The sequence below is a fragment of the Geomonas sp. Red32 genome (assembly GCF_023652955.1).
In the GTDB taxonomy this organism is placed as follows: Bacteria; Desulfobacterota; Desulfuromonadia; order Geobacterales; family Geobacteraceae; genus Geomonas.
On the sequence record NZ_JAKLOY010000001.1, the window covers coordinates 745,809 to 976,494 of the forward strand.

At 63.6% G+C, this 230,686-nt stretch carries 182 protein-coding genes, 1 tRNA gene, 1 pseudogene and 4 riboswitches (2 of these 188 only partly in view); of the genes and pseudogenes, 89 read left to right on the top strand and 95 right to left on the bottom strand.

Annotated features, from left to right (window positions below):
• The 10 genes from L4X63_RS03280 to L4X63_RS03325 form a co-directional block, all read right to left on the bottom strand.
• Window positions 1-835, bottom strand: the 5' portion of a protein-coding gene (locus L4X63_RS03280; protein ID WP_250677158.1) for a cytochrome c biogenesis ResB family protein. Its footprint begins 500 nt before the window's first position; only the first 835 of its 1,335 coding nucleotides appear in the window; its start codon is at window positions 833-835; its stop codon lies beyond the left edge, outside the window.
• A gap of 73 nt (window positions 836-908) precedes the next feature.
• Window positions 909-2,258, bottom strand: a complete 1,350-nt coding sequence (locus L4X63_RS03285) for a phospholipid carrier-dependent glycosyltransferase (RefSeq protein ID WP_250677159.1) — start codon at window positions 2,256-2,258, stop codon at window positions 909-911.
• On the bottom strand, window positions 2,255-3,016 hold the full coding sequence (locus tag L4X63_RS03290) for a hypothetical protein (RefSeq protein WP_250677160.1): 762 nt from the start codon (window positions 3,014-3,016) through the stop codon (window positions 2,255-2,257). The genes L4X63_RS03285 and L4X63_RS03290 overlap by 4 nt, the downstream gene beginning before the upstream one ends.
• Before the next feature lie 46 nt (window positions 3,017-3,062).
• Complete coding sequence (locus L4X63_RS03295; protein ID WP_250677161.1) at window positions 3,063-3,416, bottom strand: hypothetical protein; 354 nt, start codon at window positions 3,414-3,416, stop codon at window positions 3,063-3,065.
• Window positions 3,417-3,652: 236 nt separating this feature from the next.
• Window positions 3,653-5,227, bottom strand: a complete 1,575-nt coding sequence (locus tag L4X63_RS03300) for a tetratricopeptide repeat protein (RefSeq protein ID WP_250677162.1) — start codon at window positions 5,225-5,227, stop codon at window positions 3,653-3,655.
• 187 nt (window positions 5,228-5,414) lie between these two features.
• Window positions 5,415-10,238: a choice-of-anchor Z repeating domain-containing protein gene (locus tag L4X63_RS03305; RefSeq protein ID WP_250677163.1), complete on the bottom strand. Its 4,824-nt coding sequence runs from the start codon at window positions 10,236-10,238 to the stop codon at window positions 5,415-5,417.
• 64 nt (window positions 10,239-10,302) lie between these two features.
• Window positions 10,303-14,040: a CxxxxCH/CxxCH domain c-type cytochrome gene (locus L4X63_RS03310; RefSeq protein WP_250677164.1), complete on the bottom strand. Its 3,738-nt coding sequence runs from the start codon at window positions 14,038-14,040 to the stop codon at window positions 10,303-10,305.
• A gap of 416 nt (window positions 14,041-14,456) precedes the next feature.
• A complete protein-coding gene (locus L4X63_RS03315; RefSeq protein WP_250677165.1) occupies window positions 14,457-15,902 on the bottom strand; it encodes a heavy metal sensor histidine kinase in 1,446 nt (481 codons plus the stop codon).
• The gene (locus tag L4X63_RS03320) at window positions 15,886-16,572 is read right to left on the bottom strand and encodes a response regulator (RefSeq protein WP_250677166.1); all 687 of its coding nucleotides are present in this window, start codon (window positions 16,570-16,572) and stop codon (window positions 15,886-15,888) included. Before L4X63_RS03320 ends, L4X63_RS03315 begins: the two co-directional genes overlap by 17 nt.
• 350 nt (window positions 16,573-16,922) lie before the next feature.
• Complete coding sequence (locus tag L4X63_RS03325; RefSeq protein WP_250677167.1) at window positions 16,923-17,972, bottom strand: GspE/PulE/PilB domain-containing protein; 1,050 nt, start codon at window positions 17,970-17,972, stop codon at window positions 16,923-16,925.
• Window positions 17,973-18,276: 304 nt separating this feature from the next.
• Between L4X63_RS03325 and L4X63_RS03330 the strand changes: the two genes are divergently transcribed.
• The 5 genes from L4X63_RS03330 to L4X63_RS03350 all read left to right on the top strand — a co-directional run bounded on the left by L4X63_RS03330 (window position 18,277) and on the right by L4X63_RS03350 (window position 21,020).
• Complete coding sequence (locus L4X63_RS03330) at window positions 18,277-18,522, top strand: AtpZ/AtpI family protein (RefSeq protein WP_250677168.1); 246 nt, start codon at window positions 18,277-18,279, stop codon at window positions 18,520-18,522.
• Window positions 18,491-18,880, top strand: coding sequence for an ATP synthase subunit I (locus L4X63_RS03335; RefSeq protein WP_250677169.1), 390 nt, complete (start codon window positions 18,491-18,493; stop codon window positions 18,878-18,880). The genes L4X63_RS03330 and L4X63_RS03335 overlap by 32 nt, the downstream gene beginning before the upstream one ends.
• 4 nt (window positions 18,881-18,884) lie before the next feature.
• Window positions 18,885-19,574: a F0F1 ATP synthase subunit A gene (gene atpB / locus L4X63_RS03340; protein ID WP_250677170.1), complete on the top strand. Its 690-nt coding sequence runs from the start codon at window positions 18,885-18,887 to the stop codon at window positions 19,572-19,574.
• A 68-nt stretch (window positions 19,575-19,642) separates the two neighbouring features.
• Window positions 19,643-19,927, top strand: a complete 285-nt coding sequence (gene atpE, locus L4X63_RS03345; RefSeq protein ID WP_250677171.1) for an ATP synthase F0 subunit C — start codon at window positions 19,643-19,645, stop codon at window positions 19,925-19,927.
• A gap of 379 nt (window positions 19,928-20,306) precedes the next feature.
• Window positions 20,307-21,020, top strand: coding sequence for a phosphatase (locus L4X63_RS03350; protein ID WP_250677172.1), 714 nt, complete (start codon window positions 20,307-20,309; stop codon window positions 21,018-21,020).
• A 184-nt stretch (window positions 21,021-21,204) separates the two neighbouring features.
• Here the strand turns inward: L4X63_RS03350 and L4X63_RS03355 are convergent, their stop codons facing one another.
• Together L4X63_RS03355 and L4X63_RS03360 are read right to left on the bottom strand one after the other, a co-directional pair.
• The gene (locus L4X63_RS03355; protein ID WP_250677173.1) at window positions 21,205-22,125 is read right to left on the bottom strand and encodes a DMT family transporter; all 921 of its coding nucleotides are present in this window, start codon (window positions 22,123-22,125) and stop codon (window positions 21,205-21,207) included.
• A 5-nt stretch (window positions 22,126-22,130) separates the two neighbouring features.
• Window positions 22,131-23,711: a peptide chain release factor 3 gene (locus tag L4X63_RS03360; protein ID WP_250677174.1), complete on the bottom strand. Its 1,581-nt coding sequence runs from the start codon at window positions 23,709-23,711 to the stop codon at window positions 22,131-22,133.
• A 131-nt stretch (window positions 23,712-23,842) separates the two neighbouring features.
• On the opposite strand from L4X63_RS03360, the gene L4X63_RS03365 reads away from it, so the two are divergent.
• The 3 genes from L4X63_RS03365 (at window position 23,843) to L4X63_RS03375 (ending at window position 25,930) form a co-directional block, all read left to right on the top strand.
• A complete protein-coding gene (locus tag L4X63_RS03365; protein WP_250677175.1) occupies window positions 23,843-24,553 on the top strand; it encodes a PilZ domain-containing protein in 711 nt (236 codons plus the stop codon).
• A gap of 2 nt (window positions 24,554-24,555) precedes the next feature.
• The gene (locus L4X63_RS03370) at window positions 24,556-25,332 is read left to right on the top strand and encodes a TatD family hydrolase (RefSeq protein ID WP_250677176.1); all 777 of its coding nucleotides are present in this window, start codon (window positions 24,556-24,558) and stop codon (window positions 25,330-25,332) included.
• A 100-nt stretch (window positions 25,333-25,432) separates the two neighbouring features.
• Window positions 25,433-25,930 (top strand): ferritin-like domain-containing protein, encoded by a 498-nt coding sequence (locus L4X63_RS03375; RefSeq protein ID WP_250677177.1) that lies wholly within the window; start codon window positions 25,433-25,435, stop codon window positions 25,928-25,930.
• A 134-nt stretch (window positions 25,931-26,064) separates the two neighbouring features.
• Here the strand turns inward: L4X63_RS03375 and L4X63_RS03380 are convergent, their stop codons facing one another.
• Both L4X63_RS03380 and L4X63_RS03385 read right to left on the bottom strand, forming a co-directional pair.
• The gene (locus L4X63_RS03380) at window positions 26,065-26,826 is read right to left on the bottom strand and encodes a transglycosylase SLT domain-containing protein (protein WP_250677178.1); all 762 of its coding nucleotides are present in this window, start codon (window positions 26,824-26,826) and stop codon (window positions 26,065-26,067) included.
• 15 nt (window positions 26,827-26,841) lie between these two features.
• Complete coding sequence (locus L4X63_RS03385; RefSeq protein WP_250677179.1) at window positions 26,842-28,242, bottom strand: sigma-54-dependent transcriptional regulator; 1,401 nt, start codon at window positions 28,240-28,242, stop codon at window positions 26,842-26,844.
• Between the two features lie 338 nt (window positions 28,243-28,580).
• On the opposite strand from L4X63_RS03385, the gene L4X63_RS03390 reads away from it, so the two are divergent.
• From L4X63_RS03390 to L4X63_RS03410, 5 genes are read left to right on the top strand one after another with little or no spacing between them, the layout of a single operon-like run.
• Window positions 28,581-29,078, top strand: a complete 498-nt coding sequence (locus L4X63_RS03390) for a chemotaxis protein CheW (protein WP_250677180.1) — start codon at window positions 28,581-28,583, stop codon at window positions 29,076-29,078.
• Window positions 29,079-29,120: 42 nt separating this feature from the next.
• Window positions 29,121-30,986: a chemotaxis protein CheA gene (locus L4X63_RS03395; RefSeq protein ID WP_250677181.1), complete on the top strand. Its 1,866-nt coding sequence runs from the start codon at window positions 29,121-29,123 to the stop codon at window positions 30,984-30,986.
• A 10-nt stretch (window positions 30,987-30,996) separates the two neighbouring features.
• Window positions 30,997-31,869, top strand: a complete 873-nt coding sequence (locus tag L4X63_RS03400; RefSeq protein WP_250677182.1) for a CheR family methyltransferase — start codon at window positions 30,997-30,999, stop codon at window positions 31,867-31,869.
• Between the two features lie 10 nt (window positions 31,870-31,879).
• On the top strand, window positions 31,880-32,779 hold the full coding sequence (locus tag L4X63_RS03405; RefSeq protein WP_250677183.1) for an HDOD domain-containing protein: 900 nt from the start codon (window positions 31,880-31,882) through the stop codon (window positions 32,777-32,779).
• Window positions 32,780-32,785: 6 nt separating this feature from the next.
• Window positions 32,786-33,856 (top strand): protein-glutamate methylesterase/protein-glutamine glutaminase, encoded by a 1,071-nt coding sequence (locus L4X63_RS03410; protein ID WP_250677184.1) that lies wholly within the window; start codon window positions 32,786-32,788, stop codon window positions 33,854-33,856.
• A 117-nt stretch (window positions 33,857-33,973) separates the two neighbouring features.
• On the opposite strand, the gene L4X63_RS03415 is transcribed toward L4X63_RS03410, so the two are convergent.
• The 13 genes from L4X63_RS03415 to L4X63_RS03475 form a co-directional block, all read right to left on the bottom strand.
• The gene (locus L4X63_RS03415; protein WP_250677185.1) at window positions 33,974-34,270 is read right to left on the bottom strand and encodes a hypothetical protein; all 297 of its coding nucleotides are present in this window, start codon (window positions 34,268-34,270) and stop codon (window positions 33,974-33,976) included.
• Window positions 34,267-35,229 (bottom strand): DMT family transporter, encoded by a 963-nt coding sequence (locus L4X63_RS03420; protein ID WP_350339167.1) that lies wholly within the window; start codon window positions 35,227-35,229, stop codon window positions 34,267-34,269. Before L4X63_RS03420 ends, L4X63_RS03415 begins: the two co-directional genes overlap by 4 nt.
• A 21-nt stretch (window positions 35,230-35,250) precedes the next feature.
• Window positions 35,251-36,273 carry a retropepsin-like aspartic protease family protein gene (locus tag L4X63_RS03425; RefSeq protein WP_250677186.1) on the bottom strand — a complete coding sequence of 341 codons (1,023 nt, stop codon included), beginning with the start codon at window positions 36,271-36,273 and terminating at the stop codon, window positions 35,251-35,253.
• Window positions 36,274-36,345: 72 nt separating this feature from the next.
• Window positions 36,346-37,743 (bottom strand): MATE family efflux transporter, encoded by a 1,398-nt coding sequence (locus tag L4X63_RS03430; RefSeq protein ID WP_250677187.1) that lies wholly within the window; start codon window positions 37,741-37,743, stop codon window positions 36,346-36,348.
• A 158-nt stretch (window positions 37,744-37,901) separates the two neighbouring features.
• Window positions 37,902-38,315: a F0F1 ATP synthase subunit epsilon gene (locus L4X63_RS03435; RefSeq protein WP_250677188.1), complete on the bottom strand. Its 414-nt coding sequence runs from the start codon at window positions 38,313-38,315 to the stop codon at window positions 37,902-37,904.
• Between the two features lie 72 nt (window positions 38,316-38,387).
• A complete protein-coding gene (gene atpD / locus L4X63_RS03440; protein WP_250677189.1) occupies window positions 38,388-39,797 on the bottom strand; it encodes a F0F1 ATP synthase subunit beta in 1,410 nt (469 codons plus the stop codon).
• Between the two features lie 48 nt (window positions 39,798-39,845).
• The gene (gene atpG, locus L4X63_RS03445) at window positions 39,846-40,709 is read right to left on the bottom strand and encodes an ATP synthase F1 subunit gamma (RefSeq protein ID WP_250677190.1); all 864 of its coding nucleotides are present in this window, start codon (window positions 40,707-40,709) and stop codon (window positions 39,846-39,848) included.
• A gap of 18 nt (window positions 40,710-40,727) precedes the next feature.
• Window positions 40,728-42,236: a F0F1 ATP synthase subunit alpha gene (atpA, locus tag L4X63_RS03450; RefSeq protein WP_250677191.1), complete on the bottom strand. Its 1,509-nt coding sequence runs from the start codon at window positions 42,234-42,236 to the stop codon at window positions 40,728-40,730.
• A gap of 9 nt (window positions 42,237-42,245) precedes the next feature.
• Window positions 42,246-42,788 carry an ATP synthase F1 subunit delta gene (gene atpH, locus L4X63_RS03455; protein WP_250677192.1) on the bottom strand — a complete coding sequence of 181 codons (543 nt, stop codon included), beginning with the start codon at window positions 42,786-42,788 and terminating at the stop codon, window positions 42,246-42,248.
• Window positions 42,785-43,411 (bottom strand): F0F1 ATP synthase subunit B, encoded by a 627-nt coding sequence (locus tag L4X63_RS03460; RefSeq protein ID WP_250677193.1) that lies wholly within the window; start codon window positions 43,409-43,411, stop codon window positions 42,785-42,787. Before L4X63_RS03460 ends, atpH begins: the two co-directional genes overlap by 4 nt.
• A 2-nt stretch (window positions 43,412-43,413) precedes the next feature.
• Window positions 43,414-43,839: a F0F1 ATP synthase subunit B family protein gene (locus L4X63_RS03465; RefSeq protein WP_250677194.1), complete on the bottom strand. Its 426-nt coding sequence runs from the start codon at window positions 43,837-43,839 to the stop codon at window positions 43,414-43,416.
• A gap of 269 nt (window positions 43,840-44,108) precedes the next feature.
• Window positions 44,109-44,954, bottom strand: a complete 846-nt coding sequence (locus L4X63_RS03470; protein ID WP_250677195.1) for a ParB/RepB/Spo0J family partition protein — start codon at window positions 44,952-44,954, stop codon at window positions 44,109-44,111.
• Window positions 44,944-45,720 (bottom strand): ParA family protein, encoded by a 777-nt coding sequence (locus L4X63_RS03475; RefSeq protein ID WP_250677196.1) that lies wholly within the window; start codon window positions 45,718-45,720, stop codon window positions 44,944-44,946. Before L4X63_RS03475 ends, L4X63_RS03470 begins: the two co-directional genes overlap by 11 nt.
• A gap of 248 nt (window positions 45,721-45,968) precedes the next feature.
• Here L4X63_RS03475 and L4X63_RS03480 point away from each other — a divergent pair, with 248 nt between their 5' ends.
• The 4 genes from L4X63_RS03480 to uvrC all read left to right on the top strand — a co-directional run bounded on the left by L4X63_RS03480 (window position 45,969) and on the right by uvrC (window position 50,375).
• A complete protein-coding gene (locus L4X63_RS03480) occupies window positions 45,969-46,223 on the top strand; it encodes a cytochrome c3 family protein (protein WP_250677197.1) in 255 nt (84 codons plus the stop codon).
• A gap of 176 nt (window positions 46,224-46,399) precedes the next feature.
• Window positions 46,400-47,599 (top strand): c-type heme family protein, encoded by a 1,200-nt coding sequence (locus L4X63_RS03485; RefSeq protein WP_250677198.1) that lies wholly within the window; start codon window positions 46,400-46,402, stop codon window positions 47,597-47,599.
• Window positions 47,600-47,825: 226 nt separating this feature from the next.
• Window positions 47,826-48,326, top strand: a complete 501-nt coding sequence (locus L4X63_RS03490; RefSeq protein ID WP_250677199.1) for an RNA recognition motif domain-containing protein — start codon at window positions 47,826-47,828, stop codon at window positions 48,324-48,326.
• Window positions 48,327-48,539: 213 nt separating this feature from the next.
• The gene (gene uvrC / locus L4X63_RS03495) at window positions 48,540-50,375 is read left to right on the top strand and encodes an excinuclease ABC subunit UvrC (RefSeq protein WP_250677200.1); all 1,836 of its coding nucleotides are present in this window, start codon (window positions 48,540-48,542) and stop codon (window positions 50,373-50,375) included.
• Window positions 50,376-50,566: 191 nt separating this feature from the next.
• Here the strand turns inward: uvrC and L4X63_RS03500 are convergent, their stop codons facing one another.
• The 3 genes from L4X63_RS03500 to L4X63_RS03510 all read right to left on the bottom strand — a co-directional run bounded on the left by L4X63_RS03500 (window position 50,567) and on the right by L4X63_RS03510 (window position 53,250).
• Window positions 50,567-51,154, bottom strand: coding sequence for a GTP-binding protein (locus tag L4X63_RS03500; protein ID WP_250677201.1), 588 nt, complete (start codon window positions 51,152-51,154; stop codon window positions 50,567-50,569).
• 88 nt (window positions 51,155-51,242) lie between these two features.
• On the bottom strand, window positions 51,243-51,734 hold the full coding sequence (locus L4X63_RS03505) for a roadblock/LC7 domain-containing protein (RefSeq protein ID WP_250677202.1): 492 nt from the start codon (window positions 51,732-51,734) through the stop codon (window positions 51,243-51,245).
• Between the two features lie 106 nt (window positions 51,735-51,840).
• On the bottom strand, window positions 51,841-53,250 hold the full coding sequence (locus L4X63_RS03510; RefSeq protein ID WP_250677203.1) for a phosphoglucomutase/phosphomannomutase family protein: 1,410 nt from the start codon (window positions 53,248-53,250) through the stop codon (window positions 51,841-51,843).
• A 160-nt stretch (window positions 53,251-53,410) separates the two neighbouring features.
• On the opposite strand from L4X63_RS03510, the gene L4X63_RS03515 reads away from it, so the two are divergent.
• Entirely contained in the window at window positions 53,411-53,980 is a 570-nt protein-coding gene (locus L4X63_RS03515) for a peptidylprolyl isomerase (RefSeq protein WP_250677204.1), read from the top strand.
• 281 nt (window positions 53,981-54,261) lie between these two features.
• Here the strand turns inward: L4X63_RS03515 and L4X63_RS03520 are convergent, their stop codons facing one another.
• The 14 genes from L4X63_RS03520 to L4X63_RS03585 form a co-directional block, all read right to left on the bottom strand.
• Window positions 54,262-54,945 carry a cytochrome c biogenesis protein ResB gene (locus tag L4X63_RS03520; RefSeq protein ID WP_250677205.1) on the bottom strand — a complete coding sequence of 228 codons (684 nt, stop codon included), beginning with the start codon at window positions 54,943-54,945 and terminating at the stop codon, window positions 54,262-54,264.
• A 12-nt stretch (window positions 54,946-54,957) separates the two neighbouring features.
• Window positions 54,958-55,674 carry a cytochrome c biogenesis protein gene (locus L4X63_RS03525; RefSeq protein ID WP_250677206.1) on the bottom strand — a complete coding sequence of 239 codons (717 nt, stop codon included), beginning with the start codon at window positions 55,672-55,674 and terminating at the stop codon, window positions 54,958-54,960.
• Between the two features lie 136 nt (window positions 55,675-55,810).
• Window positions 55,811-56,317 (bottom strand): peptide deformylase, encoded by a 507-nt coding sequence (gene def / locus L4X63_RS03530; protein ID WP_250677207.1) that lies wholly within the window; start codon window positions 56,315-56,317, stop codon window positions 55,811-55,813.
• Window position 56,318: 1 nt separating this feature from the next.
• The gene (locus L4X63_RS03535; RefSeq protein WP_250677208.1) at window positions 56,319-56,888 is read right to left on the bottom strand and encodes a glycine cleavage system transcriptional repressor; all 570 of its coding nucleotides are present in this window, start codon (window positions 56,886-56,888) and stop codon (window positions 56,319-56,321) included.
• 18 nt (window positions 56,889-56,906) lie between these two features.
• Window positions 56,907-59,249, bottom strand: a complete 2,343-nt coding sequence (locus L4X63_RS03540) for a DNA translocase FtsK (protein ID WP_250677209.1) — start codon at window positions 59,247-59,249, stop codon at window positions 56,907-56,909.
• Between the two features lie 67 nt (window positions 59,250-59,316).
• Entirely contained in the window at window positions 59,317-59,682 is a 366-nt protein-coding gene (locus L4X63_RS03545) for an endonuclease domain-containing protein (protein WP_250677210.1), read from the bottom strand.
• Between the two features lie 127 nt (window positions 59,683-59,809).
• Window positions 59,810-61,495 carry a ribonuclease J gene (locus L4X63_RS03550; protein WP_250677211.1) on the bottom strand — a complete coding sequence of 562 codons (1,686 nt, stop codon included), beginning with the start codon at window positions 61,493-61,495 and terminating at the stop codon, window positions 59,810-59,812.
• Window positions 61,496-61,607: 112 nt separating this feature from the next.
• Window positions 61,608-62,018, bottom strand: coding sequence for a hypothetical protein (locus tag L4X63_RS03555; RefSeq protein WP_250677212.1), 411 nt, complete (start codon window positions 62,016-62,018; stop codon window positions 61,608-61,610).
• Window positions 62,019-62,040: 22 nt separating this feature from the next.
• Complete coding sequence (locus L4X63_RS03560; RefSeq protein WP_250677213.1) at window positions 62,041-62,223, bottom strand: hypothetical protein; 183 nt, start codon at window positions 62,221-62,223, stop codon at window positions 62,041-62,043.
• Window positions 62,224-62,227: 4 nt separating this feature from the next.
• Window positions 62,228-62,920: a lysophospholipid acyltransferase family protein gene (locus L4X63_RS03565; RefSeq protein ID WP_250677214.1), complete on the bottom strand. Its 693-nt coding sequence runs from the start codon at window positions 62,918-62,920 to the stop codon at window positions 62,228-62,230.
• A 186-nt stretch (window positions 62,921-63,106) separates the two neighbouring features.
• Window positions 63,107-65,332, bottom strand: coding sequence for a methyl-accepting chemotaxis protein (locus L4X63_RS03570; RefSeq protein WP_250677215.1), 2,226 nt, complete (start codon window positions 65,330-65,332; stop codon window positions 63,107-63,109).
• Window positions 65,333-65,683: 351 nt separating this feature from the next.
• On the bottom strand, window positions 65,684-66,982 hold the full coding sequence (locus tag L4X63_RS03575) for a dicarboxylate/amino acid:cation symporter (protein ID WP_250677216.1): 1,299 nt from the start codon (window positions 66,980-66,982) through the stop codon (window positions 65,684-65,686).
• 571 nt (window positions 66,983-67,553) lie between these two features.
• The gene (locus L4X63_RS03580; protein WP_250677217.1) at window positions 67,554-68,969 is read right to left on the bottom strand and encodes a sigma-54-dependent transcriptional regulator; all 1,416 of its coding nucleotides are present in this window, start codon (window positions 68,967-68,969) and stop codon (window positions 67,554-67,556) included.
• Window positions 68,969-70,708 carry a transporter substrate-binding domain-containing protein gene (locus L4X63_RS03585; RefSeq protein WP_250677218.1) on the bottom strand — a complete coding sequence of 580 codons (1,740 nt, stop codon included), beginning with the start codon at window positions 70,706-70,708 and terminating at the stop codon, window positions 68,969-68,971. The genes L4X63_RS03580 and L4X63_RS03585 overlap by 1 nt, the downstream gene beginning before the upstream one ends.
• A 577-nt stretch (window positions 70,709-71,285) precedes the next feature.
• Between L4X63_RS03585 and L4X63_RS03590 the strand changes: the two genes are divergently transcribed.
• From L4X63_RS03590 to L4X63_RS03610, 5 genes are all read left to right on the top strand, one after another.
• Window positions 71,286-72,014 carry a DUF3793 family protein gene (locus L4X63_RS03590; protein WP_250677219.1) on the top strand — a complete coding sequence of 243 codons (729 nt, stop codon included), beginning with the start codon at window positions 71,286-71,288 and terminating at the stop codon, window positions 72,012-72,014.
• Window positions 72,015-72,083: 69 nt separating this feature from the next.
• Window positions 72,084-72,329 (top strand): FeoA family protein, encoded by a 246-nt coding sequence (locus tag L4X63_RS03595; protein ID WP_250677220.1) that lies wholly within the window; start codon window positions 72,084-72,086, stop codon window positions 72,327-72,329.
• Window positions 72,326-72,556 carry a FeoA family protein gene (locus tag L4X63_RS03600; protein ID WP_502799892.1) on the top strand — a complete coding sequence of 77 codons (231 nt, stop codon included), beginning with the start codon at window positions 72,326-72,328 and terminating at the stop codon, window positions 72,554-72,556. Before L4X63_RS03595 ends, L4X63_RS03600 begins: the two co-directional genes overlap by 4 nt.
• Window positions 72,553-74,790, top strand: a complete 2,238-nt coding sequence (feoB, locus tag L4X63_RS03605; RefSeq protein WP_502799893.1) for a ferrous iron transport protein B — start codon at window positions 72,553-72,555, stop codon at window positions 74,788-74,790. Before L4X63_RS03600 ends, feoB begins: the two co-directional genes overlap by 4 nt.
• 1 nt (window position 74,791) lies before the next feature.
• Window positions 74,792-74,923 carry a FeoB-associated Cys-rich membrane protein gene (locus tag L4X63_RS03610; RefSeq protein WP_250677221.1) on the top strand — a complete coding sequence of 44 codons (132 nt, stop codon included), beginning with the start codon at window positions 74,792-74,794 and terminating at the stop codon, window positions 74,921-74,923.
• Window positions 74,924-75,099: 176 nt separating this feature from the next.
• On the opposite strand, the gene L4X63_RS03615 is transcribed toward L4X63_RS03610, so the two are convergent.
• The 7 genes from L4X63_RS03615 to L4X63_RS03645 form a co-directional block, all read right to left on the bottom strand.
• Window positions 75,100-75,789 (bottom strand): amino acid ABC transporter permease, encoded by a 690-nt coding sequence (locus L4X63_RS03615; protein WP_250677222.1) that lies wholly within the window; start codon window positions 75,787-75,789, stop codon window positions 75,100-75,102.
• Window positions 75,790-75,837: 48 nt separating this feature from the next.
• Window positions 75,838-76,542: an amino acid ABC transporter permease gene (locus L4X63_RS03620; protein ID WP_250677223.1), complete on the bottom strand. Its 705-nt coding sequence runs from the start codon at window positions 76,540-76,542 to the stop codon at window positions 75,838-75,840.
• Window positions 76,543-76,628: 86 nt separating this feature from the next.
• Complete coding sequence (locus tag L4X63_RS03625) at window positions 76,629-77,444, bottom strand: ABC transporter substrate-binding protein (protein ID WP_250677224.1); 816 nt, start codon at window positions 77,442-77,444, stop codon at window positions 76,629-76,631.
• Between the two features lie 54 nt (window positions 77,445-77,498).
• A complete protein-coding gene (locus L4X63_RS03630; protein WP_250677225.1) occupies window positions 77,499-78,233 on the bottom strand; it encodes an amino acid ABC transporter ATP-binding protein in 735 nt (244 codons plus the stop codon).
• 51 nt (window positions 78,234-78,284) lie between these two features.
• A complete protein-coding gene (locus tag L4X63_RS03635; protein ID WP_250677226.1) occupies window positions 78,285-81,293 on the bottom strand; it encodes an NAD-glutamate dehydrogenase domain-containing protein in 3,009 nt (1,002 codons plus the stop codon).
• Window positions 81,294-81,541: 248 nt separating this feature from the next.
• On the bottom strand, window positions 81,542-82,951 hold the full coding sequence (locus L4X63_RS03640; protein ID WP_250677227.1) for a sigma-54-dependent transcriptional regulator: 1,410 nt from the start codon (window positions 82,949-82,951) through the stop codon (window positions 81,542-81,544).
• Between the two features lie 26 nt (window positions 82,952-82,977).
• On the bottom strand, window positions 82,978-84,783 hold the full coding sequence (locus L4X63_RS03645) for a transporter substrate-binding domain-containing protein (RefSeq protein ID WP_250677228.1): 1,806 nt from the start codon (window positions 84,781-84,783) through the stop codon (window positions 82,978-82,980).
• Between the two features lie 279 nt (window positions 84,784-85,062).
• Here L4X63_RS03645 and L4X63_RS03650 point away from each other — a divergent pair, with 279 nt between their 5' ends.
• The 7 genes from L4X63_RS03650 (at window position 85,063) to L4X63_RS03680 (ending at window position 94,588) form a co-directional block, all read left to right on the top strand.
• Window positions 85,063-85,512: a single-stranded DNA-binding protein gene (locus L4X63_RS03650; RefSeq protein ID WP_250677229.1), complete on the top strand. Its 450-nt coding sequence runs from the start codon at window positions 85,063-85,065 to the stop codon at window positions 85,510-85,512.
• A gap of 96 nt (window positions 85,513-85,608) precedes the next feature.
• On the top strand, window positions 85,609-87,264 hold the full coding sequence (locus L4X63_RS03655; protein ID WP_250677230.1) for a fatty acid--CoA ligase: 1,656 nt from the start codon (window positions 85,609-85,611) through the stop codon (window positions 87,262-87,264).
• Between the two features lie 285 nt (window positions 87,265-87,549).
• A complete protein-coding gene (locus tag L4X63_RS03660; protein WP_250677231.1) occupies window positions 87,550-87,963 on the top strand; it encodes a thioesterase family protein in 414 nt (137 codons plus the stop codon).
• Window positions 87,964-88,573: 610 nt separating this feature from the next.
• Window positions 88,574-89,227, top strand: coding sequence for a hypothetical protein (locus L4X63_RS03665; RefSeq protein WP_250677232.1), 654 nt, complete (start codon window positions 88,574-88,576; stop codon window positions 89,225-89,227).
• Between the two features lie 338 nt (window positions 89,228-89,565).
• A complete protein-coding gene (locus L4X63_RS03670) occupies window positions 89,566-90,639 on the top strand; it encodes an HlyD family secretion protein (RefSeq protein ID WP_250677233.1) in 1,074 nt (357 codons plus the stop codon).
• 41 nt (window positions 90,640-90,680) lie between these two features.
• Complete coding sequence (gene rbbA / locus L4X63_RS03675; protein WP_502799894.1) at window positions 90,681-93,464, top strand: ribosome-associated ATPase/putative transporter RbbA; 2,784 nt, start codon at window positions 90,681-90,683, stop codon at window positions 93,462-93,464.
• Window positions 93,465-93,466: 2 nt separating this feature from the next.
• Window positions 93,467-94,588, top strand: coding sequence for an ABC transporter permease (locus L4X63_RS03680; protein WP_250677235.1), 1,122 nt, complete (start codon window positions 93,467-93,469; stop codon window positions 94,586-94,588).
• Between the two features lie 80 nt (window positions 94,589-94,668).
• Here L4X63_RS03680 and L4X63_RS03685 read toward each other — a convergent pair whose 3' ends face one another.
• The 7 genes from L4X63_RS03685 to L4X63_RS03715 all read right to left on the bottom strand — a co-directional run bounded on the left by L4X63_RS03685 (window position 94,669) and on the right by L4X63_RS03715 (window position 103,934).
• A complete protein-coding gene (locus L4X63_RS03685; RefSeq protein WP_250677236.1) occupies window positions 94,669-95,157 on the bottom strand; it encodes an arsinothricin resistance N-acetyltransferase ArsN1 family B in 489 nt (162 codons plus the stop codon).
• Between the two features lie 160 nt (window positions 95,158-95,317).
• A complete protein-coding gene (locus L4X63_RS03690; RefSeq protein WP_250677237.1) occupies window positions 95,318-96,700 on the bottom strand; it encodes a NarK family nitrate/nitrite MFS transporter in 1,383 nt (460 codons plus the stop codon).
• Between the two features lie 23 nt (window positions 96,701-96,723).
• Window positions 96,724-97,389 carry a respiratory nitrate reductase subunit gamma gene (locus L4X63_RS03695; RefSeq protein ID WP_250677238.1) on the bottom strand — a complete coding sequence of 222 codons (666 nt, stop codon included), beginning with the start codon at window positions 97,387-97,389 and terminating at the stop codon, window positions 96,724-96,726.
• Window positions 97,386-98,051, bottom strand: coding sequence for a nitrate reductase molybdenum cofactor assembly chaperone (locus L4X63_RS03700; RefSeq protein WP_250677239.1), 666 nt, complete (start codon window positions 98,049-98,051; stop codon window positions 97,386-97,388). Before L4X63_RS03700 ends, L4X63_RS03695 begins: the two co-directional genes overlap by 4 nt.
• Window positions 98,044-99,528 (bottom strand): nitrate reductase subunit beta, encoded by a 1,485-nt coding sequence (narH, locus tag L4X63_RS03705; protein ID WP_284694450.1) that lies wholly within the window; start codon window positions 99,526-99,528, stop codon window positions 98,044-98,046. The genes L4X63_RS03700 and narH overlap by 8 nt, the downstream gene beginning before the upstream one ends.
• Window positions 99,529-99,531: 3 nt before the next feature.
• Window positions 99,532-103,119, bottom strand: coding sequence for a nitrate reductase subunit alpha (locus L4X63_RS03710; RefSeq protein WP_250677240.1), 3,588 nt, complete (start codon window positions 103,117-103,119; stop codon window positions 99,532-99,534).
• Window positions 103,119-103,934: a c-type cytochrome gene (locus L4X63_RS03715; RefSeq protein ID WP_250677241.1), complete on the bottom strand. Its 816-nt coding sequence runs from the start codon at window positions 103,932-103,934 to the stop codon at window positions 103,119-103,121. Before L4X63_RS03715 ends, L4X63_RS03710 begins: the two co-directional genes overlap by 1 nt.
• Window positions 103,935-104,242: 308 nt before the next feature.
• Here L4X63_RS03715 and L4X63_RS03720 point away from each other — a divergent pair, with 308 nt between their 5' ends.
• Window positions 104,243-104,830, top strand: coding sequence for a L,D-transpeptidase family protein (locus L4X63_RS03720; RefSeq protein WP_250677242.1), 588 nt, complete (start codon window positions 104,243-104,245; stop codon window positions 104,828-104,830).
• Window positions 104,831-104,945: 115 nt separating this feature from the next.
• Here the strand turns inward: L4X63_RS03720 and L4X63_RS03725 are convergent, their stop codons facing one another.
• Together L4X63_RS03725 and L4X63_RS03730 are read right to left on the bottom strand one after the other, a co-directional pair.
• A complete protein-coding gene (locus L4X63_RS03725; protein WP_250677243.1) occupies window positions 104,946-106,007 on the bottom strand; it encodes an NAD(P)-dependent alcohol dehydrogenase in 1,062 nt (353 codons plus the stop codon).
• A gap of 303 nt (window positions 106,008-106,310) precedes the next feature.
• Complete coding sequence (locus L4X63_RS03730; protein ID WP_250677244.1) at window positions 106,311-106,997, bottom strand: PEP-CTERM sorting domain-containing protein; 687 nt, start codon at window positions 106,995-106,997, stop codon at window positions 106,311-106,313.
• A 333-nt stretch (window positions 106,998-107,330) separates the two neighbouring features.
• On the opposite strand from L4X63_RS03730, the gene L4X63_RS03735 reads away from it, so the two are divergent.
• From L4X63_RS03735 to L4X63_RS03760, 7 genes are all read left to right on the top strand, one after another.
• A complete protein-coding gene (locus L4X63_RS03735; protein ID WP_250677245.1) occupies window positions 107,331-108,020 on the top strand; it encodes an MgtC/SapB family protein in 690 nt (229 codons plus the stop codon).
• Between the two features lie 206 nt (window positions 108,021-108,226).
• Window positions 108,227-109,501: a B12-binding domain-containing radical SAM protein gene (locus L4X63_RS03740; protein ID WP_250677246.1), complete on the top strand. Its 1,275-nt coding sequence runs from the start codon at window positions 108,227-108,229 to the stop codon at window positions 109,499-109,501.
• A gap of 197 nt (window positions 109,502-109,698) precedes the next feature.
• A complete protein-coding gene (locus tag L4X63_RS03745) occupies window positions 109,699-110,556 on the top strand; it encodes an undecaprenyl-diphosphate phosphatase (protein WP_250677247.1) in 858 nt (285 codons plus the stop codon).
• Window positions 110,557-110,901: 345 nt separating this feature from the next.
• Complete coding sequence (locus L4X63_RS03750) at window positions 110,902-111,288, top strand: hypothetical protein (RefSeq protein ID WP_250677248.1); 387 nt, start codon at window positions 110,902-110,904, stop codon at window positions 111,286-111,288.
• A 175-nt stretch (window positions 111,289-111,463) separates the two neighbouring features.
• The gene (locus L4X63_RS23575; protein ID WP_284694451.1) at window positions 111,464-111,715 is read left to right on the top strand and encodes a GSU3128 family (seleno)protein; all 252 of its coding nucleotides are present in this window, start codon (window positions 111,464-111,466) and stop codon (window positions 111,713-111,715) included.
• Window positions 111,716-111,815: 100 nt separating this feature from the next.
• Window positions 111,816-113,090 (top strand): MATE family efflux transporter, encoded by a 1,275-nt coding sequence (locus tag L4X63_RS03755; protein WP_250677249.1) that lies wholly within the window; start codon window positions 111,816-111,818, stop codon window positions 113,088-113,090.
• 2 nt (window positions 113,091-113,092) lie between these two features.
• On the top strand, window positions 113,093-114,214 hold the full coding sequence (locus L4X63_RS03760) for a chemotaxis protein CheR (protein ID WP_250677250.1): 1,122 nt from the start codon (window positions 113,093-113,095) through the stop codon (window positions 114,212-114,214).
• Between the two features lie 21 nt (window positions 114,215-114,235).
• Here the strand turns inward: L4X63_RS03760 and L4X63_RS03765 are convergent, their stop codons facing one another.
• Window positions 114,236-115,216, bottom strand: coding sequence for a 3-oxoacyl-ACP synthase III family protein (locus L4X63_RS03765; RefSeq protein ID WP_250677251.1), 981 nt, complete (start codon window positions 115,214-115,216; stop codon window positions 114,236-114,238).
• 75 nt (window positions 115,217-115,291) lie between these two features.
• Entirely contained in the window at window positions 115,292-115,603 is a 312-nt protein-coding gene (locus L4X63_RS03770) for a hypothetical protein (RefSeq protein ID WP_250677252.1), read from the bottom strand.
• 250 nt (window positions 115,604-115,853) lie between these two features.
• Between L4X63_RS03770 and L4X63_RS03775 the strand changes: the two genes are divergently transcribed.
• On the top strand, window positions 115,854-116,438 hold the full coding sequence (locus tag L4X63_RS03775) for a HEAT repeat domain-containing protein (protein WP_250677253.1): 585 nt from the start codon (window positions 115,854-115,856) through the stop codon (window positions 116,436-116,438).
• On the opposite strand, the gene L4X63_RS03780 is transcribed toward L4X63_RS03775, so the two are convergent.
• Together L4X63_RS03780 and L4X63_RS03785 are read right to left on the bottom strand one after the other, a co-directional pair.
• Window positions 116,435-117,751, bottom strand: coding sequence for an HD-GYP domain-containing protein (locus tag L4X63_RS03780; RefSeq protein ID WP_250677254.1), 1,317 nt, complete (start codon window positions 117,749-117,751; stop codon window positions 116,435-116,437). The two genes, L4X63_RS03775 and L4X63_RS03780, sit on opposite strands and share 4 nt — an antisense overlap.
• The gene (locus tag L4X63_RS03785; protein ID WP_250677255.1) at window positions 117,744-119,354 is read right to left on the bottom strand and encodes a HEAT repeat domain-containing protein; all 1,611 of its coding nucleotides are present in this window, start codon (window positions 119,352-119,354) and stop codon (window positions 117,744-117,746) included. The genes L4X63_RS03780 and L4X63_RS03785 overlap by 8 nt, the downstream gene beginning before the upstream one ends.
• Window positions 119,355-119,501: 147 nt before the next feature.
• On the opposite strand from L4X63_RS03785, the gene radA reads away from it, so the two are divergent.
• From radA to hgcB, 9 genes are all read left to right on the top strand, one after another.
• Entirely contained in the window at window positions 119,502-120,854 is a 1,353-nt protein-coding gene (gene radA, locus L4X63_RS03790) for a DNA repair protein RadA (RefSeq protein ID WP_250677256.1), read from the top strand.
• 96 nt (window positions 120,855-120,950) lie between these two features.
• Window positions 120,951-121,307 carry an RNA polymerase-binding protein DksA gene (gene dksA / locus L4X63_RS03795; protein ID WP_250677257.1) on the top strand — a complete coding sequence of 119 codons (357 nt, stop codon included), beginning with the start codon at window positions 120,951-120,953 and terminating at the stop codon, window positions 121,305-121,307.
• 37 nt (window positions 121,308-121,344) lie between these two features.
• On the top strand, window positions 121,345-123,642 hold the full coding sequence (locus L4X63_RS03800) for an ATP-binding protein (RefSeq protein WP_250677258.1): 2,298 nt from the start codon (window positions 121,345-121,347) through the stop codon (window positions 123,640-123,642).
• Window positions 123,643-123,734: 92 nt separating this feature from the next.
• Window positions 123,735-123,810: transfer RNA gene (locus L4X63_RS03805), tRNA-Ala, on the top strand.
• Window positions 123,811-124,320: 510 nt separating this feature from the next.
• Window positions 124,321-124,659 (top strand): ArsR/SmtB family transcription factor, encoded by a 339-nt coding sequence (locus L4X63_RS03810; protein ID WP_250677259.1) that lies wholly within the window; start codon window positions 124,321-124,323, stop codon window positions 124,657-124,659.
• Between the two features lie 54 nt (window positions 124,660-124,713).
• Window positions 124,714-125,133, top strand: a complete 420-nt coding sequence (locus L4X63_RS03815) for an arsenate reductase ArsC (protein WP_250677260.1) — start codon at window positions 124,714-124,716, stop codon at window positions 125,131-125,133.
• Window positions 125,130-126,209 (top strand): ACR3 family arsenite efflux transporter, encoded by a 1,080-nt coding sequence (arsB, locus tag L4X63_RS03820; RefSeq protein ID WP_350339161.1) that lies wholly within the window; start codon window positions 125,130-125,132, stop codon window positions 126,207-126,209. The genes L4X63_RS03815 and arsB overlap by 4 nt, the downstream gene beginning before the upstream one ends.
• The gene (hgcA, locus tag L4X63_RS03825; protein WP_284694452.1) at window positions 126,206-127,345 is read left to right on the top strand and encodes a mercury methylation corrinoid protein HgcA; all 1,140 of its coding nucleotides are present in this window, start codon (window positions 126,206-126,208) and stop codon (window positions 127,343-127,345) included. The genes arsB and hgcA overlap by 4 nt, the downstream gene beginning before the upstream one ends.
• A gap of 10 nt (window positions 127,346-127,355) precedes the next feature.
• Window positions 127,356-127,640, top strand: a complete 285-nt coding sequence (gene hgcB, locus L4X63_RS03830) for a mercury methylation ferredoxin HgcB (RefSeq protein WP_250677262.1) — start codon at window positions 127,356-127,358, stop codon at window positions 127,638-127,640.
• A gap of 3 nt (window positions 127,641-127,643) precedes the next feature.
• Here hgcB and L4X63_RS03835 read toward each other — a convergent pair whose 3' ends face one another.
• Complete coding sequence (locus L4X63_RS03835; RefSeq protein WP_250677263.1) at window positions 127,644-127,847, bottom strand: hypothetical protein; 204 nt, start codon at window positions 127,845-127,847, stop codon at window positions 127,644-127,646.
• A gap of 332 nt (window positions 127,848-128,179) precedes the next feature.
• On the opposite strand from L4X63_RS03835, the gene L4X63_RS03840 reads away from it, so the two are divergent.
• The 4 genes from L4X63_RS03840 (at window position 128,180) to L4X63_RS03855 (ending at window position 139,632) form a co-directional block, all read left to right on the top strand.
• A complete protein-coding gene (locus L4X63_RS03840; RefSeq protein ID WP_284694453.1) occupies window positions 128,180-133,033 on the top strand; it encodes a chemotaxis protein CheB in 4,854 nt (1,617 codons plus the stop codon).
• Window positions 133,030-135,999, top strand: a complete 2,970-nt coding sequence (locus L4X63_RS03845; protein ID WP_250677265.1) for an ATP-binding protein — start codon at window positions 133,030-133,032, stop codon at window positions 135,997-135,999. Before L4X63_RS03840 ends, L4X63_RS03845 begins: the two co-directional genes overlap by 4 nt.
• A gap of 40 nt (window positions 136,000-136,039) precedes the next feature.
• On the top strand, window positions 136,040-136,777 hold the full coding sequence (locus tag L4X63_RS03850) for an alpha/beta hydrolase family protein (protein WP_250677266.1): 738 nt from the start codon (window positions 136,040-136,042) through the stop codon (window positions 136,775-136,777).
• Window positions 136,778-137,040: 263 nt separating this feature from the next.
• Complete coding sequence (locus L4X63_RS03855) at window positions 137,041-139,632, top strand: hybrid sensor histidine kinase/response regulator (protein WP_250677267.1); 2,592 nt, start codon at window positions 137,041-137,043, stop codon at window positions 139,630-139,632.
• A gap of 96 nt (window positions 139,633-139,728) precedes the next feature.
• Here L4X63_RS03855 and L4X63_RS03860 read toward each other — a convergent pair whose 3' ends face one another.
• The 4 genes from L4X63_RS03860 to L4X63_RS03875 all read right to left on the bottom strand — a co-directional run bounded on the left by L4X63_RS03860 (window position 139,729) and on the right by L4X63_RS03875 (window position 145,551).
• Window positions 139,729-141,828 carry a PAS domain-containing hybrid sensor histidine kinase/response regulator gene (locus L4X63_RS03860; RefSeq protein WP_250677268.1) on the bottom strand — a complete coding sequence of 700 codons (2,100 nt, stop codon included), beginning with the start codon at window positions 141,826-141,828 and terminating at the stop codon, window positions 139,729-139,731.
• A gap of 259 nt (window positions 141,829-142,087) precedes the next feature.
• Entirely contained in the window at window positions 142,088-144,361 is a 2,274-nt protein-coding gene (locus L4X63_RS03865; RefSeq protein ID WP_250677269.1) for a response regulator, read from the bottom strand.
• Complete coding sequence (locus L4X63_RS03870; protein ID WP_250677270.1) at window positions 144,351-145,226, bottom strand: HDOD domain-containing protein; 876 nt, start codon at window positions 145,224-145,226, stop codon at window positions 144,351-144,353. The genes L4X63_RS03865 and L4X63_RS03870 overlap by 11 nt, the downstream gene beginning before the upstream one ends.
• On the bottom strand, window positions 145,216-145,551 hold the full coding sequence (locus tag L4X63_RS03875; RefSeq protein ID WP_250677271.1) for a hypothetical protein: 336 nt from the start codon (window positions 145,549-145,551) through the stop codon (window positions 145,216-145,218). The genes L4X63_RS03870 and L4X63_RS03875 overlap by 11 nt, the downstream gene beginning before the upstream one ends.
• 303 nt (window positions 145,552-145,854) lie before the next feature.
• On the opposite strand from L4X63_RS03875, the gene L4X63_RS03880 reads away from it, so the two are divergent.
• From L4X63_RS03880 to L4X63_RS03905, 6 genes are all read left to right on the top strand, one after another.
• Window positions 145,855-146,643, top strand: a complete 789-nt coding sequence (locus L4X63_RS03880; RefSeq protein ID WP_250677272.1) for a substrate-binding periplasmic protein — start codon at window positions 145,855-145,857, stop codon at window positions 146,641-146,643.
• 25 nt (window positions 146,644-146,668) lie between these two features.
• The gene (locus tag L4X63_RS03885) at window positions 146,669-148,909 is read left to right on the top strand and encodes a hybrid sensor histidine kinase/response regulator (protein WP_250677273.1); all 2,241 of its coding nucleotides are present in this window, start codon (window positions 146,669-146,671) and stop codon (window positions 148,907-148,909) included.
• 270 nt (window positions 148,910-149,179) lie between these two features.
• The gene (locus tag L4X63_RS03890; protein WP_250677274.1) at window positions 149,180-149,704 is read left to right on the top strand and encodes an HPP family protein; all 525 of its coding nucleotides are present in this window, start codon (window positions 149,180-149,182) and stop codon (window positions 149,702-149,704) included.
• Window positions 149,705-149,889: 185 nt separating this feature from the next.
• Window positions 149,890-153,606 carry a pyruvate:ferredoxin (flavodoxin) oxidoreductase gene (gene nifJ / locus L4X63_RS03895; RefSeq protein WP_250677275.1) on the top strand — a complete coding sequence of 1,239 codons (3,717 nt, stop codon included), beginning with the start codon at window positions 149,890-149,892 and terminating at the stop codon, window positions 153,604-153,606.
• A gap of 518 nt (window positions 153,607-154,124) precedes the next feature.
• Window positions 154,125-154,201, top strand: a riboswitch (cyclic di-GMP riboswitch).
• A 135-nt stretch (window positions 154,202-154,336) separates the two neighbouring features.
• Window positions 154,337-154,412: riboswitch (cyclic di-GMP riboswitch) on the top strand.
• A 63-nt stretch (window positions 154,413-154,475) separates the two neighbouring features.
• Window positions 154,476-155,678, top strand: coding sequence for an RCC1 domain-containing protein (locus L4X63_RS03900; protein ID WP_250677276.1), 1,203 nt, complete (start codon window positions 154,476-154,478; stop codon window positions 155,676-155,678).
• 145 nt (window positions 155,679-155,823) lie between these two features.
• Window positions 155,824-156,099 (top strand): cytochrome c7, encoded by a 276-nt coding sequence (locus tag L4X63_RS03905; protein WP_250677277.1) that lies wholly within the window; start codon window positions 155,824-155,826, stop codon window positions 156,097-156,099.
• Window positions 156,100-156,218: 119 nt separating this feature from the next.
• On the opposite strand, the gene L4X63_RS03910 is transcribed toward L4X63_RS03905, so the two are convergent.
• Both L4X63_RS03910 and L4X63_RS03915 read right to left on the bottom strand, forming a co-directional pair.
• Window positions 156,219-156,689, bottom strand: coding sequence for a cytochrome C (locus L4X63_RS03910; protein ID WP_250677278.1), 471 nt, complete (start codon window positions 156,687-156,689; stop codon window positions 156,219-156,221).
• Window positions 156,686-157,990 carry a hypothetical protein gene (locus tag L4X63_RS03915; protein WP_250677279.1) on the bottom strand — a complete coding sequence of 435 codons (1,305 nt, stop codon included), beginning with the start codon at window positions 157,988-157,990 and terminating at the stop codon, window positions 156,686-156,688. The genes L4X63_RS03910 and L4X63_RS03915 overlap by 4 nt, the downstream gene beginning before the upstream one ends.
• A 440-nt stretch (window positions 157,991-158,430) precedes the next feature.
• Here L4X63_RS03915 and L4X63_RS03920 point away from each other — a divergent pair, with 440 nt between their 5' ends.
• The 8 genes from L4X63_RS03920 to L4X63_RS03955 all read left to right on the top strand — a co-directional run bounded on the left by L4X63_RS03920 (window position 158,431) and on the right by L4X63_RS03955 (window position 176,234).
• Window positions 158,431-159,717, top strand: coding sequence for a CxxxxCH/CxxCH domain c-type cytochrome (locus L4X63_RS03920; protein WP_250677280.1), 1,287 nt, complete (start codon window positions 158,431-158,433; stop codon window positions 159,715-159,717).
• 181 nt (window positions 159,718-159,898) lie between these two features.
• Window positions 159,899-159,973, top strand: a riboswitch (cyclic di-GMP riboswitch).
• Between the two features lie 131 nt (window positions 159,974-160,104).
• A riboswitch (cyclic di-GMP riboswitch) is annotated at window positions 160,105-160,179 on the top strand.
• A gap of 103 nt (window positions 160,180-160,282) precedes the next feature.
• Window positions 160,283-163,024, top strand: coding sequence for an Ig-like domain-containing protein (locus L4X63_RS03925; protein ID WP_250677281.1), 2,742 nt, complete (start codon window positions 160,283-160,285; stop codon window positions 163,022-163,024).
• Between the two features lie 187 nt (window positions 163,025-163,211).
• Window positions 163,212-164,420 carry a hypothetical protein gene (locus L4X63_RS03930; RefSeq protein ID WP_250677282.1) on the top strand — a complete coding sequence of 403 codons (1,209 nt, stop codon included), beginning with the start codon at window positions 163,212-163,214 and terminating at the stop codon, window positions 164,418-164,420.
• 215 nt (window positions 164,421-164,635) lie between these two features.
• Window positions 164,636-167,665: a cytochrome c3 family protein gene (locus L4X63_RS03935; protein ID WP_250677283.1), complete on the top strand. Its 3,030-nt coding sequence runs from the start codon at window positions 164,636-164,638 to the stop codon at window positions 167,663-167,665.
• A 98-nt stretch (window positions 167,666-167,763) separates the two neighbouring features.
• A complete protein-coding gene (locus tag L4X63_RS23580; RefSeq protein ID WP_284694454.1) occupies window positions 167,764-170,382 on the top strand; it encodes a CxxxxCH/CxxCH domain c-type cytochrome in 2,619 nt (872 codons plus the stop codon).
• Between the two features lie 148 nt (window positions 170,383-170,530).
• A complete protein-coding gene (locus tag L4X63_RS03945) occupies window positions 170,531-174,364 on the top strand; it encodes a CxxxxCH/CxxCH domain c-type cytochrome (protein ID WP_250677284.1) in 3,834 nt (1,277 codons plus the stop codon).
• Between the two features lie 169 nt (window positions 174,365-174,533).
• Entirely contained in the window at window positions 174,534-175,232 is a 699-nt protein-coding gene (locus L4X63_RS03950) for a pirin family protein (RefSeq protein WP_250677285.1), read from the top strand.
• A 135-nt stretch (window positions 175,233-175,367) separates the two neighbouring features.
• Window positions 175,368-176,234 carry a response regulator gene (locus tag L4X63_RS03955; protein ID WP_250677286.1) on the top strand — a complete coding sequence of 289 codons (867 nt, stop codon included), beginning with the start codon at window positions 175,368-175,370 and terminating at the stop codon, window positions 176,232-176,234.
• A 179-nt stretch (window positions 176,235-176,413) separates the two neighbouring features.
• Here L4X63_RS03955 and L4X63_RS03960 read toward each other — a convergent pair whose 3' ends face one another.
• From L4X63_RS03960 to L4X63_RS03985, 6 genes are all read right to left on the bottom strand, one after another.
• Complete coding sequence (locus tag L4X63_RS03960) at window positions 176,414-176,617, bottom strand: hypothetical protein (RefSeq protein ID WP_250677287.1); 204 nt, start codon at window positions 176,615-176,617, stop codon at window positions 176,414-176,416.
• 178 nt (window positions 176,618-176,795) lie between these two features.
• Complete coding sequence (locus L4X63_RS03965) at window positions 176,796-177,305, bottom strand: hemerythrin domain-containing protein (protein ID WP_250677288.1); 510 nt, start codon at window positions 177,303-177,305, stop codon at window positions 176,796-176,798.
• 34 nt (window positions 177,306-177,339) lie between these two features.
• Window positions 177,340-177,918: a general stress protein gene (locus L4X63_RS03970; protein WP_250677289.1), complete on the bottom strand. Its 579-nt coding sequence runs from the start codon at window positions 177,916-177,918 to the stop codon at window positions 177,340-177,342.
• A 35-nt stretch (window positions 177,919-177,953) separates the two neighbouring features.
• Entirely contained in the window at window positions 177,954-178,136 is a 183-nt protein-coding gene (locus L4X63_RS03975; protein WP_250677290.1) for a DUF6496 domain-containing protein, read from the bottom strand.
• Between the two features lie 68 nt (window positions 178,137-178,204).
• Window positions 178,205-178,357, bottom strand: coding sequence for a DUF3309 family protein (locus L4X63_RS03980; protein ID WP_250677291.1), 153 nt, complete (start codon window positions 178,355-178,357; stop codon window positions 178,205-178,207).
• A gap of 113 nt (window positions 178,358-178,470) precedes the next feature.
• Window positions 178,471-180,093 (bottom strand): AsmA family protein, encoded by a 1,623-nt coding sequence (locus tag L4X63_RS03985; protein ID WP_250677292.1) that lies wholly within the window; start codon window positions 180,091-180,093, stop codon window positions 178,471-178,473.
• A 276-nt stretch (window positions 180,094-180,369) separates the two neighbouring features.
• Here L4X63_RS03985 and ku point away from each other — a divergent pair, with 276 nt between their 5' ends.
• The 5 genes and pseudogenes from ku to L4X63_RS04010 all read left to right on the top strand — a co-directional run bounded on the left by ku (window position 180,370) and on the right by L4X63_RS04010 (window position 184,243).
• A complete protein-coding gene (gene ku / locus L4X63_RS03990) occupies window positions 180,370-181,149 on the top strand; it encodes a non-homologous end joining protein Ku (RefSeq protein WP_250677293.1) in 780 nt (259 codons plus the stop codon).
• Window positions 181,150-181,392: 243 nt separating this feature from the next.
• Entirely contained in the window at window positions 181,393-182,127 is a 735-nt protein-coding gene (locus L4X63_RS03995; protein WP_250677294.1) for an SRPBCC family protein, read from the top strand.
• A 57-nt stretch (window positions 182,128-182,184) separates the two neighbouring features.
• Window positions 182,185-183,375: a zinc-dependent alcohol dehydrogenase gene (locus tag L4X63_RS04000; RefSeq protein WP_250677295.1), complete on the top strand. Its 1,191-nt coding sequence runs from the start codon at window positions 182,185-182,187 to the stop codon at window positions 183,373-183,375.
• A gap of 196 nt (window positions 183,376-183,571) precedes the next feature.
• A pseudogene (locus tag L4X63_RS23840) lies at window positions 183,572-183,703 on the top strand (SDR family oxidoreductase); the annotation flags it as partial.
• A 189-nt stretch (window positions 183,704-183,892) separates the two neighbouring features.
• The gene (locus tag L4X63_RS04010; RefSeq protein WP_250677296.1) at window positions 183,893-184,243 is read left to right on the top strand and encodes an SDR family NAD(P)-dependent oxidoreductase; all 351 of its coding nucleotides are present in this window, start codon (window positions 183,893-183,895) and stop codon (window positions 184,241-184,243) included.
• 141 nt (window positions 184,244-184,384) lie between these two features.
• Here L4X63_RS04010 and L4X63_RS04015 read toward each other — a convergent pair whose 3' ends face one another.
• Entirely contained in the window at window positions 184,385-185,551 is a 1,167-nt protein-coding gene (locus tag L4X63_RS04015; protein WP_250677880.1) for an OmpA family protein, read from the bottom strand.
• A 461-nt stretch (window positions 185,552-186,012) separates the two neighbouring features.
• Here L4X63_RS04015 and L4X63_RS04020 point away from each other — a divergent pair, with 461 nt between their 5' ends.
• Complete coding sequence (locus tag L4X63_RS04020) at window positions 186,013-186,951, top strand: YihY/virulence factor BrkB family protein (protein WP_284694455.1); 939 nt, start codon at window positions 186,013-186,015, stop codon at window positions 186,949-186,951.
• Window position 186,952: 1 nt separating this feature from the next.
• Here the strand turns inward: L4X63_RS04020 and L4X63_RS04025 are convergent, their stop codons facing one another.
• The 6 genes from L4X63_RS04025 to treZ all read right to left on the bottom strand — a co-directional run bounded on the left by L4X63_RS04025 (window position 186,953) and on the right by treZ (window position 200,317).
• Entirely contained in the window at window positions 186,953-187,468 is a 516-nt protein-coding gene (locus L4X63_RS04025; protein WP_250677298.1) for a CHRD domain-containing protein, read from the bottom strand.
• A 44-nt stretch (window positions 187,469-187,512) separates the two neighbouring features.
• The gene (gene treS, locus L4X63_RS04030; RefSeq protein WP_250677299.1) at window positions 187,513-190,851 is read right to left on the bottom strand and encodes a maltose alpha-D-glucosyltransferase; all 3,339 of its coding nucleotides are present in this window, start codon (window positions 190,849-190,851) and stop codon (window positions 187,513-187,515) included.
• Between the two features lie 145 nt (window positions 190,852-190,996).
• On the bottom strand, window positions 190,997-192,970 hold the full coding sequence (locus tag L4X63_RS04035) for an alpha-1,4-glucan--maltose-1-phosphate maltosyltransferase (RefSeq protein ID WP_250677300.1): 1,974 nt from the start codon (window positions 192,968-192,970) through the stop codon (window positions 190,997-190,999).
• 19 nt (window positions 192,971-192,989) lie between these two features.
• Window positions 192,990-195,980 carry a malto-oligosyltrehalose synthase gene (locus tag L4X63_RS04040; RefSeq protein ID WP_250677301.1) on the bottom strand — a complete coding sequence of 997 codons (2,991 nt, stop codon included), beginning with the start codon at window positions 195,978-195,980 and terminating at the stop codon, window positions 192,990-192,992.
• 10 nt (window positions 195,981-195,990) lie between these two features.
• A complete protein-coding gene (locus L4X63_RS04045; RefSeq protein ID WP_250677302.1) occupies window positions 195,991-198,438 on the bottom strand; it encodes a DUF3536 domain-containing protein in 2,448 nt (815 codons plus the stop codon).
• A gap of 1 nt (window position 198,439) precedes the next feature.
• Window positions 198,440-200,317 (bottom strand): malto-oligosyltrehalose trehalohydrolase, encoded by a 1,878-nt coding sequence (treZ, locus tag L4X63_RS04050; protein WP_250677303.1) that lies wholly within the window; start codon window positions 200,315-200,317, stop codon window positions 198,440-198,442.
• Between the two features lie 144 nt (window positions 200,318-200,461).
• On the opposite strand from treZ, the gene L4X63_RS04055 reads away from it, so the two are divergent.
• Complete coding sequence (locus L4X63_RS04055; protein WP_250677304.1) at window positions 200,462-201,427, top strand: cation diffusion facilitator family transporter; 966 nt, start codon at window positions 200,462-200,464, stop codon at window positions 201,425-201,427.
• A gap of 90 nt (window positions 201,428-201,517) precedes the next feature.
• On the opposite strand, the gene L4X63_RS04060 is transcribed toward L4X63_RS04055, so the two are convergent.
• The 3 genes from L4X63_RS04060 to L4X63_RS04070 form a co-directional block, all read right to left on the bottom strand.
• A complete protein-coding gene (locus L4X63_RS04060) occupies window positions 201,518-201,961 on the bottom strand; it encodes a DUF2383 domain-containing protein (RefSeq protein ID WP_250677305.1) in 444 nt (147 codons plus the stop codon).
• A 112-nt stretch (window positions 201,962-202,073) separates the two neighbouring features.
• The gene (locus L4X63_RS04065; protein ID WP_250677306.1) at window positions 202,074-202,238 is read right to left on the bottom strand and encodes a hypothetical protein; all 165 of its coding nucleotides are present in this window, start codon (window positions 202,236-202,238) and stop codon (window positions 202,074-202,076) included.
• Window positions 202,239-202,309: 71 nt separating this feature from the next.
• Window positions 202,310-202,489, bottom strand: a complete 180-nt coding sequence (locus tag L4X63_RS04070) for an SAP domain-containing protein (protein ID WP_250677307.1) — start codon at window positions 202,487-202,489, stop codon at window positions 202,310-202,312.
• A gap of 228 nt (window positions 202,490-202,717) precedes the next feature.
• Between L4X63_RS04070 and ligD the strand changes: the two genes are divergently transcribed.
• The 3 genes from ligD to L4X63_RS04085 all read left to right on the top strand — a co-directional run bounded on the left by ligD (window position 202,718) and on the right by L4X63_RS04085 (window position 206,283).
• Window positions 202,718-205,366, top strand: a complete 2,649-nt coding sequence (gene ligD / locus L4X63_RS04075) for a DNA ligase D (protein WP_250677308.1) — start codon at window positions 202,718-202,720, stop codon at window positions 205,364-205,366.
• A 76-nt stretch (window positions 205,367-205,442) separates the two neighbouring features.
• On the top strand, window positions 205,443-205,619 hold the full coding sequence (locus L4X63_RS04080; RefSeq protein ID WP_250677309.1) for a DUF1328 domain-containing protein: 177 nt from the start codon (window positions 205,443-205,445) through the stop codon (window positions 205,617-205,619).
• Between the two features lie 184 nt (window positions 205,620-205,803).
• Entirely contained in the window at window positions 205,804-206,283 is a 480-nt protein-coding gene (locus L4X63_RS04085) for a hypothetical protein (protein WP_250677310.1), read from the top strand.
• A 139-nt stretch (window positions 206,284-206,422) separates the two neighbouring features.
• On the opposite strand, the gene L4X63_RS04090 is transcribed toward L4X63_RS04085, so the two are convergent.
• Window positions 206,423-206,629, bottom strand: a complete 207-nt coding sequence (locus tag L4X63_RS04090) for a MerR family transcriptional regulator (RefSeq protein WP_250677311.1) — start codon at window positions 206,627-206,629, stop codon at window positions 206,423-206,425.
• 187 nt (window positions 206,630-206,816) lie between these two features.
• Between L4X63_RS04090 and L4X63_RS04095 the strand changes: the two genes are divergently transcribed.
• Window positions 206,817-207,317 carry an FKBP-type peptidyl-prolyl cis-trans isomerase gene (locus tag L4X63_RS04095; RefSeq protein ID WP_250677312.1) on the top strand — a complete coding sequence of 167 codons (501 nt, stop codon included), beginning with the start codon at window positions 206,817-206,819 and terminating at the stop codon, window positions 207,315-207,317.
• 244 nt (window positions 207,318-207,561) lie between these two features.
• Window positions 207,562-208,485, top strand: coding sequence for a tRNA dihydrouridine synthase (locus L4X63_RS04100; protein ID WP_250677313.1), 924 nt, complete (start codon window positions 207,562-207,564; stop codon window positions 208,483-208,485).
• 71 nt (window positions 208,486-208,556) lie between these two features.
• On the opposite strand, the gene L4X63_RS04105 is transcribed toward L4X63_RS04100, so the two are convergent.
• The gene (locus tag L4X63_RS04105) at window positions 208,557-209,804 is read right to left on the bottom strand and encodes an MFS transporter (RefSeq protein ID WP_250677314.1); all 1,248 of its coding nucleotides are present in this window, start codon (window positions 209,802-209,804) and stop codon (window positions 208,557-208,559) included.
• A 240-nt stretch (window positions 209,805-210,044) separates the two neighbouring features.
• Between L4X63_RS04105 and L4X63_RS04110 the strand changes: the two genes are divergently transcribed.
• On the top strand, window positions 210,045-211,085 hold the full coding sequence (locus L4X63_RS04110; protein ID WP_250677315.1) for a GMP reductase: 1,041 nt from the start codon (window positions 210,045-210,047) through the stop codon (window positions 211,083-211,085).
• A 152-nt stretch (window positions 211,086-211,237) separates the two neighbouring features.
• Here L4X63_RS04110 and ovoA read toward each other — a convergent pair whose 3' ends face one another.
• Window positions 211,238-213,340 (bottom strand): 5-histidylcysteine sulfoxide synthase, encoded by a 2,103-nt coding sequence (ovoA, locus tag L4X63_RS04115; RefSeq protein WP_250677316.1) that lies wholly within the window; start codon window positions 213,338-213,340, stop codon window positions 211,238-211,240.
• 310 nt (window positions 213,341-213,650) lie between these two features.
• Window positions 213,651-213,830 carry a hypothetical protein gene (locus L4X63_RS04120; RefSeq protein ID WP_250677317.1) on the bottom strand — a complete coding sequence of 60 codons (180 nt, stop codon included), beginning with the start codon at window positions 213,828-213,830 and terminating at the stop codon, window positions 213,651-213,653.
• Window positions 213,831-214,061: 231 nt separating this feature from the next.
• Here L4X63_RS04120 and tdh point away from each other — a divergent pair, with 231 nt between their 5' ends.
• The 4 genes from tdh (at window position 214,062) to L4X63_RS04140 (ending at window position 218,525) form a co-directional block, all read left to right on the top strand.
• Complete coding sequence (tdh, locus tag L4X63_RS04125) at window positions 214,062-215,105, top strand: L-threonine 3-dehydrogenase (RefSeq protein WP_250677318.1); 1,044 nt, start codon at window positions 214,062-214,064, stop codon at window positions 215,103-215,105.
• Window positions 215,106-215,157: 52 nt separating this feature from the next.
• Window positions 215,158-216,348, top strand: a complete 1,191-nt coding sequence (locus L4X63_RS04130; protein ID WP_250677319.1) for a glycine C-acetyltransferase — start codon at window positions 215,158-215,160, stop codon at window positions 216,346-216,348.
• 147 nt (window positions 216,349-216,495) lie between these two features.
• Window positions 216,496-216,720, top strand: coding sequence for a hypothetical protein (locus L4X63_RS04135; RefSeq protein WP_250677320.1), 225 nt, complete (start codon window positions 216,496-216,498; stop codon window positions 216,718-216,720).
• 248 nt (window positions 216,721-216,968) lie between these two features.
• Window positions 216,969-218,525: a bacteriohemerythrin gene (locus L4X63_RS04140; protein WP_250677321.1), complete on the top strand. Its 1,557-nt coding sequence runs from the start codon at window positions 216,969-216,971 to the stop codon at window positions 218,523-218,525.
• 166 nt (window positions 218,526-218,691) lie between these two features.
• On the opposite strand, the gene L4X63_RS04145 is transcribed toward L4X63_RS04140, so the two are convergent.
• Complete coding sequence (locus L4X63_RS04145; RefSeq protein WP_250677322.1) at window positions 218,692-219,411, bottom strand: C1 family peptidase; 720 nt, start codon at window positions 219,409-219,411, stop codon at window positions 218,692-218,694.
• A gap of 246 nt (window positions 219,412-219,657) precedes the next feature.
• Between L4X63_RS04145 and hemH the strand changes: the two genes are divergently transcribed.
• Genes hemH through L4X63_RS04165 form a run of 4 tightly spaced genes read left to right on the top strand, consistent with a single transcriptional unit; the run spans window position 219,658 to window position 223,594 of the window.
• On the top strand, window positions 219,658-220,614 hold the full coding sequence (hemH, locus tag L4X63_RS04150) for a ferrochelatase (RefSeq protein WP_250677323.1): 957 nt from the start codon (window positions 219,658-219,660) through the stop codon (window positions 220,612-220,614).
• Window positions 220,611-220,790 carry a hypothetical protein gene (locus L4X63_RS04155; RefSeq protein ID WP_250677324.1) on the top strand — a complete coding sequence of 60 codons (180 nt, stop codon included), beginning with the start codon at window positions 220,611-220,613 and terminating at the stop codon, window positions 220,788-220,790. The genes hemH and L4X63_RS04155 overlap by 4 nt, the downstream gene beginning before the upstream one ends.
• Window positions 220,791-220,806: 16 nt before the next feature.
• Window positions 220,807-221,625 carry an AAA family ATPase gene (locus L4X63_RS04160; RefSeq protein ID WP_250677325.1) on the top strand — a complete coding sequence of 273 codons (819 nt, stop codon included), beginning with the start codon at window positions 220,807-220,809 and terminating at the stop codon, window positions 221,623-221,625.
• A 19-nt stretch (window positions 221,626-221,644) separates the two neighbouring features.
• Window positions 221,645-223,594 carry a TraB/GumN family protein gene (locus L4X63_RS04165; RefSeq protein WP_250677326.1) on the top strand — a complete coding sequence of 650 codons (1,950 nt, stop codon included), beginning with the start codon at window positions 221,645-221,647 and terminating at the stop codon, window positions 223,592-223,594.
• A 7-nt stretch (window positions 223,595-223,601) separates the two neighbouring features.
• Here L4X63_RS04165 and selB read toward each other — a convergent pair whose 3' ends face one another.
• The 3 genes from selB to L4X63_RS04180 form a co-directional block, all read right to left on the bottom strand.
• Window positions 223,602-225,512, bottom strand: a complete 1,911-nt coding sequence (gene selB / locus L4X63_RS04170) for a selenocysteine-specific translation elongation factor (protein WP_250677327.1) — start codon at window positions 225,510-225,512, stop codon at window positions 223,602-223,604.
• Window positions 225,513-225,518: 6 nt separating this feature from the next.
• Window positions 225,519-227,375, bottom strand: coding sequence for an ABC transporter ATP-binding protein (locus L4X63_RS04175; RefSeq protein ID WP_250677328.1), 1,857 nt, complete (start codon window positions 227,373-227,375; stop codon window positions 225,519-225,521).
• Between the two features lie 147 nt (window positions 227,376-227,522).
• Window positions 227,523-229,232, bottom strand: a complete 1,710-nt coding sequence (locus tag L4X63_RS04180; RefSeq protein ID WP_250677329.1) for an ABC transporter ATP-binding protein — start codon at window positions 229,230-229,232, stop codon at window positions 227,523-227,525.
• Window positions 229,233-229,856: 624 nt separating this feature from the next.
• Between L4X63_RS04180 and L4X63_RS04185 the strand changes: the two genes are divergently transcribed.
• Window positions 229,857-230,441: a 4Fe-4S dicluster domain-containing protein gene (locus L4X63_RS04185; RefSeq protein ID WP_250677330.1), complete on the top strand. Its 585-nt coding sequence runs from the start codon at window positions 229,857-229,859 to the stop codon at window positions 230,439-230,441.
• Window positions 230,438-230,686 carry the start of a CoB--CoM heterodisulfide reductase iron-sulfur subunit B family protein gene (locus L4X63_RS04190; protein WP_250677331.1) on the top strand. Its footprint extends 639 nt past the window's final position, so 249 of the gene's 888 nt are visible here — the first part of the coding sequence; its start codon is at window positions 230,438-230,440; the stop codon falls past the right edge of the window. The genes L4X63_RS04185 and L4X63_RS04190 overlap by 4 nt, the downstream gene beginning before the upstream one ends.

Consider the following 230,686-nt stretch of genomic DNA (forward strand, 5'->3'; position numbering starts at 1 on the left):
AGAGCCCCCCCTGCGGAGAGATGATCTCGAGGTCGAAGGTTCTCCCGAACACGGTCCCCTGGTAGACCAGGAAGGGGCCGTAGTGGGACTTGTCGCTGGTGGCCACCGCCACCCGTTCGGGGGGATCGGAGGGGCGCCGGCTGAAGGCGAGCTCGGAGGCGAGGGTCGCCAGCCGGTCGTTGGGCCAGAAAGCGGGCTCCAGCTTGGCCAGGGTCACCGCCGCGGGGAGCTCCTGCCTGAACTGCAGGGCGCCCAGCACCTCGCTGGCGGTCTCCGGCGTGAAGGCGGTTTTCTCGCCGCCGACCAAGCGGATGAAGACACGGTGCTGGGTCACCACGTAGACCAGGGAGAAGAGCACCACGATCACGAGCCCAAGGTGGAGGAGGAAGTTCCCCCAGTACCCGAGCCGGTACTTCACGAAGCGATGGACGGGTCCGCTGCTGGCGGTGAGCCGGTATCCCCCCTTCTCCAGGACTTCGGCGACCGCCGCCAAGGGGGCCTCGACCGCCGGGCCATCGGGAACGGCATCGGCACGGGGAGGACGCCGGGCGGCTCCCCGCACCGCCGCGAGCTGGTTCCAGGTCGATACCATGAGCGAGAGGGAGAAGAGGGCGACCACCACCAGGAACCAGCTGCTCCCCACCACGTTGTCGATCCCGAGCCACTCCACCACGCTCCGGAGCTGCCCGGGGAGGGCGGCCACCCAGCCGGGGACCTTCCCGCCGCTGGTGCCGCGCTGGGGGACCAGCAGGGCCACCAGGAGCGCCGCCGTGATCAGCGACAAAAGCGCGATCACGGTCGAGCGGGAGGTGAGTTTTTTGGCTAATGCGTTCATCTATCCTTCCGGTTGGTGCCGATCTTCGGTTGCAGGTCCCTCCCCCTTCAAAGGGGAGGGAAAGTATTGGGAGCTATTTGGTGCCGTGACTGCCGCCGGCGGGGGGAGCTACCCCCGAGCCTCGCTCTTTGAGCTGGGTCAGGTAGCGGTCCACCGTGTATTTCCTCAGACCCGGAATCGCTTTCCCCTTCCCCACCGCCAAAAGGTAGAGGGGGGCCGCCACCAGGACCACCAGGGCCAGGTATCCCGCCAGCAGGGCTTTCCCCCGCGCACTCCCCGCGGTGAGGGAGACCATCCACCAGGCAACCGCGATCAGCGCGTACGGGAGGACCGACAGCGAGGTGTTCATCCAGATCGGACGGGTGGAGAGCGCCAGGGGGAGATAGGAGACCAGAAAGATCCCGGTGAGGTAGAGGGTCCCCTCGTCGCGGGTGCGAATCCCCCGGATGAGGAGGGCCGCCACCGCGGGGAGCACCAGGAACCAGACCAGGGGGTTGGCGTACCCCAAAACGACCGTGATGGCGGCCTCTTCCGGATCGGCAGGGGCGCCGGGACGTTCCAGGAGGTCCATGTTGACGAAGGGATCGACGAAGACCGAAGGCGCCACGAACCAGCGCCAGGCGCGGTGGTCATGGTCGTCCCACGGCTTGGGACGGTAGCCGGTGTGCTGTGAGGTCTCCAGGAACATGCTCCGCTGCAGCTCCCCCCACTCGGAAAGCGAATACCCCCGTCCTAACCAGGGGAGAAAGGTCAGGAGATACACCAAAGCGGGGAGCACCACGAGGAGCACCGACAGCCGGAAGTATCCCCCGAGCGGCGAGCCACCCTCCCGCCGCCGCTCCCTCAGGTGGGCAACGGCCAAAAGGACGAGCGTGGCGAAGAGCGGGAACGCGACGCTCCACTTGGAGGCGAGCCCCAGCCCGAAGAAGGCGCCGGCCGCCACCAGCCAGAGATGGTTCCCCGACTCCCGGAACCTGAGGGCAAGGTAGATCCCGGCCAGCGGGAAGAAGGCGAGGTAGATGTCGTTGATCCCCTGCCGGGAGAAATCCACCACCAGGGCGTCGATCGCCCAGAGGAAGGCCGCCACCAGGGCCACCGTCCGCTGCTTCGACAGGCGGAAGGCGATCATCCCCACGAGCGGCGTGCAGAGGGTCCCCATGAGGACGCTCACCCCCTTGGCGCCCACAACCCCGGTTCCGAAGAGGCGCAGGGCCCAGTAAACGAGGATGTTCCGCAGGCAGGGGTGGTTCCACATGGTGGGGCCGAGCTGCCCGGACTCCATGTAGTTGATGGCCGAGATGGCGACGCTGAAGTCGTCGCCGGAGACCGGCTGGCTCCCGAGCTGCACGGTGTTAAGCAGGAGCGACAGCAGGGTCAGGAGGGAAAGCCCCAAGGCGAGCGGGAAGGTGCCGTAGCGTCTCATGGCGTTCCTCCCATCGTTTTGTCCCCTCCCCCCTGGAAACCGGCCAGACGGGCAAACCTCTCCAGGCGCTCGGCCTCGCGTGCGGTAGCCGTCCCACCCTCCTCGCGGCAGAGGATCACCAGGTCGCTGCGGACACCGGCCGCCGACAGCTGGCGGTAGAGGGTGTCGGGATCGCCCTTGACGAAGTAGGAGGCGCCGACGTAGAGGAGCACCGGCTCGGAAGGGGGCGCGAGAAGCGACGCGGTGGTGAACCAGCGGGGATACCCCTCGCGCGGCAGGTAGACCCCGCGGCTGTCCACCCGGCCATCCTTGGAGGTGCGGGCGGCTTCCCGCTGGCGGGCCAGTTCCTCCTCGGGGAGGACCGCCACGATGCCGCGGGCGATGCCGTCCAGCGCGGCGACGTAGAGGAAGGTGGTGGAATCGAGTGCCTCGGCCTCGAAGCGGCGGGCGGTGTTGTAGAGCCTCAGCGGGTAATCCCGGTACAGCTCCTCGGAGAGCCGCTCACCCGGGACGAAGCTCGGCCAGCGGCCGGATACGTAGAGGACCAGGCGCCCCCGGCATCGCGCATCCTTCCAGACCGCCACCGCCTCTTCGGGGCGGCCGGTCAGCCGGATAGCCGCCTGCGGAGAGCCGAGCGGTCCATAGGCTCCCCAGCTGCGGCGCGACTTTCCGTAGCGGTCGAGGGCGAAAAGGGCTGACACGGCGAGAAGGAGAAGAATGATGGTGGCGATGAGGCTGGATCTGCTCGAAAGGGACATCGTTTCCTTGCCGGTGGGGAAGCGGGAGGGTTCCCCACCCTCCCGGTCACCGCTTGTTGAGGATCTGGTTCCAGGAAGGGACCTCCTTGCGGTCCTCCCCGGTGGCGTCGATGGCGGTGATCATCCAGCTGCCGTTGCGGTTCTCCAACTGGTACTGGACCTGGTAGAGGTAGTTCTTCACCTCCTGTTTCATCTTGCCGCTCTGGAAATCGACGAAGGCGAAGTCCCAGATCTCGCGGGTGGTCACCCGGGCCTTCGAGGGGGTGGAGATGCCGGTCTCGACGAAGGTGATCTTCTTGAGCTCGGAGACCATCCGGGTCTTCCCCTCCCCAAGGGCGGCCATGTGGTAGTAAACCTTCTGGGCCTGTTCGGGATCGGCCACTTCCTGGAGCCGGGTCACGTCTCCCTTCTTGTATCCCTCGCTGAGCAGTTGGTTGTACCGGACGATCTGGTCATGGACCGCAGTGGCGGGGTCAGCCGCACTCTGAGCGGGGCGCGATGCCGGTGCAGGCTGTTTCTCCGTGCCGGTACCCTTGCACCCTGAGAGAGTACCAAGAGCGGCTGTAAGTATAACAAGAATTGCTGTAACTGTTCTTTTCATCACAATATTCTTTACCACAATTGGCTCCTGCAAAACTAGTTCTGTTTTGTTCCCCGCAAGGCAGCGGCGAGGCCCGCGGCGTACTCCTGCTCGGGCCGAGGTGCGAGCTCGATCGCCCGCCTGTAGTCGGAGGCCGCCTCGGGAAAGCGCCCGAGCTGCAGGTAGGCGTTCCCCCTCAGGCCGTAGATGCGGTGGATGTTCCTGAACCCCTTGGCGCGGGCGATCTCCAAGGAGGTGGTCAGGTCGGGGAGCGCCTTGGCGTAGGCCCCCTCGTTCACGTACTGCTGCCCCCGCTCGAAATAGGCCCGCCCGGACTCGTTGGGGGCGACCTCGACGACCCGGCTCCAGAGGGTCTCGGTGGAGCGCCAGAAGCCGATCTGCCGCCAGGTGACCGCCCCCTGCGCGACCAGGGCCAGCGCGGCCAGCCCGGCCAGGAGGTTGCGTACCCCCCTCCCCTCGCAAAGTGCCACTCCCCGGGTGATCGCCACCGAAGAGGCCGCCACCGGCCCGAGCAGGGGAAGGTAGGTGAAGCGGTCGGCCATCGCCTGGGGACCCGACTGGGAGAAGCCGAGCACCGGGAAAAGGGTCGCCAGGAAGAACAGCCATGCCGCGGAAAAGAGCCTCGCCCGCCCGGCCGCCCACCCCCAGCCGGCCGCCGCGGTGAGGGAAACCACCAGCAAGAGCGGGAGGAGATAGGCGGGGTCCGCCGACGAGATGGTGTTCCCCGGGTGGACGTGGAAGGGGATCAGCCGGGAGGGCCAAGCCAGTTTCCACAGGTAATAGGCGCCAGCCCGCCCCGCCACCAGCACGCGGGTCAGCGGGGAGGCGAATTCAAAGGACTGCATGGTCCCCGCCTGGGCGGCCACGGTCAGCACCCCTACCGCGAGGCTCGCGAGGAAGAAGGGGATCTTTTCGACGAGCGCAGCTGCCACCTTCCCCTTGCCGAGCCGGTCGAGCGGGTACCGGTCCAAGAGGAGCAGGACCAGGGGGAGGGTGACCGTCATCGACTTGGCCATGAGCGACAGGACGAAGAGGATGAAACTCCCCCAGTACCGGCGGTCGCCATACCAGCGGCGCCCGCTCCCGTCCCCCCCGGCGTACCTCAGGTAGCAGAGGAGCGAGGCCAGGGCGAAGAAACCGTTGAGGACGTCCTTACGTTCGGTGACCCACGCCACGGACTCGACGTGGAGCGGGGCCACCGCAAACCAGGCACCGGCCAGCATCCCCACCGCCAGCGGCGAGACCTCCCTCCCCGCCCCCGAGGCCCGGGCGGCCTCCACCAGACGCACCGCCAGCTGGGCGGCGAGGGCCGAGTTGGCTGCGTGGAAAAGGACGTTGGTGAGGTGGTAGCCGAGCGGGTTGAGCCCCCAGAGCGCATGGTCGAGGGCCAGCGAGAGCCAGGTCAGGGGGATCCAGAGCTCGGCGTGGAAAGAGAGGAAGGCGAACCGGAGAAGCCCGCTCCCCCCCTGGGCGATCCCCGGGTTATTGACCACGTAGAAGTAGTCGTCCAGGTTGACGAAGCCGTTGCCCAGCGCAGGGAGGTAGAGAAGGAGGGTCCCGAGGACGATGGCGGCCAGGCCGAGAGGGAGCTTTCGATCGTGGTTGTTCATCCGCTTCCGGGGCCGGGTCGCTGTCTTCCGGCCAGTGTTACGTCCAAGAGTAAGGCCGGGCCGCTATTCGCCGGCCGGGCTGTCATCAAGAAAACAGGTCCGGTCGCTTTCCGCGGCCTGCCGTTAAAGAGCAAGGCCGGGGAGGATATCCCCCCCGGCCATTTTCGCTCGAGGTTGCCGACGCCTGCTACCAGGCGTCGGTACCGCCGGAGTGCTCGGTGGTGCTGGAGCACTTGAAGTTGCCGCTCGGGCTGCCGGCGCCTTTGCCGGTGATGGTCGTCAAAGTGACCGAGTCGGCAGCACCGGAGGCCTTGTACCGGGCCGGCGCGTTGGCGGTCTTCAGCAGACGCGGGATCTTCCCGCCATGCGGAACGCGGAGGTGGCAGTTGACGCAGGCCGGGATGTTGGCGTTGTTGTAGTGGGTGCCGGTGGTAACCCCGCTCGCGGTATGGAACGGGTTGGTACCGGTCACCTGGTGGCAGTTGAGGCAGAAGAGACCGTCCTTGGTCCCGGCGCCGGTGTTGTAGGACGCCAGCCGGAAATAGGTGCCGGTGGAAGCGCCGTTACTGGCCGCCGAGGTGTACGGCCACGCCTTGTTGGTTCCGGCCAGCATCCACTTGACCGAGGAGCCGTGCGGCCCTTTGGAGGCGGTGGAATCGGTTGCGTGGCAGTCGGAGCAGGTCATTACCATCCCCGGGGTCCATCCCCCCTGCAGCCTGGTGGAGAGGAGCTGGCTGGCAGCGGCCAGCGGGGTCCCGACCGGGTGGCGGGAGGAGTTGTTCGGGTTGAACTCCAGGGCCAGGTTGGTGAGCGAGCCGGAACCGGTGTAGCCGGAGTTGTTCACCGCCGGGCTCGTGCCGGTGCCGGTCGCGCCGTGGCACTTGAAGCAGACCTGGTACTCGGCGGTCACCTGGTTGGAGGCGAGGGAGGTCGAGGCGGAGGCGCCCCCCCAGGAAGTGATCGACCAGGACATGTCGATGCCGGTGGCGTTGGAGATGTTGTTGGCTACCGCAGGGGAACCGGCGATATGGGATCCGGCCCTCAGGGAGTGGAGGCTGTCGGTGGCGTTACTCTCGTCGCCGTGGCAGTCGAAGCACCTGGGGGTCACATGTTTGTAGGCGAGGCGGAACTCGCCGGAGATGTTCTTGAACGACTTGTTCGGATCGGTCGAGGTCGACTTGTGGCAGGTGAAGCAGTAGTTGTTCGGGTTGGTCACGTCGAACGCCTTGTCCTGGAGGACGTGGTTCTGTCCGGAGGCGTGGCCGTTGTACCGCGGATTGGTGGTGCTTCCGTCGATGCCCTTGGAGTTCCCGTGGCAGTTGAAGCACTGCATCTTGGTGGCGTGGGCGCCGTTGGACGCCGGCCAGTACTGGTTGATGTTGGTCGGCGCCTTGTAGTCGCCCGAGGCGGTGAAGGGAGCCAAGGCGAGGACGCCCATGCCGGTGGCGCCGTCGGCGTCGTGGCAGGAGAGGCAGGCCCCGGCGGTGGCGGCGGCGGTGGCGCTGGTGCCGTCGTAGACCACCGAAGCGCCGGTGTCGGCGTTCTTCAGAGCCACACTCACGCCGTCGGAGAAGTCCTGGTGGCGGGTGGCGTCATGGCAGGCGGTGCAGGTCTTGGAGCTCAGGTCGGCCAGATTGCCGTGACCGGACATGTTGGTGAAGAAGTCGCCGCCGTTGCCAACCACCTGGCGGCGGTAGCCGCCTGCCCCCTGCGGAGTGCTGTGGCAGGTCTTGCAGGAGGGGATGAAGCCCTCGTCGTGGCTGTGGCAGACGGTGCAGTCGGTGGTGCCGTTGTGGCTGGCCGACGGGTTGTTGTACCGGTGGTGGCCGGTCCTCGAGTGGCAGGCCTCGCAGACGTTGGTGGAGACCGCGTGGGCACTGTCGTTACCGAGATCGGTGGAGGGGTTCAGGTAATTGACCACCAGCGCATTGGAGCCGGAGGAGCTCCAGTTCTCCAGGGACGGGGTGGTGATGGTTTCGGCGACCATCTTGATGTTGCCCGTGTTCTTGTTGTGGCAGGTGACGCAGGTGAAGGCGCCGTACTTGCCCCCCTCGATCCCCCACCCCTGGGCCCACTTGGTGGAGTAGGTGTTCTGGCTGTTGTGGATCAGCTTGTTGGCCCGGGTCGGCTGGGTCACCGAAATCGGGTTGGTCCCCACGACGCCGTCGGGATCGCTGTAGGTGACCTGGATGTAGTAGAGCTTGCCGGTGCCGTTGGCGCCGCCGGCCAGATTGCTGAGGGTGGCGGAGTAGAACCCGCTCCCCTTGAGGGCGGTGATGCTCCCCAGTTCGAGGCTCGGGGTGGCGCCGTAGGCGATGGTGCAGGAGCCGTCGTTGTCCCCGTCGCCCGTGTAGGAGATCACCATCGAGATGGAGTTGGTGGTGATCTGGGTGAAGGAGACGGCGCCGGAAACCGTCCTCGCGTTGAGAACGGTGGAGAGCGATCCGCCGGTGATCTTGCCGCCGTCGGGGTTGGTGATGGTCAGGGTCTGGGCTCCGACCGCCGCGCTGAGACCGGCGCTCACGTTGGCGGTGAGCTGGGTGGCGCTCACGTAGGTGACCGAGTTGAGGGTGATCCCGCTGCCGTTCAGCTGCACCGTGGCGCCGTTTTGGAAGTTGGTGCCGTTGATGGTGACGTCGACGTTCTGGTCGCCCTGGTGGACGGAGGCCGGGGAAAGCGAGGCGATGCCCGGGCCGGCGGTCACGGCGAGGATGCCGGTGCCGGTGCCCGAGTAGCTTCCGACGGTGACGGTGACGTCACGGCTGCCGACGGTAGCGGCCGGGGAGACGGTGAGGTTGACCGTGAGGTGGTTGGCATCGACGTAGGTCACCCCGTTGACGGTGACGCCGGTCCCGGACACCGCCACGGTGGCAGCCGCGGTGAAGCCCTGACCGGTGATGCTGACGCTGGTGGTCTCCCCTTGGGCGACCGCCTGGTCGGCGGAAAAGACGGCGACCGGGGTGACGGTGAAGACCGAGTTGACGCTGCGGGTGCCGCCGTCGGGGTTGGTGATGGCCACCGATCCGGCGCCGGAAGTCGCGTTGGACGCGATGCTGATGTTGGCCTTCACCTGGGTGGCGCTCAGGTAGGTGGTACTGTTCACGGTGATGCCGGTGTTGGCGAAGGTGGCCACCGCGCCGGTCTGGAAGTTGGAGCCGGTCAGGGTCACGTCGAGGCCGGTCACTCCGGCGTAACCGCTGGCGGGGGATGCGCTCAGCGAGCTCCCGGGACGCGAGGTGAAGGTGATGCCGCTAGTGAGGGTCGCCGCCTGGGTGTCGGGGTTGGTGACCGTCACGTTGGTGGTTCCGCTCGCCGAGGTGCTGACCGTCAGGGTGACGTTGAGGGTCGTGGAGTTGACGAAGGTGGTGGACACCGCGCTGATGCTCCCGCTGCTGAAGGATACCGCGGAGCCGCTCACGAAGTTGGTCCCGCTGACGGTGATGGTCTTGGCGGTCGCGCCCTGGCCGAGGGTGGTGGTCGACAGCCCGGTGATCGTCGGGGCCACGGCCGGGTCCACCACGGTGAAGAGGTTAGCGGCGCTGACGTTAACGCCGCGGTCGGGGTTGGTGACCTGGATCTTCCCGGCACCGAGGGTCGCGTTGGCGGCGACGGTCACGTTGGCGGTGAGCGAGGTGGCGCTCGTGTAGGTGGTGCTGTTGACGGCGATGCCGCTGCCGGTGAAGGTGGCAGCCGCGCCGTTTTGGAAGCCGGTACCGGTGATGACGACGTTGCCGGTCCAGCCGAGCGCGCCAGAGGCCGGGGCGGCTGCGGTGACGGTCGGGGCCGCGGTGACCGTAAGGGCGCCGTTCGAGGTCGAGAACGAGCCGTCCGAGCTGTTGGTGACGGTCAGGTTGGCGGCGCCCACGGTGGCGCCCTGGCTGACGCTCACGGTGGCGGTCAGGTGGGTGGCGTCGACGTAGGTGGTGGCGATGGTGACCCCGGCATTGCTGCAGGAAAGGGTCGAGGTCGCGTTGAAGTTGGTTCCGGTGACGGCGATGGCGACGTTGCTCGCCCCCTGTCCGATGGAGGAGGGGGTCACGCTGGCGATGGCCGGGGCACTGGCGCTTATCACCGAGAAGATGCTGGCGCTGCCGTTGGTGGTGTCCGGGTTGGTGACGGTGACGGTGCGGGCGCCGAGGGTGGCCGCCGGATCGATGGTGACGTTGGCGGTCAGCGAGGTCGCCGAGTTGTAGGTGGTCGAGTTGACGGTGACACCGGCGCCGAAGCTGGAGGTCGCCCCGCTCACGAAGCCGTTGCCGGTAATGCCGACGTTGAGGGTCTGGCCGGGGTTCCCGGTGGCAGGGGAAGCGGAAGCTACCGACGGGCCTGCGCTCGCCTCGGTGACCGTGAAGGCGGAGTAGACGCTCGAGCTGTACCGTGCATAGAGGTTGGCGGTGTTGCCGGAGGTGCCGTAGGCGACCACCACGATCTTCACCCGGTGGCCGGCGGCGATGGTCTTCTGGGTTGCCCCGGCGAGGCTCAGGGTGACGTTGCTCGCCGTGGAGCTGTTCTGGGTCGCGGTCCCGGAGGTCCAGAGGAGTACCTGGTTACCTGCGCCACCGGCCGGATCGTAGTCGTACAGGTACGCCTTCCAGGTTTCCGTGCTCTGGCTGGAGTTGCGGGCAACTGCCAGCTGGAGGGCGGGGCTGGTGAGGTTCTGGGGGGTGGCGTAGGCGGGGCCGTAGATCGTGCCGATGGTCGTCTCGGCCGAGCCGGAGGCGAGCGTGTTGGAGCCGATGTTGCTCGCCCTGGTGGCCGGGGTGGTGGTGATCATGGAGAACTTCCCGGTGCCGTTCGAGCTGGAGGCCGTGTTGGTCGACCCGTCGGCGCCCAGGCTTACCGCGCTGCTGTCCAGGTTGAAGTTGTAGATGGTGGTGGCCGCCCCGGCGAAGATCGGTTTGTACAACCCCTCGTAGGCGAATACGCTCAAGAGCAGGGTGAAGATCGTGATCAGCCCGATCCTGGCACTCCAGCCCATCCCTCTGATCTGTCTTGCTAATACCTTTGCCATGGCTTTCCTCTTTATTCCGAATTGATTCTCAAGTAAGCGTTTCGTTCCCGGCCTTACTCTTTACCTAGAGAGCGGAGTGGCAGTCGACGCAGGAGAGCGCGCCGCCATTCCATTTCGGGGTGCCGCCGTTATGGCAGGCGATGTTCGAGCAGCTCTTGTCGCCGCTGTTGAAGATCCCGGCGTTGAGCGGGAGCTTCCCGACGTCGTAGGAGGTGACCCCGGTCTTGTAGCTGCCGTTGTTCCTGGTCCAGATGGCCGAGTAGCTGCTGAAGGCGGAAGGCCGTACCTGCGCCTTGGACACCAGGGTCACCGCCTTGAGGGCGATGTCCACCGTCCCGTTGAGGTGCATCCCCTTGTCGAGGATCGGGGTACCCTTGGCCGGGGAGCCGACCCCCGTGTGGCACGAGGTGCAGGCGGGGTGGTTGTCGTTGGCGTTGTTGGTGACCGAGGCGCTGTGGCAAAGGTCGCAGTTGATGGTGGTCGACTGGTTCGGGTCGCCGTGGCCGGCCGCGGTGCCGGGCTGGCCGGCGGCCGGGAGGAGTGCCCCGGTGCCGTCGAAGATCTGCTTGTAGTGGACCCCGACCACGTGGGCCTGGTGGGCCCCGGTGGCCGGCGAGTTGCCGTGGCACATCGCGCAGCGGTCACCGGTGTAGAGCTCCGGATGGTACCAGTCCGGCGAGACGGTGTAGAAGAGCGAGCCGCCCGCGCCGCCGTTGGAGTGGCAGTAGGCGGCCGAGCAGGTCACGCTCACCCCGGGGGTACCGGCGATGCCGGAGCCGGTATTCCCCACCCCGGAGACCACCACGGAGGGGCTGTTCTTGCTCTTCAAGGAGCCGTCGCTGGACGGGATGAGCGAGACGGTGACCCTGCCGTCCAGGTGGCTCGCCACGTCGGTCGGGTGGCACAGGCCGCAGCCGAACCGGTACTCGCTGGCGGTGGAGTTGTTGGCGGTCGAGCCGTAGACGGTGGGGGCCGCGATCCCGATGTGGGCGGCATGGGAGCCGCTCAGGGAGGCGAGCGGGTGGCAGAAGTCGCAACCGGAGGTGTTGGCGGTATTCCACACCGGGCTCTGGTAGCTCCCCTTACCGTTGGAGTGGCAGTAGACCCCCGAGCAGTTCGGGGCGTAGTAGGTCCCGCCGTTGGCCAGCACCAGGTCGGTGCGGCCGTTCAGGTGGAGCCCCCCGCCCGCCACCAGCGCGGTGGCGGATGCCGCGGTGGCGCTGTGGCAGTCGGCGCAGGTGATGGTGCGCATGGTCGTGTTCAGGTGGGCGGTGTGGCTGCCGGTGGTGTTGCTGTGGCAGCTCGTACAGGCGCTCTTGTTCTGGAACGCGGTGACGGCATTTGCGTCGGCCCGCTGGATCAGCCCCTGGTCGACCAGGGCGTTCAGGGCGGAGTCGATCGAGCCGGTCAGCTGGCCGTTGTAGAGGACGTCGATGGAGTCGATCGCGAGCCTCTTCGCGTAGGCCTGGTTGTGGGCGAAGGCCCCCGGGTCGGCGGCCAGGTACTTGTAGTTGAAGGCCGCCCCCATCGCGTTGGCCCCGGCCTGGCCGGAGCCCCAGCTGGTGGCAGAGAAGTACGGGTAGTTGGGCGAATAGGTGAAGCCCTTGTACTGCAGCATCGCCTTCAGCACGTTGAGGGCGTTGTTGAGGGCGGACTGGTCGGCGGCCAGCCCTACCACGGTCAGGTTATTGCCGTGGCAGGATGCGCAGACCCCGGCGGCGATGCCGCTCACGTTGCCGTTGGCGTCCAGGGTGGCGGCCTGGTAGCTGTGCTTCTCCGGGGAGGTCATGTGGCAGGCCACGCAGGGGCCGCTGGTGCCGGTCCCCTTCAGGTCGTCCATGCCGGCCAGCCGGTGCGAGTTGGAGGAGTAGAAGCTGTAGCTCCCCCCGGGGAAGTGGTAGCCCCCGTTACCCTGCACGGTGGCGCCCGCCGCCAGGTAGTGCGGAGCGATGAACGGGAGGCTGGTGAAATCGGCGGTCCCGGCCTTGGCCTGGATGCTCGCCCCGTTGTTGCGGCCGCTGTGGCAGCTTACGCAGAGGTTGGAGGTGGCCATGTCGTGGTTGAGCGAGGGATCCACATCGAAAGGAGCCACCGGCTTGCGGACCCGGACCACGCCGTTGCCGACGTCGCTGTGGCAGGCCTTGCAGGTGATGACCTCCTTGGTCGGATCGCCCGCCTGGCCCCAGGCCTTGGTGACCTTGCCCGAGGAGAAGGCCACGAAGCCGGTGGTGGTGTGGCACTTCACGCAGCCGTCCTTCGTCTTGAAGTCGTAGGCATTGAAGGGGGCGTCGGCGGTGGCGGCGTGCCCGCTGCCGGCCCACTGGCCACGCACGGTCGCGTTACCGGGGACGTCCACGTGGCAGTCCATGCAGGTCGCCTTGGCGGTCACGTAGGAGGCCTGGGCGGTGGTGCTGTTGTAGAAGTGCGCCGAGGTGGCCCCGGCGACGCTCGCCGCCGTGGAGTGCGGATTGTGGCAGGCGAGGCAGGGGGAGCTTCCCATCGGGAAGGGGTGATTGACCACGATACCGGTGGTGGCGTGGCAGTCGGCGCACAGGGTCGGCGACAGGCCGGGGTTGTGGACCCCCTGCTTGTGACAGGTCGTGCAGACGAAGCCGTTGGCCTTGTGGGGCGAGGCTTCGAAGTCGCTCCCGATCGCCGGCGCATGGCAGCGGACGCAGTAGTAATCGCCGACGGTACCCGCCTTGGCGGCGGTGACCTTGAAGGTGGTGGCGCTCACCGACTCGCGGACGATCGGGCCGGGCATGGTGGTGTGGCAGACCACGCAGTCGATCTGGTTCTGCCGGTGAAGGGAGGCGAGCCAGAGCGAGGGGACCTGCTGGACGGTCTGGCTGGCGGTGAGATGGCAGGTCAGGGCGCAGGAGCTCAGCACCTCGTTGGTGGAGTCCCTGCCGAACTCGGCCGAGACCGTGATCAGGCTGCTGGTGTCGTTGGAGATGATGATCTTGACCGGGCCGCGGAAGGGGGCCGTCTGGTTGCCGCGGCCGTCCTGCATCACCACCGAGGTGGTCGGGTTGGCGCCGGTCACGGTGACCTTGGTTACCAGGTTGTTGGTCCCGGTCGGGGTGACGGTCATGCCGGCCATCCCGCCGTAGGCGACGTTGACCGGGGAGGGGGTGATGGTGCCGCCGGTCACGCTCGCGGCCTGGATGGACATGAGGTTCCTGCTGTAGGTGGCAATTACCAGGAAGATCTTCCCGCTGGCGGAGGCGGGGTCGACGGTGAAGCTCGAGTCGGCGTCCAGGGTCACCTTGACGCCGTTGAGGGTGACCGTCTTGATGCTGTAGCCCGCCACCGGGGTCACCTTAACGGTCACCGGGGTGGTGTCGGTGTAGTTCTTCATGACCACCTTGCCGGCGGTGGCCAGCACGACCGGTGCCTCGGCCCCGCGGGTGGTGGTGATGTTCCCCCCCACGTTGCCGTTCTCGGTCTGCAGCTGCCAGGTCTTGGCGGAAGCGCCGGAGAGGCTGCGGGTCGCGAAGGTGGCCTCGAGCGACTGGGTCTCCGTCGAGCTCGGGCCGTTCTTGTAGAAGTCGACCACCATCGGGAGGGTGGGATCGGGGATGGAGACCGGTGCCCCGTTCCTGGTGACCGCCATGATCTTGTGGGTGGCGTCCGGGGCCACCACCACGCTCACCGCCCCCATGGTGGTGAAGTTGGTGTACCGGATGGAGCCGTACCCCGAGAGCGGGATGCCGTTACGGACGGTGACCGTCCCCCCTGCGTTGACGGTTTTCGTTCTGACATAGTATGTCGAGTACGCCCAGGCATAGAGGGCCGACATACAGATCAGACACAGCAGAGCCACTAAACTTTTCTTGAGCATAATACCCACCCCTTTGACATAACCTCATGCTGATATTGCTAGCCATTGCAGCGTTCCGAGAACGGGAAAGATCGGCCCTGTTCTGCAAAATATGCGCCAGTCATTTGGCGGAACGGCCGGCCAAGAAGCCGCGGGGCGGGAGGAAACGGGAGAGATGGCAATGTGGTTACGGGGCTTTACACGGTACGCGGGGGAGTGCGGTAAGAGAAGGGATGAAGAAAGGTGAGAAAAACAAGCGTCCGGCGCCTCTCCGTTTACGGAAGCGGGAATGGCCGCCGCCACCATTCCGCGCTGGTGCGGTAACCCTCCGCTAAAACGCACTTTATTGCGCAACGGGGAGGCAATGGGACGTTAACGAATCGGCATTAGGTAGATTAGAAAACTGTCAGTTTTCCATTTTCGGCGGGGGGAAAGGAGAGGGTCACCCGGGTTCCCACCCCCGGCTCGCTTTCGATCTCGACGCTCCCCAGGTGCATCTGCATGATCGCCTTTACGATGGCCAGGCCGAGGCCGGTCCCCTCCCGCACCTTCTCGTGGTCGTTTTGCACCCGGTAGAAGCGGTCGAAGATGTGGGGAAGGTGGACGGGGTCGATGCCGCAGCCGGTGTCGGCTATGGTGATCTCGGTGGTCGACTGCGGCCCCTGCCGGACGGAGACCGAGACGCTGCCCCCCGCGGGGGTGTGGGCCAGGGAGTTGCGGATCAGGTTGCTGAGGGCGCGGCGGATGAGGGTCTGGTCGGCAAGGATGGTCGCATTACCGCTGGTGGTGAGCTCGATCCCCGCCTCCTCGGCGGCGTCCAGGTAGTAGTCGAAGAGGTTCTCGATCTCGCTGGCGGCTTCGAGGGGCTGCAGGAAGAGGTCCTGCTTCTCGATGTCGGCCCGGGCCAGGAAGAGCATCCGGTCGATGATGGAGGAGAGCCGGCCGAACTCCTCCAGGCTCGCGGTCAGCGCCGCACGGTACTCCTCGGCGCTCCGCTCGCGGGAAAGGGCGATGTCGGCGGCCATCATGAGGGTGTTGATGGGGGTGCGCAGCTCGTGGGCCAGGTTACCCGAGTAGTGGGAAAGCCGGGCGAAGGACTCCTCCAGGCGGGCCAGCATGCTGTTGAAGGATTCGGCCAGCGAGACCAGCTCCACCGGGAGCGTGGAGTGATCGATCCTCGTGTGGAGCTCGCGCTTGGTGATGCTCAGGGCGGTCTGGGAGATGTCCTCCAGCGGCTTGAGCCCAAGCCAGACGATGAAATGGGAGCAGATGAAGGCGAAGAGAAGCCCCCACCCGATGAAGGCGATCATGGAGTAGCGGAGGGTGACACCCATGGTCCGCTGCTCGCGGGCGGTCACCCCGACCTGCAGCACCCCTCCCTTCCCGGTCAGCTGGTTCTCCTCGAGAGGGATCACCGCGAGCTGGAAGTAGTCGCCGTCGCCGCTTTTCCAGAGGTTGATGCGGTTGTCTTTCGGCAGCGGCACGAAGGCCGAACGGGGAAGCCGGGTCCCCATGGCGGGGCTTTCCCGGACCACACGCCCCCCACGGTCGATGAAGCGGAGCAGCGGGTGGACGTCGTCGGGCTCGTAGAGCTGCGACCGGAGCTCCTCCCCCACCAGCTCGAGGGCGTTGGGCTCCCGCAGCATCCGGGTAATGCCGGCGACCTCCTGCCGGAAGATCTTGTGGTCGGCGTTACGGAGCTGGTTGGTGCGGGCGCCGTAGAAGACCAGGCCGAAGAGGACGTAGCTTATGCAGACCGCGGCGATGTGCAGGATGGCGAGCCGCCTGGCGATCGACCAGTTGCGGCCCGGCTTTTGGGGGACTTTATTCCTGCGGGGCATCCCGGTCCTCGAGCACGTACCCTACCCCGCGCACGGTATGGATCAGTTTCTTCTCGAACGGCTCGTCCACCTTAGCCCTGAGGTTCCCCATCTTCACGTCCACGATCTTGAGGTTGCTGTCGAAACCGAGATTCCAGATCCTCTCCGCGATGCGGGAACGGGGAAGCACCTCGCCGTTACGCCTGATCAAAAGGGAAAGGAGGGCGAATTCCTTGGGGGTCAGGTCGAGCCTCTTGCCGCCGCGGGAGGCCCGGTGGGCGAAGAAGTTCACCACCAGGTCCGCAACCCGGATCTCGTCCTGCTGCACCACCGCGCCGCGGCGAAGCAGCGCCTGGATGCGGGCCATGAGCTCCGAGAAGGAGAACGGCTTGACGAGGTAGTCGTCGGCCCCGCTCTGCAGCCCGGTCACCCGGTCGTGGACCGAGTCGCGGGCGGTCAGGATGATGACCGGGGTGGAGATGCCGAGCCCGCGGATCCTCTTCAAGGCTTCCAGCCCGTTGATCCCGGGGAGCATCAGGTCAAGGATGATCAGATCGTATTCTTTTTTCTGGGCCATACTCACAGCTTCGAGGCCGTTATTGGTCAGGTCCGACATGATACTCATTTCGGCAAGACCTTTCTGAACCTGGGCCGCGGCCCTTGCTTCGTCTTCTACAACAAGGAAATACATGTGTCTAACCTCTCCTAACAGGGCTGCGGCATAACCATGGATTGGGTCGTGCTTTGAGCGGTGGGTGATACTATCAGCAGCCCTATGTGAATTGCAACACCTGAATATAGTGTAGTTGATGACGTCTCGATGACCAAGCGGAGGGGCTCTTTTTTTGCCGCGGCGAGGGCGGATCCGAAGAGTAAGACGGGGGCGGGGCCGGCCGGAGACCGGGAGTTCTCTGCAGAAATCGGGCCGGATTAGTTTCGGGTGGAGGGCGGCGGGGGTTGAAGGGAGGCGAGGCGAGCTGCCGCGGCTTCCGGCGGCAGCCCCGCCCGGCGGGTGCCGAAGCTTTCAGCAGGCAGAGGCTTTCAGCAGCTGTGGATCTGTTTGCGGAGGCAGGTCATGGCAAAGGCAAGCTCGGCCATCGAGGTCACCCGCTGCAGGTCGAAGGCCCCTCCCGAAAGGCGCCCCTGACGGTCGCAGACGCAGACGACGGCGGCGACCCGGCCGTCGAGGGAAACCGGGAGCAGGGCCGCAACCGCCGGCGCGGCGACCCCGAGGGCGCTGAAGAGCTTGTCGTTGCCGTCTCCGGTGACGACCTCGCCCACCACAAAGGAGCGCTCTTCGGCCACCGACTTCAGCAGGGGGATCTCGCCGACCGGTGAGGCGAAGGCCGCGGCCCGCTCGGGATCGACTCCCGCGCCCAGAGCGCGCACCCCGCTCACCGCCCCACCCTTCAATTTGAGGAAGGCGCCGACGTCGAACTCGGAGGCGAGGTACCGCATGAGGATGGAGAGGACCTCGGCGGCGGTGGTGGCCGACGAGAAACGCTCGGCCAGGAGCCTCGCATCGAGCGGCTCCTCTTCCTCCTCCCAGTGCGCGCCGGCCATCGGGTCGCCGCCGCGGTCGCTGGCCACCCCCTCCGGGGAGGATGGGTTGGCATACCTCGAGCGCGCGCCCCCCTCCACCGGAATGTAGCGGACGGCCCTCTTGATCCCGTAGTAGCGCTCGAGCGCAAGGGAGAGACGAAGGTCCGAACAGACCCGCGGCTGGACCACCATGCCGGTGACGAAGCCGATCTCTTCGATGGCGCGGAAGTCGGAGGGGTCGGCCATGGCGACGGTGAGCCGCCGCCCCGAGGCCGCCACCGGGAGAGCCCGGTAGCGCGCCACGAGCTCGGCCGGTATCAGGGCCAGCATTTCCGGGGGAAGGCCGTTCAGTTGCGCCGGTTCCACGCAGGGGACTCCGAGCTTCTCGTAGAGCGCCCGGGCCAGCTCCTCCTCGCTCAGAAACCCCATCTCCACCAGGTTGGTGCCCAGCCTGCCGCCATAGATCGCCTGGGCCTGGAGGGCCTGATCCAGCTGTTCCGGTTTCAGGGCCCCCACCTTCAGCAGCATCTCGCCTAGCATCGCTGACATGGTCACCTCCGCGGGAGGGATCCGGCGCGGGCACGCCGGCCGTGTCCCTCCATAGCTCGCGTTAAAATTCTCTATCAGTTTAACCACGCCGCCGAGGCACGCAACGGCCGAAATTTCTCCCGCCCTCCGCCCCGGCCGGCCGGTGGAGGGTGCGCCCGCAGGGGAGCAAAGGGAGACGGCCCGGTGAGATAAGTCGTTAATTAATTACCCCCTAGCGGCAAAATTAATTGACATTTTGTAGACAACCGTGCTATTTAGCCTAGGTTTTCGTCCGCGCTGGCCGCGGAGAGTGAGGTCAGTCGACATGGACGAGGATAAGAAGGGCCTGCTCAAGACGCTCGGCATGGTTTCCACCATGGGGATCGCCTTCGCGGTCGCCATCGCCATCGGGGTCTTCATCGGCCTCAAGGTCGACGCCTGGCTCGGCACCAAACCGTGGTTCTTTTTCATCTTTCTTTTCTTCGGCATCGCCGCGGGTTTCAGAAACCTGTGGGTAATCGCCGGGAAAGAAATGCGCAATGGCGGGCCGGACAACGATAAACGAGGATAACATCTTCCCCCGGCTGGTCATCGGCAGCCTCGCTCTGGCGGCGGTTGCCGGCGCGGCTACCGCGCTCTCGGTCTCCCCGAGGTTCGGGATCTCCCTTTTCACCGGGGGAGTGCTGGCGACGGCCAACTTCCTCTGGATCAGACAGGGGCTGCAGGCCGCCCTGAACCAGCTCCCGGCCAACGCCTCGCGTTTCGCGCTGTTCCGGTACCTCTTAAGGCTCGCCATCATGGCGCTCCTTCTGTACGTTTTGATCGTGAAGCTCAAGGCCAGCATCTTCGGCCTCCTGCTCGGGCTTTCGGTCCTCGTGATCAACATAATCGTCTTTTCAATATATCTGTCGGTCCGTAAAGGAGGCTAGCAGCATGGTTCATCCGTTTTTATTCCTGCAGTTTTTCCGCGAGTTGGTGAAACCCCTCGGCATCGGTGAGGGTGGCGCGGACGCTATCATCTACACCTGGCTGATCATGGCCCTTCTGGTGCTCCTCTCCCTGGCTGCCACCAAGGGTATGAAGGCGGTCCCCTCCGGGATGCAGAACTTCATGGAAGTCGTGGTGGGCGGCGTAGAGAACATGCTGGTGGAAACCATGGGCGAGCACGGCAAGCCGTTCTTCCCGCTGATCGCCACCCTGGCCATCTTCATCCTGGTCTCCAACCTGATCGGCCTGGTCCCGGGCTTCTTCCCGCCGACCGCCAACATCAACACCACCGCGGCCTGCGCAGTGGTGGTCTTCGTGACCACCCACATCGTCGGCCTCAAGGAGCACGGCGCCGGTTACATCAAGCACTTCCTGGGACCCATCGCCTGGCTGGCCCCAATGATGCTCTTCATCGAGCTGATCGGCCACTTCAGCCGCGTGATCTCCCTGACCCTTCGTCTCTTCGGTAACATGAACGGCCACGAGCTGGTGCTCATCATCTTCTTCGGTCTGGCTCCGTTCCTGGTGCCGCTGCCGATGATGCTCATGGGCGTGCTCGTTTCCTTCATCCAGGCTTTCGTGTTCATGCTGCTCGCGATGATCTACATCCAGGGGTCGCTGGAGCACGCGCACTAACAAACCGGACTAAATCGATTTCGATTCCTATACTGTTTAGGAAAAATAAAACCTAGAAGGAGAAGCAAATGGAATTTTTTACTATGTGCGTTCTGGCAGCAGGCATCGGCATGGCTCTTGGTACCCTCGGTACCGGTATCGGTCAGGGTCTCGCGGTTAAATCCGCCGTTGAAGGCGTTTCCCGTAACCCGGGCGCTTCCGGCAAAATCCTGACCACCATGATGATCGGTCTGGCCATGATCGAGTCCCTCGCTATCTACGCCCTGGTTGTCTGCCTCATCATCCTCTTCGCCAACCCCTACAAAGAAACCGCTCTGTCCCTGGCCAAAGCTGTTGGCGCCGCTGTGAAGTAAGTTTTACCCCAAGCTGAACCCGAAGGGGCGTACCGAAAGGTGCGCCCCTTTTTTTATTGCCTAAACCTCTTGAACGCGGATGACGCGGATTGAGCGGATTACCGCGGATACTGCAAAACCATATTCAAGGGAAAACCAAACCCACCACCCCAGCCTTCAGTTAGCCTTCAGTCAAACCGCGTATAATCACAGTCATTGCCCCCTAGCCAGCTGCCTGCCGAAGGGTCCCCTCCCCTTCAAGGGGAGGGACAGGGTGAGGATGGGGTAACTCTAAAAGATTTATCCGCGTAAATCCGTTCAATCCGCGTCATCCGCGTTCTACCGGTTTTGACTTTGGCCCCTTGTTGACATTTTGTAGACCATATGAAATAGTCCGGTCATGAATATCATCGCCGATCTGCACACCCACACCATCTCCTCCGGGCACGCCTACTCCACCGTCAACGAACTCGCCACCGCCGCCAGCCAGGCCGGACTGCAAGCGCTCGCCATCACCGACCACGGCCCCTCGATGCCCGGCGGCCCCCATCGCTACCACTTCAGCGCCATGCGCTTCATCCCCCGCACCATCGCCGGGGTCCGGATTCTCCGCGGCATCGAGGCCAACGTGCTGGACGACCGGGGAACCCTCGACCTGGAAGAGCCGGTCCTGGAGGAGCTCGACTTCGTGCTGGCAGGGCTGCACGAAAACTGCGGCTACTGCGGCAAGGACCGGGACCGCAACACCGAGACGCTCCTGAAGGTCATGGCCAATCCGCGCGTTCGCTGCATCTCCCACCCGGGCAATCCCGTCTACCCTCTCCATTACGAGGTCGTCGCCAAGGCGGCGCTGGACACCCGGACCGCGCTGGAGATCAACAATTCTTCGCTGGGACTCAGCCGGAAGGGGAGCTGCGAGAACTGCCTCGAGATCGCCAAGATCTGCGCCGCCATCGGCGCCCCCATCATGATCGGAAGCGACGCCCATATCGCCCAGGCGGTCGGGATCTTCGACGACGCGCTGGCTCTCGCCCAGTCGGCGGGCATCAGGGAGGAACAGGTGATCAACGCGTCGTACCCGCGGCTGCTCGAGTTCCTCGGCCTGGAAAATTAGCGGCAGAGAAGAGCCGTAACGCTCTTGAAAGCCGCCCGCGGGCACGGATTGCCCCACCTACACTTCATCTCACGCAATTGCAGGTCAACACAGGTGGACACAGGTGGACACAGGTGGACACAGGTGGACACAGGTGGACGCCGATGGACGCCGATGGACGCGAATAGGCGCGGATGACGCGGTATTATTTTCCTTCGGTGACTGAGCCGGCGAGGACGACGAGGCCGGCGAAGAGGAGGGGGATGCCGCTCATGGACATCATCGAGAGGCGCTCACCCAGGAAGAATATCCCCAGGAGGGCGGCGGTCAGCGGTTCGGCGAGGGAGAGGGTCACGGCGGTGGCGACGGGGACGGTCCGCAGGCCACGGACGAAGAGCCAGTAGGAGAGCGCGGTGACCATCACGCCGAGATAGAGCACCAGGGTCGCCCCTTTCGGAGTCGCGATCCACTGCAGGTTGGAAGTTAGAAGCAAGGGGGAAAGCAGCAGCGCCCCGATGCAGAAGACCACCGCCATCACCGCCTCGGCGGAACGCCCCGGAAGAAGCCCCTTGATCGCTATCGTATAGCTCGCGTAGGAAACCCCGGCCGCCACGGCCAAGAGCATGCCGACGGGGTTGACCGATATCCCCCCGCCACCCGCCGCCAAAAGCGCGCATCCCGCCAAGGCCAGCACGGTCGCCACCACCCACCGTCTTCCCGGCCGCTCGCCACGTACCACGAATCCCAGGACGCCCGCCATGATCGGGGAACTGCCGATGCCGACCAGGGTGCCGGCCGCCACTCCGGTCCGGCTTACCGCCGCGAAGAAGCAGAGCTGGTAGGAGGCGACGAAAGCGCCGGCCAGCAGGGTGGGAAGAAGCGGCCAGCGCTGTTTTCCCAGCCCGCCGCGGGCCAGGGCCAGCAGCAGTAAGGTGAGTCCGCCGACGACGAGACGCATGCCGCCGATACTGACCGGGGTCGCGCCGCTCGGGGCCAGGGCCTGCGTGGTGCCGGTGGTCCCCCAGAGGATTCCGGCGGCAAGCACCATGAGGGCGGCGGCGGTCAGGGATCCGGTTTGAGATCCAGCGGCGGCCTGGGCGGCTGATGTGTCGGGGGATAACGACATGGCTCTTAGCTGTGCTCGCGGGTGGCGTGGAAGGTGAGGTCTTTCCAGGTCTCCATGGTATTGTCGAGGCGCCACTGGCTGCCGGCAAGGTAGGCGAGATTCCCTTCCCCGTCGGTGTAGAGGCTCATCGCTTCCTTCTTCTGGAACTCGTCGAGCCTCTTACGGTCGCCGGTCACCCAGCGCGCGGTCACGTAGGAGACCGGCTCGTAGGCGGATTTGACCCCGTACTCGTGCTCGAGGCGATGCATGACCACGTCGAACTGCAGCATGCCGACCGCGCCGACGATCCAGTCGGCTCCCATGAGCGGCCTGAAGACCTGGGTGGTCCCCTCCTCGGCCAGCTGCACCAGCCCCTTCTCGAGCGCCTTGGATTTCAGCGGGTTCAGGATGCGGATCTTTTTGAAGTGTTCCGGCGCGAAGTTCGGGATGCCGGTGTACTTCAGGTCCTCCCCCTGGGTGAAGGTATCGCCGATCTTGATGGTCCCGTGGTTATGGATACCGATGATGTCCCCGGCGTAGGCTTCGTCGACATTGGTGCGGTCCTGGGCCATGAAGATGGTGGCGTTGGCGATCTGGACCTCGCGCCCCAGCCGGAGGTGCTTGACCTTCATGCCGCGGACGAACTTGCCGGAGCAGATCCTGAAAAAGGCGATGCGGTCGCGGTGGGCGGGATCCATGTTCGCCTGGATCTTGAAGGTGAAGCCGGTGAAAGGCTCCTCGTAGGGGGAGACGGTGCGGGTCAGCGTCTCGCGCGGCAGCGGCCCCGGGGCGTTCTCGATGAAGGAGTCCAAAAGCTGCTGGACGCCGAAGGTATTGATAGCGCTCCCGAAGAAGACCGGGGTCTGCTTCCCGGCCAGGTAGGCCTCGAGATCGAAGGGGTGGGCGGCACCTTCCAGAAGCTCCACGTCGGCCCTAAGCTCCTCGACCTGGCTTCCCAAAAGCTCGTCCAGCTTCGGGTCGTCGAGCCCCTTGACGGTGACGACCTCCCCTACCCCGTGGTCGGCGTCCGGATCGAAGAAGGAGATCTCCTTGGTGTAGAGATGGTAGGTACCGCGGAACCGTTTACCCATGCCGATCGGCCAGGTCATCGGGGCGCACTGGATGTTGAGGGTGCTCTCGATGTCGTCCAGGAGGTCGAGCGGTTCGCGCCCTTCGCGGTCGAGCTTGTTGATGAAGGTCATGATCGGGGTGTGGCGCAGGCGGCAGACCTCGAGGAGCTTCTTGGTCTGGCTCTCGACCCCTTTCACCGAGTCGATCACCATGAGGACCGAGTCCACCGCGGTGAGGGTCCGGTAGGTATCTTCGGAAAAATCGTTGTGGCCGGGGGTATCGAGGAGGTTGATCTCGAAGTCACGGTAGGTAAACTTCATGACGGACGAGGTGACCGAGATCCCGCGCTGCTTTTCCATCTCCATCCAGTCGCTGGTGGCGTGGCGGTTGGACTTCCTGGCCCGCACCTCCCCGGCCTGCTGGATGGCGCCGCCGAAAAGAAGGAGCTTTTCGGTGATGGTCGTTTTACCCGCGTCGGGGTGACTGATGATGGCGAAGGTACGCCTCTTCTCGATCTCCTGCTCGTTGTACCGCATTAAACTGACTCCCGTTATTAAAACTCTGGACAAAATAAAGGCGAAGAGGGTATCTTCGCCGAACCGAGTCGTATTATATTGGTGCGAGCGGGTAAAGGGCAACATTTTTTTCAGTTTTTCCAGGTGGGCGGATGAAAGACCAATACCAGAAGCTCCAACTCGCAGGGGAGAAAGAGGACCAGGCGGAGATCCTGGCTACCCTGGCAGCCATACGGGCAGGAAAACTCAAAAACGACCTGAAGCTCTTGAACTTCTACCGCGAGATCCCGGTCAGCTACGAGGCCGACATCGTGACGGTGGAAGAGGCCCACGCGGAGCTGCTGGTCCACCAGGTACAGGCGCTGGTGATCTCCCTGGAGAAGGTGGTCATCCTCAAGAGCAGCCACTTCCCGCGGGACGTCATCGCCAACGCCAACTACGCCAACGTCGAGAAGTCCAAAGTCGTTCTCTCCAGCTTTTCCTACGCCCTGGTGCGGGCCGAGAGGAGGATGTCGGTGCGGGTCGAGCTCTCCGATCCGATCTACGCGACCTTCACCTATCCGGAAGGCACGGTCGGGGGAAAACTCCACGACATGTCGCTGACCGGCATCACCATCAACGTGGTCGACGAACCGGCCGTCCTCCTCACCCAGCAGGGGGAGCTCTCCGTCACCTTGCCGATCGGCACCATTACCGTCCCCGCCTCCGTGCTGAAGGTCCTCCCCCTCAAGAGCGGGTTCCGTCTCGTCTTCCAGATCGAACTCACCCTCGCCACCGAGATCAGCATCTCCCAATACCTCTTCCGCCGCCAGGTCGAGATCATCAAGGAACTCAAAGACCACCCCAGCATCAAGCGCAACTAGCCATGCTGTTCGACAGCCACTGCCACCTCGACGATCCCCTGCTTCTCGACTCGCTTCCCGAGGTGCTGGCGGAAGCGGAGACGGCGGGGGTAGGAGGGATGCTGGTTCCCGGCGTCCACCCCGATGGCTGGCCGGTCATCGCATCGCTGGCCGCCGCCCATCCCCGGCTGATTCCCGCCTTCGGGCTCCACCCCATGCATGCCGCCCTCTGGAACGACCAACTCCTTGCCACCCTGCGCAGCTACTGCCGTAACGGCGCCGCCGTCGGCGAGATCGGCCTCGACTACCTCATCGCGTCCCCCGGCCGCGAGCTCCAGCGCGCCGCCTTCCGTGCCCAGCTCGCGCTCGCCTGCGACCTCGGGCTTCCGGTCCTCATTCACTGCCGCAAGGCCTTCGCCGACCTGCTTGCCATCATCGGCGAGGTGGCCGGCAGCAAGGTGAAGGGGGTCATGCACGCCTTCTCGGGGAGCCCGGAGACCGCCCGGGCCTGCCTCCGGACCGGGCTTTACATCTCGCTCGCCGGACCCGTCACCTTCTCCAACGCGGTCAAGCCCGCCCAAGTGGCAGCCTCCGTCCCGCTCGACCGCCTCCTCCTGGAGACCGACGCCCCCGACCTCACCCCGGAACCTCACCGCGGGCTCGCCAACCGCCCCGCCTTCCTTCCGTTCATCACCGATAAGGTCGCGTCGATCCGTGGCATCACCGCCGGCGAGCTCGCCCGGGCCACTTCCGCCAATGCCCGACGGCTCTTCGAACTGCCACCCTCATTAATTCCCTAAGTTTTCGTTATAATTAATCCTTTTCTGCTGTGAATTTGACCTCTGGCCAGCCTTGGATATACTTTCTCCCGCTATTCATGACTTGTGAGGAGGTGAATTCATGGGAAAACAGTACACGCTGCAGGAGGCCCTGAAACTGGCCATCAAGACCGAGAAGGAGAGCATGGAGTTCTACCGCAAGGCTGCGGCCATCACGGAGGACGACCGTTCCAAAAAAGTTTTCACTCTCCTGGCCAACGAGGAGATCGGTCACCTGAAGGCCTTCTTCGACCACTACGTGGGCGGGGACCTCGGTGACTTGAACAGCTACCTCGATGCACCGGTCGAGGAGGTCTCGGCCATCCACCGGGCCCTCGAGGAGGTGCTGGCGGCCGACGTTCACGAGCAAAAGGCACTGGAGATCGCCCTGCAGGAGGAGAAAGCCACCATCGATCTCTACACCGTACTGGCCTCGGAAATGGCCGACCAGCACGTGAAGCAGGTTTTCGAGACGGTCATCCGCGAGACCCAGAAGCATCACGACCTGATCGAGGACGAGTACATGCGGGTTATGACGATGGTGAGCAGCTCGGACCAGGACATCTACGTGAGGGAATAAAAGAGTCCGGCAGAAAATGGAAAAAGCCTCCGCACTTGCAAGTACGGAGGCTTTTTTTGTGCCGTCATTGGCGCCCCCTACCCTTCGAGGGGAGGGCCAGGGTGAGGATGGGGTTCCCCATCAGAGCCCGGCCACTAGGCGGCGTACTGCGAGTAGTAGCTCTTGACCTTGGCGAGGTAGAGCCTGGTCTCCTTCGGCAGCCGGTCGGTGCCGTGGCGGTCGACTCTGCCCGGCCCCCAGTTGTAGGCGGCCAGCGCCTCGTCGACGTTTCCGCCGTAGCGGCTCAGCAGATCCTTGAGAAAACGGGTGCCCGCCATGACGTTTTGCTCCGGATCGAAGGCATCGGTGACCCCGAGTCCCCTCGCGGTGGAGGGCATAAGCTGCATGAGCCCCTGGGCCCCGACCGGGGAAACGGCGCGGGGGTTGAAGTCGCTTTCGGCCTTGATGACCGCCTTGATGAGGCCGCCGTCCACCCCGTAACGCTGGGAGGCCTTCTGTATGATTCCATCCAGGCCGCCGGAGACCGGAGCGGCGGCGGATCCGCCGCCATCCCCTTCCAGGGCGTCGCCAACCTGCTGTCCGGTTCCCTGGGGTGTTCCCCAGGCGGCCACCGGGCTCTCCTTGGGAAGCTGTTCGAGGAAGCGGTCGAGAAGGCTCTGAACACCGGCGCTGACCGCGTTTCCCTGGCGGGAGTTATCGTCCCCGAGGTTCATGGCCGAGTTCAGCATCTTGAGGCGGAGGATTTCGGCGGCCGTGGCCGGAGAAACAGGCTCTCCCTTCCCGGTCCCCTCCAGCACCTGCTGGAAATGGGTCCCGGGCGTGGAGCCCTGGGGGGAGGTGGAATTCTTGGTGGGGGTCAAACCCTGCTGCGCTGCCGCTACCGGGTCAATCGACATTGCGTGGTGCCTCTTTTACTGGTTGAGCACTCCGTCGTACACCAGTTTCTTTTTCTTCAACTTTTCGATCAGGGTGGTCCGCTTGAGATTGAGGAGCTCGGCGGCCTCCTTCTTATTCCCCCGGCTCTTTTGCAGGGCCTGGAGGATCAGCTTGTTCTCGAATTCTTCGACGGCGCTGTTCAGGCAGAAACCGTCGTCCGGAAGGGTGATCTCGTCGCTGCGGAGCACCGAGGCCGCCTTGCCGCTCCGGTACTTCTCGGGGAGATCGCTGGCGGTGATGAGGCCGGAACCCTTGATGATCACCATCCGCTCGACCAGGTTCTCCAGCTCGCGGACGTTGCCGGGCCAGTCGTAGTGGGTCAGGATTTCCATCACCTGACGGTCGAACCCCTGCACCTTGCTCTGCTTCCCCTTGTTGAAACGCTCCAGGAAGTGGTTGAGGAGGAGCGCGATGTCGGTCCCCCGCTCCCTCAAGGGGGGGAGGGTGATGGGGATCACGGAGAGCCGGTAGTAGAGATCCTCGCGGAAGCTCTTGGAGGAGACCATCTGCTCGAGGTTTTGGTTGGTCGCGGCGATGATCCTGACGTCGACCTTCTTGGACCGGGTGGCACCGACCGGTTCCACCTCGCGGTTTTGCAGCACCCGCAAAAGCTTGACCTGGAGGTTGGCCTTCATGTCCCCGATCTCGTCGAGGAAGAGGGTCCCCTTGTCGGCCATCTCGAAGCGCCCGATGCGGGTGGCGACCGCTCCGGTGAAGGAGCCCTTGACGTGGCCGAAGAGCTCGCTCTCCAGGAGCTCGTCCGGGATGGCGGCGCAGTTGACGGCCACGAAGTTCTTTTCCAGCCGGGTGGAGAGGTCGTGGATGGCGCGGGCCACCAGCTCCTTCCCGGTCCCGGATTCACCCTGGATCAGCACGGTGGAGTCGGAGCCGGCCACTTTCTCGACCATCTCGAAGAGAGAGAGCATCTTCTCGCTCTCCCCGATGATGTTGTTGAGCAGCGCACGGTTCTTGATGCACGGTTTGGACCGAAAACTCTTGCTCTGCAGCGCCTGGTGCTCAAGCCCGCGTTTTACGTGGGTTTCCAGTTCCTCGAGGTTGAACGGCTTCTCCAGGTAGAAGAAGGCGCCGGCCTTCAAAAGATTGGCGGTCATCTCGAAATTGGCGAAGGCGCTGTAGGCGATGGTGACGATATCGGGGCGGATCGACTTCAGCTGCTTGATGAACTCCAGGCCGTTCACGCGGGGCATCATGATGTCGGTTATCACCATCTGCACGTCGTGAAGATCCACCTTCTGCAGGGCGTCCTGCCCGTCGAAGGCCTGAAAAACCTGGTAACCCTTGTAGCTTAAAAAGGCGGCAACGAAGTCTCTGGTTTTCTTGTCGTCATCCGCAATGAGTATCTTGGGTGATTCCATTGTCTCCCCGATTTCCACTAAAGTTGCCGGTTCCTGCACCGATAAAAAAACCGTATCGCTCGGAAACTATAGCTTCATTATCCCTGCATGTCAATAAAATGACTTGACGGAATCCGGCGGTCAAATTCTTTTCCTTTAACATTAATATTCGTCAATTTTTTGTCCCGGGTGGGCGGTCTCCCCTCCCCCCTCCGGACCGGCTCCCGCAGGGGGGCCCCGGCTGCCTATTCACAGCAAAAAAATCATTTAACCTTTGGACGATAGCGCCGATTAGACATTGAAGAGAGCCCAGCCCGGAGTCCCGCCAGGGGCCGCCACGAGCACACGGAGGAGCAGACATGCAGACGACCGCACTCAAGCTGAAAAGCGAGGAAGCCGGGGGGGAACTGATCCAGCTGGTCAGTTTCAACCTGGAGAAGGAAGAATACGGCATCAACGTGCTGATGGTGCGCGAGATCATCCGTATGCTCAACATCACGAGGGTCCCCAACACTCCCCACTATGTGGAGGGGGTCATCAACCTGCGCGGCAAGGTCATCCCGATCATTTCGCTCCGCAAGAAGTTCGACCTCATGGAGGCCGAATACGACAAGCGGACCCGTATCATGGTGATGGAGGTGGTCGGCGAGATGATGGGCTTCATCGTGGACGAGGTCTCCGAGGTGATCAGGATCTCCGACAAGGAGATCCAGCCTCCTCCGCCGGTGGTCTCGGGCGGCATCGAACAGGAATGCATGGCCGGGGTCATCAACCAGGCCGAGCGCCTCTTGGTGCTTCTCGACCTGGAGAAGATGTTCACCGCCGACGAGAGAAGGTTCTTCAGCACCGTTTCGTAAACCGCAAAGGGGTGTGGACTCCCCTTTCTCTGGAGCATTGACATGGCTATAGACTGCGAGGATCAGGAACTATTAGAAGGTTTCCTGGCAGAAACCACCGAGCTTTTGGAAAAGCTGGATGACGACCTGATCACCCTGGAGAAGAGCCCCGACGATTCCGAGCTGATGAACCGGATCTTCCGCTCGATCCACACGGTGAAGGGGGCCTCCAGCTTCCTCGGGTTCGATTTCCTGGTCAAGGTGACCCACAAGACCGAGGACGTCCTCAACCGGCTCAGGAAGGTCGAGCTCTCCCTGAACTCGGAGATCATGGACGTGGTCCTCGAGGCGGTCGACCTGGTGAAGACCCTGGTGGCCGACATCAAGGACGGCGAGATCGTCGAGCGGGACATCGAAACGGTGATCAGCAAGCTGATCCCCTACCTTTCGGAAGGGGCCGGCGAAGCGTCGGTACTCTCTCCGGCCGCGTCCGCTACCAGGAAAGAGCCCGCCCCGGCCCCGGCGGCCGAGGCTCCGGTCACCCAGGAAGCCGCTCTCAAGGAGGCAGCCGAGGCGCTCGAGGAGGCGGCCGCGGCCGCCCAGGAACCCGCCGCGGCCAAGGAAGAGCCCGCCAAAGCGGCGCCCCCGCCACAGCCGAAAGCGGCCGCCGCCTCCAAGGAGCCCCCGAAACAGCCAGCCGCCGCCAAGGGGGACGAACTGGCCGACAACACCACCGTCCGGGTGGACGTGAAAAGGCTCGACGACCTGATGAACCAGGTGGGCGAGCTGGTGCTCGAGCGTAACCGGATGATCCAGCTGCACAGCGATTTCCAGGCCGGCCTGGACATCTCCGGCTTCACCGACGACTTCGGCAAGCTCTCCAAGCGCCTCAACTTCGTGACCAGCGAGCTCCAGATGCAGGTCCTGAAGATGAGGATGCTGCCGGTCGAGAAGGTCTTCAAGAAGTTCCCCCGCATCGTCAGAAACCTCGCGCGCGACCTCGGCAAGGAAGTCGACCTCCAGGTCTTCGGCGAGGAGACCGAGCTCGACCGCTCGGTGGTCGACGAGATCGGGGATCCCTTGATTCACCTGATCCGCAACGCGCTCGACCACGGCCTCGAGACCCCGGACGAGCGGCTGGCCGCCGGCAAGGGGCGGGTCGGGACCGTCGTTCTCTCGGCGGCCCACGAGGGGAACCAGATCGTCATCAGCATCAAGGACGACGGCCGCGGGATCGACCCTGAGCGGGTCTCCAAAAAGGCCCTCGACAAGGGGCTCGTGACCGAGGACCAGCTCGCCTCCATGGGGCAGCGCGAGATCCTCGAACTGATCTTCCTCCCCGGCTTCTCCACCAAGGAGCAGACCACCGACCTTTCCGGCCGCGGTGTCGGGATGGACGTGGTAAGGACCAATATCAGGAAACTCAACGGTATCATCGAGATCAAGAACGACCTGGGGCACGGGAGCGAGTTCATCCTGAAGCTGCCGCTCACCCTGGCCATCATCCAGTCGCTGCTGGTCGAGGTCGAGAAGGAGATCTATTCGATTCCTCTCTCGTCGGTCATCGAGACCCTCCGGGTTTCCACCCGCGACTTCCACATGGTCGGCGGCCAGGAGGTCTTGAAGCTCAGGGATTCCGTGCTTCCGCTCTTGAGACTCCAGCAGACCTTCGACTGCGCCCACGCAGGCGAAGACCGGGAAACCTGCTACGTGGTCATCGTCGGGGTGGCGGAGAAACGGGTCGGCCTGGTGGTCTCCCGCCTGCTCGGCCAGCAGGAGGTGGCCATCAAGTCGCTCGGCAAATTCCTGGCCAACCTCCCCGGCATCGGCGGATCCACCATCATGGGAGACGGCAGAGTGGCGCTCATTGTAGACCCGATGGGGCTAATCGGAGGCGGAGAGTCCGCCGGCGTGAGGAAATCGGCCTGAGGGGATGATAATGGCACTTGAGACCAAACCCATCGACGTGAAAGCGGCCCTGAAGATATCCGACAAGGATTTCGAGCAGCTCAGGGACTATATATATAACGTCTGCGGGATCTACTTTCACAGCAGCAAGAAATACTTCCTCGAAAGCAGACTGGCCCGCAGGCTGGAAGCGACCGGGTGCAAGAGCCACGGCGATTACTACCAGTACGTCCGCGCCGGCATGACCGGCAGCACCGAACTGAAGAAACTGCTCGACGAGATCACCACCAACGAGACCTGCTTCTTCAGGAACATGCCGCAGCTCGGCGCCCTGGAGAACAAGTTCCTTCCCGAGATCGTGGCGGCCAAGTCCAAGATCGGCTTCCGCAAGCTCCGCATCTGGAGCGCCGGCTCCTCCTCCGGCGAAGAAGCCTACACCATGGCGATGATCCTGCTCGAGAAGCGCAACGCTCTTTTGAAGGACTGGATCATCGAGATCGTCGGTACCGACATCAACGAGACGGTGATCGCCCAGGCCAAGGAAGGGGTCTACGGCAGCTACTCGGTACGCAACACCCCGGACTACTACCTCAAGAAGTATTTCAAGGAGGAGAGCCCGGGAAGGTTCGTGCTTTCGCCGGAGGTCAAGAAGCTCGCCAGCTTCAACCACCTGAACCTCTACGACGACAACAAGATGCTTTTCATGAAGAGCTTCGACTTCATTTTCTGCGCGAACGTCCTGATCTACTTCGACACCGCCTCCAAAAGCAAAGTCGTTCAGCACTTCTACAACAACCTGCAGCCGTACGGGTATTTCTTCGTCGGCCAGTCTGAATCGCTCCACGGGGTGAATGACAAGTTCAAAACCGTGCACTTCCCGGGCGGGTTCACCTACAACAAGTGAGGATGATGGTATGGAAAAGGCAGCCATGATGCAGACGGCTCAGGAGATGGTGGAAAGCTTCGTTGATCTCCCCACCATACCGCAGGTTGCTACCAGGGTCATCGAGCTACTTGACCGCCCCGGCGTCGAGCTCGACGAGGTGGCGGATATGATACTGGCCGACCAGGTGCTGGCGGCTCGTGTCATCAAGATGGTAAACTCGCCGCTTTACAAGCCGGCCCACGAGATAAAGTCCGTCAAGCGGGCCCTCATCTACCTCGGGTTCCGCCATATCCGCGAGCTGGCCTTCACCTGTTCCTTCGTGGACGTCTTCGAAGGGCGCGACGGCATCCTCGACATCAAGAGCTTCTGGGAACACTCCTTCGGCGTCGGGGTGGTCTCCAAGATCATCGCCCAGCGGGTCCGCTATCCGGACACCGAGAAGGCCTACCTGGTCGGGATCGTCCACGACATCGGCGAGGTATTCCTGAGCTACTACCGCCAGGACGCCTTCCGGGCCCTTTTGGACTCGACCCACGGCCACCCCTTCCGGCTGGTGGAGAAGGAGATCGAGTTTTTGGGGACCTCCCACAACGAGGTGGGGCTCTGCATCGCACAGAAGTGGAACTTCCCTGCCGATTACTGCGAGGTGATCGCCCTGCACCATGCCCCGGAGGACGCCACCCTGGACCCCACCCTCTGCGCGATCGTCAACCTGGCCGACCTCTTCTGCTGCGTCCGTCAGCTCGACTACGGCGGGAAATCGTGGGTAACCTTCAACCTCGCCGAGGAAAAAGCCTGGTCGATCCTCAAGTCCTACGCGCCTCACCTGGCCGACCTCGACGTGGAACGTTTCTGCTACGAACTGGACGACCGCGTTCCCGAGATCGAGGACATGGTCAGGTCCATTTTCCAGGGGATAGGAGCCTGACCAGCCATGTATCCGGCACAGCAAGCCAAACTAAGGGTGCTTATCGTTGACGACTCCTCGTTTATGAGGATGGCCATCCGCGGGATCCTGTCGCGCGCTCCCAAGGTGGAGATCGTCGGGATCGCCGCCGACGGCGTCGAGGGGGTGGAGAAGGCCCTGGCGCTGAAGCCGGACCTGATCACCATGGATGTGGAGATGCCCCGCCTGGACGGTATCGGGGCGCTCAAGCAGATCATGGCCAAACAGCCGACCCGGGTGCTGATGGTTTCCACCCTCACCTGCGAAGGGGCCAAGGCCACTTTCGAGGCGCTCGATGCCGGCGCGATCGATTACGTTCCCAAGAACGTCACCGACAGCAAGGATGCCCAGTCGGTCTTCCAGCAGGCACTGCTCGCCAAGGTGGCGGAGGCTTCGCTGGCCCCGCTGCCGATGAGGGCGGGGATGGCCCCGCGCATCGTGCGCCCGCAGCAGGTGGTCCGCCCCTCCCACTTCACCCACCGCAAGATCTCCTACGTCGGCATCGGCGCCTCCACCGGCGGGCCGGTCGCGCTCCAGGAGGTTCTCTCCCGGGTACCCGTCAACTTCCCCCACGGCATCGTGGTCGCCATCCACATGCCGAAGGCCTTCACCGGCCCCTATGCCGACCGCCTCAACGCCAAATGCTCGCTCTCCATCAAGGAAGCCAAGGACGGCGACATCGTGAAGGGTGGCCAGGTGCTGATCGCCCCGGGCGGGGTCCACACCTCGCTGGTCAAACAGGGGAGCAACATCGTGGTGAAGACCTTCCCGACCTCCGAGTTCCCGCAGTACATCTACATCCCGTCCGTCGACCAGATGCTGACGAGCCTCTGCGACGCGAGCGGCGGCGCGATGCTCGGGGTGATCCTGACCGGGATGGGTAACGACGGGTTCAAGGGGATGCAGCACCTGAAGGGGAAAGGGGGGGTTACCCTGGTGCAGAACGAGGCGACCTCGACCATCTACGGGATGCCGCGCGCCTGCATCGAAGGGAAGGTGGCGGACGTCGTCCTGCCGCTGGACCAGATCGGGTTCGAGATCGGGAAGATCGGGAGCTGACGCCGGAGCGGCGTCATTTAAGCGTCAAATTCAAAAGGGGAAGGCCGAGTGGCCTTCCCCTTTCTGTTTGCGTTCCGGCTAGCAGGCCGCATCCCCGCCCCCCTTTCCCCAGAACTTTTACCGGCTCCCTTCCAGGTAGAGCCCTTCCTCGGTCGCTTTCACGCGGCAGCGCGAGTACCCTTGCCTTTTCAGCCGGAAGAGGACGAGCGGTCCCGCGACCTCCATGCAGCCGGGGAATAGAACCCGGAAATTCCCCTCGTCGTCCAGCAGGGGATCCATGGTCTTACCGAAGGTGGCAGGACAGATGACGGAGACCCCATCCCTGCGCCGGTTCATGACAACCGGGTCCCGCTTGGAAGGGAGGAGCGCCCGGAACATCAACTGCAGGGTAGGCATGAGGCTTGGCCTGATCATGCTTCCTCCTCGCGGGACACCGTCCGTGGCTGAAGCGTCCCCGCCGCCCTCTTCCCTGCGGGAAAGCGTTGCCCGCTTCCCAGGTAGACGCCCAGCACCACCAGCCCTCCTCCCACCAGCTGGGCTCCCGTAATCCGCTCGCCCAAAATCAGTGCCGCCAAGGCGGCGCCGAAAAGCGGGACCAGGTTGACGAAGGAGGCGGCCTTCGAGGCGCCGATCACTCCGATTCCCTGGTACCACCAGACGAAGCCCACCACCGTTCCCAAGAGGGCCAGCTGCAACTCGGCCAGCCATCCTATCACCGAGAAGTGCGGCAGTCCCCTCCCCAGGTGGATGGATTCGGCTATCGCGGCCGGCCAAAGACAGGCTGCTCCGAAAACCGCCGCGTAGGCGGTCGCGGTCAGCGGCGCGAAGTTGGCCAAGGCCTTTTTGCCGAGCACCGAATAGAGCGCCCAGCAAAGCGGAGCTCCCAGCATGAAGAGATCTCCCGGGTTGAGGGAGAGGCCGGAGATTACCGCCAGGGATCCCTTGGATATGATGACGGCGACCCCGGCCACCGACATCAGCAAACCCGCCGTCTGCGCCCTGGTCACCCGTTCGCCCAGCCACTTGGCGGAGATGACCGCAGTGATCAGCGGGTTGATCGCCACGATCAGCGAGCCGTTGGTCGCCGTGGTCAGCTTGAGGCCGGTGAAGAAGCAGGCGTTATAGAGAAAGACACCGGTGAGTCCCAGGGAAAAAAGGAGAGTGGCTTGGCTCATCGATTTCGGGCGGGGAAAGGGGCTCCTCTCCTGCCGTGCCTGCCGTACCGCCAGGGCCACCAAGACTGCGGCGGCGATGGTAAAACGGACGGTGGCCGCGGTGAACGGTGGAGCTTGCTGCACGGCGATACGGGCAGCGACGAAGGTTCCCCCCCAGAAGAAGGTGGTGAGCAGCAGCTTTAAGTAGATCGTCCTGATACCACGCCTCCGGCCGCCGGTTCAATACCAGCGGATGACTTCTTTTTCCATGTCCAACTGGTAGCGGTGCCGCCCCAGGATGTCCATACCGAGCAGGCCGTCATGCAGCGCACCGGCCCCCGTGAAGGAGATGACTACGATCTCCTGGCCGGGATGGGTGAAGGGACCCACCGCCACGAGGTCGATGGTGGCGAGCCGGGAGCGGACACTCCTGCCGTCGGCGACTTCCACGTTGATCGGCCGCGCCTGCCGCAAGTCCAGTGGCAACCTGGCGATGGCACTTTCATGCACGCCGGTCCGGCTCGCCCCCGTGTCCAGGAGGAGCTCGAGTTTTACCGACACCCCACCCTGTTTCAGCACCACCGGCACCAGAACCTGGTTGTTGACCACCCGCACCGGTGTCACTTCGCCCTCTCTGACCAGCGATCGTGCGGCGGCCGCCTTTTCTTCCCGGACCGGCTGGCTGGCGGCCTGCTCCTGCGATCTCCCTCCCTCCGCCGGAAAAGGCCTGGGCGCGGCCGTTTGCGGGACCGGAGCGCTCTGCGGTTGCGCGGGCGGCCCCGATACTACACCGCTTGTTGCGAGGTGGGAAGCGTTATGCAGCGGGAGATACTGGTAACCTGCAAGGGAGAGGGCGAGGGAAGCGGCAGCGGCCAGGACCACGCCCTTCCTTGTCTTCGCTTTGGGGGCCGCATGCAGGTCGGACTTGGCGAGGATTTGCTGGGCGTACACGGAAAGCTTCTTCTTTATGAGCGGGTCGCGACACCCCTCGGCAAGCTCGGCCAGTACGGCTATCGCCCTTTTCCCCTCGGTTCCCGACCGTACCAGGGCTATGGAGATGGCGCTGAAGAGCATAAGCACGTTCTCCTGCGCTTGCTGGTATTCCACCGACTTCTTCGGCAGCCCGAGTGCTGGAAGCACCGTGCGCCCTGCCTCATAGAGCGCAGCGGTAAGAATCTCGACCCGCTCTTTGGTGCCGGTTCGCTCTCGGAGCTCGCGTCCGACACGCTCCTCTATCTCTGAGCAGACGTTTCCGAGATCCACGACCTTTCCTCCGCGGGGCAAGAGAGTGCTGGTAGCTAGTGAATGGGGGTTCGTTAGACAGTTTAGGATATTTTAACGCAGAACACCTTCGCCGTCCTTTTCTACCAGAGGCACCGTGTCAGTGGTGGCGATCCGGGAGGCAAGGTGCACCATGTAGTAAAGGGAGGCAAGCGCGGCAGACCAGGTGACCAGCAGGACTCCCCACCAGATTCCCTTGATCCCCCACTCCAGGAGAACGGTCAGCAGGTAAAAGACCGGAACCGGCAACACGATCTGTCTCAGCAGCCCGATCACCAGGGGAAACACCGGCCGTTTCAGCCCCTGAAGGACCGATACGGAGGTGTACAGGATGACATAGGCGATGAGGACGAAAGCCTCGACATGCAGGAAGCCGGCTCCGATTGCCACTACGTTGGGGTCGTTGGTGAACAGGGACATCAAGAGGCGGGCCCCGAAGAAGACGGTGACGGTTCCAGCGAGCATCAGGGTGATGCCGGCCCGCAGGGCAGTTTTGATGACCTCAACCACCCGTTCCCATCGCCGCGCACCGCTGTTCTGGGCAACCAGGGCCAGGGTTGCCATGTTTAGCCCCATGACGGGAAGAAGTGCAACCTGTTCGATCCTGGTGGCGATGCCGTAGGCGGCGACCGCGCCCGCACCATAACGTGCGATGAAACCGGTGATGATGAAGATACCTATGGCGACGGTCATCATGTTGAGGCTCGAGGGAAAGCCGAGCTTGGCGAGCTCCCAGTAGCAGTGCCGGTCAGGGAGAAGATCCTTCCAGCGAAACGCCGACAGCATGCCCGCCGAGCTTACCCGCAAGACCAGGTAGATGTTGCCCAGGGCTTGGATAATGATCGTCCCCCAGCCGATGCCCGGCAATCCCATTGGCTCGATCCCGAATCCGCCATAGAGAAGCCACGGGTCGAGGATGAGGTTGAGGAAGAACCCGGCGACCAGAAAATTCCGGAAACTTTTGGTGTCCCCCGTCGCACTGAGGATGGCGTTGAGGCCCCAGTTCAGTATGAAGAAGAGGCTCCCGGTGAAGATGGTGTGCATGTAGTGGGTGGCAAGCTCAAGTACGATTCCCCGCGCTCCCATGACGGCGAAGAGAAAGGGAGATACATACCATCCGATGAAGCCGATAAGGAGCCCGTGCACGATTCCGAAGGAGACGGTCTGGATCGACATGTGGCGGGCGGCCTCGCGGTTGCCGGCACCGAGCTCATGGCCGATGAGGGAAGTGGCGGCGGTGGAAATGCCGGCACCGATGGCGATGATCAGAAAGAAGACGGGGAAGGAAAGGGACAGGGCGGCCAGGGCCTCGGTGGATACCTTGCCACCGTAGAAGGTGTCCACCACGTTAAACATGGTGTTGAACAGGTATCCGATGCTGGTCGGCACCGCCAGCTTGCGGATCAGCAGGGGGATCGGTTGATTGAGGAGGTCATAGCCGGGGCCGTGCATCGGTGGGTTCCTCGCAAAGCTGTTGTGCCGACCCGTATATTGTACCTTAGTGGAGATCGGACTGATCAGCCGGATCGGACCGATCAGTCGGATGGGATTCGAAGAGAAAAAAAAAGAGCGGCCAGGCCGCTCTTTCTTCGTTTCGTATCGGGTACCGCTTACCGCTTGGCCTTGCCGGCCACCTGCACCCTGATGAGGGCGCGCTCGAGAGCGGCCTCGTAAACGCGGAAGCTCTTGTCTTCCGGGGCGAGGGACTTGAGCTGGGTCTCGGCCCGGCTCATGGCCGCCTTCGCGCGCTCCAGGTCGATCTCGTCGGACCTTTCGGCGGTTTCGACCAGCACGGTAACCTTGTCGTTCTCTACCTCGAAGTAACCCCAGTTGAGGGCCAGGTGGTGAAGGACACCGTCCTGCTTGTAGGCGAGCTCGCCGATCTTCAAGGAGGTCAGGAAGGGAGCGTGGCCCGGCAGCACGCCGAACTCACCGAGAGCGCCGGTAGCGGTGATCTCGTCCACCTCTTCGGAGAGGACCTTCTTGTAGGGGGTTACCAGTTCAACCTTCAGTTTTTCAGCCATGGAAAACCTCTTGGGGCGAAAGGCTGCGGCTCGCCGCCGGCGTTAACCGCCAGCGAGCCTCACCTGTATTTGTTAAACAGCCAGCGACTTAGCTTTCTCGATGGCTTCCTCGATGGTGCCGACCATGTAGAAGGCCTGCTCCGGGAGGTCGTCGTGCTTGCCGGCGACGATTTCCTGGAAGCCCTTGATGGTGTCCTTCAGTTCGACGTACTTGCCCGGGGCGCCGGTGAACGCCTCGGCGACGTGGAACGGCTGGGAGAGGAAACGCTGGATCTTCCTGGCGCGGGCAACGACCAGTTTGTCTTCCTCGGAGAGCTCGTCCATACCGAGAATGGCGATGATGTCCTGGAGGTCCTTGTACTTCTGGAGGACGTACTGGACGGAACGCGCGGTCTGGTAGTGCTCGTCACCGATGACCTGGGGATCGAGGATCCTGGAGGTCGAGTCGAGCGGGTCCACTGCCGGGTAGATGCCGAGCTCGGCGATCTGACGGGAAAGAACGGTGGTCGCGTCGAGGTGGGCGAAGGCGGTTGCCGGAGCCGGGTCGGTAAGGTCGTCGGCCGGTACGTAGATCGCCTGGACCGAGGTGATGGAACCTTTCTTGGTCGAGGTGATGCGCTCCTGGAGCTCGCCCATCTCGGTGGCCAGGGTCGGCTGGTAACCGACGGCGGAAGGGATACGGCCGAGGAGTGCGGAAACCTCGGAACCCGCCTGGGTGAAGCGGAAGATGTTGTCGATGAAGAGGAGCACGTCCTGGCCTTCCTCGTCACGGAAGTACTCGGCGATGGAGAGCGCGGAGAGGGCGACGCGGGCACGGGCGCCCGGCGGCTCGTTCATCTGGCCGTACACGAGGGAGGCCTTGTCGAGAACGCCCGACTCTTTCATCTCCATCCAGAGGTCGTTCCCTTCGCGGGTACGCTCGCCGACGCCGGCGAAGACGGAGAAACCGCCGTGCTGCTTGGCGATGTTGTTGATGAGCTCCATGATGAGAACGGTCTTGCCGACGCCTGCGCCGCCGAAGAGGCCGATCTTACCGCCCCTGGCGTACGGAGCGAGGAGGTCGACGACCTTGATGCCGGTGGTGAAGGACTCGACCTTGGTGGACTGGTCGATGAACTCCGGAGCGTGGCGGTGGATGCCGTACTCTTTGTCGTTGCCTACCGGACCCATCTCGTCCACCGGCTCGCCGATGACGTTCAGGATGCGGCCCAGGGTCTTGCGGCCGACCGGGACGGAGATCTGCTTGCCCATGTCCTTGACCTGCTGGCCACGGATGAGACCGTCGGTGGAGTCCATCGCGATGGTACGGACGGAGTTCTCACCCAGGTGCTGGGCGACTTCGAGAACCAGGTTCCATTCCTGGTCGTCGATGGCCGGGTTGGTCACCCGAAGGGCGTTGTAGATCGGGGGCAGCTGCCCCGGCTCGAACTCGACGTCGATAACGGCGCCGATGACCTGCGAAATTTTTCCGAAGTTGCTCATGTTACCCTCTTCCTCCTGCGGCCCAGAAAGGCCACTATTTTTAAAGTGTTAACCTTTAATCGATTCCGCACCGGAGATGATTTCCATCAGCTCCGTGGTAATGGCGGCCTGGCGGGCCCGGTTGTAGATCAGGGTCAGCTTGCCGATCATCTCGGTAGCGTTCTTGGAGGCGCTGTCCATCGCGGTCATCCTGGCGCCGTGCTCGGAAGCCACGGACTCCAGCAGAGCCTTGAAGATCTGCACGTCGATGTGCTTAGGAAGAAGCTCATCCAGCAGCGCCCCCTTGGAGGGCTCGTAGATGTACTGGGTCTGCACCTCTTCTTCGCCCGAATCCTGGGGAACCACCGGCAAAAGCTGCTGGATGGTGATGTCCTGGGTCATGACGGACTTGAAGGCGTTGAAGATGATGTAGACTTCGTCGTATTCCTCGGCCAGATACCCCTCGATCACCTCGGCCGCGATCAGCGATGCGGTCTGGTAGGAGAGGGTGGAGAAGATGTTGCCGTGGTTTTTGCGCACCTGGTGACGGTTCCTGAGGAACTCGTACCCCTTGCGCCCCAGGGTCATCAGGGAGACCTCGGAGAAGTCGCCCTTTCTTTCCCTGAGGAAACGCTCGGCAGCCTTGCAGAGGTTGGCGTTGAAGCCGCCGCAAAGCCCCCTGTCCGAAGTAACGACCATCAGCAGGGCGCGACCGCCGTCCCTTTTCACCATGAGAGGGCTGGCATCGGTGTCCTGGCTCTTGGCCAGGCGCTCCAGCACCTCCGCGAGCTTCGCGGCGTAGGGGCGGGCGGCGACCACGTTTTCCTGTGCCCGGCGCAGTTTCGCAGCCGAAACCATTTTCATGGCTTTGGTGATCTGCCGGGTATTTTTTACGGATACGATCCGCTTCTTGATGCTTTTGAGGTTCGCCATTCTCTTCCCGTCCTTGGATTAGGCAGTAAATTCCTTTTTGAACTCGTCGAGGGCAGCGACGATTTTGGCTTTCAGCCCGTCGTCGATAGCCTTCTTGTCGCGGAGCTCGGTGAGGACATCCGCCTTCCTGGATTCGAAGAAAGCGAGGAGTTCCTGCTCGTAACGGCCCAGCACGCCGACCGCGTAGTCGTCGACGTAGCCGTTGTTGGCGGCGAAGATGACGAGGACCTGCTTCTCGTTGGCCAGCGGGCGGTACTGCGGCTGCTTGAGGATCTCGACCAGGCGGGCACCACGGGCAAGCTGCATCTGGGTGGCCTTGTCGAGGTCGGAACCGAACTGGGCGAATGCTGCCATCTCGCGGTACTGGGCAAGTGCCAGACGGAGCGTACCGGCAACCTGCTTCATCGCCTTGACCTGTGCGGAACCGCCGACGCGGGAAACCGAGAGGCCGACGTTGATGGCCGGACGGACGCCGGAGTAGAACAGGTCGGATTCCAGGTAGATCTGGCCGTCGGTGATGGAGATGACGTTGGTCGGGATGTAGGCCGAAACGTCGCCCGCCTGGGTCTCGATGACCGGCAGTGCGGTGAGCGAACCGGCGCCCAGCGCGTCGGATACCTTGCAAGCACGCTCGAGGAGACGGCTGTGGAGGTAGAAGACGTCGCCCGGGTAAGCTTCACGCCCCGGCGGACGGCGAAGGAGCAGCGAGAGCTGGCGGTAGGCAACGGCCTGCTTGGAAAGGTCGTCGTAGATGATCAGGGCGTGCTTCTTGTTGTCGCGGAAGTACTCGCCCATGGTGACGCCGGTGTAGGGAGCGATGAACTGCATCGGGGCCGGCTCGGAAGCGGAAGCGGCGACGATGATGGTGTAATCCATGGCGCCATGCTCTTTCAGCTTGGACACAACCTGGGCAACCGTGGAGCGCTTCTGGCCGATTGCAACGTAGATGCAGACCACGTCGCCGCCCTTCTGGTTGATGATGGTGTCGAGAGCGACGGCGGTCTTGCCGGTCTGACGGTCGCCGATGATCAGCTCGCGCTGACCGCGCCCGATCGGAACCATGGAGTCGATCGCCTTGAGGCCGGTCTGCATCGGCTCGTGAACGGACTTACGGGCGACGATACCGGGGGCCTTCACTTCGACCTTGCCGAAGGTGGTGGTGTTGATCGGGCCGAGGCCGTCGATCGGCTCGCCGATCGCGTTGACGACGCGGCCGATGAGGGCCTCGCCAACCGGAACCTCGACGATCTTGCCGGTCAGCTTGACCTGGTCGCCTTCCTTGATGTGGGAGAACTCGCCGAGGATGGCGGCGCCGACGTTGTCTTCCTCAAGGTTGAGGGTCATGCCGGTGGTGCCGCCGGGGAACTCGAGGAGCTCGCCAGCCATCGCCTTGTCGAGACCGTGGATACGGGCAATACCGTCACCGATGGAGATGATGGTACCGGTTTCGGCAACCGCTACCTCTTTGCCGTAATCCTTGATCTGCTTCTTGATAATCTCGCTAATTTCTTCCGCTTTGATTTCCATAGAACCGTCTCACCCCTTCTGTAATGTATCTTGAATTCTGGCTAACTGTGTCCTTACGCTACCGTCAAATACTTTGTCGCCGATCTTGGTGACCACACCACCGATGAGGGTGGGGTCAACTTCCACTTTCAGCTCTACCTTCTTGCCGGTGGATTTTTCGAGAGCGGCTTTGATCTCGTTGATCTGCCCCGCTTCCAGCGGCAGGCCGGAAGTGAGGGTCGGCCTGATGACGCCGGAGAGCTCGTCAGCATACTTGGAGTAGCTGTCGGCGATCTGCGGCAGCACGGAGAGGCGGCCGCGCTCCAGGAGGAGCATCAGGAGGTTGGAGACGTACGGGGAGAAATTCAGCTTCGCGATCAACTCCTTCAGGATCTCGGTCTTGGCTTCGATGCCGTAGGCCGGGTTCCCGAACACCGCGGTGAGTTCGCGGTTGGAGGAGAGGAGCGCACTGAAGGAGGAGAGCTCAGTGTTGAAGCTTTCCACACTCCCTGCTTCCGAGCCAAGCTGCACAAGCGCCTTGGCGTAACGTTTTGCTATCGCGTTCGTACTCAATGTAGCGTCACCACCTTGGAGATGTATTCACCTACCAGCTTGTCCTGGTCGTCTTTGGCAATGTTCTTAACGATCTTCTGCTCGGCCAGCTCGACGGCCAGCTTGGCGGCCTCGGCGCGCAGCTCGGCGCGGGCCTTGAGGACTTCCTGCTCGGCAGCGGCCTCGGCCTGGGCGCGGATGCGCTTGGCGGCCTCTTCGGCCTCGGCGATGATGCGCGCCTTCTCGGCTTCGCCTTCCTTCTTCATGTTGGCCGAGATGGTCTCGATCTCCTGGTTGGCGGTGTCGAGACGCTGGGAGTATTCCTTGAACTTCTTCTCGGCGGCAGCCTTGGCCTCGACGGCCTCCTTCAGGGCGGACTCGATACCGGCGCGGCGGGCGGCGAGCGACCCTTTCACGTCGGCCTTCTTGAGGGCCCAGACCACGATGGCGGCCAGACCGGCGAAGTCGATGCAGCGCCACATGAAGTCCTTCATCTGGGCAGCGGCATGACCGGCTTCGTGGGCACCCTCGGCGGCACCGGCGTGCTGGGCAGCCTCTTCGGCGGCGAAGCCCATGGCCGCGAGGCCGAGGACCAGGCCGACAAGGGCGAGGGAGAAAATGATGCGCTTGGTGTTCTTGCTCATGCTTACAGGCTCCTCCCGAGAACTTTTTCGCAGATATCGGCGGAGAGGGCCTCTGCGCTCTGCTTCAGCAGCTGTCTGGCCTCTTCGGTCTCCTTGGCCACTTTGGCCTTGATGGAGGCGAGAGACTGGGTAGCCTCGGCGCGGGCCTTGTCGAGGATGGCGGCCTCCTGAGCGGCGGCCTCCTTCTTCAGAACACCACGCTCGTCGGCGGCGCTGGCGCGGATCTCGCGCATGCGGGCCTCGTAAGCGGCAAGCTTCTCCTGCACTTCGCGGTCGACTTCGGCGCTCTTCTGCTTCGCGCCGCTGAGCTCGCCGGCACGGTCGGCCAGCTGCTTCCTGATCGGCTTGTACAGGAAGACGTTCAGCAGCAGCACAAGCACCAGGAAGTTGACCAACTGGAACACAAATGCCAAATCTAGATTGATCACCCATCCACCTCTTGTAAAACAGTTTTAAAACGATCTGTTAGAATCGATATCGCAGGGAGAGCGCAAAACAGGTGATAGCTACCACATAACTCCTTTACCTGTCAAGCGATTTATCTAATTAAACGTAAGATTGTATACAGGCTGTGACTGGACGGGGCTCCGTAAACGGCATGGTCTGCCAGTAATGTCTACGCTATGACAGACCACTGTTTACGCAGGTCGTGTGGAACGGCTTCACCGGGAAACGCGACGATGGCTGTAGCCGCAAGTTACAGGTTCAGCATCTCCACGATCCTGGCAAGCTCGTTTTGGTCGGAGAAGGCGATCTCCAGCTTGCCGCCCTTGCCGGAGCGCTTGACCGCCACCTTGGCGCCGAAGAAGCGCTGCATCCGTTCCACCAGGTCGCGCTGGTCGGCGTCCTCGGCCTGCTTCTTGGTCTTGGGCGGTGCCGCCGGACCTTTCTTCTTTTTCACCAGCGCCTCGGTCTCGCGTACCGAGAGGTGACCCTTCACGATCTCGTCGCGGGCCGCCCGCTGCTCGTCGGGATCCTCCAGAGTCAAAAGCGCCCGGGCGTGCCCCATGGTGAGGCGGTCCTCGGCGACGTCGCGCTTGATGTCGTTGGGAAGCCTCAGGAGCCTGAGGGAGTTGGCGATGGTCGAGCGCTCCTTGCCGACGCGCTTGGCCAGCTCCTCCTGGGAGAGCGAGAAGCGCTCGAGGAGGGAGTGGTAGGCCTCTGCTTCTTCGACGGCGTTCAGGTCTTCGCGCTGGATGTTCTCGATGAGCGCCATCTCGAGGGCGGTCTCCTCGGAGACGTCCTGGATGACCACCGGCACCTCGCGAAGCCCGGCCTTCTGGGCTGCCCGCCACCGGCGCTCCCCGGCGATGATCTCGTAGTGCCCCGCCTTCTTCAGCACCACCAGCGGCTGGATGATCCCCTTCTCGCGGATGGAGGCGGCCAGCTCCTCCAGTTTCTCGTTCACGAAGGTCTTGCGCGGCTGCTCTTTATTGGGGCGGATATCCTCGATCGGGCAGGAGAAGTACTTCTTGCCGTGATCCTCGACCACTGGCAAAAGCGCCCCCATCCCTTTCCCGAGTCCCATCTTCTTAACTGCCATGCTTCACCTCCCGTCCGATCATCTCCTTGGCCAGATCCATGTAGCTCGTTGCGCCGCGCGACGTGATGTCGTAGAGGCAGATCGGCTTGCCGTGGGACGGCGCCTCCGAAAGCCTGACGTTTCTCGGCACCACCGTCTCGAAGGTCTCCTTCGGGAAGTGGGCGCGGATCTCGTCGGCCACCTGACGCGACAGGTTGTTCCTGGCGTCGTACATGGTGAGAAGGATTCCCTCGATGTAGAGCGAACGATTGAGCCCCTGCTGCACCAGGTTGATGGTCTTGAGGATCTGGGAAAGCCCTTCCATCGCGTAGAACTCGCACTGAAGCGGGATGAGGACGGAGTCGGCGGCGGTCATGGCGTTGATGGTGAGAAGGCTCAAGGAAGGGGGACAATCGATGAAGATGTAGTCGTAGTTGTCGGACAGGAGGGTAACGATCTTCCTCAGCCGCCGCTCGCGCCCTTCCAGGCTGGCCAGTTCCAGCTCGGCGCCGGCCAGGTCCGAGGTGGCGGGAAGGAGATGGAGGTACGGAAGCTCGGTCTGCACCACCAGCTGGGCGGGTGGCACGTCGTTGATGAGGGCATCGTAGATGCTCTCCTCGATGAGACTCTTGTCGGTCCCGACCCCGCTTCCCGCGTTCCCCTGCGGATCCATGTCCACCAGAAGCACCCGCCGTTCGGCAACCGCCAGGGAGGCGGAAAGGTTTACCGCGGTGGTCGTCTTGCCGACCCCACCCTTCTGATTTGCCACACAGATGATCTTTGCCATATCTACCGTCCTAGAGGGTATTCCACTCGAACAAGGGGGGGCCACCCCACCTGAAAAGATCGATAACTACCACACTGCCGCTGCTATGGAAAGTTTTTTTCTTCCCTTGCTTCGCACCGCTTTTGACTTTGGTCAAGGGTAAAACCGTGCACGATTGATACTATTGCGCCGCAAGTGAGCATAATTTTTCGCCACGGATCACTGTCAATCAGAACCCGGTCCGCCAGAAAAACCACCAGGAGAACAGCATGAAAAAAACCCTCGCTCTCGTCGCCCTTCTCTTACTCTCCCAGAGCGCCTATGCCTTCGAGTGCAACGAATGCCACAGCAAGAACCCGGCAATGGTCAAGATGCACAAGGCGCTGCAAGGGAGGAACTGCTTCGACTGCCACAAGATCGGCGAGAAGTTAATGGGTAAAGCAGTTCCCAAGGACAAAGCAGCACAGTTGCGGCGCAGCCAGACCGACCCGATGTGCGTGGAGTGCCACAAGAAGAAGTCGTAGCGCTGCCCCCCCAAAGCCCCCTTTTCCCCCCATCCATCTCTCCCCCCTTTGAAAAAGGGGGGCCGGGGGGATTTAGCCGTTTCGACAAGTCCCGCCTTCGCTATTTCCCGCCAACCTTGCGGAGCTATCCCCATTCGGTATACTTCCGGCTGTAATCATTAAAAGCCGGAGCCCCCATGTCTCGCTTGTCCGACCTACCGTTACGGATCAAGTTTTTCGGTCTCATGTCCCTGCTCTTGCTGGTGCTGCTGGTGGTGACCGGCATCTTCACCTATCAGCGGCAGCAAAGCCTCATCGTCCAGTTCGCCATCGACAACGCCCGCACTTTCGCGAAGGAACTGGTCGAGACCCGGGAGTACATGTCCTCGGTGGTCAAGGACGAGCCCGAGCACAACTACAACCTTGTCCCGCAGGTGGTGGCCACCCAGGTGGCCAGGCTGGTCACTCAGAACAGCAAATTCTACGTCCGCCAGGTTTCCCTTCGTTACCGTAACCCCCAGAACAGCCCGGACCCCTACGAAAAGGCGCAACTCGAGAAGTTCCGGCACAACCCGCCCCGCGAGGTGTACGACATCGTCGATACCGGAGGGTCCGAGCTCTTCCGGTACATGCAGCCGATGCTCGCCACCGCCTCCTGCCTCAACTGCCACGGTCCCTTCGAAACGGCACCCGACTTCGTCAAGGAGCGCTTCCCTCCCGGCCACTATTCGTACAACTACCACATCGGCGAGGTCATCGGGGCCGTGTCGGTCACCATTCCTCTCAAGGACCTGTACGCCCAGCTCGGGGTCAACTTCGCCCTCGACATGGCTGCCCGTACGGCGATCTTTTTGATCGTGGTGACGGTCATGGCGCTCATCATGAGCCGGGAAATCGTCGCTCCGGTCAGGATGCTCTCCGAGACCATCACCCGCGTCACCCGCACCGGCGATTTCAGCGAAAAGCTCCCCCGGAGATCCAACGATGAGATCGGCAAGCTCATCGGGGCCTTCAACGAGATGATGGATGAGCTTTCCCGCCGCACGGTGCAGTCGCACGAATCCGAGGAGCGCTACCGGAAGTTCATCGAGGTCGCCGCCTCCGCCATCGTCACCTTCCTCAAGGACGGCCGCATCGTCATCGCCAATCACAAGGCGGAGACGCTCCTTGGGCGCTCCCGCCAGGATCTTCTCGGGGACAACATCTTCGACTATCTCGAAGGGGGACCGGCCTTGAAGGAGAAGCTGGCCGGCGGCCAGATTCCGGCGGAGGCGACTTCCATCCAGCGGGTTATCAAGCTTGGCCGCGCCATCGAGGTGGAGATGGTCCTCACCGCCTCCCAGACCGACCGCGACCCGATGTTCACCGCCATCTTCCGCGAGCACGCGGAGGTGTAACTACCGCAGCCAGGGGTCTCACCTCCCTTCCCCGTCGAGGGGAAAGACAAGATGGGGATGGCTGGGATTTAAAGTGCCGCTGCGAAAGATTTTGCCGCCGGCCCTCTCATGTGCTACATTGCCGCTCCACTCACCCCCAATCCTCACCCCTACCCTCCCCTTGAAGGGGAGGGGGAGTTGGTCCTGAGCCGAATCGTCAGTTCGAGACTATAAGGAGAATCACCGCATGGCAAAAGAGCTCTACGTTGGGAGCCTTTCCTACGAAACCACCGAATACGACCTCGAAAAACTCTTCTCCGTCTCCGGGCGGGTAACTTCCGTCCACCTCATCAGGGACACCCAGACCGGCCGCTTCATGGGCTGCGGGTACGTAAGAATGTCCACCGATGCGGAGGCCAAAGACGCCATCCTCTCGCTGGACGGTGCAATCCTCTACACCAAGCCGATCACGGTCTCGATAGCCAACCCGCAGAAGCAGAAGAACCAGGGCGGCTACAAAGGGAAGAAGCCTGCCGGTGCCGCCGGAACGGGCGCACGCCCCGCAACCAGGAAGGCAGCGCCGAAAGGTGGCAAGGCGCCCGCATCCTCCGGTGCTGCTCCCAAAGCCGCACCCAAAGCCGCACCCAAACCCACATCGAAACCCGCATCGAAACCTGCCTCCCTGGGCGCCGCGCCGAAGTCCGGCACCAAACCAGCCTCCGCCAAACGCGCACCGAGGAAAGGGTAGGCCGCGCTGCACTCAGCACCCGCGATGGCCGCCTCCCCCACCCCCTACCCCCCTCCCTCCAAGGGAGGGGGAAAACTCGCCCCGGCCTCCTTCTTTAATTTCACCCGAGTCACTCCGCCCATAGCCCCCCCGTTTGCTAAGTTTCATTGCTGGAACTTTTGGTAATTGGTCCCCCCCTTCCCTTCTTAAACTCATCCGTCTATACTACCCGCCATGATTGCCCTATCCATGATCGATAACTTCCCGTCTTCACCGGGGGTTTACCTGATGAAGTCGGCGGACGGGACCATCCTCTACATCGGGAAGGCCCGCAGCCTCAAGAAACGCGTCCGGCAGTACGTGCTCGGCTCGGGCGACGCGCGCATCCATATCCGCTTCATGGTGCAGCTGGTGGAATCGGTGGAATTCATCGTCACCGATACCGAGAAAGAGGCACTGATCCTCGAGAACACCCTGATCAAGCGGCACCACCCGAAGTACAACATCAACCTCCGGGACGACAAGACCTACTTCTCGCTCCGGATGGACATGAGAGAACGGTTCCCCCGCCTCTCACTGGTCCGCAAGGTCCCCTCCGACGGCGCCCGCTACTTCGGCCCCTACTCCTCGGCCACCTCTGCCAAGGAAGTGCTCAAGCAGCTCTACAAGGTCTTCCCGCTTCGCCACTACCCGCTCGCCACCTGCATGGCGAGGAAGCGCCCCTGCCTCTACTATCAGATCAAGCAATGCTCCGCCCCCTGCTGCGGGCTCATCTCCGAGGCCGATTACGCCGCTCTCGCGGAAGGGGCCGCCCTTTTCCTCGAGGGAAAGAACAACGAAATCGCCCGCATCTATCGCGCCAAGATGAACCTTGCCGCCGAGCAGATGCGTTACGAGGACGCCGCACGTTATCGGGACCTCCTGAAAGCCATCGAGGTGACCGTGGAACGGCAGAAGGTGGTTTCCCACGGCGGCGATAGCGACGTCTTCGGTCTGCACCGTGCCGGCGAGGAGTTGCAGATCGCCCTCCTCCACATCCGCGGGGGCGCCCTCACCGGGAGCCGCAGCTTCCGCTTCGCGTGGGAGATGGAGAACGATGAAGGCCTGGCGTCGTTTCTCAACGAATACTACGACCTCGACAACCCCATTCCCCCGTCGGTCCTCCTCCCGCTCCCTATCCCGGAGCCGGGCGCGCTCGAAGAACTCCTTACCGAGAAGGCGGGGAAGAAGGTTTCCATCACCGTTCCCCAGCGCGGCGCGAAGCTTGAGATGGTCATGCTGGCGCAGAAGAACGCGCAGACCGCGGCCGAGGAGCGGCTGGCCAAGGAAAGCTCGGCCGAGAACCTCCTCAAGGACCTGGCCGAGCGCCTGCATCTCCCGGCGCCGCCGCGAAGGATCGAGTGCTACGACATCTCCAACATCCAGGGGCAGATGGCGGTGGGGAGCCGGGTGGTCTTCATCGACGGCAAGGCCGACCGCTCGCTCTACCGGCGCTACCGGATCCGCGAGGTGCTGCAGTCCGACGACTTCGCCATGATGCGGGAGGTGCTCTCGCGCCGCTTCAAACCGGAGAGCGAGGAGGACAAGCCTGACCTGATCGTGGTGGACGGCGGGCTCGGGCAGCTCGGCGTGCTGAACGCGGTGCTGGACGATCTGGGGGTGGAAGGGGTGGAGGCGGCCGGCCTCGCCAAGAGCCGGACCTTCCGCGACATGGAGAGCCCGGAGATCAGCAAGAGCGACGAGAGGGTCTTTAGGCCGGGGAGAAAGAACCCGATCACCCTCAGGCAGAACTCGGCGCCACTGCTGCTTCTCGCCCGCATACGCGACGAGGCGCACCGGTTCGCGGTCACCTACCACAAGAGCATCCGGAGTAAGGAGCTGACCGCCTCCGAGCTGGAAGGGATACCCGGGATCGGGCCGAAACGGAAGCGGCTCTTGCTGATCCGCTTCGGAAGCCTGAAGGGGATCAAGGACGCGAGCAGGGAACAGCTCGCCTCCACCCCGGGCATGAGCGAAGCCGCCGCCCAAGCCGTGTGGGAGCATTTGCACGAGGAAACCCAACGGTCGTAGCCGACCCTCAGGTCCCCCCCTTTGCGAAGGGGGGACAGGGGGGATTTTGGCGCTGCCAGCCGCATCACTACGTAGCCGGCTTCCCCCACCCCCTCGCCCCCTCCCTCCAGGGGAGGGGGAATCAATAAAAAAGCCCCCTGGTCCATGACGGTCCAGGGGGCTTTTGTTATCTGGCGGGAAGAAGGTTTCTTTTAGTGCCCCTTCTTCAAATCGAACAGGATCAGCTTGGCGATGGCCTTCAGGGTCTCGAAAACCCCTTCGCCGGTGGTGGCGCAGGCTTCGAAGTCGGGGACGTTGGTCGGGTTCAGCTCTTTGCGGAGCTCGTCGACCGAGAGCGCATTAGGGAGGTCACGCTTGTTGTACTGCACGACGTAGGGGATCTTGTCGAGATCGTACCCCTGCTCGGCCAGGTTGATCCGGAGGTTCTCAACGCTCTCGATGTTGGCGTCCATCCGCTCTTCCTGGGAGTCGGCCACGAACACCACCCCGTCCACCCCTTTCAGGATCAGCTTGCGGGAAGCATCGTAGAAAACCTGGCCGGGAACGGTATAGAGGTGGAAGCGGGTCTTGAAACCGCGAATTTCGCCGAGAGCCAGCGGGAGGAAGTCGAAAAACAGGGTCCGCTCGGTCTCGGTGGCCAGGCTGATCATCTTCCCCTTCGCGTCCGGGGCTGTCTTCTGGTAAACGAACTGCAGATTGGTCGTCTTCCCGCAGAGGCCCGGGCCGTAGTAGACGATCTTGCAGTTAATCTCGCGGGAAGCGTAGTTGATGAAGGACATCGGGGTTTACCTCTTTCTTTAACTCTCCCCCGTCAGGCAGTCAGGAGAGGTATTCGCTTCGTGAATCTCACGGCGGCCCGCAGGACCGCTAGCTGAAGAGATTGTCGATATCGTCGTCGGTGATCTCGGCGAAGGGGAAGTCGCTGTCGCCGCTCTTCTCCTTCTCCTCGCTCTTTTGCACGAGACGGCCGAAGATGACCGCCAGTTCCTCGGAGGCCTTCTTCACCCTGAGACGGACAAGGCCAAGCGACGAGCGGGCGTCGAAGAGAACGACCAGGATGACACGGCCGGCCACGATGGAGATGTGGAGGTTGTCCTTCTCCCCCTCGTGGAAGAGGATGGAGAATTCCTTCTCGCCGATCAGCTTGGCGAGCCCGCCGGTGGCGGCGATGTTACCTGCGGTGAGCGAAGCCAGCGAGGTGGTGTCGAAACGCTCGGTTTCACCACACCCGGTTATCAGCTGGCCGTTCTTGTCCACCAGAAAGATCACCTTGGCGTTCGCTTCCCTCAGGAGCTTCTCGATGACCACGTTTATCTGTTTGAATTCCTCATCGTACATGATCAACTGAGGATTCGACATGAAGGACTCCTTAACGGGTGCTGACTTTAGCCGTCTTTTGACGCGGATTATACTCTATAGCAGAACTCAACTGCCATTTCAAGGAATATGCCGTGGAGATATCCGGCTACACCCCGGCGATCCCGCGGGCGGCCTGGAGAAGCTGATCCACCTTGGCCGGGTCCCCCGCCTCGCTGTACAGCCTCAGGACCGGCTCGGTCCCGGAGGGGCGGATCAGCAGCCACGCGCCGTCGGCGAAGATGTACTTGAAGCCGTCGCTGAAGTTGGTGTCTACCACGGAGTGCCCGGCGATGGTGGAGATCCCTCCCGCGGAGAGGTCGCTGACCAGCTTCTGCTTCGAGGTGTTGTCGATCGGGAGATCGATGCGGGCGTAGTGGAAGTGCCCGATCTCGTCCATGGTCTCGTTAAGGAGCGCGCGGAGCCCCTTACCGCTCATGGCCATCGCCTCCAGGAGAAGAAGTCCCATGAGGATGCCGTCGCGTTCGGGGATGTGCCCCTTGACGCCGAGGCCGCCGGACTCCTCGCCACCCATCAGGATGTCGTTGGCCAGCATCATCTCGCAGATGTGCTTGAAGCCGATCGGGGTCTCGAAGATCTTGAGGCCGTACTTCTCCGCCAAAAGGTCGATCATCCGGGTGGTGGAGACGGTCTTGACCACGCCGCCCCGTACCCCTTTGCGCTCGTAAAGGTGACGGAGAAGGACGGTGAAGATGCGGTGGGAGGAGAAGAATTCGCCGGTCTCGTCGACCGCGCCGATCCGGTCCGCATCGCCGTCGAGGGCGAGACCGACCTGGAATTTACCATCGCGTACCAGGGAGGCGAGCTCTTCGAGGTGCTCGGCGATCGGCTCGGGGGGATGGCCGCCGAAGCTCGGGTTCTCGATGCCGTGGATCTCGGTGATGCCGGGGACCAGGCGCGGCAGGTAGCCGCAGCCGGCGCCGAACATCGGGTCGGCCACCGCCTTGATCCCGGATTTGTTGATGAGCTCCAGGTCGACGTACTTGCCGAGCTGGGCGAGGTAGGCCCCTTCGGCGTCGAAGGCCTGCAGCACGCCGGAGGCCTTGGCGTCGGCGAGGCTCACCGAGACCACTTTGCGCCCCTTGGCCTGGTTGTCGGCCACCATACGCTCGAGCACCTTGGTGGTGGAGGGGCGGGCCGAGCCGCCGAAGGATTCCTTGACCTTGAACCCGTTGTAGCGGGGGGGATTGTGGCTGGCAGTGATCATGATGCCGGCCCCGGCGCCCTTCTCGAAGACCGCCCAGGAAACGGCCGGAGTCGGCGCGTAGCCGTCGCAAAGCCAGGTCTTGATGCCGTTGCCGGCCGCGATGCCGGCCACGCATTCGGCGAACTCCTTGGAGAGGAAGCGGCGGTCGTAGCCGATCACCAGCCCCTTATCGGCCAGCTTCTCGGCGTGCAGGTAATCCATGGTCGCCTGGGCCACCAGGGAAAGATTTTCAAAGGTAAAGGTATCGGCTATGACGCCTCGCCAGCCGTCGGTTCCAAATTGAATCTGCAAGTCTACCCACCTCCCCGGATTTTATGAGACGGCATTTTCCACGGCGGCACCTGATCTGTCAACCATTTGTTAACGGGAGATCAAGCTAAGGGTTGACCGCCAGTGAGGATTGCCTTATAAATTAATGGCACGCAAACCAACCAGAAAGGGGAACCGTAACATGCTGAAAAAACTGATGTGCCTCCTTACCCTGCTCCTTTGCTTCGCCGGTACCGCTGTGGCTGCCGACCACAACCCGATGGCGGTCATCGAGACGAACATGGGCGACATCAAGATCGAGCTCTTCCAGAAAGAAGCGCCGATCTCGGTCAAAAATTTCCTCGATTACGCCAAGAAAGGTTTCTACGGCGGGACCGTCTTCCACCGCGTCATCCCCAACTTCATGATCCAGGGTGGCGGCATGGACGCGAACCTCACCCCCAAGCCGACCGATCCGCCGATCAAGAACGAGGCCACCAACGGGCTCAAGAACGATCGCGGCACCCTCGCCATGGCCCGTACCATGATCGTCGACTCGGCGACGTCGCAGTTCTTCATCAACGTGGCGAACAACGACTTCCTCAACCACCGGGACAACCAGATGGGGTACGGCTACGCGGTCTTCGGCAAGGTCGTCTCCGGCATGGAAGTGGTGGACAAGATCGCCGCCACCAAGACCGGCTACAGCCGCGGGATGGCCGACGTCCCGGCCACTCCGGTGATCATCAAGGCGGTGAAGGTCCTCAAGTAGGAACTGCCGGCACAGAAACGGAAAAGGGCGCCTCCTCGGGGGCGCCCTTTTTTTATTAGCTTGTCGTGCTCCACAAAATGGGCCAAGCCCCCCCCTTTTTAGGCTCATCAGGAAATACTGGGGATACAAGGCCCCCCCCTTTGAAAAAGGGGGGACAGGGGGGATTTGTGACGTTTGCAGCAGGGGAAATCCCTCAAAATCCCCTTTTTTCAAAGGGGGACTTTGAGCTTCCCCGAAATTCACGAACGTTTTTCTAAGGGGGGAGAAGAGGCAGGCCGGTTTTATTCGCGTTTTCTCCGCTGGGCGAGGAGCATCAGGTTCCCCACCGTGAAGAGGAGTCCCCCAGCCAAGGCGGGAAGCGCCCCCGGCTCCCGGTGGATCTCCATCAGGGCCATCGGCATCGGCCCGAGATCCACCTGCTTCACATAAATCCCGAACCCTTTATGGAAGAAGGGATGATTGGGCGAGGTGGTCCCAACCTCACCGTTGGCGAAGCGAAGCTCGGCGCGGTAGGAGATGGGCATTCCGGACTGGTCGGTCTCGCCGCTGATCTTCTCTACCCGGACCGGCTCACGGTCGGGAAAGCCGATTACCGTCCCCTCCCCGACCTGCAGAACGTCCTTCATCCCGCCGGAGGCCGACACAAGGTGCGCCACCGCGATGAGGAGAAAGCCCAGGTGCATCAGGTGGGGAGCGATGCTCCGCCCCTTTTTCCTGAGGGCCTCGATGGAGCAGAGGATGGCGTTCAGCGCTAGTACCGCCATCAGGGCGACCGCCAGCCAAAGCCACCAGCTGTAGGAGAGCGGGGCATGGCGGAGCCAGATGAGGAGCGGGAGATCGTTGATGCGGGAGTTCTCGCCGCCTCCGGGAGAGAAGGAGCCAAGCGCCAGGGCGACCATCAGGAAGGTCAGCAGCCAGAGCCCGAGGTTGAGCGAGGTGAGGCGTTGGTAGATCGTCTTCAGCATGGCACCCTCCCCCTAAAAGCTGTGCGAGCTACGCATGAGCATGCTGACGCCCAGGTAGGTAAAGATGGAGATCAGGAAGCCGACGATCCCGAGGCAGGCGAACATCCGGTCCCACTCCTGCCCCTTGATCCTCAGGTGGAGGTACATGGAGTAGAAGAGCCAGAGGATGGAGGTCCAGAGCTCCTTCGGCGTCCAGAGCCAGTAAGTCCCCCAGGCGTAGTATCCCCAGATCCCTCCCGAGACCATCGAGAAGGAGAAGAAGGAGTAGCCGACCAGGGCGGCGCGGTACTGGAGGTCGAGGAGGTAGCGGCTGCCGCGGGAGAGGAAGAAACCGCCCAAAAGCGCCGCCACGCCGAAAAGGGCGTAGGAGAAGAAGGCGAGCGCAACGTGCAGCTCGAACCACATGGTGTCGAGCACCGGGGGAAGCGGCATGTTGAGGGTCGGGAAGGGGAGCGCCAGCAGCGAGAAGAGCGCGGCGAGGCCGCCGCAGCTCCAGCAGAAGACATTATCGTCCTTCAACTGCCTGGAGAAGATGAAGGGGAGCGCCATGAGCCCCACCGAGCAGGCGAGAAAAGCCAGGGTGTCCTGAGGGCCGATGAGGGGAAGACGGCCGAGTGCGAGGCCGCGGCCGGCAAGGTAGGCCAGCTCGCAGGCGGTGGCCGCCGCGAAGACGATGCGCCGGCAGGAGACCAGGTAGAGCCCGGCGGACAGCATGAGAAGCCATTTCATGGAAGGAGCCCCTGAAGACATGAAGTCCCCCTTTGCAAAAGGGGGATTTAGGGGGATTTCGGTTCACCTGCGGCAGGAGCCAGCAAACTAAATCCCCCCCGCCCCCCCTTTTTCAAAGGGGGGAGGAGGTGATGCGCTACTTGTAGCTTTTTCTCCTGAAGAGGCCGGTCTTCAGCGAGGTGATGCGGTCCAGGAAGAGGAAGCCGTCCAGGTGGTCCATCTCGTGCTGGATGGCGACCGCTTCGAAGCCGGTGGCGGTGAACTCGCGGACATTGCCGTCGGGCTCGGTGAAGCGGACGGTGACCTCGGTGGCACGCTCGACGTCGCCGGTGTAGTCGGGGACGCTCATACACCCCTCCCGCATGACGGCCGCGCCGCTTCGGGCCACGATCTCAGGGTTGACCATCAGCAGCAGACCGTGATTGTTGTCCTTGCCGTGACGGTTGTTGGAGACGTCGATGACGCAGACCCTGGAGGAGACACCGATCTGGGGAGCGGCAACGCCGACGGAGCCCGGCCCGGCACGCATGGTGTCGACCAGGTCCTCGATCAGCTGCCTGAGCTCGTCGTCGAAGTGTTCCACCGTCCACGCCTGCATCTTCAGGATGGGGTTCGGATAGATGAGGATGGGTTGTACGGCCATATCAGAAGGAGACCGGTGTGATGAGACGCACCGAGATCTCCACGCTCAACTCCTTTTTCAATTTTTCCAGCAGCAGAGAGGCTTCGTCCACCGACATCTCCTCCGGAAGAACGGCCTCGATCATCATCACGTAGACCGGCTCGGTGGGGGTTCCCACCAGCTTGGTGTTGAGGTCGTTGATGTTCACGCCGCGGTCGGCCAGCTCGCGGGTGACCCGGTAGACGATGCCCGGCTGGTCGCTGCCATAGACCGAGATCAGGCAAAGCTCGCCGGCAGGCTTCTGGTAGCAGACCTCGTCATCCTTGAGCGACCGGACAAAGGTCGAGAGCCCGCGCTCCTGGACCTTGGCGGCGAACTCCGCCTCCAGCTGCTTCTTGGCGAACGGCTTGGTGTGCGAGACGATCAGGATCATGGCGAACTCGCCGCCGAGCATGGTGCAGCTCGAGTCCTCCACGTTGCAGCCGAGGGTAAAGAGGACCTCGGCGGTGTCGGCCACGATGCCGGGGCGGTCCTTGCCGATGATGGTAACCGCGAAGTGGGCCAGGTTGCCACTGCGACATTTGGGGGTCATTGCTCCTCCTGAGGGTGGCTAGATCTTGTTGATAAAAACTTCCCGCGGTTTGCTGGTGCCGTCGGAGGGGCCGACCACACCTTCCTGCTCCATCTTCTCGATGATGCGGGCGGCCCGGTTGTAGCCGATCCGCAGCCTGCGCTGGATCATGGAGATGGAAGCCTGCTTGGTCTCGGCCACCAACGCCAGCGCGTCGTCGTAACGCTCGTCGATCTCTTCTTCGTCGCCGCCGTCCTCCTTCTCGTCCGAGGACTTCATCTCGAGGATGGACTTCTCGTAGACCGGCTTCCCCTGCTTCTTCAGGAACTCCACCACCCGCTGCACCTCGGTGTCGGAGACGAAGGCGCCGTGGGAGCGGAGCATCTTCGAGGTCCCCGGCGGCAGGAAGAGCATGTCCCCCATCCCCAGAAGCGACTCGGCGCCGTTACCGTCGAGGATGGTCCGGGAGTCGATCTTGGAAGAGACCTGGAAGGAGATCCTGGCCGGGAAGTTCGCCTTGATGAGACCGGTGATGACGTCGACGGACGGGCGCTGGGTGGCGAGGATCAGGTGGATGCCGGCGGCGCGGGCCATCTGGGCAAGACGGGCGATGGATTCCTCGATCTCGCGGCCGGCGACCATCATGAGGTCGGCGAGCTCGTCGACGATGACCACGATGTAGGGGAGATGGCCATGCTCCAGCTGGTCTTCCTTCTCCAGGAAGGCCTGGATAGCCGCCTCGCGCGCCTCCATGTCGTCGGTGTCGTCGACCTCGTCGGCCTCCTCGAGGACCACCACGCCCTTGGCACGCTCGGCTTCCCGCTCCGCCTCCCGCTCGGCCTGCTCCTTCTCGCTCTTCTCCAGCTCGCGGTTGTAGGAGTCGATGTTTCGGACCCCCTTGTCGCTCATGAGCCGATAACGCCGCCCCATCTCCTCGACCGCCCACTTTAGTGCCAGCGAGGCTTTCTTCGGATTGGTGACGACCGGCAGCAGCAGGTGCGGGATCCCCTCGTAGACCGAGAGTTCCAGCATCTTCGGGTCCACCATGATGATCCTGACGTCGTTGGGGGTGGAGGTATAGAGGAGCGACAGGATCATGGTGTTGATGGCGACCGATTTACCAGAGCCGGTGGCACCGGCCACCAGGAGGTGCGGCATCTTGGCCAGGTCGGTCACCAGCGGGTTGCCGGCGATGTCCTTGCCGAGGGCCATCGGGAGCTTCATCTTACCTTTGTGGAACTCCTCGGAGTTGAAGATCTCCTTCAGGGAGACCATCTCGCGGTCGCGGTTGGGGAGCTCGATGCCGACCACCCCTTTGCCGGGGATCGGAGCCACGATGCGGATCGAATGGGCCTGCAGCGCCATGGAGAGGTCGTCCGAGAGGCCGGCGATCCTGCTCACCTTGATGCCGGGGCCGGGGGCGAACTCGTACATGGTGATGACCGGGCCGGGGCAGATCTCCACCACCTCCCCTTCCACGCCGAAGTCGCGGAGCTTCTTCTCCACCAGCCGGGCGTTCATGGTCAGGGTCTCGCGGTCCTGGCGCTTGGTACCCTCCGGGGGAGGATCGAGTAGCGACAGGGGGGGAGTCCGGTAGTTTCCGTCCGCCTTGATGAACTCGAAGGCCTCCTGGATGGGAGCCGCCTTCTTCTCGTCCTTCTTCTTCTCCTTCTTGGCGGCCACCGCGTTGACCGGGGGCGCTGCCGCGGCAGGTTTGATGACCGGCGCCGACTGCGACTTGGGCTTCTCCCCCTTGGGCGCTTCCTTCTCCATCAGCTCGCGGTTGATGGCACGGCGCTCCTGGTAACGCGCCCAGCGGTCACGGAGGGCGGTCCCCCACCAGCTGGCGAAGAGGACGAAGGAGAAACGCGACAGCAGCATGGCGGCCGCGGCCAGCATCGGGAGGAGCACCAGGATGGCACCGACCTTACCGACGGCGCTCTTCAAGAAGGAGGCGAACTGGTAGCCGATGAAGCCGCCGGTCGGGACCCGCTGGCTCATCAGTTCGGTGAACTGGAGGTTGAAGGCGAAGAGCCCCGAGACGGACAGCACCAGCAGACTGTAGCCCACCGCCTTGTAGGGACGGAAGCGGATGGGATCCGAGGTGAAGGAGCGGTAGGCGTGGTAGATGAGGGTGATCGGGAAGAGATAGGAGGCGAGCCCCAAAAGCTGCAAGAGGAGATCGGCCACCTGCGCCCCGAAGGAACCGCCCAGGTTGTGGATGGCGGCTGCGTTGGAGGCGCTGTTGAAGGAGAGGTCCTCGCCATTGAAGGAGAGAAGTGCCACCAGGAGGAAGATGCCGGCGGCCCCGAGGGCCATCCCCTTCATCTCCTTGGTTACCTTGTCCTTCTTTTCTAGTTTTTGTTCGTCCGTCGTTGCCATTGTTTGCACCCAAAATACTGCTATACGTCCCCCCCTTTGAAAAAGGGGGGACAGGGGGGATTTGGCTTTATTCCTTTACCCGCCCCCTCGCTGCTTCGCTAATGGCCTCAAGCACTCCGTCGGTTTCCGTTAGCACCTGCCGGTCATCGAAACGAAGAACCCTCAAGTTAAGGGCAGCAAGCGCCTCATCGCGTGCAGCATCTTTTTGCATTGGTTCTTGCTCAAAATGCTGAGCCCCGTCAAGTTCGACAACCAGCTTTGCCTTCGGGCAATAAAAATCGACGATGTAGTTAAGTAATGGCTTCTGCCGATAGAAGATCAAGCCATCTAACTGCTTGTGCTTCAATCTGTGCCAAAGGTGTTGCTCTGCCTCTGTCAGATGGTTTCTTAAGTTCCGGGCGGGACGCTTCAGGTCACGACGATAGCGCTCCATACGGCCTCCGAAACCAAATCCCCCTAAATCCCCCTTTTTCAAAGGGGGACTTAATTGCTTGCCCCCCTCACAAAGACGGCGGGGCGGTCCCCCCCTTTGAAAAAGGGGGGACAGGGGGGATTTCGCCTTACATTTCCAGTACCAGCGGGAGGATTACCGGGCGGCGCTCGATGGTCTTGTTGAAGAAGCGGCGCAGCACCCGGCGGACTTCCAGCTTCACCTCGCTCCAGTCGGTCAGCACTTCGGTGTTGACCAGGGCCAGGGTGTCGAGCACCACCTTCTTCGCCTCGTCGAGATACTGCTGGCTCTCGTCCTCGAAGACGAAGCCGCGCGAGACGATGTCGGGGCCGTAGATGATCTCGCCGGAAGTCTGGTTGATGCCGATGATCACCACCACCATGCCGTCCTCGGAGAGGTGTTTCCGGTCCTTCAGCACCACGTTGCCGACGTCCCCCACCCCCTTGCCGTCGACGAAGACCCGGCCGGTCTCGATGTGGTCGGCGATCAGCGCCTCGCCGCGGTCGAACAGGATGATGTCCCCGTTGACCGCCAGGATGGTCCGCTCCTTCGGAGTCCCGACCCGCTGGGCGAGCTGGGCGTGCTTGACCAGGTGGCGGTACTCGCCATGCACCGGGACGAAGAAGCGCGGCCGCACCAGGTTGTGCAGAAGCTTCAGCTCCTCCTGGCTGGCATGGCCGGAGACGTGGACCTCGGAGACCTTCTCGTGGATCACCTCGGCGCCCCGGCGGTAGAGGTGGTTGATGAGATCCGAGATGGTCTTCTCGTTCCCGGGGATGAAGCGGGAGGAGAGGATCACGGTGTCCCCCTCCTCGACCTTGATCTGCTTGTGATCGTCCATCGCGATCCGGGTCAGCGCGCTCATCGGCTCGCCCTGGCTCCCGGTGGTGATCATGCAGACCTCCTCCTTGGGAAGCCGCGGCATCTCCTTCAGATCGATCAGGATATCGTCGGGGATCCTCAGGTAGCCGAGCTCGCGGGCGATCTGCACGTTGGCGATCATGGAGCGGCCGTTTAGAAGGACCTTTCTCCCGGTCTTCCGGGCGGCGTCGACCACCTGCTGCACGCGGTGGATGTTGCTCGAGAAGGCGGCCACGATGACCCTTCCGCTGCAACGGGGGAAGATCTCGGCGAAGGCCTCGCCCACCAGCCGTTCGGAAAGGGTGTACCCCTCGCGCTCCACGTTGGTGGAGTCGGCGAAAAAGGCCAGTACCCCCTCCTCTCCGTAGCGGGAGAAGGTCGCCAGGTCGGTCAGCTCCCCGTCCACCGGGGTCTGGTCGAGCTTGAAGTCGCCCGAGTGGATCACCACCCCTTCCGGCGACCTGATGGCCAGCGCGCAGCCATCCACGATGGAATGGGCGACCCTGATGAACTCCACGCAGAACTCGCCGAGGATCACCTTCTCGCGCGGCCGGACCACCCGGAGGTCCACCTTCTGGTCGAGGTCGAACTCCTTGAGCTTCTCCTTGACGAGGCCAAGGGTGAGTGCGGTGCCGAAGATAGGGGGATTGAGGTCCCGCAGGACATAGGGGAGTGCCCCGATGTGGTCCTCGTGGCCGTGGGTGAGGAGAATGGCCCGCACCTTGTCGGCCCGCTCCAGGAGGTAGGAGATGTCGGGGATCACGACGTCGATCCCGAGCATGTACGGTTCGGGGAACATCAGGCCGCAGTCGACGATGACGATGTCGTCGCCGTACTCGAAGGCGGCCATGTTGAGGCCGATCTCGCCGAGGCCTCCTAAGGCCACGAACTTAAGGCCGCTTACCGTGGCTGTTGTGGTTACTTCTTCTTCCAATTCACTTCCTCAGGAATGTTCCAGATTCTACGTTAATGCGCTTTCGCCTCCATCCGCCGGGTTCTTCGTCGTTAGCATAGAGTCGAGAACATCGAACGTAGAACTTAGGTCCTTATTTGCCGCCCTGCACCTTGACCAGCTGAGCAATGCGGGCGTCGCAGCGGTCGATGTAGCTCTTGCCGGGCGTGGTCAACCAGGTGACGGCGTAGAACGAGCTCCTCAGCGAGCGGTAGGCGATGAGTGCCCGGGTCGCGTCGCCGTTTTGTTCGCAGAGCTGCCCCATCTCCCAGAGCTTGGCGGCGCTTTTCTCCACCAGCGGGGAGCCGGGGACGTACATGTGGATGGCGGCTTCATACCCCGCCACCGCGGAGGGGAAATCCCATCCGCCATACCCGCCGGTTGCCGCCCGCTCGCCCTTGGCGTAGAGGGCGTTTTGCCGGTACAGCACCGCTCCCGAGGTCATCACCAGGCCTATGACCAGTGCGGCCACCACGTTCACTGCTATTGTCTTAGCGTTTTCCATATCGTTTCCCGGGGGAAGCCCCCTAACTCTTGAAGAATCCGGGATCGGCGGCCAGCAGAGCCCCGAGGAGGCCGACCACCACCCCCACCAGGACGGCCAGGGCCGCCAATGCGTCGTAGGGAGTCTTCATACGGTGCGAGGCCGGGAGTCCCCAGCAGATCATCCCGATCCCCGCCACCACCATAGCCAGATACAGTATCGTCATTGCACTAAACCTCCAGCCTCGCGGCGATCGCCTCGCGCACCTTTTCCAGCAGCTCGCCTTCCGGCACCCCGGCCGAAGGAAGCGGCGGGGCAAAACTGATCCTGATGGTCCCCGGATAGAGCTCGATACGGTTGGCGGGGTTGATCGCCCGGCTCCCGTTGATGGTGAAGGGAACCACCGGGACGCCGGCCCGGATCGCCAGCATGAAGGCCCCCCTCTTGAAGGGGAGCAGGTGCCCGTCCTTGGTCCTCGTCCCCTCGGGGAAGATCACCACGCTGGCGCCGGCCGCGATCCTCTCGGCCGCCAGCTTCATGCTCTTGAGCGCCTTCCGTCCGTCGCTGCGGTCCAGGGGGATGTAGCCGGCGCGCCTCATGGCGGCACCGAAGAGCGGTATCCGGAAGAGCTCTTCCTTGGCGACCCAGGAGAAGAGGCGCGGAATGGCGAGGGAAAGGGCGTTGATGTCGAAGTTCCCCTGGTGGTTCCCCATGTAGATCACCGGGCCGTCCGTGGGAACGTTTTCGAGGCCGTCCACCTCGAGCTTTATGCGGGCCACCGTGAGCATCCCGCGACTCCAGAACTTGGCCACCGCATGCGCCAGCTTCTCGCTACCGCCGAGCAGGCCGCCGATGACAGCCAGGAAGGAGCAGAAGAGGGTGAAGGGGACCATGAAAAGGAGGTAGAGCCGCGCTCGTAACATGCATACACTCCTTCAGATAATCCCGGCTACGTTACTTTTTTTTACTAACAGAGTCAAACCAATTTGATGTGACAGTGCTGCGTATACCGCAGCTCATCGCTGCCGCCCCCCCTGCCGGGACAAAAAGAGAGGGGTGCCCCCTCGGAAGAGCACCCCTCGTTGTCAGCATCGCCGGTTCCCGGCCTATCAGAACTTCTCGAATCCCTGGTCTTCCTCGTCCTCCAGCACCAGGTGGTGTCCGCCGCCGGAGGCCGCCTGCGGCTTTCTCGCCTGGGGCTTGTCGCGTTTGGCCGACATGGTCAGCTTGGGCTCGGACAGGGACTCCCTGGGGAGCTGCCGCCGGGCCCGCTGGGCGACCCGGAAGTCGTCGATCCGGAAGAAGGCGATCATCGACTGCAGTTTCTCCGACTGCGACGACAGCTCCTCCGCGGTCGAGGCCATCTCCTCCGACGACCCGGCGTTTTGCTGGATGACCTGGTCGAGCTGCTGGATCGCCTTGTTGATCTGTTCGGCACCGGAGTCCTGCTCCCGGCTGGAGGCGCTGATCTCCTGCACCAGTTCCGCCGTTTTCTGGACATCGGGGAGGATGTTGGCCAGGAGGGATCCGGCGTGCTCGGCGACCTGGACGCTGGAGATGGAGAGCTCCGAGATCTCGGCCGCCGCTTTCTGGCTCCGCTCGGCTAACTTTCTCACTTCGGAGGCGACCACCGCGAATCCCTTGCCGTGCTCCCCGGCCCGGGCCGCCTCGATAGCGGCATTGAGCGCCAGGAGGTTGGTCTGGCGCGCGATCTCTTCGACGATGGAGATCTTGGCGGCGATGTCGTTCATCGCCTTGACCGTCTCGTTGACCGCCTTACCACCCTCGCGGGCGTCGACCGCCAGCTTCACCGCGATCTTCTCGGTCTGCTGCGCGTTGTCGGCGTTTTGCCTGATGTTGGCGGTCATCTCTTCCATCGAGGAGGAGACCTCTTCCGCAGAGGCTGCCTGCTCGGAGGCTCCCTGGGATAGCTGCTGAGCTCCGGCCGAGAGCTGGTCGCTGCCGGAGGCGACGTTGTTGGAAGAGGCCTTGACCTCCCCCACCACCTCGACCAGCTTGGCAACCATGGCCGCGAGCGCCTGCATCAGCTCGTCCTGGGGCGAGCGCTCCTTCAGTTCCACCATCAGGTTTCCGTCGGCGATCTCCTTGGCGGCGGCGGTGATCCCGTTGGTTGCGCCGATCAGCACGTTGAGGTTGTTCTTGATGTGGTTGAAATCCCCCTCGTAATTGTCGGCAATGGCGGGAGGGATGATCCCCTTGGAGATCTTCTCCACGTAGTCCGCTGCCATCTTGAGGGGGGTGATGACCGCGTCGAGAGTGCTGTTGACCCCCTCGACGATCTTGCGGTAGTCGCCGTTGTGGCGGGTGGCGTCCGCCCGGACCGCGAGATTGCCCCTCAGGGCCGCCTCGGCGAGCTTGTTGGCGTCGTCTATGAGGAGGTTGATGTTGTCGATGGCGCTGTTGAGGTTGTTCTTGATCTCGTTGAAGTCACCCTTGTACTGGTCGGTGATCTTCGGGGGCATGTCTCCCTTGGAGATGCGGTCCACGTAGCCCGCCGCCATGTGCAGGGGGCCGATCACCGCATCGAGGGTCCGGTTCATCCCCTCGACGATACCGCGGAACTCGAAGTCGATCTTCTCGGTGTCGCCGCGGGCGCTCAATTGACCGTTGATGGCCGCGTCGGAAAGGCGGTCCACCTCCTGGACGAGGGACTTGAGGATCCCGGAGATCTTGCGGGAAAGGAAGATCGCGGTGGCCACGCCGGCCACCATCACGATGAGGACCAGGATGGCCAAGGTCGTCACCACGCTCGACACCTTCTTCCCGATCGCCCCCTTGAGTCCATCGAGCCGCTTGTATCCGTCGATCGCGAAATCGGAGGCGGTCGCTTCCATGTTGTGGATGGCGTCTTTATACTCTCCCATGGCCTGGTTGCCCGCGACAGGGGTGGTTATCTTTCCTTGCACGATGGCCTGGTAAACCTTGGGAAAGCCGGCACGGTAGGTGGACAGGTCGCCACGGAGGGCCTTCACCGTCTCACGGTCTTTCGGATCCACCGCTACCTTCTCCAGCGTCTGCATCCGCTGCTCGACCTTCTCCTCCTCTTCCTTCCACTTCTTGTAATACTCCTGCACCTTTTCGGGCGAAGCGCAGTTGAGGATGACGTCCTTTTCGTAACGCCGGAGCCCCAGGATGTTGGCCCGTGCCCGGCCTGCGTGCTGGGCGATGACACCGTCGCTGTCGAGATCTTTGCCGACCTCGCGATTGATGCTGCTGGCGCCCCAGTATCCGGTGGCGGCGACCACGATGGTCAATAACAATAACAGGCCGAATCCAAGCGAAAGCCGAACAGCAATCTTCATGCGGGTGAACATACTGCCTCCTCTGTCATAGCTCTGGGTACAGTGACTGGAGTTATCGGTGCAACCGTTTAAATTAATCGGCATATTGGGGGGTTAAGTTAAGTGAAGAAAAGAAAGATTATCAATTTATAATTTGTTAACGATTATGCTCTATCTTCTTACAGCCCGGTTACTTTTCTCCTATCAGGACGGCAATCAACCACTTAAACGGCATCCATGAAAAACAGTCATCGAATCAGCATCGGCCACTCCTCCTTCCCGAAGAAATGGTGGGAGTAATGGTGCAGAAATGCGGAAAGGGGGCGCCTTCTCAGGCACCCCCTTTCCGCTAAGCTACTCAAATTTTAAGGGAGGTGGCCCCGGCTAGTCGGCCACCGGATCGGGAATGGCAAAGAGATCGTCGTCCTCCGCGGCCTCGTCTTCGAGCGCGCCTGCTTCGGCAAGGCCACCCTCCCACTTGGCAACCACCGCGGTGGCGATGGAGTTACCGATCACGTTGGTCGCGGTGCGCCCCATGTCGAGGAACTGGTCGATCCCCATGATGAGCAGCAGGCCCGCCTCGGGAAGGTTGAACATCGGGAGGGTCGCCGCCACCACGACGAGGGAGGCGCGGGCGACCCCGGCCATACCCTTGCTGGTCACCATGAGGACCAGGAGGATGGTGATCTGCTTCGAGATCGAGAGCTCGACGTTGAAGGCCTGGGCGATGAAGATCATGGCGAAGGCCTGGTAGATCATGGAGCCGTCGAGGTTGAAGGAGTAACCGAGCGGCAGTACGAAGCCGGCGATCTTGTCGGAGACGCCGAAGCGCTTCAGCTGCTCGAGGGTCTTAGGATAGGCGGCCTCGGAGCTCGCGGTGGAGAAGGCGATCAGCATCGGTTCCTGGATCATCTTGAGAAGCGGAATGGTGCGCCCCCTGAGGACGACTGCGCCGGCGGCGATCAGGACCATCCAAAGGGCCGCCAGGGAAAGGTAGAAGCCGGAGATGAACTTCCCGTAGGTGAGGAGCACCCCGAGACCCTGCACGGTGATGACCGAGGCGACCGCGGCGAAGACCCCCAGCGGGGCAACCCACATGACGTAGTCGGTCACCTTCAGCATGACATGCCCGAGTTCGCTCACGAATTTCAGGATGGTGCGGTTCTGCTCCTTTTTCAGAGAGCCGATGGCGAACCCGAAGAAGACCGAGAAGACCAGGATCTGGAGGATCTCGTTCTGCGACATTGCCTCGAAGAAGCTCTTCGGGAAGACGTGGGTGACGAAATCCTTGAGGTTGAGCGACGAGGTCTTGAGGTTGGTTGCGGCGCCTGCGGCGGGGAGTGCCAGGTTCATGGCGTGTCCCGGCTGCAGGACGTTGACGAAGAGCATACCGATGAAAAGCGAGGAGAGGGAGGCGCAGAGGAACCAGCCAAGCGCCTTGACGCCGATGCGGCCGACCGCCTTGGAGTCGCCCATCCCGGCGATGCCGGAGACCAGGGTAGCGAACACCAGCGGGCCGATGATCATCTTGATCAGCCGCAGGAAGATGTCGGTCACCATGGAGAAGTACCCCGCGACTTCCTTCGCGTCAGCCGCGTTGACGCTCACATTGCAGGCGTAGCCTACCAGGATACCGAGCACCATCCCGGCCATGATACATAGTGTGAGTTTGTTCTTTTTCATCGGTGCTTCTCCTTCTCCTCGTGCATGGAATGGGTGCTGGCCAGCGCGGCTGGTTACCGCTGGTCCAGGGGCTTCTCAAGGAATCCTCGGGCGGGAGGATCAGGCCGGGCGTTCGTGGTGCTCCGTTCGGGCCACGCTTTTTGAGCAAGGGAGATGCCAACCAGGGGTGTCGAAGCTAAGGTACCGGGGTTATTAGAAAATTACTCTGTTTGGGGAGTTGCGCCGGGCGTGAAGGGTTATAACTTTCCGGCGCACACAGAGGCACTAGCGGGTGGATTCATGGAGTAAATGTCCAGTTATTACCCGAGGTTGCGCGGAAGTTATCGCGGATCGCCTAGTCATGACCGTTCCGTAGCGGCGCCTGGTTCCGTAGAGGAGGGCAAAACACGGGGATGGGCGGTGAGGTGGAAGGTTGTGCACTTCAAATCCCCCCTGTCCCCCCTTTGACAAGGGGGGAACCTGGTTCCCCTGGCATCCTTGAAAAGAGATGTTGCGAAGGGAGGACGGGGGGGATTTTTCTGAAGGTGGCCCATCGATAACGTCACCGAGAGGGCCGGGGATGTGGATGCGATCAGTTCTGCTTCTTGAGCCTCTTACTGAGCGCTGGCTGCGAGATGCCGATCAGGCGTGCAGCGATGGACTGGTTCCCGGAGGCACGGGTCATGGCCTCGGCGATGAGAAGGTCCATGATCTCCCGGGCGGAGGGGAGCGGCGCCGACGGAAGGAAAACCGACCCCGCCGCCGACAGCGCGGCACTCCGCTCGGCCGGACTGAATCCCTGCTTGTCCATGGCGCGCTTGAAGGAGTCCATCGAGAGCATGCGGTTTTCGTGAAGGCTCATGGCGTCGTAGACCATCGATCTGAGCTCGCGGACGTTGCCGGGGAAGGGATAGGTGGAGAGGAGGACCGGGAGCTCTTTCGGAACGGTCGGCTTCCTCTTGCCGAGTTCGTTCGCGGCCTCTTCCAGAAAGTGATCCAAAAGGGGTGCGATATCGCCCGGGCGCTCGCGCAGAGCCGGGATGTGGACGTGGTGGGCGCAGAGACGGTAGTAGAGGTCCTTTCTGAACTCGCCGCGGGCCTGCTTGGCCCCGAGGTCGTGGTGGGTGGCGACCACCACCCGGGCGTTCATGCGCTTGGGCAGGTCGCTACCCAGCGGGAAGTATTCCCCCTCCTGGAGAAGACGGAGAAGCTTCACCTGCGACGGCGTGCTGAGATCGCCGATCTCGTCCAGGAAGAGGGTCCCGTCCGCCGCCTGCTCGATCATGCCGCGGCGGGTGATGTCGGCGCCGGTGAAGGCACCTCTCGTATGGCCGAAGAGGGTATCGCTGAAGACGTTATCGTCCAGACCCGCCACGTTGACCGAGACCAGTTTCCTCTGGGCACGGCTCAGCCGGTGGATGGTCCTCGCTACCAGCTCCTTCCCTACCCCGCTCTCCCCGGTGACCAGGACCGGCTGGCTGCTCCTGGAGACCGCCTCGATGTAGCGGAAAATAGAGCGCATGGCCGGATCCCCCGAGACGATGTCGGCGAAGGCCTCCGGATGCTCCAGCTTGTCGGTGAGAAGGCGCGACTGCATCTCGCGGTTTTCCCGCTGGAGCTCGATCATGCGGATGGCGCGCTGCACCCCCTGCACCAGGCGCTCCTCCTCGACCGTCTTCACGAAGAAGTCGAAGCCGCCGCGTTTCATGCACTCCACCGCGGTCTCCACCTGGTTGAGCCCCGAGATGACGATCACCGGGATGTCGGGATGTTCCTGCACGATGGTGGCGAGCAGCTCGTCTCCCGAGATGTAGGGCATGTTGAGGTCGAGGAGCACCAGCCCGATGCCGCCGCGGGCGAGGATTCCCATCACCTCGCGGCTGTCGCTGCAACGCACGAGGTTGCTGATCCCCGCCGACAGGCCGAGCGTCATGCCGAGGCTTCTCAGCCACGCCTCCTCGTCGTCCACCATCAAAATCCCGAAGGAAGGATACAGTTCATCCATCATCAAGCTCCGTCTCCTTTACCGGCTAAAGACTTTTCTCCCGCCGCTCCCGCAGGGAGCGCCACCGTCACCGTCGTCCCCTCCCCGACCGCCGAGGAGAACAGCAGCCGTCCCTGGTGGTCCTTGACGATCCCCGCCGACACCGACAGCCCGAGCCCCGTTCCTCCCTGGTCCCTCTTGGTGGTGAAGAAGGGATCGGTGAGATGGGAGACGTGCTCGGCCGGAATGCCGATCCCTTCATCGCTTACCGAAACCAGCACCTCCCCTGCGTCCTGATCGAACGAGGTCGCCACCCGTATCCCCTTGTCAGGCGAAGGGAGCGCCTGGCAGGCGTTGAGGATCAGGTTGACCACCACCTGCTCGATCCTCTGCGCATTCCCGCGGCAGCGCGGAAGACCATCGGCGCAGCTGACCTCGAACCGGCGAGTCGCCTTCTTGATGGAGTTCTCCACCAGCCGGACCGATGCCGCCACCACCACGTTGAGATCGACCGACTCGTTCAGATCCGAATCGTCCTTCCTCGCGAAATCCTTGAGGTCATCCACGATCCGCTTTATCCGCCGGGCGCCGTCGTGCATCTCGTCGAACATCCGCGGTGCCTCGTCGCGCACCTGCGAATACCGGATCCCGCCGATCATGAAATCCCCGTGCTCCTCGAAGCGCTCCTCCAGGCTGGACTGGGCCGACTGAAAGAGCTTCTTGAGGACCGGAATGTTGAGAAGGATGAGACCGGTAGGGTTGTTGATCTCATGGGCGACGCCGGAGACCAGGATCCCGAGCGACGCCATCTTGTCGGCCTGGATAAGCTGCTGCTGGTGCTGCTGGAGCTCCGCCGTCGCCTGCGCCACCCGCCGCTGGAGGGTCCGCGACCAGATCACCGTGCCGCCCAGCACGAGCAGCAGAGGAACCACCACCATGGCCAGGTACCGGAGGATCTTACCCAGGGAAGGCTGCTGGGGCTCCAGGACTCCCAGCCACTTGTCGTAGATCTTCTGGTAGCGGCCGGTGTTCTTCACGATGGCGAGCCCCTGGCTGAAGGTCGACAGCAGCTCGGCGTTCCCCTTCTTCACCCCGTAGCCGTAGTAGCCACCGGCAAAGGGGTGGCCGACCGCGACGATATTGGACAGCCCCAACTCCCGCCCGAGGTACAGGCCGGGGAGGTTACCGACCAGCGCGTAGTCGTGCTTTCCCGACGATAAGAGCCTCAGCGCATCGGCGTGGGTATCGACGAAGAAGAGCTTGGCCCCGATGTCGTGGGTGAGGAGGTAGTCGTGCATGTTGCCCCCCTTTTGCACGATCACCTCCTTGCCGCGCAGCGCCTCCAGCCCCGATACCGGCTGGGCGCCTCTGCGGGCGAAGATGGAGGTATGGATGATGTTGTGCGGGGGGGAGAAATCGACGGTCTTGCTGCGGGCCTCGGAACTGGTGATCCCCTCGAGGATGTCGATGGATCCGTTCTCCAGGCCGTGGCGCATGTCGTCCCAGTTGCCGAGCCGGATCTCCACCTTGATTCCCATCACCTCGGCGATGGCACGGGTGAGTTCGACGTTGAAGCCAGCCGGCTGGCCGTTTTTGTCGAGGAACTCGTAGGGAGGGAAGTTCTTGTCGCCCCCGACGACCACTACCGTGGGGGGGTGAGCCGCGGCGGCCTGCCCGGCCCAGCACGACACGCTCCCGGCCACCAGGGAGAGCGCCAGAACGAGGGGGAAGAGCAACTTTTTCGAAACCAACCAATGCCGCACGAAGTACCTTTCACTATCGAGACAATGCCCCCCGCTACGGCCGGAATAACCGGCGGGCGGAAGATTCGACTATAGGTCGCCCCCTATTTTTTGTAAAGAGTCAGCTTTCCCGCCGTGACGAGCCGGCATCCTGCCAAGACGACGGAGCGGCTCCCCGCAGTCATTGGGGCAGCAGGAATACTCAATGATCTGTCCAGCCATCCAAGCCATCCTTTCACACTGCCCGGCTCCGTGTCACATCCCCGCCGGATTGCCACCCCTCCCTCAGTAGGCAATCATTACTCTCCGCTGCTCGCTCACGGAAAAACTTCGACGGCAGCAATATTTTCCCTTGACTGAACTTGGCCATTCCTTTATAAGTGATTTCGGTTTTCAAAATCGCCACCGTGACTGCGGCGCTACTGCCTGCCGATCTCTCCTGCCCATTGCCAGGAGATCCCGCCCTCAGTTCACCGGGATCCCCATACCGGGTACCATCCGCTGCACATCCACACCCGTTGACTGAAAGTGATTTTCTTTTTCTCGCGCGGCAGTTTTGAGTACCGCGCCTACCGTTGAGACAGGAGGAGAATTCATCATGGCGAAACCGGCACCCGACGTTCTTTCGCACGCATCGGCAACCGGCCAGGGACAGAGCCCGGCACGCTCGTGCTGGCAGGAATTCTCCCCGCGCTTTGCCGACGAACGCGAGTGCCTCGCCTCCTTCCTCGCCCTGGAATGCGCCGAGGTGCTCGCCGGACAGAAGCCTGCCAACCTCCTCAACCTGTCCAACAAGCGCCGCTCCTGCGGCCGCAACCTCTACCTTCTCTGGAAAAACCACGGGGATGCACTCCTCAGCCGGAGCGGCCTGAGCGCCAAAGTGCTGGACGACCGTGGACACTCCCTGTTGCTCATGTTCTACCGCCCCGAAAGCCTTCAGGCCCTGCTCGACCGCAACCCGGTCGCGGCCCTCCTTGCCCGGGCCGGCTATCCGCGTCCGCTCGACTGCCGGAGCGCCCTCTCCCACCTGCAGTCCCGCGTGATCGCCGGCGGCCACGATTTTCCCCACGAAATCGGGGTCTTTCTCGGCTATCCCCTGAAAGACGTCGTCTGCTTCATGGGCTGGGGCAAGGCCCCCTTCACCTGCCAGGGACCGTGGAAGATCTTCGGCAATCCCACCGAGAGCCTCCGGCTCGCCGAAACCCACCGCGCCTGCCGCTGCCATATGTCGCAGCTGCTCGACCGGGGTTGCAATCCCATCGACTGCCTTATGGCCTCCGGAGCGGCTGCCACTCCCGGGGAGACGGAACTTTTCCGCGCCGCCTGAATGAAAATGACTTTCATACCCATCGCCGCTTCCCTGCGAGGTGGCTTACCGAAAAGAGGAGAGAGCAAGATGATGCCGTTGGTACTTTTGGAGATCGGCGAGGTCGGAGAAATCGTCGAGGTGCGGACCGTCAAGGCCCCCTTCGGGGAAAGCGCGTGCGACTGCAGGGTTGAGGAAATGGGCCTGAGAGTGGGCAAAAGCGTCGAGATGCTGCGCAACTGCGGCGGACCGATCCTGCTCAAGGTGGACGAATCGAGGCTCGCGGTGGACCGGAGCCTGGCAATGAAAATCATGGTGAAGGGGGCTGGACGGTGACCAATCTTTCAATGTTGAAACCGGGGGACAAGGCGCGCATCAACGCCATAGGGACCAAGGGGCCCCTCAGGAGAAGGCTTATGGACATGGGTGTGCTGGTCGGGGAGGAGATCCGGGTCGAGAAGGTGGCACCCCTCGGCGATCCCATCGACGTGAAGATCAAAAGCTACCACCTTTCGCTGCGCAAGAACGAGGCGGAGGAGATCGGCGTGGAGGTGATCCGGTGAGCCAGGGAAACCTTAAAGTGGCCGAGACCGACTACACCGCCGCCGAGGCAGGCACCCCGCAATCCGGTGCCAAGCGGGTCATCACCGTGGCGGTCGCCGGCAACCCGAACGCCGGCAAGTCCACCCTCATCAACGCCATCGCCGGGGCGAGGCTGCACGTCGGCAACTGGCCCGGCGTCACCGTCGAGAAGAAGGAGGCCTCCTTCGAATACCAGGGGAACCGGATCCGGCTGGTCGATCTCCCCGGCACCTACTCACTCTCCCCCTACACCCAGGAGGAGATCATCGCCCGCGACTACCTGGTACACGAGCGCCCCGACCTGATCCTCAACGTGGTGGATTCCACCAACCTGGAACGGAACCTCTACCTCACCGTACAGATCCTCGAGCTCGGCATCCCGGTGGTGATGGCCCTCAACATGAGCGACGAGGCCGCCGGCAAGGGGTACCGGCTCGACGTGGGCGCGCTGGAGGAGATGCTGGGGGTGGCCGCCATCCCGACCTCTGCCACCAAAAAGAGCGGCCTGGACACCCTCCTTTCGGCGATCCTCTCCACCGCCGGCGATCTACACTCCCGGCGCCCCCGGGTCCTCAACTACGGCGGGGACCTCGAGTCCGCGGCCTCCGCCCTGGCGAACGAGCTCTTCAAAGAAAACCCGAAGCTTCTCGAACGCTACCCGGTGCGCTGGCTGATGCTCAAACTGATGGAAGGCGACCGGCAGATGTGGGAGGAGTCGGGCTTCTCGGACCAGGAACTCCTCGATCGCACCCTCCACCACCTGCACAGCGCGCACGGCGACGACGTCGAGTCGCTCATGGCCGAGGCCCGCTATTCCCTCGCCTCCGGGCTCACCCGCGAGGTCCTGCGCAAACCGGAGCTGAAGAAGGAGGAGCTGACCGAGAAGATCGACCGGGTGGTGCTCGACCGCTTCCTCGGCATCCCGATCTTCCTCGGCGCCATGTGGCTGATGTTCAAGCTGACCTTCGATCTCTCCAAGCCGTTCGGGGATTGGATCAACGACATGGCGGGGGGGCCGTTCAAGCACTGGGCCAGCATCCTGCTGGGAGCCATCGGCGCCCCCGACTGGACCGTTTCGCTCGCCACCGAAGGGGTGATCTCCGGCGTGGGCTTCGTGCTGGTCTTCGTCCCGGTCATCTTCCTGATGATGTTTTTCATCACCTTTCTCGAAGGGAGCGGCTACATGGCCCGCGCCGCCTTCGTCATGGACCGCGCCATGCATTCCATCGGGCTCCACGGGAAGTCCTTCATCCCGATGCTCCTCGGTTTCGGCTGCAACGTCCCCGGCATCTACGCCACGAGAACGCTGGAGAACCCGCGCGACAAGGCGCTCACCGCCCTGCTCATCCCGCTCATGTCGTGCGGCGCCCGCCTCCCCGTCTACGTCGTCTTCGCCGGGGCCTTCTTCCCCAACAGCTCCGGGACCGTCATCTGGTCGCTCTACGTGATGGGGATCTCGCTTGCCATCCTGATGGGGCTCATCTTCAAGAAGACCCTCTTCAGGGGCGAGGCGCCGATGTTCATCATGGAGCTCCCCCCGTACCGGATGCCCTCCTTCCAGAGCCTCTGCGTACACACCTGGGAGAAGGGGAAACACTTCCTGATCAAGGCCGGTACCTACATCTTCGCCGTCTCGGTGCTGGTCTGGTTCCTCCTCAACCTCCCGTGGGGGGTGGAGAACAAGAGGGATTCCTACCTCGGCAAGGCCGGCCAGGTGATGGCTCCCGCCCTCGCCCCCTTGGGGTTCGGCACCTGGCAGGCGGCCTCCTCGCTGGTCACCGGTGTCATCGCCAAGGAGATCGTGGTCGGGACCATGGGCGAGATCTACGCCCCCACGAAGGAAGAAGCGAAAAAAGTGGAGAAGCCGGTCAGGGAAGAGATCAAGGAAGTGGTCTTCTCCTTCGGCAAGGCCTGCAAGGAATCGGTCACCAACGTGGTCTCCACCTTCGGCGTCAGCGGTCTCGACACCCAGGAAAAGGAGGAGCGGTCGGCTCTCAAGGGGATGGTAGCCAAAACCTTCACCCCGCTCACCGCCTACGCCTTTATGGTCTTCGTCCTTTTGTACATGCCATGCATGGTGGTGGCCTTCGCCATGCGGCAGGAGTTCGGTTCGTGGAAATGGTTCGGGGTGGCCTTCGCCTACCAGACGGTGCTCGCCTGGGGCATGGCGTGCCTTATCTATCAGGGCGGAAGCCTGCTGGGACTGGGAGGTTGAAATGGGAATATCCGACGTGATTATCGCCGCGGCCCTGGTATCGGGGTCTGTGTACATCCTCTACCGCTCCCTCTGGAAGAAGAAGGGGCACTGCCACGGCTGCAACGGGAACTGCGGAGGGAAGGAGTGCTAGGTAAGCGGACCGGTCAGTGAACGAGTGGCTCTTCATGCCGCACTATGGGTAGGGTGGGGAGCATGACACCTGGCGCCGTAAGGGAAATACAAAAGGGGGACCGGCCGCTCGTCGTACAAGCAGCGGTCCCCCTTTCTCTTGGCAGGAACCGGAAGCGCCCCCTCTTTCCTCGGGATCTAAATCGACTTTCTCCAGGCGAGCCTCTTCTCCAGCCAGCGGGAGAAGGAGGTGAAGCTGAAGCAGAGGACGAAGTAGACCGCCGCGATGAAGATGAAGATCTCGGTGGGATAGGACATGGTCCTGTTGTTCACCTGGGTCGCTACGTGGGTCAGCTCGGAGACCCCGACGATGAAGGCGAGCGAGGTGTCCTTGATCAGCGAGACGAACTGGTTCACGAAGGAGGGGATCATGTTCCGCATCCCCTGCGGGAGCACGATGTACAGCATCGCCTGCCACCCCTTGAGCCCGGTCGAGATGGCCGCCTCGACCTGCCCCTTGGGAATCCCCTCGATACCGGCGCGCACGATCTGGGACATGTAGGCGGAGGTGAAGATGGTAAGCCCCATGATGACGGTCTGGCTCTCCGGGACGGTTTTCCCCATCAGGGCGGGGAGCAGGAAGTACATCCAGAAGATGACCATCAAAAGCGGCAGCCCCCGCACCGTGTTGATGACGAGGTTCACCGGGTAGCGGATGACCGCGAAACGGGAAAGGCTCAAAAGCCCCAGGATCAGTCCCCCGAAAAAGGAGAGTATGCAGGAGACTACCGCGAGATAGAGGGTGAGCCCCAGGCCGCCCAGCGGACCGTTGGGATAGCGGCCGATCATGAAGTAGGTGATATTGTCGACAATAACGCTGAAATCCATACGAGTTCTCCAGTTACGCCGGCCGTGGTCCGGCCGGAACTAAGGTCATCAAGCCCGGTGCGCGTTCAGGACCTTTTTGTTGTACAGGTCCATGAGCGTGGTGATGGTCACTGAAAGTCCCAGGTAGACCACGGTCGCCGCGGTAAACGCCTCGAATCCCTTGAAGGTGTAGCTTTCCACCTGGCGTGCCTGGTAGGTGACCTCCATGACGCCGATGGTCATGGCCAGCGACGAGTTCTTGGCGAGGTTCAGGAACTGGTTGACCAGCGGCGGGACGGTGATGCGCACCGCCTGGGGCAGGATGATGTACTGCATCGAGCGCAGGTAGGAGAACCCGGCGCTGCGGGCCGCCTCCATCTGCTCTTTGGGGATGGAGAGGATACCCGAGCGGATGTCTTCGGCGATGAAGGCCGAGGTGTAGATGATCAGTGCGATGACCGCGGCGGCGAATTCGAAGTTGGTGTTGTTCAGCCAGTCGTTGACCGCCATCGGCAGGATCTTGTAGGAGCCGAAGTACCAGAAGAAGATCTGGACCAGCAGCGGGGTGTTGCGGAAAAACTCCAGGTAGGCGGAGGCCATCCAGCGCAGGGGCCGGTAATGGCTCATCTTCAGCACGGCGATGACCAGTCCGAGCAGGAAGGCGCCGACGATGCCGATCGCGGAAAGCTCCAGGGTGACCTTCAGCCCCGAAACGAGCCATTCGAAATATTTGCCGGAGGTGACCACCGACCAATCAAAGTTGTAATGTAGCACGAGAAACTCTCCATCAGGTGGCCGGAGCGCCGCCGCCCCCATCTCCACGGGGATCTTCGGGCGGCAAACGCTCCGGCGGCGTTACGCTAGTCAGCCTTGAACTTGAAGTTACGCTTCAGGTGGAACGCGGTGGAAGGACCGAACCACTTCTCGAAGATCCTCCTTGCTTCGCCGCTCTTCTCCATTTCCAGCAGGGTCTTGTTGACGAAGGCGATGAACTTGACGTCGTCTTTGCGCATGCCGAGGCCGTACGGCTCGTCGGAGATCTGGACGTTCGGGATTTCGAACTTGGCCTTGTTGGGGGCCTTGGCGAGGATACCGGCCAGGATCGCCTCGTCGGTGGTCACCGCCGCCACCTTACCCTGCTGCAGGGCAAGAAACGCCTGCGGGTAATCGTCGAACGAGAGCACGGTCGCGGTCGGGATGGCCTTCTTGACGTTCTGCTCGGAGGTGGAGCCCTTGGCGGTGCCGATCTTCTTGCCGGCCAGGTCTTTCAGGCTTCTGACCGAACCCTTCTTGGTGATGAATTTCTGGCCGGTGGCGAAGTAGGTGTGGCTGAAGCCGATCTGCTTGGCCCGCTCCGGGTTCTTGGTCATGGTAGCCGCGATGATGTCGATGTTCCCTTCCATGAGCTGCGGCATGCGCGAGGCGGAGGTGACCGGCTTCAGCTCCACCCTGACCCCCAGTTTCTTGGCGATCGCCTTGACGATGTCGACGTCGTAGCCGACGATCTCGCGGCTCTTCTCGTCCACGTAGCCAAACGGCGGGAGCGAATCCTTCACCCCGGCGACCAGCACCCCTTTCTTCTTCACGTCGGCCAGGGTATCGGCAGCGAACGCCGCCTTACCGGCCGTGCAGGCCAGCACCAGTCCCAAAACTACAGCAGCCAATCTTTTCATCATTGCATCTCCTTTAGTGGTAGTGCCGGAAACAAACGGCTTCGTGGTTTCGACGCCTCAGTGCATCGGCGACAGCAGCTGCTTCAGGAACTGCTTCGCCCGGTCGTGCTGCGGGTTTTTGAAGAATTCCAGCGGCTTCGCCTCCTCGAGGATGACGCCGTGGTCCATGAAGACCACGCGGTCGGCGACCTCGCGGGCGAACCCCATCTCGTGGGTGACCACCACCATGGTCATGCCGGTCTTGGCGAGATCCTGCATGACCGCCAGCACCTCCCCGATCATCTCCGGGTCCAGGGCGGAAGTCGGCTCGTCGAACAGCATGATCCTGGGCTTCATGGCCAGCGCCCGGGCGATGGCGACCCGCTGCTGCTGTCCGCCGGAGAGCTGGGTCGGGTAGGCGTCCCGCTTCACCGCCAGGCCGACGCGCTCGAGCAGGGCCATCGCCTGCTCCTCGGCCTCCTTCTTCGGGGTCTTCCGGATCTTGGTGGGGGCGAGGGTGATGTTGTTCAGCACCGAGAGGTGCGGGTAGAGATTGAACTGCTGGAACACGAAGCCGACCTCGGCCCTGAGCCTGTTGATGTCGGTCTTCTTGCTGCAGAGATCCATGCCGTCGACCACCAGGCTCCCTTCGTTGATCGGCTCCAGCTGGTTGATCGTCCTGATGAGGGTCGATTTGCCGGACCCCGAGGGGCCGCAGACGACCACGACCTCCCCCGGCTTAACGTGGAGATCGATGCCGTTTAATACGTGAAGCTTTTTGAACCACTTGTGGACGCCTTGAAACTGGATCATCTGCTGCTCCTTTTCTTTGTGAATCTGTGTAACGGATAAAGCTGTCGCTTCTCAGAAATTCCTGACTATGTGGCCGCGCACCATCTCCTCGAAATCGGCGTCCTGGTCGCCCCGGTAGACGAGCGAGGAGGCGATCTCGGCGGCCAGGATGGCGTAGAGATACTTGGGCGGCAGGCTCTTCAGGCGCCGCTGGTAGCGCGGGCTCTCGCCGAAGAGCTTGGGGAGATGGCTCATGACCACCCGGTTGAAGGGTGGCTGCAGGCAGAGCTGGGGCCTGGACTGGAAGAACTTGAAGAGCCGCGCATAGATCCCGTTGATCTCGGCGCTGATGCTGTCGGAGATCTCGGTGTAGAGCTGTCCGCATCCGGGCGCCTGCCGCCGTCTGAGGATGAGGCGCGCCTCGTCGGCCGCCCGCTTCTCCAGGATCTCGATCACGTCCGCCACGTACCGCTCCTTCACCTCGAGAAACTCCCTCTCGGTCAAAAGGAGGTTGGCGATGATCTCGTAGGAGGAGGAGATCACCCCGCACTTGTTGGCGGAGGCGTCCCGCATGACGATCACCCCGCGCCGCTGGAGCTGCTCGCGTGCCTCCGGGGTGATGAAAGAGTTCGCCCCCTCCACGATGACCCGCGCGCTCGGCCTGCCGTCCTCGGCGAAGAACCGTTTCCAGTTGTCGCGGTCGATGGTCTCGGGCCTCCCGCCGGCCGGGATGAAGAGGTCGGCCTCCACCGAGAAGACCAGCTCGTCGTACTCCCGCGAGAACTCGTCCAGCGAAACCCACTGCTCCTCGAGGCCGTCACCCCCCATGGTGAGCTTCCGGTAGAGCTCCCTCAGCCCTTCCGTGCGCCGCTGGCTGCGGTAGAGGATGAAGCCGCCGTTATGCAGCGCCGCCGGGTCGAAGCGGTCGAGGTCCTCTTTCATGAGCAGCCCGCGCAGCTCCCGGGGGTCGGCCCCGAGCGGGTCGTAGAGTGCCGCGGTCCCGTCCAGGATCAGCCGCATCTGCGCCTTCGGGCAGCTATCGAGCATGATCCGCATGGCGTTGCCCGCCACGTCGCCGTTAGGACCGCCGGTGAACTTCACCGAGAAGGGATCGCGCCTCAAGTCGATGCCGATCTCCCCCATGGTTATCTCGGCGAACTTGACGACGCCGGTGGAGGTGACCCCGTACTCCTTGTGGTTGATGCCCACCTTCTTGCTGGACATGATGCCGATCCCGAGGAGGTAGCCACGCTGCACCGAGAGGGAGGCGACCGCCTCCACCATGCTGTCGTGCATGTTCTCGTCCGGCCCCAGCTCGATCGGCTCGTCCTCGGCGTAGTAGTCGATCACCCGCGGGTCGGCGGCCCGGCCGTTCTTGGTGACGAAGATGTCCAGGAAGGCGTTGATGAAGCCGTACTGGAGCTTGTACAGCCGCCAGGTCTCCAGCTCCCGCTCGGGGCTCTTCAGGTCGGAGGCGTCCAGCACCACCACCATCTTGGAGCCCCCCTCGTAGATGTCCTTGTTCTTCAGGTGCTGGGTGTTGGCCAGCACGTACACCTCGCGCAGAAGGGTGGTCGCGCAGGTGGTGTAATCGTCCCGGCTTCTCGCGACGATGGTGCGCCACCCGCCGCGGGCGATGTCCGAGAAGCCGACGTGGTATCCCGCGCCGTGGCGCCCGAAGAAGAAGGTGATCCTGAACGGCACCGCGCTGGGCAGGTCGGCGGTGAACTCCTCCCCGAGCTCCGCCAGGTAGGCCGGGCTCAGCCGGAAGGCGAGCGCCTGCTTGGCGGGGACGAAGAAGTTGGTCTTCAGGGTGTGCCGTATGAAGAGGAGCGCGCAGCTGAAGATGGCGCGGCGCATCTCGTCCAGGTGGCGGTGTCCCGTGTTGTAGTGCTCGATGGCGGCCGACGCCTCGGCCAGCCGCTCGCCGTACAGTTCCTCCCGGTTGTCGAGGGAGGGATCGAAGCGGCTGCGGAAGAGCTCGATCAGCCGGAGCGCGAACTCCGGATTGGAGAGGAAAGCCCCCTGCACGTCCTCGCGCCCGAAGCGATCGGGCTGGTTGTGGGCGAGGTTCGTGTGGCAGAAGCCGATCATGGCGCTGAGGAGGGCGGCTTCCTCCCCGCCGGCCAGCCCGCCGGTGACGAGCTCCCGGTACAGCGGGGAGTGGGTCGCCAGCATCTGGGTCGCGTAGAGCTCCCGCTTGAGGACGGTGAAGAGCTCGTCCCCCTTATCGAGCGGCAGCCCGTCCCTCCTCCTCACGAAGAAGGTCCCCAGGAAATACGGATGGGTGCCGTTGGTGATGGTCAGGCAGTAGGCGCGCCGGACGCCGATCTCCAGGCGGTTGAAGACCTCCATGGTCTGCTGGAGGAAATCCTTCTGCGGAGGGTTCCCCACCGCGAAAAGCACCCGCGACTCCCCCGAGCGATCCGGCTCCTCCACGTCCAGGAAGAGTCCCCCGCCCGCGTTCCCCTGCTCGAAGAGCCAGACCAGCTGGGCGATGCGGCGCACCGGGGAGAGGCGGAGGTAGTTCTCGTTGTTGAGCCAGAGGATCCCGAGCAGGCGCTCACTGTTCTTCTTTTGGGAGCCGGGATACTTCTCCCTGAGCTCCCGCATCACCGCAGCCTTGAGGGACGCCGGGATCCGGGGGACTCCGGCCGCCTTGATCTCCTGGTTCGATTTGCGGTCGAAGTCGAAGCGCTGGATCTCCAGCTCCCTCTCCAGGCCCGGGACCTTGGCGTGGGAGTGGGCGAAGTAGGCGAAGGATATGTCCCGCTCCGGGAGGGTCTTCAGCGTGTCGTACAGGGAGCCGGGGTGGTTCAGGCAGGCGACGATCAGCCTCTTCTCGCGGTCGGCGAGGAGCAGCCGGCGGTTCTCGCCCAGCCCCTGCAGACCGGCGGCGAGCGCTGCCACGGCGGCAGGCTCCTCCTGCATGGCCGGCAGGAAGTAGGAGTGCATCTGCCCGCGCAGCCAGTCGAGGTTCTCGTTGGCCCGTTTGCGCCCCGCTTTGACGATGGTGCCGATCTTGGCGACCAGGCGGTCGCCGGTCGAACCGGCAGCAACCGTTGCTTCTCTCTTGCCCATCGAACGTCCCCTCCCCTGCGGCTGGATTCAGGTACGCGGTGCAAGAGCAAGGCGGATGCCAAGGGGGGTACGGGACGCTAAGTGGCTAACTCGTAAACAATAAACGGCGTTCTGGGTTCAAGAAGGGGGTATAACTTTTGTCCGGAGCGGACGGAGGGAGGGAGGGAAAACTGCCGGTTAAACGGGAGGTTGCCCCGGGGTATAACATTCCTTATCGCGATAAAGAAAGTTATACCCCCTTGGGCGGTCTAATTGCGGCGCTGAAGACGCTTGCAAAGGGCTGGCTGCGAGATGCCGAGCAAACGGGAGGCGAGGGACTGGTTGTTGTCGCTGCGGCGCATCGCCTCGTTGATCAGCTGCTCCACGGCGTCGCTTAAGGTGGGGAGGTCGGGGGAGCTTAAAAACATGTTCTGCTCCTTCCCCGCCGGGGAGGCGGCAATCCCCTCCCCCTGGAGCTCCATCGCGGTGAGAAAGGAGCTCATCGAGAGCATGCACGAGGAGTGGATGCTCATGGCGTCGAAGACCATCGATCTCAGCTCCCGCAGGTTCCCCGGAAAGCTGTAGGTGGAAAGGAGGACCGGAAGCTCCTTCGGGTAGGTCGGCACCTTCTTGCCGAAGGCCTCGGCCGCCTGTTCGAGGAAGTAGTCGAGGAGCAGCGGGATGTCGTCCTTGCGCTCGCGTAAGGGGGGGATGTGCACGTGGTGGGCGCGCAACCGGTAGAAGAGGTCCTTCCTGAAGGCCCCGGCATTCCGCTTCGCGGCCAGATCCTGGTGGGTCGCCACCACGATCCTCGCCTTCATCTGCTTGGAGATGTCGCTCCCCAGAGGGTAGTACTCCCCCTCCTGCAGAAGGCGCAGGAGTTTCACCTGGCAGGAGAGCGAGAGGTCGCCGATCTCGTCCAGAAAGAGGGTCCCTTCGGCCGCCTGCTCCACCATCCCGCTGCGGGTCTCGTCCGCCCCGGTAAAGGCCCCCTTGCGATGCCCGAAGAGGGTGTCGGTGAAGACGTTATCCTCCAGCCCCGCCACGTTGACCGCGACCAGCGGCCCGTCCGCGCGGCTTAACCGGTGTACCGCACGGGCGACCAGTTCCTTCCCCACGCCGCTCTCCCCGGTGACCAGGATCGGCTGGGTGCTCTTGGCCACCGCCTCGATGTACTGGAAGATGGAGCGCATCGCCTTGTTTTCGGTGACGATTCCGGCGAAAGCCTCGGGACACTCCAGCCGGTCGTTGAGGAAGCGGCGGCGCATCTCCTTGTTCTCCCGCTCGAGCTCCTGCATGCGTATGGCGCGCCGCACCGCGTCGAGGATGCGGTCCTCTTCGTCGGTCTTCACCAGGTAGTCGAAGGCTCCCATCCGCATGCAGCGCACGGCCGTCTCGATCTGGTTCATCCCCGAGAGGATGACCACCGAGATCCCGGGGTGCTCTTCGGCGATCATGGAGAGGAGCTCCTCCCCGGAAAGGTGCGGCATGGTGAGATCCAGGAGGACCAGGCCGATATCCTTCCGGGAGAGCCGCGGCATGACCTCGCGGCTGTCGCTGATCTGGGTGAGGTTGGTGATGCCGCCGGGCCCCTCCAGCGTCATGCTCAGGCTGCGCAGCCAGGGGGGCTCGTCATCCACCAACAGCACCCCGAATTCGGGGTAGATTGCTTCCTTCATGGTTACCTCTGGAGAGGGAATTGAAATTAAGCCGTGGCAGCCGGCAGGGTCAGGGTCACCGTCGTCCCGCGGCCGGGTTCGGAATCGAAGTCGAGCGTCCCGCCGTGCTCCTTCACGATCCCCGCCGAGATCGAGAGACCGAGTCCGGTCCCCCCTTCTTCCCTCTTGGTCGTAAAGAACGGATCGGTCAGCCGGGGGAGATCGTCCGTCGCGATCCCCCGTCCCTCGTCCTGCACCGTCAGCACCACACCCCGCTCCGCGTCCCACAAGGTGGCGACATCGATCCGCTTCCCCTTTCCTTCCAGCGACTGGAAGGCGTTGAGAAGGAGGTTCACCACCACCTGCTCCAGCCGCTGCCCGTTCCCCTTGACCGGCGGGAGCCCGGAAGCGTAGCGGGCCGTGATGTTGTGCGAGCTCTTCTCGATCGACTTCCCGGCCAGCCGCTCGGCCGCCTGGACCACCTGGTTGAAGTCGATCACCTGCGACATCTCCTCGTTGCCGGGGCGGGCGAAATCCTTCAGTTCGGTGACGATCCTCTTGATCCGCTTGGCCGCATCCTGCGTCTCCCCGAGCATATGCGGCAGTTCGTCGCGCAGCCGGGAATAGCGGTAGCGCCCCAGCCGGAAATCGCCGTTCTCCCGGTAATACTCCTCCAGGACCGGCAGCGCCCCCTCGAAGATCTCCTCGAACCGGGGGACGTTGAGGAGGATGAGCCCGTTGGGATTGTTGATCTCGTGGGCGACCCCCGCCACCAGGATCCCCAGCGAAGCCATCTTGTCCGCCTGGATCAGCTTATCCTGCTGCAGCTTGAGCTCCTCCAGCGCGCGCTGTTTCTCCGCTACCTCGCGCGCCAGCTCGTTGGTCCGCTCCGACACCCGCTTCTGCAGCGTCCGCGACCATCCCACCGTCCCCAAGAGGACCAGGAGCAACGGGACCGCCACCAGCGCCACGTAACGGACCACCCGCTGCCAGGAAACCGGCTGGGGCTCGAGCACCCCCAGCCACCTTGCCTGGATCTCCTTGAACTGCCCGGTCCGCTTCAGGATGGCGAGCCCCTCGTTGAACTTCCCGAGCAGCTCCAGGTTCCCCTTCTTCACGGCGAACCCGTACGGATGCACCATGATCGGCTGCGGCACCGGTTTTATCCGCTTGAGACCGAGCTCCTTTTGGAGGTACTTGCCGGTCAGCCTGGATACCAGCGCGCAGTCGTACTTGCCGTCATTGAGGAGCTTGAGCGCTTCCGCCAGGGTATCGGTCAGGACGAGGCTCGCGTCGGGATCGAACCTGTTCATGAAATCGTGCATGATCGAGTTCCGCATCACGATCACGGTCTTGCCGTGCAGGTCCTCGACCGACCTGATCCCCCGCTGATCCTTCCTGACCCAGATCGACTGGTACAGCTGCGCGTGCGGCGAGGAGAAGTCCACCTCGCCGGTGCGCTCGGGGGAGTAGGCCATCCCCTGGACGATATCGATCCCGCCGTCTTCCAGCCCCTTGCGCATGTCGCTCCAGTGGCCGAGGCGGATCTTCACGTTGAGCCCCATCACGTCGGCGATGGCCCGCGTCAGATCGACGTTGAAACCGGCCGGCTTGCCATCCTTGCCGATGAACTCGTAGGGGGGGTAGTTGAAGTCTCCCCCGACGAAGACGGTCTTTTTCTGGGAGGAACCGCCCTGGGCCAGGACGGATCGGGGGGCGCCGAAGTAGCCGGTCAGGAGGAGCGAGAAAACGAGGAGGGAAAGCCCCTTTTGCCATGCCGGCCGGACGCGGAGCGGCTTCGGGCGGAGCGGCCGGGAACAGTGAGAAAGGAGACGTTTTAAAGAGACGGCCACAGCAAATACCCTAAGAGAGGTGCGACACCCGCTGGAAACTTGGCAAATTAATGACATAGATGGCTTTCCAAAGTCAACAGCTACCAGTCATGCTCCTTCGCCGTAAGCACTATGCCATCTTGGGCAGGAAGCTTCGATTAATCCCGCCGCTCCGGCAGGTCCCCAGCATTTCTGTTGCGTGGAGGGGAGCTTCATGGTAGTTTTCCTTTCCGATTCCCAGCCGGAAAGCTTCTACTTCAAACGCTATCGTTTAAATATCTACGCAAGGAGAACAACCACATGGCAAGTCTCAACAAGGTGATGCTCATCGGCAACCTCGGGAAGGATCCGGAAGTCCGTTACACCCCCAGCGGCACCGCAGTCGCCTCCTTCTCGCTGGCCACCTCCGACCGGATCAAGAACAAGAACGGCGAGTGGGAAGAGAAGACCGAATGGCACAACATCACCCTCTGGGGAAGGACCGCCGAGATCGCCGGCGAGTACCTTTCCAAGGGGAAGACCATCTACATCGAGGGCAGGCTGCAGACCCGCAAGTGGCAGGACCGCGACGGCAAGGACCGCTACACCACCGAGATCGTCGGCGAGAAGATGCAGATGCTCTCCGGCAAAGGCGAAGGCGGCGGCCAGGGCGGCGGCCAGCGCTCCTCCGGCGGCCGCAGCTACGGTCAGCAGGAGCAGGGCGGCTACGAAGAGCCCGTCTTCAACCCCGACGACGAGATCCCGTTCTAAGCGCCGGATAGAGTCAGTAAGAGAGCCGCGAGACAATGTCCTGCGGCTCTTTTACGTTTTCCAGAGGAATGAACTTATTGAAGGGAGTTACCCGCCGTGTCCGTGTCCATCATACCGCGTACCCAGTCCGCCTATGACTATCCGCTTTTGATCAAAAACCTTCTGTTTTGCCCGGTGCGGGACAACCCGGAACAGGTGATCGTGTACCGCGGGGCGCGCTACAGCTACCGCGAACTTCGCCGGCGGGTGCACCGGCTCGCCAACGCACTGACCGCCTTGGGGGTAAAGCAGGGGGATACCGTTGCCGTCATGGACTGGGATTCCCACCGCTACCTGGAATGTTTCTTCGCCGTGCCGATGATCGGAGCCATACTCCACACCGTGAACGTCCGGCTCTCTCCGGAACAGATCCTCTACACCATCGATCACGCCGAAGACGACGTCCTGCTGGTCAACCGCGAGTTCCTCCCTACCCTGGAACAGATCCGGGGCCGGATCGACACGGTCAGAAAGTATGTGCTCTTGAACGACGAGCTTTCCACCCCGGCCACGACCATCCCCTTCGAAGGAGAATACGAAGCACTGCTTGCCGCGGCTCCCGCCGAATTCGACTTCCCCGATTTCGACGAAAATGCGCGCGCCACCACCTTCTACAGCACCGGCACCACCGGCATGCCGAAGGGGGTCTATTTCAGCCACCGGCAACTGGTGCTGCACACCCTCGGCACCATGGCCGCCCTCGGGGCCAGTTCCGGACATGGCCGCCTTCACTGCGACGACGTTTACATGCCGGTGACCCCCATGTTCCACGTGCACGCCTGGGGGCTCCCCTACGTCGCGACCATGCTGGGGGTGAAGCAGGTCTACCCGGGACGCTACGTCCCCGAGGTGCTGCTGGATCTCATCGAGCGGGAAAAGGTCACCTTCTCCCACTGCGTGCCGACCATCCTTCACATGCTGCTCAAACACCCGCTCGCCGAGCGGATCGACTTCAGCAACTGGAAGGTGATCATCGGCGGGGCCGCGTTCCCAAGGTCCTTGTGCATCGAGGCCCTGAAACGCGGCATCGACGCATTCACCGGATACGGCATGTCCGAGACCTGCCCCATCGTCACCCTCTCCCATCTGACGTCCGACATGCTCGAACTGAGTCCGGAGGAACAGGCGACCATCCGGTGCAAGACGGGGCGCAGCAACCCGCTGGTCGATCTCAGGGTGGTGGATGGCAACCTCACCGAACTTCCCAGTGACGACGCGAGCACCGGCGAGATCGTGCTGCGGGCTCCCTGGCTGACCCAGGGGTATCTGAAGGAGACCAAGTTTTCGGAAAGGCTCTGGGAAGGGGGGTGGCTGCACACCGGCGACGTCGCGGTGCGCGACGAGCTCGGGTACGTGCGGATCACCGACCGGAGCAAGGATGTCATCAAGGTGGCCGGGGAATGGGTTTCCTCATTGGAAGTCGAGGATATCATCGCCCATCATCCCGGGGTAGCCGAGGTGGCCGTCATCGCGACCCCCGACGCCAAATGGGGGGAACGCCCCCTGGCACTGGTGGTGCCCCGTCCGGAGAGCGGCTTGACCAAGAAGGATATCACCAGCCATGTCAAGGAATACGCCGATACCGGGGTGGTGAACAAGCAGATCGTCCTTCTCAAGGTTCAGTTCGTCGAGGAGCTCGAAAAGACCAGCGTGGGGAAGATAAGCAAGATGAAGCTGAGGGAAAAATACAGCGGGGGGCTCAAGGCGCAGTAGACCCCGTCCACGGAGTCACGAAGAAGAAAAGAGCGGCAAGCACTGAGACTTGCCGCTCTTTTTTTCCAAGCGATTTTTCGTACATCTCTCCTCGGAACAACCGGGATCGGCACTCGTGTTGTATATTTTGTTATAACACCATGGCGTGCTAAATCGCGAAAGGCACGCGAGGAGATCCTGCTTCATGCTCCGGGCGAAGCCTCGACGGCAGAGGTCTCCTACCGCCCGTCCTCAGGGCCGGTGGGATTGCCTGAAGGGGTAAAAGGGACGAAAGGGGGACGCATTATGAAGGAGTTGCCAGCCGGGTTGAAACACACCCTCAACTACCGGGTTCCCAGGGAGCGTACGGTGCCGTTTCTGTACCCGGAGTCGCCGTTCTTCGCAGTGATGCCGGAGGTTTTCGCCACCGGCTATCTGGTTGGATTCATGGAGTGGGCCTGCATGGAGGCCCTGGCTCCCTATCTGGAGGAGGGCGAACGGACGGTGGGGACCATGATCAACGTCACCCATGAAGCCGCCACTCCCGCGGGAATGGAGGTATCGGCCACCGTTCGCCTCGTGGAGGTCGAAGGCAAGCGCACGGTCTGGGAGATCGAGGCCCGCGACGAGGTGGACGTAATAGCCCGCGGCCGCCACGAACGCTTCGCGATCGACTACGACAAGTTCACCAGGAAGGTGGCCGCCAAAAAAGGCGGGTGATGCGGCTTGCGCTTAACGATGAGGGAGATGAAAAGGGGACCGGGAATCTTGAGAGCCGGTCCCCTTTTCGATGCGGCTTGCGCGGCCGCGGCACCTACCGACCGCCGGGGAGGGCGGTCCATAGCTCCGCGATGTTGCCCGGCCTCCTATTTTTTGCAGAGGCTCGAGAATTTCTTGCGGAGGCTCATGCAGGATTGCGAACCGATTTTCTCGCGGGCTCGCCCCTTTCTCGGCGTGCCGGAACCCGTTCATCCCTTCCCAAACCCTATTTTTTGGTCGCTTCTCCCGTTTCTCTGCTTTCGGAGCCCTCCAGGCACGGTTTGGACACTCTGTATTTTTGCAACCGGCTCGGCAAAAGACGTCAGGGCGCCTGCAAAAGCGCTGAGCGCCGCGAAAAATATACCGCACCGAGGGGGGTGAACCTTCAGCATCCGCCCCGGGGGGCGGGCGGCGCTCGCTGCACGTGCCCTGGCGGAACGCCAGCTGACGGGGCTAGTCGTTAAAAAAATTAAAAATATTTAAAGTAATAGAAACACCTGCCGACAAGGTTCTTATACGGCAAAGCAGGAAGAGCGATCTACCCCTGGAACAGGGAAAGGAGGCGGTACCTATGGCTGGAAACACGAAGTCCCAGATCACGCGCATGCCTCATCAAACCTTCATCAACTCGTTTGAGCCAACCGTCGAGGTGTACGTGAAACAAAACCCGATCGAAGGCCCGCTTCCCAAGGTCGTGAAGGGGCCCCCGGAACTAGGCGACATTTTCTATGGGTTCAAGACCGTGCAGAACGCGGCCCAGTCCAACGAAAACCTGGCGGTACTCCAAAGAAACGCCATGAGGGGAGTCGTCAACACCCACTTCATCAACTTCGTCGATTTCGTTTTGCTGGCGGCCAGAGAAGACGATGCCCTCCCGGTCAAGCTGAAGCTGGATTTTCTTCTTAAACCCGCCGGCACGAAAGCCTCCCTCAAGCTCCAGATGGAACGGCTGGTGCTGAAAGGTTTCGCGGTGTCCCCCCATCCCACCCTGGAGGGAACGGTGCTGTACAAGGCCGAGGGAGCGGTCAGGAGGGCCCTCGAGATCCAATATACCTACAGCGATCCCACCGTTGAAGCCAACTGGGCCCACTTCAAGACCAGCGGCGGAAGTAAGGGGAGCGGGAGCGGGCTTGAGTCGGGCCGCCGCTGCAACTTCAGGGGGCGACAGGTGGGCAAGGACGAACACGGCGCCTGGAGCCGCCCGGTAAGCGTCATGATCCCGTGACCGTATGGTTTAGTCTTATTCGTCCTTAGCATCACCCACCGCGTTGAAGACAGGCCTACCAGCCGCAACCAAACCAGGTTGCGGCTTTTTTTATTCCAGACCAGCCGCTTTCTCTCACCGGGCCTGCTGGTACCGGGCAAAAGATAAAAATTTTAAATTCTTAACAGTGTCCGGGGCAGACTCTGCTGCAATCTATCCCGTTAGAGCTAGACTTTGTGAGTATGCCTGCGTCCTGTCTGACAGTGAGCAAGGCCGCCGGAACAATCTCAGCGTGGCGGGAAGAGAAAGGGGCCGGCGGAGTGTGGCAGGGTAGCGGATGCCGTTTGGAGGATTGTGCTATGACGACTCGGCAAAAGAGAGTGGTACTCGCCATCTCAGCGGTCATCGCCGGCGGCCTCGCCGGGTGGATCGCCTGGCAGAAATTCGGCATGCGGGATGACAGCAACGCCCTGGTCAGCGGCAACGGACGGATCGAGGCGACGGAGATCGAGGTGGCGGCCAAGATCGCCGGCCGGGTCCGTGAAGTCGCGGTCCGGGAAGGCGATCTGGTCGTGGCTGGGCAGGTCGTCGCCTCCATGGACACCGAAAACATGGAGGCCCACCTCCGCCAGGCCAAGGCGCAACTGAAGCTGTCCGAACACGCGGTCGTGACCGCGCAAAGCCAGCTCGCCCAGAGGGAGAGCGAGAAACAGGCAGTCCTGGCACTGGTCCGGCAGCGCGAGGCGGAGCTCGTGAATGCCCGCCAGCACGCCTCCCGTTCCGCAGCCCTGGCCGAGAAAGGAGCCGCGTCCCGGCAGTCGGCCGACGACGACGTCTCGCGTCTGGCCAGCGTTGAAGCGGCCATCGCCGCCGCACGAGCCCAGGCCGCCGCCGCCGAAGCGGCCGTAACAACCGCCAGGAGCCAGATCTCCGGGGTCGAGTCCGGGGTCGAGGCGGCCCGGGCGGTAGTCGCGGGAATCGAGGCCGATCTCAAGGACAGCGCCCTCAAGACCCCCCGCAGCGGACGGGTGCAGTACCTGGTGACACAGCCGGGCGAGGTGGTCGGCGCGGGAGGCCGGGTTCTGAATCTGGTCGACCTGACCGACGTCTACATGACCTTCTTCCTTCCCACCACCGCGGCGGGACGGGTTCCGCTCGGCAGCGAGGTGCGGCTCACCCTCGATGCCGCTCCCGGCTTCGTGATTCCGGCCAAGGTCTCCTTCGTGGCCGACGTCGCCCAGTTCACCCCGAAGACCGTCGAGACCGCCTCCGAGCGCGAGAAGCTCATGTTCCGGGTGCGGGCCCACATCCCCGTCGACCTCCTCCAGAAAAACATCGCCCGGGTGAAGACCGGGCTCCCCGGAGTCGCTTTCGTCAAGCTCGATCCCGCGGCGCCGTGGCCCGCCCGCCTGCAGGTGAGGGTCCCGCAGTGAACGCGGACGGCGCCACCGGTACGAGCATGACGTGCCCCCCGGTGGCAACTCTTTCCGGCGTCACCCTGCGCTACGGCGGCACCATCGCCCTCGAATCCGTCGAACTGGAGATCCCCGCCGGCTGCATGGCCGGGATCATCGGGCCGGATGGGGTTGGCAAGTCGACCCTGTTGTCGCTTATCGCGGGCTCCCGAGCGGTGCAGGGGGGGCGGGTCGAGGTGCTCGGCGGGAATATGGCCGACGCCCGGCATCGCAGTGCGGTCTGCCCCCGCATCGCCTACATGCCGCAGGGGCTCGGCAAGAACCTTTACCCGACCCTCTCCGTCTTCGAAAACGTCGATTTCTTCGCACGGCTCTTCGGCCACGGCCGCCGGGAAAGGGAGCGGCGCATCGGCGAACTCCTCGCCGCGACCGGGCTCGCCCCCTTCGCCAGCCGCCCGGCCGGCAAGCTTTCCGGAGGGATGAAGCAGAAACTGGGGCTTTGCTGCGCGCTGATTCACGACCCGGACCTGCTGGTCCTGGACGAACCCACCACCGGCGTCGATCCCCTATCGCGCCGGCAGTTCTGGGAACTCGTCGACCGGATCCGGAGGGGGCGCGAGGGGATGAGCGTGCTCGTCGCCACCGCGTACATGGAAGAGGCTGCCCGCTTCGACTGGCTGGTGGCCATGAACGCCGGGGGCATCCTCGCTACCGGGACGCCGTCCGGACTCCTGGAACGGGCCGGAGCCTCCTCTCTGGAAGAGGCCTTCATCGCCCTCCTCCCCAGCGCTCAGCGCGAGGGACACCACCCCATCCATATTCCGCCCCGTAGCGACGACCCTGACGGCGCCGCGGTGATCGAGGCCCACGGCCTCACCATGCGCTTCGGCGGCTTCGTCGCCGTCGATCACGTCAGCTTCAGCATCGGGCGCGGAGAGATCTTCGGCTTCCTCGGCTCCAACGGCTGCGGCAAGACCACCACCATGAAGATGCTCACCGGCCTGCTGGAAGCAAGCGAGGGAAGCGCCTCCCTCTTCGGTCAGCCGGTCGACCCTCACGACCTCGACACCCGCCGCCGTGTCGGTTACATGTCCCAATCCTTTTCCCTCTACACCGAACTGACGGTCCGCCAGAACCTGGTGCTGCACGCCCGCCTGTTCCGGATTCCCCGAGAGCGGATCGAGCCGAGGGTGCAGGAGATGGCCGAGCGCTTCGGCCTCGAAGCCGTTATGGACGCCCTTCCCGAGTCGCTTCCGCTGGGGCAGCGCCAGCGCTTGTCGCTCGCGGTGGCGATGATCCACGGGCCGGAGATGCTCATCCTCGACGAGCCGACCTCCGGGGTGGACCCGGTGGCGCGGGACGCTTTCTGGCAGATCATGATCGATCTGGCGCGCCGGGACCGGGTCACCATCTTCATCTCCACCCACTTCATGAACGAGGCGGAGCGGTGCGACCGAATCTCCCTGATGCATGCCGGCCGCGTGCTGGTGAGCGATGCCCCCCAGGCCCTGATCGGCTCGCGGGGGGCCGCCACGCTGGAACAGGCCTTCATCGGCTACCTGGAGGAAGCGAGCAGCGCCACGTTATCCGCGGAAACGGAGGTGGCCGCGGAAAAGATCGAGGCGGGAGGGACCGCTGCGTCGACGCCGGCCGGACGCGCAGGGGAACCGGCCCCGGCTCCCGGCTCCGCCAAGCGGACCGCTTCGGCACCGGGCGGCTTCAGCCTGCGGCGGCTCTACAGCTACACCCGCCGCGAATCGCTGGAGTTGCGCCGCGATCCGATCCGGCTCACCCTTGCCCTGGCCGGGAGCATGATACTGATGCTGGTGATGGGATACGGGATCAACCTCGACGTGGAGAATCTGGCCTTTGCCTCGCTGGACCTGGACCAGACCACGCTCAGCCGCGACTACCTCGACAACATCTCCGGCTCGCGTTACTTCAGCCGGCGCCCGCCGATAAAAGACTATGCCGACCTGGACCGGCGCATGCGGTCCGGGGAGATCAGCCTGGCGGTCGAGATTCCCCCCGGGTTTGCCCGCGACCTCAAGCGCGGCACCCCCGTCTCGGTGGGGGCATGGATCGACGGCGCCATGCCGACCCGGGGCGAGACCGTACGCGGCTACGTGCAGGGGATGCACGCCCACTGGCTCGCAACCCAGGCCCGGCAGCGCACCACCACCGTTGCCGCCCCGCCCTTGGCCGTCATCGAAACCCGCTTCCGCTACAACCCCGACGTCAAAAGCCTCCCCGCCATGGCGCCGGGAATGATCCCCCTGCTGCTGATGCTGATCCCGGCCATGCTGACCGCCCTCTCGGTGGTGCGCGAGAAGGAGCTCGGCTCCATCGTCAACCTGTACGTGACGCCGGTCACCCGGCTGGAATTTCTCCTCGGCAAGCAGATCCCCTACCTCGCGGTCACCATGCTGAACTTCGCGCTGCTGGTCTGCCTCACCGTTTTTGCGTTCGGCATCCCGATCAAGGGTAGCCTCGCCACCCTCACCTTCGCGGCCCTCCTCTACGCGGGCGTTGCCACCGGGTTCGGTCTCGTGGTCTCTGCCTTCATGCGGACCCAGGTCGCCGCGCTGTTCGGAACGGCCGTTTTGAGCATCCTCCCCGCCATCCAGTTCTCCGGCATGATCGAACCGGTCTCTTCGCTGGAGGGGATCGGCGCGTTCATCGGCAGGTGGTATCCCACCACCCATTTCCTCGTGGTGGTACGGGGCGTTGTTTCCAAAGGGCTCGGCTTTCAGGAACTGCGGGCGGCGTTTCCCCCACTGCTGATCTCCGGGCCGCTGCTGATCGCCTTGGGCGTGGTGTTTCTCAAAAAACAGGACCGCTGACAATGAGCGCCGCCAACGTCGTACATCTCGGGGTAAAAGAGCTGCGGAGCATGCTGCGCGATCCGATCATGGACGTGCTCATCGTCTACGTGTTCACCGTGGCGATCTATGCCTTTGCCACCGCCATACCGGACACCCTGCACAAGGCGCCCCTCGCCATCGTGGACGAGGACCGCTCCCAGCTCTCGGCCGAGCTCGCCGATGCGTTCTACCCCCCGCTGTTTCTCAAACCGCGGATCACCACCTTGGCGGAGATGGACGCCCGGATGGATGCCGGTGCCGACACCTTCGCGCTGCTCATTCCTCCCGGCTTCCAGCGCGATGTTTTGGCCGGGAGGAGCCCCGGCCTGCTACTCAACGTGGACGCCACCCGGATGACTCAGGCCTTTGCCGGAAGCGGCTACATACAGGAGATCGTAAATGGCGAGATCCGGGCCTTCGTGCAGCGGCACCGGTCGGTGGCGGCGTACCCGGCCGACCTCGCCATGCGGGTGCGTTTCAACCCCCAGGCGAACAAATCGTGGTTCAGCGCGGTAATGGAGCTCATCAACAACATCACCCTCCTCTCCATCGCGCTAACCGGAGCGGCGCTGATCCGGGAGCGGGAGCACGGGACGGTGGAGCATCTGCTGGTGATGCCGGTGACTCCCTTCGAGATCATGGCGGGAAAGGTGTGGTCCATGGCCCTGGTGGTGCTGGTGGGATCGGTTTTGTCGCTTCTTTTGGTGGTCCACGGGGTGATCGGGGTGCCGATCGAAGGGTCCATCCCCCTATTCGTCACCGGAACGGCGCTGCACCTTTTCGCCACCACCGCGCTCGGGATTTTCCTCGGCACCGTCGCCCGCTCCATGCCGCAGTTCGGCCTTTTGCTGATGCTGGTGCTGCTGCCGCTGGAGATCCTTTCCGGGAGCGTCACCCCGCGGGAGAGCATGCCCGCCTTCGTTCAGGTCATCATGCTTGCCGCGCCAACCACTCATTTCGTGCTCCTGGCGCAGGCCATCCTCTACCGGGGTGCCGGGTTTGCGGTAGTGTGGCCACAGTTCGCCGCGCTGGCGGTGATCGGGACGATCCTCTTCGCCCTCGCCCTGGCGCGATTCAGAAAAACGATCGCGACCATGGTGTGACGCTTCAACGGAAAAAGGCCGGGAGTCGTAAGCTCCCGGCCTTTTCCGTACTTTTGCGCGAAGGATCGCATCGCGACTCCCTAGCGCGGCAGCAGCAGTTGCCAGTACCCGACATCGAGCCACTGTCCAAACTTCCAGCCCACTTCCCGGAATTCGCCTATTTTCTTGAAACCCACTTTTTCATGCAGGGCGATGCTGGCTTGATTGGGAACGGTGATCCCGGCGATGACGGCATGGACCTGCGTGGATTTCAGCTGTGCCAGCAGTTCTCCATAAAGGAGCGTTCCCAAACCGCGCCCGGTTGCCGAAGCATCGAGATAGATGCTGCTCTCCACGGTGAAGCGGTAGGCCGAACGCCCTTTCCATTTGCCGGCATAGGCGTATCCGCGGATCCCCCCCTCGTCCTCATAGACCACCCACGGATAGTCCCGCGTGTACTCCTCGATACGGGCCGCCATCTCCGCGGCGGTGAGGGGCTCCTCCTCGAAGGTGATCGGTGTGTTCACGATGTAGTGGTTGTAGATACGGCAGATCGCCTCGGCATCGTCTTTCGTTACGCTTCGAATCACCCGCCCCTCCCGTCATGAAGTTGCTCCGGCTGGGTCCCCAATCGCCTCATGGGGTACCTTGTCCCCACCTTGTACATGAGATCGTTGACAGACTCAAGAGGCGATGCCGGTTTCCCGCCTCGGGGCAGCGGGAAAATGCGGAGAGACTGCACCGGGGCGATCAGCACGGCATGGGGGCGTTCTTGCGGGAGTAGAACCACCAGGTGAGGACGATGCAGCTAAGGTAAAAGGCTATGAAGCCGTAAAGGGCAGCCGCCGGGGTTCCCGTCAACACGAGAGAGCTGCCGAAGCTCTTGGGGATGAAGAAGGCGCCGTAGGCGGCGAAGGCGGAGCTGAATCCGAGCACCGCGGCCGCCTCCTTCCCCGCCGCGGCCTGCGCCTGGCGCTGCGCCTCTTCACCCTTCCCGGCTGCGCGCTGCTGCTCGGTCAGGAAGATAATGGGGATCATCCGGAAGGTGGAACCGTTGCCGATCCCGGTGGCGATGAAGATCAGGATGAACATGGTCAGAAAGCCGGCGAAGCTCCCGGCCGAGCCGTCGTGCGGCAGGTAGTGGAGCGCCCCGAGCGCCGCCGCCGCCATGACGAAGAAGTTCCAGAAGGTCACCCGCGCCCCGCCCAGCCGGTCGGCAAGCCACCCTCCCACCGGCCGGATTGCCGCCCCCACTAAGGGGCCGAGGAAGGCGTACTGCACGGGATCGATGGCGGGGAACTCGGACTTGATGAGGAGCGGGAGTCCCGCGGAGTAGCCGATGAAGGAGCCGAAGGTCCCCAGGTAGAGCCAGCACATGATCCAGTTGTGCTTGCGCCGGAAGATCACCGCCTGATCCCGGAAGGAGGCCCGGACGTTGGCGAGATCGTTCATGCCGAACCAGGCGGCAAGCGTGGCGGCCAGGATGAAGGGGACCCAGATGAAGCCGGCGTTTTGCATCCAGACCGATCTGGCCACCCCCTTGATCACGCAGACCTGCGGGGCGCCGCAGAGCCGGCTGAACGTGCCGGTGCTGATCACCAGCGGCACCAGGAACTGCATGACGCTCACCCCCAGGTTCCCGAGCCCCGCGTTCAACCCCAGCGCGGTCCCCTTCTGCGACTTGGGGAAAAAGAAGCTGATGTTGGACATGCTGGAGGCAAAGTTCCCGCCTCCCAGCCCGCAGAGGAGCGCCAGGATCAGCATGGTACCGTAGCCGGTATGGGGATTGCGGACGGCGAAGCCGATGCCGACGGCGGGGATCAAAAGGGAGGCGGTGGTGAGGGTGGTCCAGGTGCGGCCGCCGAAGATGGGGACCATGAAGGCATAGAAGATCCTGAGGGTTGCCCCGGAGAGGCCCGGGAGGGCGGCGAGCCAGAAGAGCTTTTCGGCGTCGAAGCCGAAGCCTACCGCCTGCAGGTTGACCACCACTACGCTCCAGACCATCCAGACCGCAAAAGAAAGGAAGAGGCAGGGTATGGAGATCCAGAGGTTGCGGTTGGCGATGGCCCTACCTTCGTTGCGCCAGAATGTTTCGTTCTCCGGGTTCCACTCCCCAAGTTCGCGTCTTGGCATATGTATTCACCTCAACGCCTATCTTACTCCCTCCCCCGCCAGCGGTACAGGATCGGCTGGTCCTTGAGGAAGTCGATGGGAAGGTAGAGGAGGTGTACCAGCTTGGTAAAGGGGAGCACCCCGAGGATGAGGAAGGCGCAGGCTGCGTGTACCTTTACCACCGCGGGGAGGTCCGCCAGGTATTCGGGCTGCGGGTTGGCCGACCAGATGGACCAGAAGTAGGGAACCGCGGCATGCAGGTACCATAGCGATCCCCAGCGCAGGGCCACCGCGATGTAGACGCCCGAGCCGACCTGCACCAGCAGCAGGAACAGGATCAGCCAGTCCGAGAAGTAGGTGCTCCGCTTCAGCATGGCGGTGTTGACGCGGCGCAGGGTCAGGATCAGGATCCCCAGCAGGGCCAGCAACGCGAGCCCCAGTCCCAGACTCTCCAGGACGAGCAGCGTCTGCTGGTTTCCCAAAAATCCCGCTGCCAGCCCGGGGAAGAGGAAAGGAACCAGGTGGAACAGCAGCAGCGGGATGATACCGTAATGCCAAGGGTTCGATCCCCAGTACAGAAGCCTCCGCTCCAAAAGCTCCGTCGAGTACGCAGACCAGGTGAGCCGGTTGGTAAGGTAGCGGTAGATGGTCACCAGGAACAGCAGTGCGAGCACCAGGTAGGGGAGCGCCACGAAGATGAACGTGTTCATGCCGGTACCTCCTTGCCGTCTGCGCTAAGGAGCGATTCGACGGTGGCAAACAGGGGAAGCCAGTGCGTGTTCCCCTTCTCTTCGCCCCACCCAAGCTTCCGTACTCCGGGTAACACCTCTTCAGCCACGAGGCGGCGGCACCACGCTTCCAGGTCATCCGGTTCATCCAGGTCATCCGGGTAGTTCCGGTCGCTCGGGTCGTTCGGCTTATCCAGCTCCCCCCGCTCATCCCCCTCACGCAGAATCTTCTCCGCAGCTTCGGATACCCCTTTCCCGCCTGGATCCCCTTCCAGGTGGGAAAGGAAGGCAAGCAGCACGGAAAGGTGGTCCGGAAGCTCGCACCCCTCCGGTGAGAAACCCGCCCGCTCGAAGGCCCCTTTCAGCCGGATCATGAACTCCGCCCGTTGGCGGGGGTCGCCGTACAGGTGGTGCCCCAGGTACGGAGCCCGGGCCGGGTCGAAGTCGAAGGTGGCGACGAAATCCTCCTGGAGCGTTTCCAGGCTCGCGCCCTCCACGAAGGCGAGGTAAGGCGCCGCCTTGAATTCCAGCCCCTCCCTCCCGCAGTAAACCGCCACCCGCTTAAGCCCCTGGAGCAACTCCTCCCGCTCGCGGGGATACTCGAAAAGCCGTGACAGCGCCTGATAGGTTTCGCCCCTAGTCATCCTTACCTCCCCGGCGGGTGAGGTCGTTCCGTTCGCTCTTCACCCGCTGCAGGATGCCGAAACCGGCCTCTTGTTTCCGCAGCTCCGGCGTCTGCCCCTCCCGCTGCTGCGGCGGTATCACGTTACGTTCGTTGAAACCGGCGATGGTGAAGAGCCGGTAGAGGCGGAGCGCCCCCTCCCGGTCCAGGCCGGCCTGCTGCAAGATCGCCGGATCGGCCGGCTGCCCCAGGTTCTCCCCGCGCATGAAGACCCGCACCGCGTAGAGCTTGCGCATCACCTCCTCCACGATCCCGCGGTTCCCGCCGGCGAGAAGCCGCGCCAGGTAGTCGACCGGGACCCTCAGCGTCTCGGGGAGCGAGATGGTCCCTTTCTCCATGAGTCGGTAGGTGTCGCCCATGGTGGAGAGCACCGGAGAGAGGGACGGGATGTAGTAGGTCATCGGCATGGTGCGGAACTCGGGATGCAGCGGCAGGGCGAGCCGGAACTCCTTCACGAGGGCATACACCGGAGAGCCGATGGCCGCCTCGATCCACTGCTCCGAGACCCCGTTTTTCGCCGCGGCCTTTTGCACCTCCCGGTCCTTGGGGTCGAGGATGAGCGCCCGGGTCGCCTCCACCAGGTCGGCATCCTTTTGCAGCAGCGCCTCAGCCACCCCGTCCGCGTCGTAGAGGAGCACTCCCACGAAGCGGATCCTCCCCACGCAGCTCTGGGCGCAGGCGTTAACCTGCCCGGTCTCCACCCGCGGGTAGCAGAAGATGCACTTCTCCGCCTTGCCGCTCTTCCAGTTGAAATAAACCTTCTTGTAGGGGCAGGCGCTGATGCAGAAACGCCACCCCCGGCAGGTGTTCTGGTCCACCAGCACCACCCCGTCCTCGCCCCTTTTGTAGAGCGCGCGCGAAGGGCAGGAGGCGACGCAGGATGGGTGCAGGCAGTGGTTGCAGATGCGCGGCAGGTACTGCATGAACATGGTGGCGTAGGATTCGACGATGGCGGCGTCGGGAAGGTTCGGGTCGCTGGCGGCGTAAAGCCGCGAGCCTCCCAGGTCGTCGTCCCAGTTGGCGCTCCCCTGGATATGCTCGATCGGCTGGCCGGAAACCTGCGAGAGCGCCCTGGCGACCGGCTGGTCGTCGCCCTCCGGAGCCCCCGCCAGATTCCCGTAGTCGTAATCGAACGGCTCGTAGTAATCCTCGATCCGCGGCAGGTTGGGCTGGAAGAAAAGGCTGGCGAGCGTCCTCCCCTTCCCCATCGACTTGAGGTTCACGTTCTTCCCCTCGGCCACCCCCCCCCCCCGGTAGCGCTCCTGGTCCTCCCAGCCGCGCGGATATCCCACGCCGGGCCTGGTCTCCACGTTGTTCCACCACATGTACTCGGTCCCGCGCCGGTCGCTCCAGATGTTCTTGCAGGCGAGGGAGCAGGTATGGCAGCCGATGCACTTGTCCAGGTGAAACGCCATCACGATCTGGGCTCTGACGTCCATCTCTCACCCCTTGAGCTTGCGGACGACGACGTAGCAGTCGCGGTTCACGCCGGTCGGTCCCCAGTAGTTGAAGTAGTAGCTGAACTGCGCATAGGCTCCCAGCAGCAGCGCCGGTTTCAGGCGGATCCTGGTAAGGCTGTTGTGGACGCCGCCCACCTTGCCGGTCTTGCGCGATTTTTTTATGTCCACGGTCCGCTCGGTGGCGTGGTACATGATGCAGGCTCCGGCCGGGATACGGGAGGATGCCACCGCCCGGCAGGTGACCACACCGTTGGCGTTGTAGACCTCGATCGGCTCGTTGTCCTCGATGCCGGCCCCCGCCGCATCCCCATCGTTCATCCAGAGCTCGACCCCGCCGCGCGACAGGGTGAGCATCTTGAGATTGTCCCGGTAGGTGGTGTGGATACTCCACTTGCCATGCGGAGTGAGGTAGTTGAGGACGAGCCCCCCCTCCCCCACGATCTCGTCCAGCATGGCCGGGTCGAGCCTCCCCTTGAAGGTGGGAAGCCCTTCGTGGGTGGAGGTGTAGTACGGGTGGTCCAGGTAGACCGACTGCCGCCCGGAAAGGGTGCGCCAGGGAACGCCATGCTCCACGTTCAGCACGAAGGGTGCGTAGGCACGCCCGTTATTGACCAGGCCGCTCCAGATCGGGGAGTTGATCACCCGGCGCGGCTTCTTGACGATGTCCTCCCAGTGGAGCCTGAAATTCTCCGATCCCCGCGCGAGCTTCCCCAGCGGCTTCCCTACCCTTTGCCCCAGATTTTCGTAGGCGCGCCGGGCCAGCTCGCCGTTGGTCTCCGGCGCCAGCGAGAGGATCACGTCCGCCACCACCCGCTCATCGCTGAGGTCCACATACCGCTCCCCGCCCCAGCTGCGGGTCGGCATCTGCCTCACCAGGCTTTGGTGCATGTCGCCGGCATCGTAGGAGATCCCGTGTGCACCGAGGTGCGCGATAGCGGGCCCGAGCGACAGGAAGCGCTGGTAGATCTTGGTATAGTCCCGCTCCACGATCGCGAGCTGGGGCATGGTGCGCCCCGGCACCGGCTCGCACTCGCCAAGCTTCCAGTCCTTTACTTCGCGCTGGGCGATCTCTCCCGGCGTGTCGTGCAAAAGCGGCTGGGCGATGACGTCCTTGACCGGCGCCGGGAGGTGCGTCTCGGCGAGCTCGCTCACCTTGCGGGCGATGGCAGTGAAGATCTTCCAGTCGCTGCGCGACTCCCAGACCGGCGGTACCGCCGCGTCCATGCAGTTCACGAAGGAGTGCAGGTCGGTGGTGTTCAGGTCGCTCTTCTCGTACCAGGTGGCGGTCGGGAGGACGATGTCCGAGTACATGGCGGAGGTGTCCATCCGGAAGTTGAGGTCGACCACCAGGTCCACCTTGGCCCGCGGTGCCTCCTCGCGCCAGTTCACCTCGGAGACCTGGCCGCGGGCGGCCTCCACGGCGTCCACCGAGCTGTTGGTGGTCCCGAGCACGTGCTTCAGGAAGAACTCGTGCCCCTTCGCGCTCGACGCGATGGCGTTGCCGCGCCAGATGAACCAGAGCCTCGGGAAGTTCTCCGGGGCGTCGGGATCGTCGCTGGCGAAACGGGTGGTCCCCTTTTTCAGGCGCTCCACCAGCCAGGCCCGGATCTCTTCGTCGCTCGTGCATCCTTCCGCCTTCGCCTTCTCGGCCAAGGAGAGCGTCGACTCGTCGAAGTGGGGGGCGAAAGGAAGCCATCCCAGCCGCACCGCCTTGGCGTTCAGGTCCGCCACATGAGAGGGCATGCCGGTTTCCCCCTCGACCGCTGAGTAATCCTTGATCCCCCGGTCGTAGCGCCACTGGTCGCTGTGCATGTACCAGAAGTTGGGAGCGCTCTGGAGCCGGACCGGTTTCACCCAGTCGCTGGCCATGGCGACCGCGGACCAGGAGGCGAGCGGCGCCACCTTCTCCTGTCCCACGTAATGTGCCAGACCGCCGCCGTTGCGGCCGACGCTCCCGGTCAGGATGAGGGCGGTGATGGCCGCACGGTAGAGGAGGTCGTTGTGGTACCAGTGGTTCACCCCGGAGCCGATGATGATCAGGTTGCGTCCGCCGCTCTGCTCGCCGTTGGTCCCCCACTCCCGCGCGATGTCGATCACGGTCTGCGCCGCTATCCCGGTATGCTTCTCCTGCCACTTCGGCATGAAAGGGAGCTCGGAGTCGTAATCGGCCGGATACTCTCCGGCCAGGTTGCGGGAGACGCCGAACTGGGCCAGCAAGAGGTCGAACACCGTGGTCACCACCGCCTCCCCCTGGAGCGTCGCCACCCGGCGGACCGGGACCTCCCGCAGCGCGTCCCCCTCTCCGGCGAAGCGGAAGCGGACCCGGCGGGTCTCCCCTCCCAGCAGGGTGAGGGCGGGGTCGATGGCGCCGCCGTCGGCGAGATCCACCATGTCGAGGTTCCAATCCCCGAGCTTCTCCGCCCAGCGCGACCCGATGCTCCCCTTGGGAATCCGCACCTCACCCCCTTGGTCGGCGACACAGAGGATCCAGGCGGCATTCTCCAGTCCCGCCCCGCGCTCGATCTCTTCGGCCCGGAGGAACTCACCGGCGGTGAGAACATCTTTCTTACCCTCCGCCGCCGGGGCGAGCTTCACCAGGAATGGGAGATCGGAGAAACGCTTCACGTAGTCGGTGAAGAAGGGGACCTGGCGCTCCACGTAGAATTCCTTGAGGAGCACGTGATTGATCGCCATCCAGAAGGCGCCGTCCTGCCCCCGGGAGGCGGGGATCCAGGCGTCGGCGAACTTGGTGGCGATGGAGTAGTCGGGGGACATGACCACCACCTTGGCGCCGCGGTAGCGGGCCCCGGCGAGGTAGTGGGCGTCGGGGGAGCGGGTCATCGGGACATTGGAGCCGCAGACCACGATGTAGGAGGCATTGTACCAGTCGGCCGACTCATACACGTCGGTCTGCTCTCCCCAGACCTGCGGTGAGGCCGGCGGGAGGTCGCAGTACCAGTCGTAGAAGCTGAGCGCCACCCCACCTAAGAGCGAGATGAAGCGGGTGCCGGCTGCGTAGCTGATCATGGACATGGCCGGGATGGGGGAGAAGGCGATCACCCGGTCCGGCCCGTGCTTTTTGACCGTGTAGATGGTGGAGGCGGCGATGATCTCCTCGACCGTCTCCCAAGAGGCACGGCGAAAGCCCCCCATGCCGCGCTTATCGGTCCAGGAGGCGCGCGCCTGCGGCTCCTCGACCATGCTCTGCCAGGCAAGCACCGGGTCACCATGCTTCCCCTTCGCCTCGGTCCAGCGGTCCAGGAGCACCCCCCGCACGTAGGGATACTTCACCCGCATCGGGCTGTACAGGTACCAGGAGAAGCTGATGCCTCGGGCGCAGCCGCGAGGCTCCTGGTTCGGGATGGCCGGATCGAACTGCGGGTAGTCGGTGGCCTGCAGCTCCCAGGCGACGATGCCGTCCTTCACATGCACAAGCCAGCTGCAGCTCCCGGTGCAGTTCACCCCATGCGTGGTGCGCACCACCTTGTCGTACTGGTGGCGGTTGCGGTAGAACTCCTCCCAGCCGCACCTGCCGCGGCAGGGCTCATCCTTGAACCGGTCTGAGGACATTATCGGATCCTCCTCCTGATGGCGATAAAGGCGACGATAAAGAGAGCGAAAAAGCCGAGGCCGCTGTACGGGAAGGGAGAGGTTTCGGTCGTTTTCCGGGCGGCGGCATCCTCGAAGAGCGCCACCAGCGGGGCGGTCTCCGCTTCAGTCAGCGGGCGGTCCGCGTAGACCCGCTTCATGACCGGGAAGCTCAAGCTCCCCAGCACGCCGCGCACCCCGCTCTCCCCCATACTCGCGTAGATGCCGGTGAGGTTGGCGGCCAGCGTGCCGCCGTGAATGCCGGGGTAATGGAGATCATGGCAGGAGACGCAGGGGGCACCTCCCTTTGCGAAAGGTGTCTTGCCGGTGAACAGGGCACGCCCCTGGTCCAGAAGCTGCGGGGTAACGGTGACTGCCGGCGGGGCGGCGGGAGACGCCTCCTCCGGCCCGGCAGGGACGGCGGTGCCGGACGGTGCGGCAGGAGCGGCGGTAGAGCCCCCGCCCAGAAATGCGATGATCTTCTGGGCGTCCTCGCGGCTCACTCCCAGTTTCGGCATCTCCATGCCGTACTTCTTCACCAGCCCAACCTGCGTCGGGTCCTTGCCGGCGCTCAACCGGTCGGGCTCGGTGATCATCCGCACCAGCCAATCGCTGCTGCGCCTGCTCCCCACCCCCTTGAGGTCAGGACCGACACTATCGCCGCCTCCCACCGTGTGGCAGCTGGCGCAGCGTGCTTGGAAGAGATCCTTCCCCTCGTCCGCCCCGGCTGTGCCTGCTGTCAGGATGAGCGACAAAAGAGTAAGACAACAACCAGGGATCAGCATCGATCTGGCCATGCGGTCCTCCGCGAGCTTCTGACACTACGGGGATTTTTTTCCGGCGGAACAAGGCTTAAGTATAAACGGGAGTAAGCAGCTAGAAAGGGGGGCAGACAGAAATTTTATGATTTGTTAATTTATGTCGAGAAGGGCAGCACCCGTCAGCATGCGCCGCTCCCCCGATGCCATCCCCCATTCGGACGGGCCCCGGTTGACAGATATGATTAATCAGTATTAACTTTGACTGCAATGCATGGAGAGTGAAAAGGTGGAAGCGGAGGAAGGTGGTGACTGCGCTCACCCAGAGCGCTTTCGAGGAGGTAGTGATGTCCGATGCACTCAAGTACGGCATGAGCGGTGAGGCAGTGACAGATCTCCAGCGGCGGTTGAACTGCAGCGGTCCCTCCCGGTTGCCCGCTCTGGATGCCGACGGCAATTTCGGAGTGACCACGCTGGGACGGGTGATGGAGTTCCAGTACCTTCGGCATCTCCAGGCCGATGGCGTCTGCGGACCCTTGACCTTTGGGCCGTTAAAGCCCGCCTGCGACGCACCCCTCCAGCCTGCGGGGCGCTGCATCCTCGTCGATCTCATCAACGGCGTCCTCTACGCCTTCGAGGACGGCAATCAGTTCATGAAGAGCGCCCCGATCCACGGCGGAGCGCCCGAGGACCCGTCGGCCATGGGAGTCTTCCCGATGTCGTCGCGGCGGTTGCGGCACCACACGAGCAGCAAGTTTCCCACCCCTCCCGACAACATGGAGTTCGCCATGTTCTACAACGGCGCCCAGGCGATCCATCGCGGCAATCCCGGCAAGCCCTCCCACGGCTGCATCCATGTCGGCTATCCCGACATCGAAAAACTCTTCGACTGGGCCGGCAGCAACGACATCCTCGTCATCGTCGCCAAGCAGTAGACCGCCTGCCACCAAGAAAAAGAGCCGCGAGAAATCTCTCGCGGCTCTTTGTGTTTTGTGCTCGAAAACCGGCCCTCCGATGGCAAGCGGCCGGCGCACAACGCCCGGAAACGGCTTATTCGCCTTTAAGGGAAGCCATGTCGATGGAGAAGCGGTACTTCACATCCGACTTCACGAGCCGCTCGTAGGCTTCGTTGACCTTCTGGATGGGGATCACTTCCACGTCGGAGGTGATGTTGTGCTCGCCGCAGAAGTCGAGCATCTCCTGGGTCTCCTTCAGTCCGCCGATGAGGGAACCGGAGATGCTTTTCCGCCCGAACAGCAGCGCGAAGGAGAGGAGCGGCAGCGGCTTCTCCGGTGCGCCGACCAGCGTGATGTTCCCTTCCAGCCCCAGCATGTTGATGTAAGCGTTGATGTCGTGCTCGGCTGCAATGGTGTCGAGGATGAAGTTGAAGGTTCCCGCCTGCCGGGCCATCTCGTCCTGGTTGGTGGAAACGATGACCTCATGGGCCCCAAGCCGCAGGGCATCCTCCCGTTTCTTCGGCGAGGTGGTGAAGACCACGACGTGGGCGCCGAAGGCCCGGGCGAACTTGACTCCCATGTGGCCGAGCCCCCCAAGCCCGACGATGCCCACCTTCTTCCCCTTCAGGTCGCCCCAGCGGCGGATCGGCGAGTAAGTGGTGATCCCGGCGCAAAGGAGCGGGGCGACACCGGCCAGCTTGAGGTTCCCCGGTACCCGCAGCACGAAGTGCTCATCGACTACTATGCTCTCGGAATAGCCGCCATAGGTGACGGGACCTGCCCCGTGCTTGTCGGGAGAGTTGTAGGTGAAGGTCGCATTGTGGCAGAACTGCTCGAGGTCGGCCCGGCAGCTCGGGCAGTCGTTATCGGAATCGACCAGGCAGCCGACCCCGACCACATCACCGGCTTTGAACTTGGTGACGGCCGAGCCAACCTTGGTGACCCTGCCGACGATTTCGTGGCCCGGAACACAGGGGTAGACCGTGGGCATTATACTGTTCCACTCGTCGCGGACGGTGTGCAGATCGGAGTGGCAGATGCCGCAGTAAAGGATCTCGATCTGCACGTCGCGTTCAGTCGCCTCCCGGCGCTGAATGGTAGCCGAGGCGAAGGGAGAGGTTGCGCTGGCAACAGAATAAGCTTTTGCCTTGTACATAAGGTTTTTCTCCTTTTTCTAGATAGTGTTCATCGGCCGTGAAGTGGCTCGCCACTCTCAATGGTATCGTCTATTTCCCTATGTGGTGGAAAAGGACAACTGTTTTCTGCTCGCCGCATTGGCTCAGTACCTGTTCTCGGCGATACGGGAGTACCTGCGGCGGCATGGGCGGCTGCATCGGAGGGACGGTGCGGAGGATAGCGGACAATTACCGCGAGATGGTGAGTCTGAGTGATCTGGGGGGAGGTTTCCAACGAGGGAACGGGAGGAGGGAGAGCCCGGCTGGCGGGCTCTCCCATTTTCTCACTCTCTTCTCACCCTTCGCCACCACATCGCACCGGCCAGACCGGCGGCGAGGAGTACCACGGTGGACGGCTCGGGGACCGGCGGCGGATCGTCTCGGACAAGGAAGCTCCCCTGGGCATCCCAGACCTGGCTTTCGGAGAAGGTGTGATCGTCGCAGCTGGCATTGATGTTGACATAGGTCCTCATAAACCCGGTTCCCACCGGATAGTCGGCCGCCGCATAGAGGGCTGAACCGATGAACCTCCCGCTGGGCAATCCCGTTTGCGGCGCCACCGGGGTTCCGGTAATGCCCCAGACATACCGGTTGCCAGAGTTGGCCGTTTCGCCCGAGAACCCCGGTGCGTAGCCGATCAGTCCCATGAGGTTCCATTCGGCATAGAAAAGATTGGCAGAAAGGCCGGGAGAGCTGTACAGGCCGGCATTGGTGTAGAAAGTCTGCAGTTCATCCGCCGTCGCGTACCGCCATCCGTAAAAGGTTCCGCCGACCCCGGAATCGGCGTTGATGCTGTCCATCGACTTGCCGAAGGTCTGCGTCAGGTCCAGCCACTCCAGCCCGGTCCCCGTATCGAGGGTACAGGACCCGATCCCGAACTTGGGATCGTCTGCCGAAATGATTGACGCAGAGGCGTGGGAGCCGACCAGCCCGACGATGACCAGAGCAAGGATCACTAACCGCTTTCTCATAGAGGCCTCCTTTATGGCATAGGGAAACGCTGCATGATGATTTAGCAATTACAGTGCCTTTCACTAGAGCCGCGCAGTACATGGTTCTACCTAAAATTTCCCCTTCTGAATCATAGCTGGATCTGTAAAGTTCCCCGACCAACTGTCGATGATCTTTCATCCCGCCTTCCGCTTCCACTCAGTGTCATCTCTGCTGGCCGCCCGCTCCCTTCTCCGTTACCCTGACTTTGGCCCCGGGAACTCCCCCAACAAAGTAAGCTTCCCTTACACTGAAGAAATTGATAGAAATGACGATACTTGTTGGGCGGGGCGCACCCGCATCGGGAGGAACACATGGAAAGCGATTGGTCCGCCATATTCGTCCATCTTAGCGTAGCTGTCGTGGCAGGCGGACTCATCGGGCTCGAGAGGAGCTACCATGGGCGCCCCGCCGGTTTCCGGACCCACACCCTGGTCTCCCTGGCCTCCTGCGTCCTGATGCTCCTGACCGTGTACCACGAGCGGTGGTTCGCCACCGCCATCCACGAGAGCGTGCGCATCGACCCGACCAGGATGGCGCAGGGCGTCATGACCGGCATCGGTTTCCTGGGAGCCGGGGTCATCATGCGGGAAGGACTCACCGTCAGGGGGCTCACCACCGCCGCCTCGATCTGGATCACCGCCGCCATCGGCATCCTCGCCGGAGTCGGCTTCAACAGCGCCGTCATGATGGCGACCGCCATGACGCTGGGTGTGCTTGCCATCTTCCGGAGGATCGAGAGCAGGATGCGCGCCCAGGTGTACGCCCACCACACCCTCCTATTCAAGCGGGACAACGTCCCCCCCGAGCCCGAGCTCCGCGAATTCCTCGCCTCCAGCGGCTTCACGGCGGCCAATATCAGTTACTCGCTGCAGGACCGGGGTGAGCACCTGGAGTGCCGCATGACCATCCGGACCAACGAAAAGACCAATATCGAGCAGCTGAAGGAACGGCTGCTCAAATCCCCGGACGTGGTGGAGTTCACCATCTCTCTTTCAGGGTGAGGGGCCGGCTGCTCTCTCCCCGGCTCTCTTTGCCGTAATGCCTATGACATAAATTTTTACCTATGATTACTTCTTCATATCTCCCCTATCTGTCAATCCTGCGCTATAATATTGCGCACTCCCCCCACTTTGCCATTTCATGCCGCGCTGTCTCTAAGCATCTCGAATCCTGACCGTTCCTCGTTTGCGGGGGAGGAGGATACTGTATGAAAGTGCTCCTCGTTTCGGCCAACACTGAGACGTCCCTGATGGTTCCCCTTCCGTTGGGACTCAATCTGATGGCGGTCACCCTCCAAAGAGCGGGACACGAGGTGCAGTTGCTTGATCTCATGGGGCAGGACGGCAACCGGGCCCTTATCCGGGACACCGTCACCAGGTTCGAACCGGCGGTGATCGGGATCTCCGTCAGGAATATCGACAACCAGTGCATGGCCAACCCGCGCTTCCTGCTGGATCCGGTACGGGAGACCGTCGCCTGCTGCCGAAGCTGTTCCAAGGCCCCGGTCGTGCTGGGAGGCGCCGGATTCAGCATCTTCCCCGAGGCCACCCTCCGCTACGTCGACGCCGATCTCGGGATCTGCGGCGAAGGGGAGCTGGCCTTCCCCGCCCTCCTCGCGGCCCTCGAGGAGGGAGACGACCTCTCCGGGATCGCCGGGCTCTGCATCCGCGGGGCGAGCACCCCCAGCCGCCACGCGGTGCGGGGGAAGCTCGAGAGGCTCTCGCTCCCGTCCCCCGATTTCTGGACCGTCCCCAAGGAGCTGCGGGGCGAGGCGTGGGTTCCCTTCCAGACCAGGCGCGGCTGCCCGATGGAGTGCAGTTACTGCTCGACCCCTGCCCTGGAAGGAATCCGGATCCGGACCCATCCGGCCGACCAGGTGCTCGAGGCGCTGGCAGCCCACGCCGCCGCCGGCTTCCGCCACTTCTATTTCGTGGACAACACCTTCAACCTCCCCGCCGTCTACGCCAAGGAACTCTGCCACGCCATCCGCTCCGCCGAGTTGGGCATCAGCTGGCGCTGCATCCTCTACCCCGGCTTCCTCGATCAGGAGCTCGTGCGCCTGATGGCCGAGGCCGGCTGCGTGGAGGTCAGCCTCGGCTTCGAGAGCGGGAGCCCCGACATCCTCGGCAACCTCAACAAGAAGTTCAGCGTTGCGGAGGTGCGGACCTCGGCGGAACTGCTGATGGGCCACGGCATCCGGACCATGGGTTTTCTGCTGCTGGGCGGTCCGGGGGAGACCAGGGAAACCGTCCTCGAAAGCCTCGCCTTTGCCGATTCATTGCGGCTCGACGCGCTCAAGATAACCACCGGCATCCGGATCTATCCCGGGACCCGCCTGGAAAAGGCCGCCCGCCAGGAGGACATAATCGCCAAGGACGACGACCTCCTTCACCCCCGCTTCTACCTGGCCAGGGGGCTGGAGGGGTGGCTCGAGCCGACCGTCGACCAGTGGATCAAGGAGCGCCCTTACTGCACGAGGTAACCGTTCCGGCAGACCTCGCCCCCCCTCGCCTCACCCTCACCCTTCGAGGCCCTTCAGGCCAATCCGTCCCGCATAGCAGCCAAAAGGGACTTGGCAGCTCACCCCAAAGATGATACCTTCTCCCGCCGTCGCTACCGACACCCGGCTGTCACCCCATCCCCCCCAGTGACAGCACGTATATTCCAGTGAGGACCCACGTGACTATTCTGCAGATCATCGTGCTGGCCGCCGTACAGGGCGCCGCCGAACTTCTTCCCGTTTCCAGCTCCGCCCATGTCATTGTCATCGCCAAACTTATGGGGCTCGACCCGACCACCCCCGAGATGACTCTGCTCCTGGTCATGCTCCACACCGGCACCATGTTCGCCGTCATCCTCTTCTTCTGGAATGGGTGGAAGAAAAGCTTCTTCTCGTCCCGTCACCGGCTGATCCAGACCGTCAAGCAGGTAGTGCTGGCCACCGTGCTGACCGGGGTGGTGGGGCTCGGGCTGAAGGGTATCGTGGAAAGGATCGCCTTCGGCGGGAAATCCAAGGGGGAGATCGAGCTCCTCTTCGGCAACCTCGGCCTCATTTCGGCGGCCCTGGCCGCGGCGGGGATCCTCATCGTCATCGCCGGTCTGCGCCGCAACAAGAACGAGCGGGAGGAGATCACCCTGAAGGAGGCCTGCGGGATCGGCGCCCTCCAGGGAGTCTGCCTCCCCTTCCGCGGCTTCTCCCGCTCCGGGGCCACCATCTCCGCCGGGCTGCTGCTCGGCCTGGCGCGCCAGCGGGTCGAGGAGTTCAGCTTCGCGCTGGCGGTCGTGCTGACCCCTCCCGTCATCGCCCGCGAGGTCCTCAGGCTGATGAAGGCCCAGTCCGCCGCTGCGGCGGGAGCGGGGCACCTCGTGCAACTCTTCTGGCCCAGCCTGGCCGGGATGGCCCTGAGCTTTCTGGCCGGCCTGGTGGCGCTCCGCTGGCTTTCCAGCTGGCTCGAGCAGGGGCGCTGGCATTACTTCGGCTACTACTGTCTGGCCGTCTCCGCCATCGTCTTCACCCTTTACCGGATCGGCTTCTGATCGCCGTCCGCCTCCCCTTTCCCCTTGCCCCCGCAAGGGGCAGGGGATAAAGATCTTCCCTCACCCGGCCTCCGTCCCCCCTCTCTCCTAAAGGGGCGAGGGTATACGTCACGAAGGAGGTTTCCCGGCACCTGTCATAGCGCCGGAATCCCCCGGTAGAGACAGCGCCCCGTCCTGCCTGCGCATCCTTAGTTTTTCCCTATACTTTAGGTGTTTACATCGGCCTCCCGATCACTATATGATGGCTCCGGTCACGCCAAATGGCGTGCCGACCTCATCTTTATCCCGCGCCGGCAGTGCCCCCTTCGGCCCAGCTGGTTCAGGGCCAGCATTTGGGAGTGCGACATGGCAAAGATACTGGAATTCAAAAGGTTCAGGCGCCCCGCCGCGGAGACCGCGGCCCCGGCGGCCGATAAAAACCCCGACGGACTTGCCCTCGACGTCGAGGCCATCCTGAGCGACTATTCGCTCACCCCCGCCAACCGCCGGTGGCTCCTCGAGTCGATGCTCTTCGAGATCGACGAGCAACTGGACGTCTACCGCCGGGAGCTCGAACAGGCAGAACGCAAGCTCAACGCCACCGTGCATGCGGCGGAACACGAAATCGCGGTGGCCTACGCCGAGTTCGAGACGCAGGTTCGCGGCATGACGGCCAAGGTGAATAAGCTCACCGCCGGGCGGACCGCCGGCCAGGAGCCCCCGGCTCCCGGCGAACAGTCGAATCAAGGTTGACCGGAGGGGATCCCGCGTCCCCTCCCTCCGTTTGGCCGCCGGATCCTCCCTCACCGCCTCCCCTCCTTCACGTTAACTGTTTTCACCTCCCCAGCTTTGTGCTATGAACCTTACTGAAAGTGGCCGCCGCCGGGCCATCATTCCCCACCCTTGTCACCCTCAACGGGAGGAAGCCATGAACATTCGCAAGAAGATCCTGGACTACGAGTACGAGGAAGTGCTGGAGACCAAATACCGCGAGCTGATCCGGGTCGGGTGCGCGGTTGCCGTGGGCTGCCCGGTCTGACTCAAGAAACACTTCGCGGTCGCGAAGGAAGCGGGAGCAACCGAAGCAGAGTTGAAAGAGGCCATCGCCTACGGCATCATCGCCCCCTCCGGGCGGGCCAAGAATTTCGTACTCGGGATGGAAGAGGAACTCGGGCTCTGACCGGGAAATCACACAGTAAAGGCATGTATTGTTGAGACTACGCACCATTTCTAGGACCGGGAAACGGGTATCGATCCGCCGTAACGTCACGGCGCTTTCGATGCCCGTTCTCCTTTCATCGCTCTTCCAGCGGCTGGTATCCATCGTCGACATCTTCATGGTCGGGGGGGTGGGGGCCGCGGCCATCGCCGCCACCGGGCTCGGGCAGCTCCTTATCTTCGTCACCATGACCGTCTTCTGGGGGCTCTCCACCGGCGCCACGGTGGTGATCGCCCACCTCTGGGGGGCCGGCCGCCGGCTCGAGGCCCGCCGCGCCGCCTTCGCCTCGCTGCTCCTCTGTGCCCTGATGGCGGCCTGTGCGACCCTGGTGGGGAGCCTCTTCGGCACCGAGGTGGCCCGCTTCCTCGGGGCCGATGCCCAGGTGCTCTCCTACTCTGCCGACTACATCCGGCTGGTCTTCCAGTACTTCGCCTTCACCGCCGGATTGAACATCCTGTCGGCCATCATGCAGGGGACCGGCAACACCAAGACCCCGATGCAGGGGGTGATCCTGGTCAACATCCTCCACGTGGCGATTGCCTACCCGCTCATCTACGGCCACTTCGGTTTCCCGCGGCTCGGGGTGGTCGGCGCCGCCTGCGCCATCAACATCTCCGAGGCGTGCGGATTTCTCTACCTGCTGGTCCAGGCCGTGCGGCTCAACTACCTCAAGATCGGCCCCCCGGACCGCGAGCTTTTGAAGAAGGTCTGGAAGGTCGGTTACCCGGTGGCCCTGGAACGGGTGGCCCAGCAGTCGGGACAGCTCTTCTACTCGAAATTCATCATCGGCTTCGGCACCGCCGCCTACGCCGCCCACCAGATCGGGGTCTCCATCGAATCCCTCTCCTTCATGCCCGGTGCCGGAATGGGAATTGCGGCGGCCACCCTGATGGGGCAGTCGCTCGGCGCCCGCAAGATACGGCGCGCGCACCTGGGGCACACCGAGGCGCTCAGGCTCGCCGTCTGGGTGATGGCGGTGATGGGGGTCATCTTCTTTGCCTTTCCCCACCAGCTGATCGCCCTCTTCACCTCCGACCCCGACGTCATAGAAAAGGGATCGGTCTTCCTGCGGCTGGTGGCCTTTTCCCAAGTGCCGCTCGCCATCGCCTTCGTCTACGCCGGAAGCCTGAGGGGGACCGGCGATACCCACTACGTCTTCCTGGTCACCCTGGCCGCCATGTGGGGGATCCGGGTCTTCCTCTCCTACCTGGCCGCCGTCCCGCTCCACCTCTCCCTCTACATGGTCTGGAGCGTCTTCTTGATCGACTGGTTCTTCCGGGCCGCCGCCTTCGCCTGGCGCTACCGCAGCCGCGACCTTCACGGCGTGACGATCTGACCATGGAGCTCCGCTACCGCCCCACCCTGGACCGGGACGAGATCGAGCGCCGGCTCGGCGCGCTCCTGGTCCCCGGCCCCCTCGATTCCCCGGCCCTCTTTCGCCGGATCGAGCGGCTGGGGGAGGAGTTCCGGCGTTTCGCGGCCTCCTTTCCGCTCCCCATGTGGGCGCCGGGGCTCCTCGTCACCGGGGAGATGAGGGCCATGTGGGAGGCGTATTTCCCGGTCGGGGAGGTTGCCCGGCTCTTCGCGGCGGTCCTCGGGCGCGGCTGCCGGTTCGCCCCGCTCTTCTCGGCGACGTACCTGGCCACCTCGCCGAGCTGGCCGGATCTTTTGGCGCGGCTTGCCGACCATGACCCCATCCTCACCCTGTCCCTCCCCTTGAAGGGGAGGGTACCTCTGGCCAGCCTGCCCGATGTTTCGCCTCGTAGGGCCGACCCTGCTGCGACGCTCGTCGCCCTCGCGCGTGACGAGTACGCCCGCCGGGAGCTCCTTTTCACCCTCTTTCTCCCCCGCCACTTCGGCGGAAGCTTCGACCGCTACCCCGGCCAGACGGCCTGGGTGACCGACTGGCTTCGCGAGGAGCGGGGAAGGCTGGGGGGGAGCGTCCGGGCGCTGGACAGCGCCTGCGGGAGCGGCGAGGGGAGCTACTGCCTCGCCGAGGCGGTGCTCAACGCCGGCTGCCGGCCGGAAACCTCCCTGGTGACCGCCTCGACGCTGGAACAGTTCGAGCTCTTCGCCGGGGCTCACGCCTTTCTGCCGCACGACCCGCAGCGGGAGCGCGAGTACCGGGCCCGGGTGGCTCCGATCCTGGAGGAAAGCGGTCTGGTCATGGAGTTCAAGCTCGAGGAAGTGGGGGCGTTGGCCGACCAAGGGGCGTACGACGTAGTGGTCTGCAACGGACTACTCGGCGGGCCGCTTCTTCATGAGCAAAGAGAGCTCGCGCAGGCGGTCCATGCGCTGGCGGCGCGGGTCGCCCCCGGAGGGGTGCTGCTCGCGGCCGACCGCTTCCACGCCGGGTGGCGCAGGCTCGTGCCTTGGGAGATGCTGAAGGGATTGCTGGTCAGGGAAGGATTGGAACTATTGGAGATACCGGAAGGGATAGGCGGCAGGCGGAAGAGGTGATCCGCCTGCCGCTTCGTCTTTTTAGAACTGCATCAGCACGCCGCCCCAGGAGAGGCCGCCGCCGAAACCCATCATCAGCACGAGCTGCCCCGGCTTGATGGTGCCGTTTCTGCGGTTTTCGTCCAGGGCAAGCCCCACCGACGCCGCGGCGGTGTTGCCGTAGCGGTCCAGGTTGAGGAGGAACTTCTCCTTGGGGATGCCGGTCTTCTTGGAGATGAAGTCGATGATCCTGACGTTGGCCTGGTGGGGGATGATGTGATCGATCTGGTCCGGGGTGATCCCCTGGCGCTCGGAGAGCTCGCCGATGATGCGGGGGATGACGTCGGTGGCGAAGGTGAAGACGCTCTTGCCGGCCATCTTGAAGGTGTTTTCCTTGGCCGCTATGGTCTCGGCGGTGACCGGCTTGCGGGAGCCCGAGGAGGGGACCTGGATCAGCTCCCACCCCTTCCCGTCGCTCTTCATCATGGAGTGGAGGATCCCTTTGCCGGAGGTCCCGGCCCCGAGGATGAGCGCGCCGGCGCCGTCGCCGAAGAGCGGGGAGGTCCCCTTGTCCTGGAAATCGAGGATCTTCGAGTAGGTGTCGGCCCCGATCAGCAGGACCTTCTTGTACTTGCCCGAGCGGATCAGGTTGTCGGCGATCTCCACGCCGTAGATGAAGCTCGAGCAGACCGCGTTCATGTCGAAGGCGAAGGCGTTTTCCGCGCCGATATTCTTCTGGACCATGCAGGCGGTGGCCGGGAGGATCATGTCCGGAGTCGAGGTGGCGACGATGACGCAGTCGAGGTCGAGCGGGGTGAGCCCGGCATTCTCCAGGGCCAGCTTGGCCGCCTCGGTGGCGAGATCGGAGCAGGACTGCCCGGGCTCCGCGAAACGCCGCTCGCGGATGCCGGTGCGGGAGTGGATCCAGTGGTCGGCGTCCTCCACCAGGTATTCAAAAAAGCCGTTACCGACCACCTTGGCCGGCACGAAACCGCCGGTCCCCAATATCTCTGATTGCAGCATCCTGCCGTTCCCCTTTCCATTCCGTATACGGTAAAGCCCCGACGGTTATCTCACAGTAAAATAATGTTTGTCAATTTATTCGCGCGGGGTGCGGGAGAAGGCCGCGTCGGCGACCCCGTACACCCAAAGCACCATGAAGGCTCCCAAAAGCCAGCGGGCGAACGGTGCGTCGCTCTGGATGGCGGCCAGCACCTGCTGGGGGTCCATGCTCTTCCCGGTCACCACCAGTTTGCTGACGCTTCTCAAGGCGACGAAGAGGGCTCCCAGGAGAAAAACATTGTCCAACAGGAGCATGACGCCCCCCTTCACCCGCTCTCCCCGTAACAGCTGCCCAAGCCCCGGGAGTACCAGGGCGGAGAGCGCCACGCACTTAATTCTGCTTACCATGTTCCTTTTTTCTCCTTCATTGATTGGATACCGTCTGCTCCCCTCACCCGCGGCTATCGCCTCCCGCGCCGTCTCCGGCGGTACCCGGAAGAGAGGCGGTGGGGAAGGAGCCTTCGGCCGTCCTCGCCCCCGAACGGGCGGGGGCAAACGGGGGCCGAGGGGGAGCGTATCGCGGGAACCTCCCGGAAACCCAAGAGGATTCTAACTTACCACTTGTCGAACGATCCATTTTTTGCTAGTTTTCCCCACCATGGAAAACGACCGCACCAGAAGAAGGCAGGCCATCGCGCCGCTCCTCAAGGATCCCGACACCGAGGTCCGTCTGGCCGCCTCGCGGGCGCTCGAGGCGCTGGAGGCCGCCCAGAGTCTCGACGAGGTGCTTGCCACCCTCAAGCGGGGAGACCGCGGTGCCAAGGTGGGAGCCATCTTTGCCCTGGGGAAGATCGGCGGGGAGAAGGTCCTTCCGCCGCTTTTGTACTGCGCGGGACGAAACGAAGAGGACATCAGGTGCGCGGCGGTCAAGATGCTCGGAGAACTGGCGCTGCCGGGGGCGCTCCCCTTACTGCTGGAGCGGCTCGCGGACCCCTCCCAGGCGGTCTGCGCCCTGGCCATCGAGGCCCTCTCCCACTACCGGGATCCCTCGCTGGCTCCCCGGCTGGTCCCCTTTCTCTCCGCCAAGGACGGGATGCTGGACGCCGAGGCCGCGCTGGCCCTCGCGGAAGTGGGGGACGCCTCCTTCGCCGAAGCCATCATGAAACTTTTGGACTCCCCCTACGAAAAGACCCGGGCGGCGGCCGCCACTGCGCTGGCGCGGCTCCCCCTCCCCCTCCGCTAGAAGTAAGCCGAAACGTCAATTCCCTTCAGAAGCGGATCCACCAGATCCACCACCGATTCCCCCGTCAGGGCCAGGTTCTTCACCAGCGGGTCCGCGAGCGGCTTGCCGTCGCTGTCGATCAGCACCTTGACCACCGAAGCCCCCCGCTCCTCCCGGCTCGGGGTCATTACCACCGCGATCTCGTTGGAGTCCAGGCGCACCAGGCTCCCGGTCGGAAACTTCCCGGTCAGCTCCAGAAAACGGTCGACGATCTCGGGATCGAGCCCGGTGCCGGTCATGCTCCGGATCCTCTCCACCGCCTGCTTGGGAGCCAACGGCGGCTGGTAGGCCCTGAGGGTCGTGGTCGCGTCATAGCAATCGGCCACCGCGACGATGGCGCTCGCCACCCCCAGCGGAAGGGGCCTCGCCCACTCCGGGTACCCGGTCCGGTCGTGCCGGACGTGGTGCCCCAGCACCCCTTCGGCCACCTGCTCCGGCACCCCTTCCATCTGCCGCACGATCTCGGCCCCGAGCTCCGAATGGCGTTGCATCTCCCGGAACTCCTCGTTGCTGAGCTTCCCCGGCTTGTTGAGGATCATCTTGTTGATGCCGGTCTTGCCGACGTCGTGGAGAAAACCGGCCATCCCCGCCACCTCCACTTCATGGGGGGATAGCCCCATGGAGGCCGAGATCGCCATGGCAAGGACCCCGACGTTGACGCTGTGCTGGAAGGTGTAGTTGTCGTACTGCTTGATCATGGTGAGGCCGATGAGGGTGGCGGGCTCCTTTACCGCGGTGGCGGCCAGGCTGGTAACCACCGTGATCATCTTGCGGCTGTTGGGGATGCGGCCGTTGCCGATCTCGTTGAAGATCTCGGCGATAGCCCCCACCGCCTCGGCGTAGGTCTGCGAGAGCGTCTCCTCTTCCCGCACCTCGATGGTGGCCACCGAGGCCTCCTTCAGCCCTTCCCTCAACTGCTCTGCCCCGCCTCCCGGCTGCCCGAGGAGCTTGGCCAGCACCGTCAGGTCGTCGGCGCTGACCCCCTTCTTGATGTTGATCCCGAGGAGCTCCTTCTCTTCCAGCCGGCGGCAGAGCTCCTGGAGCGGCGGCGTCGGGGCGAAGAAGAGGTGCTCCCCTACCGCCAGCACCCCGTCCACCACGGCCACCCGGATCTCTCCCTCCTCGCGGTGCAAGAGCGAGGCGAGCTGGGCCATCTCGATGAACGGCTGCCGGGAGGCCGGGTGCCCGGGCGGGTAGTATCCCCCCCCCCGGATCCCGCCGGAGAGGAGCGTGGCCAGCCGGTGGGCGTTGTGGAGCCCTTCGTCGCTACTCATCGTCCCCTCCCGAAACCCTTTCTATGGCGTCCACCGCCTCGCGGGCGGCCTCGGAGACCGGACCGCTCTTCCCGGCCAGCCCCGCCACCAGCGGCAGCGCCGCCTCGTCCCCCAGTTGGCCGAGCGCCGTCACCGCGGCCACCTTGAGCTCCTGCCAGCGGCCGAAGACCGGGAACCCCAGGGACCTCACGATCTTCATGAGGGGCTGGGTCGCCCGGCGGTCCCCGATCCTCCCCAGGGAGGCGGCGACCTCCTTCTTGACCGGCAGGCTTTTCAACAGGAAATCGCGCCGCTCCAAAAGCCTCAAGAGCAGCGGGACCGCGTGACGGCTCTTCATGAGCCCCAGGGAGAGGATCAGGTGGCGGGCGATGGCCTCGTCGTCTTCGGCCTCGAGCGCCACGGTCAGCAGCGATTCCGCCGCATCCCCGCCGATCTTCATGAGGCTTCTGATGGCCTCCTTGCGGACCCGCTGGTCGGGATGGTAGAGCGCCCCCTTAAGGGTGGGGATGGAATCCCGGCTTCGCAGCTCGCCGAGGATGGTAACCATGTTGCGGACGACGAACCACCGTTTGTCCTTGAGCATGGCGGTGACCGGGGCCACGGCGGCAGTGCCTAACCGCACCAGGGCGGTGGCGAGCGCCTTTCGTTCGTAGACCCCCTCGGCAAGGCAAAGCCTTTGAATGATCCAGTAAGCCCCTTTGACCCCCAGGGCCGAGAAGACCCGCTGCAACCCCTCCTTGTCGGTCCACTCCCGGCTCTCGAGATGGTCGAGCAGGGTATCGGTGGAGAGATCGGCGATCCGTTCCAGGGTGAAGAGGGCGTACTCCCTCTGGGGAAGGCTGCGGCGGTGGTCCTGGCGCTGACGGAGGAGCTCCTGCAACACCAGCATCAGGGCGGCCTCCTCGGGGGTGGCCCGGAAACGCTCGACCAGCTGGCGGCCGAGTTCCTGGTAGCGGCGGTCGTGACGCTCCACCGCCATCATCCGGAGGATCTCCTCCAGCCCCGGCCCCTCGTTGAGGGCACCCAGGACCTGCTCGACCGCCGCCAGGGCGGAGATCCCTTCCCATCCCTCCGACTCCTCGCCGGCGCCCGCAGCGCCCTCCTCCCCGCCCGTGCTGCCCGCCACCCCGCGCTTGGCCCAGATGGCGGCCAGGTCCTTTTCGTTGACCCACACCGTGCGCGAACCGGCCTCCTCCAGTTGGGCGGCCACCCCGCCGGCCGCCGCCGTCTTGTACGGATCGGTGGCCAGCAGGTCGACGAACTGCTCGAGATCGGCGAGGGAGAGGTCGTTCATGAAGGTGATGTTGGCGATGCGCCGGATGAAACACTCATAGGCGAGCTGCTGCACGCTGGCGTTGCCGTCGACCCCCTCCCCGCCCGGGAAGAACCCCTGGCGGTTGACGGTCAGCGCGAGCTCCCGCTCGGAAGTCAGCTCGAGCAGGGCCTCGTAGGCCCGCTGGAGCGGCTCGACCCGGTAGGGATGCCCCTGCGGATAGAAGCTCGCCCCCTTGACCGCCTTGTAGAGGTCGACGAGCCCCTGACCCAAAAGGGAGCCCTTTTCCGAAGTCACCAGCCGCAACTGTCTGTTGTCGGAACCCGTCACTAAACCACCCCGGTTTTTCCCATGAGAGATGTAAGAGATCTTAACTTATGGAGCGAAATGTTGTCAAACGAATACCCCGGTCCAAGCCCCCGTTGACAGCGGTTTTGACACGGCTTACTATTCACGGAATTCACCCGGGGGAAATGGATGGCCAAGCAAAAAGTGAAGACCGGCTTCGTCTGCGCGGAGTGCGGCGCGAACTACCCGAAATGGCAAGGGCACTGCGGCGCCTGCGGCGCGTGGAACAGCGTGAAAGAGGTGCGGCTGGAGGCCCCGAGCCGCCGGGAAGGGTTTGCCGGCGCCAAGAGCGCGGTGACCCTTCTGGCCGAGGTTGAGCTGGAGGAGCAGCCGCGCTTCTCCAGCGGGAGCGAGGAGCTCGACCGCGTGCTGGGGGGAGGCTTCGTCCCCGGCTCGGTCATCCTCATCGGGGGGGACCCCGGCGCCGGGAAGAGCACCATCCTGCTGCAGACCATGTGCTTCGCCGCCCGCGACCGGAATGTCCTCTACGTCTCGGGCGAGGAATCGCTGCAGCAGATTGCCGCCCGCGCCAGGAGGCTGCAGCTGCCGCTGGAACGGGTCAAGATGCTGGCCGAATCGTCGGTGGAGCGGGTCCTCGAGGCGGCCGCCGCCGAGAATCCGCAGGTGGTGGTCATCGATTCCATCCAGGTCATGCAGGTGGCCAGCGTGGAGGCCGCCCCTGGCGGCGTCTCCCAGGTACGCGAGAGCGCCGCCACCCTGACCTGCTACGCCAAGACCTCCGGGGTGGTCCTCATCATGGTCGGCCACGTCACCAAGGACCAGGCGCTGGCCGGGCCCATGACCCTTTCCCACATGGTGGACACCCAGATCATGCTCTCCTCCACCGAGGATGCCCGCTATCGCCTCATGAGGACCACCAAGAACCGCTTCGGCCCGGTCAACGAGCTCGGGGTCTTCGCCATGACCGAGCGGGGGCTCAGGGAGGTGAAGAATCCCTCCGCCATCTTCCTCTCCCGCACCGGCACCGCCGCCCCCGGGAGCGTGATCAGCGTGCTGTGGGAGGGGACCCGGCCGCTCCTGGTAGAGATCCAGTCGCTGGTGGTGGACGCCCAGTACGGCTCTCCCCGCCGGCTCGGCATCGGGCTGGACGGCAACCGGATCGCCATGATCCTCGCCGTGATCACCAAGCACGGCGGCCTCGTTCTTTCCGACCAGGACGTCTTCGTCAACGTGGTGGGGGGGATCCGGGTCCCGGAGACCAGCGCCGACCTGGCGGTGGCGCTCGCCATCGTGTCGTCGCTTCGTAACAGCGTGCTCCCCCAGGAGCTGCTCGTCTTCGGCGAAATCGGGCTTTCCGGTGAGATCCGCCCGGTCTCCAACGGCGAGTCGCGGCTTCGGGAAGGGGCCAAGCACGGCTTTACCCGAGCCATCGTCCCCGAGGGGAACGCACCGAGGAAGGAAATCCCGGGCCTCGAGATCGTCGGCGTCTCCAATCTCCAGGAAGCTCTCGATGCCATCTGAGAGATATGCCCCCGCGAGGGTGTCAATTTTTTTACTTTACTAATGATCAAAAATCCTCTTTAATATTGACTTGATTTCCGCAAAGGAAAAGGTGTCATGAATACGGAAAAACTCGAATATTTCAGAGGTATCCTGCAGGAAGAAAAGCGCATGCTCCTCGAGGAGGCAGGCAGAACCGTCTCCGAGATGACTTCCGACACCACCAACTTTCCCGATCCCACCGACCGCGCCACTCAAGAGTCGGACCGGACCTTCGAGCTCAGGATCAGGGACCGCGAGCGCAAGCTGATCAACAAGATTCAGGAGGCGCTGGCCCGGATCGACAGCGGCACCTTCGGATTCTGCGAGGTCTGCGAAGAAGAGATCAGCGAGGCCCGCCTCAAGGCTCGACCGGTGACCACCCTCTGCATCGACTGCAAGATGGAGCAGGAAAAGAAGGAAAGACTGCGCTAACCAAAGCTTCCCGCTAGCTTCATCCCTCGGAGTTTCCATGGCTGCCCGGAAGGGACAAAACCTCCTGGAGCAAGCGCTGCGGATAGCACAGGGGACCGGCCGCTCACCACAGGCGCGGGTCTCCCTGCTGCTCCGTCTGGCGGTGCGCAGCCTCGGCCTCTCTTCCGCCTCGTTGTACCTCCCCGATCATAACGCCAATGCCCTCACCAGGCGTTTAAGCACCCTCGTGCCCCCGGCAGGCTTCCCGTGCCAGATCCCGCTCGGTTTCGGCTGCGCCGGCCGGGCCGCCTTCTCCCTCGCTCCTCACAGCGCTTCCCGCCACGACCTGCACCGCGACGAGCTCTTCGCCGGGGACGAGACCTTTTTCCTGTCGCTCCCCCTGCTCGACCGCCGCCGGCTCGCCGCCGTCCTCACCCTGGCGAGCCCGCTGGAGCTCGATGCCGGTCTCGCCACCCGGGTCTCCCGGGAGCTCGCCCCGGTGCTGCAGCTTTTGGCGGGTGAGCTTTGTGCCGCGGAGAAGGCTGAACGGCAGCAAAGAAACGCTACCCTTATCTCTTCGCTTGGCGAGCTCTTCAGCGCTCCGCACGCCCCTCAGACCCTGCTCCCCCAGGCGCTCAAGCTCTTCACCGGGAGCGGCTTCACCCGTTGCGCGATCGTCCGCCTGACCGACGAGGAGGGGGGACCGGCCCTCTTCCAGAGCTGCCGTGCGGAGGAACGCCCGTCGCTTCCCGCCATGCTCCTCGCCGAGCCCACCCTCTCCGCCCGCGCGCTGGCCGCCGGGGTTACCTACTGCGACAACAGCAACTCGTGCGACCCCGTCGGCCCTGCGGTATCGACCCCGCTTTGCTTTAGCGGACGGATCCTTGGTGCGGCGACCTTCTTCGGGAGACCCGAGATCACTTCCGCCGAAGAGGTAGAGCTCGCCGAGACGGTGACCAGGCTTTTGAGTTGTGCTCTGGCCGAAGCGGCCTGTTCGGCCAGCCTGGCCGATTTCGTCCGGGAAAACGACCACAAGCTCAACGAGCTATCCTTTTTGTACCGGCTGAGCAACACCATGCTCTCCACGTTGAAGCTCAACAAGCTGATCCATCTCACCCTGACCGCGCTCACCTCCGGCCCTACCCCCTTCTTCGACCGCGCCATGCTCTTTTTGGTCAACCAGCGCTCGGGGATGCTGGCCGGGATGCTCGGGGTCACCAGCGAAACATCCCCGTCCCTGCCGCTGCCGCAGGGGGGGAGCGACGACCTTTTGGCCAGCCGCTGGGACATCTCGGACGAGGAGATGGCGGCCCAGAAGGAGACCGAGTTCTGCCGGCAGGTGATGGGGAAACGGCTGGAGCTCGACGGCTCGCTCAACGTCGTCTCCCAGGCGGTCCTCGAGAAGCGGCTCATCTACGTCCCGGCCGAGCTGGGGGACAAGGACCTCCTGCAGGCGCGCGGACCCGCGCTGGCTGCCTCGCCGCTGATCGCCCATGGCGAGGTGGTGGGTGCGGTGCTGGTGGACAATGCGCTGACCAAGACCCCGATGAGCCAGGAAAAGCTCCGCTTCCTCCAGCTCTTCGCCAACCAGGCGGGGATGGCCATCGAGAATGCCATGCTCTACCGCCGGATCGAGGATGCCCACCAGCAGCTGAGCGAGGCCCAGGACAACCTTCTGCAGAAGGAGCGGCTGGCGACCATCGGCGAGATGGCAGCCGGCATCGCCCACGAGCTCAAGGGGCCGCTGGTCTCCATCGGCGGCTTCGCCGGCCGGCTCACCAAGAAGCTCCCGCAGGACTCCGCCGAGTGGGCCCACGCCGACCTGATCGTGCGCGAGGTGGTCCGGCTGGAGGGGATCCTCTCCGAGATCCTCCTCTTCTCCAAGAAGACCACCATCTGCTACACCCGCTGCAACCTCTCCGATATCGTCAGCGAGTCGCTCGCGGTGGTGGCCCCTCCCATCGAGGAAAAGGGGATCGAGGTCGCCACCAAATTCCCGCGTCACAAGCTGGTCCTGCTCGGCGACGCCCAGCAGCTGAAGCAGGTCTTCATCAACATCCTGCTCAATGCGCTGGACGCCATGGGGGAGGGAGGAAAGCTCGGAATCTCGCTCGGCACCACCGAACTGGAGGAAAAGGAAGCCCTCTGGGTGAAGGTCTCCGACACCGGCGGGGGGATTCCGCTGGAGGCGCTCAACAGCATCTTCACCCCCTTCTACACCACCAAGGAGCGGGGGACCGGCCTGGGGCTGCCGATCGCCAACCGGATCATCACCAACCACGGCGGCAAGATCCACATCCACAACAACCCCGGACTCGGCGTCGAGTTCCGGGTGGTGCTCCCCAAGCACTGGTGATATTTCCCTTTGTAAATGCGGATTTCTTGCGGTATAAATGAAAGCGACTTTGGCGTCCTCTAATCAGAGCCCGCCACGAGCGATTCCAATCCGGGGGTGTAGCTCAGCTGGGAGAGCGATGCGTTCGCAACGCATAGGTCGTCGGTTCGATCCCGATCATCTCCACCAATAAGGGAGGGTCAGGCATGACGCCTGACCCTCTTGTTGTTTTTCAGAACTTTGCCCTCCCATCGAGCCTCCCTTCAGGGCGCTCGCCCTTCAAGGCCTTGAGCCATCTCCCGGCGACCAGGATATCGTACAGCCCCGCTACCTGCTCCTCGATCATCTTCGGCAGCACGCCCTACCGGTACTGCTTTTCACTGTCGTCCCGGGGTAGCCAGGTCCGGGCGAGAAACGTGTTACTTATCGCGCGATGCGTGTTATTCACGAGCGCAAAGTAAGTTACTTTACGCATGAAGTAAGTTACTCCGAGGAAGATACCCAAATCGCCCCATCTCACCGGTGGTACTATGACTTTGGCCGACGCCCCCCTTTACACGGGAAGGCAGGCCGAGTAAGGACCACCAGGCGACTACGACAGGAGCAAATGGCTTTTGTTGGCGAAGCCGTTTTTTTCGTCCCTCCTCTGCTCCCATCCGGGCCTTGACTAAATCCACAAAAGCGGATATTGTTTGCGGCATGCACGCGATCCTCCCTTTCTATAAAGCTCTCGCCGACGAAACCCGGCTCCGCATACTGGCTCTGCTGCTCGGGGAGGGGGAGCTCTGCGTCTGCGACATCATCGCCGCCCTTAACCAGCCACAGTCGACCGTCTCCCGCCACCTCGCCATCCTCCGGAAGACCGGCTGGGTTAACGACCGCCGCTGCGGCCTCTGGATCTACTACTCGATCCGCGACAACGACTCTCCGCAAAAGGAAATGATCCCCCTTCTGAAAAAGCAGCTGACCGCCACCAAGACTTCGATCGATGACCGCGAGACGCTGGCGAGCTTCGGCTGCGGGAACGACTGCGCCTAACAGCCTAAAAAAATTTACCCGGCAATATCCGTTTTCACGGATATAGGAGCTGCCATGGCCAAAACGAAGATCCTCTTTCTCTGTACCCACAACTCCTGCCGCTCCCAGATGGCCGAGGGGCTCGCCAACCACTACCTGGGCGACCGGGTCGAGGCGTTCTCGGCCGGCACCGAGGCGACCAGGGTCAATCCCCTCGCCATCAAGGTAGTGGCGGAACTCGGGATCGACATCTCCGGGCAGCGCTCCAAGACGCTCGACGAGTTCGCCGGGGAGCAGTTCGACCACGCCGTCACCCTTTGCGGCGACGCCAACGACAAATGCCCGCTCTTCATCGGCGGCGCCCGGCGCATCCACCGCGGATTCGACGATCCCTCCCGCCTTCCCGGAACCGAAGAGGAGGTGCTCCCCGAGTTCAGGCGGGTACGCGACGAGATCAAGGGGTGGATCATCGACTACTTTGGGGGGACGCCGTGACCGAGCACCTTTCCCGAAAGCTCTCGTTCCTGGACCGCTGGCTGACGCTCTGGATCTTCGCCGCCATGGCGGTGGGGGTGGCCCTGGGCTGCCTGGTTCCCGGCGTCGAGGCCTTCGTCAACCGCTTCCAGGCCGGCACCACCAACATCCCGATCGCCTGCGGACTGATCCTCATGATGTATCCCCCTTTCGCCAAGGTGCGGTACGAGGAGATGCCCGAGGTCTTCCGCAACAAGAAGGTACTCGGGCTGTCGTTGATCCAGAACTGGGTCATCGGCCCGCTGCTCATGTTCGTCCTGGCGGCCGTCTTCCTGCCGGACCGGCCGGAGTACATGGTGGGGCTCATCATGATCGGCCTCGCCCGCTGCATCGCCATGGTGGTGGTCTGGAACGAGCTCGCCAAGGGGAACACCGAGTACGCGGCGGGGCTGGTCGCCTTCAACAGCATCTTTCAGGTTCTTTTCTACAGCGTCTATGCCTGGTTCTTCATTACCGTCCTCCCTCCCCTGATCGGCCTCAAGGGGGTGGTGGTGGACGTCAGCATCCGCCAGATCGCCCAGAGCGTCTTCATCTACCTGGGGATCCCCTGCATCGCCGGTGCGCTCACCAGGCTCGCCGGCGTGAAGTTGATGGGGAAGGAGCGCTACCACCGGGAGTTCGTTCCCCGGGTGGGGCCAATCACCCTGATCGCCCTGCTCTTCACCATCGTGGTGATGTTCAGTCTCAAGGGGCAGTTGATCGTGCAGCTTCCCCTGGACGTGGTGCGGATCGCCATCCCGATGCTCATCTACTTCGTCGTGATGTTCCTGGTTTCCTTCTGGATGGGACGCCGCCTGGGCGCCGACTACAGCAAGACGACCACCCTCGCCTTCACCGCCGCGAGCAACAACTTTGAGCTCGCCATCGCCGTGGCGGTGGCGGTCTTCGGTCTCAATTCCGGCGCGGCCTTCGCGGCGGTCATCGGCCCCCTGGTGGAGGTCCCGGTGATGATCGCCCTGGTAAATGTCGCGTTCCGGTTCCAAAAACGCATGTTCGCAGAGGGGGCGACCTCCCCCTCCCGTGAGGTCCCGCGATGAAGATCCACTCCATCCGAAAAATCGAAACGTCCTGCTCGCCACGCACCACCTGCGGACCGGCGCCGGGAGACGCCCCAGACAAGCCTCCCTGCTGAGGCCCTCCCACCTCCGCCGGCGGCGGAGCTATCGACGAAAAGGTGCCGGGATTCGAGCAATGGACCCAAAACGGGGCCGGCCGGGTCCCGAAAATTTCGACCACCCTCACCATGAGGGACCACCTGGGTGCCTGCAAGGCGCGCTGGGGGATCGACCGGATGAACTACATGGTCCCTCCCGGCCTGTACGCCATCGGGGCCCCGGCACCCGAGGATCCCGTGCTGGTGACGGCCAACTACAAGATGAGCTTCGACGAGGTGCGCCGCAACCTGGCCGGGCGCAACGTCTGGCTCCTCGTGCTGGAGACCTTCGGGATCAACGTCTGGTGTGCGGCCGGGAAGGGAACCTTCGGCACGGACGAACTGGTGAGGCGGATCAGGCTCTCCGGCCTTGCCCGGGCGGTCAATCACCGTCACCTGATCCTGCCGATCCTCGGGGCGCCCGGGGTGGCCGCCCATGAGGTGGCGAAGCAGACGGGGTTTACCGTCCGCTACGCCGCCATCAGGGCCGCGGATCTCCCCGCTTACCTGGACCACGGGATGAAGACGACCGAGGCGATGCGGGAGCTGACCTTCACCCTCTACGAACGCCTCGTGCTGGTGCCGGTCGAGCTGGTGACGGCCGCCCGGCAGAGTGCCGTCATCATGGCGGTGCTGGGAGCGCTCTTCGCTTTCGCGGGAGGATGGCAGGCGGGGCTCGTCGCCATGGCCGCCTACCTGGGAGCCATGCTGGCCGGCGTCGCAGCCGCGCCGGTCTTGCTCCCCTGGCTCCCCGGAAGGAGCTTCGCGGTAAAGGGAACCGTCATAGGGATACTCTGGGGGGGCGCGGTCACCTTGCTGGCCCACCCCTCCCCCCTGGTCACCGCGGCGCTTTTCGTCGGCCTTCCTGCCGTCAGCGCGTTCTACGCCCTTAACTTCACCGGGTGCACCACCTTTACCTCCCGCTCGGGGGTGAAGAAAGAGATGCGGATCGCGCTGCCTGTCATGGGAGCCGCCGTGGCGGTGAGCCTGGCGATGCTGGCCGTGAGCCGCCTGCTTTAAGGAGAGAGTAATGAAGGGTTTCGCTTACCTGAAAAACGTGGCGACGCTGGAGTTGAACCGGGAAAAGTGCGTGGGATGCGGGAGGTGCCTGGAGGTCTGCCCCCACCAGGTCTTCTCCCTGGCCGCCCGGACCGCCGCAATCGAGAAGAAGGATGCCTGTATGGAGTGCGGGGCCTGCGCGAAGAACTGCCCGGTGGGGGCGATAGCGGTCGATGCCGGAGTCGGGTGCGCTTCGGGGATGATCAACGAATGGCTGCGGGAGCACAACATCCGGGGCCGGAGCGGAGAGTGCTGACCGTCAATTCAGGGTGACGACTCTCGCTTTCTTCTTCAGCAACGTCTGTTCTTCGTCGCTCAGCTTCAGGCTGAAGAGCGCGATACCCTCACGCATGGCCTTCCAATCCTGGTACAGGCAACAGAGTCCCTCCCTGTTCATGCAGATCATGGCTTCATTGCCGAGGGATCTCTTGGCGTCCAGTACCATCTTAACCGAGACATTCATAGATGCTCCTGAAGTTGGGCAGGGTTCCGATTCACTTGAGAGGTTGTTAGGCAGAAGGCGTGCCAATTCCCTCTTTTTGCCAAAGTTCCTTTGCTTTCAACAACCTGCCGCGCCAACGCCCTCCGCTTAATAACCCGGAGGGGTGCAATAAATGGATCAGCGAGATCCGATTTGCGCAGGGCTATCACGGGAGAAAGGACTAAAAGAGTCTTTTACTCCTAAGGATTTTTCGTTAGTTATCGGGTAATTTCCTTGATTTGTCGGGAGTAAATCTTATAATCCCCGCTGTTCCCGCTTTGGGCACGCCTTGCCCGCCACCACCCGGAGCCTCGATGACTTCCGATCAGCACCCTTCACCTCAAGCGTGCGCTCCGGCCACCGCAGACCGCCCTGAGCAGCCGCCTTGTCTCGTCGTCGCCATCGGTGCCTCCGAAGGAGGTTTGCCGGCACTCGAGCAATTCTTCGCCTCCATCCCCGACAATTGCCAACTCTCCTACGTCGTCATCATGCACATCCCGCCGGACGGCCCGTCCTTCCTGGCGGAGACGCTGGGCCGGCTCACCGCCATGACGGTGGTGACCGCCGAGAGCAGCATGGCGCTCAAGCCCGACAACGTCTACGTCATCCCCGCCGGGAGGTATCTCTCGGTCGCCAATGGGCTTCTTTGCCTGGAGACACCCGAGGGGACCCGCGAGGTGCGCCACCCCATCGACCGCTTCTTCGAGTCGATGGCAGCCGATCTCGGGGAGCGGGCGGTCGCCGTGGTGCTCTCCGGCTCCGGTCTCGATGGCGGAAGCGGCTCCCGCGCGGTCAAGGAGAGAGGCGGGGTCGTGCTGGTCCAGGACCCCACTTCGGCGATCAAGCCGTCCATGCCCCAAAACGCCATCGCCTCGGGGAACGCCGACTTCGTGCTGGCCGCCGAAGAGCTGCCGGTGCGGATCGCCGGCCTCGCCCGCGGCGCCTGTCCGCTCCCGTCCCAGGACTGCCACACCACCACCCTGGAGGACGAGCTCCAGGCCGTCTTCCGCATCGTCCGCGCCAGGACCGGCCACGACTTCAGCTCCTACAAGAGAAACACCGTCACCCGCCGGATCGAACGCCGGATGGCCATCAACGAGGTAGCCACCGTCAAAAAGTACCTCGACCTGCTGGAGAATAACGACGGCGAGGCCGAGGCGCTGGGGCAGGAGATCCTGATCGGGGTGACCAGGTTTTTCCGCGACGAAGAAGCCTTCGGCGTGCTGGCGAAGGAGATCATCCCGCGGCTCTTCGCGGGGCGGGACCCCGATGACCCGGTCCGCATCTGGCACGCCTGCTGCGCGACCGGAGAAGAGGTTTACTCCGCCGCGATGCTGATCCGCGAGTACCTGGACGAGCGAAAGCTCGACGCCAAGGTGCAGTTTTTCGCCACCGATCTCGACGAGACCGCCATCAGTGTGGCCAGAGCCGGGGTGTACGAGCGTGACGTCGCCGGCGAGGTGGGACAGGAGCGGATCGACCGCTTCTTCACGAGGATCAACGGCCGCTGGCAGGTCTCCAAGCGTCTCAGGGAGATGATCGTCTTCGCCCACCACAGCCTCATCAAGGATGCCCCCTTCTCCCGCATCGATCTCCTCGTCTGCCGGAACTTCCTCATTTACCTCAACCCCGACATGCAGAAGCGGCTCATATCGCTTTTCCACCTCGTGCTGAAGCCGGCCGCGGTCCTCTTCCTGGGAGCCTCGGAGACGGTGGGGACCGCCTCCGACCTCTTCCTCCCCATCGACAAGAAGTGGAAAATCTACGAGCGCCGGGAATGCGCCCGCCGCGACGAACAGGCCTTTCCCATCACCTCGGCGGTGCGCCGGGTGACGGGAGCGGCCAAGACGAGCAGGAGCAGCCGGGCTCCGCAGCAGGCGGCCGGGGAAACGGCCGACCGTCTGCTGGCCCAGCTTTACGCCCCCCCCACGGTGGTCGTGAACAGCCGGTACGACGTGGTGCACATCTGCGCCGGCGCCAACCGCTTCCTCGACCTTCCGGTAGGCGGCGCCACCCTGGAGCTTCTCAAGCTCGCCCGCGAGGAGCTGCGCCCCGCCCTGCGCGCCGCCATGTTCAAGAGCTTCAGCGAGAAGGCCCCGGTCACCTTCCGCGGCCTCAGGATGGCCGCAGGCGGCGAGGAAACGGCGGTCAACGTGCTGGTGAAGCCATTCTTGACCGCACTGGGCGAAGAGCTTGCGCTCGTGGTGTTCGAGCCGGCCCAGAGCTCCGCGCCGGTCGAAGCGGGGGGGGAGGAGAGAAGGCATCCGGACGACGAGACCTCGAGGGATCTCTTGGTCAGACAGCTCGAGGAGCAGCTCCGCGTCACCCACGAGCAGTTGCAGGCGACCACCGAGCAGCTGGAGAACTCGCGGGACGGATTCATGTCCGCCAACGAGGAGCTGATGTCGATCAACGAGGAGTTCCAGTCGGCCAACGAGGAGCTCCATTCCACCAACGAGGAGCTGGAAACTTCGAGGGAGGAGCTGCAGGCGCTCAACGAGGAGCTGGTCACCGTCAACGCCGAGCTGCAGGGGAAGGTGGAGGAGCTCGACCAGGCGAGCAGCGACATGGAAAACCTCCTCGCGAGCTCCGCAATCGCCACCCTCTTCCTCGACCGCGAGCTCAACATCAAGCGCTTCACCCCGGCCGCCGCCGAGATCTTCAACCTCATCCCCGCCGACATCGGCCGCCCCTTCCGCCACCTGGCCGGCACCATCGACTGGCATGGGCTCGCCGCCGATGCGGCCACCGTGCTGGCGACCTCGACCTCCATCGAGCGCGAGGTGGCCGCGGTGGCCAGCCGGCGCTCCTACCTGATGGGGGTCCTCCCCTACCGTACCGCGGACGGGGGGATCGACGGCATCGTGGTCACCCTGGTCGACATCACCGACCATAAGCGCCTGGAGGAGGAAACCGTTCACCTCGCCTCCTTCCCGGAGCTCAACCCGAACCCGGTGCTGGAGGCCGATCTTTCCGGCCAGGTCACTTTTGCCAACCCCGCCACCATCCGCATCCTGGAGGCTCTCGGGATGGGGGACGATTTCGCCCCCTTCGTGCCGGACGACCTCGCGGCCATCGTGGAACGCTGGGACCGCCTGGGAGACGCCGTCCACTACCGGGAGGTGACCCTCAAGGAACAGGTCTTCGGCGAGACCATCTTCCTCTCGCGGCAGTTCAACCTGGCCCGCATCTACGCCTTCGAGCTGACCGACCTCAAAAAGACCGAGGAGGCCATCCGGCGCGGCAAGGAGGAATGGGAGCGGACCTTCGACAGCGTACCCGACCTGATCGCCATCATGGACGGCCAGCACCGGATCGTGCGGGTCAACCGCGCCATGGCGCAGCGGCTCGGGACCTCCCCCAAGGAGTGCATCGGCCAGGTCTGCTACCGCTCCGTACACGGCACCGAGCATCCCCCCTGCGACTGTCCGCACACGCGCTCCCTGCTGGACGGACGAGAGCACCAGGGCGAGATCTACGAGGAGCGCCTGGGGGGACACTTCCTGGTCTCCACCACGCCGCTCTTCAACAAAGAAGGGGTGATGACCGGGACCGTCCACGTCGCCCGCGACATCACCGAACGGAAGAGAACCGAGGAGGCCCACGCCCGGCTGGCCGCCATCGTCGCCTCCTCCGACGACGCCATCATCGCCAAGGACCTCGACGGCACCATCCTGACCTGGAACGGCGGGGCCGAGAGGATGTTCGGTTACCGGGCCGGCGAGATGGTCGGCCGGCCCATTTCCCTGCTGATCCCCCGCGAGCTCCAGGTTGAGGAAGAGAGTATCCTGAAGCGCCTGCTGGCCGGGGAAGCGGTCGACCATTTCGAGTCGCGACGGCTGGCCCGGGACGGCCGGGCCATCGACGTGTCGCTCACCGTGTCGCCGGTGAAAAGCGCCGAGGGCAAGGTGATCGGGATCTCCAAGATCGCCCGAGACATAACCGGCCGCAGGCTCGACGAGGAGAAGATCCGCCTGCAGAGCGCGGTGGTGCGGGGAATCAACGAGATCTTCGAGGCCGCCCTGGCTGCGGTCTCGGAGGAGCGTCTGGGCGAGACCTGCCTGGCGGTGGCCGAAAAGATCACCGGCAGCCGCTTCGGTTTCGTCGGAGAGATCGGCATCGACGGCCTCTTGCACGACATCGCCATCAGCAACCCCGGCTGGGAAGCGTGCCGCATGCACGACCGGAACGGGATTCCCCGCCCCCCCGGGAACTTCCAGGTACACGGCATCTATGGCCGGGTGCTGAAGGACGGCAAGGGTTTCTTCACCAACCTCCCCAGCCAGCACCCCGACAGCATCGGACTCCCTCCCGGCCACCCCCCGCTGGAGGCCTTCCTCGGGGTCCCGCTGATCAACGACGGTGCGGTGGCCGGCATGATAGCCGTCGGCAACCGCCCGGGGGGATACCGGCAGGAGGAGCTGGACCTGCTCACCTCGATCGCCCCCGCCGTGATGGAGGCCTTTCTCCGGAAGCGGGCCGAAAAGGCGACGCAGGATCTGCTCGACCGCCAGAGAAAGCTCCTGGAAGCCTCCTTGATGATCTCCAGCCAGGCCGAGCTGGAAGGAGCCCTCAACGCGATCGCCGAGGCCGCCATCTCCCTTACCGGCGGGCGCTACTCGGTGGCCGGGCACGGCTACCTCGGGGGGAAGTTCGCCGCCGGGGGGAGTGCCCGGGCCGGAGATGCCGAGAGCTGCCCGCAGTGGAACCTCTTCGAGGTGGAGCGGGGGGGCGTCTATCTCGACCTGCTCGACAAGGCGGAGACGCTTAGGCTGACCGACGCGGAGATGCGGGCGCACCCGGCCTGGTGGGGGCTTCCGGCCGGGCACGTTCCGATGCGCGGCCTGCTCGCCGCAAGGCTCACCGACACCGCGGGGAGGCCGCGGGGGGTCATCCTGATCACCGACAAGGTTAACGGCTGCGATTTCACCGGGGAGGACGAAGCGACCCTCAAACAGCTCTCGGTCATCGGCTCGCTGGCCATCGAGCACTGCGAGGCCGCCGGCGAAGTGCTCGAGCGGGTCCACGAGCTGGAGCGCTTCAACGCGGCCTCGGTGGGCCGCGAGCTCCGGGTCATCCAGATAAAGAAGGAAGTGAACGAACTCTGCGGCCAGGCCGGCCTTCCGCCCCGCTACACGAAAGGGCTGGACGAGGAGGAAGAGAGTTGAGTGCGACCGCCCGCGACGATCGGATGAAGCCTCCCAAGGGGAACCCTATCACCCTCCCGGTCGGTTACCTGGTGGCCGTGGCGGCGACTGCGTTTACGGCCCTGCTCCGCTGGCTGCTCCCGTGGGCGCTCTCCCCCGCCCCCTACCTCGGCTTCTACCCGGCGGTGGTGATATCCGCCGCCCTGGGAGGGGTCGGCCCCGGACTCTTCTCCACCTTCGCCTCGCTCTTCCTGGTCAATTTCGTGTTCGGCAGCTTCGACATCCACGACTCCGGCTCCATGATGAGGCAGTTCATCTGGGTGGTGGCCAGCATCGGGGTGAGCCTGCTGGCCGGCATGCAGCGCGGCGCGCGCCTGAGCGAGCTGCGGCAGCGGGAGAGGCTCACCTCCCTCAACGCCGAGCTCTCCGGGAGCATGGAGCGGCTGGGCCTCGCCCTCGACGCCGCCAACGCCGGTTCCTGGGAGTGGGACGTGACCAGCGACAGCAACATCTGGTCGGAGGAGGTCTGGAAGCTCTACGGTCTGGAGCCGCACAGCGTGGAGCCCTCTTTCGAGGCATGGCTGAGTACGGTACACACCGAGGACCGGGAAGCGCTCTCTCAGGAGGTGACGGCCACCGCCAAGGAGCTCGGCAACCTTAACTTGGAGTGGCGGGTCGTCAGGCAGGATGGGGCCATACACTGGCTCATGGCCGTAGGGCGCCCCTCCTTCGAGGCGGACGGCACGTACGTCCGTTACCTGGGGATCGTGATCGACATCACCGAGCGCAAGGAAGCCGAGATCGCGCTGCGCAAGACCAAGGACCGCCTCGGCGCCCTTATCACGGCCAGCTCGGAGGTGATCTACGACATGAGCCCGGACTGGAGCGAGATGCGGCAGCTCATCGGGCAGGGCTTCATCCCCGACACCGACGCCCCCGACCGCGAGTGGCTCGGCAGGTACATCCCCCCGGGCGACCAGCCGCTGGTCTGCGCTGCCATCGACGAAGCCATCCGGACCAAGAGCATCTTCCAGCTGGAGCACCGGGTTGTCCTGGTGGACGGCACCGTCGGGTGGACCGTCTCTCGCGCGGTGCCGCTTCTGGACGCCGAGGGGGAGATCGTCGAGTGGTTCGGGACTGCCCGCGACGTCACCGAGCGCAAGCAGGCCATGGAAAGGCTGGCCGAGCGGAGCGCGCAGCTGGAGGAGCTCAACGCCAGCATGCGCCAGTCCAGGAGCGCCGCCCTCAGCATGATGGAGGATGCCGTCCTGGCCCAGCGCCGGGCCGAGGAGCTGGGCCGCGAGCAGGCGCGGACCGCCGCCCGGCTGAACCTCCTGGCCCAGGTGGCGGGGAACCTGCTGGCGAGCGCCTCCCCCCAGGAAATCGTGGAGGAGCTCTGCACCAAGGTCATGGAGTTCCTCGACTGCCACGTCTTCTTCAACTTCCTGGTGGACAAGCAGACCGACTGCCTCCGCCTGAACGCCTGCGCCGGGATCCCGGACGAGGAGCGGGACAGGATCGAGTGGCTCGACTATGGGGTGGCGGTCTGCGGCTGCGCCGCCCGCGACGCCTGCCGTATCGTCACCGAGGACATCCCCAACACCCCCGACCCGCGCACCGACCTCGTCAAGTCCTACGGGGTGCAGGCCTACGCCTGCCATCCCCTGATTGCCCACGGAGAGCTCCTCGGGACCCTTTCCTTCGGCACCCGCAACCGCGCCCATTTCTCCACCGAAGACCTGGCGATGATGAAAGCGGTGACCGACCAGGTCGCCATCGCCATGGAGCGCAAGCAAGGGGAGAGCGATCTTCTCAAGGCCAAGGAGCTGGCGGACTCGGCCACCCGCGCCAAGAGCCAGTTCCTCGCCAACATGAGCCACGAGCTCAGGACGCCGATGACCGGGGTTATCGGGATGCTCGACCTCGTGCTGATGGAAGAGCTGACCGCCGAGCAGCAGGAGTACGTCGTCACCGCGCACCGGGCGGCGCACTCCCTGGTCCGCATCCTCAACGACATCCTCGACATGACCAAGATCGAAGCGGGCAAGCTGGTCATCGAGGAGCGCCCCTTTTCGCTGCGGACCTGCGTCAAGGACACCTTCGACATCCTCCTTCCCGCCGCCCGCGGCAAGGGGCTCCAGCTCGAGACGCGGGTTGCCGACGACCTGCCGGACGATCTGAGCGGCGACCATACCAGGATCAGCCAGGTGCTGACCAACCTGGCCGGGAACGCGGTGAAGTTCACCGAAAGAGGGAAGGTGACCCTCGAGATCAGCGGCGGGGAAGGGAGCGCCGCCGGGAGGCGGCTGGTGGTCTTTAGGGTGACCGACACCGGCATCGGTATCCCCGAGGAGAAGAGGAACCTCCTCTTCCGCGAGTTCAGCCAGCTCGACGAATCGCACAGCCGCCGTCACGGCGGCACCGGGCTCGGGCTCGCCATCAGCAAAGAGATCGTCGAGCGGATGGGGGGGAGCATCACCCTCGCCAGCGAGCCGGGCAAAGGGAGCAGCTTCACCTTCAGCATCCCGCTCGCGGAGGCTGCCGGGAAGCCCGCCGCCGCGGCACCGGTTGCCACCCCGGCCGATTCCCTGGCCAGCGAGGCCGCGGAACCGGTCCGGCTTCTCCTCGCCGAGGACGATCCCATCATCAGCAAGACGCTTTTGAGGATGCTCGCCATCTACAAGTACGAGGTCGACCTGGCGGAAAACGGGCGGCAGGCGGTAGACAGGTGGGAGTCGGCCGAATACGACCTGATCCTGATGGACGTGCAGATGCCCGGCCTCAACGGCTTCGAGGCGACCGGGCTGATCCGCCAGAAGGAGGCGGAGCGCGGGGGGCGCATCCCGATCATCGCCATGACGGCTCACGCGCTGAAGGAGGACCACGAGCGCTGCCTCGCCGCCGGGATGGATGCCCACATCGCCAAGCCGATCGATTTCAAGGCCACGCTGCAGATGATCAAGGAGATGGTGCGGGGAAGGGCGTAACAGGGCGTAGGCAACTGGTAGGGAAGAATCCGGAGCCTGCATGAAACGATTACTGATTATCGCCGCCTTCGCCATCGTCCTCTTCCTCGTCGGTTGTGCGGTATTCCAGCGGAAGCTTCTCTACTACCCGACCCACCACGGCCGCGGGGAAGGGTTGTCGCCCTGGAAGTACCAGGGGAAGACGATCGGGTTCGCGCGGGAGGTGGCGGCACCGCACAACGTCTGGCTGATGCTCCACGGCAACGCGGGAGAGGCGGGCGACCGGCAGTATGCCCTGGACTCCTTTTCCAAAGACGATTCCGTTTATATCCTCGAGTATCCAGGCTACGGCGGCCGGCCGGGAGCCCCCTCCCTCTCCTCGATCAACCGGGCGGCCGCGGAAGGGTATCGGCTCCTCCGCTCGAAGTTCCCGGCCACCCCGGTCTGCGTGGCGGGCGAATCGCTCGGGACCGGCCCGGCCTCGACGCTGGCCATGCTCCCCCATCCCCCGGACAAGATCGTCCTCATCACCCCCTTCGACGTGCTCGCCCACGTGGCGTCCTACCACTTCCCGTACCTCCCCGCCCGGCTGCTGTTGCTCGATAACTGGAACAACGCGAAGGCGCTCCACAAGTTTCCCGGAAGGGTCGAGATCTTCGCCGCCCACGACGACTCGGTCATTCCCCCGCGGTTCGCCAGGGCCCTCGCCGCGGCACATCCCTCGATCGTCTTCCACGAGATCCCCGGCGACCACAACGATTGGTCGCGCGGATCGAAGGTCAGTATCAGGAACCCCTGAAGGAAGGAGGGAGGCTACCGTAGGATAAAGAGGGTAGGCATTGCCGGACCCGGGTTCTGGATTACGGCAGCGCGGACAGTCATTGCTCCCGGGCCTCTGACAGAGAGCGGTGCAGGTTCCCTTCCTTTTCTTGTCGTTAATTGCCGGTTGCTACAGAGTTTAGTTTTCAAATATAGTAATGATCGGCGGTGGAGACTTTCGCGCTCCTTCCCTACCTTGGCCGCCTCCGGGCCGGCCAGGGCTGCCCCTCACGGAGCCATGATATGCCCGATAACTCCGGCAACCGCACAGACCATGTACCGGCCAGCGATCGCTGGCAGCTTACGGATCTTTCCCCCACCGTCTCCCACCGTCGCGCCCTCACCCTGACCGTCATCGCCTTCCTGTTGGCTAACCTCTGCTTCGACGCCCTCCTTTTCTGGAAAGTCGCCCGCAGCAGGGAGCGCTACGAACGGGAGTCGGAGATCCAGGTCACCAACCTGTCCAAGGCCCTGGAACAAAACGTTTACACCCTGATCCGGGAGGTTGACCTGACGCTGCAGACGGTCGCCGACGCCTGGCAGAAAGAGGCCTCCTCCCGGCAAGCGGTCGACGGCAGCTTCCAATCCTTCATGGACCGCCAGTCCGGCCGGCTTCCCACCATCCTCGGCCTGCGGATGGCCAACCGGGAAGGGAGGGTGGTCTTTTCCACCGGGGCGGTGGCGGCCCCCAACGCCTACATCGGCGACCGCGACCACTTCGTGAAGGTGCGGGAGCGGGAAAACCCGGGGCTGGTGATCGGGAAACCGGTGCTCGGGCGGGTGTCCCACCAATGGGTACTGCCGATTTCACGCCGGCTCTCCTACCCCGACGGCAGCTTCGGCGGCGAGGTCCACGCCTCGATCTCGCTCGCGACCTTCAGCAAGATGTTTTCCTCCCTCAACCTCGGGCCCCGCGGCGTGGTCAGCATGTGGAACGAGACCACCACCCTCGCCCGCCACCCCGAAAAGGTCAACGGACGGAGCGCCATCGGGACCAGCAACCCGTCGCGCCAGCTCAAGGTGCTGCTCGGCCGCGCGGCCAACGCGGCCCTCTACCGGGCCACCGCCCCCACCGACGGCGTCCGCAAGACCTACTTCCTCAACAAGGTCGGAAACTTCCCGCTGTGGGTCATCGTCGGCCTGGCCGAGGCTGATTACCTCGCTCCCTGGCACCGCGAGATCAGGGAGACCGAGCTGATCGCCGCCCTGTTCGCCGCCTTCTCTCTGGTCAGCGCCTGGCAGCTCTACCGCTACTGGAAGTTCAGCAGGCGGCGTTTGAGCGAGATCGTGGTCCGGGAGACCGAGGAGCAGCTGCAGTCGGCCCGCAAGCTCGCCCGTATCGGCAGCTGGATCAAGGATCTCCGCAGCGGGACCTACATCTGGTCGGACGAGGTCTACCGGATCTCCGGTGTCGACCCCTCCGCCGCCTCCCCCGCTGAAAACCTCCTGATGGCGGTCGCCCACCCCGACGACCGCCAATCCCTCGCCACCTCCTTCGAGCTTGCCGCCCAGAGCGCCTTTCCCCAGGCGCTGCAGTTCCGCATCGCCCGGCAGGACGGCACCGTCCGCTGGCTCCACCTGGAGGGGAAACTGGAGTCTTCCCCCGCCGGGACGCCGGAGAGGGTGGTCGGTTTCATCCACGACATCACGGAAAACAAGAAGGGAGAGGAGGAACGTCTCAACCTGGAGCGGCAGGTGCTGCATTCGCAGAAGCTGGAGAGTCTCGGAGTGCTGGCGGGGGGGATCGCCCACGACTTCAACAACATCCTGACCGCCATCGTCGGCAACGCCGACCTGGCCCTGGGACGGACCGAGGAGCAGTCGCCGGTGGCGGAAAACCTGAGGCGGATCATCAGCGCCGCCACCAGGGCCGCCGATCTCGCCAAGCAGATGCTGGCCTATTCGGGGAAGGGAAGCTTCCGGATCGAGCATGTGCGGGTAAACGCCATCCTCGTCGAAATGCAGCACCTCCTCGAGGTCTCCATCTCCAAGAAGGCGCGGCTCCAGCTCGAGTTGGCCCTCGATGTGCCGGCGGTGGAGGCGGACCCTACCCAGCTGCGGCAGATCATCCTCAACCTGGTGATCAACGCCTCCGAGGCGATCGGGGATGCCGGGGGCAGCATCCGGGTGACGACCGAATACCGCCACTGCGGCAGGAGCTTCCTGGACGGCTTTCAAAACGATGGAGAGCTCGAGGAGGGGTGTTACGTCCTGTTGGAGGTGGCCGATGACGGTTGCGGGATGCCTCGGGAGGTCCAGGCGAGGATCTTCGACCCCTTCTTCAGCACCAAGTTCACCGGCCGCGGGTTGGGAATGGCTGCCGTGCTGGGGATAATCCGCAGCCACCGCGGGGCCATCAAGGTCGAGAGCGAGCAGGGGTGCGGGACCACCTTCACCATCCTGCTGCCGGCCACCGGGAAACCGGTCGAGGAGGAGAGCCGCAGCACCCGGGAACACCGTCTCCTGCAGGGGAAGGTGCTGCTGGTCGACGACGAGGAGGAGGTCCGCCTGACGGGGGCGGAACTGTTACGGGAGCTCGGCTTTACGGTGATCACCGGGGCCGACGGGGTGGAAGCGGTCGGGCTGGTGCAGGAGAGCCCGGACCTTTTGCTGGTGCTCCTCGATCTGACCATGCCCAACCTCGACGGGGAGCAGTGCTTCAACCGGATCCGGGAGATCGCCCCGGACCTGCCGGTGGTCATCTGCAGCGGCTACCACGAGTCCGAGATCGCCGGGAAGTTCAAGGGGAAGGGGCTGGCGGCCTTCCTGCAGAAGCCGTACAAGTTTTCCGACCTCAAAGAGGTGCTGGGGAAAGTCCTCACCCAGGAGGGGTAATGGGTGCCTGAGCCCGTTGCCGCAGGCACGCCACTCCCGTTATACCCTCGCCCCCATGAGGGAGAGGGTGGCCGAAGGCCGGGCGAGGGCAGGTTCTTACCGCAGCCACTTGCGTACCTCGGCCAGCAGGGCCTGGGGGGGGAGGGGCTTGTGCAGGAAGGTTCCGTTGCCGGCCAGCGCCTCTGCCACGGGGAGGTTGTCCGTGTTGCAGCCGCTCATGAAGACCGCCTTCAGCTCCGGCCGGATCGCCTGCATCTGGCGGAAGGCTTCCATGCCGTTCATCCCGGGCATGACCACGTCAGACACGAGGAGATCGATGGCTCCGTTGTTGCGGATGAACTGGGCCACCGCGTCCTTGCCGTGGTTGGCGGCGATGACCCGATACCCGGAACGGGTCAGCACCTGCGAAAGAAGGAACCTGATCTGGTCGTCGTCCTCGGCCAGGAGGATGGTCTCGGTCCCGGTGGCCCAGTCGCCCGGGCGAGGGAGCGCCGTCTCCGCCGCTGCGGCCTTGACCAGCGGGAGATAGATCCTGAAGGTGGTCCCCATCCGCGGCCGCGAGACGCAGCAGATGTACCCGTTGTGCTGTTTCACGATGCCGTACACCATGGAAAGCCCGAGCCCGGTCCCCTTGCCGACCGCCTTGGTGGTGAAAAACGGTTCGAAGACCCGCTGGGCGACCGATTCCTCCATGCCGGTGCCGGTGTCCGTGCAGGTGATCAGCGCGTACCTGCCGGGCGTGCCGAACCCGTTCTGGCTTACGAAAGCGTCGTCGATGGTAACGCTCTCGGTGCCGATGGTCACCGCCCCCGCCCCTTCGATGGCATCCTGGGCGTTGGAGATCAGGTTCATCAGCACCTGCTCGATCTGCCCAAGGTCCCCCATGACCGGGAGGCTGTGGCGGGCCAGGTCGCAGCTTACCACGATATCCCCCCGCACGAGTCGCTTGAGGAGCTCGCTGGCCTCGGCAATCACCTGGTTGAGGTCCACCGGCTTGAGCTCCAATTCCCTCTTGCGGCTGAAGGAGAGGAGCGAACGGGTGAGGGCTGCGGCCCGATCAGCCGCCTTCATGATCCCCTTGAGCTGGCTGGCCGCCTCGGTCCCCGGCTCCATGTGCTGGTCGAGCATGGCGCCGTAGCCGATGATGGCGGTCAGGATGTTGTTGAAATCGTGGGCCACTCCCCCGGCGAGGGTGCCGATCGCCTCCAGTTTCTGAGACTGCTGCAGCTGCTGCTCGAGCTTCTTCTGCTCCGTGATGTCACGGGCGTAATGGATCGACCCCTGGAGTTTCCCCTCCCGGTCGAAGAGCGGCGAGACCACCACCTCGAGGTGCAAGCCGAGCTCGGGAAGGTGAACCACCTCGGAGTGAGGCCGGGCGTCCTGCAGTAGTTTGGTGTGGGGGCAGAAATGCGGGTAAGGCCCCTTACCGTGGTAGCAGTGGTTGCAGAGGAGCTCCCCTCCGTGGGCCACGGTCTCGCCGATGAGGGCGGTCATCGCCTTGTTGGCCCTCACGATCTCGTGTTGGAGCCCGAGGATCATGACCGGGTCGACGATGGCGTCGAAGGTCCGCTCCCACTCCTCCCTGGCCGCCACCATCTCGCCTTCCGCTTTCTTGCGGGCGGTGATGTCCTCGAAAACCGCCACGAAGTGCTCCGGCTCGGGAGAGTACACGGAGATGGAGAGCCAGAGGCCGAACAGGGTGAGGTCGAACTCGAACGACTCGGGGGTCCCGGTAGACACTACCCTTCCGTAGGCGGCGATCAGCTCCGGATGAACCTTTACCAGCTCCGGGAAGAGCTCGCTGACCTTTTTCCCCACCACCTCGGGGGCCTTGAGGATGCGGCGGAAGGAATCGTTGACCGCCAGGTGGAGAAAGTCGGCCGGGTTGCCGTCGTCGTCGTAGATCATCCGGCAGAAGGCGAAACCACCCGGCATGTTGGCGAAGAGGGCGCGGTACCGCTCCTCGCTCATCCGGTTGCGGTCCATCTCCTTGACCGCCACCTCGCGCAGGGGATGGATGATGGCGGACCAGATGAAAGGGGCCGCCAAGGCCGGGAGAAGGAGCGCGTCCAGGATAACTTTGGGAAAGAAATCGGGAACGATGGGGATGAGGAGATACATGATGCCCGCTTCGATCATCGCCATCACGACGAGGAGACGGACAAAAACCTGGTATGGCCGGTTGAGGACTTCCATGGGAACCTCTGCTTTCTCACCCTGCGGCCGCCTCTTCTTAAGTGTCCCGCAAAGGGGCAGCCTCGCGCAGAGCTGCCTTTATTCAAGCAGATTGCTTGCCAATTTCTTTAAGCCAGGGATTCCAGGGGTTAGCATCGGACCAGAAGGAAGAGGGTGTCCCGGATAGGGACAGGTGTTCCGGATGGGGACAGTGGGGCGGCGAGCAGGGGGCAGGGGTTCGGCGGGGCATGCGGGTCCCGGCGTGGGATGGGGGAAGAGGCTACGGCACCAAGGAGGCGACCGCACTCCGGAAGCTTTCGAAGGCCCGGGCCAGTTGGCGCTGGAGGGAGGGGACGTCGGCAAGCTCTCCCGCCGCCGCCAAGGCCTCGATGCGGCCGGACAGTTCCTGCATGGTGGCGGCCCCGAGGTTGGCGGCGCTTCCGCGCACCGTGTGGGAGCGGTACCTCACCTGGGAGCTGTCCCCCTCGGCGATGGCCGCCTCCAGGGCACCGAGGTGCTCGGCCACGCTCGAGATGAACATCCCGATCAGCTGGCAGGCCAGCTCCTCCTCGCCGCCGAGCCTCTCCACGAAGGCGGCGTAATCGAAATCGGTCGGGGAAGGAGCACCGGTCCCGGGTGCCGCCGCCGAGGCGTTCACGATCCGCGGCTCTCCTTCGCCGCTCTCCGCGAAACCGGCCACCGCACCGATCACCTCCCAGAGATCCTCCTCCCGCACCGGCTTGGAGACGTAGCTGTCCATGCCGGCTGCCCGGCAGGCGGCGGCGTCTTCCTTCATCGCGTTGGCGGTCATGGCGCAGATGTGGGACTGCCGCCCTACCCCGCCTTCCCTCGCGCGGATGACGCGGGTGGCTTCCAGGCCGTCCATCACCGGCATCTGCACGTCCATGAAGACGAGATCGAACGGCTCGTGCTCCCATTTCTCCACCGCCTCCCTCCCGTTGGAGGCCTCAACGACGGTGTGCTCGCCGCTCTTGGCGAGGAGCTTGGCGGTGATCAGCCGGTTGAGCGGGACGTCGTCCACCAGCAGCACCCGCAGCGGGCGCTTGGCGCGCACCCCGGTGGATCTCCCCGCTTCGGCCGGCTTGACAGCCGGGATCTCGGAGGCTTCGGGGATGGGCAGGGCGACCGTGAAAGAGAAGACACTCCCCTCTCCCGGTGTACTCTCGACTTCCATCTTCCCCCCCATCAGATCTACCAGCCCCTTGCTGATGGGGAGCCCGAGTCCGGTGCCGCCGTAGAGACGGGTGGTGGAGTTGTCGGCCTGCACGAACTTTTCGAAGATGGTGGCCAGCGATTCGGGGCTGATGCCGATGCCGGAATCGGCCACGGAGAAGCGGAGAGCGACGGCGGCACCGGGAGGGGCAAAATCCCCCCTGTCCCCCCTTCGCAAAGGGGGGGACGCTGCGCCGGATGAGGCGGCGGGGGCTACCAAAGGGGCGGTGGCGATGGGGGGGGGCGGTTCCAGGGCGCAGGCGAGGACGATGCTCCCTTTTTCGGTGAACTTCAGCGCGTTGCCGGTCAGGTTTCTCAGCACCTGCCCGATCCGCACCGGGTCTCCCGCCACCCACTGGGGAAGCCCGGACGAAAGCTCCAGCCGCACCTCCACCCCCTTCTCCCGCCCCCGGACCTCGAACGGCTGCAGGCAGCGCTCCAGAAACGGCGCCAGCTCGAAGGGGACCGACTCCAGGGTGATCTTGCCGGACTCCACCTTGGAGAGGTCGAGGATCTCGTTGATGATGCTCAGGAGATCGTCCGCCGAATCGATGAGCGACTTCAGGTAGTGGAGCTGCTCGCCGTCGAGGTTGGTGTCCATCAACAGCCGGGCCAGGCCGACGATCCCGTTCATCGGGGTGCGGATTTCGTGGCTCATGTTGGCCAGGAAGACGCTCTTGGCGGCAGTGGCCTCCTCTGCCTTGACGAGCGCCGCCTCCAGCTCGGTGGTCCGCTGCTGGACCTTGTGCTCCAGGTTCTGCATGTGCTCGCGGAGCATGTCGTAAAGCTCGGAGTTTTCCACCGCGTAGGCGGTGTTGATGAGTACGATGGAGAGGGCGTTGAGGGTCCAGAGCTCGGCGTTGAGGTGGCTGCCGGCCAGGAGGCCTACGAACATGCCGCGGATGCGGGAGTTGGTGGCCAGCACGTGGAGGACCAGGGTATCGTTGCCGTCCAGGGTGGGGACCACCAAGGGGTGGTTCTGGTTGAGCGCCCAGGCAAAGGTTCCGTCCGCGATCCTCGCGTCCACCTCGGCCCGGACCGTCCCCTCGTCCCCTCCCGGCTCGCAGACCGAGAGGGTGAAGAAGGCGTCCGGATCGACGCTGTACATGGCCATGGTGACGAAGGGGGCCAGGCGGCGCAACTGCCCGAAGACCGCCCTCATCACGAAGGAGGACTCCTGGCTCCGGTACATGTCGGACTGGAAGTCGGAACAGGCGGTCAAGACGTCCAGGGTCCTCAGGTAGTTGAGGTTCGCCTGTTCGAGGAAGTCCACCCGCTCCTTCAGGACATTGATCTTTTCCTGACGCTCGTTACCTGGCACCGGATTCTCCCCCGAAGAGGATTTTGATGATCTCCTCGAACATGGCGTCGACCTGTTTCACAAGAGTGGGGAGGAAGAAGCTCGAAATCTTCAGGCCGTCCCAGGTGGCCCCGTCGAGGGGGGGGACGAAGTGCTCGCCGCTGTTCCCTATCTGCATGGCGTGGGCGATGACGTCGGCCACATGCAAAACGGCGGTCTCGGCCGGGTAGTGGTGGGCGCCGCGGCAGGCGTGATGGAGGCCGACCGGCTCGGAGATGCTCGACGGGATCCTCCAGTGCTTCAACAGGCACCCCCCCACCTCGGCGTGGTCGAACCCCAGCCGGTGGCGTTCCGCACGGTAAAGGAGCTGCCCCGTGTGCTGGCACTGTTCCAAAAGTTCGCGGCAGATCTCCGGTATCCTCACGTACATGACGAGCCTCCCCACGTCGTGGAGGATGCCGGCCACGAAGAAGCGCTCCAGGTTGGCGGCCCGCTGCGAGGTGGCCAGGGCGCGCGCGGCAAGCCCGGTGGCGATCGAGTGCCGCCAGAACTGCTCCATGTTGACCAGGTCTTCCGGGATCCCCTTGAAGACGTCCATCACCGAGAGCGCCAGCGCCAGGTCGCGCACCTGGTCCACCCCGATGATGGTGATCGCCTTGGTGATGGTGTCGATCTTGGAGAAGTAGCCGAACAGCGGGCTGTTGGCGACCTTGAGGATGCGCGCGGTCAGCCCCTGGTCCTCGGATACGATCTTGCCGATGTCCCCGATCGAGCTCCGGGGGTGGCTGATCGTCTCGGAGAGCCGGGTGTAGAACATGGGGAGCGAATGGATGGTGGAGATGTCCTGGACCATGTACTCCACCGTCAGCTGGCGGTTACGCGACATGGCCGGTCTTCCTTTGGATGCAGACGCGCATCAGTTCCTTGATCGCCGGATGGGCGTGATCGTTGTGGACGAAGAGTGCCTCGATCTCCTGGCGGGCGGCGGAGGCCACCTCCGGGTCGCACTCCTCAAGCGGCTCGCCGTCCTCGAGCTCCTCCTCCTGCTCGCTGACGATCTCCGCCTCCATCACCCCCCACATGCGCAGGATGGAGAGATGCTTCTCCCCCAGCTCGGCGCCGGCGGGGAGGAGGATCCTGCCGCTGCGGTCGCAGACGTTTCCGCCGAGCACCATGCCGGGCTGTAGTTTGTCGATGGGAATGAAGGCCACGTGATCTCCGTTTCTAGCCGGTCGGTATTCTGCTCACCGTATCGGCAAGCGGAGGTGGAGCTTGAGGAGTTATTCCGGCACGGAGGGCTCTTCCCTCATTGCCGGACCGGGCTTGCAGACTCTGCGAGTGGCACGGCTCGCGCCGGGCAAGATTAAGCCCCATCCATAGTAAGAGAAAACCCTGTTCCGCAAACGGGTGCAATCACCCGATGATATAGTTATCTCTTCCTTATGTCTGTGAATCAGGGTGAAGATGCGGGGCCGTGACAGTATGGCCCGCCTGTAGAGGAGAAAAGAGGATCTATGAGAGGGAAGGCATGCGCGCTTCTCGCGGCCTTGATACTTTGTTCGCAGGTTTCCGCCGCCTCGCCTCCATCCACCTGCGGCACGCTTCGCTATTCCACCAATCCCCAGTATCCGCCCTACGATTGGGAGTCCGGGGCCGGGTTCGACGGGGCGAGCATCGAGCTGCTCCGGATGGCCGCCCCTCCCGGGGTACAGCTCACTCCGGTGGTGGTTCCCTGGAAGCGCGCCCTGTCGATGGCGGCCGGGGGGGAGATCGATCTCCTGGTCAGCCTGAGGATCACCCCGGAGCGGTCGCAGTACCTGGCCTTCACCAGCCACCGGGCCTTCCCCAACCCGATCGTCATCTTCGTCCGCAAGGACCGCTCCTTTCCCTACCGCCAATGGCAGGACCTCAAGGGGCGCCGGGGCGGGGTGAGCCTGGGAGACACCTTCGGGGCCGGGTTCGACAGCTATTGGCGCCGCGAACTGTCGGTGGAAGAGGCCCCGAGCATGCTGGAGAATTTCCGCAAGCTTGACGAGGGGCGGATCGACTATTTCGTCACCAGCCACTATCTCGGCGAGTCCTACGTCGCCAAGACGCCGATGAGGCACCCGGTCGTTCATCTCGATCCCCCCATATCCACCCTGGACATCCACTTCGGGTTCAGCAAGAAGTCCCCCTGCCTCTCCCAGCTCGATTACTTCAGCAGGCGCCTCGCCGAGCTCGACCGGAAGGGGGTCCCGGAGAGGCTTCTCAAGAAGCACCTCAAGAGGTACCTGATGCAGCCCGGCACCACCTTGAAGTAAGGACACCCGGCATCCGGCAGACACCATGACCCGCTTCTCCCGATCCATATCGTTCTCCATCATGGCGATGGTGCTCACGGTGGTCACCGTCACCATGATCGCCGCGAGCTGCGTCTACTTCGTGCGGGAGCACGACGTCCGGTACGAGCGTCTCCAAAAGGAACTGAACGGCGCCGCCGCACAGCTCGCCTCCGGGCTGGCGGTCCCGGTCTGGAACTTCGACGACTACCAGATCGACCTCTTTCTGGACGGTTTCATGCACGATGCAACGGTGGCCTACATCGAGCTCGACGCGGAAGGGCAGCGTTTTTTGCGGGGACGCGGCGAAGGGTGGGAGGCGATCCGCGCCATCCCCGCCTCCACCAACCACGTCATCGAGGTACGGCGGCCGGTGGTCTTCGGCGGCAAGGAGATCGGCCGCATCCGGATCGCCTACACCCAGCGCTACATCCGTGAGGAGCTCTTCCGCAATACCGGGATCATGCTGGCGGTCATCCTCGTCCTCGATCTCGCCATCTGCGCGAGCCTTTATCTCATTCTCTCCCGATGGCTCCTCACCCCACTGGCGCTGCTCGACCAGTTCGCCGGCACCGTCATCGCCGGCGGCGACCACCGCTCCGTCCTCCCCCAGGCGAAGTTCCATGGTGAGCTCGGCACCCTGCGCGACTCGCTGGTTTCCATGGTCGATACCCTCGCCACCCGTTACCTCGAGAAGCAGCACGCCGAGGAGGCCCTGAGGGAGAGCGAGAACCGGCTTCAGCAGTTGAGCGACAACCTCTCGGACAGCGTGGTCTACCAGGTGGACTGCGGCGTAAGCGGCGAGACGCGCCGGTTCACCTACCTGAGCGCCGGGATCGAGCGCCTGCACGGGGTGAGCGCCGAGGCGGTCATGGCCGACCCCGGGATCCTCTACCGGCAGATCCACGAGGGGGACCGGGAGAGGGTCGCCAAGGCCGAGGCGGAAGCCATCGTCTCCCTGGAAACCTTCAGGCTGGAGATCCGGCTGCATTCCTCCGATGGTGCCAGCCGCTGGCTCCTCCTCACCAGCACCCCGCACCGCGACCGGCGCGGCCATGTCATCCTCGACGGCATCGAGATCGACGTCACCGAGCGCAGACAGCTGGAAGAACAGCTCCAGCAAGCCCAGAAGATGGAATCGGTGGGGAGGCTCGCCGGAGGGGTGGCCCACGATTTCAACAACATGCTCGGGGTGATCCTGGGCGCCGTGCACCTTTCGCTCGCCAAGGGGGCGGAGGGGGATATCAGGCACAACCTCATGATGATCCAGCAGGCGGCCGAACGGTCGAGCAACATCACCCGGCAGCTTTTGGCCTTCTCCCGCAAGCAGGTCATCGTCCCCAAGCCGGTCAACCTGAACACGTTCATCCTGGAATCGGTCAAGAACCTGGGGAGGCTCATCGGGGAGGACGTCAAGCTCGTCTTCCGCCCCTCGGTGGAGCTCTGGAACGTGCTGATCGATCCCTCCCAGGTGGACCAGATCCTGATGAACCTGTCGGTGAACGCCCGCGACGCCATGCCCAACGGGGGGACGTTGACCATCGAGACCGCCAACGTCCGGATCGACGGCGATTACAGCCACTTCCACCCCGACGCCGCCCCGGGCGACTACATCCAGCTCAGCATCAGCGACACCGGTTGCGGCATGAACGAGGAGATCCGGGAGCATATCTTCGAGCCGTTCTTCACCACCAAGGGGGTCGGGAAGGGGACCGGCCTCGGGCTCGCCATGGTGTACGGGATCGTCACCCAGAATAACGGCTTCCTCAACTGCTACAGCGAGCCGGGACAGGGGAGCGTCTTCAGGCTGTACCTTCCCCGTCTGCAACAGGAGGTGGCCGGCGACCGTGCCCCCGCCCAGGTGGCCCGTAACGGCAGCGGCACCATCTTGCTGGTAGAGGACGAGGAGATGCTGTTGTGGGCGACTACCAGGATGCTGGAGGATCTCGGCTACGTGGTGGTGCAGGCGAGCAGTCCCGGCCAGGCGCTGAAGCTCTGCGAAGAGGGCACCGCCTTCGACCTCGTGCTGACCGACGTGGTGATGCCCGGGATCAACGGGCGTGAGATGGCGGAACGGATCAAAGAGATGAGGCCCGGGGTCAAGGTGCTCTTCATGTCCGGCTATACCGCCGACCTCGTCGCCCAGCGCGGCATCATAGAGGAGGGGATGCACTTCATCTCCAAGCCACTCGATCTGCAAAAGTTGAGCGAGATACTGCATGAATTGATGCAGAAGCCTCTACGGTAAAAAACTCAAGAAACCTCTCCGGCATTCTCCGTTCCTTGACTCAGGTCAAGGTTTCCCCCCCTCCCCTTCCCGTATCATCCCCTTCCCGGCTATCGGTTACGGACGACGCCCTCCTCGACCTCCCGCCGAGTTCTGCCACCGTGCGCGCCGGGCAGGACGGGTGACGCCCGCCTTTCGGGAAACACGCGTGCCGATGGCGGTTGCGGAGGGGGGACCTCCGGGTGCCGCCGCTCGGCAGGAATGATTCACTTGTGGCATTAAGGAGGGGAGATGAAGACACGGCTGAAAAACGTTCCCATCAAGATGAAAGGCAGTCTGCGGGGGGCTCCCGAACCGGTGTCGATGAAATACGCGGTCTGGGGGCTGGTGAGCGGGATGAGCTCCATCCTCGCCATCTTCGCGATGACCCGCATGGCCGGATACCCTCTCCTGATCGGCTCCTTCGGCGCCTCCGCCGTCCTTTTATTCGGCGCCGACGAATCGCCGCTGGCCCAGCCCCGGAACCTGGTCGGCGGCCACCTCTTTTCCGCCCTGGTCGCGGTCGGCATCGTATCGCTCTTCGGCTCCACTCCGGAGGCGATCGCCTTCGCAGTCGGCATCGCCATCTTCGTCATGTATCTCACCCGCACCATCCATCCCCCGGGAGGGGCGACCGCCCTCATCGGCGTCCAGAGCCACGCGACCGCCCATTTCGTGCTGGTCCCGGTGCTATCGGGATCGCTGGTACTGCTGGCGGTGGCGCTTTTCACCAACAACGTGGTGTACCACCGGCAGTACCCGAAGAACTGGCTGTAAGCTTTCCTGCCGGATCCCCCTCCCCGCTCTTTAGCTTCCAAGCCCCCTGACCGCCAGGCCTCCCCAACCACACCCCTCTTGGCAGCCGCCGTCGGCGCCCGCACCGGTACCGGTGCGGGCGTTGACATCGACTTGATATTAAATATAATTAATCCTTCTTTTAATGCCTACCAAGGGGGATTTCCATGACAGCCAGAATGAAAACGATGGACGGCAACACCGCGGCGGCCCACGTAGCCTACGCAATGAGCGAGACGGCGGCCATCTACCCCATCACCCCCTCCTCCACCATGGCCGAGGTGGCGGACGAGTGGGCGGTCGAGGGACGGAAGAACATCTTCGGGCAGACCCTGCTGATCCGGGAGATGCAGTCCGAGGCGGGAGCCGCCGGGTCGGTACACGGCTCGCTGGTAGCGGGGGCGCTGACCACTACCTTCACCGCCTCCCAGGGGCTTTTGCTGATGCTCCCCAACATGTACAAGATCGCCGGCGAGCTCCTTCCCGGCGTCTTCCACGTCTCCGCCCGGGCGCTCGCCACCCACGCGCTCTCCATCTTCGGCGACCACCAGGACGTGATGGCGGCCCGCGCCACCGGCTTTGCCCTCCTTAGCTCCTCGTCGGTCCAGGAGTGCATGGACCTCGGGCTCGTGGCCCACCTGGCCGCCCTGGACGGGAGCGTCCCGTTCGTCCATTTCTTCGACGGCTTCCGGACCTCCCACGAGGTGCAGAAGATCGAGGTGATCGAATACGATCAGATGGCCGGTCTCGTCGACTTGGATAGAATCGCCCAGTTCCGTGCCCGGGCGATGAACCCGGAGCACCCCGAGCTCAGGGGGACCGCGCAAAACCCGGACATCTACTTTCAGGGCCGGGAGCGCTCCAATCCGTACTACCTTGCGCTTCCCTCGGTGGTCACCGCCTGCATGGAGAAGGTGGGGCAGCTGACCGGCCGACGCTACCGCCTGTTCGACTACGTCGGCGCCCCCAAGGCGGAGCGGGTGATCGTCACCATGGGCTCCTCCTGCGAAACGGTGGAGGAGGTGGTCCGGTACTACCAGCGGCAGGGGGAGAAGATCGGTCTCGTCAAGGTCCGCCTGTACCGCCCCTTCGACGCCACGGCTCTCCTGGCCGCCATTCCGGCCTCGGCCAAGAAGATCACCGTGCTCGACCGGACCAAGGAGCCCGGTGCGCTGGCGGAGCCGCTCTACCTCGACCTCTGCACCGCGTTTCTCGAGCGGGGAGGGAAGATTCCCGAACTCTATGCGGGGCGTTACGGGCTGGGGTCGAAGGAGTTCCGTCCCGTACACGTGAAGAGCGTGTTCGACAATATGGCGGGCCCCAACGGGAAACGGCACTTCACGGTGGGGATCGAGGACGACGTCACCAACCTTTCGCTCCCGGTCAAGGACACCGTCTCCACCACGCCGGAGGGAACCATCCAGTGCCGCTTCTGGGGGATGGGAGCCGACGGCACGGTGGGGGCCAACAAGGCGGCCATCAAGATCATCGGCGACAACACCGATCTCTTCGCCCAGGCCTACTTCGCCTACGATTCCAAGAAATCGGGAGGGATCACCGTCTCCCACCTGCGCTTCGGCAAGCATCCCATCCAGTCTACCTACCTGGTGGACGCCGCCGACTTCATCTCCTGCCAGAAGGCTCCCTACGTGCAGGTCTACGACGTCCTGGAAGGGATCAAGGAAGGGGGGACCTTTCTCCTGAACTCGCCCTGGAACACGGTCGAGCAACTGGAGGAGAACCTTCCCGCGGCCATGCGGCGCACCATCGCCTCCCGCAAGATCCGCTTCTGCAACGTGGACGCCATCGCCATCGCCGCCAAGGCCGGACTCGGTGGACGGATCAACATGATCATGCAGACCGCCTTCTTCAAGCTCTCCGGCGTGCTCCCCTTCGAGCAGGCGGTCGATCTCCTCAAGGACTCCATCCGCAAGGAGTATGGACGCAAGGGAGAACAGGTCGTCCAGATGAACCTCGACGCGGTGGACCTGGCGGTGGAAAGCCTGGTCGAGATCCGCTACCCCGAGGCATGGAAAAAGGCCGACGACCGGCGGGGGCTCGACTTCCGGCTCGAGCAGGAGATGCCGGAGTACATGAGGAAGGTGATCTTCCCGATCCTCCGCCAGAAGGGGGACGACGTCCCGGTCTCCGCCTTCGAGCCGGACGGCGCCTTCCCCGTTTCCACCGCCCGCTACGAGAAGCGCGGGGTGGCCATCAACGTGCCGGAGTGGATCAAGGAGAACTGCATCCAGTGCAACCAGTGCAGCTACATCTGTCCCCACGCGACCATCCGCCCCTTCCTCGCCACCGACGAAGAGATAGCCGCCGCACCGGCCAGTTACCAGACCATTTCCGCCATCGCCCGCGAGGTGAGGGGCCATCACTTCCGGATCCAGGTTTACCCGCTCGACTGCATGGGGTGCGGCAACTGCGCTGACATCTGTCCGGCCAAGCACTCCGCGCTGGTCATGAAGCCGATCGAGACCCAGCTGGTCCAGGAGGATAACCGCAAGTTCGCCGAGGCCCTTTCACCCAAGGGGCACCTGGTGAAGAGGGGGGCGGTGATCGGGAGCCAGTTCCAGCAGCCGCTCATCGAGTTTTCCGGCGCCTGTTCCGGATGCGGCGAGACCCCCTACGCCCGGCTCGTCACCCAGCTCTTCGGCGAGCAGATGATGATCGCCAATGCCACCGGGTGTACCTCCATCTGGGGGGCCTCGGCGCCGGTCAGCCCCTACTGCACCAATCATGAGGGGCACGGCCCGGCCTGGAACAACTCCCTCTTCGAGGACGCCGCCGAATTCGGCTACGGCTACCACATGGCGATCTCCCAGCGCAGGGAACGGCTTGCGTCACTGGTGCGGGCGGCGTCGTCGAAGGACCTTTCCAAACAGCTCAAGGATGGCTTCCACGCCTGGCTTCAGCACATGGACGACCTGGAGCTTTCCCGCCAGCATGCCGCGGTACTCAAACCGCTACTCAACGATGCCGGGGAGAAGGACCCGGTGCTCGCGGAGATCGCCCAGGCGGCCGATCTCTTCGCCAAGAAATCGATCTGGGTGTACGGCGGGGACGGGTGGGCCTACGATATCGGTTTCGGCGGGCTCGACCACGTGCTCGCCATGGGTGAGGACATCAACCTCCTCGTGATGGACACCGAGCTCTACTCCAACACCGGCGGCCAGTGCTCGAAGGCGACCCAGACCGGCGCGGTGGCCCGCTTCGCGGCAGCCGGGAAAAGGACCGCCAAGAAGGATCTCGGGAGGATGGCCATCAGCTACGGCTACGTCTATGTCGCCTCGGTGGCCATCGGCGCCGACAAGAACCAGACCCTGAAGGCCCTCATGGAGGCCGAAGCCTACCCGGGCCCGTCGCTGGTTATCGCCTATTCCACCTGCATCAACCAGGGGCTTCGGCGCGGGATGGGAAAATCGATCGAGGAGTCCCTGCTGGCGGTGAAATCCGGCTATTGGCCGCTGTACCGCTACAACCCACAGTTGCGCGGGCAGGGGAAAAACCCCTTCGTCCTGGAGTCCAAGGAGCCGGACGGGTCGCTGGAGAATTTCCTCTCCGGCGAGGTCCGCTACTCGATGCTCGCCCAGATGAACCCGGAGGGGGCGGCCGCTTTCCGCCGCCAGCTCCAGCAGGAGGTCGACGAGCGGTTCCGCATCCTGAGGGAGATGGCCGACTGGCAGCCGGCCAAGGGAGACGTCCCCCCCAAAGGAGGGCGCAGCCACGAGCACGTACCGGCAGCCGCAGGCGCCACCGAGGAACCGGCGCCGGTCTGTGTCACCGCCACCAGCGACCCGCGCTACAGCAGGCCTACCGAGCCCGAAGAGATGTGCGACGACGGCCGGGCCGGTATCGACAAGAAACTCGAAGAGTAGCCTCTCCTTCTTTCCCATTAGCTCAAATCCCTCTTCCCGCCCCCCCTCCCCTTCAAGGGGAGGGCTGGGGTGAGGATGGGGTCCTCTCCCCGCCCCTTCCTGTTCATCTTCTGCACACCCCCTGAATACCGCCTGCCCAGCGGCTGCTCATCCACCGGATTCTTCCTCATAGGACGTTCGAATAAATTCAAACACTTGTTTAAAATTTTACTTCGGCACCATAGTTGCTCTCTTCAAAGCTAAGAAAAAGTGTTAAAGATCCAGCAGTCACAGCCGAAAAGCTTGCCTATCTGTCAAAGGAATCCAGTATAAACCCGTTTTGACAGTGATGAACCAACCGGTAGGCCACCACGACTGACAGAGCCTTTTTCTACTGTCAGGGGCCACGGATTCAGGCAGGCAGACACCCCGGCCAAGCCGGTAACATTGAAAGAGGAGGTGAAGAGAGGACCAGTTGTTCCGCTTCCCGGGAGGGAAGCAACCCGCTGGCTATGACAGAGGCGGGACAAGCAGTGTGATAACGATACTACTAAACCATCCGCGAGGATGGGACGGAAAGCCCATTGGGTCTCTCTGAGACAGCCGGGATGCCGAATTATCGCCATGTGATGATTTTGCGGCACCCGGCTTTTTCGTTGGTGCATGGCGAGAAGTAGGAAAGGGGCGAAATCCTTTCCGGTGCATGGCACCGAGTCCGGATTGGCGGACCGGCGCCGTAATCCTTAGTGATAATCGATAATACTAAACCATCCGCGAGGGTGGGACGGAAAGCCCATGGGTCTCTCCGAGACAGCCGGGTCGCCGAACTATCGCGATTTCTCCGCTTCCGATTGAGGAGGCGGACCTAATCAATCATTAAGGAGTCGGTCATGTTGAGAATCAATGGGAAATCCTCGCAGGTAAGAAACTCTCTCCTCAAATGCGCGGCCCTGGCCGCCCTGACCGCCGGTGCCTTGTACGCCGGCTCCGGCCGCGCCTCCGCTGCCACCGCCTGGTACGCCTCCGGGAGCAATCACACCCTGGTATTGAAAGCCGACGGTTCGGTCTGGGCGGTCGGCAAGAACAACTACGGCCAACTCGGCAACGGCACCACGAACTGGTGGAAAACCCAGGAACCGCAGCAGGTCAAAGGAATCAACGAAGTCGTAGCGGTTGCGGCTGGCGGCGGTCATTCGGTGGCGCTCAAAAAGGACGGGACTGTCTGGGGCTGGGGGTATAACGGTGCAGGCCAGCTCGGCCAGGGGTGCGGCGGCAACAGCTCCGTCCCCGTGCAGGTGCTCGGGCTCTCCCACATCAAGGCCATCGCCGCGGGGCAGAGCCACGTCGTGGCGCTGAAAGACGACGGCACCGTCTGGTCGCTCGGGAATAACCGGATCGGGCAGCTTGGCGACGGCTCCAAGGAAAAGTCGCGGGTTCCGGTGATGGCCAGCGGGCTCCACGACGTGGTGGCCATCGCCGCCGGCGGGTTCCACACCATGGCGCTCAAGGCGGACGGCACGGTCTGGAGCTGGGGCTACAGCGCCCAAGGTGCCCTCGGTACCGGCCGCGTCGCTGACAGCGGCACCGGCGTTCCCACCCTGGTGAGCGGCCTTTCCGGAATCAAGTCCATCGCCGCCGGATTGCACCACAGCGTGGCGCTCGCCAAGGACGGCAGAGCCTATGCCTGGGGGAGTAACGAGGCCAGCCAGCTCGGCGAAAACGGGACCGTGACGGCCAGTGCCCGCCCGGTGGCGGTAGCCGGGATCGATAACGTCGTCGACATCACCGCCAAAGCCAACCACACCATCGCGCTGCGCGAAGACGGCTCGGTCTGGGCCTGGGGCGACAAGGGGGCCGGCGAATGGGGTAACGGCAACTCGATGAGCGGCAGCGATGTCCCGGTACGGATGCACGGCGTGAGCGGCGCGACCAAAGTCGCCGCCGTGGTGAATCCGTCAACCGTCACCGCCCCTTCCGCCAACTTCCTCGCCCGCCTGCAGGAGCAGGAATCCGGCACCGCGCTCGCCAAGGAAGACACCACCGTCAAGGGTGACCTGGTAGCCATGTTCCTGGGCTCCATCGAAGCGAAGTGATTATCTGTCCTCCCTCCCGGGGGGAGAGGGAATGTCCCGAGACCGGCGCCCTCTCCTTCCGGGAGAGGGTGTCCGAAGGCCGGGGTGAGGGTGCCGGGCTAAAGGCCGGTGAATCTCGAAGTTGCCAACCAAAGGAGATGCAAATATGAAAAGGGAAGTTTTCTTGGCGATAGCGGCACTGGTACTGGCAGGAGCGGCTCACGCCGCGGAGGTGATGGAGTTCCCGGCCTCCAAGGGGAAGGTTATCTTCCCGCACAAGAAGCACCAGGAGATGCTGAGGGACTGCACGAAGTGCCACGAGAAGGGACCGGGGAAGATCGCGGATCTTGGCCAGAAGTGGGCCCACAAGACCTGCCGGGGATGCCACCAGGAGCTCGGGAGAGGACCGACCGCCTGCACCGGCTGTCACCACAAGGACTAACGTTCCCCCTCCCCTTGAGGGAGGGGCAGGGGGTGGGGGAACTATCCACGGAGTGCCAGTGGCTGGCCTCCCCCCCACCCTGTCCCTCCCCCTCAGGTGGGGAGGGGAGGTAACCCGGATTATCTATGACACCTGACGCACTTCTCGTTGTTGGCGCGGCCGTGGCAGCGGTAGCAGCTGGTCGGGTCGACCTTGCCGTCGATCATGTGAACGGAAAGGTAATCGCCCCGGTGGATGAGCTCCCGGTCCGGCCGGTTCCCGAGGAAGACGGAGGGCTTGATCTCGCGCTCGTTGGCGTGACAGGTGTTGCAGAAGGAAGCCTTGTGGCAGATCTCGCAAAGCTTACCGTCCTGCGCCGCGTAGAACCGGTGCTGACGGATGAACTCGGTCGTGTGCTTGAAGGTGGTAGGCCCCTTGGCAACCCCCTTGATCTGGTCCTCGTGACACTCGACACAGTCGGGACGCCCTTCGCCCAGCGCCTCGGGGTGCCAGGCGGGGAGGCTTTCCTGCTTGGAGATCACGGCGCAGGCGCCGATGGTGAGCATGCCGCTCACCGCCACTACTATGCCGAAGAGCTTTGCGCCGGTCATTTGTTCGCTCCTTTGCTCTCTGAAATATAGTTGAAGGTCAACCGCACGAGCCCGCGCACGTCGTCGGTGGCCCACGGGTTCCTGCTGTAGCTGACTTCGCCGGACAGCGCCAGGGCGGGGATGATCCGCCAGCCGGCCGAGGCGACCGCTTCGTAGGCGTTCTTGACCTGGTAGAGGCTCGACTTGAAGAGCTGGGCGATCCCGTCCACGCTCCCCTGGTACCGCCCGTTGTCATACATGCAGTATCCGCGGATCTCGTGGTACGAGTTGAACCCGGTGGCCCCTTCCACGCGATGGTAGGAAACCCCGGGGCGGACCTTCTTGTCCAGGAAGTTCAGCCGGAGATCGGCGCCGTAACGGTTCGAGTCGCCGTTTAAGTTCTGGTCGATGCTGTCGCTTCGCTTGATGTGCCGGAAGTCGCCGGTGACGTCGACGGGGGCCGCCACGTTCCAGGTGACCGCCCCACCGTAGGACTTCACTTTACCGCCGAGGTCCGGGTTGAAGAGGGACCGCAGGTTGGAGGCGGAGAAATAATGCGCGAGATCGGCGTCGTTGTAAAGCCCGGACACGGTCACGTTCTTCAGCGGGAAGAGCTTCAGCTGGTAGCTCTGCTCGGCCATCCCGTCGGTGGAGGCATCGTAGGATCCGCGTCCGTTCAACTCGACGTGCTTCTCCGGACGGAGCCAGAAGTCTCCTCCCACGAGCTCGCGGTCGTACTTGTTGCCGGTGAGCGGCTCGTAGATGCCGCCCTTCTCGTGCACGCCGGAGATCCCGACCTCCAGGATGGAACCGTACGCGTAGCTCCCCCTGCCACCGGCGATGAAGCTCCCCTTGGTGTTGCTCCCCCGGTCGAGCTTCACCGGAGCCCCGGCAAAGGCGGAGAGGGCGAATCCCTTGGCCAGGTCGGTGCGGCCCGCCACCCCGTCCAGCTGTTCGGAGGCGATCCCCTCGTTGACCACGAAGCGCCCCGCCTTCAGATCGCCGTTGGCCCGGGCGAAGCGGTAGCGGAGGTAGCCATAGGAGAGCTCGCCGTCGTTTTTCTTCTCGCCGGTGCTCGAATCGCCCAGGTCCACCCGCTCCCACCCGTACAGGTGCAGCGAGAGGTTGCCGTCGGCCAGCTTGTCGACGTCGACCCCGGCGAACTGGGTAAACGGTGCCACGGTCTGCTTCTCGAAACCGGGAGTGGCCCGCTGCTCGAGGCGGAAGATGGAGGTGCCGTCGGCCTGGAAGTCGACCGCGAAGGCAAGCGAAGGTACAAGCGTAGTGAGTGCCAGCGCCGAGGTTAGCCCCTTTTTCTTCATCTTGATACTCCTTGGACTGAAGGAATCGCGGTAGGAAGGTTTGAGAAATTGTAACGGACAAACCGCGACTGTCAAAAAATTGGGGGCCGTTGGATCTGTAACATCCCTTATCCAAAGGAAAAAATTGTAGTTGCAGAAGTGGAAACGGGATTTGACATAGCTGCGCCGCTTTCATTCGAAGGCAGTTCCATATGATTAGTTACTATTAATTTACCAGCAGTACCAGAGTTTGATCCGTTCTTTGACTATTTGAAAAACTGACTGTGTTTTTAGCTGCTTATGCCTGTACCACGAGGCGCTGAAAGTGCATGAAATTTGCGGGATTCAGGACATACCGTATAATGTCCCCATCGGCACCGGAAAAGGTGCAGTCTGAGACTGTCCAGCATTGCCTAAGGCCCGGACGAACCGGTCGAATCCCTGCCCCGATGGAGTTGAACATGCCCAAGACAAACCTGCGCCTTTACTGGTCGGCCCTCTTCGTGTCCCTGCTCGCGCTGGGAGGCTGCGCCAAAGACAACGCCAGCGCCCCTGCCCTGACGGAATCGGGCCAGCACCCGGCCAACTGGGTGGTGGCCCACCGCGCCGCCTACCAGGCGTCGCCGAGCAGCTGTGGCCAGTGCCACGGAGGACCAGGATTCGACACCTCGCCCGCGGTAAGTGGCGGGATCGCGCAGGTCAGCTGCTTCTCCACCAGTTTCGGGGCGCTCACCTGCCATGCCGGAGGCCACGCTCCCCGGCTGGCCCCCCATCCGGTCCCCTTCACCGATCCGGCCCAGCACGGACCTTTGGCCAAACAGGACCTGACCTTCTGCCAGACCTGCCATGCCGCCCAGACCGGACCGGGGACCAATCCGCGCTTCAACCTCCCGATCGGCTCGCTCACCACCGGGTGCGAGGGTTCCGGCTGCCACCTCCCGAACATGGCCCATCCCACACCGTGGCAGCAGGGGGCGGTCGCCAACACCAAGGGGCACGCCAGCGCCGGGAACTTGGCCAACGCCTGCACCCTTTGCCACGGGGTAGCGCTGGCGGGGGGGGTAGGTCCGGCCTGCTCGAGCTGCCACACCTCGCTCACGGCGGGGGCGGTCCCGGTGCTCGGTGCCTGCGTCTCCTGCCACAGCGCGCCCCCCAGCGGGAGCTCGTTCCCGAACGTGGCGGGCGCCCACCTCGCGCACAACGCCTTGGCCGAGGTCGCCAACGTCTGCAGCACCTGCCATAACGGCGGGGGGAGCGGTACCGCCAGCCACGGTTCCGGCACGGTCACCCTGGCGGTGCTCGCCACCTACAACGCCAACGGGGGAACCGCCACCTACATCCCCGCCAGCGGAACCTGCGCGAGCGTGAGCTGCCACGGCGGCATCCAGACTCCCAACTGGCAGAGCGGGCAGATCGACGTCGCCACCCAGTGTACGAGCTGCCACACGGCCGGGACCTCGCAGGGGGTGCCCCAGAACAACAGCTACTTCTCCGGGCTCCACGATTTCCACCTCAGCCCGCAGCAGGTAGGACTCCTCTGCACCGACTGCCACGACGCCGCCATCCTCACGGCGCCGACCACCCCGGGGCACTTCAGCGGTCTCAAGACCGCCGCCTTCGAACTGGCACCGTCGGCGACCATCAGGAGCGTCGTCAACTACAACGCGGTGCAGCATACCTGCTCGCCGCAGAACAACGGGACGAACTTCTCATTCACGGCATGCCATGCCACCAGGACGTGGCAATGACATAGGCGAAACGGTCCGTACTCACAGCAGAAGCCCTGTGCCAAAGGGGCAGCCGGGATAACTTCAGCTGTGACAATAGAAAATAATTCCGAGACTTTCGGCAGAACACGTCGATCTTTGACAAAAAAAGTTTTGACTTTTTTCGGCGACTTCAGATAGCATCGGAAAAAACGCAGGTGATACACGACAATACTAAACCATCCGCGAGGGTGGGGCGGAAAGCCTAGGGTCTCCACGAGACAGCCGGGTTGCCGAAATATCGCAGGATATTTGCAGGCAATCCGGCTTTTTGATGCCTGGTTGAATTTCACAGAATATCGTTTTACAGCGGTGCAGAAAACGATTCGTGTCGCGACCTCCAGTCCGGCTCGAAACTCACAATTCGATAGACGACAATACTCAACCATCCGCGAGGGTGGGGCGGAAAGCCTAGGGTCTCCCCGAGACAGCCGGGTTGCCGAAATATCGTTTGATATTATTTCGTCAATCCTTTTTTTGTCTCAATGTCGGCTGTTTGAGAGTTTCAGAGTCGTCCGGTTTCAACCGGGCGGGAGGTTTGCAGACAATGGTATTCGGCAGGAAATGCGGCGGCGCCCGAGCGGTGGCTACCTTCTTCAGCGTACTTTTTCAGCTGTTCGGGCTGGCGGTAGTGGCCGGCGCGGTTCCCGTCCCGGTGGTGACCCCGCTCCCTTCGCTCGCGGGAGGGCTCTCCACCCCGGTGAGGGTGGCAACCGACGGCAACGGCAACCTTTTCGTCACCGATCCGCGTGGCGGAGGGGTGCTGGAATTCTCCGCCGCCGGGGCGCCGGTCAAGGTCATCCCCACCGCCGGGAACCCGCAGGGGATCGCCGTTACCCTCTCCGGTAACCTGGTGGTGACCCTCGGCGACCACGCGAGCATCATCGACCTCAACGGACAGGAAGCCGCCAAGCTCGGCGCCGCCACCGGCCAGTTCAAGATGGCCAACGGGGTGGCGGTCAATGCCGACGGCCTCATCTACGTGGTTGACAGCCTCAACGACTGCGTCCAGGTCTTCTCCCCCCAAGGCACCCCCGTCACCCAGCCCAACGCCTCCCCCGGCAAGCCCGCCAACAGCTTCGGAAGCTCCGGTAGCGGCAACGGGCAGTTCGCCACCCCGACCGGCATCAGCTACGAAAAGAGCTCCAAACAGCTGGCGGTGGCCGACACCCTCAACGGGCGGGTCCAGTTCTTCGATCTCTCCGGCAACTACCAAAAGACCATCGGCACCCTCGGTTCCGGCCCGCTCCGCTTCACCGCCCCCCAGGCAACCGTCTTCGAGTACGGCGGCGGCAACCTCAAGCGGATGTACGTGGTCGACTGCTTCCAGAACACCCTGCAGGCCATCGACCCCACCGGCAACGGCAGTTTCCTGAGCTCGCTCGGAAGCTACGGCTCGGGCACCGGGAAGGTGACCTCCCCCTCGGACGCCGTCTTCGATCCCGCCAGCGGCAAGCTCTTCGTCGTCAACTCCACCGCCAAGCTGGCGGTATTCTCCATCGCGGATCCCCCGCCTTCTACCGGCGGCGGCTCGCCCCCCCCGGGGACCCTCGCGCTGACCGTCAACGCGGTCCCGGCCACCACCGCCAGCTCCACGCTGGTCATCTCCGGCACCGTCACCGCCGGCGCTACCGTCCAGGTCACCGTCGGCAACGGCGCTCCCGTCAGCGCCACCGTCACCGGCGGCAACTGGAGCGCGACCCTCTTCGGGCTCGCCACCGGGAGCAACCAGCTGACGGTGACCGCCTCGGACAGCGCAGGCAACCACCTAGCGCAGGGGGCAACCGTCTCCTACAACCCGGCCGCGCCGGTCATCACCGTCGCCACGGCCACCATCCTCATCAACCAGACCAGCCAGACCGTCTCCGGCACCATGTCGCAGGGGGCCACCGTCACGGTGACCGTCTCGGGTAACGTCCTGGCCGGACCGGTCCGCTACCCGACCGCCACCAGCTGGGCCTGCGACCTCGTCTCGCTCGCCCAGGGGAGCAACCAGGTGGTCGCCACCGCCACCGCCGCCAACGGCGCCTCCTCGCAGGTCACCGAAAACGTGGTGGTCGACAGCGTTCCCCCGCTCCTGGCGGTCTCCACTCTCAGCGACGGCAGCGTCACCGGCATACCGATGCAGAACGTGGAAGGTACCGTTTCCGACGCGAACCTCAACAAGGTGACCGTCAACGGGACCACCGTCCCGGTGGTGAACGGGATCTTCACCTATCAGCTTCCGCTGGTGGCAGGCACCAACAACGTCACCGTGACTGCCAGCGACCTGGCCGGCAACCAGAGCCGCGACCTCCGCACCGTTAAGCTCGCCGCCCTGGCTCCCCAGCTCGCGCTGACTGCGCCGGCCGACAACGCGGTGGTCACCGCCTCCTCGCTCGCCGTGACCGGCGCCGCCTCCGCGGGTACCACGGTCACCGTTGGCGGCACTCCGGTCCAGCTCTCCAACGGGAGCTTCTCCACCACGGTCACCCTCCTGCCCGGGCTGAACACCATCGAGGTGACCGGTACCGACGCCAAAGGGAAGCTGACCGCGCTCAAGCGCTCGATCGTCTACCAGCAGCAGGGGCCGGACCTCTCCGTCTCCCAGCCGGGCCAGGATACCGCCACCAACCAGACCGCCCTGACGGTGAGCGCCAACTCGGCGGCCGCAGCCTCCATGACCGCCACCGTGAACGGCACGAGCACCCCGCTCACCCAGGCCAACGGAAGCTACAACCTCGTTCTGAGCGGTTTGGCCGACGGCAGCTACCGGGTGGTGGTCACCGCCACCGACTCCGGCGGCCTGACCGCCAGCTCGGTACGCACCATCCTGGTGGATACCGTGCCGCCCCAGCTCACCATCGACCCGGTCGCCTCGGCGGCGGCCACCCAGCTCTCCGGCACCGCCGAGCCGGGGGCCTTACTCTCCGCCTCCGACAAGAGCGGCCCGGTGGGGATCATGACGGTCGCCGCGGACGGAAGCTGGACCCTCGACCTCTCGGCCGGCTACGACAGCGCCACCATCGCGGTGAGCGCCCGCGACGCCGCCGGCAACGTGACCACCAAGAGCCCGAGCCTCGTCCAGAGCGTCCCCGACGGCGACCTGACCGGCGACGGCAAGGTGGACATCGCCGACGCCATGAGGGCCATGCAGATCGCCGCAGGGTTCATCACCCCGACCACCCGCGACATCGCCCACGGCGACGTGGCCCCGCTGGTCAACGGCAAGCCCTCGCCGGACGGCGTCATCGACATCGCCGACGTGGTCGCCATCCTCAGGAAGGCGGTAGGGCTCGTCACCTGGTAACAACCTGACGGCCCCGGCACTGTCACAGGTGCCGGGGCCACTGGATCAAAGCGGCCTAGACTACTGAAATTATTGATCCCGGCTGACAGATTTAAAATCCATGTTAGCATTTTGATAATCCCCTCTCTTGTCCGACCCCGTCCTGAGAGAAAGCGGGTTGAGACAAGATGCTTGTGAGAGGACACCAATGAGTAAGAAACTGTTCCCCAACAAACTGATTGCCTTGTGCAGCCTCACCATCTCCCTTTTCGCCCTGGCCGGCTGCGGCGGAGGAGGCTCCGGCACCGCCCCGGCCTCCGGCGTCACCACGACGGTGACCGGCGTCGCCTCCAAGGGGCCCATCGCCAACGGGACGGTGAAGATCTTCGCCATCAACGCCGACGGCTCCAAGGGGCTTCTGACCACCGTCCCCACCGGGGCGGACGGTTCCTACAGCGCCACCATCAACTACACCGGTCCCATCTACCTGGAGGCGAGCGGAAGCTACCTCGACGAGGCGACCGGGCTTACCAAGACCATCGACCCGGCCACCCCCTTGCGGGCGGCCCTGGCCTCGGCCTCCGGCACGGTGGCGGTAGCGGTGACCCCGCTCACCGACCTCGCGGTGCAGAAGGCCGCCACCCTCACCCCGGTCAGCATCACGGCCGCCAACCAGCTGGTCAGCCAGCTCTTCAAGGTGGACATCATCGGCGTCCAGCCGGTGGCCCCCACCCAGGCTGCTTTCACCGCCCCAGCCACCACCCAGCCCCAGCGTGACTACGCGCTGGCGCTGGCCGCCCTCTCGGAGATGGCCACCACCTCCGGCGGGGTCAGCCAGACCGTCAGCACGCTCGCCTCGGCCCTCGGGGCCGGGACCACCCTTCCGGCGGCCACCGCCCAGCAGGTGACCGGCGCCCTCTCCAACTATCTCGCTTCCCCCAATAACACCACCCCGGTGACCAGCATCGCCCAGACCAACCTGGTCAACCTCGGGGGAGGAAGCGTCTCCGTCACAATCTCCACCACCGGAACTCTCCCGGCCGGATCGCTGATCGGCGGGATACAGCTTACCCTGGCGCTTCCTGCCGGGGTCACCGTCAAGGCCGACCCGTCCAACGGCGCGCTCCTGTCCGGCGTCCTCACCCCTTCGGGGGTGCTGAGCAGCAGCAGCCCGCTTGGCTTCGCGCGCTACGTGGCTGCCCAGGGGAGCGCACCGGCCACGGTAACGCTGGATTTCGCTCAGCAGAATGGCTTTGCAGCCGGTCAGTTCGCCACCCTTATCTGCGACTATCCTGCGGGGACGACGCCGCCGGCCGCGAATCAGTTCGCGATCCAGACCTACAAGGTGGTCGATACGACGACCGCGGATCTCAACAAGAACCAGAACGTCATCGGTATCTCGCTCCAGGTGCAGTAGCGCGGGAGCAGACCTAAGACCGCATCATCGACACTAACGGGGCCCCCTGCCGCACAGGCGGGGCTCTCCGATAAAAACGGCCGCCCCTTCGCGACAGCGCGGGGGCCGGTCCGCTCTCCGGAACCCGCGGCCATTGCCGCGACGGGTCCCCGAGAGGGCGGTTTGAAAAGCATCAAAGCTGTGAGGTCCGCGCGGCGGACGAACTGGGAGGGGGAATGAAGAAGCGAGTAGCGGCAGGTATTCTGGGGGGCGTCATCCTCACCATGCTGGGGATCGGCGTGGCGCTGGCCAACGATCCTCCCCATGACGCGAGCAACGGCATCCAGTGCGTGAACTGCCATACCGCCCAGGGGATCACCGGGGCGGACTCCTACGTCAACGTCTGCCTGAGCTGTCACCGGCTGGGGATGCCGCGCGGGGGGAGGCTGCCGTTTGCGCCGAGCGACCAGGCCAATCCCTTCGGGAACCTGACCACCACCTTCGCGGGCACCGCCTACCAGATCTCCCATTCCTGGTCGGGACCGGACAACGTCCCGGCGGCCGGGGCGCAGGCCCCCTCCTCCCCCGAACTCAACGCGAGCAAAGTGACCGGGATGCTCGCCTGCACCCGCTGCCACGATCCCCATACCCAGGCCAATCCTCCGTACCTGAGGCTTCCCAACGACCGCGACCAGCTCTGCCTCGACTGCCACCGCTCCCGGAACGTCCAGGACCACCGGCTGGGGAGCCACCCGGTCAACTTCAACTACACGAGCGCCACCTCCAAGGCCAAGCTCTACCCGGCCCTGTACAATAACCCGCCCCTCAACGCCAACCCGGCCAACCCGACCTCGGCCATCCAGTTCAAGGGGGGGACGCTCCTTTGCTCGAGCTGCCACGGGGTCCACTTCGCCGACTCCAACAGCGCCACCTTCGACGGCTTCTCCTCGTACCGCAGCCTCACCCCGTCGGCAGGATACCTCCTGCGGACCGACTTCAAAGGGGCGACCGCTGCCTCGCTCAACATCTGCACCAACTGCCACGTGAAGAAAAACCACAACGGCAAGAACCAGAACGTGCAGTGCGTAGACTGCCACGGCGCCCACGTGGACGTCGGCGACGGGAGCGCCCCCAACACCTTCCTGATCCGCCGCTACATGAACGTCTCCACCGCGGCCGGGGCGGTCCGGGGCGGCAAGGTCATCTTCCAGGGGTACACCCAGCCGGTCGGCAACTATAAGGACGCCAACGGCACCGGTGTCTGCCAGGGATGCCACCAGGTCCCCACCGGACCCAACTACCCGACCGAGCATACGCTGGCCACCGCCACCGCGGCGACCTGCAACCCGTGCCACTCGCACGCGAACCCGGCCGGGGCCTTCTCCTTCTCCACCGCCGGCTGCTCGGCCTGCCACGGCTATCCCCCGCGGGCGAACCACGCGGGCGGCCCCGACGGCTACGCCGCCAACTACGCCAACTCCCCGGCCTTCAAGGACGAGTCGCTCACCCCGCACGTCTCCCACGCGGGAGGTGCCCCCGGGAACTACGCCTGCGGCCAGTGCCACCAGGGTAACAGCCACGCCTCCGGCACCTTCCAGGACGTCTTCATCGACACCACCGGGATCCTCTCCGGGAGCGCCGCCACCTACAACGCATCGAGCGCCACCTGCAACTCGGTCTACTGCCACTCCAACGGCGCGCCCAGAAACGGGAGCACCGTCTTCAAGCCGGTCACCTGGACCAACGGCAAGGGGACCATCGTGGGGACCGCCGGCGAATGCTCGGCCTGCCACGACGCCCGCCCCACCACCAACGCCCACGGCAAGCACCTGACCCGCGGCTACGCCTGCGCCACCTGCCACGCCGCCACGGTCAGCTCCGATACCACCATCCTCGACCCCTCCCAGCACGCGGATGGGGTGAAGACGGTCTCCTTCGGAAGCTCCCAGCCGCTCACCGCCTCGCTCGCCTGGATCCAGGGGAGCGCCACCTGCCTCGGCGGCAAGTGCCACTCGGACGGCCGCGGCGGCGCCCCGGTCACCGTCCCCAACTGGCTGGATGCCACCACCGGCGCCTGCGGGTCGTGCCACGCCCAGGCCCCGGCCACCCTCTCCCATCCGGTCCACTTCAACGGCGTCTACGGACCCCAACTCGGGAGCGCGGTGAACGCCTGCCAGAGCTGCCACGTCTACACCACCGACACCGCCGCCACCCACGTGAACGGGACGGTGGACGTCGTAAACGCCACGGGCTCCGCCTGCGCCCTCTGCCACCCGGGGACCATCCCCTCCTGGGGGAGCGGACGGCTTGCCTGCACCTCGTGCCACGCGGCCACCCCGTCGCAGCTTCCCAACGGTGTCCAGGCCCCCTACTTCGCCTCCTTCGCCGGTGCCGGGCACGGCCAGTTCGCCGCCTCTAACGCCTGCACCGCCTGCCACGACCAGAACGCCCCGCACATCGCCGGGACCCTCGGGGTCAACACCAGGCTCCTCTTGACCAACGACAACAACCTCTGCGCCTCCTGCCACAACGATCCCACCAAGGTGACCACGGCGGCGCGCCAGAACATGGTCTCCCACGTGACCGTCAAGGGGGGAGCCGCCACCAGCGACTGCAAGTCCTGCCACGACGTGCATGGCTCCGCTAACCTGCACATGATCAAGACCACCATCAACGGGGTCGCGGTCTCCTTCACCAACATCTCCTCGGGCTTCGTCCAGACCTCGGCGCCGTACCAGGGGCTCTGCCAGGTCTGCCACACCCAGACCAACCACTGGAGAAGCGGCAACGCCCCCGATGGGCACCCGACCAAGTTCTGCCTCAACTGCCATAACCACAAGGCTTCTGCCGCCTTCCGGCCGAGCACCGGCTGCGACTCCTGCCACGGCTACCCGCCGGTTCCTGCAGGCTTCACGGGTACCTCCGGCAACTACTCGAGCGCCCGGACCGAGGACTACCCCGGCGGCGGCGGCGCCCACCTCTTCCACTTGAAGCCGGGGATCCGCCCCGCCGACGGCTGGGTCAACTGCACCGGCTGCCACGGCAACGGCTCGCTCTCACCGGCCACCCACACCATGGTGCTCCCGGTCACCCCGAGCAAGATCACCATCGACCCGGCGGACCGCTTCCGCTTCAATCCCGGCCTTCCGCTGGGGCCGGGATCCTACAGCGGCCAGCTGCTCGATAACGGCGCCAATACCACGGGTAGCTGCAATAACGTGAGTTGTCATTTCAAACCCTCCAAGAGGTGGAGCACGGTTAGGTAGCACGGTGCGGCTTGGAGCGCGCCGGTTGGCACTTGTTTTAATCAGCACGAGGAAAATGAATGTTTGGATTTAATCATGACAAAGTTCGTCGCTTAGCCTTGGCGGTCTCGCTGGCCGCCCTGGCCTGTCTCAATGGGGGGAGGGCTTTCGCCTCCTCCACGTGCTCCGACTGTCACAACATGCCACCCCTCGACGCGGCGTATCGTAACCTCACCAGCGGCGGGTTCGTCGGGAGCCACAGTACCCACAACCCCGCCGTCGCCACCGCTACCAGCTGCGAGCCCTGCCACACCGGTGCAAGCAGCTACCTCACCGGCCACCGCGACGGTGTGATCCAGATCTCCTCCAACCTCAACGCCTCCCCGGTAGCCGCCACCTACAGCAAGGGGACCTTCTTCAACCAGACCTCCATCCCGGTGATGGGGAGCTGCTCCAACGTCAACTGCCACTTCGAGGCGGTCACCCCGAGCTGGGGGAGCGCCAAGCTCACCTCCCCGACCGGGTGCGCTACCTGCCACGGCGCGCCCCCCTCGGACGGTAACCACCCGTCGATCATCGGCGCGGGCAAGAAGCACGGGGATTACTACGGGACCGGCACCGCCTCCTGCGTGAAGTGCCACTCCGACCACACCCTGGAGGCCACCCCCTTCGCCCACGCGACGAGCGCAGGGAAGCGCGCCCTCATGGTCGGCTTCCTGAGCGCCCCCAACAGCGGCGGGGCCTACTCCGGGAACCTCGCCTACCCGGCCTATCTCCCGAGCCAGAACCCGCCCAGAAACGGGAGTTGCACGGCGCTCTACTGCCACAGTAACGGTGCAGGCGGGGCGGCCAAGGTCACCCCGGTCTGGGGGAGCACGCTGCCCGCCGACTGCTCCGGTTGCCACGACACCAAACGGACCACCACGGTGGCGACCACCCTCTCCGGGAAGCACGACCGCCACATGAACCCGGCCAACAACGCCCTGATCGGCATCAACAACGGGTTAAACTGCATCGACTGCCACGCGAAGACGGTGAGCTCCAACACGGCGATCGGCACCACGAGCCGCCACGTTAACGGCCTGGTGGATTACTCCTCGGCCAGAGGGGGGGGGAGCGCCCACTACAACGCCGCCACCAAGAGCTGCTCCTCCGTCTACTGCCACTCCAACGGCAACCGGAGCTCGCTCGTCTACGTGAACCCGCCGGCCTGGAACTCGACCGCGACCCTTTCCTGCAACGGCTGCCACGGCACGAGCTCGGCGCTGGGCGCTCCCGACTACGCAAGCGGCGGGACCGCCTCGGGCACCCCCAACAGCCACGCGAAGCACCTGGCAGGCGCCACCTCCACCACCGCCTGCGCCCCGTGCCACGCGAAGACGGTGAGCGCCACCAGCTCGCTCGCCTTCAAGGACTACACCGCGGGCAACTACCACTTGAACGGCAAGACCGACGTGACCTTCCTCGCCTCCCGCGCGGGCGCCGGTGCAAGCTGGAACCAGGCCACCACCACCTGCTCGAGCATCTACTGCCACGGCGGGAACTCCATCCAGTGGGGTGCTGCGGCCCCCAACTGCCAGGATTGCCACGGCGGCGGCGCCAACCCGTCGGTGGCCGACTTCTCCGGCACCTTCTGGAGCAACGGGACCCTCTCCACCATCCAGATGACCGGGACCGGCTCCTGGGCCGACACCGGCCACGGCCGTCCGGCCGCCTCGGGGAACTACCCGGGGAGCGGCAACGCGGCGGCCAATTTCACCGGCATCGCCAACTACTGCGAGTGGTGCCACGACTCGACCATCTCCCACGGCACCGCCACCAACCCGTTCCGGCTCCGCAACTTCGCCGATCCGACCTGGGGACTTAACGGCGCCTGCATGATCTGCCACGCCACCGGTTCGGCCGGGGTAACCGTCTCCGGGGTGACCAGGAACGGCTCCACTGCCAGCAAAGTCGGCTCCTTCCACTACGGCGCGAAGCACACCGCGCTTTTGGCAGGCGGCCAGTTCTGCTGGGACTGCCACGATCCGCACGGGGCAGGATCCACCAACCAGTTCATGATCCGCCAGTACCCGGCCCTTACCTCCGACACGGTGACCGGCGCACCCACCAGCCAGAGCGCGGTGGCGGTCGTCTTCGCCCTGTCGGCCACCCCGACCGGCACCGACTACGCGAAGAGCACCGCTCCCTTCAACGGGATCTGCAACGTCTGCCACACCACCACCAGCCACTACACCACCACGGCGGGGGATTCCCACAACGCGGGGCTGCGCTGCACGAGCTGCCACAACCATACCGGCGACGCCGCTACCACCGCCTTCAAGCCGACCAACAACTGCGACAGCTGCCACGGCTACCCGCCGGCCCCGACCGGCTTCGTTGGGACCCACGGCAACTACTCGAGCGCCCGCAACGAGGACTACCTGGGCGGCGCCGGTGCCCACCTGATCGCGGCCCACATCAACCCGAACGCCAAGCCGTCCGACGGCTGGGCCAACTGCGCGGTCTGCCACAGCCACGGCTCGCTCTCCCCGGCCACCCACACCATGGTGACCCCGGTAAGCCCGAGCAAGATCACCGTGGACGTCAGCGACCGTCTCCGCTTCAACCCGGGGCTCCATACCGGACCGCAGTGGTACAACGGCGTGCTGGTGGACGGCGGCGCCAACGCGACCGGCAGCTGCCTCAACGTGGCCTGCCACTTCAAGGCCTCCAAGAAGTGGAGCACCGAGAAGTAACCTGACCAGGGGGCTGCTCCGGCAGCCCCCTCTTCCCGCTTTTCCCACCGCCGGTGGGGGCGCCGGAGACGGCGCGGCAGACAGAGATTGGATTGGATACGGGAACCTCCGCGAACCGGACCCCGAAATGAAAAGGAAGGAGTGTCGCATGACGACGGCGAAACTGAGGGATTATGCAGAGAGGCACTGGGTTACGGTTCTGCCGGCCCTGCTGGTCATGGTGCTGGCCGCCTCGGGAGCGCAGGGCGCCACCTGCTCGGACTGCCACGGGATGCCCCCGATCGACGCCGCCTACCGCAACGTCACGAGCGGTGGCTTCAAGGGGAGCCATATGACCCACAACCCGGCCAGCGCGGCCGCCTCGAACTGCGAGCCGTGCCACACCGGGGCGAGCAGCTACGCGGTCGACCATCGCGACGGGGTGATCAAGATCGCCTCCAACCTGAACAACTCGCCGGTGGCGGCGGTCTACAGCAAGGGGACCTTCTTCAACCAGACCTCGATCCCGGTGATGGGGAGCTGCTCGAACGTCAACTGCCACTTCGAGGCGGTGACGCCGGCCTGGGGGAACAGCCCGTTCACCTCCCCGGCCAGCTGCGGCGCCTGCCACGGTGCGCCTCCTTCCGACGGCAACCATCCGGCCCTGACCGGGGCCGGCAAGAAACACGGCGACTACTACGGGACCGGGACCGCCTCCTGCGTGAAATGCCACTCCGACCACACCGCCGAGGCAACCCCCTTCGCCCACGCCACGAGCGCCGGGAAGCGCTCCCTGGTGGTCGCCTTCACCAGCGCCCCCAACGCGGGAGGGAGCTACTCCGGGAACGTCGCCTACCCCAACTACCTCCCGAGCCAGAATCCCACCCGCAACGGGAGCTGCAGCTCGCTCTACTGCCACAGCAACGGTGCCGGCGGCGCTCCCGTCACCGTCCCGGTCTGGGGAAGCACGCTGGCCGCCGACTGCACCGGCTGCCACGGCAACGACTCCACCTCCGCCTCGGCGATCGCCAGCGGCAAGCATACGGCCCACATCAACAACGCGGCCGTCTTCGGCACCGGCAACAACTTCGGCTGCGTCGAGTGCCACGCCAAGACCGTCTCGGGCAACCGGGCGGTCGCCACCATGGCCAACCACGTGAACGGCATGGTGGACTACTCCGGCGCCCGCGCCGGGGGGAGCGCACGCTACTCGGCCACCACCAAGGTCTGCTCGAACATCTACTGCCACTCCAACGGCAACGCGGCCTCCCTCGTCTACGTGGCGCCTCCGGCCTGGAATTCCACCGGCACGCTCGCCTGCAACGGTTGCCACGGGACCAGCAACGCCACCACCGGCGCCCCCGACTACACGAACGGCGGGGCCGGGACCACCACCGCCAACAGCCACGCCAAGCACGTCTCCGGCGCCACCGACACCACCATCTGCGCGACCTGCCACCAGCGGACCGCCAGCGCCACCGTGGGCGGCCGGTTCAAGGACTACTCCGCCTCGCTCCACCACCTGAACCGGACCCCCAACGTCTACTTCGACAGCACCAAGGCCGGCACGACTGCCACCTGGACCCAGGCGAGCACCACCTGCTCCAACGTCGCCTGCCACGGCGGCAGCGGGAGCAGCGTCACCTGGGGCTCCACCCTCAACTGCCAGGACTGCCACGGCAACGGCGCCTCCGCCTCGGTGGCCGACTTCGGCGCCACCTTCTGGAACAACGGGACCATGTCGAAGTTCCAGCTGACCGGCACCGGCTCCTTCGCCGACACCGGCCACGGCCGTCCGACCGCCTCGGGGAACTACCCGGGGAGCGCCAACCCGCCGGCCAACTTCGCCGGGATCACCAACTACTGCGAGTGGTGCCACGACTCGACCATCGGCCACAACGTCTCCACCAACCCGTTCCGGCTCAGGAACTGGGCCGACGCCACCTGGGGGAAAAACGGCAACTGCATGCTCTGCCATGCAACCGCTTCCGCCGGGGTCACCGTGGGGGGACAGCTTAGAAACGGCACCAAGAAGGTCGGTTCCTACCACTACGGGGCCAAGCACTCGACCTCGCTCTCCGGCGGCCAGTTCTGCTGGGACTGCCACGACGCACACGGGACCGGCACCACCAACCAGTACATGATGCGCCCCTACCCCGCGCTGGCCTCGGATCCCACTACCGGGGCCCTCACCAGCCTGAGCGCCACCGCGGCGGTTTTCACCCTGTCGGCCACCCCGACCGGCACCGATTTCGCCAAGAGTGCGGCCCCCTTCAACGGGATCTGCAACGTCTGCCATACCACCACCAGTCACTACACGATCGCGGCCGGGGACGGGCATAACTCGGGGACGGTCTGCACCTCCTGCCACCTCCATACCACCTCCACGGCGGCCACCGGCTTCACCCCGACCGGCGGCGACTGCACCACCTGCCACGCCTCGCAGCAGGGAACCGGCACCCGCCAAGTGGTGGGGACCGACACCGTGCTCGCCTCGCACCACATCAAGGTCGGGACCACGCTCAATCCCGCCTCCTGCACGGTCTGCCACGAGCAGGCGGTGTTCGGCCACCAGGTGGCGGGCGACGTCGCGGTCGGCATGTTCAACCAGGACACCGGGGCGGCCCTCACCTACGACGGCACCACCGCCACCGCCTCCAACCTGGAGACCTCCTGCAACAGCTGCCACGACGCCAACGGCGCCTCGCGGCTGGGGGCCAACGCCATGAAGCCGTTCGCCGACTCCGGCGACAACACCGCGCCCCCCTTCATCGACTGGTCGACCGGCAAACAGGCCCACAGCGCCCAGATGGCCTGCTTCAACTGCCACGGCAACTCAGCCGGGGTGGCGGGGAACACCCTCAACCCGACCTACAACGCGCACGGCTCGGCCACCGCCAAGATGCTCCAGCATCCCTACTCGGCCACCGACACCATGACGACGACCACCAACTTCTGCTACAACTGCCACGGCACCACCACGGCGGGGGGAGTAGTATCGCCCTCCATCCAGGCAGCCGTCAACCTCTCGACCACCATCGGCCACAAGAGCGCCAACTGCTCGGCCTGCCACGACCAGCACTCGGCCAAGCCCGGCACCCACGTCATCGGACCGAGCTCCCCGATCGCGCCGGTGTTGAACGGCGTAACCGGGGTGGGAAGCTGGCCGGCCACCAGCCCGGCCATCGCCACCACCTGGAACGGCACCGGCACCCTGGCGGTCACCTACAGCGCGAAACCCGCCGCCACCAACGAGTTCGAGATCTGCTTCAAGTGCCACGCCGGGAGCGTCCCGGCCCCCACCGGCTACACCACCGGGGCGCTGCGGATGACCGACCTCGGGCTCGAATTCAACCCCAACAACAAGTCGGGGCACCCGGTGGTGGCGAGCCTCAACAACTACGCCGGGAGCACGGCGCCCAAGGCGCTCCTCTCCACCGACATGGTCGCCCCCTGGACCGCCATCGGCACCCAGACCATGACCTGCTCCGACTGCCACGGCTACAACGGGACCGGCGCAATGGGGCCGCACGGCTCCACCGTCAAGTGGATGCTGACCGGCACCAACCAGGCCTGGCCGTTCACCACCGTGGCGGGGAACGGCACCAGCTCGGGGACCCCCTGGATGCTCGGGACCGCCTCCACCGGCACCGCTCCCAACAAGCTCTTCTGCCTCAACTGCCACAAGGTGGTCGGCACCAACGGCGTCCACCAGGCGGTGGCCACCTCCGGCGAGCACACGAGCTGGGCCTCCACCGCCCGGGCCGCCTGCGTCTCCTGCCACATCAGGATCCCCCACGGCGGCAAGGTCTCCCGCCTGATGCGTCCCGGCACCGCCGCGGTGCTCGGCCGCTACGCCCCGGACGGTAACGGCAACGAGGTCGGCACCTCCACCACCCAGGTGATCAGCAAGTTCACCAAGGGGACCCAGACCTCCAACCGCCGCGGCTCCTGGAGCTCGGTCGGCTGCACCGAACACACCGGCGGCACCGAGACCTGGTAGCCGTCACTACCTCCACCTTAAAAGGGGCAGGGCCTTCAGGCCCTGCCCCTTTTTTCTACCTCTTACCCCCCTTGACAATCTCCCTCGCAGGTATTAATTTAACATTAAATCATCTGACGTCAATCGGCATTGACGATTGGCGCGCCCCAAAGGGGCGAGGAGAGACATCATGGTACGCATCCGCAAGGCAAGCCAGCGCGGCCATGCCGATCACGGCTGGCTGAACACCTATCACACCTTTTCGTTCGCCGACTACTACGACCCCGCCCACATGGGGTTCAGGGCCCTGAGGGTCATCAACGAGGACCGGGTGCAACCCGCCATGGGCTTCCCGACCCATCCGCACCGCGACATGGAGATCATTTCCTACGTGCTGGAGGGCGCCCTGGAGCATCGGGACTCCATGGACAACGGCTCCACCATCCGCCCCGGCGAAGTGCAGCAGATGACCGCGGGGACCGGGATCACCCACAGTGAGTTCAACCACTCGGCGAGCGAGGGGCTGCACTTTCTCCAGATCTGGATCCTCCCGGCCCACAACGGGCTAACCCCGGGATACCAGCAGAAGTACTTCGCTCCCGATGAGAAGCGAGGGTGCCTGAGGCTGATCGCGTCGCCGGACGGGAGAGAGGGATCGGTCACCATCCACCAGGATGCCCACCTTTTCGCCTCTTTATTGGAAAAAGGGGAGAGGGTCAGCCATTCACTGCACCCCGGGCGCCACGCCTGGCTCCAGATAGTGAGGGGCGAAGTCACCCTGAACGGCCAGCAGCTCGCAGCCGGGGACGGCGCCGCCATAAGCGACGAGCCGACGGTGGCTCTGGAGGGGCTAACGAGCGCCGAGCTGCTCCTTTTCGACCTGGCTTGACAGCTGAGGAACCGCCGAGGCGGGCCACTGGGTTTGTCAGCGCCGTTCAACATTTGAAGACGCCAATGTTGAGGTATCCTGTTAGGGTATTCGATCCGTTTCGCCTGCTACTACACGCCTGCGGAGGTACCCTCGATGGAAAGTTGGCTTACCCCGTTGTCCGCCTCGCTGCTGTACGTCGAAGACGATCCTTTGAGCAGAGAGCTCGTCTGCACCGCCCTGGCCCGCAAGTGGCCCGACCTGCAACTGGTGACTGCCGCAAATGGCGAAGAAGGGTTGAGGCTTTACCAGGATCAGCATTTTGACCTGGTGCTGACGGACATCTGCATGCCCATCATGGACGGGATCCAGATGGTCGAGAAGATCCTGGCCCTCGATCCCGACGCCAAGATCATCGCCGCCACCGCCATCAGCGACACCCACTTCATGCTCGACGCCATCCAGGCCGGGGTGAGCCGCTATGTGCTGAAACCTTTCGACTTCAAGCTCCTCTTCGCCACCATCGGGGAGATCCTCTCCCAAGTCACCCTGGGACGCCGGCTGGAGCGGCAAAGCGGCCTGATCCGCCAGCTATCCCACGCGGTCGAGCAGGGACCGGGGATGGTGATCATCTCGGACGCGGCGGGAAACATCCAGTACGTCAATTCCCGCTTCTCGGCGGTCACCGGTTTCCAGCCGGGGGACGTCATCGGCCAGAACATGCGCGCCCGGCTGGCCGGGGACGCCGGCCCCGAATATGCCGATACCGTCTGGGGGGAGATAAGCCAGGGAAAGGAATGGCGCGGGGAGCTGGTCAATCTGAAAAAGGGTGGGGAACGTTACTACGAGGAGGTCATCGTCTCGCCGCTGACCACGACGGGAGGGACCATTGCCAACTTCGTGGCCGTGATCGAGGACATCTCGGAGAGAAAGCGCGCCGAAGAAAAGATCCGCTCCCTGATAGAAGAACTGGAGCACCGGGTAAGGAGTACGCACGGGGGTCCGGAGATGCCCCGCGCTTGACCTGAACCGGTGCTCCAGTGATCGTTTTTGCTAGCCTTCCGTCTCTCGTAGGAAGGCTTTTTGCTGGCCGTGACGCCGGGCTCCTCTTCCCTTCAGGGGAGGAGGAACGCCGCCGGAAGCCGGCCGTATGGGAGGGCGCGACCCTCGTTGGCTACCTGAAGTTGGTTACCTGAAGTTGGTTATTTTTTGCTGCTCTTGCCTTGGCCGGCCTGGCCCTGTTGTTTCTGTTTCAACTGCTCGCCCGGCTGCTGGATCTTCTCACCCTGCTGTTGTCCTTTCAGGTGAGTACCGCTCTGGACCTGCTCCTGGCCGGGGCGTTGCTGCTGTTGTTGCTGTTGCTGTTGTTTACCGGCACCGAACTGCGAGCTTTTGCTTTTTTGCATGACTTCCTCCTTCGTGAGGGTCGCGCCAAGCAAACTGTTTCGTCCCCCCTGTCAGCGCCAGACCTTCAGGCGGGCCTGCCTCACCCCGCCGGCATGGAAAGGCACCGGTAGCGGTAGCTTCCCCCCTGCGGGGGTGGCAGCCGTTCCCGGTGCCTTTTTCTCGCGAAGACAACACGCCCTACCCTTCCACCGGGGCGCCCCTGGACGGCTTGCGCCCCTCGCGTTTGCTGCGCATGAAGTTGACGGCGATCTCGACCATCTCGTTTTTCTCGAGCGCCTTGCGGGCCAGTTTGAACACCTCGCTCTCCTCTTCCTTGAGGTGATGCTCGACGATCTCGTGGAGGACTTTAAGCTTGGCCCCCCACCGCTCGTCATCGACCGCCAGTCCCTTGAAGGTGCCGATCATGGTCTTGACGACCTCGTGCTCCTCGTAGGACTCAAGGACCTTCTCCCGGGCCTCCTCGTGCTTTTCAAGGGCGGTGTAGAAGAAGCGCTCCTCACCTTCCAGATGGAGGGAGATCTCCTCTTCCAGCTCGGCATACAGTTTCTGCAGCGATGCCGTGGCGTTGCGGCCGCTCTTCTCGATGCGGTCGAAGAGGTAGCGGGTCTTCTCATGGTCCTGTTTCAGCAGGTCGAGTATGTTCCTTTCTGAGCTCCCCTTCTCGCCGGTCTTTTCATGTGTGGGCATAGACGCGTCTCCTTTGAGGCCGTCGACCACCTGATCAGCGGGTCAGGTCGTCGTCCGTGGACCTCGGTCTGGGTTTCTCCGAACTTGCGAAGTCTGCCTTTGCTTCCCCTTCCGAACCTACGTCGTTCGCGCCGGTCTGCCGGAAGATCTCCATGGCGCGTTTCTTCCAGTCCGCGTTGTCGCAATGTACCGAGACGAGGATGCCTCCCTCTTTGATGCGCCCTTCGTAGCGCTTGGCCTCGTACTCCGGAATCCCCATGCCGACCAGGGCACCCGCGATACCGCCCAACACCCCGACGGCTCCCGCGCCCGCCAGCAGCGAGACGATCGGTCCCGCCGCGATGAAGGGGCCGACGCCCGGAATGGCCAGCGCGCCGATGCCGGTCAGCCAGCCGAGGATCCCGCCGATCACCACACCGGTCCCGGCGCCGGTGGTGCTCCCTTCCGGTGCCTTGGTGTGTTTCTCATGCGCGAAGTCCTTGGTCCCGACGTTTTCCGAAAAGAGCACCGAGATATCGGTGTTCCTGAAGTCAGCGTTCTTGAGTGCCTGCACCGCCTCCTCGACGTTCTGGCGGCTGCGATAGATCCCAAAGACTGCTATGTTTTTTGCCATGACGAATTCTCCTTGTCGCCAACAGAGTCGATCCGCTACCTCTTGGGAGGTTCCGGCACCTTGGCCCCTTTTTCACGGGCCTCCGACAGGCCGATTGCCACGGCCTGCTTGCGGTCGGTAACCTTCTTCCCGCTCCCTCCGCTTTTCAACTCCCCCTTCTTGAACTTATCCATCACCTGGTGAACGGTGTCCTGCGCCTTCTTGCCGTACTTGCCCATGACGCCTCCTCTCCCCCCTCGCCCCTGCCGTAGACCGGCGCGGGACCGATCGCAGCGTTGAGCGGGCGCTAGAAGACCCCCATCAGGGCCAGTATGAGGAGGATCAGCAGGACCAGCCCGAGACCTCCGCTCGGATAGTACCCCCAGCCCGAACTGTAGGGCCAGGCCGGGAGAGCTCCCACCAGCAGCAGAATCACAATGATGAACAGTATGAGCCTCATTGCGTCGTTCCTCCTGGTCGTGAGTGTGTCGTGACAGGCGTGTTAATGCCGGGCCCGGAAACCATACGTTACCCGGACCCTAGGCCATTATACGCCCGGCCACGGCGACCCAGTCAAGGCTTCCCGGTGGTCACCTGCCGTTCGAAGGTGGGGAGGATGGCCTTGAAGAAGGCGTTCTTGACAAGCTGGACGATGATCTGCAGGGTGCTCGTCTGCGGGCTCGACAGCGGGCCGGAAAGCTCCGCCTTGGTGGCCACCTGCTGCCGCGGCCGGTTCTCCAAAAGCTTGGCGACGCCGCCGATCAGCATCTCGTACAGCTTGTGGAAGAGGCTCTTCTCCTTGTCTTTCCGCTTGTCGTAGACCTTCATGTCCTTGAAAAAGGGCTTGATGTAGCCGGTGAGCTGGTTGTGTCTCGCGTGGAGCTCGGTAACGAGCGAGAAGGTCCCCGCCGCCACGTCGAAGTTGCCGTAGGCCCGCAGCAGGTCGTTCATGGAGGTCAGCTGGGTGTTGTTGATCTTCAGGTAGAGGTCGAAGTCGGGGGCCTTCTTCTCGGCCCGGAAGTCCCCGGTGGCCGAGGTGTCCCCGCTCCCCATGAATTTCCCGCGCAGGGTGGCCTTGGCCGGGCCGCGGGAGAACTGGTTGGAGAAGTTGGTGAGCTCGAAGTCGAGGTTGGAGAAAAAGACCCGGTAACGCTTGCCGCCGGTATCGTTGACCATGCCGAGGTTGCTCCCGGTCAGGCTGAAGCGGTCGACCGAGATGAGGACCTGGGGCTTGTTGCTCACCTCCTTGGCCGTCTTTTTCACCTTCTCGGCCCGCTCCTTCTCGAGGGCGGCGGTCCGGTCGGTGTGGAAGTAGTCGGCCTTAAGCCCGCTCACCGCCACCTCCTTCAGGTTGGCGATCTGCGTCTTGGCCGTGTACTCGATATCGCCGGTGGCCCGCATCATCCCCCCGTCGATGGCCACGTTCTCGCGGGCCAACACCGGCTTCACGTAATCAAGCGGCACCTTCCGGAAGTCGAGATGGGCCTTCACCGCCGGGGTAGGCTCGGCCAGGAAGTTGGCCTTTCCCTCTACCACGCCGTGGCCGGTACCGAAGACGTCGGTCTCCAGGCGGAAGGGGGACGGGAACACCTTGTCGGGGAGGTGGATGTTGCGGATATTGTCGGCGCTGATGGTCAAGTGGCTCAGGGTCAGCGGCCGGTTGGGATCCTGGTCGATGTAGGTAACGCTCGCGTTTTTGAGGGAGAGGAGGTTGATCTTCAGGGGATAGATATCCTCCACCGCCTGCTGCCATCCCCTCTGCTTGACGGGGGTCTTGTTCTGCGCCTCGCTCTTTAGCTGGGAGAGGTTGACGTGGAGCTTGGCGTCGTCGATGTCGAGCTCGCCCACCAGCTGTCCGGAGAGGATCTCCCGCCAGTGGATGCTCGCCTTGAGGTAGGGGATACGCGCTACCGGCGGATCGGGGTGGGCCTGCTGGACGACGGTAAGGTCCTTCAAGGTCACCGAGAGGCCGATGAGGGCCAGGTGCATCTTCTTCAGGTGGACGGTGTAGGCCCCCTTCAAGTCACGGTTGACCTTCTTCTCGGTCAGCCTCCTGAGCGGTTCGTCGATGAAGACAGAGACGATGTACAGGACCAGCGCGAGCCCGGCGCAGATCCCCAGCACCCAGAGCAGCCACCTCGGGACCGGCAGTCTCCTGGGCGCCCTCCCGGCGGCATCCCGATGTTCCTCGACCATGAAGGACTCCGATACGGCAGTTTTATTAGCGCATGTTATGAATGTAGGGTCCCTCCGGCCGTTGTCAATCTCCAGCGCGCCATTTTCTCCCCCGGCACCCCCGGCTAACCTAGCAGATGTGCGACCTTTCCTCCCGGCCAGGAGAGGGCGATCCGCCGCCGCGGCCCCCCCGTTCGCCTCTAATGTGCTACCATGCAACTATGAGGACATGAGGGGCGCGTAGCGGCGGGTTTCATTTCTTCCCGGCTGCCGCCGGGGACGCAGGAGGTTTGAGGCATGAGAGCGATCTGGTCGGGGTCCATCAGCTTCGGGCTGGTGAACATCCCCGTGAAGCTGTTCAGCGGGTCGCAGAGCGATTCCCTGGACCTGGACATGCTGCGCAAGGGGGACCTCTGTCCCATCAAGTATCTGCGGGTCTGCAAGCGCGACAACAAGGAGGTCCCCCACGAGGAGATCGTCAAGGGGTACGAGTACAGCGACGGCGAGTACGTCGTGCTGAGCGACAAGGACTTCGAGAACGCGAGCCTCGAGAAGACGCACCTGATCGACATCGTCGACTTCGTGCAGGAGAGCGAGATCGATACCAGGTACTTCGAGAAACCGTACTACCTGGAGCCGGACAAGAGCGGCGCCAAGGCCTACGCCCTCCTGCGCGAGGCGCTCAAGAGGTCGGGGAAGGTCGGGGTGGCGAGCTACGTGCTCAGAAACCGCGGGGCAATGGGGATCGTCAAGCCGCTCGACGACCTGCTCATCCTCAACCAGATCCGCTACAGCGAAGAGGTCCGGGCCGCCTCGGACCTGAAGCTCCCCTCCCAGGACAACCTCCGGGAGCAGGAGGTCACCCTGGCGCTGTCGCTGATCGACCAACTGACCACCACCTTCGACCCGTCCAAGTACCACGACGAGTACATCGACGACCTCAAAAAGATCATCGACGACAAGGCCCACGGGCTTGCGCCCAAGCCGGAGGGGAAGGCGCCCCAGCCGACCAAGGTGACCGACATGATGGCCCTTTTGAAAGAGAGCCTGAAGCAAAAGCGCAAAGAAGCCGCCTGACCCGGACCGGAGCCCGGAGCATCTGCCCCTCCGTAGCCGGGCCTTCTTCCCGCTCCCCTTCAGCACCCCCAGCTTTCTCCTTCCCACCTTCCCGTCGGCAGGGAGACCTCACGTCTCCCTGCGCTTTGATCTCCCCCATCCTCCCCTTGTCCGCGTAACTGCCCCACCCGTTGTTGCAATCCCGGCATCCCATGATAGTTTATTATAGTTTTTTAATATTTAGCTTCGGCAAGGAGGATGGCTATGGAGACCACACATACCGCGCGGGAAGAGAGATCCCGGCCCGGCAGAGAACAGCGGCAAACCGAAGTAAACGTCAACGACAAGGAACGCACCGCCTCGGTGATGGGGGGAGCGGCGCTCGCCCTGTCGGGCCTCAGATCGCTCACCAAGAAACAGTACCTCCCGGGGCTCGCCATGATGGCGGCTGGGGGGATGCTTCTCTACCGCGGAGCCACCGGCCACTGCGACCTCTACCAGGCCCTCGGTGTCGACACCGCCCACTCCGAGGGGGGGATCAGGCTCGAGAAGGTGCTGACCATCAACCGCCCCCGCCAGGAGGTCTACGAGTTCTGGCGCAACTTCGAAAATCTCCCCCGCTTCATGCGTCACCTCGACGCGGTGCGAATCACCGGCGACCGGACCTCCCACTGGAAGGCGCGGGGACCCGGCGGCGTGACCGTTGAGTGGGACGCCGAGATGACCGCCGACTACCCCGGCCAGCAGATCAGCTGGCATTCCACCGGCGACGCCGGCCTCCCCAACCGCGGCCTGGTCGAGTTCAGCGACGCCCCAGGCGACCGCGGCACCGAGGTGAAGATCGCCATCGACCTCTACCCCCCGGGTGGAGTCGCCGGCCGTACCGCCGCCAGGCTGGCGCGGGCGGTCACCGCCCAGCAGGTGGAAGAAGACCTCAAGCGCCTCAAGCAGCTGCTGGAAACCGGCGAGGTGGCCACCGCCGAGCGGACCCTGCACTAAACGGCGCCCCGATCAGCCATTGCCACCGTCCGCACTGCGGGCGGCAAAGGAGGAACTATGAAGGCGGTTGTCTGGCATGGAAAACATGACGTCCGGGTCGACGAGGTACCCGCCCCGCGCATCCTCAACCCGCAGGACGCCATCGTCCGGGTCACCCTGACCGGGCTCTGCGGTTCCGACCTCCACCTCTACGACGGCCTGATCCCCACCATGCAGAAGGGGGACATCCTCGGCCACGAATTCGTCGGCGAGGTGGTCGAGGTGGGGAGCAAGATCACCAACCTCGCCGCAGGTGACCGGGTGATCGTCCCCTTCCCGATCGCCTGCGGCGAATGCTGGTACTGCAAGAAAGAGCTCTACGCGCTGTGCGACAACTCGAATCCCAACTCCTGGATGCTGGAGAAGATCTACGGCGACAGCGGTGCCGGGATCTTCGGCTACTCCCACCTCTACGGCGGCTACTCGGGAGGGCAGGCCGAGTTCGTGCGGGTCCCCTACGCGGACGTCGGGCTCCACAAGATCCCGAACCATCTCACCGACGAACAGGTGCTCTTTCTCACCGACATCCTCCCCACCGGCTACCAGGCGGCGGACAACTGCAACATCCAGCCCGACGACACCGTGGCGGTCTGGGGATGCGGGCCGGTGGGACTTTTGGCCATGAAGTGCGCCCTCCACATGGGGGCCGGGCAGGTGATCGGCATCGACCGCTTCCCGGACCGGCTCGCCATGGCCAAGAAGGAGTGCGGGGCCGAGATCGTGAACTATGAAGGGGGGAGCGTGGTGGAAAGGCTCCACAACCTGACCGGGGGACGCGGCCCCGACTCCTGCATCGACGCGGTCGGCATGGAGGCCCACGCCCCCGGCCTGGAAGGGGCCTACGACACGGTGAAGCAGACCCTGCGGCTGGAGACCGACCGCCCGATGGCCCTTCGCCAGTTGATCCAGGCCTGCCGCAAGGGGGGGACGGTCTCGGTCCCCGGAGTCTACGGCGGCTTCGTCGACAAGATGCCGGTCGGTGCCTTCTTCGCCAAGGGACTCACCATGCGCGCCGGGCAGACCCACGTGCAGCGGTACATCCCCCAGCTCCTGAACCTGATCGAGCAGCGCGCGCTCGACGCCACCTTCATTATCACCCACCGGATCGGCCTCGACGAGGCCCCCGCGGCCTACAAGATGTTCAGGGAGAAGCAAAACGGCTGCGTCAAGGTGGTCATGAAGCCGCGGATGGCGTCCTACACCCCGTAGCGCCCCAAGAGGGATCGAGATGCCCGAGAAATCCAAGTTTCCCCCGCAGCGCCACTCACAGCCAGGGAAGGAAAGCCAGATGAAACCGAGGCCGCAAAGCGGGGAGTTCGAGTACCACGGCGCCTCCCGGCTGAAGGGGCAGGCCGCCCTCATCCCCGCCACCTTCCCGGAAGAGTAGGTCGAGGAGTTCGGCCAGCAGGTCCCCCTCAAGCGGGCAGGCCAGCCGGTCGAGGTCGCTCACAGCTTCGTCTTCCTCGCCTCCGAGGGGGATTCCTTCATGACCGGCCAGATCCTCCATCCCAACGGCGGAACCATCGTCGGCAGGTAACCACGCGTCGTCTGCCGCCGAAATCCATAACAACCTGCAGTTTCCAAAGATCCCCCTCCGCTTGAGGGAGGGGGATCTTTTCAGGAGCGTCCCATGAACTCTGCCGAGAGGGTAGATCGGGACCGCAAATTGCCTTACCTTCTACTCGCCGTCGGCGGGCTCGCCCTTTGGTGCGGAGTAAGGCGCCGAATGCGGCGCCTCGATTTCCGCGGGTTCTCCGTCGTCATCACCGGCGGCTCCCGCGGTTTGGGGCTGGAGATCGCCCGCCAGTTCACCCGGGAAGGGGCGCGGGTAACGCTTCTCGCCCGCGACGGCGACGAGCTTTCCCGCGCCGAACTCGCCAAGGACCGCGTGCTGGTCACCACCGTCATCCCCGGGCTGGTTGCCTTCGGCACCGGCATGGCCGCCCGGCTCCTTCCCGCCCCGGCCCCGGCCTCGGAGCACGCCAGGCACACCGGGCACGAGAGCACTTCCAAACTTGCCCCTTCCCTCCTCACGAAACCAAGCGATAGCATGATCCCGGTGAACAACGAGGAGTGATCTCCTGCTGCCGAGGCGGCCCGTCGGCACATCGGCAGCAGGCACCAGCGCTAGCCCATAAAAAAGCCCACTGCCGAAGCAGTGGGCTTTTTTATGGTTCTCCCTGGCGACGGGGGGGCCCGTCACCTCGTTACGGCACCGTCACCTCTTGATGACGCAGTCGATGATCGCGTTGATCCTGCGGTTTTTCCTTCTCCCCTCCGAGGTGTCGTCATAGGCGATCCGCCTCGTGTATCCGTACCCCTTGGCGCTCAGCCGCGAGCGGTCGATGCCGAAGTTGTCGACAAGGTAGTTGACCACGCTTTCGGCCCGGCGCTGGGAAAGCCGCATGTTCTCGTCGAAGCCTCCGATGTTGTCGGTGTGCCCCTCGATCACCGCCGTGGTGGAGGGATAGGCCTTCATGTAGTCCGCCACCTTGGCGATCTCGTCCCGGTATTCGGGACGTATCTCGGCGCTGCCGCTGGCGAAGTCGATGATCAGCCCCATGCAGAGCCGTTCGGGAGGGGTGTCCTGCTTCACGTCGAAGGCGCAGTCGATGATCGCCTCGATGCGGCGGTTTTGCTGCCTCCCTTCGTCGGTGGCGTTGTCCGCCACCGGGCGGGTGAGACCGTACCCCCTCGCGGTCAGCCGGGAGCGGTCGATGCCGTAGTTGTCCACCAGGTAGTTCACCACCGCCTGGGCCCGGCGCAGCGAGAGATCCATGTTGTGGGCGGCGCTTCCCTGGTTGTCGGTGTGCCCCTCGATGATCGCGGTGGTGCTCGGGAAACGTTTCATGAAGTCACCCACCCTGGCTACTTCCTCGCGGTCCTCGGGCCGGATGATGGCGCGGTCGATGTCGAAGTGGGTCCGCAACGTGATGCAGTACTTGTAGTGCCCCTGCTCGGGCTCGGAGGCGGGTACCTCCTGCGGCTGCTGCTCGCCGCCGGCTTCGGCTGGGGTCTCCGCCCGTTCCGCCCTCGCCTCCCTCCCCCCCATCACGAAGGTAAGCCCGAGGGAGTACTCCCAGTTGTGGAGGGTCTTGTAGCTGATATCGAAGATGTGGCGGCCGTCCAGCCTGAGGGCGACCGAATCCCCCATGAAGAACTTGACCCCCAGACCGGCGTCCACCACGCCGTCGGTGACGCTGCGGTTGGTGGGGTACTCGATGGAGAGACCGCCCCCGCCTGCCGCCAGGTAGGGAACCACCGCCGAATGGGGCATGAAGTTATAGAGGAAGTCGGCGCGGTACCCCCAGGTATTGAAGTGCCGGTCGGTGGCACGATAGCGAGCCCGGATGTAGGTGCCGACCAACTCGGCCTCGAGAATCATAGCCAAGGCGCAGACCGAACACAGGGCGGTTCCTCTTCAAGCTCGCCTGCCCGAAGCTGTCATGCTCATCGAAAATGTATCCCCCCACATAGGGAGAGACAGAAAACGCGCCTTCTCTCTCTCCGGCCCGGGCTATGCCGGCTACTGACAGCAGCCCCAAGGCAAATACGATGATGCCGGCTATCTTTCTCATCTGCCAGCCTCCTTTCAGTAAGTTATTGTCGATCTCGACGCCTTCATTGATACAATTAAACGAATTTAATAGTATCGATTCTCTCATGATTGTCAATCTGTGCGCGGAGTTCATTACTGATCTTCGTGAGAGGCATGGGGCGGCGCTTCTAATGATGGGAAAAAAATGGCTGGCTACCTGTCGTAAGGTGGTCTGATAATGGAAGGTGTGCATTGAATCTGCTTGTGCATGGAGCTTGGCTGAAACTTGCCGGGCAGGAGAAACGGATATGTCAGCTTTACGAAGATTTTTCGGAGTGGATAATACGAGCTACCTGCAACTGGGAAAGAAGGTATATCGAAGAATCGTCGACGATGATTGTTCAGAACATTCAGCGGCCATGGCCTACTACTTCCTGTTCGCCCTGTTCCCCTTCTTTCTCTTTATCACCACCGTCATCGGCTATCTTCCCATTCCCCATCTTTTGGATTACCTGTTGACCAGTGCCGAGAGAATGATGCCGGGCGAGGCCTTCAACCTGATCAAGGACAACATCCGTGCGCTGTTCATGAACAAGAAGGAGGGGCTCCTCTCCTTGGGCATCGCGCTCGCCCTCTGGTCCTCGTCCAACGCCATCGTCTCCATCATGGACGCCATGAACAAGCTCTACGAGGTGAAGGAAGCCCGCCCCTTCTGGAAACAGCGGCTGGTCGCCCTGTTTCTGGTGGTATCGCTTTCCTTCCTGTTCCTGGCGGCGCTCGCGCTTTTGATGTTCGGTACCAAGCTCGGCAAACTGGTGGCGGACAAGATCGACTTCGGGCAGGTCTTCCGGGTCACCTGGGACATCCTGCTGGTGCCGGTGATCCTGTTCCTGTTGATGCTGGCGGTGGCGGGCATCTACTACCTTACGCCGGACGTGAAGCAGACCTGGAAATGGATCACCCCGGGCGCGGTGGTGGCGATTCCCTCTTGGATCGTCATGTCGCTGGCCTTCTCCTACTACATCAACAACTTCGGCTCCTACGACAAGACCTACGGGAGCATCGGGGCGGTGATCGTCCTGCTTTTGTGGCTTTACTTCAGCGGGTTCATCATCCTGATCGGAGCCGTGATCAACTCGGTGATCGAGCACACGTCCACGGAGGGGAAAGCCCCGGGCGAAAAGGTGCCGGGAGAGAAGGAAGAGGCGGCGAAGTCCCCGGAACCCGAGCACCGCGCCGCAGCCTAGGCTACCGTTCCTTCTGGGCGAGATCACCCTTGGCGAGCGGCGCGCCCGAGCTCGGCTCGATCTGGCCGCGGATCTCGCCGGCGGGGAAGGTTTCCGTCATGACGTTAACGTAGGTCTTGCCGGATCTGATGAGGCTGATGAGGTCGGCGACCTTCTTTCCCTGCAGATCGCCGAGCAGGTTGCGGTCGGTGATCTCGCCGCCGGCCAGGGTGCCGCTAAAGCGGGTGTACTTGGCGGGACCGCCGAAAAGGCCGGCGATGGGGGGGCCGTTGTCGCCCCGGCTACCGAGATGGATGAAGGCGGCGGTAGGGGCCGCGAGGTCCTCCACCCGGAGCTCGAAGCTCAGGACGGAATCGGAAACTCGCAGCATCACGGCGCCGGAGGCCGGGGTCTTCACGGCGGGGACCTCGCTGTTTCCCGAGAGCTCCGCCCTGAAGACCTGGTCGGCCGCCGCAGCCGAAGAGGTGAACGAGAGGATCAATAAGCCCGTGAGCACCAAACGCTGAAGCATTTTCATTCCGCACCTCCACGCTTTTTTTGATTCCCCACTCTCAACCCCGTTTATTCCGGTTTCCCCTTTTTCTTCTCCTCGGCCAGCAGCTCGATGACGCTCTTCAGCGGAACCGAGATCCAATCCGGCCGGTTGTTAAGCTCGTATCCCAGTTCGTACACCGCCTTGTCGAGTACGAAGGCCTGGAGGAGAATCTCGATCACCTCAACATCACCCGGCATGAACTGGGTGTCAGCCGCGCACTTGAGGTAGGAGGTGACAAAGATCTTGGAGTGGTAGCGGTACCAGGCGCGGGCCCACGGCACCAGGTACGGAATATCCTCCGCCCGCACGTGGGTCCGCTGCATGAGGACCACGTTGGCCGCGTAGTAGAAAGAGCGGACCATCCCCGCCACGTCCTTGAGCGGGGACTGCTTGAGCCGCCGCTCGCTGAGCGATTTGACCGGCTCCCCTTCCAGGTCGATGATGACGAAGTCGTTGCCGGTGAAAAGGAGCTGGCCGAGGTGATAATCGCCGTGAACCCGGGTCTTCATGGCCGAGAACTTGCGGATCATCACCTTCTGCAAGACCGCCAGCAACTCCGGCTCCATCGCCAGGAGGGTTTCGGCCTCTCCCCTGATTTGCTCGGGGAGCGCCGGAACGTTGCGGCGCAGGAGATCGAGCACCTTCTTCGCCCGGCTGCGCATCGACTGGTAGAGCGATCGCTGGTAGAGAAGGGTGAACGGTTCCGGCGCGAAGGCGGGGTCGTCGTTGCGGGAGGCGAGCGCCAGGTGGAACTCCGCCGTGCGCCGTCCCAGCAGGGCCACCATCTCGGGATAGAAGCCGGTCATCATCTCCACCAGCTCGGGGGAGAGCTCCGGAGCCTCGTGGGGGACCGGCTGGACCTGCGGGTTATCCTTGTTCTCTTCCCGCCCCGCCAGGGCCCGGTCCATGAACTGGCGCACCTCGCTCAAGGTGAAGATCCAGGCATCGCCCTGGCTGGGAACGAATCCCTGGAGAAGGGCCAGCGCCACCGGCTCCGAACCGCTGCGTCGATACTCCAGGGCGCCCGCCAGCGGTGCCACGTGCTTGAAATGGATGCGGTCGGAGAGGAAGCGGCCAAGCTCCAGCTCCGGGTGGATCCCCTCCTCCATGCGGCGGTAGAGCTTCAGGAAGAAGGCCTTTTCGTAGGCGACCGAGCTGTTACTCTGCTCCGACGTTCCCACCTGCGACGACAGGGGCAGCTCCCGGTCTCCCAGGAGGGCCTGGAATCCCGGGCCCGGGCGTCCGTAGATCCGGCTGCCGTCCCCCTTGATACCCTTTCTCCGGGCGATCATGTCCAGGATGGTTTGGCGGAAGCGGGCATTGTAGAGGCCGTCGTAGATGATTCCCTCTTTCTCTCCCACCTTCAGCCGGCAGACGACCGCCTCCGGGAACTCCAGGGCCGGATCGGAGCCCGCCCCTTCGGTGGCCACGAAGTGCAGCGGCAGCACGTAGGTTTCGGCGGCGCCCTCGCTGTAACTGACTTCGACCAGGGTCAGCACCACCGAAGCCGCATCGATGGGTATATCGAAGCTCTCGGCGATCGCGGTCCGCATGATGGTGCGGCTCTTGGACTGGAACCAGCGGGCCTTCCGGAGGTAGTCCGGGAGTACGGTCTGCTCCAGCACCCTCAGGGCGTTCCCCTTGAAGAGATTCTCCCACTGGTCGGCTACCGCCACCGTGGTGAGCACCCCCTCCTCCTGCGGCTTGAGCTTCTCTCCCCCCTCGGTGAGCTGGAGCAGGTGGTACTGGTAGGGGCCGAGCAGCACCACGTAGGGGGAGTCCTTGATGGCCGGGAAGCGGTTACGGCTGAAGAGGTCCTCCAGGTACATCCCGATGAAGCGGGGGTGGTTTACCTGGACGAACTGGGTGGTGCGGGAGAGGTTGGCCAGCACCAGGATGGTCTCCCCCTCGTACACGCGCAAGAGGGCCAGGATCTTGGGGTTTTCCATCGGGAGAAACTCGACGCTTCCCCAGCCGAAGGCCTTGTAGCGCTTGCGGACGTCGATGATCCGCTTCATCCACCAGAGAAGGGAGGCGGGGTTTCTGGCCTGCAGCTCGACGTTGAGCGCCTCGTAGTGGTATTCGGGGTCGATGATGACCGGCAGGTAGAGGCGCTGCGGGTTGCAGGGCGAAAAGCCGGCGTTGCGGTCCGGGCTCCACTGCATCGGGGTGCGGACGCCGTTGCGGTCGCCGAGGTAGTAGTTGTCCCCCATGCCGATCTCGTCGCCGTAGTAGATGATCGGGGTCCCGGGGAGGCAGAAGAGGAGCACGTTCATCAGCTCGATCTTGCGGCGGTCGTTCCCCATGAGCGGCGCGAGCCGGCGCCTGATCCCGAGATTGATGCGGGCGCGCGGGTCGCGGGCGTAGACCCGGTACATGTAGTCCCGCTCCTCGTCGGTCACCATCTCGAGGGTCAGCTCGTCGTGGTTTCGCAGGAACATGGCCCACTGGCACGCGGCGGGGATGGCCGGGGTCTGCTGCAGGATGTTCACGATGGGGAAGGAATCCTCCATCTGCAGCGACATGTAGATCCTCGGCATGAGGGGGAAGTGGAAGGCCATGTGGCAGGCGTTGCCGTCGCCGAAATAGGAGGCGGCATCCTCCGGCCACTGGTTGGCCTCGGCGAGAAGCATGCGGTCCGGGTACTTGGCGTCCACGTAGGCGCGCAGCTTCTTCAGAAACTCGTAGGTTTCCGGGAGGTTTTCGCAGTTGGTCCCCTCCCGCTCGTAGAGGTAGGGGACGGCGTCAAGCCTGAGGCCGTCGACCCCCATCCCGAGCCAGAAGTCGATCACCCGCAGCATCGCGTCGTGGACCCGGGGGTTGTCGTAGTTGAGGTCCGGCTGGTGGGCGTAGAAGCGGTGCCAGTAGTAGCTCTTGGCCACCGGGTCGCGGGACCAGTTGGAGGTCTCGAAATCCTTGAAGATGATCCGGGCATCGGCGTACTTGTCCGGTGTGTCGCTCCAGACGTAGAAATCGCGCCAGGGCGAGCCGGGCTTCGCGTTGCGGGACTTCTGGAACCAGGGGTGCTGATCGGAGGTGTGATTGAGCACAAGCTCAGTGATCACCCGCATCCCGAGCTTGTGGGCGCCGCGCAGGAATTCCTGGAAATCACGGAGGTTGCCGTAATCAGGATGGATGCCGCGGTAGTCGGCGATGTCGTAGCCGTCGTCGCGAAGGGGCGAGGGGTAGAAGGGGAGTACCCAGATGGCGGTAATCCCCAGGTCGCGCAGGTAGGGAAGCTTTTCCAACAGCCCGCGGAAGTCGCCGATGCCGTCGCCGTTACTGTCGGCGAAGGTCCGGATGTGAACCTCGTAGATGATGGCGTCCTTGAACCACAGCGGGTTCTTCTCGGCTCTCGGTGGCATGGACTATCCCCTTTCTGGTAAGCCTGGGTCTCCCCCCTTTGAAAAAGGGGGGCTGGGGGGGATTTGCCTCGGGCTGGCCAAACCAAATCCCTCTAAATCCCCCTTTTCCAAAGGGGGACTTCCCATCGTCCCTTCGTGAATCGGGCTACAAATAATAATCGAAGTTCGACTCGCGGCGCTGCCAGGTGCGGATCCGGAAGATCCGCGCCGGTGCCTTCTGCGGGTCGAGCTCGATCAGGTTCTCCTCCCCCTGCCAGATGAACCGCTCCTCGTTCAGGAGGTCGTCCACCAGGTACGACTGCCCCGGCTGCACGCCGAAATAGTGCAGCGGCAGCCGGATGCTTACCTGCTGCGACTTGAACGGATCGAGGTTCACCACCACCAGCACCGTATTTTTGCCGTCGGCCGCGAGCTTGCCGAAGTAGAGGACGCTGCCGTTGCCGGTGGGATAGAACTCGACGTTGGCGGTCACCTGGAGCGGGTCGTTGTCGCGCCGGATCCGGTTGAGCCTGGCGATGAACTCCTTGAGGTTCCCCGGCGCCTCCCGGTCCCAGAGCCGGATTTCGTACTTCTCGGCGTCCTGGTACTCCTCGCTCCCCGGCTCCGCGGCGGCCACGCAGAGCTCGTAGCTCGGCCCGTAGATCCCGTAGTTGGAGGAAAGGGTCGCTGCCAGCGCTACCCGGATCATGAACCCGGCCCTGCCGCTGTACTGGAGGAATTCCGGGAGAATGTCCGGAGTGTTGGGCCAGAAGTTGGGGCGCATGAACTCGCGTACCTCGGTCCTGGTCAGCTCGGTGAGGTAGCCGACTAGCTCGTCGCGGCTGTTTCGCCAGCTGAAGTAGGTGTAGGACTGGGTGAAGCCGATCTTGGCCAGCCGGTACATGACCTTCGGACGGGTGAACGCCTCGGCGAGGAAGATGACCCCGGCGTTCTTCTCCTTGGCCCGGGCGATGACCCACTCCCAGAAGGGGAAGGCCTTGGTGTGTGGGTTGTCGACCCGGAAGATGTTGATCCCGAGATCCATCCAGTAGAAGATGACGCTCTTCAGCTCCTCCCACAGTTCTTGCCACTTCTCGCACTCGAAGTTGAACGGGACGATGTCCTGGTACTTCTTTGGCGGGTTCTCCGCGTACTGGACGCTCCCGTCCGGCCGCCAGCGGAACCACTCCGGGTGTTCCTTCAGGTAGGGGTGGTCGGGCGAGCACTGGAAGGCGATGTCGAGGGCGATCTCCATGCCGCGCCCCCCCGCCTCCCGGACCAGCTGACGGAAGTCGTCCAGGGTCCCAAGCTCGGGGTGGATCGACTTGTGTCCGCCGGCGGACGAGCCGATGGCCCAGGGGCTTCCCGGATCTCCCGGTTCCGCGGAGACCGCGTTCCGCCTCCCCTTCCGCTTGGCCTTCCCGATCGGGTGGATGGGAGGGAGATAGAGGACGTCGAACCCCATGGTCTCGATTTCGGGGAGGAGGGCGATGCAGTCCTGGAGGGTGCCGTGGCTCGTCCCGTCGGCGGAGCGGGGGAAGAGCTCGTACCAGCTGCTAAAGAGCGCCCGCTTGCGGTCGACCCTGACTGAGAGCTCCTGGTGGTAACGGGTGGCGAGCCTCCGGGCGCAGCAGGTGCTGATCAAATCCGCCAGTTCAGGGTCGAGCCCGAGCAAGATTGCCTGCTGGTGGCTCGCCTCCTTCTTGAGGGTAGAGGCCACCATGGCGATGCGGGCGGCATCGGAAGGGGACGCTTCCTTGGCGGCCTGTTCGAGGAGGTTCACGCCGATCAGGATATCGACGGTGACGTCCTGGCCCGCCTGGAAGCGCTTGTTGAGGTCCTTTTGCCAGGTACGGAAGTGATCGACCCAGCCGAGCAGCGTATAGAGGTAGACGCCCGGCTCCTCGAGGAGGAAGCTTCCCTGCCAGCGGTCGTTGTCCAGCCGGCTCATCGCCGTTTCCCGCCAATTGGCCTCGTCCTCCCGCCGGTAGAGAAGGACCGCCATCACCTCGTCGTGGCCGTCGCCGAAGATGTCGGCCTCGACCACCAGCTCGTCCCCGGCGACCCGCTTGACCGGGTAGCGGCCGCAATCGACCAAAGGGGAGACGCCTTCTATCGTTATCCGCTCTCGACCTTCCATAACCGGACCTCGCCTAAACTCAGCTTTGTTGCTCCAGGAGCGCTACCGGGGCTTCCGCAAAGAGCTTGGCCACCGCTATCGCCGGGCGGCCATGGCGCTCATCGGCCTCGACCTCCTGATCGTTAACCACGTTGCGGAACCTTCCCTCGGTCCCTTCCGGGAGGAGCACGACGGTGTCGCCCCAGACCACCTCGCCCATCGGCGCCCGGTCCGTCCCCCGCACCAGGGTGGCAACCAGGCGGGGTACCACAACCAGTACAGTCTCGTTCCCCACCCGGCGGGCGAAGGCGGCCAGGTGGCGGCCGTGCGCCCCCTTGGTCTCCAGCGGCAGGTAATCTCCCCGGTCGAACAGGCCGCGCCGGGTCTGGCGGTAGTTGAGGATCCGGTAGATGAGGTAGAGCTTCACCCGCCCGTCGCTCCCCTGCTCGAGGAGCTCCCGGAAGAGCGTCCCGTTCCCCACCTCCTGCTCCCGCTCTTTGACCGCCGCCAGTATCTCGCGCCGGCGGGAATAATCGACCGGGTGCCGGTTGTCCGGGTCCACCAGCGACAGCTCCCAAAGCTCGCTCCCCTGGTAGAAGTCCGGCACCCCCGGCGAGGTCATCTTCAGGAGCAGTTGCGAGAGGGAATTGAACATGCCGCAGCGGGCGACGTAGCGCTGGAAAGGGAGAAACTCCCTCAGGAACTGGCTATCCTCGTCGGTCAGCAGCCGGTCGGCGAAGGCGAGGACCGCCTCCTCGTAGGAAGCGTTAGGGCTCACCCAACTGGTGTTGGTCTTCGCCTCGCGGATCGCCTTGGTCATATACTCCTTGATCCGCCCCCGGAACCGCTCGAATCCCTGTTCATCGAGCTCTTCGGTGGGCCAGGCGCCGAGGAGGGTCTGGTAGAAAAGGTATTCCTCGTTGCGGTCCGGTATCGTCTGCCCTTCGACCACGGAGCGCTTGGCCCGGTTGAGCCGCCTCCAGCGGGCCAGGTTTCTCTGCCAGTCGTCGGGAAGCTCCGAGAGCACGTCGATCCTGGTCCTGACGTCCTCTCCGCGCTTGGAGTCGTGGGTAGCGGTGGCGATCATGCCGTTGGCGAAGGTCTTCATCCGTTCCAGGTTCTGGCCGTGGAAGGCCTCGCGGGTAGTCCCGAACCGGCCGGGCATCCCCCCCACCTCGTTCAGCGAGACGAGCCGGTTGTAGACGTAAAAGGCGGTGTCCTCCAGCCCCTTCGCGGTGACCGGCCCGGTGATCTGCTGGAACTTCATGGCAAAGGCAAGCCACGCCATGCGATCCTTCTCCTTGGCAGTCTCCGGCGATTTGAGGAGCAACACGTCGCGGATGAAGTCGAAGATGGAGGCGTTGACGGCGGGGTTTTTCCGCTTCGCCCGCGCGACCGCCGCCTCGATGTACTGGACGTCCTTGTCGCGGACGGTGGGGGAGTTGGCGTAGGTCCGGTAAACCGGGAAGCAGGCGATCACTTCCCCGAGCGCCCGGGCGAGGCTGTTGAGGGTGAAGTCCCGGGTGAGGCGGTCCTCCTCGGAGATGTTGTTCAGGGCATGAGCCAGCATCCCCCCCTCCCCCGACATGGAGACCTGCATGATCAGCTTCTTCTTCTCGTACACCACTTCGCTGAACTCGCCGGTCTCCCCGGTCATCCTCCGGTAGATCCGGTCGAAGGTTTTCCCTTTCTCGGTGTCCACGAAGATGCCGTTGACGGCGTTCATGAATTCGTAACCGGTGGTCCCTTGCACCGGCCACTGCTCGGGAAGCTGCTCACCCTTCAGGAGGATCTTTTCCACCACCACGTAGAACGGCTTGTAGCAGCGGTCCTGCTCCAGGGCCTGGCGGTACTCCTCGGACCACCCCTCCAGGACCTTTTCCTTCTCTTCCGGCGAACCGGGCGAAGGCTCCTCCTCCCGGCCGAGCCAAAGTTGAAGGTAGCATCCTTTCTGCAGGTTTCTTAAATAGGTGAGCGGGTCGTACAGGCCGTCTACGTGGTCGATCCGGACCCCGGTCACCTTCCCTTCCCTGATCAGCCGGAACAACAGGGCGTGGGTCTGCTCGAAGACCGCCGGGTCCTCCATCCGGATCGCCGCCAGGGCGTTGATGTCGAAGAAGCGGCGGTAGTTGATCTCCTCGGTGGCGACCCGCCAGTAGGAGAGGCGGTAGACCTGGAAGCGGAGCAGGCCGTCCAGCAGGTCGAAACTGGCGGGATCTCCCTTGGTGCCGTTGAAGATGGCGACGTTATCGCCGATGAAGGAGGCTACCTGCGGGCTTTGCTGGCAAAGGGTCCAGAGACGTTTCTTGATGATCTCCTTCTCCCTCTGCCGCTCGCCCCGTTTTTCAGGGTCCTCCTCCGTGTGGGGAGGGAGATGCTGGAGCGCGGTGTTGATGCTCAAAAGCTCCAGGAGCTCGGGGGCATCCTGGGCGAACTGCTCCTGCAGCGCATCCAGGCGGTGTCCGAGGATCTGGAGGTAGCTCTTCGGCTCCACCGGAATCTGCACCGGCGGGACGTCGATGAAGAAGGCCCCCTCACGGAAGACGACTTTCAGGCCGCAGGACTCCAGCACCTTCCCGTACTGATCTCCCAGAAGGGGGAGCAGCACCTTCCCGGTCAGCTCCTTTTTAACCGGCGTCCAGTCGATGTCGAAGAAATGGGCGAAGGGGGAGCTTTGGCCGTTCTCGAGGACGTCCATCCACCAGACGTTCTCGTTACTTTCGATGCACATGTGGTTGGGAACGAAGTCGAGGATGTGCCCCATCCCGAGGCGGCGGAGCTCCTCCATCAGCGCCGTGTGACTTTCCTCGTTCCCCACCTCGGGGTTGAGCAGGGTGTGGTTGACGACGTCGTAGCCATGCACGCTCCCCTGCTTGGCGGCTACGTAGGAGGAGGCGTAGATGTCGCTGATGCCGAGGTCGTGCAGGTACTCCACGATTCCCCGGGCGTCGTCGAAGGTAAACTGCGCGTTGAATTGCAGCCGGTAGGTGGCCGAAGGAATCCTGGCCTGCGGCAGCCGGTCCTGGTCCATGATCTGCCCCTTATCCTTCGGTCAGCACGGCACCGAGGTTGAAGCGGAAGGTCTCCCCGAGCTTGCGGAAGGCGTCCAGCCAGATCCCGGCCCCCTCATCGCCGCTGCGCGACTTGGTGAGATTCTCCGGATACGCCGTCTTGGCCAGTTGGTAGTAATCGTTCTGCACCTTCCAGAGGATGATCGAGATGGGGATCTCGTTGACCAGGTCCATGAATTTCTGGATACGCGCCATCAGGTTGAGGTTGGAGGGATCCTGGAAAAGTTCCCCGGTAAGCGCCTCGACGTGGCGCCGCAGGAAGAACTCGGTCTCCGGGGCATCGGTCGGGACCCCCCAGGTCTTGATCTGGGTTATGGTCCGCTGCACCGCCTCGGAGTCGATATCCTCCTTGGTGAGCTCGGTCTTGAGAGCGGCCAAGAGGGCTGGCTGGGCGGCAATGGTGAAGACCGGCGGAAGCGGCATGCCGGTTTCCTTCACGAACTCCATCAATGGACGGCTGTGCTCGAACATCGCCTGGTAGCTGGCGATGCTCTCCTCCATGCTCTTCTCGAAGATCTGATTCAGTATCTTCCGCTGCTCGTCACGGAAGAGATTGATGAGGGAGTAGCTGTGCGTTCCGAAGTGCTTGTCCATGAGGCCGATGAGCTCCGAGTAAAGCCCCTTATTGAAGGTGTTGGTCATCTCCTCCTTCATGGCCTGGTAGCCGCCGGCGTCGCAGCTTTGCGCCACCCCACCCTTGAAGTCGTGGCTCCCGATCTTCACCACGCAGAAGGTGAGGCAGGTAGCTTCTTCGGTGATCTCGGAGGCGACATGGATCCTCCCCATTGCGATACTGGCATCGGCGGTGGCGATCTTCGTGTAATCCTCCTTCGCTACCGCATAGCAGTTGATCTGTGAGTGCTCCTCATACTGCTCGTAGAGAGAACTGAAGGCATAGTGGGCGCCGACCTTCACCAGATCCAGGCGGGTCGGCTGCACCCAGTTCCGGAAGATCCACTCCCCGTCCTGGTTCTGCGGGATGTTGGACTTCGCCAGTTTCAGCTTGTCGAGGAACCATTTCTCGATCCCTTCCTCGAAGAGTCCTTCGGCTAGCTGCAGGGCACGCCCCGCGTACTCGATCACCTGCACGGTCTCCAATCCCGAAAGCTCGTCGAAGAACCAGCCGCAGCTCGTGTACATGAGCATGGCGTGGCGCTGCATTTCCAAAAGCTTCAGGGCGTTGATCTTGTCGTCCGCCGAGAGCTCCCGCGCCGCGTGCTCGCCCAGGAACTTCTCCGCCTGCTCCATCTCCCGGTGCAGGATGACCTCGATGTAGGCATCCCGCGCCGCCCAGGGGTCCTTGAAGTACTCGCGCCCCTTGCGCTCGAACCCTTTCGCCAGCCGGTCGCGCAGCCAGTCGAGGGCCGCCCTGAGTGGCGTCCGCCACTGCTGGTTCCAGTCCGGGTATCCGCCGGAGCTGCAGCCGCAGTCGCTGTTCCACCGCTCGACGCCGTGGGCGCAACTCCAGGAGGTACGCTCCACGATCTCCGCCTCCCACTCCGGCGGGCAGAGCTCGAGATATTCGCCGTAGTTGGTGAGGCGGGCCATCCCCGCTTCCTCGATCTGATGGAAGGCGGCGGCGAGCGCCATGTCGCCGAATTTCTGATGGTGGCCGTAGGTCTCGCCGTCGGTGGCGATGTGCATGAGCTGCGGCCAGTCACGGTCATCCGTGAAGCCTCCCATGAGCCTTCCCGCCAGCCCTTCGCCAGAGCTCAGCAGGTTCTCGAAGGCGACCGCCTGGGAGATCGGGCCGTCGTAGAAGAAGAGGTTGATGGTCCTCCCCGAGGGGAGCCGGCAGAGATAGGCCCTGGTCGGGTCGATGGCCCCTTCCGTCCACTGCTCCGCCCCTATCTTCCGGAAGCGGGCCGCCTGGTACTGGGCGAGGATGGTGAACTTGACGCCCTGCTCGGCGAGGATCTCCAGGCTTTCGTTGTCGACCGCCGTTTCCGCCAGCCACATCCCCTCCGGGAAGCGGTTGAAACGGGACTCGAAATCCTTGATCCCCCAGACCACCTGGGTCCGCTTGTCGCGGGAGTTGGCCAGCGGCATGATCATGTGGTTGTAGACCTGGGCGATGGCGGAACCGTGGCCGGAGCGCCACTCGATGCTCTGCTTGTCGGCGTCGAGGATGGACTGGTAGGTACTGCGGTCGAAGATGCACATCCAGGAAAGGACGGTGGGGCCGAAGTTGAAGCTCATCTTCGCGTAATTGCTGGTGATGTCCATCACCCGTCCGTCCCCGTCCAGGATGCGGGAGGCGCCGTTGGCGGCGTAACACTCGGCGGTGATCCGCTCGTTCCAGTCGTGGTAGGGAAAGGCCGAATCCTGGATCTCGATCGCTTCCAGCCAGGGGTTCTCCCTCGGGGGCTGATAGAAGTGACCGTGGACACAGACGAAGCGCTCGTTGGACTGGGGCATGTTAACCTCCTATCGCGTCGCTCGCGTAGACGAGGACGTTGAATGGGTGGATGGCGATCTTCGTGCAGACCGCAGGGTCTTCCACGGAGACGGTATCGGGAGCCGGCTCTCCTGGCCCCTTCCAGAATTGGGACGAGGCATCGAGGATCTTCGACCAGCCGCCCGGCTTGAGGTTGAGCTCGATCTCTTCGGTCATGTTGCTGAAGCTGAAGAGGCAGAGGACCCCGTTGGAGCCGGCCTGACGGTGGATGGAAAGGACGCGCTGCTGCGGCAATCCGCAGACATCCATCTCACCGCGGCGGGTCACCTGCAGGGCCGGGAGGGTGTTTCTCAGCGAGAGGAGCTTCCGGTAGAAAGCGAGGATGATCGCCTGCTCCCCTTCCCTCTTCACCGTCAGGTCGAGCTTACATTCCAAGTATACCGGCTCGGCCGAGGGGTCGGGGATTTCCCCCTCGCAGATCCCCGAGGCGTGCTCCTCGTGCTTTCCTTTCCTGACCGCCTCGATCAGCTCCTGGTCGCTGTGATCGATGAAGTAGTGGAAGGGGGCCCGTTCCCCGTACTCCTCCCCCATGAACAAAAGCGGGATGTAGGGCGAAAGGATCACCGCCGCGGCGGCCAAAAGCAGCTTCTCGATCGGCTGGTTACTGCTCAGGCGGTCTCCGCATTTCCGGTTTCCTACCTGATCGTGGTTCTGGGTGAACACGACGAATTGGGAGGTGGCGTTTTGGCTGGCGTGGCCGCCGTAACGGCGCTTTCGATAACGGGAGTACTCGCCGGTAAAGACGAAGGCCTCCTGGTACGCCTTGACCATCTGGCCGAACTGGCCGAAATCCTCGTAATAGCCGGTGGTCTCCCCGGTCAGCAGCGTCCGCAGCGCGTGATGGAAGTTGTCGCACCACTGGGAGTCGATCCCCAGGCCGCCTATCTCGGGGGGATTGATGAGCTTGGCGTCGTTGGTGTCATTCTCGGCGAAGAGATAGATCATCCTCTCCTGCCTCTCGCGCTCAATCGCCACCTGCTCGGAGAGGTGCCTCAGCACCGGCTTGGGGGTCATGTCGAAGATCCAGTCCACCGCGTCGAGCCTCAGGGCGTCGATGTGGAACTCGTCGATCCAGTAGAGGGCGTTGGTGACGAAGAATTCGAGGACCTGGTCGCTATAGGGGCCATCGAAGTTGATGGCGCCCCCCCAGGGGGTACGGTACTTGTCGGTGAAGTAGAAGCCGAATTCCCCGTTGTGGTTCCCTTCCGGGCCGAAGTGGTTGTAGACCACGTCGAGGATGACGGCGAGTCCCTTGCGGTGGCAGGCATCGATCAGCCGCTTCATGCCGTCGGGACCGCCATAACTGTTCTGGGGGGCGAAATGATGGACGCCGTCGTACCCCCAGTTCCTCTCGCCCGGGCACTGGGAGACCGGCATCAGCTCGACCGCGGTGATCCCCAGCTCCAGCAGATAGTCGAGAAAGTTAATGGCCGCATCGAAAGTCCCCTCCTTCGTGAAGGTGCCGACGTGAAGCTCGTAGATCCGGTAACGCTCGAGCGGGATCCCGGTCCATCCCTCGTCCTGCCACATGAAGAGTGAGGGATCGACCACCTGGGAGGGCTGGCTGATGCCGTTGGGCTGGTAGCGCGAGACCGGGTCGGGAAGCCCCTCCTTTTTGTTGCCCAGCTGGTAGAGATACAAGTCACCGTCTCCCGCCTCCGGCACCGCCGCCGAAAAATAACCGAATTCCTCCTTCTCCATAGGAAAGGTACCGACCGCCTTGCCGGAGAGAAGAAGCAGGGTAACGGTCTCCACCCGCGGAGCCCAGACACGGAAGCGGGTCCCCCCCTCTTTCAAAACAGTAGCGCCAAGGTCGAACTGCCATGAGGCCGTCGCCATAGATACACCTCCAGAAGTAGGCACGGATTGGGTAACGCGATAGATAGGGCAAGGATTTATTAAAGATACTTTATGGTATTCTCATGTCAACGTAAGGGGGAGGTAACAGAGAGTATAGCAAAGCGGCGACGCCTGGGGGGGCCGATGAAGAGCGGGGCAAAAAAAGTGATCATCGCCGCACTGGGCGCCAATCTGCTGATCGCCGCCACCAAGATGGTAGCGGCCTGGATCACCGGCAGCTCCGCCATCCTGTCCGAGGCCATCCACTCCATCGTGGACGGCGGGAATCAGGTGCTCCTGCTCCACGGCCAGCGCAGGGCCGCCCTCGCCCCCGACGAGGAATTTCCCTTCGGGCATGGCAAGGAGATCTACTTCTGGAGCTTCGTGGTCTCCATCCTGGTCTTCTCGGTAGGCGCCGGGTTGTCGCTCTTCGAGGGTATCAACCACCTGATCCATCCGCAGCCCATGCGTCACGTGAAGGTCAACTACCTCATCATCGCGGCCTCCCTCCTCTTCGAAGGCTTTTCCTGGGTGATCTCCGTCCGGGAGCTCGGCAAGAGCAAGGCGCCCGGCCAGGGGTACTACCGGGCCATCCGCGAAGGTAAAGATCCGAGCCTCTTCCTGGTCGTACTGGAGGACACCGCCGCCCTGTTGGGGCTGGCTGCCGCCCTGGCGGGGATCTACCTCGCCTCCCTCACCGGATCCCCCCTTTACGACGGCGCCGCCTCGGTCGTCATTGGCCTCATCCTCGGCGGAACCGCCATTTTGATCGCGCACGAAACCAAGGGGCTCCTGGTCGGGGAGGCGGCGTCGCGTGAGGTCGTTCAGCTCATCAAGGAGATCGTGCAACATGGCGAGCATGTCGAGCATGTCAACGAGGTACTGACCCTGCACATGGGGCCGGAGTATATCGTCGTCAACATCAGCCTCGACTTCAACGACGAGGTCTCGGCCGGGGAGATCGAGCGGACGGTGCCTTTGCTGGAGCGGGAGATCAAGCTGCGGGTGCCGGAGGTGAAGAAGGTCTTCGTCGAGGCGGAGGCCTGGCGGCGGCCGAAGGTAAGGAGCGTGCTTTTGGAGGGGACGGCGGCTGGCCCTCCCGAACAATGAGCAGCAGCCACCGGCAAAGCAAAAGGCCCAAATCGTGACGACTTGGGCCTTTTTTATCGGCTACCGGTCCTGGGCTACGAGAGTTCCGCCTCAGCTTTTCTGCAGGGTCTGCAGGGCTTCGCGGACAAAGGCCAGGTGGCGCTGTTCGTCGGCGTAATTCTGTTCCACGAGGGTCCGGATGTCCACCGGGAAGTCGAGCTTGCAGGCTTCCTCATACTTCGAGGTGGTCAGCCGCTCGTTGGTCTCCATGGCCTCGAGCGCTCCCTTGGTGCCCGTCAGGCTGCGGAGCGCGGTGAACCCGGAAATGATGAACCCCTTGAAGTCCGAGCTGAGCTCAGGCGGGGTCCCGCCCAGTTCCAGCACCTTGGATGAGAGGAGGTCGATGTGCTTGCGGTGATCCGCCTGGAACAGGATCAGCTTGTCCTTGATGACCTGCTCGTTGACGTTCTTGATGGCTTGGTCGTAAGCGTGGGTGGCGTCGACGTCCAAGTGAATAAGCTTCTCGAGCTGGGTGAGAATGTCGTCTCTATTCATGGCCTACCTCCAAAAAATTAGATTTTTTTAAAGTTAGCACACGAAGCCGTGTTTTCAACACCCGGGGGAAGAATTTACCTCTCCCGGCGCAGACTTCACCCTCCCACGAATCTCATTCCCTCATCCGTTCCAGAATCCTCCACTCATGCCCGGTCTGATGGTGGTGGTTGTTGGCGGCCTCTTTGGCGACCTCCTTGCTGCTCAGCCACCCCGTGATCTTGGCGCACCCCCCCTTGCACACGGGAAGGTATTCGTACCTGCTGTAGTCGTGGTCCATGGCGACTCCTTTGGGGGCCAACCGGGAACGACTTCATCCCCCTTTTATTCAAGGATAACGCCATCGCCTCGTTACTGGCAATCCTCCCGCCAGAGACAATGCTCCTGGCCGCAGACCTTGGCGATCCCGGTCTCGAAGCACTCGTTGTTCCCCTCGGTTCTCTGGATGGTCCTGATCAGTTCGGTCTTTTTCATCTTCCCCACCGGGATGGACATCCTCTGCGCGATCTCTTTGATCTCCTGAACTTTCATAGCCTCTCCTTAAGTGGGCTCCCTTCGCACTGGAGAAGGGAGCCACCTGCGTTTTGATTGCCCCGTTGAGGGGCACGGCAACAGTCACGAAAGATTAATATAAACTCAGAATTCAGACCAGAAGAGTCACCACGTCAAATCCACCACTTCTTTTACTGAAGCGGATAGATCCATCTTTGGCTGAGCCGGGGAGACGTGTGATAGACTGGTGGGAGGTAGGGTATCCCTATGACGCTTCAAGAGTATCAGAGGAAAAGGGATCTGACAAAGACACCGGAACCGGGTCCCGGTACTCATCAAGCGGAAGCCGGACTCCGGTTTGTTGTTCACAAACACGCCGCATCTCACCTGCACTATGATTTCCGGCTTGAGCTCGATGGGGTCTTGAAAAGCTGGGCCATTCCCAAAGGTCCTTCACTGGACCCGTCGATAAAGCGGCTGGCCATGATGGTCGAGGACCATCCCTATGAGTACGGCAGTTTCGAAGGGGTTATTCCCAAGGGGAACTACGGGGCGGGCGAGGTCATCATCTGGGACGAGGGGACGTATCATGCCCCGGGAGTGTCAGCCGCCGAAAGTGAGCCGCTGCTGCGCCGGGGACTGGAGAAGGGCGACCTGAAGTTCGTCCTGGATGGTGAAAAACTGAAAGGCGAATTCGCCCTGGTGAGAATCAAGGCGGACAAGGACAACACCTGGCTCCTGATCAAGAAGAAGGACAGCTACGCCACCGATAAAGACGTGACCCGCCTCGACCGTTCGGTGGTCAGTAACGCCACCATTGAGGAGCTCAAGGAAGGGATTTCTCCCGCCAAGGAGCGCTACTCCGGCACAGGGTCCACAAAGGCACCAAGGTCCACGGGGGCCACGAGGCCCGTGCAGCCCGCAGAGTCAACGCCTTCCACGCCGCCGGCAGGCTCAACGCCGTCCGCACAATCCAAGTCCGCCCCCCCGCCCGAAGCCGCGCCACATCCTGCCCCGATGCCGCACCAGATAATCCCCATGCTTGCGGGGACCAGCGAGGAGCCGTTCGACGACCCGGACTGGGTATTCGAGATCAAACTGGACGGCTACCGTTCCGTCGCCGAGATAGAGAATGGCAACGTCCGGCTGTACTCCCGCAATAAGATCTCCTTCAACCAGCGCTTTCCCCAGGTTGCCGCCTCCCTTGCCGCCATCAAGGCGGAGGCTGTTCTCGACGGGGAAGTAGTGGCCCTCGACGAACAGGGAAGGTCCTATTTCCAGCTGTTGCAGAACAGCCAGCGGACCGGAGAGGGAAGCATCGTCTACTTCGTCTTCGATCTTCTCTATCTGAACGGGCAGGACCTGCGCCGCCTTCCCCTGCTCACCAGGAAAGAGATGCTCCGCGCCCTGCTTCCCGATCTTCCCAACGTTAAGTACAGCGATCACCTTGCCGAGTTCGGCCGGGATTTCTTCGACCTGGCCCGCCAGAAGAACCTGGAAGGAATCATCGCCAAGCGGGGAGCCAGCCCGTACCTGACTGGTAAACGGAGCAAGGACTGGCTGAAGATCAAGATCCGTCTTCAGCAGGAAGCGGTCATCTGCGGCTTCACCGAACCGCGCGGAAGCAGGAAATGGCTCGGATCGCTGGTGCTCGGCGTCTACGAAAATGACGAAATGATCTACATCGGGCTGACCGGCGGCGGTTTCGACGATGCCGCCCTCCAGGAGGTCCATGGAAAGCTCGTGCCGCTTATCCGGGAAAAGTCGCCGTTTCAGCAGAAGATCAAGACGGACATGCCGGTGACGTGGGTGAAGCCTGAACTCGTGTGCGAGGTGGAGTTCTCCGAGTGGACTGACGAAGGAGTGATGAGGATACCGATCTTCCTCGGGCTTCGGGAGGACAAGGACCCCAGACAGGTGGTCCGTGAAGTTTTCCCCGCCGAGGCCGACGCGCAGAACGCGCAGAAAGCGCTGGCCGCGCCAGAGGAGGCTCAATCCCCCCCTCCGAAAAGCCAGCTTCTCATCATCGACGGCCGGCGTCTGGAGCTTACCAACCTCGGCAAAGTCTTCTGGCCCGACGAAGGGTACATCAAGGGAGACGTCATCGACTACTACCGGACGGTGTCGCGCCTGATCCTCCCCCACCTGCAAGACCGCCCCGAATCGCTCTACCGCACCCCGCACGGCATCACCGAAGGAGGCTTCTTCCAAAAGGAAGCCGGCGCCCTCCCCCCTTCGTGGATCGCCACCAAGGTGATCTATTCCAAGCACGTCGACAAGAATGTGAAATTCTTCGTCTGCCAGGACGAGGCGACCTTGGTGTACATGGCCAACCTCGGATGCATCGAGATCAATCCCTGGCTGTCACGGATCCAGAACCTCGATTACCCCGACTACCTCGTCATCGACCTCGATCCCGAGGATATCCCCTTCGAGAAGGTGGTGGAGACCGCCCTGGCGGTGCGCCGGGTACTCGAGCGGGCGGGCGCCACCAGCTTCCCCAAGACCTCCGGCGCCACCGGCATCCACATCTACGTCCCGCTGGGGGCCAAGTACGACTACCACCAGGCGGAACAGTTCGCTCACGTCATCGCGACCCTGGCCCATCAGCAGGTCCCGGAATTCACCAGTCTCCTCCGGAGCCCGTCGAAGCGGCAGAAAAAGGTCTACCTCGACTTTCTCCAGAACAAACCGGGGCAGACGCTGGCCGCTCCCTACAGCATCCGCCCCAGGCCCGGCGCCACGGTCTCCACGCCCCTCAGGTGGGAAGAGGTCCAAGCCGGCCTCCACCCGAGCCAGTTCACCATCCGGAGCATCCTCAGGCGCCTGGAGCAGGTGGGAGACCTGTTCGGCGGCGTGCTGGGACCCGGTATCGATATCGTAAGCTGTATCGACAACCTGGAGCGGGGAGGCTAGCTATCTAGCGTAAAGGGGGGTGTGCTATACTGGCGGTAGCAGTAAGGGACGACAAAAAAACAGGAGGTGGACCGATATGTTGCGATGGGCTCTGATCTTCTTCATCATTTCCATCATCGCGGCGTTTTTCGGATTCGCCGGCGTCGCCACTGCGGCAGCAGGTATTGCAAAACTGCTCTTCTACCTGTTCCTCGCAGTAGCAGTGATCATGCTGATAGCAGGATTACTTGCCGGACGAAGCATCACCCGATAGTTTCTCTCTCTTTAGATGTTCAGCTTCGATCGAATCAGGCGGCTCTTTGGCCGCCTTTTTCAATTCCTCCCCGATTTTTACAACTCTGGTCCGGACCTTCGCAGTTGTAAAACAATATTTTATTTGCTATGGTGTCACCTGCCGAGGCGAGCCCGCCTGGCGAATCCACCACGAGGAGAGCCGAATGGCCAATATCGTTGATTTCAAGAAAATGGATAAAACTATCAGGATCTTCGGTGTGGTCCAGATCGCGCTGGTGGCCCTGCTTGTCTTCATGGCGGTGGAGTTCCAGCAGAAACTGCGGATGCTCGGGCGGGAATACCGGTTCATGCACGGGGTGCTGGCGGCCTTCGCGTTCCAGATGCTGCTTTTCTTTCCGATCTTCAAGCTGGCCGGTAAGGACGCCGACCGGGACCTCTCGGTGATGGGGGGAACGCTGACCAGCGCCGAGATGAACGCGGTGGCCAAGAAGAAGCGCTTCAGCGATATCATCAAGATCGCCCTGCTGGGCTTTTTCGTGGTCTTCGCCACCGCTGCCCCGCCGGACCCTTTCATCCTGAGCGTCATCTACTACAGCTTCATCCTCACCATCCTCACCTATCTCCAGTGCTACAACTTCCACGCGCGCAAGCTGAAAGAGCAGGTTAAGGCCGGGAGGAAATAGGCAAAACCACCCTCACCCCTCACCCTCTCCCCGAAAAGGGCGAGGGGTGCATTGGGGGAGAAGGTGGCCGAAGGGCGGGTGAGGGTAAGCTTGCCAAGCCCGAACGAGTTGATGAGCGTGTTATCGAAGCAGCAACACCTTACTTTTTAGAGTCCGCCGACTTGGCTCGCACCTGGGCGATCCGCTCCTCGGGGAGCCCCAGCCATTCGAGGAAACTCTGATGGCCGGTGGGATTCTCCCTCTCGAAGAGGGTATGCCAGTGCCCGACGGTTTCGTCATCCAATCCCAAAGCGCGGAACCTCAGGTTCCACTCCTCAGGTGTCACCTTTCTTTCCTTCTTTTCCATAAGGATTCCTCCTAGTACGGGTCAGCCTAATTGTTCCAGATACTTGATCAGCTGTAAAGGGGACCGCACTGTAAACGGTCTAAATCACCATCCTTTGTAGATTTTGCTGGACTACGGTGGCGCTCACACGTACCATTCAACCGACTACCCCTCAGGGGAACTAAAATCAGACAAAGGAAACATCCATATGGCAACAGCTAAACAGGGCGATAAGGTTCTTGTAAATTACGTCGGCACCCTCGAGGACGGTTCGATCTTCGACAGCACCATGCATGAGCATGATCACGATCATGGCTGCTGCGAGGACGACGACTGCGGCTGCGACGATGAAGGCTGCGGCTGCGAGACCGGCCCGATGGAGATCACCATCGGCAACGAGGACTTCTTCCCGCAGATCGAGGAAGCCCTGGTCGGCATGGCCCCCGGCGAGAAGAAGACCATCGTCATCCCCGCTGAAGACGCCTTCGGCGAGTACGACGAGGAAGAGGTCTTCCAGATTCCCCGCGAGCAGCTTCCCCCCGAGATCACCCCCGAAGTCGGGATGGAACTCGAACTCTCCGGCGAGGACGAGGATCCGATCGGCGTTACCATCGTCGAGGTCAACGACGAGACCATCACCGTCGACGCCAACCATCCGCTGGCCGGCGAGGACATCACCTACGAAGTAGAGCTGGTCGAGATCCACTAATAACCGGAGCATCACAAAACAATGGGGGGACGGTCGACGGCCGTCCCCCCGCTTTTTATGGCACCATTTTTTCCCGATGACCGTTACCTTCACTAAAAACAGTACCCACCTCCCGGCGGCCACCGCGCCCCATTCTCCGGAAGTATCCGAGGGGCACACCCCCGATCCCCACGGTACCGGCCAGGCTCCACGGTACAGCGCCACGGGCCGGCTCCTTCCCTGGCGTTCCGGAGAAACCCCTCTCATGCTCGCCCCCATGCAAGGGCTCACCAACGGCGCCCTGCGTTCCCTCTTTATCGAATGGGTCCGCCCCGACGTGGTCTGTACCGAGTTCATGCGGGTCAACCCGGTGGCCGCCAAGAAGCGGTTGATGCCGAGCGACATCCGGGAGATTAGCGGCGACGAGATGGGCGTGCCGCTCATCGTGCAGTTGATCGGCCACGGCCGCGAGGCCCTGGTCTCCGCCGCCCAGGTTGCCCAGGACGCCGGAGCGATCCACCTCAACCTCAACATGGGATGCCCGTACGGGCGGATGACCAGCGGATTGACCGGCGGCGGGATGCTGAAACGCCCGGAACTCCTCGAAGAGATCCTCCCCGCCATGCGCGAGGCGATCACCGGGAGCTTCTCCGTCAAGCTCAGGGCCGGGTACGACGACCCGTCGCAGGTCTTTTCGCTCCTCCCGCTCTTCGAGAGGGCGAAGGTCGACTTCCTGGTCCTCCATCCGAGAACCGTCCGCCAGGCCTACCAGGGGTTCGCCGACCACTCCATCACCGCCGAGGTGGTGAAGCGGACGGACATCCCGGTGATTGCCAACGGCGACATCAGGAGTACCGCGGGAGGATTGCGGGTTCTCGAGGAGACCAAGGCGGCCGGGTTGATGCTCGGGCGGGGCGGGATCGGGGAGCCGATGCTCTTCGAGCGGCTGCGCGGGCGGGCCTGCGCTGAGCCGGACCTCCGGGAACGCGCCACCACGCTGCACCGGTATCTGACGGAGCTGCTGCCGCGCTACGCGTCTCTTTTCTGCGGCGACGCGCACGTGCTCGGGAAGATAAAAGGGGTGGTGTCCAACGTCGAGGACTCTGAACTCGAGTACGAATTGAAAAGGTTGACGAGGTCAAAGACCCTCGATGCCTTCCGGCAAGCGCTGGAGGAATTGGCGCCGTAGAGGAATCACCGGACGGCAACGGGAGCCGAGGCGGAGCCGGAGCGTGAACCGCAACGGCTGCTGGAAGCAGGCTACTTCTCCTCCCAATAATCCTTGGCAAAGAAGAAGAGGGCGATGGCGACCGCCAGGCAGGCGATAGGAAGCTGGAAGGCGGCGTGGAACGCCTGGGCGGAGGTCTCGGGAGCCGTTTTCTTGTACGACCCGATGATCACCCCCATTGCCTGCTGCATGGAGGCGGCGCCGAGCAGAACGAAGAAGTTCACCGAGGTGAGCGCGGTCCCGACGATGCGGACCGGGAACATCGAGCGGACGATCGGATAGATCAAAGCCCCGCTGGAGACCCCGATCCCCAGCACGAAGAAAAGCCCCCACAACGCCGGCGCCGGCAAAAGCTCCACCCACCCGAGGAAGCTCGTCATGAGCAGCAGCAGGAGCACCTGGCCGGCCAGCAGCATCTTTTTATAGGAGTGCAGTACCTTCCTCGCCACGTTGTCTGTGAAGAGGCTCCCCACGATGAAGCCGAGCGAGGTACACATCAACGCCTTCCCCGTCGCCTCGCGAGAAAGCTTCAGCACTTCCATCAGGTAAGGCCCGCCCCACAGTGCCTGCACCGCCAGGTAATTCCCGTACCAGGCGAAGGCCACCCCCCCGAGCAGCAGGAAATCCCGGCTCCCGAAGATCCGTTTCCAGGCCTCCACCATACCTATCGGGGAGTGGTGCTCCTCCGCTGCCGCCAGTTGGAGCGGCGGCCGGTCCCTCACGACGAGGTAGACGAAGAAGGTCGCCACCGCCTGGAGGATACCGACCGCCAGGAAGGAATTGCGCCACCCGGTCATGGCGACGGCAACCGCCAGCGGGGCCGTCCCCGCCAGGTTACCGAGGTTCCCCGCCGCCACCATCAACCCCGACAGTCTTCCGAACTCCTGCTTGGTGAACCAATGGCTGAAGACCGCCAAGGATGCCATCAGGACGCAGGCGGTACCGGCGCCGATCAGCACCCGCCCCGCCATGGCGGCTTCCATGCCGGCAGCCTGGGAGAAGATGATCCCCCCGGCCGCAGTCAACATGCCGCTTACGCTTATCACCAGCCGGCTGCCGAGGCGGTCGATGAGGGGTCCCAGCGGAAGCTGCGCCGCGGCATAGACGTAGAACAGGATGCTCGACAGCGATCCGAGCTGGACCGGATTGAGCTGCAGGTCGCGCGCGAGGTCCTTCGCTACCACCGCCAGCGAGACGCGGTAGAAGTAGACCAGGATGTAGACCAGGGCCAAGACGAAAAAGATCTCCCAGCGCTGGCGGCGCAGACGTTTGTCGAGCATCGCGATCCTCCGGCTGGGCACTCTAACACACAGTTATCCATGGGTAAAGTAACCGCTCGACGCTTTACGTCACCTCACTGACACAGCATCTCTTGGGCATACCCGATATCGCTCTCTTGATACGGCCGGGAATTGGGATACTCTCTTTTGAGTCAGCCGCCATGCTATGACAGTTCTTTCCATTGCAGCCCTGCCACTTTCTCCTTGCCGGTTTCACGAAATTCAGCAGCGAGGTTCCCAATGTTTCTCGAAAGCGATATAAAGCTCGGATTCTCCGACGTTTTGATCAGACCGAAAAGGTCGAATCTTAAGAGCAGGTCGGAGGTCGACCTCTTGAGGACCTTCAAGTTTCTCCACAGCGGGTACGAATGGAGCGGCGTGCCGATCATCGCGGCAAATATGGATTCCACCGGCACCTTCGAAATCGCCGACGTGCTGGCCAGGCATGGCATGTTGACTGCCGTCCACAAGCACTACTCCCCCTCGGACTGGGATGCCTATCTCCGCGACCGGCCGGAGGGGATCTACTCACGCATCATGGTCAGTACCGGCACCTCATCCGAGGACTACACCCGGCTCTGTAAGATCCTCACCAAGCATCCGCTGCTCGATTTCATCTGCGTTGACGTCGCCAACGGATACTCCGAGAGCTTCGTTGCCTTCGTGAGGAAAGTGCGGGACACCTTTCCGAGGAAGACGATCGCGGCGGGAAACGTGGTGACGGGGGAGATGGTCGAGGAGCTGCTCCTCTCCGGGGCCGACATCGTCAAGGTCGGCATCGGCCCCGGCTCGGTCTGCACGACGCGGATCAAAGCGGGAGTCGGCTATCCTCAGCTCTCGGCTGTGATCGAATGCGCGGATGCCGCTCACGGGCTGGGGGGAAGGATCATTTCCGACGGCGGATGCACCTGCCCCGGCGACGTGGCCAAGGCCTTCGGCGGTGGAGCCGATTTCGTCATGCTGGGTGGGATGTTCGCCGGTCACGAGGAGAGCGGCGGTGAGCTGGTCATGAAGGACGGGAAGCCGTACAAACTCTTCTACGGTATGAGCTCGATCACCGCCATGGAGAAGCATGCCGGCGGGGTCGCCAAGTACCGGGCGTCGGAGGGGAAAATGGTGGAGATACCGTACCGCGGTGCGATCGAGGATACGGTGAGGGAGATCCTCGGGGGCGTGCGCTCCGCCTGCACCTACGTGGGCGCCGGGGCGCTGAAGGAGCTGACCAAGAGAACGACGTTTATCAGGGTGCAGGAGCAGGAGAACAGGATATTTGAGGAGTAGCCGGGCGGGGTGGTGTCCACCGCCGCCTTAAAACCTTCCCTCACCCGGCCTTCGGCCACCCTCTCCCCCAAGGGGGGCGAGGGTATATTCAATGGCGACATTCGGCGCCCTCCCCCCAATCGGGACAGAGGATTATTAAGCGCGTTTTCGCCTTACTTAAGCTGCCATACGGTTAGTTCAGCAACGGTGTGCTGGAACTTCCTTCGCGTTTCCCGGATGACAAACTCGAGATTCCTCGGCTCGCCCAGCATGGTGAAGTATGGCGAGAGCGCGGCCTTCAGCCCGTCGATGGTGTACACCGGTTCCCCCGCCTCACGGTAACCTCCCAGCCATTCCTCTTTCTTGGCGAACTCCTCCGCCCACGAGTACGGCGAAACAATCACCAGCAGCCCCCCCGGATTCATCCGCCCGCGGATCTCGTTCAAAAACCTCCGCGGACAGTAGAGCCGGTCGAGAAGATTGGCCGCCAGCACCAGGTCGTACCCGGTGAACTTGTCGGGGAGGTTGCAGGCGTCGGCCTGGTAGAACTGGACCTTGTCCCGTACCTCGTCCAGCCCGATCTCCGCCAGCGAAAGCTCGTGGTAGGTCAGGATCTCCCCCTCCTCTTCCAGGGCGTACCGCAGGTACCCTTCCTGCTGCATCCCGGCCGCGAGCCTGAAAAAGCGGCTCGAGAAATCGAGGCCGGTCACCTGGTCGAAGCCGCGGGCGAGTTCGAACGACCCTCGTCCCACCGCGCATCCGACATCCAGCGCCGTGCCGTGCGCCCTCCCCTTGACCAGCTCGAGGCAGATCTCCGCGCAGGCCTTCGGGAAGTTGGGGACACCGAAGTGTTCGGGGCCGTAATGCGCGTCGCAGTACTGGGCGGTCAGGGCGTCGGTCTCGTACTGGTTTTCGTGCTGCTCGACCGGGTTGTCGCTTTCCACGTAGCGAAAGCCGGCATGCTGGAAGAAGTGACGCCGGAAGGCATAGCGCGACTCCCGCGTGGCCTCGTTGCCGGTGGAGATCCAGGATCCCCCCTTGATGAGGTTGTGCCGGGTGTCGAAGGTCGGGGTGGAGAAATCGTCGTACCAGGGATGGATCTTGAACCCCTGGAAGGGGTAAATTGCCGTCTCCGTCCACTGCCAGACGTTCCCCATGACGTCGTAGAGCTCCCCGAACGGGAAGCGGTCCACCGGACAGGACGAGGCCCAGTACTCGAGGTTGATGTTACCGGGGGCCTGCTGCCACCCCTGCGGGTCGGGAAGTCCGGTCAGATCCCGCATCCGGTACCATTCGTCCTCGGTCGGGAGCCGTAACGCCTTGCCGCTCTTGGCTGCCAGCCAGTTGCAGAAAGCCTTCGCCTCCAGGTAGTTCACTTCGACCGGCCAGCTCCACGGGAGATCGATCACCTCCAGCATGGTCCTCAGCCCCCACCCCTCTTCCCTGCGCACCCAGAACAGCGGGAAGTTCGCCTGCTTGAAGTTCCTCCAGGCCCATCCCTCCTCCGTCCACCACTTCTGTTCCCGGTACCCTCCCGCCTCCACGAAGGCGAGGAATTCCTTGTTGGAGACCAGGAACTTGGAGGCGGAAAAGGCGTTCAGGACGGTTTCGCGGTGGCCGTACTCGTTGTCCCAGCCGTAGAGAGGATGGTCGTCCCCCTTCCCGAGCTTCACTTTCCCACCCGGGACCGGCACCAGCGAGTTCTCGGGAGGCTGTCCATCGTCCCGGCAGATTTCCCAGAACGGGAGGGGCTTCACCTGGTCGATGGGGAGCTGGCGGATCAGCACCGAGGAGGTCTCCAGGTGGATCCTCTCATGCTCGATCCCCATCATGATCGCCCAGAAGGGATCCTCCCAGGCGATAGGGAGGGTCAGCGGCATGGTCTTGATCAGCCCGTCCACCATCTGGCGCACCTTGTTCCTGAACTCCTTCACCTGCGACACGCTCGGCCAGTCGTAGTGGGTGGAGTCGAGATCGTCCCAGGACATCTCGTCCACCCCGACGGCGAAGAGGGACTCGAAGCGCGGGTTGAGGCGGCTTTCGATCTGGCGGGCGATGATGAGCTTGTTGACGAAGAAGGCGGCGGTATGGCCGAGATAGAAGATGAGCGGGTGGCGCAAACGGTCCGCCCGCAGGTAAAAGGCATCTTCCTTGAGAGGCTCGTAGAGCCGTTCGTGGAGGTCGTAGGTCGCGTGAAAATAGTCGAGTATCTCAGCACGCTTCGTTTCGGAGTCCCCTTCGTTGAGCACTACCGAATGAGTCTTTCGCAGATCCATTACTTCCTCCTACTGTCAAATCTGTGTTACTGGTACTCGGGGTGAAACAAAATCGGTGATGACCATAGCTTAGCACATAAATCGGACTCTCTCAGGGAAGTCACGGCGTGGCCATCCCCGCTTCTCTCTGACTCTAAATATTCGTCCCTTATTCTTTTGGCTTCTACATCCCTGTCCGCCCTTGCCAAAGCGGGGACAGTCAAACCCACGATACGCGCAACATATCTGTTGCTTCGCTACGGGTTCAGAAACAGTGAAGGCGGCCTCTGGGCCGCCTCCGGTTTCAAAATGTTATTGGAACTTGTTCTGCTTACAGTTCACGCGGCTGGCAGAGGTAACCGGACTCGTCGGCCTCCGCACCGCAACGGTTACAGGCGAATTTAGGGTCTTCGGAGTGCCGGTCGATTTCCTCCAACTTACCCTCCGCCCTGAGCTGGCACATGTGAACCTTGTGCTCGCCCGGTTTCGCGCAGCTTTCGGTTTCGCTCATATCGGTTCTCCTTACGTGGATTAACTCCCTCACCATGGTAGCACTAATCAAGTAAAGTAACAGGTTCTACGACTAACCAAGTTCTAGGTTCTACGTTCTATGTTCCAGGCGGCAGGCTGGCTCTGGGGTTCGATTTACTCTTCCGGGGGGGGCGGGTATTTACAGGACGCAAGAAGCGGGTAACAATTTTCCCTGGGGCTCACCTAATGTGGGTGGGCAAAGGGGGGGCAGATGCAGAAGACCATGAAAGCATTGGTGAAAAAATACGCCCGGCCCGGGCTCTGGCTCGACGAGGTACCCGTTCCCGAGGTCGGCATCAACGACGTCCTCATCAAGGTCCACAAGACCTCCATCTGCGGGACCGACCTTCACATCTGGGACTGGAACAGCTGGGCGCAGAAGACCATCCCGGTCCCGATGGTGATCGGCCACGAATTCGTCGGCAGGGTGGCGGCCATGGGGAGCAACGTCGCGGACCTCAATTTGGGCGACGTAGTCTCCGGGGAAGGTCACATCGTCTGCGGCCGCTGCCGCAACTGCCTGGCCGGGCGGCGGCACCTCTGCAAAGATACCAACGCGGTCGGCGTCAACCGTCCCGGCGCCTTCGCCGAGTACATCTGCATCCCGGTCACCAACGTCTGGCACGCCGACCCCACCATCCCGATGGATACCCTCGCCATCTTCGATCCCTTCGGGAACGCTACCCACACCGCCCTCACCTTTCCGGTCCTCGGCGAGGACGTGCTCATCACCGGGGCGGGCCCCATCGGCATCATGGCCACCGCCATCGCCCGCCATGCCGGTGCCCGCTACGTGGTGACCACCGACACCAATCCCTACCGGCTATCGCTCGCCAAGCGGATGGGTGCCACGTTGACGGTCAACGTGAAAGAGCGGACCTTGAGCGACGTGCGGCGCGAGCTCGGGATGAAGGAGGGTTTCGACGTCGGCATGGAGATGTCCGGGAGCCCGGAGGCCTTCAAGGACATGCTCCACAACATGTGCCACGGCGGAAAGATCGCCATGCTCGGGCTCCCCTCCGCCGAGCTCGCCATCGACTGGAACGAGGTCATCTTCAACATGCTGACCATCAAGGGGATCTACGGCCGTGAGATGTACGAGACTTGGTACCTGATGCAGTCGCTCATCAAGACCGGTCTGGACCTGGCCCCCATCATCACTCACCGGATGCCGTATGCCGAGTTCGAAGAGGCCTTCCGGATCATGGGGACCGGCCAGGCAGGAAAAGTCCTGCTCGACTGGGTCGAAGAATAGAGGGGAGAGGGATGACAGCCGCAACCAAGGTAGAGCCGGAAAGGAGCAGGTAATGGACGAAAAATTCGCCTGGATCGAGGAAGAGCTGGCTCTGCTGGAGAAGCAGGGGCTGAGGATCGACATCCGCACCATCGGCTCGGCCTGCGGCGCCTGGATGATCGTGGACGGCAAGCGGGTGCTCAATTTCTGCACCAACAACTACCTCGGCCTCGCCAACGATCCCCGCTTAAAGAGTGCCGCCCAGGCCGCTGTCGACCAGTGGGGGGCGGGGCCGGCCGCGGTCAGGAGCATCGCGGGGACCCTCGAATTGCACCGCACCCTCGAGCAGCGGCTGGCCGCCTTTAAGGGGGTCGAAGATGCCCTCTACGTCCAGTCCGGCTTCTGCGCCAACCAGGCTGCCATACCCGCACTGGCCGGGAAGGAGGACGTCATCTTCACCGACCGGCTCAACCACGCGAGCATCATCGACGGCTGCCGTCTCTCCTCCGCCAAAGTGGTGGTCTACGAGCACTGCGACGTCTCCGACTTCGCCCGCAAGATCCACGAAAACCTCGGCCACTACCGCCGCGCCATGCTGGTGACCGACGGCGTCTTCTCCATGGACGGCGACATGGCGCCCCTGGACCGGCTCTTCGAACTTTGCGAACAGCACGGCATCATGACCATGGTGGACGACGCCCACGGCGAGGGGGTGGTCGGCCGCGGCGGGCGCGGCATCGTCGACCACTTCGGCCTTAACGGCAAGTTCGACCTCGAGATCGGCACCCTTTCCAAGGCATTCGGCGTGGTCGGAGGCGTCATCGCCGGGAAGAAGATCCTGATCGACTGGATCCGCCAGAAGGCCCGCCCGTTCCTCTTCTCAAGCGCCGTCACCGCCGCCGATACCGCCGCCTGCCTAACCGCCGTCGACATCCTGGAGGAGGGAACCTCCCTCGTCGACTCGCTGTGGGAAAACACCCGCTACTTCAAGGAGGCGATCAAGGCCGCCGGCTTCGACACCGGTGCCAGCGTTACCCCCATCACCCCGATCATGGTCGGCGACGCCACCCTCTGCCGCACCTTCTCCCGTGCTCTCTTCGAAAGCGCCCCCGGTATCTTCGCCATGCCGATCGGCTTTCCCACCGTTCCCCAGGGGAAAGCCCGCATCCGCGTCATGCTGAGCGCCGCGCACTCCCGCCAAGACCTCGATTACGGGCTGGAAACCTTCGCCCGGCTCGGCAAAAAGCTCGGCATACTCCAGTAAATCCACTGGAGACAAGGGTTCATAAAAATTCCTGCCGCTCTTTCCACCAAAGTGCTTGACTTCGCCTTTTTTAAGATTAAAATGTATCAATGTGCTTTCTCATACTATACCCACCGACAGGCCCTGATCCTCATACGGAGGTTTGCTATGAAACGGTTGGCGGTGAGGAGATTCCCCGAAAAACTCATAATGGCGGCCATCATCCTTTCCTGCGGTCTCGCCATGTCCAATGAACCGAACGTCCGGGCCAAGGGAAAAGGCCAGGAAGCCAAGCCCGCCCGTTCCGATGAGGTTCGTCCCCGGCAACTCCCCCCCCATCCTGCCCGAGTCAAACAGACCGCTTCCGCCCGGATCTACCCGTCCTCCCGGTAATCCACCGGGACTTCCACCTATCCTTCACGAGGCCGGCCCCACCGTCTAACCGTCCAGGGGCCTGGCCTGCCGGCTCGCGCGCGGCTCTCATCGATTGCCACCAGCTTTGTCAGGGAATCGTTACCGTAATGTAACTTATTGTCATTACGGAAATATTCGCTCAAGTTGGCAAGCCCGATGTCGATTTTATTAGACATGCCTCTCCATCGACAGATTACTGCCAATGCTATTATCCAGGAGAATGTGTCATGTCCTTCGCCTCCCGCATCTACGTTGTCAACACCGTCGTCGTAATCGTTACCCTTGCCGCTGCCGCGCTCACCGGCAAAGGGACCAACCTTCCCGCCCTTTTGCTGGCTACGGCCGCGATACTGGCCGTATCATCCCTGGTCTGGCGTGCCCTGCTCCGTCCCACCGTGGAGGTACTGGGAGAGATGGCCGTCGCACTGGATAGGGCATCGCAAGGGGATCTGTCCTACCGGGTGAAGGAAGGGGGGAACGGCGAGGTGGCCAGGCTCGGACGGGCCTACAACCTGATGATGAAGGACTGGAACCAGACCATGCACAAGTTCTTCGCGGTGACCGACCTCGTGCGGGACTCAGTGGCCATGGTGAGCTCCACCAACGACGCGATGGCGGCCGCCGCCGAGGACGTTGCCATGCAGGCGAGCACCATCGCCACCGCCAGCGAAGAGATGTCGGCTACCTCCAGCGACATCGCCCGCAACTGCCTCTACGCCGCTGAAAACGCCACCAAGGTCACCGGCCGCACCACCTCCGGGGTAGAAATCGTCGGCAGCAGTGCCCGTCTCATGCAGGCCATCTCCCAGCGAGTGATGGCCGCCTCGGTCACCGTCGAAGGGTTGGGAGAACGCTCCGACCAGATCGGGGAGATTGCCGGTACCATCGAGGACATCGCCGACCAGACCAACCTTCTCGCCTTGAACGCCGCCATCGAAGCCGCCCGCGCCGGGGAAAGCGGACGCGGATTCGCGGTGGTGGCCGACGAGGTGCGCGCCCTGGCCGAGCGGACCACCCGCGCCACCAGGGAGATCGATGCCATGATCAAGTCGATCCAGACCGAAACCAGGAATGCGGTGGGGTCGATGGGCGAGGGGGTCGACCAGGTCAACCGGGGGACCGCCGAGACCGGCCGCTCCGGGGAGGCCCTGGCCGAGATCCTTTCCATGATCAACGACCTGACCATGCAGATCAGCCAGATTGCCACCGCCGCCGAGGAGCAGACCGCAACCACCCACGAGATAACGAGCAACATCCAGATGATCACCAGCGTGGTACACACCAACGTGGAAAACGCACGCGGTACCAAGGTGGCCACCGCCAGGCTGGCCGAACAGGTGGACGATCTGCACGTGATGGTTTCCCACTTCATGCTTTCCGACGCCCTCGTCTGGGACCAAAGCTTCAGCACCACCATCCACAGCATGGACGAACAGCACAAGGTCCTCTTCGGCATGGTCAACGAGCTCAGCCGCGCCATGCAGGAGAAGCGGAGCAAGGATACCATCGCCTCGGTGCTCAACAGGCTGATCTCCTATACCGGCACCCACTTCGCTGCCGAGGAGGAGGCCTTCCGCAGGACCGGCTATCCCGAGCAGGAGGTGCATGTCAGGCAGCACCAGGAGCTGGTGAAGACGGCGGTGGCGCTCCAGGAGAAATTCAACTCCGGAGAGACGGTCCTCACCCATGAGGTCATCGACTTCCTCCACGACTGGCTGATCACCCACATCAAGGGGTCGGATCTTCGCTACGGAGCCCATCTCAAAAAACACGGGGTGGCCTAAGGCCACCCCGCATTTCGATTCGCAATAATCCCTTCAACGATCTCCGCCCCGTGTCCCCCCTTTGCGAAGGGGGGACACGGGGGATTTTTCAGTCCAGGCCGGGTTCCCCCACCCCCTGGCCCCCTCCCTCCGGGGGAGGGGGAAGGACCTTCGCTTCTCCGGCGACCTAGAGCTGTTCGCAGCGGCGGATGGTCCAGAAGTCGTCGGAGAGGTTGCGGTCCTGCAGGTAGGCGTATGGCATGGTGAAGTATCCCTTCTGCCCCCAGCCGGTCCCCCACGAGTTCCGCACGATGACCCGCTTGCTTGCGTCGTCGTACCCCACCGCCAGCACCGCGTGCCCGCCCAACTGCTTCTCTCCCGCCTCCGGCATATTCGTCACGCCGTTTTTTGCCACCGCTTGCGACTCGAAGCTCTCGTAAACCGAAAAACCGAAGACGAAGGGGAATCCCTCCGCCAGGGTGGCCCGCATCTCGTCCAGGGTGTTTAGACGGGCGTAGCTCAGGATCTGGTGCTTCTCCCCCTCCTGGTAACACCCCTTGGGGGGCCTCTTGGTGAAGTTGGCCACGCTGTAGGGCCAGTTGGTCTCGGTGCAGACCCCCTGCTTGGCCAGCGTCTTGATCCCGTCGCGCAGCATGGCCCCCGAATCGGTGGCGATGGTCCCCTCGATGACTCGCTCGTTGTAGTAGAGGAAGAGACGGCTCAGGTTGGAGTACTTGTGCTTTTCGTGGGGCTTGCACTCCTTGAGCTCCAGGTATTCGAGGGCGCCGACCAGCGCGTTGGCGGTGCAGCTTCCGAGCTGCCCCTGGTCCTCGATCGGGGAGCAGTGGGAGCGGAGGTCCACCTTGCTGGGAAGGGTGGCCGGAATGGGACGCACAGCGCCGTACATCTTGTCTCGAAAGTCCGGAATGTCGGGGACCCAGCCATACCGAGCCAGGTTTCGTGCTTGGGGGCCCTGATTCTGAGTGATCATGGCAATCTCCTTTCCTTGTTTGAGACGCCTGCAGCGTGCTCATAATTTTTTAGCATCGCCTAATAATATCCACTCCCCGCCCCTTTGCAACAGGCATAAACCAGTTCTTTTCTCAGGCATTTTCTGCTACATTCGGGACCACAATGACACATCGGAGGTCTCATGTCGGACACGACTGCTCTGCTCCTGCTCCAGATGGGTGGCCCTGACTCCATCCCCGCGGTGGAACCTTTCCTGATGAATCTCTTTACCGACCGCGACATCATCAAGATAGGTCCTTCCTTTCTTCAGCCCTTCATCGCCCGGCGGATCGTCAAGAAACGCGCCCCCAAGGTAGCTGAGTACTACCGGCAGATCGGCGGCAAGTCCCCCATCAGGGAGCTCACCAACGCCCAGGGGGAGGGGCTTCAGAAGCTCATGGGAGACGGCTACCGCTCTTTCGTCGCCATGCGTTACTCCCGCCCCTCCACGCTGGAGGCCCTGGCCGCCATCAAGAAGGAAGGGATCAGCCGGATCGTGGCGGTGTCGCTCTACCCGCACTACTCCAAGGCCACCACCGGATCGAGCATGAACGAACTGCAGCGGGTCCTGAGTGCCTCCGGCCACAAGTTCGAGATCCTCACCGTCGACCGTTTCTACGACCATCCGCTCTACATCGAGGCGCTGGCCGAAAAGATCACCCAGGCGCTCACCCGTTTCCCCGATCCGGCCAAGGCCGAGATCGTCTTCTCCGCCCACTCGCTCCCCCAGTCCTTCATCGACGAGGGGGACCCCTACCTGGATCACATCCAGACCACCATCCGCCTGGTGATGGAGCGGATCGGCATGCGCAGCCACCACCTCTGCTTCCAATCCAAGGCGAGCAAGGTCAAGTGGCTGGAGCCCTCGACGGAAGAGACCATTAAACGGCTGGCCATCTCCAACCGGAAGGAGCTCCTGATGGTACCGCTCTCCTTCGTTTCCGACCACATCGAGACCCTCTACGAGATCGACATCCAGTACGCGGACGAGGCAAAGGAGCTCGGCATCGAGCGCTTCATCCGTTCGGAATCGCTCAACGATTCGCCGCTGTTCCTGGAATGCCTGGCCGACCTTGTCAGAAAAGCGGTCGCCCGATGAAAACCTGCAGCATCTGCAAGAACGAATTCGACGAGAACGAGCCGCGGTCGCTCTACGGCGAGGCGGGAGAATGGCTGGCCGGGGAGCTTTTCAAGGACGCCGGCGAACTCTGCCTTAGTTGCCTGGAAAACCGGGCGCGGCTTTCCATGATGTATTGCCACGAGATGAACACCTGACACCGGAGCCTCACCCATGGAACGAGTCACCATCGACAACATCACCCTGACCCTGGCGAGCCCCATCGAACTTCCGCTCAACTGGGTCGGAAACGACGAGCTCTTGAAGCAGCTTTTGGCCGCCTGGATGGTCATCGACGAGCGGGACATCCCCTTCAACCCGCGCCTGATCGGCAAGCCCGGGGTCGGCAAGACCACCTTGGGCTACGCGGCCGCCAAACGGCTCGGGAGGCAGGTCTACCTCTTCCAGGCCACCATGGACACCCGGCCCGAGGACCTGATCGTCACCCCCGTGGTCGGTCCCGACGGCACCATCCAGTACTCCGCCTCCTCGCTGGTCTCCGCCATGATCAAGGGAGGAGTGCTGATCCTCGACGAGGGGAACCGGATGAGCGAGAAGGCCTGGGCCTCGCTCGCCCCGCTGCTGGACGACCGCCGCTACGTCGAGTCGATCATCACCGGCGTGAGGATCTCCGCCCATCCCGACTTCCGCATCGTGGTCACCATGAACGAGGATTCCTCCACCTTCGAGGTCCCCGAGTATATCCACTCCCGGCTGCAGCCCCAGCTCTACATCGACTTCCCCGAGGCGGAGGAGGAGCTCACCATCCTCAAGGAGAACCTCCCCTTCGCGAGCGCCTCGATCCTCCGTTACGTGGTGGATTTCCTGCAGCGCGGCCACGCCGCCGACGAGCCGTACTCGGTCCGGGACGGGATCAACATCGCCCGCTACGCGCTGAAGATGATGGCGGCCAGCGACCAGGATCCCCGCGACCTCCTCCCGCTCGCCGTGGAACGGATCCTCGGCGAAGAGGCGCTCCGCTACCTCCGCTAACTCCCGGGAGATCCCGCCCATGTCCCACCTACTGCACCTGGAACGATTCGGCAACGTCCACGCTCTGCCGATCCTCCACTACCGGATGGAATTCGCCCACCTCGTGCGGGAGGCCTTCGACCGCATCCGGCCAGACTGCGTCGCCATCGAGCTCCCTCAGACCCTGGAGACCGCCTTCGTCAGGGGGATTCGCCGGCTACCCGAGCTATCCGTGCTCTCCTACCAGGTCGGGGAGCAATCCGTCTTCCTGATCATCGAGCCGGCCGATCCCCTCATCGAGGGTGCCCGGCTGGCCATCGAGCGGGGCGCCCCTCTCCACCTGGTCGACGTCGACCTCGACAGCTATCCCTCCTACAACGAACAGCTCCCGGACTCCTACGCGGTGCAGCGGATCGGCCTCGCCGCTTATTACCGGGAGGTGGCCGCCATGTACCGCACCATCCCCCCTGCCGACGAGGATCGCCGCCGGGAGAGCGGGATGGCCTTCCGCCTTCAGCAGCTTTCGGCTGCCCACGAACGGGTCCTCTTCATCTGCGGGATGGCCCACCTGGAGCGGATCCGCGAACTGTTCGGCCGCCCGCTCGCGCAGCAGCTCTCCCGCACGCGAAGGGAGGGGGTCTCCATCTGGAACCTCCACCCCGACTGCTGCCACGAGGTGCTGGCCGAGTATCCCTTCCTCTCTGCCCTCTACGAGACCCGCCGCTCGCCGCTTCCTCCCGAGCCCATTCCCGGGCCGTCGCTTCGGAAGAGTTACAACGCCATGGAGCTGATCCTGGGAGGAAAGGAGTCCCAGTCCGAGGAGGAGGCACTCAACGAATCGGTCCAGCGGAGCGCACGGCGGGCCGGAGAAGAAGGGGAGATGACCGACCGGCAGCGGGTGATGCTGCGGCTCTTCATGGAGGCCGCCCGGCACTACCGCCAGGAGACCGGCGACAAGGTTCACCACTGGCAAAAACGCGCCTTCTTCAAGTTCTCCCGTAACTATGCCCTCGTCTCGCAGGCGCTCTTGCCCGACCTCTTCCAGATGCTGGCCGCCGCCCGCGGCTGCCTGGACGACAACTTCGCCTACGCCTTCTTCCGGCTGGCGGCCTTCTATCCCTGGCAAAAGGAAGCCACCGACATCCCTACCTTGCGGCTCACCGCCGCCGAGCTTTGGTCCGCCACCCGGCGCATCCGCTTCCGGCCGCGGGAGCAGCAGCGGGGCAAGGGACGTAACGGCCTGCGGATGAACAAGAGGAAGAAAGAGCGGACTGCCGGCGAATGGCTGGACGGCTTCGACAATCCCTCCATCTGCTCGTATCCGCCGGAGGACCTGATCATCGAGGACTACGGCCGCAACCTCAAAAAGATCGTGGCGCGCCAGCTGAGCGAGGAGCAGAGCAGGGTCGAGCCATTCACCTCCTCCATGCTGGACGGGATCGACATGCGGGAGACCATCAGGAACCTGCACGAGAAGAAGATCTACGTGCGCGAGCACCAGCGGGTGAGGGGCGGGGTCGGATCGGTGGTGGTTATCTTCGAGGACGACCGGGAGGGGGAGAAGTTTCCCTACTGCATGACGTGGCTGGGTGAGCACGCGCAGGAATCGGACATGGCCTTCTACGCCACGCCCCCCGCCGGCAACATCGTGGGGCCGGGGATCTCGCGCTGCGAGTATGGCGGGTTTCTGTTGAGCTATCCGCCGCGGCGGATGAGCGACGTCTGGAGCGACCGCGACTACCAGGGGGCCCGGGACAAGGCCGAGGTCCTCTTGCTGGCGGCGCTCGACTATTCGGTGGAGAAGGATGTCATCTACGTGGCGGCCCGCCCTCCGCGGAGCTACCTCAAGCAGTGGGCATCCCGGATCGGAAAGCGCATCATCTACCTCCCCCTGGGGAGCCTATCCCCGGTGGCCCTGAAGAAGCTCCGCGTCTTCCACATCCTCTACGGCCGCGACAAACGCGAGATCGCCAAGGACTACATCTGGTGAGTTAGAGCTACCCTCTTCTCAACGTTCTCTTGTCGCCCACCCGGATGGTCACCTTTTCCTGATCGAAGTACTCGAGGAGGGGGATCATGAATTTTCGAGAAAGGCCGGTGAGCTCCCTGAACTGCGGCGGCAGGATCTCGCCGTGCTCCTTGAGGTAGGAAACCAGCTTTTCCCTGAGCTCGGCGACGGGGCCCGGCGCATAGAAGACATCGGACTTCACCTTGACCACCCTCCCCTCGCGGACCAGCATGTTCGCATGCTCCAGCACCTGCTTCTCGCCGCATCCCATCAATTCGCCCAACTCCTTGAGGGTTGGGGGCTCGGACCAGCCCTTTTTGAGCGCCTCTTCCAGCATCCCCTGCAGATCGGCCTGAGCACCGGTCACCCCAGCCTTCCGCCCGGGGATCTTGACGATATCCCGGTCGGAGACCGCCACCCCGTCCTTTTCCATGGAGGCCAATAGCGGCCCAAAGAAGCGGGCGTCGCTCCGCCTCGGAATGCGGGACTTGAGCTCCTCCTTGCCTATCCCCTCCTGCATGGGGTTCTCGACCAGGAAATCGTTGAGCTCCCCGGCAAGCCGCTTTTTCAGGGTGGCGAACGCATCCCTGCCGAGGAAGATGCGAGGCTCCTTCACCACCTGGATGATGGCGCCCGCGGAAAGGAGCGGAGCCAGCGCCGCCTCGATGCGCTTGGCCGACATCCCCGAGCGGTTCACCATCTCCTGAATCGAAATGCCGGAAAGGATCGAGGACTCCACCAGTAGGCGGATCCGATCCTGATCGACCCCTGCCTCGGTCGCCTCCAGGAGCGCCAACGCCTCCGCTGACCGTCTCCTTCTTCGCGGCGGTGCCGGATCGAGCACCGTTCCGCCGCCGAGGGTCGCCTGCGGGGAATAGGTCCTCAGCACGAACGGGTCCCCCGGGAGCAGGAGCACCGGCCGGGCCAGCCTCAACTGCGCGTAGGCAGAGTCGCCGGGGGCGAGCGATGGGCGGTCGAAGAGGGAAACCTGGGCCTGCACCTCGTAGGTCGCCGAATGGAGCCTGACCGTCGCCCGATGCTTCAAATCCTTGGCCGCCGAGGCGAGATGGTTGATCCTGACGTCCACCGCAGTGGTCGGGCGGTAGAGTCCCTTGGGCACCACCACGTCCCCCCGCTCCACCTGGGTATGCTCCACACCCTGGAGATTGACCGCCAGCCGCTCTCCGGCGCCCCCCTTGTCAACCTTGCTGCCGAAGGACTGCACGCCCCTTACGCGGCAAGGAAGCCCGGCGGGGAGCACCTCCACCTCCTCGCCAACCGAGATGGCGCCCGACAGCAGGGTCCCGGTGACCACGGTACCGAAACCGGTCACGGTGAAGACCCGGTCCACCGGCAGACGGAAGGGGGCATCCACCCGCTTCTGCTCGATCTCCCCGGCCATCTTTACCAGTTCTTCCTTGAGGAGATCGATGCCCTCGCCGGTCCGTGAGGAAACCGGGACGATCGGCGCGCCCTCCAGGAAGCTTCCGGCCAGATACTCCCTGACCTCTTCGGCCACCAGGTCGAGCCAGTCGGGATCCACCAGGTCTTTCTTGGTCAGTACCACCATCCCCCGTTTCACGCCGAGGAGCTGGCAGATCTCCAGGTGCTCCCGGGTCTGGGGCATGATCCCCTCGTCCGCCGCGATCACCAGCAGGACGAGGTCCATCCCGCCGACGCCGGCCACCATGGCGCGGACGAAACGCTCGTGGCCGGGAACGTCGACGATCCCGAAGCGGAGGCCGCCAGGCAATTCGAGGTGGGCGAAGCCAAGCTCGATGGTGATGCCTCGGGCCTTCTCCTCCTTGAGGCGGTCGGTGTCGATACCGGTGAGAGCCTTGACCAGGGAGGTCTTGCCGTGGTCAATATGGCCGGCGGTGCCGAGAATAAGATGCTTCATGCTGCGCTACTCCTTGAACTGCAACTGGTAGAGCCGGTAGTAGACACCTTGGCTCTCCATCAACTGGCCGTGGGTCCCTTCCTCCACCTTCTCGCCATGGTGGATGACGACGATCCGGTCCGCGTCCCGGATGGTCGAGAGGCGGTGTGCCACCACCAGGGTGGTCCGTCCCGCCATCAGCGCGGCGAGCCCCTGCTGGATGAGGTGCTCGCTGGCCGGGTCCACGCTGGCGGTCGCCTCGTCGAGGACCAGGATCTCCGGGTCGAAGGCGACCGCACGCGCGAAGGAGATCAGCTGGCGCTCTCCGGCCGAGAAGTTCGAACCCCGCTCCCGGACCTCCTCATCGAAGCCGTTGGGAAGGGTCCGGATGAAACGGTCGGCGCCGACCAGGGCCGCCGCCTGTTCCACGCGCCCGGCTGCCACCGGATCGCCCAGGGAGATGTTATAGGCGACGCTTCCGGAAAAGAGATAGGGATCCTGGAGCACCACGCCGATGCGGCGGCGAAGGGCCGGAAGCGGCAGCTGCCGGATGTCGACGCCGTCGATGGTGATGGCCCCGCGGGAGACCTCGTAGAAGCGGGACAGCAGGCGGGTGACCGTGGTCTTGCCGCCGCCGGTTTCCCCCACCAGCGCCACCTTCTCGCCCCGCTTCATCTCCAGGGAGAATCCCTTCAGCACGTACTCCTCGCCGGTGTAGGCAAACCAGATGTCGTTGAAGGAGATCGTCTCGTGCGGCTCTCCGCCTACGATTTCCCGGGGTTGAGCGGCGAGCGGCAGCGGCACGCCGGCGTTGCCCCCCGCTCTCTCTTCGACACCGCCAACTTCCGGGCCGGCTGCCGGGGCAAGGATGGTTTCCTGCTCGGCATCGCGGTCCAGCAGGGTAAAGATCCGCTCAAGCGATGCCATGGCACCCTGCATGATGGAGTACTTGGCCGAGAGGTCGCGGATGGGGGAGAAGAATTTCTCGATGTACTGGATGAAGGCCACCAGTGCGCCGAAGGAAAGGGTCCCGTGGACGATCTCGCCACCGCCGTACCAGATGATGAGGGCGACGGCAATGGACGAGATGGCCTCGACCACCGCGTAGAGTGCGGCATCCCAGGTGATGACCGGGAGGTTCGCCTCCATGTAGGAGGCGTTGAGCCGCCGGAACTCCGCGGCCTCCTCGCTCTCGCGGTTGAATAGCTGGACCACCGAGATACCGCCAATGTTTTCGGCGAGGAAAGAGCTGAGGTTGGCCTGTCGCGCGCGCACCTGCCTGAAAGCCGCCCGCATCCACTTTCGGAAGGCGAAAGCTGCCCAGATCAGGACCGGCAGCACGGAGAAGGTGACCAGGGATAGCTGGACGTTCATCCAGAGCATAATGCCGACGATCCCCGCCAGGACCAGCACGTCGCCGACCACCGAAACGACGCCGGCGGCGAACATCTCTCCCAGCACCTCCACGTCGCTGGTCAGGCGCGACACCAGGCTCCCCACCGGCGTCTGGTCGAAGAAGCGCGCCGAGAGGCTCTGGATATGGGTGAAGAGCTGGACGCGGATGTCGTACATCACCTGCTGACCGACGTACTGGAGGAAGTAGACTTCGGCGAACGTCATCAGGGATTCGGCCAGGATGACGCCGAGAAAGGCGGCGGCGACTGCGGGGAGGCCGGTCATCTGGTGGGTAACGATGTGGTTGTCGATGGCGATCTTGAGGAGGTACGGCTGCGAGAGCCGCGTGACGGCGATGAGCGGCAAAAGGACGAGCGTGATCCCGACCATGCGGCGGTACGGCATGACGTAGCGGAGGAACCGCTTCATCATCCGCCGGTCGTAGATCTTCCCGACAATCTCGTCTTCGTAGATGCCGCCGTGATGCATGGGACTCCTTATTTCCCCCCCCTTGAGGGGGAGGGTCAGGGTGGGGTGGAGGCCGGCATAGGCACTCCGAGTGAGCTTCCCCCACCCCCTCGCCCCCTCCCTCCAGGGGAGGGGGGATACTGCCGGGCCGTGCCGGTGAGGATCGGGTTACATTCGACCGATCTCGGCTTTTAGCTGCTCGGTGCGGTGGAGGGCGGCATAGCGGCCGCCGAGGGCGACCAGCTCGTCGTGGCTGCCCTGTTCTACGATGGCCCCCTCCTCCATCACAATGATCCGGTCGCAGTCGCGTAGCGGCGAGAGCCGGTGCGACACGATGATGACGGTGCGCTCGCCGTAGTAGGCGGAAAGCTCCCTCAGGATCGCCTCCTCGGTGTCCGCATCAACCGCGGAGAGGGGATCGTCGAGGATGAGGATCCTCGGCTCCTTGATGATGGCCCGGGCGATGGCGACCCGCTGCTTCTGCCCTCCCGACAGGGTCACCCCGCGCTCGCCCACCAGCGTGTCGTAGGTGTCCGGGAAGCGGTCGACATCCTTGGCGAGTCCGGCGATTCTGGCCGCCCGCTCGATATCCTCCCGGCTGGCCTCAGGCTTGCCGTAGCCGATGTTGGCCCCGATGGTGCGGGAGAAGAGGAAGCTTTCCTGCGGGATGAACCCAACCGCGTCGCGCAGCCTCTTCAGCGGGAGCCGGTTGACGTCGATCCCGTCGATGAGAATCTCGCCTTCCGGCACCTGGAAGAGCCGCGGGATCAGCCGCACCAAGGTTGACTTGCCGCTGCCGATCACCCCGACGATGCCGATCCGCTCCCCCTGCTTGACCTTTAGATCGATCCCCTTCAAAACCGGGGTGCCACCGTAGCCGAAAGTCAGCCCGCGGAACTCGATCTCTCCCTTGATCGCCCCCGGATCTACCGGGTCCGCCGGCTCATTGACCTCCGCCTCCGCCTTAAGGATCTCACCCAGCCGGCTCATCGAGGCGGCCCCGCGTTGCATTAGGTTGAGGATCCATCCGAGCATCACCGTGGGCCATACCAGCATGGCGAGGTAGCCGTTAAACGCAACGAAGCCACCAAGGGTGATGGTGCCGCGGATGACCTGGCTCCCACCCATGAAGAGGACGATGAGGGTGCCGACCGCGCCGGTGCCCGCCATGATGGGAAGCATGGCGCCTCGGAGCTTAGCCACTTCCATGCTGGCATCGGTGTACTGCTGGCAGGTTTCCCGGAAGGTCTCGATCTCCCCCTGCTCGCGGCAGTACGCCTTCACCACCGCGGCCGCAGAGGCGTTTTCCTCGACTCGGGTGGAAAGACGCGACAGGGTCTCCTGCATGTGCTTCGAGCGCTTGAACATCGAGGCGCTCATCCGCTGCACCACGTAAATCATGAGGGGAAAGGGGATGATCGCGCAGACGGTCAGGGACAGCGAGATGCGGGACATCAGGATCACTGCCGCCACGTACAGGACCAGCGTGTTGATGGTTCCCAGCACGCCGAAGCCGAGGAGCATACGGACGTTGGTCAGGTCGTTCGCCAGGCGGGAGAGAATGTCGCCGGTGCGCCAGGTGGAGAAATAGGCGAGGTCCAGGGTGAGAAGCTTCGCGTACAGGTCCTCCCGGAGCAGGTACTCGATCCTGCGGCCCGCGTTCAAGAGGGTGGTGCGCGAGAAGACCCGGATGATGCCTTGGGCTGCCGCCGCCAAGGCGATCATCCCGGCGTACCGGGCGGGGGTAAAACGAACCGAGGCGGGGTGCTGCAACCCCTCGATGGCGAGCTTCATCAGCCACGGTATGGCGAGCCCGCAGAGGTTGGTTCCCACCAGCAGCAGGGCTCCCGCCAGGTAGGACCACCTGCAGGTCAGCATGTAGCCGTATAGTCTCTTGTTTTCGCCGATGCGGCACCTCGGAGGAGAAGATAAGGGATCGTTAAAGCTAATCTATTTATCGGTCACTGTCAAAGAGTTTGCCCGGACTTCCGCTAACGTCAAACATGCACCCTTCGTTGTTTTAAAATGGACACAATCGGGTTCTTTCAAACCGGCGTCTCACGGCGTGATAACAGGTAAATTTACGCATAAAACAACCACTGCTATTGAGGTTAGCTCGTGGTGCTCACTAAAAGGCCCGTGGAGGCCACTTTTTCACCCTCAGCCGCACTATTCCAGAAGTCAAATGAGATAAATTTAGTCGTAGTGGTGCTTTTTTATGACACCAATGCCAGTCAATGAACTTATAGCAAAACTAATGCTTGCTTTTTTGTTTTAAAAAATCGTATATTTCACGAAAATTTAAGACACACCCCTCTCGTATATCTATTAACGGCGCGAAGATACGAAAACAAAACAGCGTTACCACAATCCCGATTTAAGCTGATTTCACGGGGTTTTCCGGCCTCCAGCCGGATTTTCCCGCACCGGTTCACGGCAGGGGTTACGCCCCGGAGGCGGCCCTGCGCCCCCTCTCAAGACAAAGACGTTACGAGGTCCGCGGTGAAAAACAAGATGATGCGCCTCTCCAACGAGACCATGAACATCGGTTTCGTTAAGAAGGTGGAATCCCTCTCCGGCAGCTCGGTACGCCGCTGTTTCCAGTGCGGCAAGTGCTCCGCCGGCTGTCCCATGTCGGCGTTCATGGAACATCCCCCCAACCGTATAGTACGCCTGCTCCAGCTCGGGCAATGGGAGCGCGTCCTGGCCGGGCGCTCCATCTGGTACTGCGCTTCCTGCGAAACCTGCACCACCCGCTGCCCCAACAAGGTCGATCTCGCCTCCATCATGGACGCGCTCAGGAAACTCTCCTGGGACGCCGACGGCCCCTCCAAGGAAAGCTACGTCCAGCTCGCCAACCGGCTCTTCATCGAAAACATCCGCACCTACGGCCGCCAGTACGAGCTGAGGCTGGGCGCCGCCTTCAACATGAAGAGCGGGCAGTTCCTCAAGGACCTCATGCTGGGCCCCAAGCTCCTATCCAAGGGTAAGCTCAAGATGTTCCACAGCAAGAACCGGAACATCGCGCAAATCGAAGGCATCTTCAAAAGGATCGAGGAGATGCGCAAGAAAGGGGAGGCACTGTGACCCCGAAGAAACGTCTCAACTATTCCTACTATCCCGGCTGCTCCCTCCACGCCTCCGGCCGCGAGTACGACATCTCCACCCGCGCCCTCTTCAAGGCGCTCGGGCTCGGCCTGAAGGAGGTGCCGGACTGGTTTTGCTGCGGCGCCACCCCGGCCCACAACGTCGACGAGCTCCTCTCGCTTTCCCTCTGCGCCAAGAACCTCAAGATGGCCGAGGAGGTGGAGGGTGACCTCGCGGTGGCCTGC

What these genes read in the sequence shown, in the direction of transcription:
- L4X63_RS04085 (WP_250677310.1), top strand. Translation starts at nt 205,804, where the DNA reads ATGGCCAATATCGTTGATTTCAAGAAAATGGATAAAACTATCAGGATC.
- L4X63_RS03660 (WP_250677231.1), top strand. Translation starts at nt 87,550, where the DNA reads ATGAAGGAGTTGCCAGCCGGGTTGAAACACACCCTCAACTACCGGGTT.
- L4X63_RS03475 (WP_250677196.1), bottom strand. Translation starts at nt 45,720, where the DNA reads ATGGCAAAGATCATCTGTGTGGCAAATCAGAAGGGTGGGGTCGGCAAG.
- L4X63_RS03385 (WP_250677179.1), bottom strand. Translation starts at nt 28,242, where the DNA reads ATGGAATCACCCAAGATACTCATTGCGGATGACGACAAGAAAACCAGA.
- L4X63_RS03750 (WP_250677248.1), top strand. Translation starts at nt 110,902, where the DNA reads ATGGCAAAGATACTGGAATTCAAAAGGTTCAGGCGCCCCGCCGCGGAG.
- L4X63_RS04015 (WP_250677880.1), bottom strand. Translation starts at nt 185,551, where the DNA reads ATGATTCTCGAGGCCGAGTTGGTCGGCACCTACATCCGGGCTCGCTAT.
- L4X63_RS03290 (WP_250677160.1), bottom strand. Translation starts at nt 3,016, where the DNA reads ATGTCCCTTTCGAGCAGATCCAGCCTCATCGCCACCATCATTCTTCTC.
- L4X63_RS04090 (WP_250677311.1), bottom strand. Translation starts at nt 206,629, where the DNA reads ATGGAAAAGAAGGAAAGAAAGGTGACACCTGAGGAGTGGAACCTGAGG.
- L4X63_RS03375 (WP_250677177.1), top strand. Translation starts at nt 25,433, where the DNA reads ATGGGAAAACAGTACACGCTGCAGGAGGCCCTGAAACTGGCCATCAAG.
- L4X63_RS04055 (WP_250677304.1), top strand. Translation starts at nt 200,462, where the DNA reads ATGAAGAGCGGGGCAAAAAAAGTGATCATCGCCGCACTGGGCGCCAAT.
- L4X63_RS04165 (WP_250677326.1), top strand. Translation starts at nt 221,645, where the DNA reads ATGTCCCACCTACTGCACCTGGAACGATTCGGCAACGTCCACGCTCTG.
- L4X63_RS03935 (WP_250677283.1), top strand. Translation starts at nt 164,636, where the DNA reads ATGAAGAAGCGAGTAGCGGCAGGTATTCTGGGGGGCGTCATCCTCACC.
- L4X63_RS03840 (WP_284694453.1), top strand. Translation starts at nt 128,180, where the DNA reads ATGACTTCCGATCAGCACCCTTCACCTCAAGCGTGCGCTCCGGCCACC.
- L4X63_RS03815 (WP_250677260.1), top strand. Translation starts at nt 124,714, where the DNA reads ATGGCCAAAACGAAGATCCTCTTTCTCTGTACCCACAACTCCTGCCGC.
- L4X63_RS03945 (WP_250677284.1), top strand. Translation starts at nt 170,531, where the DNA reads ATGACGACGGCGAAACTGAGGGATTATGCAGAGAGGCACTGGGTTACG.
- L4X63_RS03360 (WP_250677174.1), bottom strand. Translation starts at nt 23,711, where the DNA reads ATGCGGTACAACGAGCAGGAGATCGAGAAGAGGCGTACCTTCGCCATC.
- L4X63_RS03310 (WP_250677164.1), bottom strand. Translation starts at nt 14,040, where the DNA reads ATGTCGGCCCTCTATGCCTGGGCGTACTCGACATACTATGTCAGAACG.
- atpE (WP_250677171.1), top strand. Translation starts at nt 19,643, where the DNA reads ATGGAATTTTTTACTATGTGCGTTCTGGCAGCAGGCATCGGCATGGCT.
- uvrC (WP_250677200.1), top strand. Translation starts at nt 48,540, where the DNA reads ATGATTGCCCTATCCATGATCGATAACTTCCCGTCTTCACCGGGGGTT.
- L4X63_RS03775 (WP_250677253.1), top strand. Translation starts at nt 115,854, where the DNA reads ATGGAAAACGACCGCACCAGAAGAAGGCAGGCCATCGCGCCGCTCCTC.
- hemH (WP_250677323.1), top strand. Translation starts at nt 219,658, where the DNA reads ATGTCGGACACGACTGCTCTGCTCCTGCTCCAGATGGGTGGCCCTGAC.
- L4X63_RS04000 (WP_250677295.1), top strand. Translation starts at nt 182,185, where the DNA reads ATGAAGGCGGTTGTCTGGCATGGAAAACATGACGTCCGGGTCGACGAG.
- def (WP_250677207.1), bottom strand. Translation starts at nt 56,317, where the DNA reads ATGGCCGTACAACCCATCCTCATCTATCCGAACCCCATCCTGAAGATG.
- L4X63_RS04130 (WP_250677319.1), top strand. Translation starts at nt 215,158, where the DNA reads ATGGACGAAAAATTCGCCTGGATCGAGGAAGAGCTGGCTCTGCTGGAG.
- L4X63_RS03810 (WP_250677259.1), top strand. Translation starts at nt 124,321, where the DNA reads ATGCACGCGATCCTCCCTTTCTATAAAGCTCTCGCCGACGAAACCCGG.
- L4X63_RS03355 (WP_250677173.1), bottom strand. Translation starts at nt 22,125, where the DNA reads ATGTCGTTATCCCCCGACACATCAGCCGCCCAGGCCGCCGCTGGATCT.
- L4X63_RS03915 (WP_250677279.1), bottom strand. Translation starts at nt 157,990, where the DNA reads ATGAAGAAAAAGGGGCTAACCTCGGCGCTGGCACTCACTACGCTTGTA.
- L4X63_RS03740 (WP_250677246.1), top strand. Translation starts at nt 108,227, where the DNA reads ATGAAAGTGCTCCTCGTTTCGGCCAACACTGAGACGTCCCTGATGGTT.
- L4X63_RS04070 (WP_250677307.1), bottom strand. Translation starts at nt 202,489, where the DNA reads ATGAAAGTTCAGGAGATCAAAGAGATCGCGCAGAGGATGTCCATCCCG.
- L4X63_RS04065 (WP_250677306.1), bottom strand. Translation starts at nt 202,238, where the DNA reads ATGGACCACGACTACAGCAGGTACGAATACCTTCCCGTGTGCAAGGGG.
- L4X63_RS04040 (WP_250677301.1), bottom strand. Translation starts at nt 195,980, where the DNA reads ATGGACCAGGACCGGCTGCCGCAGGCCAGGATTCCTTCGGCCACCTAC.
- L4X63_RS03760 (WP_250677250.1), top strand. Translation starts at nt 113,093, where the DNA reads ATGGAGCTCCGCTACCGCCCCACCCTGGACCGGGACGAGATCGAGCGC.
- L4X63_RS03515 (WP_250677204.1), top strand. Translation starts at nt 53,411, where the DNA reads ATGCTGAAAAAACTGATGTGCCTCCTTACCCTGCTCCTTTGCTTCGCC.
- L4X63_RS03350 (WP_250677172.1), top strand. Translation starts at nt 20,307, where the DNA reads ATGAATATCATCGCCGATCTGCACACCCACACCATCTCCTCCGGGCAC.
- L4X63_RS03400 (WP_250677182.1), top strand. Translation starts at nt 30,997, where the DNA reads ATGGCACTTGAGACCAAACCCATCGACGTGAAAGCGGCCCTGAAGATA.
- tdh (WP_250677318.1), top strand. Translation starts at nt 214,062, where the DNA reads ATGCAGAAGACCATGAAAGCATTGGTGAAAAAATACGCCCGGCCCGGG.
- L4X63_RS04120 (WP_250677317.1), bottom strand. Translation starts at nt 213,830, where the DNA reads ATGAGCGAAACCGAAAGCTGCGCGAAACCGGGCGAGCACAAGGTTCAC.
- L4X63_RS03780 (WP_250677254.1), bottom strand. Translation starts at nt 117,751, where the DNA reads ATGAGTAGCGACGAAGGGCTCCACAACGCCCACCGGCTGGCCACGCTC.
- L4X63_RS03365 (WP_250677175.1), top strand. Translation starts at nt 23,843, where the DNA reads ATGAAAGACCAATACCAGAAGCTCCAACTCGCAGGGGAGAAAGAGGAC.
- L4X63_RS03690 (WP_250677237.1), bottom strand. Translation starts at nt 96,700, where the DNA reads ATGCCAAGACGCGAACTTGGGGAGTGGAACCCGGAGAACGAAACATTC.
- dksA (WP_250677257.1), top strand. Translation starts at nt 120,951, where the DNA reads ATGAATACGGAAAAACTCGAATATTTCAGAGGTATCCTGCAGGAAGAA.
- L4X63_RS03715 (WP_250677241.1), bottom strand. Translation starts at nt 103,934, where the DNA reads ATGGCCAGATCGATGCTGATCCCTGGTTGTTGTCTTACTCTTTTGTCG.
- L4X63_RS03975 (WP_250677290.1), bottom strand. Translation starts at nt 178,136, where the DNA reads ATGGGCAAGTACGGCAAGAAGGCGCAGGACACCGTTCACCAGGTGATG.
- atpG (WP_250677190.1), bottom strand. Translation starts at nt 40,709, where the DNA reads ATGGCGAACCTCAAAAGCATCAAGAAGCGGATCGTATCCGTAAAAAAT.
- L4X63_RS03650 (WP_250677229.1), top strand. Translation starts at nt 85,063, where the DNA reads ATGGCAAGTCTCAACAAGGTGATGCTCATCGGCAACCTCGGGAAGGAT.
- L4X63_RS04105 (WP_250677314.1), bottom strand. Translation starts at nt 209,804, where the DNA reads ATGCTCGACAAACGTCTGCGCCGCCAGCGCTGGGAGATCTTTTTCGTC.
- L4X63_RS03665 (WP_250677232.1), top strand. Translation starts at nt 88,574, where the DNA reads ATGGCTGGAAACACGAAGTCCCAGATCACGCGCATGCCTCATCAAACC.
- L4X63_RS03595 (WP_250677220.1), top strand. Translation starts at nt 72,084, where the DNA reads ATGATGCCGTTGGTACTTTTGGAGATCGGCGAGGTCGGAGAAATCGTC.
- L4X63_RS04035 (WP_250677300.1), bottom strand. Translation starts at nt 192,970, where the DNA reads ATGGAAGGTCGAGAGCGGATAACGATAGAAGGCGTCTCCCCTTTGGTC.
- L4X63_RS03960 (WP_250677287.1), bottom strand. Translation starts at nt 176,617, where the DNA reads ATGCAAAAAAGCAAAAGCTCGCAGTTCGGTGCCGGTAAACAACAGCAA.
- L4X63_RS03730 (WP_250677244.1), bottom strand. Translation starts at nt 106,997, where the DNA reads ATGAGAAAGCGGTTAGTGATCCTTGCTCTGGTCATCGTCGGGCTGGTC.
- L4X63_RS03520 (WP_250677205.1), bottom strand. Translation starts at nt 54,945, where the DNA reads ATGCTGAAGACGATCTACCAACGCCTCACCTCGCTCAACCTCGGGCTC.
- L4X63_RS04160 (WP_250677325.1), top strand. Translation starts at nt 220,807, where the DNA reads ATGGAACGAGTCACCATCGACAACATCACCCTGACCCTGGCGAGCCCC.
- L4X63_RS03590 (WP_250677219.1), top strand. Translation starts at nt 71,286, where the DNA reads ATGGCGAAACCGGCACCCGACGTTCTTTCGCACGCATCGGCAACCGGC.
- L4X63_RS03300 (WP_250677162.1), bottom strand. Translation starts at nt 5,227, where the DNA reads ATGAACAACCACGATCGAAAGCTCCCTCTCGGCCTGGCCGCCATCGTC.
- L4X63_RS03910 (WP_250677278.1), bottom strand. Translation starts at nt 156,689, where the DNA reads ATGACCGGCGCAAAGCTCTTCGGCATAGTAGTGGCGGTGAGCGGCATG.
- L4X63_RS03835 (WP_250677263.1), bottom strand. Translation starts at nt 127,847, where the DNA reads ATGAATGTCTCGGTTAAGATGGTACTGGACGCCAAGAGATCCCTCGGC.
- L4X63_RS03755 (WP_250677249.1), top strand. Translation starts at nt 111,816, where the DNA reads ATGCCCGTTCTCCTTTCATCGCTCTTCCAGCGGCTGGTATCCATCGTC.
- L4X63_RS04010 (WP_250677296.1), top strand. Translation starts at nt 183,893, where the DNA reads ATGCGGCGCCTCGATTTCCGCGGGTTCTCCGTCGTCATCACCGGCGGC.
- L4X63_RS04110 (WP_250677315.1), top strand. Translation starts at nt 210,045, where the DNA reads ATGTTTCTCGAAAGCGATATAAAGCTCGGATTCTCCGACGTTTTGATC.
- L4X63_RS03770 (WP_250677252.1), bottom strand. Translation starts at nt 115,603, where the DNA reads ATGGTAAGCAGAATTAAGTGCGTGGCGCTCTCCGCCCTGGTACTCCCG.
- L4X63_RS04135 (WP_250677320.1), top strand. Translation starts at nt 216,496, where the DNA reads ATGAAACGGTTGGCGGTGAGGAGATTCCCCGAAAAACTCATAATGGCG.
- L4X63_RS04175 (WP_250677328.1), bottom strand. Translation starts at nt 227,375, where the DNA reads ATGCATCACGGCGGCATCTACGAAGACGAGATTGTCGGGAAGATCTAC.
- L4X63_RS03560 (WP_250677213.1), bottom strand. Translation starts at nt 62,223, where the DNA reads ATGACGATACTGTATCTGGCTATGGTGGTGGCGGGGATCGGGATGATC.
- L4X63_RS03525 (WP_250677206.1), bottom strand. Translation starts at nt 55,674, where the DNA reads ATGAAATGGCTTCTCATGCTGTCCGCCGGGCTCTACCTGGTCTCCTGC.
- L4X63_RS03395 (WP_250677181.1), top strand. Translation starts at nt 29,121, where the DNA reads ATGGCTATAGACTGCGAGGATCAGGAACTATTAGAAGGTTTCCTGGCA.
- L4X63_RS03710 (WP_250677240.1), bottom strand. Translation starts at nt 103,119, where the DNA reads ATGTCCTCAGACCGGTTCAAGGATGAGCCCTGCCGCGGCAGGTGCGGC.
- ligD (WP_250677308.1), top strand. Translation starts at nt 202,718, where the DNA reads ATGACGCTTCAAGAGTATCAGAGGAAAAGGGATCTGACAAAGACACCG.
- L4X63_RS03285 (WP_250677159.1), bottom strand. Translation starts at nt 2,258, where the DNA reads ATGAGACGCTACGGCACCTTCCCGCTCGCCTTGGGGCTTTCCCTCCTG.
- L4X63_RS03390 (WP_250677180.1), top strand. Translation starts at nt 28,581, where the DNA reads ATGCAGACGACCGCACTCAAGCTGAAAAGCGAGGAAGCCGGGGGGGAA.
- L4X63_RS03970 (WP_250677289.1), bottom strand. Translation starts at nt 177,918, where the DNA reads ATGGCAAAAAACATAGCAGTCTTTGGGATCTATCGCAGCCGCCAGAAC.
- L4X63_RS03680 (WP_250677235.1), top strand. Translation starts at nt 93,467, where the DNA reads ATGAGCGCCGCCAACGTCGTACATCTCGGGGTAAAAGAGCTGCGGAGC.
- L4X63_RS03325 (WP_250677167.1), bottom strand. Translation starts at nt 17,972, where the DNA reads ATGTCAGCGATGCTAGGCGAGATGCTGCTGAAGGTGGGGGCCCTGAAA.
- L4X63_RS03965 (WP_250677288.1), bottom strand. Translation starts at nt 177,305, where the DNA reads ATGCCCACACATGAAAAGACCGGCGAGAAGGGGAGCTCAGAAAGGAAC.
- L4X63_RS03335 (WP_250677169.1), top strand. Translation starts at nt 18,491, where the DNA reads ATGGCGGGCCGGACAACGATAAACGAGGATAACATCTTCCCCCGGCTG.
- nifJ (WP_250677275.1), top strand. Translation starts at nt 149,890, where the DNA reads ATGACAGCCAGAATGAAAACGATGGACGGCAACACCGCGGCGGCCCAC.
- L4X63_RS03565 (WP_250677214.1), bottom strand. Translation starts at nt 62,920, where the DNA reads ATGTTACGAGCGCGGCTCTACCTCCTTTTCATGGTCCCCTTCACCCTC.
- L4X63_RS03885 (WP_250677273.1), top strand. Translation starts at nt 146,669, where the DNA reads ATGACCCGCTTCTCCCGATCCATATCGTTCTCCATCATGGCGATGGTG.
- L4X63_RS04020 (WP_284694455.1), top strand. Translation starts at nt 186,013, where the DNA reads ATGTCAGCTTTACGAAGATTTTTCGGAGTGGATAATACGAGCTACCTG.
- L4X63_RS03460 (WP_250677193.1), bottom strand. Translation starts at nt 43,411, where the DNA reads ATGAGCAAGAACACCAAGCGCATCATTTTCTCCCTCGCCCTTGTCGGC.
- ku (WP_250677293.1), top strand. Translation starts at nt 180,370, where the DNA reads ATGAGAGCGATCTGGTCGGGGTCCATCAGCTTCGGGCTGGTGAACATC.
- atpB (WP_250677170.1), top strand. Translation starts at nt 18,885, where the DNA reads ATGGTTCATCCGTTTTTATTCCTGCAGTTTTTCCGCGAGTTGGTGAAA.
- atpD (WP_250677189.1), bottom strand. Translation starts at nt 39,797, where the DNA reads ATGAGCAACTTCGGAAAAATTTCGCAGGTCATCGGCGCCGTTATCGAC.
- L4X63_RS03920 (WP_250677280.1), top strand. Translation starts at nt 158,431, where the DNA reads ATGCCCAAGACAAACCTGCGCCTTTACTGGTCGGCCCTCTTCGTGTCC.
- L4X63_RS03900 (WP_250677276.1), top strand. Translation starts at nt 154,476, where the DNA reads ATGTTGAGAATCAATGGGAAATCCTCGCAGGTAAGAAACTCTCTCCTC.
- L4X63_RS03580 (WP_250677217.1), bottom strand. Translation starts at nt 68,969, where the DNA reads ATGATGGATGAACTGTATCCTTCCTTCGGGATTTTGATGGTGGACGAC.
- L4X63_RS03505 (WP_250677202.1), bottom strand. Translation starts at nt 51,734, where the DNA reads ATGTCGAATCCTCAGTTGATCATGTACGATGAGGAATTCAAACAGATA.
- L4X63_RS03985 (WP_250677292.1), bottom strand. Translation starts at nt 180,093, where the DNA reads ATGGTCGAGGAACATCGGGATGCCGCCGGGAGGGCGCCCAGGAGACTG.
- L4X63_RS03870 (WP_250677270.1), bottom strand. Translation starts at nt 145,226, where the DNA reads ATGTCGCGTAACCGCCAGCTGACGGTGGAGTACATGGTCCAGGACATC.
- L4X63_RS03670 (WP_250677233.1), top strand. Translation starts at nt 89,566, where the DNA reads ATGACGACTCGGCAAAAGAGAGTGGTACTCGCCATCTCAGCGGTCATC.
- L4X63_RS03695 (WP_250677238.1), bottom strand. Translation starts at nt 97,389, where the DNA reads ATGAACACGTTCATCTTCGTGGCGCTCCCCTACCTGGTGCTCGCACTG.
- L4X63_RS03850 (WP_250677266.1), top strand. Translation starts at nt 136,040, where the DNA reads ATGAAACGATTACTGATTATCGCCGCCTTCGCCATCGTCCTCTTCCTC.
- L4X63_RS03955 (WP_250677286.1), top strand. Translation starts at nt 175,368, where the DNA reads ATGGAAAGTTGGCTTACCCCGTTGTCCGCCTCGCTGCTGTACGTCGAA.
- L4X63_RS03735 (WP_250677245.1), top strand. Translation starts at nt 107,331, where the DNA reads ATGGAAAGCGATTGGTCCGCCATATTCGTCCATCTTAGCGTAGCTGTC.
- L4X63_RS03430 (WP_250677187.1), bottom strand. Translation starts at nt 37,743, where the DNA reads ATGCACGGCCCCGGCTATGACCTCCTCAATCAACCGATCCCCCTGCTG.
- L4X63_RS03570 (WP_250677215.1), bottom strand. Translation starts at nt 65,332, where the DNA reads ATGTTCACCCGCATGAAGATTGCTGTTCGGCTTTCGCTTGGATTCGGC.
- L4X63_RS03490 (WP_250677199.1), top strand. Translation starts at nt 47,826, where the DNA reads ATGGCAAAAGAGCTCTACGTTGGGAGCCTTTCCTACGAAACCACCGAA.
- L4X63_RS03615 (WP_250677222.1), bottom strand. Translation starts at nt 75,789, where the DNA reads ATGGATTTCAGCGTTATTGTCGACAATATCACCTACTTCATGATCGGC.
- L4X63_RS03930 (WP_250677282.1), top strand. Translation starts at nt 163,212, where the DNA reads ATGAGTAAGAAACTGTTCCCCAACAAACTGATTGCCTTGTGCAGCCTC.
- L4X63_RS03470 (WP_250677195.1), bottom strand. Translation starts at nt 44,954, where the DNA reads ATGGCAGTTAAGAAGATGGGACTCGGGAAAGGGATGGGGGCGCTTTTG.
- L4X63_RS03410 (WP_250677184.1), top strand. Translation starts at nt 32,786, where the DNA reads ATGTATCCGGCACAGCAAGCCAAACTAAGGGTGCTTATCGTTGACGAC.
- L4X63_RS03860 (WP_250677268.1), bottom strand. Translation starts at nt 141,828, where the DNA reads ATGGAAGTCCTCAACCGGCCATACCAGGTTTTTGTCCGTCTCCTCGTC.
- L4X63_RS03635 (WP_250677226.1), bottom strand. Translation starts at nt 81,293, where the DNA reads ATGGGCAAGAGAGAAGCAACGGTTGCTGCCGGTTCGACCGGCGACCGC.
- L4X63_RS03330 (WP_250677168.1), top strand. Translation starts at nt 18,277, where the DNA reads ATGGACGAGGATAAGAAGGGCCTGCTCAAGACGCTCGGCATGGTTTCC.
- L4X63_RS04080 (WP_250677309.1), top strand. Translation starts at nt 205,443, where the DNA reads ATGTTGCGATGGGCTCTGATCTTCTTCATCATTTCCATCATCGCGGCG.
- L4X63_RS03370 (WP_250677176.1), top strand. Translation starts at nt 24,556, where the DNA reads ATGCTGTTCGACAGCCACTGCCACCTCGACGATCCCCTGCTTCTCGAC.
- L4X63_RS03610 (WP_250677221.1), top strand. Translation starts at nt 74,792, where the DNA reads ATGGGAATATCCGACGTGATTATCGCCGCGGCCCTGGTATCGGGGTCT.
- treZ (WP_250677303.1), bottom strand. Translation starts at nt 200,317, where the DNA reads ATGGCGACGGCCTCATGGCAGTTCGACCTTGGCGCTACTGTTTTGAAA.
- L4X63_RS03415 (WP_250677185.1), bottom strand. Translation starts at nt 34,270, where the DNA reads ATGATCAGGCCAAGCCTCATGCCTACCCTGCAGTTGATGTTCCGGGCG.
- L4X63_RS03800 (WP_250677258.1), top strand. Translation starts at nt 121,345, where the DNA reads ATGGCTGCCCGGAAGGGACAAAACCTCCTGGAGCAAGCGCTGCGGATA.
- atpA (WP_250677191.1), bottom strand. Translation starts at nt 42,236, where the DNA reads ATGGAAATCAAAGCGGAAGAAATTAGCGAGATTATCAAGAAGCAGATC.
- L4X63_RS03405 (WP_250677183.1), top strand. Translation starts at nt 31,880, where the DNA reads ATGGAAAAGGCAGCCATGATGCAGACGGCTCAGGAGATGGTGGAAAGC.
- L4X63_RS03890 (WP_250677274.1), top strand. Translation starts at nt 149,180, where the DNA reads ATGAAGACACGGCTGAAAAACGTTCCCATCAAGATGAAAGGCAGTCTG.
- L4X63_RS04145 (WP_250677322.1), bottom strand. Translation starts at nt 219,411, where the DNA reads ATGTACGGCGCTGTGCGTCCCATTCCGGCCACCCTTCCCAGCAAGGTG.
- L4X63_RS04060 (WP_250677305.1), bottom strand. Translation starts at nt 201,961, where the DNA reads ATGAATAGAGACGACATTCTCACCCAGCTCGAGAAGCTTATTCACTTG.
- L4X63_RS03950 (WP_250677285.1), top strand. Translation starts at nt 174,534, where the DNA reads ATGGTACGCATCCGCAAGGCAAGCCAGCGCGGCCATGCCGATCACGGC.
- L4X63_RS03700 (WP_250677239.1), bottom strand. Translation starts at nt 98,051, where the DNA reads ATGACTAGGGGCGAAACCTATCAGGCGCTGTCACGGCTTTTCGAGTAT.
- narH (WP_284694450.1), bottom strand. Translation starts at nt 99,528, where the DNA reads ATGGACGTCAGAGCCCAGATCGTGATGGCGTTTCACCTGGACAAGTGC.
- L4X63_RS04045 (WP_250677302.1), bottom strand. Translation starts at nt 198,438, where the DNA reads ATGCCCCAGTCCAACGAGCGCTTCGTCTGTGTCCACGGTCACTTCTAT.
- L4X63_RS03480 (WP_250677197.1), top strand. Translation starts at nt 45,969, where the DNA reads ATGAAAAAAACCCTCGCTCTCGTCGCCCTTCTCTTACTCTCCCAGAGC.
- L4X63_RS03320 (WP_250677166.1), bottom strand. Translation starts at nt 16,572, where the DNA reads ATGTATTTCCTTGTTGTAGAAGACGAAGCAAGGGCCGCGGCCCAGGTT.
- L4X63_RS03720 (WP_250677242.1), top strand. Translation starts at nt 104,243, where the DNA reads ATGTCCGATGCACTCAAGTACGGCATGAGCGGTGAGGCAGTGACAGAT.
- L4X63_RS04095 (WP_250677312.1), top strand. Translation starts at nt 206,817, where the DNA reads ATGGCAACAGCTAAACAGGGCGATAAGGTTCTTGTAAATTACGTCGGC.
- L4X63_RS03625 (WP_250677224.1), bottom strand. Translation starts at nt 77,444, where the DNA reads ATGATGAAAAGATTGGCTGCTGTAGTTTTGGGACTGGTGCTGGCCTGC.
- hgcB (WP_250677262.1), top strand. Translation starts at nt 127,356, where the DNA reads ATGAAGGGTTTCGCTTACCTGAAAAACGTGGCGACGCTGGAGTTGAAC.
- L4X63_RS04025 (WP_250677298.1), bottom strand. Translation starts at nt 187,468, where the DNA reads ATGAAAATGCTTCAGCGTTTGGTGCTCACGGGCTTATTGATCCTCTCG.
- L4X63_RS03500 (WP_250677201.1), bottom strand. Translation starts at nt 51,154, where the DNA reads ATGTCCTTCATCAACTACGCTTCCCGCGAGATTAACTGCAAGATCGTC.
- selB (WP_250677327.1), bottom strand. Translation starts at nt 225,512, where the DNA reads ATGAAGCATCTTATTCTCGGCACCGCCGGCCATATTGACCACGGCAAG.
- treS (WP_250677299.1), bottom strand. Translation starts at nt 190,851, where the DNA reads ATGCCACCGAGAGCCGAGAAGAACCCGCTGTGGTTCAAGGACGCCATC.
- L4X63_RS03995 (WP_250677294.1), top strand. Translation starts at nt 181,393, where the DNA reads ATGGAGACCACACATACCGCGCGGGAAGAGAGATCCCGGCCCGGCAGA.
- L4X63_RS03435 (WP_250677188.1), bottom strand. Translation starts at nt 38,315, where the DNA reads ATGGCTGAAAAACTGAAGGTTGAACTGGTAACCCCCTACAAGAAGGTC.
- L4X63_RS03485 (WP_250677198.1), top strand. Translation starts at nt 46,400, where the DNA reads ATGTCTCGCTTGTCCGACCTACCGTTACGGATCAAGTTTTTCGGTCTC.
- L4X63_RS03905 (WP_250677277.1), top strand. Translation starts at nt 155,824, where the DNA reads ATGAAAAGGGAAGTTTTCTTGGCGATAGCGGCACTGGTACTGGCAGGA.
- radA (WP_250677256.1), top strand. Translation starts at nt 119,502, where the DNA reads ATGGCCAAGCAAAAAGTGAAGACCGGCTTCGTCTGCGCGGAGTGCGGC.
- L4X63_RS03725 (WP_250677243.1), bottom strand. Translation starts at nt 106,007, where the DNA reads ATGTACAAGGCAAAAGCTTATTCTGTTGCCAGCGCAACCTCTCCCTTC.
- L4X63_RS03555 (WP_250677212.1), bottom strand. Translation starts at nt 62,018, where the DNA reads ATGGAAAACGCTAAGACAATAGCAGTGAACGTGGTGGCCGCACTGGTC.
- L4X63_RS04155 (WP_250677324.1), top strand. Translation starts at nt 220,611, where the DNA reads ATGAAAACCTGCAGCATCTGCAAGAACGAATTCGACGAGAACGAGCCG.
- L4X63_RS03540 (WP_250677209.1), bottom strand. Translation starts at nt 59,249, where the DNA reads ATGGCAACGACGGACGAACAAAAACTAGAAAAGAAGGACAAGGTAACC.
- L4X63_RS04180 (WP_250677329.1), bottom strand. Translation starts at nt 229,232, where the DNA reads ATGCTGACCTGCAGGTGGTCCTACCTGGCGGGAGCCCTGCTGCTGGTG.
- L4X63_RS03980 (WP_250677291.1), bottom strand. Translation starts at nt 178,357, where the DNA reads ATGAGGCTCATACTGTTCATCATTGTGATTCTGCTGCTGGTGGGAGCT.
- L4X63_RS03880 (WP_250677272.1), top strand. Translation starts at nt 145,855, where the DNA reads ATGAGAGGGAAGGCATGCGCGCTTCTCGCGGCCTTGATACTTTGTTCG.
- ovoA (WP_250677316.1), bottom strand. Translation starts at nt 213,340, where the DNA reads ATGGATCTGCGAAAGACTCATTCGGTAGTGCTCAACGAAGGGGACTCC.
- L4X63_RS03545 (WP_250677210.1), bottom strand. Translation starts at nt 59,682, where the DNA reads ATGGAGCGCTATCGTCGTGACCTGAAGCGTCCCGCCCGGAACTTAAGA.
- L4X63_RS03575 (WP_250677216.1), bottom strand. Translation starts at nt 66,982, where the DNA reads ATGAAAAAGAACAAACTCACACTATGTATCATGGCCGGGATGGTGCTC.
- L4X63_RS03765 (WP_250677251.1), bottom strand. Translation starts at nt 115,216, where the DNA reads ATGCTGCAATCAGAGATATTGGGGACCGGCGGTTTCGTGCCGGCCAAG.
- L4X63_RS03305 (WP_250677163.1), bottom strand. Translation starts at nt 10,238, where the DNA reads ATGGCAAAGGTATTAGCAAGACAGATCAGAGGGATGGGCTGGAGTGCC.
- L4X63_RS03315 (WP_250677165.1), bottom strand. Translation starts at nt 15,902, where the DNA reads ATGCCCCGCAGGAATAAAGTCCCCCAAAAGCCGGGCCGCAACTGGTCG.
- L4X63_RS03640 (WP_250677227.1), bottom strand. Translation starts at nt 82,951, where the DNA reads ATGAAGGAAGCAATCTACCCCGAATTCGGGGTGCTGTTGGTGGATGAC.
- L4X63_RS03380 (WP_250677178.1), bottom strand. Translation starts at nt 26,826, where the DNA reads ATGTCGATTGACCCGGTAGCGGCAGCGCAGCAGGGTTTGACCCCCACC.
- L4X63_RS03630 (WP_250677225.1), bottom strand. Translation starts at nt 78,233, where the DNA reads ATGATCCAGTTTCAAGGCGTCCACAAGTGGTTCAAAAAGCTTCACGTA.
- L4X63_RS03925 (WP_250677281.1), top strand. Translation starts at nt 160,283, where the DNA reads ATGGTATTCGGCAGGAAATGCGGCGGCGCCCGAGCGGTGGCTACCTTC.
- L4X63_RS04100 (WP_250677313.1), top strand. Translation starts at nt 207,562, where the DNA reads ATGCTCGCCCCCATGCAAGGGCTCACCAACGGCGCCCTGCGTTCCCTC.
- L4X63_RS03855 (WP_250677267.1), top strand. Translation starts at nt 137,041, where the DNA reads ATGCCCGATAACTCCGGCAACCGCACAGACCATGTACCGGCCAGCGAT.
- L4X63_RS03535 (WP_250677208.1), bottom strand. Translation starts at nt 56,888, where the DNA reads ATGACCCCCAAATGTCGCAGTGGCAACCTGGCCCACTTCGCGGTTACC.
- L4X63_RS04140 (WP_250677321.1), top strand. Translation starts at nt 216,969, where the DNA reads ATGTCCTTCGCCTCCCGCATCTACGTTGTCAACACCGTCGTCGTAATC.